The organism is Pantoea sp. CS_6, from assembly GCF_041954745.1.
Classification (GTDB): domain Bacteria; phylum Pseudomonadota; class Gammaproteobacteria; order Enterobacterales; family Enterobacteriaceae; genus Pantoea; species Pantoea stewartii.
In genome coordinates this window covers 1-221,068 of record NZ_JAVAYG010000009.1, presented here as the reverse complement: position 1 = coordinate 221,068, position 221,068 = coordinate 1, and the positions used below count along the sequence as shown (strand labels likewise).

Genomic DNA, 221,068 nt, shown 5'->3' with positions numbered 1-221,068 from the left:
GCGCGGCCTGACAAGGGTTAATTGCAAAAATATTACTGTTCGTCTCAAATTTCGCCAGATCGCGTTATTTCAGTACGATTTGCCTGGTAACTGTGCAAAATCTCTGGCGAAACCGCGCACCTGCTCCCAGTCCGTATACTCAACTTCCTTCGTCGTATCCGTTTCGCCGCCGGTCATGCGCATAATCAACTTAATCATGACCCGATCAAACCAACGATAGCGGGGATAATACAGTGCACCAGCAAAAACCGCACAGCAATCGGGCTTCCAGGGGGACTGCGCTAAAAACTTAACGGTATAGGCATTGGTTTCCGGCGTCCGCTTCTCTGGCTTACGCGCCGTAAGATTCACGGAGAAGAAGCCGCTGACGCGCTGCTGCAATGCGGCCAGGTTCTGCTTAACAAATTCGTTTACGGCGGGCTGAAAGTGACCATAACGGATTGAAGCCCCAATCAGCACCCGATCATATTGCTGCCAGTCAATCGCGTCTGCATCCTGAATATTCATCACATCGCACGCTTGCTCGCCCTTAATCGCCTCCGCCATAGCGGAAGCGATTTTTTGCGTCTGACCGTCACGGGTCGAAAAGAGAATTAATGCTTTCATCATCTGCATCCTTATTAGTTATTCTCGCCAGAAGGTTGGCGTGAATAACACCAGCAACGTGAATACCTCAAGGCGACCAAACAGCATAGTCGAAATTAAAATCCACTTTGCCACATCATTCATTGAGGTGAAGTTATCCGCTACAACACCCAGACCGGGCCCCAGGTTGTTTAACGTTGCGGCGACCGCGGCAAACGCAGAAAAATCATCCACGCCGGTGGCAATAATGGCCAGCATACTGATCAGGAAGACCAGCGCATACGCAGAGAAGAATCCCCAGACCGCTTCCAGGATGCGTTCTGGCAACGCGCGATTACCCAGCTTAATGGTGTAAACCGCATTGGGATGGACAAGGCGTTTGAGTTCGCGATTCCCCTGTTTACACAGCAGCAGGATGCGGATCACTTTCAGGCCACCGCCCGTCGAACCGGCACAGCCGCCAATGAACGCAGAGCAGAGCAGCAAAACCGGCAGGAACAGCGGCCAGCGCGCAATACTGTCTGTGGTGAATCCCGCTGTCGTCGCCATCGAGACAACCTGGAAAAACGCCTGATTCAACGTTTGCCAGCCACTGTCATAAACATTATGGAACCACAGTACCACTGTACAGATCAGTACCAGCGTCAGTTGCACACCGATAAACATACGAAATTCGGGATCGCGTAAGTACACCCGAAGATTGCGGTTACTCAGTAAAGAGAAGTGCAGGCCGTAGTTACAGCCGGAGATCAGCAGGAACACGGCCACAATCGTATTAATGGTGCCGCTCTGGAAATAGCCGATACTGGCATCGTGGGTTGAAAATCCCCCAATAGCAATCGTCGAAAAGCTGTGCCCAATGGCATCGAAGGCGGGCATTCCGGCAAACCATAATGCCAGTGCGCAGGCCACCGTCAGTAATACATAGATAAGCCATAGCGTCTTGGCCGTTTCGGCAATACGCGGACGCATCTTATTGTCTTTCAACGGACCGGGCATTTCGGCACGGTAAAGCTGCATCCCACCGACGCCCAGAATGGGCAGAATCGCCACCGCGAGCACAATGATTCCCATACCGCCAAGCCACTGCAGCATCTGGCGATAGAACAGAATCGCTTTAGGCAAAGAGTCCAGCCCCACCAGCGTCGTCGCACCGGTGGTGGTTAACCCGGAAAAGGATTCAAAAAAGGCATCGGTAACCGACAGATGCGGCTGTTCGGCAAAGATAAACGGCATGGCCCCGACGCTGCCCAGCACGGTCCAGAACAGCACCACGATCAGAAACCCTTCGCGCGGCTTAAGCTCCGTTTTCTTCTTACGGTTTGGCCACCACAATAATGAACCAATCACCAGAGCCATCATAAACGTCTGGCTGAAGGCGCGGCCGGCACCATCCCGATAAATCAGCGCAACGAGGCCGGGTACAATCATCGTCACCGAGAAGAGGATCACCAGCAGACCGACAATGCGGGTAATGGCGCGAAAATGCATTAAGCCGTTCCTTTAGTTAAAGAGAAGAACATCATGGTATAAGCGGAAGAAGCGTTAACGCACCCCGGCTGAAGTCTGACAGATTTTGCTTAAATCCCTCAATTTGTCCATAAGGCAAAGCCAGCGTCATCGCGATACGGTCGCAATAATGACTTTCAGTAATGCTGCCGTCGTAGCGCTGCACCAGACGCTCAATGTCGCTCAACTGGGCGTAGTCACACTGCAACGTGAATAACCTTACCGGGACTTTTCGCTGGCGCTCAAGCTGTTTCAGCCCTTGCTGGACACCGCCGCCATAAGCCTTTACCAGACCGCCCGTTCCCAGCATGATGCCGCCGTAGTAACGTACGACGACGGCGGTGATTTCCCCTATGCCTGCCCCCATCAACTGCGCCAGCATAGGTTTCCCCGCCGTTCCCGAAGGTTCGCCGTCATCGGAAAACCCCAACTGCTGCGAATCATCGGGCGCGCCCGCCACCCAGGCCCAGCAATGATGCCGGGCCGTCGGATGATCCTGTTTTACCTGCTGGACAAAAGCCCGCGCGGCTTCGACACCGTCCGTGTGCGCCAGTAACGTAATAAACCGGCTCTTTTTGATGGTCTCCTCACTCACGCTCAGCGCTTGCGCAGGAATATCGTAAGCCTCCATCAGGCGAGGTGCAGGTCGCGCGTCATGTTTTCAACGCGATTAGCATGAATAACCACGTTATCTTCAATGCGAATGCCGCCGTAAGGCTTAAGCGCATCCAGTGTCTGCCAGTTAAAATGCGCACTGAATTTGCCAGCGCGCAGCGGTGCCAGCAGTGAATCAATAATGTAGAAGCCTGGCTCGATGGTTAACACCATCCCCGGCTGGATGACACGGGTGCAACGCAGGTAAGGATATTGCGCTGGCGCAGCCAGGTGCGTCCCGCTTTCATCTTGCATAAATCCGGCGACATCATGAACCTGCAGGCCCAGCGGATGACCTAAACCGTGTGGCATAAACGGACCGGTCAGGTCTTCGGCCACCAACGCCTCTTCACTGATGCCGTGGACCAAATCAAACTTCACCAGTAATTTTGCAATGCGCTGATGCATTTGCAGATGGTAATCGGTGTAGCGCACGCCCGCTTTCAACGTCGCAATCAAGGCCAGCTCTTCCGCATTCATCGCCTCCACCATTTTGGCATACAGCGATCCGCTTTGTGCGGCATAGCTGCGGGTCAGGTCAGCGGCATATCCCTGATATTCCGCCCCGGCATCAATCAGGAAACTGTAGCGCTTAGCCGGTGGCTGATGATCCAGTTTGGTGTAATGCAACACGGCAGCATGTTCGTTCAATGCAATAATGTTGCCGTAAGGGACATCCGTATCGCGATGACCAGTCGCGGTCAGGTACGCCTGATTAATATCGAATTCACTCAGACCTGCCGCAAACGCTTCTTTGGCAGCGCGATGTCCTGCCACGGCAATTTTCTGCGCCTGACGCATACAGCTCAGTTCGTAGTCAGTTTTAATACTGCGGTGATAATGCAGGAAATCGATCACCGCTTTAGGATTGATGTTGCCTGCCGTAATGCCTAACTGCGCAGCGCGTTCGACGACCGGGCCAATATAGGCAACATTTTCGCGCTGAGCAGGCAGGAGATCGCCAATGGCATTCGCGTTTGCCAGCCCGATAATCTCAATGTCGTCGGTCCAGAAACTGTGCGGAAGCGGTTCAACGTTGTGCCAGTAATCCACCGGCGAATAGAACCACAATTTCGGTTTGTTCACGCCATCGATCCACAGCCAACAGTTAGGTACCTGTGTTACCGGCACCCAGGACTTGAACTGCGGGTTGACCTTAAACGGATACGTGTGGTCGTCCAGAAATACGGTGAGTAGCTCGCCGGAATGGATCAGCATGGCGTCCAGTTTATGACGTGCCAATACCTGCTGAGCACGTTGTTGCAAGGTCGTAATATGCGCGTGATACAAGCTCTTAAGTGAATCCATTGCCGCCTCTCCAGTGTCCGGAAAAGCCGCAGTTTATCACAGGCAAAATCCGGATGCCGGGTTCCCCGTGGCTGTGATCTTGTTAGCAAATAAACAAAGACCTGTTTGCAAAAAATTAACATCCCTCCCAAACTCACGATCATCTGGTATGACCAGATCACCTTTCGCGGTTTCAGGAGACGTACATGCTCTACCAAGGCGCTAACCTCACTCTTCACCAGCTGGACGATGGTATTGTCGAGCTGGTATTTGATGCCCCCGGCTCCGTTAACAAGCTGGATACGCAAACCGTGGCCAGTCTTGGCGATGCGGTAACGGTGCTGGAAAAACATGCCGGCCTGCGCGGTGTGCTTCTGCGATCAGCAAAACCCGCCTTTATCGTGGGTGCGGACATTACTGAATTCCTAGCGCTCTTTGATGCGCCGACAGAGAAACTGAGCCAGTGGCTGACCTTCGCCAACAGTATCTTCAATCGTCTGGAAGATTTGCCGGTGCCCACGATCTCGGCGATTGAGGGCTATGCGCTGGGCGGTGGCTGTGAATGTGTACTGGCCACGGATTTGCGCGTTGCCACACCGACGGCCCGCCTGGGGTTACCGGAAACGAAGCTGGGCATCATGCCGGGTTTTGGCGGCAGCGTGCGTCTTCCTCGTCTGTTAGGTGCCGACAGTGCAATGGAAATCATTGCCGCAGGCAAAGATGTTGACGGTGTTGAAGCGCTGAAACTGGGTCTGGTGGATGCGGTTGTCAGCAACGATAAGCTGCGTGATGCTGCGTTAACCATGCTAAAAGCGGCCGCCCACGACGGCAGCTGGCGTGCCCGTCGCGCCCCTAAACTGGCTCCATTGAAACTCAGCCCCGTTGAAGCCGCGATGAGCTTTACGATAGCCAAAGGCATGGTGATGCAAACGGCGGGGAAACACTACCCTGCGCCAGTCACTGCCGTTAAAACCATTGAAGCGGCAGCAGCGCTGGGCCGCGATGATGCGCTAAAGCTGGAAACCGCAGCGTTTGTTCCGCTGGCACAGTCAGATGTGGCCCGCGCGCTCGTCGGTATTTTTCTCAACGATCAGTACATCAAAAGTCTGGCCAAAAAACGCAGCAGTGAAAGCGGCCCGCCCAGACAGGCCGCCGTGCTGGGCGCCGGTATTATGGGCGGTGGAATCAGCTATCAATCGGCATGGAAAGGCGTGCCGGTTAAAATGAAGGATATCAATCCGCAGGCGCTGACGCTGGGCATGAATGAAGCCAGTAAGCTTCTGAATAAGCAACTGGAACGCGGTAAAATAGACGGAAACAAGCTGGCCAGCGTCATTGCCACTATTCAGCCTACTCTCGATTATGCCGGTTTCGACCAGGCCGACATCGTGGTAGAAGCCGTCGTCGAAAATCCGAAAATCAAGGCCAGCGTTCTGGCTGAAACCGAAACCCATATGCGCGCTGATGCCATTCTGGCGTCAAACACCTCAACCATCCCCATCAGCCATCTGGCGCAGGCGTTGCAGCGTCCAGAAAATTTTTGTGGCATGCACTTCTTTAACCCGGTTCCACGTATGCCGCTGGTAGAGGTGATCCGTGGAGAGAAAACCAGTGAGGCCACGCTGGGTAAAGTTGTCGCCTGGGCCAGTAAAATGGGTAAAACCCCGGTGGTGGTGAATGACTGTCCGGGTTTCTTTGTTAACCGCGTTTTGTTCCCCTACTTCGCTGCCTTCGGCATGCTGTTGCGTGATGGTGCGGACTTCCGCCAGATCGACAAGGTAATGGAAAAACAGTTTGGCTGGCCGATGGGGCCTTCATGGCTGCTGGATGTCGTGGGCATTGATACCGCGCATCATGCGCAAAGCGTCATGGCGGACGGTTTTCCTGAACGGATGAAAAAAGACTATCGCGATGCGATCGATATTCTGTTTGAGGCGAAGCGTTTTGGTCAGAAAAATGGTCTGGGTTTCTGGCGCTGGGAAGAAGACAAAAAAGGGAAACCGAAAAAAGTGTCCGATGCAGAGGTCGATGCCTTACTCGAACCCGCCTGCCAGCCTAAACGGATATTCAGTGATGAAGAGATTCTGAATCGCATGATGCTGCCGATGTTGAATGAAGTGGTTCGCTGCCTGGAAGAGAAGATTATCGCCTCACCTGCTGAAGCAGACATGGCGCTGGTCTATGGTCTGGGATTCCCGCCTTTCCGTGGCGGTGCTTTCCGTTATCTCGACACTTTGGGTAACGGCAACGTAGTGGATCAGGCGAAACGTTATTCGTCATTGGGTGGGCTGTATGCGCTCCCTGCCCTGCTGCTTGATAAAGCGCGCCAACACGAAAGCTGGTATCCCGCCGTCAAACCGATCGATGAAGCCGCGTTCAGAAGCGCCTGAGGTAATCAAAATGGAAAATGTGGTAATTATTGACGCGGTGCGTACGCCGATGGGCCGTTCAAAAGGTGGGGCATTTCGCCATGTACGCGCTGAGGACCTGTCCGCGCATGTCATGCGTGCTCTGTTGAACCGCAATCCGGGGGTGAATGCCGCCACGCTGGACGACATTATCTGGGGTTGCGTGCAGCAAACGCTGGAGCAAGGCTTCAACATTGCCCGCAACGCCGCGCTGCTGGCTGAAATCCCGCACCGCGTTCCGGCGACAACGGTTAACCGTCTTTGCGGTTCTTCAATGCAGGCCTTACATGACGCCGCACGCGCAATCATGGTCGGCGATGCTCAGACCTGTTTAATTGGCGGTGTCGAACATATGGGGCATGTCCCCATGAACCATGGCGTCGATTTTCATCCGGGTTTAGGCCGTACCGTTGCGAAAGCCGCAGGGATGATGGGGCTAACGGCAGAGATGCTGGCGCGCATGCACCATATCAGCCGCGAGCAGCAGGACGCTTTTGCTTTGCGCTCTCATCAGCGTGCCTGGCAGGCCACGCAGCGTGGCGATTTTGCCAATGAAATTGTTGCGCTGCATGGTCACGATGCCGATGGCGTCCTGAAACGCTATGACGTTGACGAAGTCATCCGTGAAGATACCAGCCTGGAAGGACTGGCAGCACTGCGGCCTGCCTTCGATCCGGTGAACGGAACAGTCACTGCGGGCAGTTCGTCAGCGTTATCAGACGGGGCGGCGGGCATGTTGATCATGAGTGAAAGCCACGCACGAGAGCAGGGCCTGAAACCCCGTGCACGCATTAAAAGTATGGCAGTAGTGGGATGCGATCCTTCCATTATGGGATACGGCCCGGTCCCGGCCAGCAAGCTGGCACTGAAGCGCGCCGGGCTGAGCGTAAATGACATTGATGTTTTTGAACTTAACGAGGCTTTTGCCGCGCAGGTTCTGCCCTGCATCAACGATCTCGGCCTGTCAGACAGGCTCGATGACAAGGTCAACCTCAATGGCGGCGCCATCGCGTTGGGCCATCCGTTAGGCTGCTCAGGCGCACGCATCAGCACGACGTTGCTGAACATTATGGAACGTCGCGATGCGCAGTTCGGCCTGGCCTCCATGTGTATTGGTTTGGGTCAGGGCATCGCTACCGTTATTGAACGCGTTTAATACGTTGGAACGTTATAGTGTGAGATTTACCCGCCTGTCAGGGGCGGGTTTTTTCTTGTGCTGTCACGTCAGATAAAAGCAAACGCATCGCCATACATTTGTGCTTCAACGGCACCTCGTTCTGAACAAAAGCGTTCACGGGCGATTTTCGCCATTTCGAAGCGGCCGGCAATATAAATCTCATGCTCACTCAGGGTCGCAAAGTCCTGCATGACGGCTGTCAGCACCGTACCAGAACGGCCCGGCCAGCCTGCTTCAGGCTGTTCGACAACCGGAATCACTTTCAGATTCGGATGCTTAATCGCCAGTGCTTCCAGCTCGTCCAAATCATACAAATGCTTCAGTTCGCGCCCGCCCCAGTAAACCGCAATATCACGGTTGGGTTGTTCGGCAAGCGCAGTGAGTAAAATGGAACGCACATAGGAAAAGCCTGTGCCACCCGCGATCAGGATTAACGGCTTGTCACTCTCTTCACGCAACCAGGCATCACCATGTGGGATGTCCACCACAATTTGCCCTTCCTGCTGAATACGATCCATCACCGCCATGGCGTAGAGATTCAGCTCTGAGGCACCGATATGCAGTTCAATGATTTCAGTTTCCATTGGCGTGGAGGCTAATGAAAACGGGCGCTTGTCACGCTCATCCATTACGACCATCAGGTACTGCCCTGCGCGAAAACTAAAATCTGCTTCCGGAATCAAGCGAACGCGATACACCGTGTCGGTAATCGCCTCAACTGAAGTTACTTTACAGCTTAACGTTGTCATGCGGTCCCTCTGTCGGGTCGTCTTTATGGTTATTGCTCACCATCAACGCTGTGATGGTTGATCAAAAATACCGAGGTCATCCCAGATAGCGTCGATACGTGCGGTAACGGCCGGATCTTTAACAATCGGCGTGCCCCACTCTCGTTGCGTCTCACCTGGCCATTTATTCGTGGCGTCGAGGCCCATCTTTGACCCTAGTCCGGAAACCGGAGACGCAAAATCAAGATAATCGATTGGCGTGTTTTCTACCAATACGGTATCGCGTGCCGGGTCCATACGCGTCGTGATTGCCCAGATGACGTCGTTCCAGTCGCGGGCATTAACGTCATCATCACACACAATAACAAATTTGGTGTACATGAACTGCCGTAAAAATGACCAGACGCCAAACATCACGCGCTTGGCATGTCCCGCGTACTGTTTTTTAATCGTCACGACCGCCAGTCGGTAAGAGCATCCTTCTGGTGGCAAATAGAAATCGACGATTTCCGGGAACTGTTTAATCAGAATCGGTACAAGCACTTCATTCAGCGCCACGCCCAGGACGGCGGGTTCATCCGGTGGCCTTCCGGTATAGGTAGAATGGTAGATCGCCTGATGACGCTGCGTGATGTGCGTAACGGTAAACACCGGGAAACTGTCGACTTCATTATAGTAACCGGTGTGATCGCCATAGGGACCTTCAGGTGCCATGTCACCGGGTTCGATATAACCTTCCAGCACAATTTCGGCGCTCGCAGGCACTTCCAGATCGTTTGAGAGGCACTTGACGACTTCGGTCTTGTTGCCGCGCAGCAGACCGGCAAACGCATACTCTGACAACGTGTCAGGGACGGGCGTGACCGCCCCCAGAATGGTCGCCGGATCGGCGCCCAGTGCAACGGACACCGGGAAACGTTCGCCAGGATGTGCCTTGCACCATTCAAGATAATCCAGGGCACCACCACGATGAGAAAGCCAGCGCATGATCAGGCGATTTTTGCCAATCACCTGCTGACGATAGATGCCTAAATTTTGTCGCTCTTTATGCGGGCCGCGCGTTACGGTTAATCCCCATGTAATCAGCGGGGCAGCGTCGCCGGGCCAGCATTTCATGACCGGGATTTGGGTCAGGTCGACCTCATCACCACTGAAAACCACCTCCTGACAGGGCGCATTGCGCAACCTTTTGGTCGGCATATTCAGTACTTGCTTAAACTGCGGCATTTTACTGAACAGATCGCGGAAACCTCTCGGTGGCTCAGGTTCTTTTAAAAAGGCCAGCAACTCACCCACTTCACGCAGTGCACTGACCTCTTCCTGGCCCATGCCCATGGCCACGCGTTTTGGCGTACCGAACAGGTTACACAGTACAGGCATGTCGTAACCTTTTGGGTTCTCAAACAGCAATGCCGGACCGCCTGCACGCAGGGTGCGATCGGCAATTTCGGTCATTTCCAGTTCGGGGTCGATCACGTGCGAGATACGCTTGAGTTCACCACGCTGTTCAAGCAGCGCAATAAAGTCTCTTAAATCCTGATATTTCATGCGGCTTCAACTTTCCGGCCAGAGTGAATTTGCCATTATAGGGCTGATTACATGAATGTGTGGAGCTTTATGCACCGCATGGCTTATCTTGCCCGTCACGGGCAACCATCAGACGAATAATGTCGCTTAGTTTTCGTGCTGAACCTTACCGCATAATGGCTATTTTTTCATTTTATGCGATGGCATTCGTCATTCAGAACAATCTTAGTTTATTTTCCAGGCAACGCCGCGTAACAGACCCCAATGCGCTATAACTCTGAGTGGAGGTTTGCTATTCTTAGCGTCCATTCATTGGGAGCAGTTATGGAATCCTGGTACTTACTCTATTGCAAACGTGGGCAGCTATTGCGTGCGAAAGAGCATCTTGAGCGGCAAGCCGTAAATTGCCTGAGCCCCATGATCGCGCTTGAGAAAATTGTGCGTGGCAAGCGAACTACCGTAAGTGAACCGCTGTTCCCAAACTACCTGTTCATTGAGTTTGACCCCGAAGCCATTCACACCACAACCATCAGCAGTACACGTGGCGTCAGCCATTTCGTGCGCTTTGGCGCGACGCCGGCCACCGTACCTGCTGTCGTTATTGATGCACTGCAGACTGATGTGCCACAAACGCTGATCGATCCTGAAACGCCGCAAAACGGCGATGAAGTCATCATCACCGAAGGGACGTTTGAAGGTCTGCGGGCTATCTTCTCAGAGCCCGATGGCGAAGCACGCTCCATCCTGTTGCTGAATCTGCTAAACAAACAGGTTGTCCGGAGCGTGGATAACCGACAATTCCGTAAAGCCTAACGCAGCCCGAACAGCGTGCGCGCATTATGATCCACCTGGGCTGCCAGCGCCTCTGGTTCCTCGCCTCGCCAGTTCGCGACCTGCTGCAGGATATGCGGTAAAAAACAGGGTTCATTGCGTCGGGAAGTTGGCCGTGGGCGCATATCCCGCGGTAACAGATAGGGCGCATCCGTTTCCAGTAGCAACCGTTCGGCGGGAATCAACGGCAACATCTCACGCAGGGCAATTCCCCGGCGTTCATCGCATACCCAACCGGTAATGCCTACCGATAAGCCCATTTCCAGGCAGGCCGCTAACTCTTCCCGGGTACCGGTAAAACAGTGAATCACGGCGGCGGGTAATTTGGGCAACCAGGGTTCAAGTACCGCAGCAAAGCGTTCATGCGCTTCCCGACAGTGAAGAAACACGGGCATATTCAGTTCCGCAGCTAATGCCAGTTGCGCGTCAAACGCATATTCCTGCTGCTGATGTGCGGACAGGTTACGATTGAAATCCAGCCCGCATTCACCTATCGCCACAACCTGGGCTTTTTCCGCCAGCCGGCGCAGCGTATTCGCGACCTCTTGTGACCACTCACTGGCATGATGGGGATGCACGCCCGCGGTGGACCAGCAGTAACCCGGATGAGCCTCAGCCAGCCGCTGCGCCTGCTGACTTTCCAGCGCATTGGTACCGGTAATCAACATGCCGGTGACGCCCGCGTCACGGGCGCGCGTAATCACCTTTTTTCGATCGGAGGCGAACTGCGTGCTGGTCAGGTTTACACCGATATCAAACATATTTTTACTCTCTGTCAAAAACATCCTAAACAAAAAACCGCCTGACGGCGGTTTTTGGCTTGTGTCTCCCGCTTCTGCGGGTGTACTGAATACGACATCAGGATTCGGTGTTCTGTTCCTCATCCTCTGTCTGACGGCCTTTTCCCACATAGTACCGTGAAAAGAATACGCCGACTTCAAACAGGCAGTACATCGGAATAGCGAGCAAAGTTTGAGAAAAAACGTCCGGTGGTGTGAGCAGCATCCCGACAACAAACGCGCCGACCAGGATGTAAGGACGCTTCTTTTTTAAATCCTCAGGGCTGGTAATACCGGTCCAGCACAGCAGCACTATGGCTACCGGCACTTCAAATGCCACACCAAACGCCATAAACAAGGTCATGACAAAATCGAGATAGTTGGTGATATCTGTCGCGATAGTGACGCCCTGCGGCGCGGTTTTCGCAAAAAAGCCGAAAGCCAGCGGAAAAACAATGAAATAGGCAAAGGCCACGCCAACATAAAACAGTAGCGTACTGGAAAACAGCAGCGGCATGACCAGCTTACGTTCGTGGCGATAAAGCGCTGGCGCAATAAACGCCCAGACCTGATAAAGAATAACCGGCACGGCAAGGAACACCGACACGATCATCGTCAGCTTTATCGGCGTGAAGAAAGGTGAGGCGACATCCGTCGCGATCATGCTGGCACCCGCTGGCATCTGATTGATCAGTGGCGACGCCACGGCATGGTAGATGTCATTAGCAAAGTAGATCAGTGCCAGAAAAATAACTAACACAGCAATTATGCAGTTCAGCAGACGTTTACGCAGCTCAATCAGATGGCTGATAAGTGGTTGGGTATCTTCAACGGCCATTATCGTTCATCACTTGCAGAAGGAGGAGAAGCTGGGTTGAGCGACGGCGCGGCGTTGCCCGGTTTTTCCGCAGGCGGTGCGTCTGTCCGACCCGGCGATTGCGGCGGAGCACTGGCATAGCCGGACGCAGGCCGCGGCGGGACCGGCGTGGTCGCCGTGTTGCTGTCCTGTGCCGGTGCAACCGCAGCGTCGACATGGGGTTCAACAGGTGCGTGTGCGGGTGACTGTGCCTGCTGCTCACTGGCCACAGGCGTCACCGGTTTCGGCGAGTCACTCCCCGTCTGGTGTAACGGGGAATGGATGGTGTTTGCTTCGTCTTCTTCTCTTTCGATATCAATGCTCTGTTGAACCGAGCGTTTCATTGAATCCGCGGTTTTACGCAACGCTTCCATGGATTCTTTCAGCTCAGGCGACAATGTGCCGTGGCTGGCTTCCTCCACCTTTTTCAGGCTGTCCTGCAGTTCCTGCAGTTTCAGCTCTTGCGCCAGCTCACTCTGAACATTGGCCGCCAGTGAACGGACCGCCCGAATCCATCCGACAACCGTTTTAACCGCATGCGGCAAACGTTGCGGACCCAGGACAATCAGCCCGATCACGAAGACTAATAGCAACTCACCAAAACCAATATCGAACACGGTTTACACCTGCTTGTCGTTCTTAATGTCGTCTTTCTGAGCAGACGTTGGCTGTTTGTCCGCCAGCGTTTTCGCATGGAAATCCGCGTCCTGCTCTTTTGGCTGATCTTTTTTGTCGTCTTCATCACTCATGGCTTTCTTGAAACCACGGATAGACGAACCCAAATCCGACCCCAGATTACGTAACTTATTGGTACCGAACAAAAGCACCACAATCACGGCAATAATTAATAACTGCCAAATACTGATACCGCCCATGAGATAGCCTCGATTTTTTGTTAAAAACTGCGGAATGAAGCACAACCTAAACCCTTGTTAATTCGGGTCTCAGTCAGCGACATTACCGCGTTTCAGCCGCGAGTGACAATCAGTTTGTCTTGCGCCAGCCGATTAACCAACTGACAAAACCTGCCGCCATTAATGCCGCCGGAAACAGGTCCCACTCAGGCCTGCTGAGGAGTACCGCTGTACCGCTAATCAGCAGCGTGGCACCGACGCCAAACAGGAAACGCGCCTGATGCTGACGTGTACGTTGGACACTCAAATCGTTCACGAGTTTATCGACGCTAAGACGTAACTGCTTATGCTGCTGCATGCTGTCATAGAACAACTCGGGCAGCTCGGGCAGTTTCTCTGCCCAGTAGGGCGCTTTTTCTTTCACTGCGCGAATGATCGCCGGAATACCAATCTGATCTTTAATCCAGTCTTCAAGGAACGGTTTCGCCGTTTTCCATAAGTCCAGTTGCGGATAGAGCTGCCGGCCAATCCCTTCGATATAGAGCAACGTTTTTTGCAACAGCACCAACTGTGGCTGCACTTCCATATTGAAACGTCGCGCCGTGTTAAACAGGTTTAGCAGCACATGACCAAATGAAATTTCAGCCAGCGGTTTTTCAAAGATGGGTTCGCACACCGTACGAATGGCAAACTCAAAGTCTTCCACGTTGGTATCTGCCGGTACCCAGCCAGAGTCAACATGCAGCTCTGCAACTTTGCGGTAATCCCGGTTAAAGAAGGCGATAAAGTTTTCGGCCAGATAGCGCTTATCTTCTTTGTTCAACGAGCCGACAATCCCGCAGTCGATGCCGATATATTGCGGGTCTTCTGGATGCTCATAGCTGACAAAGATGTTGCCAGGGTGCATGTCTGCATGGAAGAAGCTGTCGCGGAAAACCTGTGTGAAGAACACCTGTACGCCGCGTTCGGCTAACAGTTTCATGTTAACGCCATGCTGCTCCAGCGTCGCCACATCGGAGATAGGAATACCGTAGATGCGTTCCATCACCATCATGGTTTCGCTGCAGTAGTCGGAGTAAACCTCGGGAACATACAGCATGCGGCTGTTTTCGAAGTTACGCCGCAGCTGGATGGCATTGGCCGCTTCGCGCAGCAGGTTTAATTCGTCGATCAGCGTTTTTTCATAATCGCGCACCACCTCAACCGGACGCAGACGGCGACCATCCGGCAGCAGGCGCGGTACCCAACGGGCGATGCGGTAGATCAGCTTCATATCGGCTTTGATCACCGGCAGAATATCCGGGCGGATAACCTTAATGACAACCTTTTTGCCGTTGGATTTCAGTGTTGCCGTGTGAACCTGCGCAATAGAGGCAGAAGCCAGTGGGGTGATATCGAAGTCATCAAACCAGGACTCAATCGGTGCCCCCATGGAAGCTTCGATTTGTGCTTTGGCTTTCACGCCGTCGAAAGGCGCAACCCGGTCCTGCAAAATGGCCAGTTCATCGGCGATCTGCGGGGGAAACAGGTCACGCCGCGTGGACAGCATCTGACCAAACTTGATCCAGACGGGGCCCAGCTGTTCCATCGCCAGACGCAGCCGAATACCCATCTGTTCGTGTTTGTGCTGGTTAGGAATCCAAAACACGCACCGTCGCCACAGCCGAAGCGGCAGAGTAATGCGCATTTGGGGAATCAGTTCATCAAGTCCGTATGTCAGAAACACCTTGATAATGAAATATAACCGGCGGATCTCTCCAAAACTCATTTCGCCTCCAGCTGTGCCAGACGCGCATTAAGCGCCTCAAGCGAACGTTCCATCGCGCTAACTTCCTCAGCAAACCAGGCAAATTCCAGCGCACCTGGCGCAACGCGCCACTCTTCCGTCAACGCCTGACCGAGATAATCCTGACGTCGCTGCGTTTCTGCTTTAAACAAGCGAAATGCGCGCTGCGCACCCTGGCTGATCCCTTGCGCGGCGATATCACCGATCCAGGGGGCCAGGTATTCGGCAGGATCCAGCTCAGCCAGATCCATCAACGCAGAGAATTGCTGCACCACCTGCAAATCCCCTTCGACCTGTAACTCACCGCTGCGTATCAGCGTCGTCAGTTGCTGGCGATCGCGTAGCTTCGGCAGCGACTTAAGCTGCGTAATAACCGTGCAGTCGCTGCTGTCCTGCCAGTCACTAAGGACATCCAGCTGTTGCTCACTGAACACCAGCACCAGCGGCCAGGATAGCTCACTCAAACGCAACATCAGTACCTTGCCTGCTAAACGCTGACGTGCGCTTTTCAGACCACGATCGCGGTAGAGAATACGGTTTAGCGCCGTTTCAATACCGGCAGTGATGACGGGGGTTAAGGTCATGGTCATAATGGTTAAAATTTAAACCCACGATGAAGTGCCACGATGCCGCCCGTCATATTTGAATAGGTGGTGTTTTCAAATCCCACATCGTTCATCATCGCTTTCAGGGTTTCCTGGTCGGGATGCATGCGGATGGACTCGGCCAGATAGCGATAACTTTCTGCATCCTGAGCAACCAGTTGGCCGATGCGCGGCAGAATATGGAACGAGTAGGCATCGTAGGCTTTGCTCAGCGGCTCAATAACAGGTTTCGAGAACTCCAGCACCAGCAAGCGTCCACCCGGTTTCAGCACGCGGAACATCGACGCCAGCGCCTTCTCTTTTTCCGTGACGTTACGCAGGCCAAAAGAGATCGTAATGCAGTCGAAGTAGTTGTCAGGAAACGGCAGCGCTTCGGCGTTGGCCTGAACATAACTGACATTGCCAACGATACCGAGGTTTCGTAGCTTCTCCCGGCCCATTTTCAGCATAGAGCTGTTAATGTCAGCCAGAACAACCTGCCCGGTCTCGCCCACCAGCCGTGAAAATTTTGCGGTTAAATCACCGGTTCCGCCGGCCAGATCCAGGACTCGCTGACCGCGACGCACACCGCTGCTGTCGATGGTAAAACGCTTCCAGACGCGATGGACGCCAAACGACATTAAGTCGTTCATCAGGTCATATTTCGCCGCTACGGAATGAAACACGTCCGCGACTTTGTTGGCTTTCTCGCTCTTGGCGACGGTCTGAAAGCCAAAATGGGTAGTTTCCTGCTGTGATTCATCTGCCATCGGTTTTACCTGCTCCACAAACAATACTTATGGAAGTGTATCAGAGTCACGGAGGTCAGGCACGTTGGCGACCTGCTTATTCGTGGAGGTGCCGAACCCGCTCACAACTTTCGTCTGCATTTTGGTCGTTACCGGGCATACTGTCTTGCTCATTTTCGGGCATCGCGCGTTCGACCAGATGGGGATTGATAGCGCGTTTAACCTCTACACCTAAGTCACGGAAGCCTTCCGTTTGTGCGATCAAATTCCCCCGCCCTTCTGCCAGCTTCTTCATCGCTTCACGATAGCTGTTTTGGGCCTTATCAAGGCTGTGACCAATACCGCTCATATCATCAACAAACAGGCGCATTTTGTCGTAAAGCCTGGCTGCGCGCTCGGCAATCCGCTGCGCATTGCGGCTTTGATGCTCGTAGCGCCAGAGATTGTTGATGGTACGCAATGCAACCAGCAGCGTGGTCGGACTGACCAGCATGATATTTTGCTGGAGCGCTTCGCCGATCAATTCTGGCTGCCGATCGATTGCCAGTAAAAACGCCGGTTCAACCGGGATAAACATCAACACATAATCCAGTGAGCGTAAACCGGGCAATTGTTGATAATCTTTACGGCCCAGCAAACGGATATGGCCGCGTACGGCACTGATATGCGCCTGAATGGCCTGTTCACGTTCAATGTCGTCATCCGCGTTGAAATACCGCTCGTAGGCAACCAGCGTCATTTTGGCGTCGATCACCACATCTTTCCCCTGGGGAAGCCGGACGATGACATCGGGCTGCATGCGGCTTTGCTGCTCGTTCTGCATGCTGACCTGGATATCGTATTCATAGCCTTCACGCAATCCTGACGCTTCCAGTACCCGGCTCAGCACCACCTCGCCCCAGTTGCCCTGGATTTTGTTGTCGCCTTTGAGCGCTTTGGTCAGGTTGAGCGCTTCCTGGGCCATCTGCGCGTTCAGTTGCTGTAGCTGACGAATCTCGTGGGTCAGTGTATGGCGTTCACGCGCTTCCGCGCCAAAGCTCTCATTAACCTGACGCCGAAAGCCATCGAGCTGTTCACGCAACGGCCCAATCAGGCTGTTCAGACTTTGACGGTTTTGCTCATCAACGCGGCGACCGCTGTTTTCAAAAATTCGGTTAGCCAGGTTTTCAAACTGCGCGCTAAGCCGCTGCTCGCTGTTGGTCAACAAGCGCTGCTTCTCTTCCGCTGCAAAACGGGTTTCCTCAAGACGGATGGTCACTTCACGCAGCTCGGCTTCCTGCGCGCTGTTCACCTCCAGCTGATTGCGCAGCTCTCGTGTCAGTTGCTCGCTCTCATTACGCCAGTAATCCAGCTGTTGCAGGCGCTCATTGGCTCCGCTTAATGATCCATGAAGCTGTCTCAACTCCTGTTCGCGCTGTTGCAGCTGCTGCTGGAGCTGCTCAATATGCTGTTGCTGACGTTGTTGTGCTTCGTTAAGCAGACGGCGCTCTGTGGTAAAGCTGGCTAACTGATGACTGACACGCATTTGCGCCAGTATCCAGCCAACACCCAGGCCGGCGAGCCCAAGGCAGATGCTGATAATGATGTGCTGATCCATATTCTCCCCGCTGGTCAGGCTATTGAGGAAAAAGGTAAATTCGCACTGTATGAATGTCCAGATATATTTACTGAGGGGGAAAGACGAGACGTAAAGACAAGGCCATGACAGGCCGGACAGCCGGCCTGTCTGTCAAACGAAGGGCTAGAGTAAGCGACGGGCCGCTTCAACTACTATTTTGACGGCATCGCTTTCGGTCTGCTTCATCGTCACTGCATCGGGAATCTCTTTTTGCGTGCGGTTAACAATCACGCCCGCCACCATGCCTGCGCGCAGGCCCTGACTGGCGCACATGGTTAACAGCGTCGCCGATTCCATCTCATAGTTCAGGACGCCCATCTGCTGCCACTCCTGCATAGAGCCCTGAAAACGGTTCACGACGCGGCCCGAGAAGGTGTCGTAGCGCTCCTGGCCGGGGTAGAAAGTATCAGATGAGGCGGTAATCCCGATATGAGTTTTGGCACCGCAGGCTTCTGCCGCAGCCACTAAGGCCGTTGTGCAGGTGAAGTCGGCGACGGCCGGAAATTCCATTGGTGCGAAGTGCAGGCTGGCACCGTCCAGGCGTACAGACGCCGTCGTAACCAGAACGTCGCCGACATTGATATGCGGCTGGATGGCGCCCGTTGTCCCTACACGCAGGAAAGTGCGCACGCCAAGCTGAGCAAGCTCCTCGACGGCAATGGAGGTGGAAGGTCCGCCAATCCCGGTAGAACAGACCACGACGGGTTTACCGTCAAGCTTAGCCAGCCAGCTGGTGAACTCACGATGGGAAGCCAGGTGCCGGGGATCGTCCATCAGTCCGGCAATTTTTTTTACACGTTCCGGATCGCCAGGAACAATGGCCAGTGTCGCCCCCTGCAGGTCGGCTTTCGTCAGGCCAAGATGGAAAACGTCAGACTGTGTCATATCAGACTCCGGGTTAAGGAAAAACAGTACGCCACTTTACGTTACCCAACGGGTTAAATGTGTGACTGGTTTCACTCAAGAAAATGAAAGTTACATTTTCGATGAAATTTTTAGTGATTAATATCACACATTTATCTCAGACCTTCCGTAATGCTACATATGGTGATGTGGAAGGCAGCATGAGAATGTTAAAGAGAAGTGTATTTTAAAGGTTATAAGCTCTGTTACGCATTGCCCGGAACCAGTAATAAATGCCCAGGCTATAGTTACGTGATTGCGCATACGCTTGCACGGAGATAACGATGAAAACCGACGATAATATGACACAAAAATCAGCCGCAGGCGCGTTTGCTCCGGCAGTTCAGCCCACGGCTTCGACCACCATTATTACCGACAGCCCGGCCATCCACGCCGGTGAGACGTCTATTCCGAGTCAGGGTGAAAATCTTCCGGCTTTTTACGCGAAACCGCAGTCAGCAGACGGGCCGTTGCCTGTTGTGCTGGTCGTGCAGGAAATTTTCGGCGTTCATGAACACATTCGCGACATTTGTCGTCGTCTGGCGCTGGAAGGCTATCTGGCTGTCGCGCCAGAGCTTTACTTCCGCGAAGGCGACCCCAACGACTACAACGATATTCCTACGCTGTTTAAAGAACTGGTCAGCAAGGTGCCTGACAGCCAGGTACTGGCGGATCTCGATCATGCCGCTAACTGGGCGGCCCGCAACGGTGGCGATATCCGGCGGATGGGAATTACCGGTTTCTGTTGGGGCGGACGCATCAGTTGGCTCTATGCGGCACACAACCCGCAACTTCGCGCTGCCGTGGCCTGGTATGGTCGCCTGGTAGGGGAAAAAACCATGAAGCAGCAAAAACATCCTATCGATATTGCTGTGGATCTGAACGCGCCTGTGCTGGGTTTGTATGGTGGTCAGGATGACGGCATTCCGCTGGAAAGCGTGGAGCAGATGCGCCAGGCCTTACATGCTGCAAACGCAAAGGCAGAGATCATTGTGTATCCCGATGCCGGGCATGCTTTTAACGCCGACTATCGTCCGAGCTACCATGCCGAATCGGCAAAAGACGGCTGGGCACGTATGTTAGCCTGGTTTAAGCAGTACGGTGTCGCATCCACTGAGTGATAAAAAAGGGCGCGTAAGCGCCCAAACTCCCGACGTCGCCATCCAACACCCGCAAATCTGAGAGCTTTTCCGCGTTAACCCTGCTCACAAGCCTGGTGGGTTTTCAGGCTGGATTGCGGAGTGTCCCATAGCCGTTCTGCAGCAACATAACGCGCCTCATTTTTTCTGCTATTTCTTGAGTGAATGTCGTCACCCTCCGGTCCGTTCCGTTTGGATAAGCAAATACTCATTTTTCAGCTCGCGCCGCACACCTGTACGTGAAAAGCCGGGAGTAGGGTTATGGATTGGTATTTGCTATTCTCCAGAAATGCCTGGGTCAGTCTGATCGCCAGTCACGTTTAGCCGTCCAGATGTTTACACCGCTATATTCTGCGGGTACTGTATGTCTCTCAAGCGCAAATTATTCAGTTTCGATGTGAAGGACCCTCATGATCGAATTCAAACATCTCCGGACGCTTCAGGCTCTGCGGAATACCGGCTCGCTGGCCGCCGCGGCCGCCCAGCTTCACCAGACGCAGTCGGCGTTGTCACATCAGTTCAGCGATCTGGAACAGCGGCTGGGATTCCGCCTGTTTGTACGCAAAAGCCAGCCATTGCGCTTCACGCCGCAGGGCGAAATTCTGTTGCAGCTGGCGGAACAGATTCTGCCGCAAATTCAGCAGGCGCTTCAGGCCTGCCATGAGCCGCAACAGACTACGCTTCGTGTTGCCATTGAATGTCATAGCTGCATTCAGTGGCTTACGCCGGCACTGGATAAGTTTCGTCAGAGCTGGCCACAGGTGGTGATGGATTTTAAATCAGGTGTGACCTTCGATCCGCAACCTGCACTGCAACAGGGTGAGCTGGATATCGTTTTAACGTCCGATATTCTGCCGCGCTCGGGCCTGTTCTATTCACCGATGTTCGATTTCGAAGTGCGCCTGGTGCTGGCACCCGATCATCCTCTGGCTCAGGTCGAACATATATCCCCTGACGCACTGGCCGACGAAGTGTTGATGATTTACCCGGTGCAGCGTCAGCGGCTGGATATCTGGCGTCATTTCCTTCAGCCCGCGGGCATCAGTCCTGCACTGAAGAATGTGGATAACACGCTGTTGATGATTCAGATGGTGTCGGCGCGCATGGGCATTGCCGCACTGCCACACTGGGTAGTGGAGAGCTTTGAAAAACAGGGGTTAGTGATCACGAAAACACTGGGAGAGGGATTATGGAGTCGGCTTTATGCCGCCGTGCGTGACGGCGAGCAGCGTCAGCCTGTGCTGGAAGCCTTTATCCATTTTGCCCGTCAGCATGCCTGTGAACATTTGCCTTTTGTCAGGAATGCCGCGCATCCTGCAGCCGTTTAGCCGCATGAGCGACAAAGCTGCGCGGCGGCGGGCAAAATCCCCTATAATGCGCAGCCTGTTGACTGACCTTGAGACGATCTCACCATGACTAACAACGATATTTTGCGCAGCGTGCGCTATATGCTCGATCTGAACGATGCCAAAATGGTGGCGATTTTTGCCTTAGCGGAGTGCGAGGTTCCTCAGGCCGATATCACCAGTTGGCTGAAAAAAGATGAGGATGCGGCATTTCGCCCCTGCCCCGATGTCCTGATGGGCTATTTCCTGAATGGCTTAATCTTTCATCGCCGTGGGAAAAGTGAGGATGCCCCTGCGCCTTCCATCGAGCGTAAGATGAATAACAACATTTTCATGAAAAAGCTGCGTATTGCATTTGATCTGAAAACGACCGACATCCCTGATATCCTGAAAAAAGCCAACTTCACCGTCTCTCAGGCGGAGATTGGCGCGATCTTCCGTAAACCGGATCACAAAAACTATCGTGAATGCGGTGACCAGATTCTGCGTAATTTCCTCAAGGGGCTGACGATGATTCATCGCCCTGCGCCAGTTAAGCCCGCTTAAACCAGCCTCCGACTTACGCTCGTCCCGCCGGAGAAAGCGCACCGGGATAACAATGCGGTCCGCTCTGCCGGGCGAGCAGACGTCGTCTTGCTCGCCTTCTGCCGACGCGCGCCCGTCCGCCATGGGATCGCAACAGACTGAGCGGCCTGCTACTTTTGGCGCCGGTGCGCGGCGATGCCTTGTTTCTTCACTGTTGATTGTTCTTACCGACCACCCAGCGCTTATGGACCCACAAGGACGCTACTATCACGAGCGCACCGGCAATAAAGCTTGGCCAGTGTGGCTTTTGCTGCCATATCGCCAGGTTGACCAGCAAGCCTGCCGGCACATGCATGTTGTTCATGATGCCCAACGTGCCAGCATCGACCTGCGTAGCACCGTAGTTCCACATAAAGTAACCCAGTCCGGACGCCACCACGCCCAGCCAGACCAGAATGCCCCACTGCAGTGAGGTGGTCGGGAGTTTATGCGGGTTGCCCCAGACGGCCCAGGCCACCACCGCAATCAGCACCGCGCCCAGATAGAACCACGAAAAGGCCGTGTGCTGCGGCACAGGACGGGTTTCCTGCAAACGTTTGTAGCCCACCATACCTGCTGCAAAGCAAATATTGGCTAACTGTACCAGCAACAGGCCGAACCAGAAGTTATCGCTGACTTTGTCATAACGAATGATTGCCGCGCCCGCCACAGCCAGTAACGCACTGAAAATGTACCCTGCACGCAGAGGCCGTCGACTGATCACGTCGTAGATCAACGTGACGTACAGCGGCGTCATCACGGTAAACAGCAGGAATTCAGACACGCTCAGATAGAGATAGGCTTCGAAACTCAGTAAATACATGATGCCCAGTTGCAGCATGCCTACCAGCATATACAGCAGGAGCGTAGAGGGGCGATAGCCGCGCCAGCGCAGGAAAGGCAAAAATACCACGGCCGCCAGCGCCAGGCGCATCAGCACCGAAAACCAGCTGTCAACCTGACCGGCAAGATACTCGCCAATCAGGCTGAATGAAAAAGCCCACAGAATGGTAGTAACAATCAATAAAAGCACGGTAACAACCCCGAAATAAACAGAGCGACAGTGTAAACAATGTCCGCACAGCAGGGAGATTTATCTGGTTGACATCTGTGCATTAACCAGGCAGTTACGCATTAATCTGCCGGTCAGGCTTTTTACCTTCTTATCGGGCATATCCTGTCAGCAGAAAAATGTGCGCATCAGCGCATCGGCCTGAGCTTTTTGCGCCAGGCTGTCATAAATCTGTAACATATTTGTCATTCATCACAGTAAAGCCACGTATCTCTGTCTATTCTCTGCGCGAAATGGCGCATCCCGATCGCCGTTTTCTTGAGTTTTGCCCAACCTGCCGGGAATCAAAATCATAATGCGCCCTGGAGGGCCACCGCTATGTTGAGTATTTTTAAACCTGCACCACACCAGCCCCGGGTCGAAGATCATCGTATCGATCCACGCTACCGTCGCCTGCGCTGGCAAATCTTTATCGGAATTTTCGTTGGCTATGCGGCCTACTATCTGGTTCGAAAGAATTTCGCCCTGGCGATGCCCTACCTGGTTGAACAAGGCTTCTCACGCGGCGATCTGGGTTTTGCGCTTTCAGGCATCTCCATCGCCTATGGCTTTTCCAAATTTATTATGGGTTCGGTGTCAGACCGGTCGAATCCACGGGTCTTCTTACCTGCCGGCTTAACGCTGGCGGCTACCGTAATGCTGATTATGGGGTTTGTGCCCTGGGCAACCTCCAGCATTATGGTGATGTTCGTACTGCTGTTCATCTGTGGCTGGTTTCAGGGAATGGGCTGGCCGCCCTGCGGACGCACTATGGTCCACTGGTGGTCACAAAAGGAGCGCGGCGGCATCGTTTCTGTGTGGAACTGTGCGCATAACGTCGGCGGCGGGATTCCGCCCCTGCTGTTTCTGCTGGGGATGGCGTGGTTCAACGACTGGAAAGCCGCGCTATATATGCCCGCCTTCGGGGCGATCGCCATTGCGATTCTGGCCTTTGCCCTGATGCGCGATACGCCGCAATCTTGTGGATTACCGCCGATTGAGGCCTATAAAAACGACTATCCGGTGGATTACAACGAAAGTCATGAGGAAGAGTTCACTGCCAGACAAATCTTTATGAAGTATGTCCTGCCCAACAAACTGCTGTGGTATATCGCTCTGGCAAATGTGTTTGTCTACCTGCTGCGTTACGGCATCCTCGACTGGTCACCAACCTACCTGAAAGAAGTAAAGCATTTCACGCTTGATAAGTCCTCCTGGACCTACTTCTTTTATGAGTATACGGGCATTCCCGGTACGCTGTTGTGCGGCTGGATGTCAGACAAGGTCTTTCGCGGCAACCGTGGTGCGACAGGGGTGTTTTTTATGACGCTGGTTACCGCTGCTACCGTCATCTACTGGCTAAATCCGCCGGGCAATCCCGGTGTGGACATGGCCTGCATGATCGCGATTGGCTTTCTGATTTATGGACCGGTAATGCTCATTGGTCTGCATGCGCTGGAGCTGGCACCCAAAAAAGCGGCTGGCACGGCTGCCGGGTTTACGGGGCTGTTCGGTTATCTGGGTGGCTCAGTCGCGGCCAGCGCCATTGTGGGTTATACCGTCGATTACTTCGGCTGGGATGGCGGATTCATCGTGATGATTGCCGGCGCCGTTATGGCGGTAGTGCTGCTGCTGTTAACCATGATCAGTGAGCACCGGCATAAGCAAAAAAGGGCATAACGGCTTTGCCAGAAGGCCGGCTTACCGGCCTTCTTTTCGGATTACGACAGATAGAGTGTTCTCAGCGTCTCCGGGACGGCATCCTGGGCATTACTGCCAATCACTTCCAGTTCAGGTAAGGTGTCTTTCAGACGCTGATGGGCGTTAGCCATAATGCAGCCTTTGCCTGCCATACTCAGCATTTCGACATCATTCATACCATCACCAAACGCAATACAGTCTTTAAGCGTAAAGCCTAACTGTTTTGCCACCGCTTCCAGGGCATGGCCTTTTGACACGCCGCCTGCCATCACTTCGAGGCAGGTCGGCAGCGAAAAACTCACGTTAACCCTGTCGCCCCAGCGTGCTTCGATGGCCTGCTCCATAGGGACAAGGTGTTCCGGTTCTTCACAGGTAAAAAAGACTTTGCTGATGCCATCCGTCGGCAGCATGCCCGGCTCATAAACCTGATAGTGAAAATCGGACTCGCGAAAATAATCCTTCTCCGCCGGACTGCAGCGGCTGACAAACCACTCATCGTCGCGATAAACATGCGTCAGCACGTCCGGATGATGATACTGCAGACCAAACAGATCGTGGGCGATGTCCGCGTCCAGATTGTGGCTAAAAACCAGCTCCCCTGCCGGATTGTGAACGCGCGCGCCGTTTGACGTAATCATGTAAGCCGGAATCCCCAGCTTGTCACGCATTTGCCCGACATCGATGTGATGACGGCCTGTGGCAAAAATAAAGTGAATGCTCTGCGCGACCAGTTGCTGAAGCGTTTCGCGCGCATTGGCGGTCAGGCGATGTTCGGGAGAAAGCAGTGTGCCATCCAGATCGGACACAACAATGTGGTACATGAAAACCTCGGGTATCGGTGTCGGTTGGCCGTAGCCGGTAATGTAAATTGCGAACTAATGCTGCGATAAAAAGAAATCGACGATGGTATTGAGCGCTTCGGCGCGCATGCTGTCCTTTTCAAACAGGATCTCGTGGCGCGCGCCGCTGATAACCTGCGGTGTCCGGCCCTGACAGGGGTGACCGGCTGCCGCCATCGCGTCACAAAACAGATCCTGCGAGCGATTATCCACCACGCTGTCTTCACTGGCCTGCAGCACCAGCAGCGGAGTCGTAATGTTATCCACCTGGCTCAGAATATTGCGCCCGGCATGAATCCCTTCTCTGACCCAGTGATACGTGGGTCCGCCCACGCGAATAGCCGGATCATCCGCATAAAAACGCAGACTGCGGCGGTAGCGCTCATGGCTGTGCGTTAACCGGTTGATGCCGAAAGGGTGCGCCCGCCAGCGCCCTGTGCCTAATGCATAACCCTCACGCACAGCGGGGCGCTTTTCCGCCCAGTCAAGAATCTTATGCGCCAGAAAAGCGGGTAACGGCAACGCAATCCCAAACATGGGAGCCACCAGCGCGGCGGCATGAAATGCACCGGGCTGACGCGCCAGGAAGAGCGTCAAAATCGCGCCGCCCATCGAATGAGCCAGTGCATAGCGCTGCTGATAATGACGGCTCACAATCTCTTTGAGATAAAGCGTTTCGAGGTCATCAACATAATGGCTGAACTCCACCACATGCCCGCGGTGAGAGTCATCCAGCAGACGATCCGATCGCCCCTGACCGCGATGATCGAGCACGATCACATCAAAGCCGCAGTGAAAAAGATCGTAAGCCAGTTCGGGATACTTAACGTAGCTTTCGATGCGCCCCGGCACGATAAGGATGACGCGTTTATGTTGCGGTGAAATGAACCGGACATAGCGCAATGTCAGGTTTCCAACGCCAGTGAATTCGCACTCTTCACGGCTGTGCCAGAAATCAAGCAGTGGACCAGTAGCAAAGGCGGCAAAGGCCTTTTCGCGTCGCAGCCAGCTTGCCCTGTGTTGCTTCATCCGCCCTCCTGATTGCCGGAAAAAAAGAGTCTGAACGGCCGCATGATGTCCATGGCTCTGCGCAGCATTCTGGCGTATTGTGTCACACTTCAGACGAGACCGGGAGTACAACCCATGACCATCGAATGGTGGCTGACCTACCTTCTTACCACCACAATTCTGAGCCTCTCACCCGGCTCAGGCGCGATTAACACCATGAGCACCGGCATCAGCCACGGTTATCGTGGTGCCGTCGCCTCCATCTCCGGGCTGCAGGTAGGGCTCGCGCTGCATATCGCCCTGGTAGGGGTGGGTCTTGGCGCGCTGTTTTCTCAGTCGCTGCTGGCGTTTGAGATTCTGAAATGGGCCGGTGCCGGCTATCTTGTCTGGCTGGGTATTCAACAGTGGCGGGCTGCCGGCGCCATTGATCTCAACGCGATGTCAAAAGCGATGCCGCGTCGCCGCCTGTTTAAACGGGCTGTCATGGTGAACCTCACCAATCCCAAAAGTATTGTGTTTCTGGCCGCGCTGTTTCCGCAGTTTATCCTGCCTCATCAACCCCTTATGCTGCAGTATCTGGTTCTGGGCATAACCACCGTACTGGTGGATATCGTGGTGATGATTGGTTACGCCACCTTAGCGACGCGCATTGCGGGCTGGATCAAAGGCCCTAAACAGATGAAGCTGATGAACCGTATTTTCGGGGGATTATTTATTGCGATTGGCGGACTGCTGGCCAGCGCAAGGCGAATGGCCTGATGTACACCTGCAGCCGCACGACAGAGCATACTGTCGGCGGCCGCATAAAGCCGGTCTGGCGACCTTAGCGTGACAGGATAAGATGAATGCCAAATCCGGCGAACAGTACGCCCGCCATGCCATCCACCCACTTCGCGGCACGCTGATATTTATCCCGCATCCATGGCAAAGCAAAAATTGCGGCGACCAGAGAAAACCATGCAAAGGTTTCGACGCTAATCAACACAAACAATCCCCAGCGCTCCAGCCCACCGACATCGTTACCGATAAATAATGAGAAGACGCTACCAAAATAGATCACCGCTTTGGGGTTAGAGAGATTGGTTAACAACCCTTTGATAAAGCTCATGCCTTTCTTTGGCAGATCGACGACAGGTTCCTGCTGTACCGGCTGCTTATGACGTTGACGCGCGGAACGGATCAGCTGCCATCCCATCCATAACAGGTAAAGCCCGCCACCGACCATGATGATTTGATGCAGCCAGGCCATTTTTTGCAGGATTAAATGCAGGCCCATTAACGCCACCGCTGCCCAGATCATGACCGCCAGCGTAATGCCCAACACACCCAACATCGCTTCTTTGCGCGAACGGCTGGCCGCCGTTTGCGAAACGAAAAAGAAATCCGGGCCGGGGCTCATGAGCGCAACAAGGTGGACCAACGCAATCGTGCCAAACAATATCAACATGGTAATGCCTCTTTACTCTTCATCAAGATGCTCTTTAATCATCAGCAAAAAGGGCTTACCGAAACGTTCGAGTTTACGGTGACCGACCCCATTCACGCTCAACATGTCTGACGCACTGACCGGCATCTGTTCCGCCATCTCCAGCAATGTGGCGTCGTTAAAGACCACATAGGGTGGAATGTTCTCTTCATCCGCTATCGCCTTACGCAGCTTGCGGAGTTTGGCAAACAGCTTACGGTCATAGTTACCCCCGTAGACTTTTGCCGAACTGCTGCTTTTCGGTCTGGTTGTAATGAGCCGTGGTACCGCCAGCATCAGCGGGACTTCACCGCGCAGCACCGGTCGGGCCGCCTCGGTAAGTTGCAGTGCAGAATGCATGGCAATATTTTGGGTGACTAACCCCAGATGAATCAGCTGACGCAGCACACTCACCCAATGCTCATGGCTGTTCTCTTTACCCAGCCCATAAACCGGCAGCTTGTCGTGACCCTGTTCACGGATACGATGATTGTTCGCGCCGCGCAAAACTTCAACGATGTAACCCATGCCAAAGCGCTGGCCGACACGGTAAATACTCGAAAGCGCTTTCTGTGCTTCAACCAGACCGTCATAGCGCTTAGGCGGATCGAGACAGATATCGCAGTTACCACAAGGTTGCTGCCGCCCTTCACCAAAGTAGTTCAGCAGCACCAGACGGCGACAGGTCTGCGCTTCAGCAAAGGCGTTCATGGCATTCAATTTATGCCGCTCTATGTCCTGCAGCGGGCCGGGCTGTTTCTCTTCGAGACATTTACGTAACCAGGCCATATCTGCAGGATCATAAAGCATCATCGCTTCCGCAGGCAGGCCATCACGACCCGCACGGCCGGTTTCCTGATAGTAGGATTCGATATTGCGGGGAATGTCGAAATGGACCACAAACCGCACATTGGGTTTGTTAATGCCCATGCCAAACGCCACGGTGGCGACCACAATTTGCAGATCGTCGCGCTGAAACGCTTCCTGCACGCGGGCGCGCTGCGCGCTGTCGATACCGGCATGATAGGCACCCACGCTGAGACCGCGGCTCTGCAGGCGCGCGGCCGTGTCCTCAACTTTTGCCCGGCTGTTGCAGTAAATGATGCCGCACTTGCCCCGCTGATCCTGTACGTAACGCAGTAACTGTTCGGTGGGTTTGAATTTTTCCACCAGCGTATAGCGTATATTAGGTCGATCAAAACTGCTGATTTGAATCAGCGGGTCCTGCATATGCAGCAGGTTGACGATATCAAGGCGGGTGGTTTCGTCGGCGGTCGCCGTGAGCGCCATAACCGGCAGATCGGGAAAGCGCTGACGCATCTGCCCCAGTGCGCCGTACTCGGGCCGGAAATCGTGTCCCCACTGAGAAATGCAGTGCGCCTCATCCACCGCCAGCATCGCAGGCTGCCAGTGCGCCAGGCTTTCCAGGAAGTTATCCATCATCAGGCGTTCGGGCGCAATATAGAGCAACTTTACGCGTCCGTTTCGGCAGTCCGCCATGACGTTTTGCTGTTGCTCGCGGGTCATGGTCGAATTGAGACACGCCGCCGCAACACCATTTGCCAGCAGTTGATCCACCTGATCTTTCATCAGCGAGATCAAGGGCGAGACGACCAGTGTCAGCCCTTCACGCACCAGCGCGGGGATCTGATAGCAGAGTGATTTCCCGCCGCCGGTTGGCATCACCACCAGGCAGTCTCGCCCATTCAGCGCTTCATTGATAATGGCCTGCTGACCGGGACGAAACTGCTGGTAGCCGAAGGTATCCTGTAATACCTGCTGCGCCAACGCTTCCTGATTAAGAACTGCCGAGGTTGCCACTGTGATCCTGACTTGATGGTTAATTAAAATAAATCGTTGAGTGTTACGCCCACACCGACGCGTGTCTGACGATGGTTGTAGTCAATAAGGGATTCGCCATAGCCGCTAAACAGTTGCGTATAGAAACGAACGTGTTGGGTGATCGGATAACTCCAGCCCAGCGTAGCGCCGCCGTAGCCGCTATTCCAGTTATAGTTGCCTTCAACGCTGAAAATACTGTCGCCCATGGCGTAACCTAACTTCGCACGATAATAACCCATGTATTTGGTGATATCGGGGTTGTCGTCATTATTCGCGCTTTCTGAAATACGGAACCAGGGCTTGATCTCGGCCAGGAAGTTACCGTTCTGCGCCATCAGACGAGTATAAACACGGTTCCAGCTGCGTGAGGTCGGATCGCTGCGGCCGTTAGACTGATGATTCACACCGACCTCAACGTCACGCAGTGTCCAGCCGGCAAACGAGTAATCGGTCGCCCAGCCCAGGAAAATCTGTGGCTCATAGTTCGTCTCACGGAAAGGCGACGACTCTTTTTTATTGGATAACTGCCACCATGAGCGCTGAGTATAAGACGCCGCTAATACGGAGTTGTCACCGACGATGCCACGCCACAACGGAAATGCCAGGCTGAGCTGGAATTTCACTTCATCTTTACGTGCGTTTTTTGCCCAGTTGTAAGAGGAAATCGCCTCTTTATTTATGTCGCTGGTATAGGTGTAAAGCAGATAATTATTTTCGTAAGGATAAAGCACAAACGGGTTGTCGTGCTGCTCCAGCAGGTTGGCAATGATGCTGCCTCGCACCTGCGGTGCATCGTGAACATGTTTAATTGTGGCTTCGTCCGCCTGCGCCAAAGCAGGAAGTAACATTGCCGCCAGCAAGGCGCGATGCTTACGCATAGGATTCTCCGATGAAAACTGCGTATTCATAAAAGCGAATGGGTGTTGTAAAAAGCAGGACATTCTACACACAAAAGTGGGTGAACATCAGCGCTGATTTCCTAAACTGGAAACCCTGTCGAGCGAAGCATAGAATAAACATCTTATTAACATCTACAGTTCAATTACCAGCTGTTCAGGACTAAACACCATGTCATCCGTGCTATTGACTCAGCAGGACGCTCGCCGCCTCGTCGGTGAAATTTTTATTTATCACATGCCGTTTAATCAGGCGCTGGGTCTGGAACTGGATCGTCTGGAACCCGATTACGCAGAAATCAGTTTTGCCAACAAAACCATGCTGGTGGGCAATGCCGCCCAGCACATTCTTCATGGTGGTGTAACAGCAGCGGTACTGGATGTCGCCGCGGGCATGGTGTGCGTGAGCCATGCCTTGACACGTGATGAGCAGATAAGTGAAGACGTGCTGCGCCAGCGACTGTCCCGTATGGGGACGATTGATATGCGGGTGGATTATCTCCGTCCCGGACGGGGCGAGCGCTTTATTGCCAGCAGCCGTTTACTGCGTGCCGGCAATAAAGTCTCTGTGGCGCGGGTAGAATTACATAATGAGCAGGACCTTTACATTGCCACCGCAACCGCGACCTACCTGACCGGTTAAGCGAATCGACGCGTAGCACCGTTCAGGCCCTGCCACGCAGTATCCTGCCTGCCTCAGAACATCGTATTGGTATTCGCTGAGGTCGCCGGTACGGCCTGAATCACATCCCAGTGCTCGACAATTTTGCCGTTTTTCACGCGGAAAATATCCGTAACAGCCTGACCACGATCGTGTTCACCGTTGGTCGAGTGAACATGCAGCCATACCAGATCACCGTCGGTTGCACTGCGAACGATGCGCGCTTTTGACTGTGGGTTTTTGCTGAAAAAATCGCTGAAAAAGTTAACCAGCGGTGCCTTGCCATTCGGCACCCCGGGATTGTGCTGGCGGTAATCGTCCGCCACGACCCGGGCCGCTTCTGTCACCTTGTGCTGATTGAAAAATTGATTATAAAAGTTGATCACCAGCGCACGATTGGCCTCTTCCACGTTAAGATCGCGGCCTTCTTTCGGTTGCACGGCGTACCCAGCGCTCGCTGTCAGGATACCTGCCGTCAGCAGCAGGGTTTTCAGAAAGGTTGCCATCATTTTTCTCCTTGCTCATTCGTTACAGCGCTAACCGCTCCGCGCCAGAGGATTACTTCATACAGGGTGCCGGGCATGGCCCGGACGCGCCATCAGGTTTTGATATCACACCAGGTCACAAAAATAGACTGTTGTCGCTGCGGATGGTACATTCGCGCAAAATGGATAACAAGACGTCACTTTGTGCTGACTCAGTCACATGAAAGTGACTATTACTACGTGCAGGAACCCTTTTCATGTCTGTGTCATCCCCTAACACATTCAGTTATGAACAGCCTTGCCCCATTCGGGATGTACTTGACCGGATTGGCGATAAATGGAGTTTGCTGATTCTTGAGGCGCTGGCCGAGCGCACGCTGCGCTTCAATGAGCTGCACCGCCATATTGGCGATGTCGCTCGTCAGGTGCTGTCACGAACGCTGAAACGGCTGGAGGTGGACGGCTATATCCTGCGGACTCTTTATCCGGAAGTGCCGCCACGGGTTGAGTACAGTCTGACAGAGTTAGGTCGTTCTTTTCTTAAACCGATGCAGCAACTGATTGCGTGGGCGGATGACAATCATCAGGCCATTTGTCTTTCCCGCCAGCGTGCCGGTGAGCAGGACAAAGCCTGACCCTGCCTGTTGCCAGATCGGGCTACAGACATGACGGGGACTGCGGTAACATTGCGGCCCTCTGTCACGCCGCTTTCTCTCAGTGACTTTTGGTACAGAACGAACTTTCAGGATGATTTATGGATACCCAGCAAACCCGTCAGGGAATAGGTTTTGCGCTTGGCGCTTATTTCATATGGGGCATTGCACCTGCCTACTTCAAATTAGTTAAAGCCGTCCCTGCGACTGAAATCATGACGCACCGGGTAATCTGGTCAGCCTTGTTTATGCTGCTGTTGATTACGCTTAGCCGCAGCTGGGGGCAGGTCAGAAGCGTCGTGCGCCAACCCAAAAAGGTCTTGCTACTGGCGCTGACCGCCGTCACGGTGGGCGGTAACTGGCTGCTGTTTATCTGGGCGGTGAATAACCAGCATATGCTAGAAGCCAGTCTGGGCTATTTTATTAACCCTTTGATTAACGTTGTGTTTGGTATGGTTTTCCTGCGCGAACGTTTTCGTCGTCTGCAGTGGCTGGCTGTGGCGCTCGCTACCGCTGGCGTCCTTTTGCAGCTGTGGCAGTTTGGTTCGGTGCCGGTGATTGCATTAGGCCTGGCCTTCAGCTTTGCGTTTTACGGCCTCATGAGGAAGAAAATTCAGGTCGATGCCCAGAGCGGTATGCTGATTGAAACGCTGTGGCTGTTTCCGCTGGCCGCGCTGTATTTATTTGGTTTTGCAGACAGCAGTACCAGCCATCTTACCGCCAATCCCGCCAGCCTGAATCTGTTGCTGATCGCCGCAGGTATTGTGACCACCATTCCGCTGATGTTCTTTGCCGCAGCCTGTGCCAGGCTGCGCCTGTCGACGGTTGGCTTCTTTCAGTATCTTGGCCCAACGCTGATGTTCTTACTGGCGGTGCTGTTTTATGGCGAGACCATCACGCCGGATAAAATGCTGACGTTTGGCTTTATCTGGCTGGCATTGCTGGTCTTCATTCTGGATGCCGTCGTGTTTTCAGCGCGGGGCCGACTGCGCAAAGCGTGAAAGAAAACGCGCCATTGCCGGGCCGGTCAGGAGAATGGTGAATAACCGCAGGGTTTGCATCGCCATCACAAACGCCATATCCACTCCGCTTCCGGCCGCAATGATCGCCACGGTGTCCAGGCCACCTGGACTGGTGGCGAGATAGGCGGTCATCAGGTCAATATGGAGTACGCGCGTCAACATCCACGCCAGTCCGCCACACAGCAGCATCAGGCCGAAAATGGACAGCAGCATTTGCGGCAGGGTACTCAGCGCCAGTTTGAAAATGGGTCGGGTGAAGCGCAGCCCCACGCTCCAGCCGATCAGCGCGTACGCCAGGGCAAGCAGCCATTCAGGCATCTGAAGCACGGCTGTTCCGGTAGCGTGCAGCGTAGCGCCAATCAGCGCAGGCACCAGCAACGCGCCGGACGGAATGCGTAACCAGGGGCCCAGCCAGGCGCTGCCGATCACCAGGCAAATCGTCAGCAGAAAACCGCTGTTCAATGCAGGAAACCAAACCAGTGATCCCGCATGAGCGCCATCGCCCAGGCCGATGCGAGCCACCATTGCTGCCGCGCCCGCCACAAACAGAACGCGCAGATACTGCATAAAGGCGACCAGACGCACATCCGCGCCGAATTCTCCCGCCATCGCCACCATGGCAGAAGCACCACCTGGTGACGATCCCCACGCGCCGGTCGGGCCGGGAAGCTGACTAAACCGAACCAGCAAAAAGCCCGACACACCGCTGGCCGCCAGAGTCAGCAGCAGTACCGCTACCACGACGGGCCAGTCCTGTAACAGCGGCGTTAAAATGGACGGTGACAGGCTCTGTGCAATCATACAGCCCAGTACCGCCTGCGACAGCAGGAACAGCCGCTTGTGGATGCGCAATGTGGCACCGGATAACCCCATCATCACGCCCACAATCATCGGGCCCAGTAACAGGGCGGCCGGAACATGAAAATACTGGAAGAGCGCGCCAAGTAATACCGATGCGACCAACAACAGTAACCACTGCACGCGCAATGAAAGAGAGGCCATAAAAGTTAATTTTTTGTGAAAATGGAGCGGGTAGATTACGCAGAATTGTGCCAGCAGGCCAGCGAAATGGGCCGGTTGGACCGGCCCTGACAGACGATTACAGCCAGTTCTTGCGTTTGAAATAAAGATAAGGCGCCAGACCGGCAAGCATCATCAGACAAATCGCACCGGGATAGCCAAAGCTCCATTTCAGTTCAGGCATAAACTCAAAGTTCATGCCGTAGCTGGAGGCCACCAGCGTTGGCGGCAGGAAAACCACGGAAACCACCGAGAAGATCTTGATGATGCGGTTCTGCTCGATATTAATAAAGCCCATCGCCGCCTGCATCAGGAAGTTGACCTTCTGGAACAGGGACTCATTGTGAGGCAGCAGCGATTCGATATCCCGCAGGATTTCGCGCGCCTGCTCCAGTTGATTGCCTGGCAAACGGGCTTTTCGTACCAGGAAGTTAAGCGCTCGCTGCGTATCCATCAGACACAGGCGCACTTTCCAGCCGATATCTTCCAGCTCAGCTAACCGCGACAGCGCCTGATCGTACTCCTCGCCCTGCTGACCTTCCATAATCACGCGGCTAAGCTTTTCCAGCGCGCTATAGATGTTTTCAATCTCATCCGCCAGCTGTTCAATTTTGGTCTCAAACAGGTCGAGTAGCAGCTCGTAAGCGTTACCGTCAATCAGCGTCTGGTTGCGGGCTCGCATGCGGTAAAGACGAAAGGCAGGAAGCTCCCGCTCGCGCAGTGTATATAAGCGTCCTTCGCGAATCGTAAAGGCGACCGTCGAGTTGCCGGCATGATCTTCGGCATCTTCAAAAAAGAAAAAGGAGTGGATGTGCAGGCCATCTTCATCTTCGAAGAAACGCGCTGAGGCTTCGATATCTTCCAGTTCAGGGCGCGTGGCCAGGCTCTGCCCCAGCTCGGACTGAACACGGTCGCGCTCGCCTTCCTCAGGCTCGACCAGGTCAACCCACACTGACGTGGTCAGTTTATCGCTTTCTTCTTCCAGTTCCAGACGCGTCAGGCGACTGTTATCAAGTTTAAATGCGCTCAGCATAGCAAGACTCCCCATTGCAGACTTTATGGGACAACGCTGTAAGGCGGTCGGAACAGATAACCGCGAACCTGAACACGGAGAAACGATAAATCAGTGCTGACTCGTGCGACGGATCAAAAAGGGAGGTCGCTGATAACCGCTAAGGCTACCAGCGTAATGAGATAGCCTTAGATGTTATTCCTGAAAACCAGGTTAATGAGCCAGCATCGACTGGGCGTGTCCAAGGCATTGTCCTCTCATGATAATAGTGCGCGCATGTTACGCTGAGACGAAAAAGTCGTCAACCGGCGGCTAGACGGTTTCCAGTTTGGCGTAGGCAGCCACCAGCCACTTGATCCCCTGCCCCTGAAATGCCACCTGAAGGCGGCTGTGTTCCCCGCTACCTTCCAGATTCACGATGGTGCCTTCACCAAACTTCGCGTGACGAACGCGCTGTCCCAGAGAGAACCCCGTGTCGCTTTTGCTGATCGGTGTGCCCATGCGCTGATGGCTGACCGGCCGCGTAACGCTGGCGCGTAACCGGACTTCTTCAATACAGTCTTCGGGCAGCTCACCGATGAATCGCGAGGGGCGATGGTAAACTTCTTTTCCGTACAGACGGCGGGTTTCCGCGTACGTCAGCGTCAGTTTCATCATGGCACGTGTGACGCCAACGTAAGCCAGGCGGCGCTCTTCTTCCAGCCGTCCACCTTCGTCCAGCGCCATCTGGCTGGGGAACATGCCTTCTTCCATGCCGACGATAAATACCTGACTGAACTCCAGCCCTTTCGCAGAGTGCAGCGTCATCAGTTGTACCGCATCCTGCCATTTGTCCGCCTGCCCTTCGCCGGCTTCCAGCGCGGCATGCGACAGGAAGGCCTGAAGCGGCATCAGGTCTTCATCTTCATCCTGATAGCTAAACTGGCGCGTGGCTGTCACCAGCTCCTCAAGGTTTTCGATACGCGCCTGGCCCTTTTCACCCTTTTCCTGCTCGTACATCAGCCACAGACCGGAATCCTTGATGACCCGATCGGTCTGCACGTGCAGTGGCATTTCGGCGGTTTCGCTTGCCAGTGAATCCACCAGCTCACAGAAACGTTGCAGGGCAGAGGCGGCACGGCCGGCGAGCGCGCGTGACAGAAGGAGTTCACGCGTTGCCTGCCATAAGGTGATCTGCTGTTCGCGGGCCGTCTGACGCACCACATCCAGCGTACGATCGCCCACGCCACGTGTGGGCGTATTGACCACGCGCTCGAAAGCCGCATCGTCGTTGCGGTTGGCTATCAGACGCAGATAGGCCAGCGCATCTTTAATTTCCTGGCGCTCGAAGAAGCGCATGCCGCCGTAAATCCGGTAGGGCATACTGGCCTGTAGCAGGGCTTCTTCCAGCACGCGCGACTGGGCGTTACTGCGGTAAAGAATCGCGCAATCGGCCAGCGCATTGCCATTTTCCATCCAGGCTTTAATGCGATTGACGACAAAGCGCGACTCATCCAGCTCGTTGAAGGCGCAGTAAACCGAGACCGGCTCGCCATCGCTGCCATCGGTCCACAGCTCTTTGCCGAGTCGGCCATTATTATTGGCAATCAGGGCGTTAGCGGCTTTCAGAATCGTGTTGGTGGAGCGGTAATTCTGCTCAAGACGAATGGTATCGGCACCGGGAAAATCCGTCAGGAAGCGCTGAATATTTTCAACCTGCGCCCCGCGCCAGCCATAGATGGACTGATCGTCATCACCGACGATAATGACTTTGCTGCTGTCGCCCGCCAGCATACGAATCCAGGCATACTGAATGTTGTTCGTATCCTGAAATTCATCCACCAAAATATTGCTGAAACGCTCACGGTAGTGATTCAGGATAGGGGGCTTGTTTAACCACAGTTCATGGGCCCGCAGCAGCAACTCGGCAAAATCGACCAGCCCGGCACGATCGCAGGCTTCCTGATAGGCCTGATAAATGCGCAGCCAGGTCTGTTCTACCGGGTTGCCATAGCTTTCAATGTGCTTCGGCCGTAAACCTTCATCTTTCTTGCCATTGATGTACCACATGCCCTGACGCGCAGGCCACTGCTTCTCATCCAGATTCATCGCCTTAATCAGGCGTTTGAGCAGGCGCAGTTGATCTTCACTGTCGAGGATTTGGAAGTCCTGCGGCAGCCCCGCGTCGAGATGATGCGCACGGAGCAGACGGTGCGCAAGGCCGTGAAACGTGCCAATCCACATACCGCCCTGACTGGTGCCGATCAGGTGCTCAATACGGTGACGCATTTCTGCCGCCGCCTTGTTGGTAAAGGTCACCGCCATAATGGAATAAGGTGAACAGTTTTCAACGGACAGCAGCCAGGCGATGCGGTGCACCAGAACGCGTGTTTTTCCACTGCCCGCGCCCGCCAGCACCAGCAGGTTGCTGCGCGGTGCCGCAACGGCAGCACGCTGTTTGTCATTCAACCCGTCGAGCAGTTCAGAAACGTCCATAAGCACCAATAAGTCAGAGAATGCGAAGCATAAAACTGGATAAATTTACAGCCATTATAACAGCGAGGTCAGTGATGCCAACTGTGAAATTTCAACGTGGGGCAGAAGACGGGCATCGTCAATGTGCATCAGATTCCCCTCACGCAGGTTAATCCAGCAGGCTTGCATGCCATAACGTAACGCGCCGGCCACATCCGTAGTGAGATCGTCACCGACGTGAAGAATACTGCCCGGGGCGATATTCAGGCGTTGCGCGGCAAGGTGATACATATCCTGCCACGGCTTCGCGCGCCCGTCTGGGCCAGCACGCAGTGAAAACTGGAAGTAGGCTGACAGGCCGAGCTTTTCAGGCTGCGCGTTACCATTCGTAATCGCTACCAGCGGGACTTTTTTCGCCAGCGCTTTCAACGTGTCATGGGTTTCCGCCGGCATCGCCACCTGGCTGCGCCAGTGATGGAACACCTCCATGATCTGGGCGGCGCCCGCTGTCGCGTCTGCTGCCGTTAAGCCCGCGTCAGTCATAAGCAGCTCTATCGTACGACGGCGCCATTCTGTCACATCGTGATAAATGTCAGGTTCACGAAGTCGCAGTTGATTGCGCAGCGTCGCCACATCATCCGGCGTCACGTCACGCAGTGCAGGATGAAAAGCCTGCAGAGCGGCATGCGATGCTTCTGTGGTTTTACGTATGACCGGATAGTTGTCATACAGCGTGTCGTCTAAATCAAAGGTGATCGCTTTGATGGCACGCAGCGGGCGATAGAACTTCATTCACTCTTTCCTCGTTTGGCGCGGGGATGCGCAGCATCATACACCGAAGCCAGGTGCTGGAAATCAAGGTGGGTATAAATTTGCGTCGTCGACAGGTTGGCATGACCAAGGAGTTCCTGCACCGCGCGCAGATCGCCACTGGATTCCAGCAGATGGGTTGCAAAGGAGTGACGCAGCTTGTGCGGATGAATATGGCTGTTCACGCCCTGTTTAATGCCCCATTCGGCAAAACGTTTTTGAACATTACGGGCAGAGATGCGCTTGCCCCGGCTGGAGAGAAACAGCGCATCGTCGTCGGCGTTAAAGGCGAGACGGTGCGGCAGCCATTGCTGAATCCAGTTGACCGCTGTGCGTCCAATCGGTACGCGCCGCTCTTTATTGCCTTTTCCTGATACCCAGACTTCTCCCGCCTCAAGATCAACATGGCGGCAGTCCATATTGACCAGTTCGGACAGGCGAAGCCCTCCGCCGTACATCACTTCCAGCATGGTACGATCGCGTATTGCCAGCGGATCGTTAAGATCGATTTCCAGCAATTGATTAACTTCATCGACGTCGATATTTTTGGGCAGATGGCGGCCATTACGCGGTGTGGCAATGCCTTTCGCCGGGTTGGCGGGCAGCATGTCCTGGCTCACCTGCCAGTCAAGAAAACTGCGTAGCGCCGAAAGCCGTAGCGCCAGACTGCTGGCGGCCAGGCCTGCCCGACGGCTGCGGGCAGCCATACTGCGTACCATGGCGGGATCGAGTTGCGACCATGCGCCGACCTTCATTTCATCGGCGATGCTCACCAACGCCTCTAGCTGGCGCGCATAGCTGCTCAGCGTTAACGGGCTGAGCTGGCGCTCAACCTTCAGGTAGCGCAGAAATCCGTCAACGGCCTCCTGCAGCACGCTGCTCATGCGCGCTCCACCCAACGTTCCAGTAATTCCGGCATCATCTGCGAAAGATGCTGTAGCAGTAAGGTTCCCATGCCCGACTGATAATGCAGGCTGTCGCGACTGCTGAACATGATGATGCCGAGTTCACCCTGTTCGCCCATCAGTGACATGGCCACCGAGCCGATGGCTTTCGCCTGGGGCAGCAGTAGCAGCAGTTCGGGGCCATTAATACTGCCGAGATAGTGCTGTTCATTACCGAAGCGCTGAATGCGCAGCGGTTCAAAGGCCTGGCGCGCCAGGCCAAGCTGCACAAAATCAGAGGGCGCACCCAGCCGCCACTTATCGTTAAACAGGCGGATATTGGCCCCGGCCAGGCCCAGCTCACGCGCCCAGCGATGCAAGCGGTTCAGCATATCCTGCAGTGAACTCGCGGCGGCAAGATGGCTTTGCAGTGCAAGCAGGCGGGCAAAAAGTTGCTGGTTCGCCGTGGCCTGCTCCATCAGCAAGGTGATTTCTTCTTCCAGCCGTTGAATATGTTTGCGCTGGCGCGCCATGTGCCATTCCACCAGCGAAACGCTGCCGCGAACCGGATGCGGTACGGCCATCTGTTCGACCTGGCGCGCATTACGCATAAAGAAATCAGGATGCTGTCGCAGATAATCACTGACGGCCTCATCGTCCAGCAGAGGTGTGTTTTCCACCTGCTCTTCGACATTTTTCATAAGTGAATAAACCCATCGTAGACATGTGTGGCCGGGCCGGTCATAAACAGCGGCTGTCCGGCACCTTTCCAGGCGATGTGTAACGTACCGCCTGGCAAATCAACGCGCACTTTCTGGCTCAGAATCCCCTGCTGAATGCCACAGGCCACCGCTGCACAGGCACCGCTGCCGCACGCCTGCGTTTCGCCCGCACCACGTTCGTAAACACGCAACCGGATATGTTCAGGGTTGATGATTTCCATAAAGCCAACGTTGACGCGCTCAGGAAAACGCTCGTGGCTTTCCAGTATCGGTCCCAGCAGCTCGACCTGTGCGGTTTTGGTGCTTTCGACCTGAATCACGCAATGGGGATTTCCCATGGAGACGGCACCAAACATGACCGTCTGCTCCGCCACGCGAAGCAGGTACAGGTTTTCAGCCTTGTTAGCGCGGAAAGGCACCTGCTGGGGCTCAAAATTGGGCTCCCCCATATTCACGCGGACCAGCTCGTCGAGCGTAACGCTGAGCACCATTCTGCCCGCCTGGGTGCTGACGCGAATGTCGCTTTTATTGGTCAGGCCTTTCAGCTGGACAAAGCGGGCAAAACAGCGCGCCCCGTTACCGCATTGCGCCACCTCGCTTCCGTCCGCATTGAAAATACGGTAGTGGAAGTCAAGATCGGGATCATAAGGCGGTTCGACGATCAGTAGCTGATCAAAACCCACCCCTAAATGGCGATCGGCCAGCCGGCGGATCAGTTCCGGCGAGAAAAAGACGTTTTGCGTCACAGCATCCACAACCATGAAATCGTTGCCGAGACCGTGCATTTTGGAGAACTGCATTTTTTGCTCCGCCGGATACGCCATAAGAATTATTTCATTTGTGAGCTTGAATCACCGGTCACCAGACCGCCCACATCCGCTTTAGAGGCCTCGGCTTTCTGCTTTTGCGTGGGCGCTGACGTGGGCGCGGCTTGTTTTGGCGTTTCCTGCGGTGGGAAGTAGAGCGGTCCTTTCAATCCACAGCCTGCAAGGCTTGTTAATGCCAGTGTCATTGCTAACAGGCTTATCGCTTTCTTCATTCTTTATGCTCTTCATGTCCTGTGTCCTGGATGCTTATCATCGCAGTTGAAGTTGGAAAAGCAACAGGAAATCCCAGCAATTCACGCAAGCCTTGTGGCAGGCCCTGGCAGAGCGCCACAAGCCTCCGGCAGAACTCAGTGCATCTGATAGCGTGGTTGATAGTCGTTGTTGTCGTTATCGGGCTGTGAGGCGCACAGCGCCGTTAATGTCTGATTCCTGAAGGGAATCACCTGATAACGGTCACCCACATTCACGATTTGGTAAAACTGCGGCAGGTTGAAATTGATAAAGCTAGAGCCGTAGGTAAAACGATCGTGTGACGACGAGTAAAAACGGCTGACATCCCGCACCAGCTCTTCTTTGCTGCCTTCACAGTGGTGATAGACCTCAACGCGGTTACTTTCATCCAGGATATAGATATTGAAACCGCGATCGTCAGTGGTGTCTTCAAAGAAGAACTGAATGATCCCTTCGCTGGCGTAGCCATTGACCACCGGCGGCAAAGGCGTCTGATTGGACTCAACCTTGATCGACAAACCGTGCAGCTTGTTATTGGATATGGCGCCATAGAACTCAACGGCGTTTTCCAGTTTCTGCACCGAAACCCCCATGCGTTCAAAGAACAGTCCCCAGGTCTGGCCGGCCATGCGTAATGCCTTGAACCGGCCCGGCTCCTGACGCGTACTGGAAAGGCGCAGTTCAATACATTCAGACACCAGTTGCTGCACACGGGTACGAATCAAGCCGCGCAAATGCTGGCTATAGCAGAACACCTCCACCGTATCTGGCGGTGAGGCATCCTGATGCATTTTACCCAGGATGGTCTTCAGCCCTTCTATCATCGCCTGTTCGCCACTAAAGTGCAGCGTACGCACTTCATTCCATGAGTTACGGTACAGCAGGTCAATGCTGCCAATTAAACATTGCTGCTGCTGGCCAAAGCTGAAGACATCGAGCTTACGGAAATCAAAATGCACTACCTGGTTACGGAACGCCGAGGTCGGATCGTGCTCAAGGTTAACGATGATCGCCAGGTGACGAATTTCGCAGGGGCTGTAGAGCGCTTTGGGCGTGGGTGCAGGCAGGCGCAGCGGGAAATGGCTGGAGACATCATCAACCAGCTCCTGCAGGCGCGCCAGATCACACAACTCGTTGCCTTTGATATGCAGACGGGTTTTGCTGGTCAGCAGACCATTGAACCATGCCCAGGCCACCAGCTTATTGAGATAGCGGTTATATTCCAGCGGCTGGTGACTGATGATCGAGCTCATATCCGGCGCCTGATTATACAGATACCAGCCTGGACGATTGGCTCGGCCCGCCGGCACATGAATAAAGGTCAGGTTGGATTCGGACAGGTCGGGGGAAATCTGCGGATTAACCAGCGTCACCTTGCCCGGCAAAGCCTCAAAGGCAGCGTACAATTTACGGGTCAGCACGCCGATATCCTGCGGGCTGGCACTGACGCTTAAATTGTTGCGGCGGGCAAAGCGGATAAGATTGCGATAGCTTTGCATCATGGCATCGAGCAACTCATTATGCGCTTCGCGGACGCGTTCGATTTTCCATTCGGCACGGTTGTCCAGAATAGCGAGCTTTTCGTCGTCCCAACCCCAGGATTTCACCAGCTGCGACAGAATTTCACGACGCCAGCCGCTACGTTGCTGATGGTCATCCGTACTGAGTTTTTCGCATACTTTCAGATAGAAGCAGCGGCGTACTAAATCGAGCCGCGGCTGATCGTCGATACTGGTGAGATAATGCGTAACGCGCTCCAGCATCATGCAGTAAGGATCCAGACCGAAACAGACGATCTCGCCATCGTGCAGTCGCTGTTTGATGTCCATCGCCAGCAGTTTAGTGTCCGGGTATTCCCAGCTGTAGGCTTCAAGCAGCAGCGTTTTCAGGACTGCTTTGTAAGGTGAGTCGATACTTTTATACAACTGCCACAGGCTGGCACCAAAATACTCTTCCGCTGACAGGGTACTGAGGCCGCCTAAATCAAGCCACTCGTTGGGCGTGAGCACGCCTTTCGCGTAGAGCGACATCACATAGTCATCATAGTGATGCTCTTCTTCGCCCGGCACCATATTCCACAGGATACGTTTACCTGCCATGCGCACGGCTGTGCGGTAGAACTCGTCCAGCAGCAGTATATGCTGAGTGGAACCGCAGTCCTCACCGCCAAGATTCCCGCTTTCGTTATGACGGAAGCGGTTTTCATCGATCAGGAAGAAGCTGACTTCGATGCCCATGGAGGCGCACCATTTTTGCAACAGCGCACATTTGCGCTGCAGATTGAGGCGCTCTTCATTATCCAGCCAGGATTGATGGCACACCCAGATATCCAGATCGGACACGCTGTTTTGTCCAACAGAGGAGGTACTGCCCATCGAGTAAATACCGGTAATGGGCAGTTCGCCTTTTGGCGCATCAACCAGGGTAAGTTCTTGCTCGCCTGTTAACTCGGCCAGTAGCTGCAGTTGGTTTTCATCAGGCGTGAAGACGTTGATGCCATGTGGAACGTTACCTTTGAGGTAACCCGGCATCAGCGGATGTTGATAATGTAATAAGATCGGCAGCAGACTGTAGACTCGCTGAAAAGCGGGTCCCATTGCAGCCAGCGCGCGATCTACGCGCAGCTGGTTAATTGCATCCAGTCTCTGTTTCAGTGTCTCAATATAGAGGTACAAGACGTTTCGCCTGGTTGTCCTGGAGTTAAGCACCCTGCTTCCGCTCTCTGCCACTTATTATAAAGATGTCGTGCAGATTATTGCTGGAAACGTGATCAATCTATCACTCGCCGGATTGACCGTAAAGAAAGTTACGCTACCGCTATTTTAGCACGGTTTCGTCTACTTTTCGCACACCCAACGAGCGGCCTGCGATTACTGCCTGATATCTCAGGTTTAATCTGCGGGCGGTTCTTTTCAATCCGTTGAAACTGACAGCCTTCCCTCAACGATGATAGGATATTCGATGAACGATCTAAATGGTTAACGGCATGTTAAACAAAATTTTCAGAATTGCTACACGACAAAGCCCTCTTGCCATGTGGCAAGCACAATATGTACAGCAGCGTTTGATGAGCGCCCATCCGGGTTTACAGGTTGAACTGGTGCCCATGGTGACCAAAGGCGACATCATCCTGGATACGCCGCTGGCTAAAGTGGGCGGTAAAGGGCTGTTTGTCAAAGAACTTGAGCAGGCGATGCTGGAGAACCGTGCCGATTTGGCCGTGCATTCGATGAAAGATGTGCCCGTAGCGTTCCCGGCAGGCCTGGGCCTGGTCACCATTTGCCAGCGTGATGACCCACGCGACGCCTTTGTCTCAAATCATTACGCGTCGATCGACGAGCTTCCTCATGGCGCGGTGATTGGTACGTCCAGCCTGCGCCGTCAGTGTCAGATCAGTGCACGCCGTCCCGACCTGTTCATTCGCTCGCTGCGCGGCAATGTCGGCACGCGGTTAAGTAAGCTTGATGCTGGCGACTATGACGCCATTATCCTTGCCGCCGCCGGCCTTAACCGCCTGGGGCTGGAAGCGCGAATTCGCCAGCTCCTGCCGGCTGAAATTTCACTGCCAGCCGTCGGCCAGGGTGCGGTGGGCATTGAATGCCGCCTGGATGACAGCACCTTAATTGGGTTACTACAGGCACTGAATCATGATGATACGGCTGTCTGTGTCAAAGCTGAGCGCGCCATGAATACCCGTCTGGAAGGCGGCTGTCAGGTACCTATCGGCAGTTTTGCGGTGCTGAATGGTGATGAGCTCTGGCTCCGGGGTCTGGTTGGCGCGCCGGACGGCAGTACCGTTGTAAGCGGCGAGCGCCGCGGGCCACGGTCTCAGGCCGAGCAGATGGGGATCTCGCTGGCCGAAGAACTGCTTAACAACGGTGCGCGTGAAATTCTGCACGACGTTTATCAGGGACAACCCCCCGTATGACGATTCTGGTCACGCGCCCGGAACCCGCAGCGGCAGAGCTGGTCTCCCGACTGCACGCCCAGGGTAAACAGGCGTGGAGCCTGCCCCTGATCGAATTCGCGCCGGGAGCTGACCTGCCCTCATTACCGGCTTCGCTAACCACGCTGCGCCGGGGCGATATGGTTTTTCTGCTCTCGCAGCAGGTTATTCACTATACACAGCATGCTGTCAAAGCATGGCCCGCAGACCTGGACTATTATGCAATTGGTCGCAGTACCGCGTTAGCGTTTCATACAGTGAGTAGCTTACAGGTGACCTGGCCTCATGCACAGGAAACCAGCGAGGCGCTGATCAAGCTGGCCACGTTGCAGCAGGTGTCAGGTAAACGCGCGCTTATCCTGCGTGGCAATCAGGGCCGCGAACTGCTGTCAGAAACGTTGACGGCACGGGGCGCGCAGGTCTTCTATGCCGAGTGTTATCAGCGCTGCCAAAAACATTATGACGGTGCAATCGAAGGCCGCCGCTGGCGCGATCGTCATGTTTCTACGCTGGTCGTCACCAGCGGCGAAATGTTGCATCAGCTGTATTCGCTGTTCCCCGAGGTTGATCGCGAGGAATGGCTGCTCCGCTGCCGACTGATTGTCGTCAGCGAACGTTTGGCTTCTGTGGCCGCCAATCTTGGTTGGCAGGATATTCACGTAGCCGAAGGTGCCGATAACGATGCGCTACTGCGCGCGTTATGTTGAACTTAACAATGGGATGTGCCAGATATGACGGAACAAAAAGACACCTCCGCCGTGGTTGAAGAAACTACACCAGCGGTTGATCGCGATGCTTCTCTTCAGGAACAACCACCCCGCAAGCAAAAGAACGGCGGCATGGTCCTGGGAGCGGTCGCGATCGTCATCGCTCTGGCGATTGGCGCAGGTTTATACCTGAACGATAAACACCAGGCCGAATTGCAGGCACAAACCAATCAGAGTCTGAGCGAACAGCTTGCCAAGCTACAGCAGCAGGCAAACAGCGATAAACAGCAGCTTTCTCAGCAGCTGAGCACCACAGAAAAAGCGTTAGAGACCGCTCAGGCACAACAGGCGGCTTCTGAGAAAGCGCTGCAGGCGTTGCGCGAAAAGTTAGCCTCCATTTCAGGAAACGACGTGCGCAGCTGGCTGGTGGCTCAGGCAGATTATCTGGTGAAACTGGCGGGTCGTAAGTTGTGGAGCGATCAGGATGTCACCACGGCCGCAGCGCTGCTGAAAAGCGCTGATGCCAGCCTGGCAGATATGAACGATCCCAGCGTCATGAATGTGCGTCGCGCGTTGACGCAGGATATCAGTACGCTTTCGGCTATCTCCCAGGTGGACTACGACGGCATTATCCTGAAGCTTAATCAGCTATCAAACAACGTGGATAATTTACGTCTGGCCGATAACGACAGCGATGACGCGCCGATGGACAGCGACAACGGTGAACTTTCTGGCTCTATTCGCGAATGGCGTCAGAACCTGGTGAAGAGCTGGCACAATTTTATGGATGACTTTATTACCATCCGTCGCCGGGACAACACTGCCCAGCCCTTACTGGCCCCGAATCAGGACGTTTACCTTCGCGAAAACATTCGTTCTCGTCTGCTGATCGCGGCCCAGGCCGTGCCGCGTCATCAGGAGGAGATCTACAAGCAGTCGCTGGAAACCGTCTCAACATGGGTGCGTGCCTGGTATGATACGAACGATGCCTCGACAAAAGCGTTTCTGGCCCAGTTGGATGAACTTAGCCAGCAAGATATCAATATGGATCTGCCAGACAGCCTGGAAAGCCAGCCGTTGCTTGAACAACTGATGCAAACGCGCGTGCGTAACCTGATGGCACAACCCTCTGCCGCCGCAAACCAGCAGGGAGGCTGATCATGCTTAAGGTATTTATCCTCTTTGTCCTGTTGATTGCAGGGATTGTGCTGGGGCCGATGATTGCCGGCCATCAGGGCTATGTGCTGATCCAGACCGACAACTGGAATGTGGAAACCAGTGTGACCGGCCTTGCCATTATCCTGATTATCAGTTTGTTAGTGATTCTGGCGGTGGAGTGGCTGCTGCGTCGCCTGTTTCGGACGGGTGCCCGCACCCGTGGCTGGTTTACCGGGCGCAAGCGCCGTCGTGCACAGCGCCAGACACAAAACGCCCTGCTTAAACTGGCAGAAGGTGATTTCAGGCAGGTAGAAAAGCTGCTGTCCAAAGACGCCGACCATGCTGATGTTCCTGTCGCAAACTATTTGCTCGCGGCAGAAGCGGCTCAGCAACGAGGCGACGAAATGCGGGCTAATCAGCATCTTGAACGGGCGGCTGAACTGGCTGGTAATGATGTTATCCCGGTCGAGATTACCCGAACCCGCATCCAGCTGGCGCGACATGAAGATCACGCTGCCCGCCACAGTATTGATCGTTTACTCGAAGTGGCTCCGCGTCATCCGGAGGTCCTGCGCCTGGCTGAGCAGGCTTATATTCGTACCAGTGCCTGGAGCGCCCTGCTCGATATCCTCCCGTCCATGGAAAAAACGCAGATTGGCAGTGAAGAGCACCGCGCTGCACTGCAACAACAGGCCTGGCTGGGTCTGATGAATCAGGCGATGGCCGATCAGGGCAGTGAGGGATTAAAACGCTGGTGGGGAAATCTGAGCCGTAAAACGCGCCATGAGACCTCGTTGCAGGTGGCGATGATTGACCATTTGATTGAGTGTGACGATCACGATACCGCTCAGGAGATTCTGCTGGATGGGCTGAAACGCCATTACGACGATCGTCTTGTCCTGTTGATGCCGCGCCTTAAAAGCGGTAACCCGGAAGCGCTGGAAAAAGCGTTACGTCAGCAAATTAAGCAGCATGGTGCCACGCCTTTACTGCACAGCACCCTGGGTCAGTTGCTGATGCGCCATGGTGAATGGCAGCAGGCAGCGGAAGCCCTGCAACAGGCGCTGGCACAGCGCCCCGACGCTTTTGACTACGCCTGGCTGGCGGATGTGTATGATCGTCTGCGCCGTCCGGAAGACGCCGCAAAAATGCGTCGTGAAGGTCTGTTACTGACGCTAAAGAACAATCCCGATGCCTGATCTGTTAAAACCGGGTTCGCCCGGTTTTTTTACGCCCACAGGTTGAGACAAAAAAAACACCTGCCGAAAGCAGGTGTAAAATCAGGTCGGTTTGACAACCGAGAGGTACCCGACTCAACGTGGTGTCTGTTAATCCTGTAAGGCTTTCGCGATACAGGCAGGCAGACAACAGGTACCCAAAATTGGCTCTGCGTCATTCCCAGGTTTATGTAGCCGAAGCAGACATAAGAGGTGGAATGAGCATCTACGCGTTAATTATTGCATAATCCATGCCAGTTGCGCTTTTTATTTTTTTATTAAATTAAAACAAGGAATTAGCAATAAATAATTTTATCACTCTTTGCGCGCTGCCTGGGAATTGTCGGGATAATGCGACACAGCACTCGCTTTACGTCGCAAATAAGCGACACGTAAAGTAAAGGCGCGTCAACTTCATTTAAAACAATGAGTTATGCGTCTCAATTCTGCGACAACCGCGTAATCCCTGTTTCCGCAGAACTACCGTAAGCAAATCAGGCTGGACAGACGAGCAATAGCGCCGCTTACGGCGGAAACGCAAACCAAATTTCTTTCTCACCACATCTGACCAGAAACCGCTCTCACAGATGCACGTCTCCCTTTCGGCAAGACGGTAAACCTGTTTGTGCAGACCGTCCAGGTGAGAGAAGACTATGCTTCCTGTGCAGGTTTTTGCATTCGCAACGTTGCCTCGCTTCGCCCGGCACAAACCGCCTTCGGTGGTCTTCACCCTCTTTTGTACGGACGAAAAAAAACCTGTCTTCTCAGACAGGTTTCTAAAAATGGTCGGCGAGAGAGGATTCGAACCTCCGACCCACTGGTCCCAAACCAGTTGCGCTACCAAGCTGCGCTACTCGCCGATTTTTTTAATTTGTTTTGCCTGGTGCGAAGAGAGGGACTTGAACCCTCACGTCCGTTAAGACACTAACACCTGAAGCTAGCGCGTCTACCAATTCCGCCACCTTCGCGTATCCCAGCAAAATCTGGGGTGGCTAATGGGACTCGAACCCACGACAACTGGAATCACAATCCAGGGCTCTACCAACTGAGCTATAGCCACCACTGTACTGAATGTTGTAAGTCAAACCTACAGCATTTAAATCTTTCTACCTAACGCGGTACTGATACCACCGAAGCTCATACGCACAAACTAAATGGCGCGCCCGACAGGATTCGAACCTGAGACCTCTGCCTCCGGAGGGCAGCGCTCTATCCAGCTGAGCTACGGGCGCGTAGCGCCGTTGCGGATGTGCATACTAGAGATAAGCGCCCATCCTGTCTAGTGCTTTTTAAAGAAAATAGCGCGTTTGATTACGCTTTGTGCATTTCGTCGACAAATAACGCATTTACGCCTGTGCGGACGCGAAATTCTGGCATTAATCAGCGATATCACAGATCGCCACGCCAGTGATAACGCAGGTATTTCACCAGCTTTAACTGCCTGCGCAAGCGACTGGGCTGCACGAGCAAGCGATAGAGCCACTCCAGCCCCAGTTTTTGCCAGAAGACAGGCGCACGCTTTACGTGTCCCGTAAAGACATCGTAGGTGCCGCCTACGCCCATATACAGCGCCTCTGGCCACTGCCTCTGGCAATCCGCCATGAAAAGCTCCTGGCGTGGTGAGCCCATCGCTACCGTCACCAGCTTTGCGCCGCTCGCTGCAATGCGGGCACACAGCGCCTCACGTTCAGACGGGACAAAGTAACCGTTCTGGGCACCGACGATGTTGACGTTCCACTGACGACGCAGCTTCGCGCACGTTTCATCCAATACCGCCTCACGGCCACCAATCAAAAACACCGGGGTCCCCTCGCGGCCAGCGCGTTGCATTAAGGCTTCCCACAGATCGGCACCCGCGATGCGCTGCACGGAGGCCTGAGGATATTTCTTTCGAATCGACCGTACAATACTGATGCCATCAGGATAATTGAATTCGGCCTGCTGGATTTGGGCGCTCAACGCCGCATCCCGTTCAGCACTCAAAACCTTTTCCGCATTAATGGCCACCAACGTACCTGTACGGATACCGGATGGGGGCATCAAAAAATCGACAAACGCTGTCATGCTGTCGAAACCGTACAGGGTGATACCGCGAATCTCGTAGCGTGGTGTACCGGTGTGCGTACTCATATCTTTATTGTTTTTCCCTTTCATACCAGAGGTGCATCAGCGTCAGGATGGGCTATGCAGCGGACGTTCTCTACGGCTGCGAATCAGACCGACATGATTCAGTAATCCGTAAAGCAGTTTCGCCACCGCCAGGCAGGCCGCAAAAATAAGGCAAAAAAACACCACGCGGGAGCCAAATGCATCCAGCCCTTCACGCGCCAGTACAATCATGTTGAATACCGCACCAAAACAAAAACTTTGCAGAATGGCCCCCGTATAGCGATTCGACTCACTGCGTCCGCGCTTATACAAGCTATCAAAGCCTTTAATGATTAAGCCTACAGCCACAGCACCTGGCACTATCGCCCCAATACCGCCCATCACCAGCAGTGAACCGATCAAGGTAGGAGAGATCGCCAGACCTGAATGGTTATTAAGCACCTCCCATGTGAAATAGTTGGCACTGTTCAGGACGGTCAGAGGACGATCGGGCCACAGCCATGACGGAATAAATACATAGAAATCACGCCACATGGGCGCTAAACCCTGAAAATCGATTTTATGGTAATTTTCGAGCAGCAACGCCAGATTTTCCCAGGGCGAAAAAGTGTCCCGGGTCAGATAAAGAAAGGTATAAAACGCTTCTGCGCCCATTACGTCCAGGTTATAGCGTCGCAGCGCCAGCCAGAACATACCGGCAATGGCCATCACGCCAGCGACGGCCAGCATCCATAAGGTTATCCAGCCACGCGTAATTCCGATAAACAGAAACAGCGCAAAAGCGATGATGATATTGGCACGCGTCCCGCCAACCAGCGCATAGGTCAGCAAGCCAAAACTGACGGTGACAATCAGAAAGAGCAGCCAGTTACGGCGTGTAGGATGTAAAAAATACGGGATCAACATCGCCGGAATAAAGAAATAGAAAAAGCGCTTCAGAGCGACACCGGAAACCTCACTGGAAAAGATCTGGTTATAGGCTGTGAGGCGAAATAATAAAAAGCCGTTATGGATGAAAAAAACCGTCACGGTCGCGATGGCGACCAGCGCCAGCAGGCCACAGGTCAAATGCGTCTCCACACGGTTCATCTGTAGCCAGGGCCGGGCAGGTGATGTCGCCATCGGCCTGAGACGGACCTTGTAACTGACAAAGTAAATGACATAAAACGCTGTGGCAGACAGCATCGCCTGCAGTAAAAAATCGGCCGGCACCACCTGAGTGTCAAAACGAAACACCAGAATGCTGGTAAGTGGAAACCCAAAATAAAAGGTCAGCAGAAACAGCAAGGTAAAAAACAGGTGAAAGTTAAATCGTTCCTGTTTCATCTCGCGTACATTCAGCGTGACGATGATCATGAGTGACAGCACATAGACTAACAGCAGACCACTAAACGCCAGTAGACTCATGAAGGCTCTCCTTCGCAAAGGCGCAACGCCGCCTGCCAACCCACGAGATAGCCCGGCGCCAGAAACGCAACGTGCTGCTTGTCGCATCCCATGAGCTGTCGGCGCGCTTCTGCAACGATAGCAGGCGTCAGCGCATCATCGCTGAACAGGACCGGAAGCTGTTGCGCGGTGACATCACGCCAGAAAGGATTTTTACGCGTCAGCACGAAGGGGATATTGGCTTGAATCAACAAACACAACGTGCCTACGCCCTGCTGCCGCTCGAACATAAAATAGCCTAAATGGCAGCGCGCCAACAATGCCAGATAATCATCGAAGGCCAAATTTTCACGCAGTAACGTTACCTGCCCCTGAGGAAAAAGTCTGTCAGCGGCATTCTGAATCCGGGCAATATACTCATCGTTATTGGGCGGATAGCCAAGCGGCACCGCAATACGCACATTCTGGCCAAACTGCGCCCGAATCGCTTCCAGCCCTTCTGTATGACGATTACTGGCATCGCCTGAATTCCCCAGCAGCACCGTCAGGATGTCATTCGGGCGGGGCGTTATCGCCGCGGTGGGTAAACGGGTTGGGAAGTAAAGTAAGGTGCGCGGTACCGAAGGATGGCGTTGCTGATAATGATACAGATCGCCTTCAGTCGCGAAGACACGCGCAATCCGCCCCTGCGCAATACGACGCAGAAAATAAAACAGGCGGAATTTGAGGCTGCGCGAGTCTTCATATAAATCGGCGCCCCAGACGTGCCAGTACACCTGAGACCGGTGCAGCCTGCCACTCAGTAACGCCAGCCACAGCCAGGGATTAAACTGTCCATGGCAAAAGAAACGCTGCTCGCGCTGTTTAGCCCGGCGTAAAAGTGCTTCAGAGAGCGCTTTCTTACTGCTAAACGTTTCAATGCGCAATGCATCAAAGCCACTAAGGCTTTCCGGCTGCCTGGTGACCACCATAAAGTGACGCGCCACAGGCGCAGGCAGTTCGGTGCTCAGCACGTCATTAAAAAAACGCAACACCGTGAGATTGTGATGGGGAATATCCGATCCCAAAACGTGAATCAAAGTCATTTTCTTCGGCAGTAGAGAATAAAGGCGCCACAGCAGAGCGCGAAATAGGTAATGTACGTGAACATATAGGCTTGCGCTGCGCCACTGGCACCGTGTAACGGAATCAGCCAACGGGAAAACAGGGTCAGTAACGCAAACTGACTGATTTCCGTCAGCACATAAAAACGTAACGATGCTTTCGCGATGACCAGATAGCCAAAAACATAAGCCCCCACTTTAAAAACATCCCCACACAACTGCCAGACGAACAGATCCCGCATATCATGGAATGCGGCAGAAAACAGCAGGCGGATAGCGATATCCCGCATTATCCACACGATCAGGCTGGCCGCCGCAACAGCCGGCAACACAAAGCGCAATGCCCGTCCGATCTCTCGTGCAATCTCTGTTTTGTTTTCTAACCTGGCCAGCGTGGGCAGCAGCCAGACGCTAAAAGTTGCGGTAATAAACTGCAGGTAAGCATCGGAAATACTGGTCACGCCCTGCCATAAACCGACCTGAGCCCAGCCGTTGTGAGCGGCAAGTTGGTTTCGCATCATGACCCAGGCAACCGGAAGCGTGACGGCGGTGATCAGTGCCATCAGCGTATACTTTGCCAGCTGACGCGCCATCTCAGGCTGCCACTGCGGACGTAGCCAGCTTAAGGGCAGCGGCACACGATACCTGAATATCACCAGGGCAGGAATAACCAGTAATGCCGGCACCATCGCTAAACCGGTTAATGCTCCCGCGTACCCTCCCAGCCACCAGCACAGCATATAACCGGCTACGCCAGTCACGCTGCCTGTCATCAGCGCCAACGCATTACCCTGTGCATCCCGGTAGCCTTTAATTAAAGCCAGAATGAGATTGGCCCAGGCAATGCCGAACTGCAAAAAAGCAACGATACGGATAACGTTTTGATAGCGATCGTGCCCAAACAAGGCGGTACTGACAGGGGCTGCAGCCAGCAAAAAAACCAGCGCCAGCAGTGTTGAAAAACCTGTCACCATCGCCGAGGCCGTTCCAACCAGCGCGCGCAACGGCTGCGGTTGCTGGCGATATTGCGCGACAAAGGTTGTGACGCCGTTGAAAATCCCGGCCCCCGCCAGAACGCCCAGCACCGTGATCAACTGTCGAAAATTCCCCGCCAGACCAACGCCTTCCGGGCCGTAACTGATCGCCAGCAGCTTGACCACCAGCAGGCCCACGGCAATTTTGACCAGAGTTGAAGAGGCCGTCCATACAGAGGCTTTGGCTAATGACATCAGGAAAAGAAGCTCAGCAGTGAGCTGATAACCGTGCTCTGGTTATTATCTGACAGGTTAAAAAACAGCGGCAGCCGCAATAAGCGCTCACTTTCGGCCGTGGTGAAGCGGTCATCGCCCGCAAAACGGGAAAACTGCAGGCCAGCAGGTGAAGTGTGCAGCGGAATATAATGGAAAACGGCCAGGATTTCGGCCTCTTTAAGCCAGTTAATCAACGCCTGACGATGTTCCTGATCGCGCAGTTTAATATAGAACATGTGCGCGTTGTGCTGACAGTCGGCCGGAACCGTGGGCAAGGTAATGTGGCCGTTTTCTGCCAGCGGTTTTAGCGCATTATAGTAGCGCTGCCATAACCGCAACCGCTGCTGGTTAATACGCTCGGAGGCTTCCAGTTGCGCCCAAAGATAAGCCGCCTGTAGATCCGCCATCAGATAACTGGATCCCATATCGCGCCAGGTATATTTATCTACCTGACCACGAAAAAACTGGCTGCGGTTGGTGCCTTTTTCACGGATGATTTCCGCACGCTCAACCAGGCTGGCATCATTGATCAACGTTGCACCGCCTTCTCCGCCCGCCGTGTAGTTTTTGGTTTCGTGAAAACTAAAGCAGCCGATATGACCGATAGTGCCTAAGGCCCGCCCTTTATAACGTGACATCACGCCCTGCGCAGCATCTTCAATGACAAACAGCTTGTACTGGGCCGCCAGCGCCATGATCGTGTCCATCTCACAGGCAACGCCGGCATAATGTACCGGTACGATAGCACGCGTTTTATCCGTGATGGCGGCTTCGATGAGCGTTTCATCCATATTCATCGTGTCAGGGCGCACATCCACAAACACGATTTTTGCGCCCCGGAGTACAAAGGCATTCGCAGTGGACACAAAGGTGTAACTCGGCATGATGACCTCATCGCCGGGTTGAATATCGATCAGCAATGCCGCCATTTCCAGTGATGCGGTACAGGAAGGCGTCAGTAACACTTTTGCACTGCCGAAACGCTGTTCCATCCACTGCTGGCAACGGCGCGTAAAACCACCATCGCCACAGAGCTTGCCGCTGCTCATGGCCGACTGCATATAGTCGATTTCGCTGCCCACAACCGGGGGCGCATTAAAGGGAATCATGACCTCTCCTGTAAAACCAGTACGCCGTGCTTTCCAGTCGTGCACCACTGCGTAAATAAAGACGCATCGCCGTGAGATTGCTGATTTGTGTTGCGACGCGCAGCCGATCGAGCTGGCGTACACGTCCCCAGTCAGCTGCCGCCAGCATCAGGCGCTGACCAATGCTTTGCCCCTGCGCCGCAGGCACAACAGCCAGTAAGCCAATGCGGGCATCGCCATCTACCTCACGCAAAGACACGAATCCCTGCAGCGCACCGCTGTCATCGCAGGCCACCAGACACTGATGATCAAAGGTGCCAAGTACCGCATTTTCAATCCACTGCGCGTAAAAACGTCCGCTCTCTTCTGGCGCAAACCACGGCGAACGAAACCGACTCTGGCGGAAGGCCTGAGAAGCCGCCTCACGCAGTGCGGGGATCTGGCCTTGACGGGCAATACGAACTCCCGTTTGCCGCTCGGTTCGTTTAATCGTGAGGGACAACTCCGCCTCGCCCTCCACCAACTGGAACTGATGTTGATTCAGGGCGTCAATAGTGGCGGTCTGATCAGCGGGCACTTTAATTTGAAACAACGCACAAGGATGCTGAAGCGCGCTTTCCAGCGGCAATGTTCCACCCGTTTCCAGTCTGACAGACTGGATGCCGAAAAACTGGCTCTCCCAGTCGAGGGGATTGACCTTAACGTGAACGGACATGTGTTCCTCAGAGCTTTGTTAATCAGCGTCTGTTTTCAGCGCCAGACACCTTTCGTATCAACGACCCATTGCTGGGTCACATGCGCCGCATCAATGGCGCGGAACGCCTGATGATCGACCAGCATCACCAGAATATCGGCCTGTTGCAGCGCCTGCTCTGTTGACACCAGCGTGGCCTGCGCTTCCAGACGTTCGGGAATCTGCTCAATATGCGGTTCAGTCACCCAGGTACGGCCCTGATGCCAGTCTGCAATCAAATGGGCGACTTCCATCGCCGGGCTTTCACGCAGGTCATCAATATTTGGCTTAAACGCCAGGCCAAAACAGGCAATCGTCAGATCGCTGGCGCGCTTATCGGTTTGCGTCAGACAGTCTGCCAGTGCTTTTTTTACCTGCTCCAGTACCCAGTGTGGCTTGGCATCATTCACTTCGCGGGCGGTACGGATCAGTCGCGCTAAGTCAGGGTTCTGCGCCACGATAAACCAGGGGTCGACGGCAATGCAGTGTCCGCCTACGCCGGGACCGGGTTGCAGAATATTCACACGAGGATGACGGTTTGCCAGCGCAATAAGCTCCCAGACATTAATCTGCTGCTCAGCACAGATCAGGGACAGCTCATTGGCAAACGCAATGTTTACGTCCCGGAAGCTGTTTTCGGTCAGCTTGCACATTTCGGCGGTACGGGCATGAGTTTCCACGCACTCGCCCTGGAGAAAAATACGATATAACGCGCTGGCACGGGCAGAACAGGCTGGCGTCATGCCGCCAATAACACGATCGTTTTTAATCAGCTCGACCATGATCTGGCCGGGCAAAACACGCTCAGGGCAGTAAGCAATAAAAACGTCCGGTTCATCGCCCTGCTGGGGGAAACGTAAATCAGGCCGCGCGGCAGCCAGCCACTCCGCCATCTGCTCGGTACTGCCTACCGGAGACGTCGACTCCAGAATCACCAGATCGCCTTTTTTCAAAACCGGTGCGATGGATATTGCGGCCGCCTGCACAAAACGTAAGTCGGGCTGGCGATCGGCCTGGAAGGGCGTAGGGACGGCAATCAAAAAGGCATCCGCCGCTTCCGGTTGCGTGGTGGCACGTAAATCGCCACGCGCAACGGCTGCCTGCACCACCTGTTCCAGATCGGGTTCGACGATATGAATGGCACCGCGGTTGATGGTGTCAACAGCCCGGGCATTGATATCAACGCCCACCACTTTTTTTCCCTTTGAGGCAAAAACGGCTGCGGTAGGCAGCCCAATGTAACCCAGTCCAATGACGGAAATGGTTTCAAAACTCATAAGTTGGCTCTGTTATCTTTTAAGGCTTGTAAGATTCGCCCGCAGGCATTGCCATCCCCATAGGGATTATGGGCGCGGCTCATGGTCTGCCAGGCCTCGTCGTCATTCAGTAATGCGCTGACTTCGGCAACAATCTTCGCCGTATCCGTTCCCACCAGCTTTACTGTTCCCGCGTCAACCGCCTCTGGCCGTTCCGTGGTTTCACGCATCACCAAAACGGGTTTACCCAGTGAAGGCGCTTCTTCCTGAATTCCGCCAGAATCGGTGAGAATGAGCCAGGCACGATTCATGAGCCAGACAAACGGCAGATACTCCTGCGGCTCAATCAGTACTATGTTCTTGATGTCGCGCAGAATGCGGTTAACGGGCTCATGGACATTCGGGTTGAGATGCACAGGATAAACGATCTGCGCCTCAGGGTGCTGACGCGCAATTTCGGCTAAAGCGCTACAAATACGCTCAAACCCCCCGCCAAAACTTTCCCGCCGATGGCCCGTTACCAGTACCAGCTTTTTGTTTTCATCCAGAAACGGATAACGTGCAGCCAGTTGCGCATTAATGGCGTTATCATCCAGTACCCGATCGCGCACCCACAGCAGGGCATCAATCACCGTATTGCCGGTAATCACAATGCTGTCATCGGGCAGATTTTCATCCAGTAGGTTCTGTCGGGAACGGGAGGTTGGCGTGAAATGCAGCCGTGCCAGATGGCCTGTCAGTTTACGATTGCCCTCTTCAGGCCACGGCGATGCCAGGTCGCCTGTCCTTAAACCCGCTTCAACATGGCCGACAGGTATTTGTTGATAGAACGCAGCCAGACTGGCCGCCAGCGTGGTTGTGGTGTCACCGTGAACCAGAACAATGTCGGGTTTGAAATCGAGAAGGACGGTGTGCATGCCTTGCAGGATACGGCAGGTTATTTCCGTTAATCCTTGTTCAGGCCGCATAATATTGAGGTCGTAGTCAGGTTGAAGCTGAAATAAGCTCAGCACCTGATCGAGCATTTCACGGTGCTGTGCGGTTACACACAGCCGTGATTCAAAAGCCGGATCCTGTGCCAGGGCCTGAACGAGTGGTGCCATCTTAATGGCTTCAGGTCGGGTGCCAAAAACTGTCAGAACTTTCACACTGTTTCTCTCAATCTTGTGTATCTGACATTGGTCGCCGACGACGTGCCAGTGCCACACCGGCGCCAACCAGTGCCCCTACCGCGCCCCACATCACCATCATAAATACCCGGCGTGGGCTGTCACGTGACACCGGCTCTTCCGGTGTACGTAAATAACGGTAGGTCTGAAATTTATTGGTTAACGCAGGTCCTGCATCCAGTGTCGTCAGCATCGCTTTATTTTGATCGTAGCTTATATCAAAGCTCGGTCCCGTCGCACGCAGGGTGTCAAGTTGCCCCTGCAATAGCGGCTGACCGATTAAAAACAGGTCGCTGTCAGCAAGACTCTCACTGACTTCATTCGTCTGTTTTTCAGTAATTCCTTTTTGGCTGGCCACCTTCAGCGCCTGTTCCAGACGATGAATGCGACGCTGGAAGACGGCATTCGCCACAGCTTCCTGACGCCTGACCTGTGCCTGAAGTTGCGCATCTCGTGCCTGCCACGCACCTTTTAGCTCCGCGTTGAGATGACGTGCTGCGCGCTCACTGGCATAGGCAATGTACTGACGCAACAGGTTGTTGGCATCGCTCGCCGTTTCCGCTTTCAGTTTGACGCTGTCGAACGTGTTACGCGCGGTATCCGCTGGCGTAAACTGGATGTTATCAATTAGCTCATCTAACAGGACCGCATCATTGTGCGCATTGCCGCTTTTCCGGCTTTTGTAATAGTCGGTTTGCAGCCAGAACTCGCGACGAGTATCCCAGGAGGAAAGCTGCACCAGAAACTCCTGATAAACCTCATCCATCGCGTTGGGAGACGCGCTGGTTAACGTCACGGCGTCATTGCGTACATCCAGGTTATTGAGAAACTGCTGCTGTGAATAGTACGAGCCCAGCATATTCACCGTTGGACGCCCTGTAATCGCCGTTGTGCTCCATACCTGTTTCATCAGCAGCGTCGCCAGCCAGGCTGCCACTGCAAACAGCACTGCGCAACCGACTATCCAGTGCTTTCCGCGCCACAAGCGGCAGCACAGGCCGCGAATATCCAGTTCGTTCTCCACAACGTTTGCAGGCATCACAGCGTCATCCTTTTTAAGACTCATCAGGGTTCATTTTTCCTGGCATTTCTAAAATTATTCAGGCGGCGTTTAAAGCGTCTGATTTTTCTTGCCACGCGCCATGCGTGCTTCAAACAATAGCCGTAACCCATGAAGGCAATCAGAAACAGAATTAACATCACCCATTCAGGTATAAAGGCAAGGTATTCTCCCAGTACGCCAATACCTGCAAGAAGTGCCGCAGCGGAAGTAATCAGGACGAAAGCCTGACGGGAAGTAAAACCGGCCCGCATAATTAAATGGTGAATATGCTGACGATCGGCAGAAAAGGGGCTCATTCCCTTGCTTAAACGACGATACATGATGGCTACCATATCCATTAAAGGAATGGCGATTAGCCACAATGCCGTAACAGGTGTAATAGGATGACTCAGGCCCTGAGTCGTTTCGAGCAAAATCCATATGATGGTGAAACCAATCATAGTGCTGCCCGCATCCCCCATAAAGACTTTGTAGCGCCGGCCCAGAAAACCGAGATTAAGAAAAACATAGGGTAATGTGGCGGCGATCATCGCGAAGCACCACATTGCGAGGCTGTGTTGGCCATCAAGGTAGAGAATAATTCCCATTGCCGCAAAGGTCACAATGGAAAGCCCCCCTAAAAGGCCATCGATGCCATCGACCATATTGAAAGCATTAATGGCTGCCCAGACAGCAAAAAGAGTGAGGACGTAACCAAACGGCCCGACAATCAATTCAACCGGGCCTATGATAAATCCGAGGCTCAGCAAATAGAGCTTGCCAAAAAACATCATCACTACAGCCACAATACCTTGTACTGTCGCGCGAATTTTTACGCTGATGTCGAACCTGTCATCCAGCGCCCCGACAAATACCAGTACGCCCGCGCAGGCCAGGTAAAGCATGGCGTGCGGCAGGTAATAATTAGTAATGTAAAAGGCGAAACAGATACCTGCATAAACGGATATGCCCCCCACCAGCGGTACTACCCCCTGGTGGCGCTTACGCATATTGGGCTTGTCAACCAGTCCAATTTTCTCGGCTGCTTTACGAGCAAGGAAAAGAAACGCCAGGGAAAAGACAAAAACTAAACCAAGCTCAGTACTCATAGTGAGTAAATTCACGTTAAACGCTCTCAGCTATCATCCTGGATACACACAATACGCGAAAGAAGGCGCATATTACCGTCCCAGATTCCGAATTCGGCATTAAGCGGTGTACGGACGGTCAACCGTCCACCACTTTCACCGTCATTATTATTACGTCTGCCAGACCACAATCCTATAGCCCGTAAATGAAAAACGCCACGTCAGAACGTGGCGTCAGAGCTATTTTACGATCTTTTAAAGTAAAAAACGCCATCCTGCTCAGATGGCGCTTAAAAGGATCAAGAGCGCTTCATCATGTCGAAGAATTCATCGTTGGTTTTGGTCATGGCCAACTTGTTGATCAGGAACTCCATCGCGTCGATTTCGCCCATTGGGTGAATAATTTTACGCAGGATCCACATTTTCTGCAGTTCTTCCTGAGAGGTTAACAGCTCTTCTTTACGTGTACCGGAACGGTTGTAATCAATGGCCGGGAAGACGCGTTTTTCCGCAATCTTACGTGAGAGATGAAGCTCCATGTTACCGGTGCCTTTAAACTCTTCGTAAATCACTTCGTCCATTTTCGAACCGGTATCCACCAGCGCAGTCGCGATAATGGTCAGGCTGCCGCCCTCTTCCACGTTACGCGCCGCACCAAAGAAACGCTTAGGACGATGCAGGGCGTTAGCATCCACACCACCTGTCAGCACTTTACCGGAGGCCGGCACCACGGTGTTATAGGCACGGGCCAGACGCGTAATGGAGTCGAGAAGAATGATGACGTCTTTTTTATGCTCAACCAGGCGCTTAGCCTTTTCGATCACCATCTCTGCAACCTGAACGTGACGCGAAGCCGGCTCATCGAAGGTTGAGGCAATCACTTCGCCTTTGACCAGGCGTTGCATCTCTGTCACTTCTTCCGGACGCTCATCGATCAGCAACACCATCAGCACGCAGTCAGGATGGTTATAGGCAATGCTCTGTGCAATGTTCTGCAGCAGCATGGTTTTACCGGCTTTTGGCGGAGCAACAATCAGGCCACGCTGACCGCGGCCAATGGGCGACGCCAGGTCCAGTACGCGCGCCGTTAAGTCTTCGGTTGATCCATTACCGCGCTCCATACGCAGACGGCTGTTAGCGTGCAGCGGCGTAAGGTTTTCAAACAGAATTTTGTTGCGCGAGTTTTCAGGCTTGTCGTAGTTGACTTCATTAACTTTCAGCAGCGCAAAATAGCGTTCACCTTCTTTTGGTGGGCGGATTTTGCCGGCGATGGTGTCACCAGTGCGGAGGTTAAAGCGGCGAATTTGGCTGGGAGAAACGTAGATATCATCAGGACCGGCGAGGTAGGAGCTGTCTCCAGAGCGGAGGAATCCAAATCCATCCTGCAATATCTCCAGCACACCATCACCGAAGATGTCCTCGCCGCTTTTCGCGTGCTGCTTCAGGATTGAGAAAATAATGTCCTGCTTGCGCATACGAGCCTGGTTTTCCAGCCCCATATTCTCGCCGAGGGTAATCAGCTCAGAAACCGGCGTATTTTTTAATTCGGTAAGATTCATAGTGATGGGTTCTTAAACTCGGGGTAATACTCGAAATGTTTGTCGTGAATGGTATGGCAGTTAATCCATGCCTGTTCTGTTAATGACTTTTCAACTCTTCTCAACGATCGTTGTCTTGAATGATGACTGGAAGCGAGGAGTCGGTCGATTTAAGTCAGAGTAGAGCTAGTCGTTAGATTGCTAAACCGCTGGTAGGTACAGTGCGACAGGGTTTAACAAGGGAAAACTTTGAATGCTAACTACAAGGTATGATCATAGTGCAGTGAAAATAAGTTAGCACGCTTAAAAGCGAACGTCCAGCAGGAGGAAAAAATTTAACCACTGCCGAACGTTCAGCCCGCTTACGCCAGGTTGGCGTTCAGGAACTCTTTTAATTGACCTTTGGACAATGCGCCCACTTTCGTTGCAGCGACTTCACCGTTTTTAAACAGCAGCAGCGTCGGGATGCCACGAATGCCGTATTTCGGTGCGGTACCTGGGTTATCGTCAATATTCAGCTTAGCGATGGTCAGCTTGCCATCATACTCTTCTGCAACTTCATCAAGGATTGGGGCGATCATTTTACAAGGACCACACCATTCAGCCCAGAAATCTACCAGTATAACGCCGTCGGCTTTCAGCACGTCGGTGTCGAAACTGTCATCGGTCAGATGAACGATTTTATCGCTGCTCATGTTTTACTCCACAAGATTATGCCTGGCGAATTGGCGTAATATAAACCAATGTTGGTTGACTTTATTTCATCGGATACGCTTTCGTAAAGCGATAGTAAGCTGATATTCTACCACACTATGAGCAAAACACACTTAACTGAACAGAAGTTTTCCGACTTCGCCCTGCACCCACAGGTAGTGGAAGCCCTTGATAAAAAAGGGTTTCATAACTGCACGCCTATTCAGGCGTTAGCACTGCCATTTACGCTTTCAGGGCGTGATGTCGCAGGTCAGGCGCAAACCGGTACCGGCAAAACGATGGCGTTTTTAACGTCAACGTTTCATCATCTTCTTTCTCACCCTGCACCAGAGGGACGCCAGGTTAACCAACCACGCGCGTTAATTCTGGCACCTACGCGTGAACTTGCCGTGCAAATTCATGCGGATGCAGAACCGCTGGCGGCATCGACCGGCCTGAAACTAGGCCTGGCTTACGGTGGCGACGGCTATGACAAGCAGTTAAAAGTTCTGGAAAACGGTGTCGATATTCTGGTCGGCACCACGGGTCGCTTAATTGATTATGCGAAGCAGAATCACGTCAACCTCAGCGCCATACAGGTCATGGTGCTGGACGAAGCCGATCGCATGTTCGATCTCGGCTTTATTAAAGATATTCGCTGGTTGTTCCGCCGCATGCCACCCGCAACTCAACGCCTGAGCATGCTGTTTTCGGCCACGCTCTCTTATCGCGTGCGTGAACTGGCCTTTGAGCACATGAACAGCGCCGAATACGTTGAAGTCGAGCCGGAACAAAAAACGGGCCACCGCATTAAAGAAGAGCTTTTCTATCCTTCCAACGAAGAGAAAATGCGTTTGCTGCAAACGCTGGTGGAAGAAGAATGGCCCGATCGCGCGATTATTTTCGCCAATACGAAACATCGCTGTGAAGATATCTGGGGCCATCTGGCTGCGGACGGTCACCGTGTAGGCTTGCTGACCGGCGATGTGGCTCAGAAGAAGCGTTTACGCATTCTGGATGACTTTACCAAAGGTGACATCGATATCCTGGTGGCGACCGATGTTGCGGCACGTGGCCTGCATATTCCCGCAGTGACACATGTCTTTAACTACGATCTGCCTGATGACCGCGAGGACTACGTTCATCGCATTGGCCGTACAGGACGCGCAGGGGCAAGCGGCCACTCAATCAGCCTGGCATGCGAAGAGTACGCGTTAAATCTGCCGGGTATTGAAGAGTACATTGGTCACAGTATTCCGGTGAGCAAGTACAACAGCGATGCGCTGTTAAGTGAACTCCCGCCGCCGAAACGTCTGACGCGTAATCGTACAGGCAACGGTCAGCGTCGTGGCGGAAATAACGCCAGTCGTCGCGGTGCTCCACGTCATAACAACCGTAAACGTTCGGGTTAAGTTCACCATGCTAAGCGCATCGACACTCTATGCTGCGATTGATTTAGGATCTAACAGCTTCCACATGCTGGTAGTCAGCGAAGTGTCTGGCAGTATTCAGACTATCGCCAAAATCAAACGCAAGGTGCGCCTGGCTGCTGGCCTGGACAGCGCCAATCATTTGTCAGCTGAAGCGATGGCGCGGGGCTGGCAATGTTTGCGGCTTTTCTCGGAACAACTTCAGGATATTCCGCCTGACCAGATTCGGGTGGTGGCGACGGCTACGCTGCGTATTGCAGCAAATGCACAGGTCTTTCTGGATAAGGCTCAACAGATTCTGGGCTGCGCCGTCAATGTGATTAGCGGTGAAGAAGAAGCCCGTCTGATTTATCAAGGCGTGGCGCACACCACCGGCGGCTCCGATCAACGTCTGGTTGTCGATATCGGCGGTGGCAGTACTGAGTTAGCCACCGGTGACGGCTCCCATGCCAGCGTGCTGTTTAGTTTGCAGATGGGCTGTGTCACCTGGCTGGAACGCTTCTTTGGCGATCGTCACCTGGCGCAGGAAAATTTTGACCAGGCAGAACAGGCCGCCAAAGCCATGCTGCAGCCCATTTCGGCAGAACTGCGCAAACAGAGCTGGCAGGTTTGCGTCGGTGCATCCGGCACCGTGCAGGCGTTACAGGAAATCATGGTGGCACAGGGCATGGATGAGCGCATCACCCTGAGCAAACTCCAGCAGTTAAAGCAGCGCGCTATTCAATGTGGCAAGCTGGAAGAGCTTGAAATCGAAGGACTGACGCTGGAACGTGCGCTTGTGTTCCCCAGTGGGCTCTCAATCCTGATCGCCATTTTTCAGGAACTCAATATCGACAGCATGACGCTGGCCGGTGGTGCACTGCGCGAAGGGCTGGTGTACGGAATGCTGCACTTACCTGTTGATCGTGATATTCGCAGCCGTACGCTGCAAAATGTTCAGCGCAGGTTCAACATCGATGTGTGCCAGGCCGATCGGGTACGTCAGCTGGCTGAAAGTTTTTTTCGCCAGGTCAGCGTGGTCTGGAAACTGGATCAGCGCTGTCGGGAATTACTGCTGAGCGCCTGTGCTATCCACGAAATCGGGCTGAGCGTCGATTTCCGTCAGGCACCTCAGCATGCTGCCTACCTGGTTCGCCATCTTGATCTGCCGGGTTTTACGCCCGCGCAAAAAAAGCTGATCGCCTGCTTACTGCAAAACCAAAGCGGCAGCATCGATCTTGCGTTACTGACCCAACAAAATGCCGTACCGCCGCGTCTGGCAGAGCGCCTGTGTCGCCTGCTGCGCCTGTCGATTATCTTTTCCAGTCGCCGTCGCGATGACACCCTGCCTGCCGTACGTATGCAGGCCGATGATGAAGCGCTGAATGTCACATTGCCGGCGGGCTGGCTGGATGTACATCCGCTTCGGGCGGAACTGCTTGAACAGGAAAGTCATTACCAGTCCTATGTACACTGGCAGTTATCGCTGACCTGAGTACTTGCGGTTACGCCCGATCGGCGCATTAACCCTTTTTCGCCTTTTCCAGCATCGCCCGTAATCCGGCCACCCGACTCTGGCCGGTTTTCATTCGCTCTTCAGCACTGACCACCTTACGCTCGGTTTCCCACACCACATCATCCTGCGGCAGCTCCAGCAAAAAGCGGCTGGGCTCGGGGCGAACCAGTTCACCGTACTGACGGCGCTCACGGCATAAGGTGAACGTCAGCTCTTTCTGCGCACGGGTGATACCGACATAGGCCAGACGGCGCTCTTCTTCAACGTTATTTTCATCAATACTGCTCTGATGCGGGAGCAATCCTTCTTCCATGCCAACCAGGAAAACATAGGGGAATTCCAGCCCTTTAGACGCATGCAACGTCATCAGCTGCACCTGGTCTGACTCGTCGTCACTTTCGCCGCGCTCCATCATGTCGCGCAACGTAAACCGCGTGACGACCTGGGCCAGCGTCATCGGCTCATCCAGATCGCTCCCTTCCAGCATTTCCGTCATCCAATGAAACAGCGTATTGACGTTTTTCATGCGCATTTCAGCGGCTTTAGGGCTACCGGAGGTTTCAAACAGCCAGCTTTCATAATCGATGCCGCGAATCAAATCACGGACAGCGTTCACGGGTTCCCGCTCACTGAGCTGGATAATCTCATTGAGCCAGTGAGTGAAGCGCTGCAGATGCTCAAGACCGCGGCCGGTCAGGGTCTGCCCCAGTCCCACATCGAAGCTGGCGTTAAAAAGACTTTTACTGCGGATAGTGGCCCATTCACCCAGTTTTTGCAGCGTCGCCGGGCCAATTTCACGCCGGGGAGTATTCACAATCCGTAAAAAGGCGCTGTCATCGTCGGGGTTAGTGAGTACGCGTAAATACGCTAACAGATCTTTTATTTCTGGCCGTGAGAAAAAGGAGGTGCCACCTGAAATCCGGTAAGGGATACGGTTCTGCATCAAGAATTTTTCGAATACCCGGGACTGGTGATTCCCCCGGTACAGAATGGCGTAATCTTTATACTGCGTTTTATTGATAAAGTGATGAGCAATCAGTTCACCCGTTACCCGCTCGGCTTCGTGTTCTTCACTGTTTGCGCTCAGCACTTTCAGTTCACTACCGATACCCAGTTCAGAAAACAGGCGCTTCTCGAACACGTGCGGATTGTTGGCAATCAGGATATTGGCAGCTTTAAGGATACGCTGTGAAGATCGGTAATTCTGCTCAAGCTTCACCACTTCCAGCGTCGGGAAATCCTCATTCAGCAGGACCAGATTTTGCGGACGCGCTCCGCGCCAGGAATAAATCGACTGATCGTCATCGCCAACGACAGTAAAACGCGCTCTGGCACCCACCAGCAATTTAACCAGTTCGTACTGGCTGGTATTGGTATCCTGATATTCATCGACCAGCAGATAGCGAATACGTTGCTGCCAGCGCTCACGCACTTCCTGATTACGCTGTAGCAGAAGGGTCGGCAACAAGATCAGGTCGTCAAAATCCAGCACATTACAGGCTTTAAGGTGCTGATCATACAGGGCATAGCAGTGCGCGAAAACGTTATCGCGCTCCGAACGGGCTAATGCCGCCGCCTTGGGCGGATCAACCAAATCATTTTTCCAGTTGGAAAGGGTGGAAATCAACTGCTGCAGTAAGGTCTTGTCCTCTTCCAGCCACTGGCTGGTCAGGTCTTTAAGCAGGGCCAGTTGATCCTGGTCGTCGAACAGGGAAAAGTTAGACTTCATTCCCAGCGCCGCATATTCGCGCTTAATAATCTCCAGTCCCAGGGTATGGAATGTCGAGATCATCAGGCCGCGCGCCTCCTTACGCCCCAGCGTTTGCGCGACGCGCTCTTTCATTTCACGTGAGGCTTTATTCGTGAACGTCACGGCCGCAATGTGGCGCGCCTGGTAACCGCACTCCCGAATCAGATGTGCGATCTTATTGGTGATCACGCGGGTTTTACCCGAGCCAGCCCCCGCCAGCACCAGACAGGGACCGGTGACAAATTCGACGGCACGTTGTTGGCTGGAGTTTAAACGCATAGGGAATCGCTCTGTTGGAATAAGATACCCGCTTCGCCTCACACGCGTGCCAACGGCATGAACGCGGTGCCGTTAACGTCTCTGCGATTTGAAAAGACGGGTTTATAATGGAGGGCAATTATACACAACAGAGACACCATCATGGCGAAAACTGCCGCGGCTTTACATATTCTGGTGAAACAGGAGGCAGAGGCGAGATTCTTGCTGGAGAAGTTGAAAAAAGGGGAGAATTTCCAGCAGCTTGCTAAAAAACACTCCATCTGCCCTTCAGGCCGAAACGGCGGCGATCTGGGTGAATTCCGGCGGGGAAAGATGGTAGCTGCATTTGATAAAGCGGCCTTCACCTGCCCACTGTTACAACCCTTTGGGCCGGTGAAAACCGCGTTTGGTTACCACATCATCAAAGTGCTCTATCGCAACTGATTATTTTTTGCTTTTCATCTGCTGCAATACCCGGCTGCACTGATTTTCATCATTATCGCTGGGGGAAATCAGTGCCAGTAAGGCCGCCGCCGGTGCTACCACGGCACCCAGGGCAACGGCTGCCGCACCACGCGCCAGTAGTGGCCCGGTCTTCACACCGGCATCCGGATTTTTAAACGTACCACGGACGTAAAGCGGTGAGCGCAGGGTCACGATACGAATGCCTTTACTCTCTGGATTCACAGACAGGTCCAGACGTTCAGTGGCGAAATTCGCATTTCCCGTCACGTTGATGACCGCATTTTCCGTATCGAACACAAACAGGTTTGGCGTGGCCAGACCGTTTTGCAATTTCAGATCCGTTGCCGCACAGTTGATGCGCACCTCATCATCACCGAACAGCTTACCAACCAGATAGTTACCGACATTTAATCCGGCAATCTCCATCAGGTTGCGGCTAATCAGTCCGTCGTTCATTAGCAGCTTGAGTTGGCCGTTACTGGTTGCGAGCAGGTCAGCCACAGAATTGCCCGTGCCCGTCAAGCTGGCATCACCGTTAAGCTGTCCCAGACTGTTTTGCATTGCCTGTACATTGGGAAACAACTGGCGCAGGCGAAGTTTACGCGCATGAATATCCGCGCGGCCTCGCATGGGAGAGCGATCGCCTTCTAAACGAATAGTGCTGTTCAGGTTGCCCCCGGCCATGCCAAAACGCAGCGGATCGAGCAGTAGATTACCGTTATCAAGCTGCAAATGCGTGTAAAGATCGCTTAACGGCAAGGAATTACTGTGTTCGATACGTTTACCACTGAACTTCACGTCAGCATCCATCACCGACCAGTTTTTCGTATCGAATTGATCATGAGGCAAAACACGATCGGCAGGCTGTGTCGATTTTTCGCCGCGCTTTGCCTTAGCCTGTTGCGTTTTCTCACTGCCTTTGCCGGAGTCAACGCCAATAAGCGGCCCCAAATCTGCCATACGCAATTGGTCAGATCGCAGTTCCCCCACCAGTTTAGGGCGAGGTTTGCCCTGGCTGTAGGTCAGGGAGCCATGAATATCGCTATCGCCAATGTGCCCATTGAATGCCTGATAGCGGAAAACAGACCCGTCTTTACCAGTGAATTTAGCAATAAGGCGACCATCTGTTTCATAGGGCGGCGTATCCGGTAATAACACGCCCGTCAGGCCATACAGATTCGCCAGCGTGTCGCCAGAAAAACGCAAACGCACATCCAGTCCGCCCAGATTTAACGGATCCTGCACACCGCCGGAAAGCTGTACCCGTGTAGTTCCGTTACGGACATCCGCCTGCACCGGGAACGGTGTCGTCTGGCTTCGCAGTGATAACATGCCGCCGAGCTTACCCTGGCCCGTGAGTTTTTCATTGTTATAGCGCCCTTCGGCCTGCCAGCCGAAAACAAAGTCGCCCGCCCCTTTTTGGCTGTCGTCTCCACCCGCGATTTGCGCGAAAGGCACAGGTTTGCCAAGCGAATTGAGTTTTACAGTGACATCAGCCTTGTTAACCGCATCGCGATAAAGCAGGGTTCCCTGATCGAACAGAATATTGTCCAGCCGAAATGACCAGGCGGAAGGCGGTGCATTGTCATCTTTGCTGTCACTTTCAGCGAGCGTAAACGTCCAGTTGTTTTTCTTGTCGGCGGTTTGAATCAATCGGGCATCCGGCTGCTGTAGCTTTATCCAGGGGATAAAGACTTGTTTGTGCAGCAGTGCCAGCGGCGCAAGCGTTGCGTCGACGCGCTGGAGATGAATCATGGTGACATCGGGAATATCAGGCGGATTGCCCAGCATAATGTCTTCGGCGTGCAGATGCGGCCAGGGGATAAAACTGCGCCATCCCGGTTCGTCGCGTTGTCGTTGCCACGCGATACCCAAATCACCACGAATGGCAAAAGGTCGGTTCAGTTCTGCTGAGACTTTTTTGTTGATGGTCGGCTTCAGGCGATTCCAGTCGAATGTGGCAATGACAATGACCACGACGACGATCACCAGGACTAAAATTCCCGCTATCCAACTGACTATTTTTCCAGCGCGTGACATTAGGCATCCTCCCTGCTCTTTCACGGTCTCCGTTAAAGATAGTCGAGAGCGAGCCGGAAGGGATCAATCAAGCTGGACAGGCAGGTACGCCAGTTCCGAAAAAGGGGCGGGGCGTGAGAAAAAATATCCCTGCGCCGCAATGGCCGGAGAGGCTTTTACCTGCTCCCATTCATCCTGCGTTTCCACGCCTTCAACAATAACGCCGTTACAGTAGCGGTTAATCAGCGACAACAGCATAGGAAAGAGTGTTCGCCCTTCCCCCGAGGCACACAACAAAATAAACAATTCGCGCGACAACTTGATGTAGTCGTATTTCAGCTCCGTCAGGGCAGAAAAATTTGCCATCCCTGAGCCGAAATCATCCAGCCAGAGCGGCCCCAACTCCGGCATTTGCGCCACCATCTCTTCCTGAGGCAAAACGTGGTGCTCGGTCAGTTCAAAGCGCACCCAGGGCAATCGGGTGATAAGGCTGCGAATCGGCAGATGGTGTTGTATTAATGACAGAGAGGGGCCGTCAATATTGACTGATGCCATGACCTCATTATCGGCAAAGAAAGCTTCCCACTGGCTGAGCAACGTTAACTGCTCCTGCACAACGTCAAGGCGCTCTGCTATCTCCAGCTCAGCAAAATACGCTTCCGGGGAGAGTTTTTTTTCAGGTTCAGACGGATGCATGACCGCCGTCAGCAACTCAATCGCCAACAGCCGCCCAGAGACTTTGTAGATAGGCTGAAAGGTATACTGGCGTTGACACTGTCGCCAGAAGAGGCGCTTTTTCTGCTGGGGAGTGATGTCAACTGAAGAAGGTAGCCATTGACTAATATTCTCCATAACCATGGTCTTTTCCTGGTTGATAGTAAGCGCCTTCATTTGGGCGGCTTAGCGGCAATTATCGTTTGTATTTCGATACATAGTGAAAATCTGGCCACATAGGAGCCACGAGTCTACGCGAGTTTTGACACGACAATCGCCGAAACAGGGCGCGTTATCGGGTTAATTATCATGTTTTAGCGCCCTAAATTAAATTAAAACACTGTTTTAAAAAGTTGACGACAGGCCTTACAAACGCGAGACTGAAGCGAACTTTTACTACAGGCCTGAAACCATGACGCAGATAAAGATCGCTATTATTGGTGAGTGCATGATTGAGTTGTCCGAGAAGGGTGAGAACCTCAAACGCGGCTTTGGCGGTGACACGCTGAATACTGCGGTTTATCTGGCCCGGCAGGTCAGTCAACAGGATGTACGGGTTGATTATGTCACCGCACTGGGCATTGATCCCTTTAGCGCAGAGATGATGACTCGCTGGCAGGCGGAAAACGTCAATACTGCACTGATCCAGCGCCTTGAAAACAAAATGCCGGGTTTGTACATGATCCAAACCGACGATCAGGGCGAACGCTCCTTTTGGTACTGGCGCAGTGATGCGGCAGCCCGTTACTGGCTTGATGGCCCGGGTGCCGACGACATTTGCCAACAGCTTAAACATTACGACTATCTTTATCTGAGCGGAATCAGCCTGGCTATCCTGCCTGACGACAGTCGCGCCCGGCTCATGCAACTGCTCGCAGACTGTCGGGCAAACGGGGGGAAAGTGATATTTGATAATAATTACCGCCCGCGCTTGTGGAAAGATAAGGTCACTACTCGCCAGGCTTACCGGACAATGCTCGAAAACACGGATATGGCGTTCCTGACGCTGGATGACGAGCACCAGTTATGGGGCGAACAGTCTGTTGAGGACGTCATTGTCCGCGCACGTGATGCTGGTGTAAAAGAAGTCGTAATCAAACGCGGGGCAGAATCGTGCCTGATTGCGTTTGAAGACCAGCCATTGGCCGAGGTGCCTTCCGTCGCGCTGCCAACAGAAAAGATTGTCGATACCACGGCCGCCGGCGATTCATTCAGTGCGGGCTACCTGGCCAGGCGACTTGTCGGCGCGACGACAGAAGAAGCGGCACGGCGCGGTCATCTCACCGCCAGCACAGTGATTCAGTACCGCGGTGCGATCATTCCGCGTTCGGCAATGCCGGAATGATTGCCAGTCGCTCATAACGGGGACACCGGTACAGGCAGCATGTCTGTGCCTGAAGGAAAACGGGGGTGGATACGAAGCGCATTAATCTGGTCTGTCTGGTATACGCGACAGGGAAAAAGCGTCAGGCTTTTACAAAGCGAGTGGGTGTAAGACGCAGATTATTGAGCCAAATCCCCCCATCCTGTTTTTCAAAAACCGCGGTACGAAGCCCAGACGTTATCCGCAGGCAAAGGATATTCAACGATACGGTACCGCCTGCGCTCGCTGAAGAGAGCTTCGATGGCATGGCTTTTGCCATCAACGCAAAGGCGCAGAATGACGTCGATGCGCTAACAGCGTTGGCAGAAAACCGTGGGACACCGTAGTAAAGCCGCCAAAACTGTTCACGAAGGTAAATCAAGGGGACAGTTCCGTGATCCGGAGGGCTGTTACTGAAACGCCACCTGAACGCCTTCTGGAGAGTTGACGGTCAGGATACACTGACGATTAATAAGCCCCCATGAAGCGGGACGATATATTGAGCCGCAATGGCATCGTACCGTCCGGCATCCAGACATTATGTTTCCTGAAACATCACAGGGGAATAAATTCCTGCTATTTCCGTCAGGGCAACATGAAAAACCGCTCATTTAGCTTAAGTCAGCTCAGCCGTTTTAACGCCGTCGCCTCTGGTCCTCATCTGTTAACAGTTTCTAATCTTAATGCGTTTTTATTCCTTTTAAATTATCAAGTTAGCCAGGCAGCTTCAACGCCAGGCATAGTCCGAATCTCATGTATAAACCGCTTTTAGGTTGGACGATTACATTAAAACAGGCCATCTTTTAAACAGCGACAGCAGGATGCTGTTCTCACGGCCGCGAACAAAACAACGACAACATCTCTCGCATCAGGACACTGCTATGAATACAGAAATTATTAATATCTGGCCAAATGGTGATGCGCCAGGCGCCAGCGATTCTCGTGCTCAGCCCCAGATTGTGGATACCGCAAAAGAGTATGAACCCTACGACCGCGTAGCAACCGGTGTACGCTGCCCGGAAATGGCTATCTGGCATCCTGTTGAATCCAATGGCATCACCTTGCTGGTTGCGCCAGGGGGCGGCTACCAGCGCATCATGATTGATCGTGAAGGCAGTGCGCTGGCAACGTTCTTTACTTCGATGGGTTATACCCTGGCGGTAATGACTTATCGCCTGCCCTATGATGGACATCACGAAGGACCAGATGCACCGCTGGCCGACGCACAGCGCGCCGTGCGCGTACTACGTGAACGGGCACAGCGCGGGCTAAACGGAAAATATATTGTGATGATGGGCTTTTCTGCTGGCGGCCACGTCACCGCGAGCCTGGGTACGCGTTTCGGCGAAAAACTTTATCCCGTTCAGGACAGTGCAGAAAACCTGTCGCCTCGGCCGGATGCAATGGTTCTGGTTTATCCGGTCATCAGTATGCGCGATGGTCTGGCCCATGAAGGATCACGCACACGCTTATTAGGTGCCTGGCCCGATCAAAAAACTATTGATGATTATTCACTCGAGACCCGGGTTCACAGTCAGGTGCCGCCTACGTTGCTGATTCATGCCGCCGATGATGATGACGTGCCAGTGAATAACAGCATGGTATTTTTTAGCGCGTTACGGGAACATAACGTCCCCGTGGAAGTGCATTTTTATCAGAAAGGCGGGCACGGCTTCGGCATTCGTGGTGTAGCGGATTTGCCCCTTGCCAGCTGGCCGATGCTGGTGACCGAATGGCTCAGGGCAAAAACCTGATTAATCAGGAGGCCGGTGGGGCAGCGTCACCTGCGGGGCTGCTCTCCGGCTGGCTGACGTCAGTGCCGCCTGACTGCGCTGCCGACGGAGCAGGTTCCCCCATCAGTTTGTCCCAGTCAGCTTTAAGGCTTTTCACATTGGTTTCTGTTTCGCCTTCCGGCTGAATCAGCACCATCATGAGTTCCTGACTGAGCTGCTGCCGTAATTCCTGATTCATCTGATCACGTGTCAGACCTGCCAGGAAATCCTGCCGCAACTTTTGATACTGTTCCGGCGCGATATCCACCACAGAATTACGTTGCGAGCGCAGGCGCTGACTGATCAGCACGTCCGTATCAGTGCGGGCATAGGTGGTAAACAGCTTATTCAGTTCCAGCAGCTTCTGAGCCATCAGCGCGTCAAACTCTTCCTGAGGCAAACCGTTATCGCGTACGGCGGCCAGCTCACGTGCCACCAGATTCATATTCTGTTCCAGGCTGTCGTTGCGCGTGTCCATATTAATGGAACACTGGGCGCGTTGATAAAGCACCCGGCAATCAAAGCCAACCTGAACGCCCTGCGCTTTGCTGTTGCTCAACGCACGTTGAACGTGCCAGAACAGCGCCTCACGCGCCAGGTCGCCCCGCCAGTAACGCTGGAGGTTTTGTGAATCACGGATAGGCTGCCAGGGTGTATCCCACACCAGAGAAAGGCGGTCCTGCGCGCCGCTGCCGCTTACCAGATTCACTGGATCATGCGGTAACGGGGACAAGGTCGGCACCGGCGCAGCCGAACTGCGCTTGCCTTCCAGCGAGGAGAACGCTTTATTGATCTGCTCAGAAAAACTACGGCTGTCGACATTGCCGACCACATACAGAGTGATGGCATCCGGCGTGTACCACTGCTGATAAAAGCTTTTTAGCTGTGCGATATCCACCGGCGCGCGCGGTTTCTCTGCCGGATCGTGTGCTAATAGCGCGGACCCTTTCAGTCTGTAGCGCCACCAGACATCCTGCGTATCCGTTGGCCAGGTTTTAACCGGATCGGAAGCAGATAACGCGGTGTCCACCACCTGATTAGTGATCGCCATATCGCCAGCCGTCGCGGCCAGCCAGTTCAGGGCTTCCTTTAACAGGTCTGGACGGTTATTGGGTAAGCTTAAGTTATATTGCGTGTAATCATACGATGTGATGACGGGCGGTAACGGGCGCTGTGGATCGATGCCCTGCTGCCATAAAGCACGCTGCTGATTTGTATCCAGTGCGGTGTTATGAACCAGCGCCAGACGTGACAAAAGGTGGCTAAAACCGGTTTGCTGCGCACTTTCTACCAGTGAGCCTGTGTTAACCACCATACGCAATTCAATGCGGTCGCTTGGCCGTTGCGGTGTTGCCAACAGTTGCCAGCTAAATCCGTTGTCCAGTTTTCCCTGTTGCCAGGCTGGATCAGGTTGCAGCGTTTCAGCGGATGCACCGTAACTGGTCGCTGCCAGCACTAGTCCACCAACCAAAAGCCGAATTCTGGTGCCCTGCATGTGAACCCCTACTCAAACAATTCAAAAAATCGTTATCACTGGCACGTTTAGCCGCGTTTATAAGCGAACCGGTCATTGCCGATTCGCGCTGCCGATCATTAACAACAGGTTTGACCACAGGAAGACCGGGATGTCACGCAACGAAGTGAAAAACGTTGAAAAAAACAAGTGGGGTTATTATCCAAATGCCCGCTGTCAGGGCAAGTGACAGCGGGCATTTGAGAGGATTAAATCACATTCAAGGATTAAATCGTGGATTCAGACGGGTCTTTTGCGCCATTTTTGCCCGCTAATGTCTCACCCAACTGTTTTTTATCCAGTTGATCAACCCATTTCGCGACCACAACGGTTGCTACGCCATTACCTACCAGGTTCGTCAGCGCACGGGCTTCTGACATAAAGCGGTCGATACCCAAAATCAGCGCCAGGCCGGCAACGGGTAAATGTCCCACTGCCGACAGTGTTGCAGCCAGAACAATAAAGCCGCTGCCTGTAACGCCCGCCGCCCCTTTAGAAGAGAGCAGTAATACCACCAGCAGGGTAACCTGATGGAAGATATCCATATGCGCATTTGTTGCCTGAGCAATGAAAACAGCCGCCATCGTCAGGTAGATAGAGGTACCGTCCAGGTTAAAGGAGTAACCTGTGGGAATGACCAGTCCCACCACGGATTTCTTACAACCCAGCCGCTCCATCTTATCCAGCATACGCGGCAGCGCCGATTCGGATGAGGACGTTCCCAGAACAATCAGCAGTTCTTCTTTAATGTAGGCAATGAATTTGAAGATGCTAAAGCCACCGAAGAGGCGGGCAATCAGCCCCAGCACAACGACGACAAACAGCACACAGGTAATATAGAAACAGATAATGAGCTGGCCAAGCTGCACCAGTGAACCTACGCCATATTTACCAATGGTAAAGGCCATGGCACCAAAGGCCCCGATAGGCGCCAGGCGCATAATCATATTGATGATGCCGAAAATGACCTTTGAGAAGCTCTCGATCACATTGAAAATCAATGTGCCCGTGTTGCCCAGACGATGCAATGCGAAGCCAAACAGCACGGCAAACAGTAATACCTGCAGGATATTGCCACTGGCGAAGGCGCCAATCACGCTACCCGGAATCACATCCAGTAAAAAGGCCACAATGCCTTGCTGCTCAGCCTGTTGCGCATAGATGGCAACCGCTTTGGCATCCAGCGTCGCAGGATCAACGTTCATTCCCGCGCCAGGTTGCACAACGTTAACGACGATCAGGCCGATAATCAGCGCAAGGGTACTGACGATTTCAAAGTAAAGCAGCGCAACCGCACCGGTGCGGCCCACGGCTTTCATGCTTTCCATTCCGGCAATACCGGTAACGACTGTGCAGAAAATCACGGGGGCGATGATCATCTTGATCAGTTTAACAAAGCCATCCCCTAGCGGCTTCATCTGCGTCCCTAAATCAGGATAGAAATGGCCCAGAAGCACGCCGATGGCGATGGCGACCAGAACCTGGAAATAAAGGCTTTTAAATAGTTTCATAAACAGGTATCCACTAACGAGAGGTAATGTTGTCGGATTTTTTATTGTGACTGTCTGACAGGGCTGGCAGGTCAGGCAGTGGACAGAAAATAACACTCTGTTTACGTGATTAATACAGGGCTGCAAAGTCAGGCGAAATGATAGGCGCGTAATTCTGAACTGAAACGCTTCAGCAAGGGGTTTTGTAACTAAATTTCTCGCAAAATCAAGGAATCAGGGCGTTATTCCTCCTCCAGGGCATTATCCAGCCATTGATGAGTAAATTGCGCCAGCGGCACGGCTTCAGAATAAAGATAGCCCTGACCAATCGTGATACCGCGGGCCAGCAGCCAGTCACGCTGTTCACTGGTTTCCACCCCTTCAGCAATGACATCCAGGTCAATAATGTCAGCAATGGCCGCCACGATACGCACCATCGTGTCGTCCTCAGGCAACGCGGCAACAAAGCTGCGATCCATTTTCAGTTTGTTAACCGGTAAGGCTTTAAACTGATGCAGGTAGTTAAGATTGGAATAGCCCATCCCAAAGTCATCCAGTGCAACGGCAACGCCGGTTTTTTGCAACATCCGCAGCAGGGAAATAGCCTGCTCAGCATCGCCCATTTGCGCGGTTTCGGTAATCTCCAGCACTAATGTGCCTGGCGCAATTGAATGGCGCGCCAGCAAGGATTGCAGATGATTCACAATGCTGACATCGCGTAACTGAACGGCAGAAATATTGATACTCAGCGGGACCCTCACCCCATGGCGCTGCCAGCCAGCCAGAATGCGGCATGCTTCTTCAAATACCCAGCGGCCAATCGCTGAAATCACCCCGATTTCTTCCGCGCTGGCGATGAACTCTTCGGGTAATCCGTACCGGCCGTCCGCCTGACGCATACGCAGTAGTGCCTCCGCACCCGCCAGCCTGCCGGTGCGCATATCAATCTGGGGTTGCAAATAGAGGGCAAACTGCTCGTCGTGCAAGCCCTGTAAGATATCGTGTTCCTGAGTTAAGCGCTTTTGCGCCCGTTCGGTGAGGGCGGCATCAAAAAACAGGATCTGATTTTTGCCCTGACGACGGGCTGACATCATTGCGGAGGTCGCACGATCCAGCATCTCATTAGCCCCCGTCGTTTCATCTTCTTCGCTTAACGCCAGACCGATACTGGCATTGGGTCGCAGTTGTAGCTGATGCAGAGTGACAGGCTGATTAAGGCGAATCATCAGATTGCGGGCCAGCCGCATCGCGCGAAAGGGGTTGCTGGCTGATTTCATCAGTAAGACAAAATCACTGGTAGCAGTCTGTGCCAGCAATGTCTGATCATCAATGGTGCTGCGAATTTTCTCAGCCAGCGTCAGCATCAACGTATCGCGCTGTTCATCACTGAGTACACCATTCGCTTCCTGCAGGGTTTCGATGCGTATCACCATCACACTAAAAGCATGGCGACGAGCGTGGATAAACTGTTCCAGTAAAGCTAAAAACAGCGCCCGATTCGGCAGATCGGTGACGTCGAAATGCGTTGTTAACCGACTCATCTGATCATGAATGGACTCAAGCACCTGCTGGTTGCGGTTATAGCTGCGAATCAACATACCGATTTCATCGTCACGGTGATCGGCTGGCACAGACAGTTTGTGGGTCAGAATCGCCTGCGGTGGCAGTTCCTGTATTTCACGGGAGATACGGCGCAGCGGATGCACCACCAACCGGTTTATACACCAGCTAATTGAAACGGACAGGATGAGTGCCAGCAGCAAATAGGTGATGATCATCGTGGAGAACGTGCTCAGAATAAACTGGTAAACACGAAATGAATTCGCCTGCAGTACCAGATAAGCCAACGGCTTCGGTAAACCGGTATGCTCAACAGAGTAGAGCGGTAAGGTGATTTGCACCGGCAGTTCAAAGATCCTGGCGATCAGTCTGGGAACGGGTTTCTCGTTTTCGAAGTTCGCATGCAGCGCCTGGAACGCATTCGGCAGCACCACATCAGCACGCGACAAAATCCCGGCGGGTTTTAACGAATTAAGAATGCGTTCAGCCTGAGGGATGTCCGCTTTCAGCACCGCTTCAGACAGCGGCTGACGCACGGTATGCGCAATATTCTCCATCTGCTGGGCGTAGTCGATTCTGCGCTGTTGCACAAAATGAAACAGTTGGATAACGATAAAAATGCTGATGGTCACTGTCGCTATCAGCGAGACTGTCGCCATCTGTTTTATCGTCAGCGATCGGCTTACGCGCAAAAATTCACTCCCGGCTCGTGACGAGCGTAGACATCAGAAAAGAAAAGCGCGTCAAGTATATCCTATCGCAAGATGTATTTGTGGCTTAAGGGGGCGGAAGCAGACGAATCGGAATTGCGGTCACGTCAGTGACCACATGAAAAGCGGCATGCCGGAACAGCATGCCGCAGAGCGGGCATCAGGCGCTTAGTGCTTCTCCTGCCAGGCTGTCCAGGTCAGCAACTGGAGGCTGGCAGAAAAGTAGTTCTGCCCGGGCGACAGCTTGTCGCTCAGGTAGCCGGTTTGGTTCAGCACCAAATCCCGTACCGCCAGTAAGCCGCCGTCCATATTATAAGGGGCCGCCGTATTGGCCAGAACATCAAACCAGGCTGGCGTATTCGTGCGACTATAACCTTGCCAGAGGCGCTGAAAGGGGCCCAGCGCCAGGCTTTGCGGATCGTACCACCAGATGTTGAGCGGGACGCGAATCGCGTCATAACTGAATCGGTTTGAATAGCCCACCGCTGGCGCAACGGAACCATCCGCATTCAGCGCTACCCAGTCCAGCGGCAGGTCGCTGTTGCCGAAATGCATTTTGCCCAGCAAGGCCATTCCACCGTCAATCAGCTTATTCCATACCTGTAGATGGCTGCGCTGGCCAAACTCCTGCCAGGCAACAAACAGAAAATAAGACGGGTTCAGCACCACATAGCTGTTTTTGTTGAAACCCTGCGCACCGGGCATCAACACGGTGTAACCGCCGAAATTCGCCACATCCAGTTTTACAATGGCACGCTGAATGCGGTCTGATTCCTGTTGGTAATCTGCGACGTTCCACTTTTGCGCCGCACGCTGTAACGCCCAGGCAATTAACACATCGCCATCAGAAGCATTGTTTTTATCCGCTACCGGATCCTGTGCTCCGGGAATATAGCGCCAGTAGAACAGATCGTTTTGCGGATTTCGCAACGTGGTGCGAGTCCATTTCCAGAGCCGGTCAAAAGCCGCGCGGTCATCGTAGGCGACCGCCAGCAACATGCCGTAACCCTGCCCTTCGGTATGGCTGACATTATTATTTCCCGTATCAATAATGCGCCCGTCTGACTGCAGGAAGCGGCTTTTGTAGGTATCCCACCCGTTGGCCATCGCCTGAGCACTAAAAAACATCACCATAAAACAGACCAGAATTCCTGACCACACTGACTTAAGTCTCATCAGAGCACCTTATTGATATCGGAAATGCAACGTATTGCCGTCATTAAGCTCCAGCGTCACCGGTACGGCTTTACTGCCGCCCTGCCCCTGAAGCCAGCCGGAGAAAAGCCCCGCGAGAATGGCAGCAAATGCCGTCTGCCAGTCGGCGGCAGGCTGATAACTGTCGCCTGCGGGTGCAGCGTGGTGCTTAATTAAGATGGCACTATCCTGCGGCTGTAACTGAACAAACCCCCAGTTGAAGCGGGCCAGTTGCAGGTTACATTCACGCTCCAGATCCTGCACGGTACGGGCTGCGGGCAACGCATAACGTGCCGCAAGTGATTCACCCATGTTATATAAAAAAGCCGTGGCCTGCTCCTGGCCCGCGTTGGCAATCATGCCTTCGACCAGAACGCTGACCAGATCAAACCAGCCAGGCTGATGTGGGTGGCTCGGCCCACTCAAAGCTTCACTCATTAGTTGTCTCCGAACAGGTAGCGGAAATAGAGCTGCGCGCTGCTTTCGTTATAATCACCAAAGGTGTCATAACCCAGTTGCCCGCCAATCGTGACATCTTTATCGATTTTATAATCGGCACCTGCATGCAGGTTGTAACCTACACCGTTTTTACTGTTGCCCTCGTAGAAGGCGCTTTTGACATGCCCGTTGGCGGCCAGCGCTTCCAGCTGTGCCTGACGGGACGGATCGTTCGGGAAGTACGCACTCTTATCCTGGCTGTAACTCTGGTAACCCAACGCGCCGCCAATATTCACCTTCAGGTCATCGAAGGTGCGCGTGAAGTCGATCGGGAAGGAGATGGACGCATAATCCTGCGGGCTAAAATAGCCACCCTGTCCGTAGCTGAAGTAGCTGAGATTTTTCGAGAAATCCATCCACGATAAACTCATACCGACTTTAAGTTCACGATCGTCAGCATGGAATGGACGAACATAGACGCCCGCATTGGCTTGCAGGTTGTTGTTACTGGCTACGTTTTCACCTACATAGCTGTAAGCGCCAGCCCCGACATACATGCCGGCGTCGCCATTATCGTAGCTCAGTAAGGCATTACCGCCGTTTTTGGTGACGTTCCCCCAACGCTTGCCGCTGGATTTATCTTCAGTCCCGACATAGGACAGCAGACTGTCAGTAATCGCACGCCGTTCCCCGGTCAGGATAAGCGTCAGGAAGTCCGTGATTTTGGGCGACCACTGCACACCACCGACCAGCGTATTCAGGTCCTGGCCCAGCGGCGTACTGCCTAAATCCACTTTGTAGCTGTCGCCCTTAAGCGCCAGGCTTAGCTCAACCCCTGAGGCCGTTTGCGAATTGGTCGAGGCCGTCGGCACGTCGTCCACTTTTGCGCCATTGGCCGCCACCACTTTGCCTTGTTCCAGCGCGTTGGTGCCGAAACGCCGCCATGCATCGCCCGCAGCGCTGCCCGCCGTCAGTGACACTGGCGTCATGGTAAAGTCGAACCGTGCGTCGCCGAACGGCACAGTTGAGAAAGTGAGTGGAGCTTTCGCTTCCGTCAGCTGACTCAGGCCCGACTCACCGTCACGTCCGCGTACCTGTACCGTGCCCTGTGCCCAGGTGTCCGTTTTTTCCTGGAGGGTTTCCATCATGGCATCAATATCATGTAACGTCTGAGCCTGCTGAGAGGGAACATTCGTCGTACTGGCCACGGTGGCATCCGGCGATGTGCCTGATGAGGCCGGCGCAACCTGCCAGGGCAATACCGTGCCATACGTCGACGGCGTGCGCCCAACAGGCGAGGTGCTGCGGTTCACAAATGGGTTGTCGGCGAGTGCCAGTCCGCCGATGGTTGGCGTGGTGCCGGGCTGCGCACCTTGCAGACCGATAATTTGTCCCCGCGCCGTTCGCAGATAACGCATGGCCTGGCTATGGTCGCCATTGGCTTCTGCCACCTGCGCGAGCAGCAGCTGACGCTGCGGCGTCGGGTCGGGCGTCAGGCCACGGGCCAGTTCATTGGCACGCTGCACATCGTTTTGCGCCAGGGCAACATTGATCGCGCCAACGCGCGCGTCCTGCGACGGCGTATCCTGCGTCATTAAGTAGTCATAGACGACGCCCGCGTCTTTATTCATTTTGCCGTCCTGATAGAGACGGGCCATGGCAAACATTAAATCGCGGTTTTGTGGATCGCGCTGCAGCGCGCCAATTAACTTATCGTACGCGGCGGCGTACTGTTTCTGCTGACGCAGACGATCCACCTCGTTAATCAAATAGCCTTCACGCAAGTCGGCCAGTTGCTTAGGCGTACTGCGTGCCTGCAGCGCAGGCGTGCTCAGAAAACGTTGTGCTTCACTCTCAAGTCCGGCCTGGTTCAGCACGGCCACCTGTGCAGCATAGTCACCGGCATTGCCCTGAACACCCCGTTGCATATTGCCACGCACGACCGCTACGGCACCGGCAAGATCGCCGGCTTTTGCCAGTTTCTGTGCCAGATTTCCCGCATCAACCGGATTATCCGGCGGGTTGACGGCAAGGGCTTTTAACGTATTCGCCGCTGCCGCATCAGATCCTTGAGCCAGATACTGATCGGCCGTGGCCATTTGCAGATTAAAATTTACCCGCTGTGCCAGTTCCCGCATATCACGCGTTTGTGCACTGGCGGGAATACGGGCCAGCAATGCGCTTGCCTGCTGCCAGGCACCACTTTCGCTGGCGTTTAACGCACCGGCATAAAGCTCAGCCGTGCTGGCGCCGTCGCGCATCACTGGCTGCATCACGCTCGCTGCCTGGATTGAATCACCTTGCTGCCGATAAAGTCGCGCCAGATCAAGGCGTAACCAGCCATCCTGCGGATAGCGCTGAATGCCCTGCTGCAAGGTGGCGATAGCCGCACTGATGTTGCCCGCTGCTACCTGCCGCTTCGCCAACTGGCGAACAGGATCGACGCTGCTGCCACGCGGCGCCACACTTTGTCTGACGCTTTCTGGCAGCGAAGCCAGTAATGTATTGGCCTCCGCAGTGCGATTCTGCTGGCGTAACACATAGAACAGCCCTTCGCGCGCATTGCGGTTATCCGGATCGTTTTTTAAGATTGTGCGATAAGCCTGCTCAGCCTGCTCAGGTTGATTGCTTCGACGTAACACATCAGCGCGGAATAAGCCTGCTGCCACTCCTTTTTCGCCTTCCGCCTGAGTAAGGGGGGCGCTGAGTGCCAGTGCCTGCGCACTGTCACCGTTTTTAAAAGCCTGTTGGGCGTTGGCTAACTGGGCATAAAAACGCGCATCAGCAGCCTGCTTCTGCCGATCGGCGCTCTGATCGCCGCCCAGTTGTGCCGCGCGCTGCAAGTAGTCCGCCGCCTCCTGATAACGGCCTTCTCGTTGAGCCACATAACCCATGCCAGCCAGCGCATCCGCATCCTGGGGGTTCGCCTGCAGCACTTTGCCAAAACTGGTTTCTGCGCTGTTCACATCACCGCTGTTCAGCGCGCTAAAACCTGCCCCCTTCTCCGCGCCGCCGACATTTTTACGGTAATAGTCCATCACCGCAGTATCCTGGGGATGACGCTGCTGCCAGGTTTGGTAAAGCGGCGCATCTGAAGCCTGGGGCCCCAGCCATAAAAGTGCCTGGCGAAGAGAGCGATCGGCATCCTGATTGCCGCTGGCCAGTGTACTGAGCAGCTCAATCCCTTCACGTCGGGTTGAATCCTGATATGTCAGTGCTTTTCCCAGCGCCAGTCTGGCCCCCATATCCTGCGGATGCTGAGCCGAAAACTGGCGCAATGCTTCAATCGCCTGCGGCAGCAGGGCACGGTCACCCGCCATGGTCAGGTAATATTCCGCAGCAACGCTGGGGGGCGGCTCATTGCCGCTAAAGGTATTGCGCCAGGTTTGCAAGGCCGCCGCGATATTGCCACTCCGCGCCTGCTGGCGAGCCAGGGAGAGCTGTGCCTGAGGAATGCTTTGCAGCTGGCGAGCGTTATCCAGTTCAGCCAGGTGCGGATCGTTGGGCGAAACCTGGCTGAGGCGCGCACGGTACTGCATCGCGCCCGCATTATCGCCACTTTGCTGAGAATAGAGCGCCAGCAGGTAAAGTGCCTGGGTGTTATCAGGCTCCACCATTAACACTTTCTGCAGGGACGCCTTCGCCAGATCATCGTGCGCTTTTTGATGCCAGTAGGTTGCCTGATCAAATAACGCCTGCAGCGCAGGATTGCTGCTCTCCGCTGCCTGAAGAGGCAGAGATAAGGCGATTGTCCCGCCCAGCACTAACGCGCGACAGATCCCGGCACTGATTTGGTTTTTATTCATTATTATGGCCCTTACTTCTTACCGGCATCGCGATTATCATTTGCCTGCAGTCGACGCGAGGCATGTCGTTTCAACATGGCCCACGCGGCACTGCCCACCACGGCGGAAAACAGCAGTGCAGCCAGCGCCATTAATACCGAGTGCTGGTTGGCATACCATACCACCATCATGTACCACGGCATTTCCCCACTGGGAAACTGCGGCCCAACCCGGAAGCTTCGGATGCCATTCTCATCGGTAATAATGGCAGTATCGCCTCTTACCGCCGCATTAATGCGGGCAGAGCTGAGGTCACCATGTAATCTCAGCAACTGGTCGTCACTGGTAGCAACCGCCATCACGACCAGACGATCCGGGTTCCATGTCGAGCGGTAACTCAGAAAACCACGCCAGGACTCATTCGAAGAGAAATAGCGATCGGCATCCAGTGGTTGACGATACCAGTCACCCATCAGCCAGCTGCGCAGTTTTTCAAGCGTGGTCGGTTCTTTCACACCCAGCGCGCTGCCGTTAGCGTCATAAGGCGAGTTTTCGAGCATTGCCTGATTGAATGCGCTGTTTCCGGTCGTGCTCACGGCCAGTAAATCCGTTTGCTGAACCCGTGCCAGGTTATTGCCGCCGTTTGGCAGACCAAACAACACCTGATTCTGTGCCAGGACAACACCCGTCGCATTTCCCGCGCGAGCGGACAGATTTAACAGCGTGGAAATTTCCGCATCGCTGGGCTGCCCGGGCAGCAGTAGTGTGGTTTGTGAAAAGTCCGCCAGACGGGAAAACGGAAACGAAGCGCCCACAAAATAGGACAGGTTAGGCAACATGCTAAAGTGCCGCGTGTGACTCAGATCGATCCAGGAGTCCTCTTCAATTCGGCTCTTAATATTGTTGTTGAGTAACACGCCGCAGGGCGCATCGGCCTTGGGCTTAATATTAAAATAGAGCGCCAGCTGGTTATCGCCGTAAATCAGATAGGGATCGAGGTTAATCTGGTAATGCTCCTGACGCGCATCGCCACCCAGGCGGTGCCAGACGCTTTCCAGTAGCCCCTCTTTATTGACGGTCAGATTACGCAGGAAAGTTCCGTTCAGGGTGACATTAAGCAGTGAGTTTTTCTCATCAATCCAGGTCTCTGACGGAAAGCGGTAATGCAAATGGAGCGGAACCGTATCCCCATCCCACAAAAACAGATCGGGCGCTGCGCGGAAATTAACCCGCATCGCATCGTGCCAGATACCGGTCGCGGTAAGGCTTTGATCTTTGCGCAACAGCTGACCCAGACGGACAGGATGGAGCGTATTGATCCAGCGAGGCGCATCGTAAGGACTGCGACTGGCAATGGATTGCGGCTTAACCTGTAACATGCTGCCATCGGTAGTCAGGGGCTGGGTTGTCAGACGATTCGCGGCCTGGCGCAACTGATTTTCGTCTGCGCCACTCACCAGCAGCAGCTTATACACCGGATTGCCTGGATTATCGACCATTTGCAGGGTGGGCCCTGAACTGGCAGGAAAGGTCAGTGTGCCAATCTTGTCACCGGGATGACCAAACAAGATGCCGTTTTTTTCCGGCAGCGTACCGCGGACGACCGGGAAGCTGATGCCGCGGTAATCACTTTGAATGCCCAACCAGGATGCCACCAGCACTGCCGCAGTGACCGTGTCGGGTGAAACGCTGTTGGTAAAGGCAAACATGACATCCGCTGCGGTCATACGTTGCGGGTCAATAAATGGCCGCGGGAAGTTACGCAGGCTGGTGCCAATATTTAACTGCTGGCCTTCAAGGCTCAACATCGTTTTGGGCAGAATAGTCACCTGATACTGTTCCGCACTGTCTTTTTCGCACAACAGCTTATCGGCGTCGTTAATTTTAAAACTCAGGTTGTTGTTGGACACGATCATGGCCGCCGGAATGTCCAGCTGGTAATCGCTTTCATCACTGTCGCCCGAACCTAACGGCAGCGTACCGAGCGGTTGGCCGTTTAACATTAACTGCAGAGAAGTATTACGTGCCGCCAGCGCCTGGGAAACGCGTAGCGACAGGTTAAGGCGTGCGTTGGTCACTACCTCATCGCCTGGCAACGTAAACAGGATACCCGATTGCAGTTGACCACCGGTCAGCGTAATCCCCTGCCGCTGCCCCATTTGCGCCACGCTCAGCGTGCTGCTGACGGGCTGATTGAGCATGCTGCTGGCCATCGCGGTCGCCGTAGCCTGACCCGGTGCATAAGGGGTTGCACCCGCCGCCGCTTCCAGGGCCGGTTCTGCGTTATCAAGCCCCGCCGGTGGCGGTACGCTCGACAGCGCGCTGCTGTCATGGGTGACGGTAGCAGGGCTGCTGGCAGACGGCGCAGCGGCTGTCCCGCCATTCGGCATCGCCGACCCGGATGCCGCCTCATGAGTTGAGGTTGATACCGCAGGGTTCTCTGCCCCGGTGCTGGCTGCTGGGGCTGCGCTGTTATTCAGCCCGGCATTGCTGTCTGGCGCTGGGCTGTTGTTTGGTGTGGTATTGCTATCCGGTGCAGTCCTCATGATCGGGGCAGCACTGCTATCTGGCACAGGGCTGTTGTTGATCACTGCGTTGCTGCCAGGTGCGGCGCTGTTGTTGAGGATGGTATTACCATCCGCTGCAGTCCTCATGATCGGGGCAGCACTGCTACCTGTCGCAGGGCTGTTGTTGATTACTGCGTTGCTGCCAGGTGCGGCGCTGTTGTTGAGGGTGGTATTACCATCCGCTGCAGTCCTCATGATCGGGGCAGCCCTGCTACCTGTCGCAGGGCTGTTGTTGATTACTGCGCTGTTATTCGGCACCGCGCCACTTTCCGGTGCCGCGCTGTTGTTTAACACCGCATTGCTGTCCGTGGTCTGGCCGTTATTTACCGCAGTAAGGCTGGCGTTATTACCGGCAACGGGCGCCTCTGCCGACGCCGGCAGAGCCCACAATGCAGCCGAAAGCGACCCTGCAAGCATCGACTGTATCAACATTCTCATACTGCACTGTCCTCTTTCACCGCCACGTTTTGCGCTCCGCCTTTACGTTTCTCACGGCGATCTAACCAGGTCAGCCAGAACAGTTCGAAAACAGTACGAATAATGGTACCCAAAGAAGTAAGGGGGTTATCTTGCTTATATTCAGGCTGAATCCATGCATCCGCTCGCGCCAGTACCACACGCACCAGTTCGCGACGACGCGACAGCGGCATTGCGCCAAAGCTGAGACGAATGCTCTCTTCATCGCCGGAAATTTTGCTTGCCGGGATAGTAATCGTGCCGGATTTCAGCAACAGATCGATCTCTTCAATCGTGTCATGCTCATGACGGTTATCCGGTGCGTCCAGATGCGCGCCACCCATTGAGAGATCGCTGGTCATAGTGCGCGAGGAAATACCGCTGGCGTAATGAATAATGGCCGGAATTTGCACCTCGATACGAATCGTTTTTCGTACCTGCTTGGTTTCACGCGCGACCGCAATCGCGGCCATTAAAATAATTAAGCTGAAGATCGCCCAGCCTACGTTAAGGGCAATCACGTAAGGATCGACACCAAAATAGTCATGCATCGTCGCACGCACGATACCCGCTACGATGCCAATGCTGAGCAATAGCGCAACGATGACGTGCGGGCGAACAATATGGAAATCGAAGAAGCCCTGATCCAGTACGCCGCCTTTGTCCGTTACGTTAAATTTGCCATGCTTAGGTGACAGCAATGTCAAAATCGTCGGAATCACCAGGTGGAAACACATGACGGTTTCATAAATTTCCCCCCAGAAGGTGTAGCGGAAACGGCCATTCATACGCGAGTTTACCGACAACGACAGCACCAGATGAGGCAGGACATAAGCAAAAATAAGCGATGCTGACGAATGGATAATATTCAGATTGAACAACAGATAAGCCAGCGGCGCGGTCAGGAAGATGACGCGCGGCAGACCAAACTGGAAATGCAGCATGGCATTGAGATAGCAAAGCCGCTGTTGCCACTTTAAGCCACGACCCAAAAGTGGGTTATCGACGCGGAAAATCTGCGTCATTCCGCGGGCCCAGCGGGTACGTTGTATTACGTGCAGGCCCAGACGTTCAGTCGCCAGGCCTGCAGCCAGAGGAATGGCCAGAAAGGCCGATCCCCACCCACGACGCTGCATTTTCAACGCCGTATGGGCATCTTCGGTCACCGTTTCGACGGCGAAACCGCCAATCTCTTCCAGCGCAGAACGACGAATGACGGCACAGGAACCGCAGAAGAAGGTCGCGTTCCAGTTGTCATTACCCTGCTGCACCGGACCATAGAACAGCGCACCCTCATTAGGAATGCTGCGCGCTGCGCGCAGATTGCGTTCAAAAGGATCGGGCGAATAAAAATAGTGCGGCGTCTGTAACAGCGCCAGCTTAGGATCTTTCAGGAACGGGCCCACCGTTGCCTGTAAAAATGTGCGGGTCGCTACGTGGTCGCAGTCAAACACGCAAATCAGTTCACCTTTTGTGATCTTCATTGCGTGATTAAGATTACCGGCTTTGGCATGGCTGTTATCGTCGCGCGTGATGTAGCCCACACCCACGTCGGCCGCGAATACAGCAAACTCCCGACGTTTTCCATCGTCAAGCAGGTAAACCTTTATCTTGTCACGCGGATAGTCAATGCACTGTGCGGCCAGAACAGTGTCACGTACGACATCAAGACTTTCATTATACGTGGGGATATAGACATCAACCGTTGGCCACAGGCTGGTGTCCTCCGGCAGGGGTTCAATCGTTCGCTTTAATGGCCATGTGGTTTGCAGGAAGCCGAGTATAAGGATCAGCCAGACATACAGTTCCGCAATATATAAGCCAATGCCAAGAATCGCTTCGATTTCAGAATTAAAATACAGTGTTTCCGTCGTCCGCCACCATATATAGCGGGATGACATCAGGGCAGAAAGAATAACCATCACTACCGTTATTTTACGGCTTTTACTGAACCCCAATAAAAACACCATACCAATGCTAATCAAGCCAAAAATATACTGTTTTTGACTATCCATCGGCGTGATAATAATCACCGCAGCAACAGGCGCAAGCACCAGCAGCAGCAGGTAAAACCCAAGTTTACCCATGACCCACCCTGAAAGAGCTGTTTTTTTTAACCTGCCGGAGCAGGTCATTACATTTAGTAGTTACCGGTGTTAATTTGCGCCTGAACTTCGCCATTCCCCACCGTGATATTCAGAATACTGGCGACACGCTTGGTGATCAGTTCGATATCAAAGGCAGCAGCAGAGGCAGGGCTGAAATCATAAACGGATTGCTGCGAGGCGTTGGCCTCACCCACACTTTCATCACGATGAATCTGCCCCAGGAGCGTATCGCCCAGCCGTTGCTGAAGAAAAGCGGTCACATCGCGATTGATATTCCGGCGATTGTCGCACTGGTTGAGGACAAAATAGTGACCGTGCCGGCTGTTCAGCGGCTGCCCAATCAGGCGGTTTTCTTCAATATGGGGTAACAGTGACACGGAGGCGGTATCCGCCAACATAACGACCAAATGCATATCGGCTAACGCCCTGATGGCTTTAAGCGCAGGTCCGGGTCCGGGAGGAAAGTCCGCTACCATCACCAGGCCGGGATAGTTCAGTAACGTATCAAGGCCTCGCTTGAGAAAATGCGGGTCTTTAGTCAGATTCTCTTCGAACCGCTCACGCTGGGCTTCGGTAACATTGCCGTAAGGCAGAACAAAAATGTTCCCTCCGGTCGTCAAAATAGACTGGCTCCAGTCAGCCTGCTCTTCTGAGCGAGCAACGAAACCCCGTCCGTCATTCAGGGGAACGCCGAAATGAAGACGCAATGCATTCTGTACATCAAAATCAATTGCCAATACCTTGCTACCCGATCGGGCCAGACTCCAGGCCAGATTGGCTGCCAACGTAGTTTTCCCCACCCCACCTTTGGGCGAGCACACACAAACTAACGGCATAAGGCAATCTTCTCCAGTAACGGTTTTAATAACGTTTCTTTAGGTAAATTCTCTGACGCGCTGTTACGCGCACGGAACAGATCGCTGAAGCGACCGTTCTCTGCTTCAGGACGTGCCGGGATTGAGGGGGCAGTGTCAGGTGCCGTTACCGGCGCATGCGTCTTCTGTACAGCGACCCCGGCCTGAGGCGTTGCTGAGGATGTCGGGAACAGGGAAGAGGAAGCGTGTGAAGCAGGCTCAGTCACGTCAGGAAGCGGCTCGCTGGCTGACAGGCTGTTTATGAGGGAACGGGAAGAGGCAGATGCAGGCGTCGACAACTGCGCGCTCTGAGTTAACGCTGAACCCATGTCCAGACTAAACTCATCACCCTGAATCGGTTGTGGCTGGGGTAAATCAATACGCTGGCCACCACTAAACGGCATTTGCTGATCGTCACTCGCCAGTTGACGAATGAGAGACCATTTACTTTTCTCCGCCGCTTCCTGCGATTGGCCTGACATATCCTGAAAGGCGATATCGAGCGTTTTTGTCTTTTCCTTAAAACGCTGTAAGTCGTCGTAATTCTTCATACACCACAACCTAAAACATAGGGAGGATTTTTCCAGGAATATATCATAATAATTTGAACACAGTGAGATAATTCTGATTACAAAACCAACAGATTCAATAAGAAAGCTTAATGCTAATTAGTTGTGTTTAGCAAAAAATGAGCACTAACTCACATATATTTCGTAAAATTATTGAGACAGCCTTAAGTAAAATATCAGCCTCAATGATTAAGATCTAAGTATCTACTAACCCGGGGAGCATGGCTAACACAACTCCTTGTATTGGAAAGCAAAAAAAAGCTGTCTCGTGTACTGTCGTTTTTACAGCATTCTGACATTGGTGCTTAAGGGTTGTGAGAATATTGAATTATGGTTGGTAAAGTATTACTACGCGAATGCGTGGCCAACAAAACCTGTATTCTTCAAATCCGGCGGCACGTCACATCCCAGGATTTATGAATGCCGCGAACGGGCAGAGGAAGAACGTGCCACTAACCAGCGGTGCTTTTGGCGATGAGTGACGCCAGGAAGGTAACGACAGCGTTGCGGGCTTCTACAGTCAAGCGGAATCACCTGTCGTTTACCTACAAGGATTCCGCATGACAGGACATCTCTAGCGCGTCACATCACCTGACGCAATCAGTTGGTTTTCATCCTGATCAACCGCAAAACAGGCTATCTGCTGCTCACCGTACTGCTTCAGTTTCGGCTGCAACTGAACACAGGTGCCAAAACGGCGACGGCAGCGCGCATTGAACGCGCAACCCGGAGGCGGATTGAGCGGGCTGGGGAGTTCACCGGTCAGCTTGATACGTTCACGACGATCGTCAGGATTCAGACGTGGCGTGGCCGACAGAAGCGCCTGGGTGTAAGGATGGCGGGGATGAGCAAAAATCGCCTCTTTACTGCCCTTTTCAACGCAGCGTCCCAGGTACATCACCATCACGTCATCTGCAATGTGTTCAACTACCGACAGATCGTGAGAGATGAAGACATAAGACAGCCCCATGTCTTGCTGCAGATCCATCATCAGGTTAAGCACCTGCGCACGCACTGACACGTCCAATGCCGAAACCGGTTCATCTGCGATTAAGACATCCGGATCGAGCATCAGGCCACGCGCAATCGCAATACGCTGACGTTGTCCTCCGGAAAACATATGGGGATAACGGTCATAGTGCTCGGTTTTCAGACCGACTTTGGCCATCATTTCCAGCGTTTTTTCACGCCGCTCGGCTTTAGTGAGCGAAGTGTTAATGATCAGCGGCTCTTCCAGAATCTGGCTGACTTTTTTACGCGGGTTTAGCGAACCATAGGGATTTTGAAACACGATCTGAATTTTCTGTCGACGCAGCTTTTGCGCCTGCGGATCGTGTTTTAATAAATCCTGACCATGCCAGTAAAGCTGCCCTTCCGTCGGCGTTTCAATCATAGTCAGTAAACGGCCTAACGTGGATTTGCCGCAGCCTGACTCCCCCACCACGGCCAGTGTTTTTCCGCGCTCCAGGTTAAAAGAGACACCATCCAGCGCTTTGACCAGTCGCTCCTGACCAAATAAGCCTTTTTTCACCGGATAGTGTTTTTTCAGGTCAATAGCCTGCAGCAGATAGTCGTGCTTCGTTTTCTCAGGACTCATAGGTTGGTCTCCCGGCATCGTCCAGCGGATAGTGACATTTGGACTGACGTCCCGGAATCGTCCGCAGTTCAGGTTCTTCTTTACGGCAGCGATCGTTAGCATAAGGGCAGCGTGGATTCAGCAGACAGCCCATTGGACGATCGTATTTGCCTGGCACCACCCCCGGCAATGAGGCCAGGCGTGCTTTATCGGCCGCGAATTCTGGCAGCGCACGCAATAACGCCTGCGTGTAAGGATGACGGGGGGCTTTAAAGATATCGGACGCTTTGCCGCTCTCTACTACCTGGCCGGCATACATCACAATGATATGGTGGGCCGCTTCTGCCACCAGTGCCAGGTCGTGTGTGATCAGGATCAGCGCCATGTTTTCCTGCTTTTGCAGGTCCAGCAGCAGTTCAATGATCTGCGCCTGAATCGTTACGTCCAGCGCGGTCGTCGGTTCATCGGCAATCAGCAGCTTTGGACGACAGGCGATCGCCATCGCGATCATCACGCGCTGGCTCATCCCACCAGACAGTTGATGCGGATACACATCCAGCCGCGAGGCCGGATCGGGAATCCCCACCTGATTCAGTAGATCAATCGCCCGCTGGCGGCGGGTACTTTTATTACCGCCCTGATGGACCTTAATGGCTTCCATGATTTGGTAACCCACGGTATAGCAGGGGTTCAGGCTGGTCATCGGGTCCTGAAAAATCATGGCCACTTCGGCGCCCACCAGCTGACGGCGCTCTTTTTCAGAGATACGCTTTAGATCGCGTTGGTTGAATTCGAGCTTTTCCGCCATCACCTTACCGGGGAAATCGATCAACCCCATGATAGCCAGAGAACTGACGGATTTACCCGAACCCGACTCACCGACAATGCCCACCACCTGGCCCTGTTCAACCTGATAACTGATGCGGTCTACTGCGCGGAACGGTGCCTTATCGTCGCCGAAATGCACCGATAACTTATCTACATTTAATAACGCCATCTCGGTGCCTCTTTACTGCTTGAGTTTCGGGTCGAGTGCATCACGCAAACCATCGCCCATCAGGTTAAATGCCAGCACGGTCAGCAGAATGACTAATCCGGGGAACGTCACCACCCACCAGGCACTTTGCGCGTACTGCAATACGTCGGAGAGCATAGTGCCCCACTCCGGCGTTGGCGGTTGCGCACCCATACCGAGAAAGCCCAACGCCGCCATATCAAGAATGGCGTTGGAAAACCCTAACGAGGCCTGAACAATTAACGGGGCCAGGCAGTTAGGCAGAATGTTCACAAACATCTGACGCAGCATACCGGCACCGGCGACACCTGAGGCCGTCACATAGTCACGATTGACCTCAACCAGTACCGCCGCGCGTGTCAGACGGATATAGTGCGGCAGCGCGACAAAGGTCAGAGCAATAGAAGCATTGACGATCGACGGACCAAAAATGGCGACCAGAACAAGGGCTAACAGCAGGCTAGGCAGCGCCAGCATAATGTCGACCAGACGCATAATCGTGGCATCAACCGCTCCACCGATATAGCCCGCCAGCAGGCCAAAAATCACGCCAAAAATCAGCGACAACACAACGACCATGCAGCCCACCAGCAAGGAAAGGCGCGCGCCGTACATCAAACGCGAGAGGATATCGCGCCCCACATCGTCGGTGCCCAGGATATAGCTCCAGCTTCCTCCCTCCTGCCACACAGGTGGATGCAGCAGGGCATCACGGAACTGCTCCGCCGGGCCGTGCGGTGCCAGCACCTCGGCAAAAATGGCAATCAACAGCATCAGAATGATGTAAACCAGCCCGATAACCGCGCCTTTGTTACGTTTAAAGTAGTGCCAGAACTCCTGAATCGGGGTCATCGGCTTAGGTGCGACATTCACACTCGCGGGATCAACGACAGACATGATGCCCCCTTATTTCTTATGACGTATGCGCGGGTTCACCACGCCATACAGCAGATCAACCAACAGGTTGACCAGGATAATCAGGATAGCCGTCAGCAGCACACCGCCCTGCACGACCGGATAATCACGGCGTTGCAGCGCTTCGATCAGCCAGCGCCCCAAACCCGGCCAGGAGAAGATGGTTTCGGTCAGGATGGCCCCTGCCAGCAAGGTGCCCACCTGCAAACCGATGACCGTCACAACCGGCAACATCGCATTACGCAGAGCGTGAACGACGATAACGCGCATACGCGTCAGGCCTTTCGCCCGGGCGGTGCGGATATAGTCTTCACCCAGCACTTCCAGCATAGAAGAGCGCGTCATGCGCACGATGACGGCCAGCGGAATGGTGCCCAGCACAATCGCGGGCAGAATCATATGCATGACGGCATCTTTGAAGTCGCCAGGCTCTCCCCAGATGAACGTGTCAATCAGCATAAAACCGGTCAACGGATGACTGTCGTCCAGAAACACCGTATCTGCCACGCGACCTGAAACCGGTGTGAGATTGAGCTGGACCGACACCAGCATAATCAACATGATGCCCCACCAGAAAATCGGCATCGAGTAGCCGGTCAGGGAAATCCCGACCGCGGTGTGATCGAATACAGAACCACGTTTTACTGCGGCCAGAACGCCAACCGGAATCCCCACGGCGACGGCAAACATCATGGCGCAGATCCCCAGTTCCAGGGTGGCTTTAAAGCGTGGGACGAATTCAGTCCATACAGGAATGCGGCTCTTCAGTGAAATACCTAAATCACCGTGCAGCACACCGTTGATATAGTGCAGATACTGTTTCCACAGCGGCTGATCGAGCCCCATCATCGCCATTAACTCAGCATGGCGCTCGGGGGAGATACCGCGTTCACCTGCCATGATCAGCACCGGATCGCCCGGGATCATATGCACAAACGCGAAGGTCAATAATGTAATACCGATGAACGTTGGGATGACAAGCCCCAGACGCCGGAGTATGAACTGCAGCATAGGCGTAATTCTCAGTCGTTTTCCTCTGGCCCTGGCCAGAGATAACATTGCTCATTAACCGCATCCCGCGACAGCAGAACGCGACGCAGGAAGCGCTTCTTTTTGTAAAAGTAATTAGCCGGAAAAAAAAGAGCAGATAACAGGCGACCTGACACGGTCGCCTGAGGGCCGGTAAAACCGGCCCTGACTGCAGTAATCCGAAAGGTTATTCCTGAATATCGACGGTATCGAAGTGATGTTTACCTAATGGATCAACGACATAACCAGTAACTTTCTTGCTTACAGGCTCATAAACGGTTGAGTGAGCGATGATCAGCGCAGGCGCCTGGTCATGCATGACAACCTGAGCCTGCTTGTAGTACTCAATACGTTTGTTGTGATCGGATTCCGCACGTGCTGGCTGAATCAAATCTTCAAACGGCTTGTAGCACCAGCGCGAATAGTTAGAGCCGTCTTTCGCCGCCGCACAGCTGAACAGCGTAGCGAAGAAGTTATCGGGATCCCCATTATCGCCAGTCCAGCCCATCATGACCGTCTGGTGCTCACCCGCTTTGGCACGTTTCAGGTACTCGCCCCATTCATAGGTGACAATCTTGGCTTTCACGCCAATTTTCGCCCAGTCAGCCTGAATCATCTCTGCCATACGGCGCGCGTTCGGGTTATAAGGACGCTGAACCGGCATTGCCCACAGATCGATAGAGAAACCATCCGGCATACCGGCTTCTTTCAGCAACGCTTTGGCTTTCTCTGGATCGTAGGCATAGTCTTTAACATCGTTGTTATAACTCCACATTGTCGGTGGAATCAGGTTTTTCGCTGGCTGACCGGCGCCCTGATAAACCGCATCAATGATGGCTTTCTTGTTTACCGCCATGGTCAGTGCCTGACGCACTTTCACGTTATCCAGCGGTTTTTTCTCGGTGTTGAATGACAGGTAACCGACGTTCAGACCTGGCTGCTCCATCAGGTTAATTTTGCTGTCTTTCTTCATGCTGGCGATATCAGCCGGATTCGGATACGGCATGATCTGACATTCGCCTTTCTGCAGCTTGGCGTAACGTACTGACGCATCGGGGGTAATCGAGAAAACCAGACGATCGATTTTTGGCTTGGTTCCCCAGTAATCCGGGTTGGCTTTGTACAGGATACGTGAGTCTTTCTGGTACTGCTGAAGCACAAACGGCCCGGTGCCCACTGGATTCAGGTCAATTTTTTCAGGCGTGCCGGCTTTCAGCATGTTGTCAGCGTATTCTTTGGACATGATGGAGGCGAAATCCATGCCCAGATCAGCCAGGAAAGGCGCTTCAGGACGCGTCAGCACAAAGCGAACGGTATGATCGTCTACTTTTTCGATTTTGCTGATCAGCTTTGGCATATCCATGCCTTCAAAGTACTCGTAGCTGCCGCCAGAGACGTTGTGGTACTTGTTGTTTTTGTCTAACTGACGCTCAAAAGAAAACACGACGTCATCCGCGTTAAATTCACGCGTAGGTTTGAAATCTTTAGTCGTTTGCCATTTCACGCCGTTGCGCAAATGGAAGGTATACGTTTTACCGTCAGCACTGACGTCCCACTTTTCAGCCAGTCCGGGTACCAGTTCGGTCGTACCCGTTTTGAATTCAACCAGACGGTTATAGATTGGAACTGAACTGGCATCGTACGTCGTACCCGACGTAAAGAGTTGCGGGTTAAACCCTTCCGGAGAACCTTCAGAACAATAAACCAGGGTTTTCGCCTGAACACCTGCGGCTACGGTCATGGCGACGAGGCTCAGACCGACCTTCAGCATCCTGGATTTGGCCAGGGAGTTGATCATGCTTTTGCTCCATTGTGATGTGTTGTTGTGTGCATTGCCCGACCTCTGGTTTTTTTATGCGGTTCAGGCGGTCCACCCTGAGCGGGTGATAAGAGTGAGATATTTTTGTTTTGATAATGCTGATTGATAAGTACCCATCAGAAAAATCTGTATCTGCACCGTTATTGACGCATCAATTTGTCAACAGTTGCAAAGAACGTCAATACAACGGTTAGTTATTTACACAGAGTGTGAGGAATAGCAAGCAACGATAAAAAAAACCCTGCGCGCGCTAACGCCCTATATTGCACAGTGGCGTGGCTTTATTTCCGCGCATTCTGCTACGACAGTCATTGTTAAGCAGTCATTACCACTAAATAAAATCGTACATCATTTAGCGCCAAATGTTGGATATCTGAACGATTCCCTGTGCGTTATGACGTTCATACAGCGGAAAATGCTGATATTTTCTCGCAAAAATTTAACATTTTGCGTTTTTACTGCATAACCAAAACTTATATTTCGCCTGCCAGCATCCCTCAGACAACAAGGCCTGTATCGCATTGAGACGGCAAAATAGCGGTCTGTCATGAAATTGCGCTGCAAGGATGTGTTATTGGTTTTTCACAAAATTACTGACATGAGATTTTCTAATAACAAACCCATAAAGGCTTGCTGTGATGACGTAATTTTCACAACACGTCATAAGCCCCGTCACAAACACAGGTGACGATGACTATGTCAGGCCGCAGCAAAAAAAGCTGTTTTATCATTGGGTTAAAAACTAAACAGAAAGAGTAAAGATGGCCCCCTTTATTAACGAAACCCTGCGCATGCACGGCGCAAGCTGCCTTCGGCGGTTCTCCCCCGCTTTTATTGAGGCGAAAAAAACCTGTCTTTGCAGACAGGTTGCTTAAACAGGGTCGGCGAGAGAGGATTAGGCTTACTGCGTAAGCCCCCTTCGGGCCGTTGCGTTCGCAACGTTGTCTCGCTTCGCCCGGCGCAAACCGCCTCCGGAGGCTCTCATCCTCTTTTATTCAGGCGAAAAAAAACCTGTCTTTGCAGACAGGTTTCTTAAACAGGGTCGGCGAGAGAGGATTAGGCTTACTGCGTAAGCCCCCTTCGGGCCGTTGCGTTCGCAACGTTGTCTCGCTTCGCCCGGCGCAAACCGCCTCCGGAGGTTCTCATCCTCTTTTATTCAGGCGAAAAAAAACCTGTCTTTGCAGACAGGTTTCTTAAATATGGTCGGCGAGAGAGGATTCGAACCTCCGACCCACTGGTCCCAAACCAGTTGCGCTACCAAGCTGCGCTACTCGCCGATGGGGGCGCATGTTACTGCTCCCCCTGATAAGCGTCAACCGCTTTTTGCGCTTTTAAGGCCAATCGCCTGGAAAGCAGGCGGTCAGCGGCTTCTCGGCGTTATCAATCCAAAATCCCTGTGTGATTACAGCGCTTTAGTCGCCGTTCTGGCTGGCGCCTGGCACCAGTTGTTCGCCTGCTTAATTCCACCATCGGGCGAGGTATAACCCAGGCAGCCCAGAATCGTATCAAACAGCTCAACATGACGATGGGTTTTGCCCGTACGCTGTTGCGCCTGCAGTCGTTCAAAGTTTTCGCGATTCGTAGAGTCCGCCAGGTATTTGTCCGATGCCCAGACCATCATCGGCACGCGGAACTGCTCTGGTGGTGCCATCTCACGCGGCGTGCCGTGCAAATGCATATTGTCGCTAATCGATTCACCATGATCAGAGGCATAGAAAACAATCGCTTTCTTATCACGCAGCTGATCCAATACGCTGTCCAGCATGCTGTCGACGTAGAGTACCGAATTATCATAGGCATTAATCAACTGCGCTTTGCTACAGGTTTCATCCACGCCCATGCATTCAGGCTGGTAACGCGCAAAACTGCGCGGATACCGTTGCGAATAGAGGTAATGGGAACCTTTGGTATGCAACACAACCAGATGCTTACCTTTTGGATAACGCTGCAATGATGCCTGCAGCTCAGGTACAAGCAGCATATCATCCACTGACTTGCCCTGATTGCGTGGTTCTGAACCGATCTGCTCACGGAAAGAGAAGTTATTAGCGTTGATGTTATCGTAGAACCAGACTTCACTCTGCATCGCAAACAGCTCTGAGGTGAAGCCTAGCTCTTTCATTACCGCGAAAACATTTTGCTCTTTTAACGTCCGGCCAGGATTATCCATGGTGCCGCCTTCACGTACAAACATACAACGTAAAGACAGCTTGGTCGCGGTATCACAGGATTCACCGCGGAATGCGACCAGATTCTTCTCCTGAGAAAGCTTCGGCGTGGTATTACGCTCGTAGCCCAGCAACCCCATATGGTCCCAGCGCGTGGTTTCGCCGATAACAAACACAACGTAAGTATCATCTAAGCCCGGCGGCGCAACATAGGTAAACTTTTGGGCAGGATCCAGCAGTTCATGGTTTTCCAGCGTTTCGTCGACTTTCGTCCAGGTAAACAGGCCCAGCGCGGCCAGCCAGTTAGAGGGTAAATAGGAGTGCGCAACTACGCCGCCATAACTAGGCAGATCGATATTGGTCACTTCCTCATTGTTTTTTTGCAACTTATCAAGGTAGCGGATGGGCAGCCAGACGAGGGCGACGCAAGCCAGCAGGATAAGCGTCGGCTTAAGACGCTGTCCTGGTGTGCGCAGTTGCTCATTGAGCGTCATGCTAAGACTGTTACGCCAGATGAAGAACAACGGCAGCGCACTGGCCAGGACCATCCACAAAATGAAGTGATAGCCCACGACCTCTTTAGACAGATCGGTATCGGTTGTCATCACGGATGCAACAATGCCATAGCCGATAACCACATTAAAAAAGGCCATGTAATAGGCGGCGGCGACAGAAATCAGCACGATCAACGTGGCCAGAATACGGTAAAACACTCTTCCACCCAGCGATAACAGCCGCATCAGGAAAAACGTTAACAGTACGATAGCCACAACCTCTGTAAGCGCGGTGAGCCAGGCTGTCACGGTTGAGGTTGTCAACAGTCCCGCAAAGCGGCGATAAAAAATCGGCAAATTCAGCAGGATACCGAGATACAAAGCCAGCAAGAGCGACAGCTTTTGCTGTGTTAATGATTTTATATAATTCATGAAAAATGGAGTTTCCCCGGACTAAGCGCTTAACCAAACGTTAATCTGACTGCCATATTTCTGCAGAGTTCGCGAATTAAGCAAGCCGGTTAAATAAGAAGAGAATTCTGAGCGTTTTGACATGCCCTGATATAAAGCGGCACAGTTAAGCACGCGGCCACGCTATAAACCAGAAAATAATCCTGTTCAGCACGATCCGGGAAGTGGGCCAGAAGAGAAAGTAAGGAAGGGCCCGGAACCAGGCCCTTGATCGCTTAGCGAATAATGTTCAGTGTTACGTCAATATTGTTACGTGTGGCATTTGAGTAAGGACACACGATGTGCGCGGCGTCAACCAGCTTCTGTGCTTCTGCTTCATCCATGTCAGGCAAGTGGATATTCAGCGTCGCTTCGATACCAAAACCATTTGGGATTGGACCAATTCCGACTTCACCTTCAATCCATGCATCTTTTGGCATCGCAATCTTGTCGCGGCCAGCAACAAATTTCATCGCACCCAGGAAGCAAGCTGAGTATCCCGCTGCAAAAAGCTGCTCTGGGTTAGTGACTTCGCCACCTGCGCCGCCCATCTCTTTTGGCACACCCAGTTTGACATCCAGCACGCCGTCAGAAGACGTTGCGCGGCCATCACGACCACCGGTAGCTTTAGCTTTTGCACGGTAAACCACTTGTTCTAAAGACATCGCTTTTCTCCATTGCACTATTTAATCGCTCGCTACTCATCACAACGTAGTCGAACAGTGAAGGTTAATTTACTGCCTGTACTCATTAGAAAATTTAGCGCGGAGCCATCAGTTTGTCACGTAACTGGTTGAGCTGTAGCTTAAGCGCATACATCTCGTCCTCGCTACAGTCTGACGCACACTGAATGTCATCAGGAATACTTTCAGCCTGCTGACGTAAAGCCCACCCGGCATCCGTTAAGCTGACCACCACCTGACGTTCATCCTGACGGGAACGCTGACGGTTGATTAAGCCCGCATTTTCCAGACGTTTCAACAGCGGCGTCAGCGTCGCTGAATCCAGAAAAAGCCGTTCGCCTATTTCTGACACCGTGAGTGAATCCTGTTGCCACAGCACCAGCATGACCAGATATTGCGGATAGGTAATATCCATCTGGCTAAGTAACTTGCGATAGACTTTATGCATCGCCAGATTGGCGGAATAAAGTGCGAAGCAAAGTTGCTGATCGAGCAACAGTGGCGCTGCTTTCACTTTTTTGTCATCTTGATAACTGTTCATGGAAGTAATATAGATAGCACACTAGTTAATTGCAAGCAATTTATGACAGCCGGGGGTAGTGCATGCAGGATTCTTTGGAAGAACAGGCACGACGCTATGCCACGCAGGTCCATGCTGAATCAGGACAGCGGCGTAAATATACGGATGAGCCCTATATTGTTCATCCGACAGCCGTGGTGGAGTTGGTCAGAAGCGTAACCGATGACCCGGTTATGCTGGCCGCTGCCTGGCTGCACGATACTGTAGAAGATACGGCGACGACACTCAACGATATTGAAAATCATTTCGGCCCGGAAGTGGCCCGACTGGTTGAAATGCTGACCGATACCGCCCCCACGCAGGCAAAAAATCGGGCAGCCAGAAAAATGGCGCATTTCCGTCATACTGCCCAGGCCAGTCCTGAAGCGCAAACTATTAAGCTGGCCGATATTATTGATAACACACGGGCCATCGTCCGCTTCGATCCGCACTTCGCCCGCGTTTACCTGATTGAAAAGAAAATTCAGATTGGCCTGCTCAAAGAAGGCAGTGAAATACTCTGGCATCAGGCCTCGACAAATATTGAAAAGGGCATTGCACAGCTAAGTCAGGCACCGTACAGCGTGCCCGAGAACTGGTTTATAAAGCAGGCAGCGCGGTACGGCGGGTTACGTTGACGCTGACTGAGTATCTTTCTCACAGCAGGTAAACGCCAGCCATAGTCGAATCTGAACGCAGCGCTGGCTGTTCCGGTTCCCGAAATGCGTCACCGGGCCTGTCGTCCGAATCCCTGTGCTGCGAGTACGCCGCTGTTTTTTCCTGATGGCAGACGCCGTGGAAACGTAACGGTGTAATAATAACGACGACAGGGCCAGCAATAGGCTTTTGAAACAGATCCAAATCCAGGTTAAATCAGTAATAATTTACCTTTAACGAGCACACTTTTATTACTGTGATAATAATCACGATAGCCTACAAAAACGATGGACTTATAAAGATAATAGAATAGGGTAATATGATGTTTAATGAGAGTTGAAACATTATGATTATCTTAAACAATCCTGCCCTGTTATCTAAATGGTTTAACCTTGACAATATTATCGTCAATCATCGCCCTTAATCCTTTCCTTTTACCGTTCTGAGCACTCGCTGGCTTATACCTCCGGTGTCGCGGGTGCACGCACGCGCATCCTGATTTCATTAAGACTGCATAAATAGTGTCGTCCTGTTGCATCGCTTTTCTCGCTCTTTTTACAGGCTACGTACCCTGCCGTCTCAGCGAAATTCATGGACATTTAAATTTAAAAGAATGGCCACGCCTGATTTTTATTTATTTGCAAAAGTCACGGCACCGGCATGCCTGAATAAAAGGAAGAGCAATGAATAACTTTAAACATTTACCGGAACCTTTTCGCATTCGTGTTATTGAACCCGTTAAACGGACGACCCGCGAATATCGCGAGGCGGCGATAATAAAAGCGGGTATGAATCCTTTTTTACTGGACAGTGAAGACGTTTTTATTGATCTCCTCACGGACAGCGGCACCGGCGCAGTGACACAAAACATGCAGGCAGCCATGATGCGGGGCGACGAATCATACAGTGGAAGCCGCAGTTACTATGCATTAGCCGATGCCGTGAAAGCCATCTTTGGGTATGAATATACCATTCCGACTCATCAGGGCCGGGGTGCAGAGCAAATTTATATCCCGGTATTAATTAAAAAACGTGAAAAGGAAAAAGGCCTCGACAGAACCAAAATGGTGGCTTTTTCTAACTACTTCTTCGACACCACGCAAGGACATAGCCAGATTAACGGCTGCACTGTCCGAAACGTTTATATCAAAGAGGCTTTCGATACCGCAGTACGTCATGATTTTAAAGGCAATTTCGACCTGCAACGTCTGGAAGACGGTATAAAGGAAGTGGGTGCCCGTCACGTGCCTTACATTGTGGCGACGATCACCTGCAACTCGGCTGGAGGACAACCTGTCTCCCTGTCCAACTTAAAAGCCATGTACCAAATCGCAAAGCAATATGACATTCCTGTGGTCATGGATTCAGCCCGTTTCGCTGAAAATGCCTACTTTATCCAGCAACGTGAAAAAGAGTACCAGGGCTGGACAATCGACGCGATTACCCGGGAAAGCTATCAATATGCCGACATGCTGGCGATGTCGGCCAAAAAAGATGCTATGGTGCCAATGGGCGGCTTGCTCTCCTTCAAGGACGACCGCGTCTTTGACGTCTATACAGATTGCCGAACACTGTGCGTCGTGCAGGAAGGTTTTCCCACCTATGGCGGCTTAGAAGGCGGTGCGATGGAACGGCTGTCAGTAGGGCTTTACGACGGGATGCGTCAGGACTGGCTGGCCTATCGCATCAGCCAGATTCAGTACCTGGTAGACGGGCTGGAATCCACAGGTGTGACCTGTCAGCAGGCTGGAGGGCACGCTGCTTTTGTCGACGCCGGTAAATTATTGCCTCATATTCCCGCCGATCAGTTTCCGGCTCAGGCCCTGGCCTGTGAGCTGTATAAGGTGGCAGGCATTCGGGCGGTAGAGATTGGATCATTTTTGTTAGGTCGCGATCCGAAAACGGGTAAACAGTTGCCCTGCCCGGCTGAATTGCTGCGTCTGACCCTTCCCAGGGCCACCTACACGCAAACGCACATGGATTTCATCATTGAAGCATTCGGACATGTGAAAGAGAATGCGGCCAACATAAAAGGCTTAACCTTCATCTATGAGCCTGAGGTATTGCGCCACTTCACTGCAAAACTTAAAGAGATTTAACTGTCATACCTGTAAAGTGAGCGGCTGTCAGCGACAGCCGCTCTGCCGCATCGCTCTGTTAACCTCACAACAATAAAAATGATAAACATGAGATACCGTATTGAGAGGACACCATGGACGATCATCCACATCAAAAACATTCCGCCTTTTGGGGCGTGATGGTTATTGCCGGCACGGTCATCGGTGGCGGCATGTTTGCACTGCCCGTCGATCTGGCCGGCGCCTGGTTTTTCTGGGGCACTTTTATCCTGGTGATCGCCTGGTTTTCCATGCTGCATTCCGGTCTGTTATTGCTGGAGGCCAATTTAAATTACCCACCAGGCTCAAGCTTTAATACATTAACCAAAGATCTGCTGGGTCAAAAATGGAATGTAGTTAGCGGCATTACCGTTGCGTTTGTGCTGTATATTCTGACGTACGCCTATATCTCAGCCAATGGTGCGATTATCAGCGAAACGCTGTCCGCTCACACGGGCCTGACTTTGCCTGCCCGCGTCGTCGGCATCGGCACCGCGGCAGGTGTTGCTGGCGTGCTGTGGATAAGCTCACTGGCAACAAGCCGGATTACATCCCTCTTTCTCGGCGTTAAAATCCTCGCCTTTATCATTGTTTTCGGTTCATTATTTTTTGACGTTGACTATGCCATTCTCAGCGATGCCAGCAGCCTCAGTGACACGCATTCTTACTTCGCCTGTATCTTTATGGCTATCCCTGTCTGCCTTGCTTCATTTGGTTTTCATGGCAATATTCCCAGCCTGATAATTTGTTATGGCAAGCAGAAAGACAAGCTGGTGAAAAGCCTGGTTCTGGGCTCCTTACTGGCGCTGTTTGTCTATCTTTTCTGGTTGTATTGCACTATGGGCAATATCCCGCGCGAAAGTTTTAAAGGCATTATTGCGTCGGGGGGCAATGTTGACGCCCTGGTGAAGTCGTTTATGGGCACCCATCCCGACAGAGTTATTGCCTTTTTCCTGCTGGTTTTTTCTAATCTTGCCGTTGCCAGCTCTTTTTTTGGCGTCACGTTGGGGTTATTCGATTATCTGGCGGACTTGTTTAACATAGAAAATACCGCCGTTGGGCGAGGCAAAACGGTGCTGCTCACCTTTCTTCCCCCCAGCCTTTTGTACCTGATCTTTCCAAATGGCTTTCTCTATGGCATTGGCGGCGCAGGCTTATGCGCAACAGTGTGGGCCGTCATCGTGCCTGCCCTACTGGCAATGCAGTCCCGGAGACGCTTTCCCGACCAAATTTTTACCGTGTGGGGTGGCAGAATCATTCCCGCCATGGTCATCATTTTTGGTGTCGTTGTGATTGTCTGCTGGGTAGGTAACGTACTGGACGTGTTACCGAAGCTTGCCTGATAAGACACAGGCAGGAAATACGGATGGCGTTGTGTACTGGAGGCTAAACAGCCGGCCACCCTTGTGACCGGCCTCACCTGTAAACGGGTGGGTTTTAAAACTTAATCAAGCAACTGACGTCCAAGATACGGATTGGCGTGAAGTAATTTCATCAATTTCTGTGCCGTTGCTGAAGGGCGCGTACGCTGTGCTTCCCAACTTTTAACCGAAGAAACGCTAACACCCATGATTTTTGCAAACTCATCGACCTGCATTCCCGCCATTTCGCGCAGACGTTGCGGCTCTGGCATTGCAGGTTGACGCTGAGTTTGCAGCGCAACAGGGCTGTTATCACGTGTCAAAACAATCTGCTCAAGGCTGCTGAGCAATTCAAACATAGGATCTTTTAACTCCATAGAGAACTCCTTAAAACTCACTATGAATCACGTGAAAGAAGGTACACGAACCTGAAATCAGGTTCAGAAACCGGACTAAGCAAGCTGCATCCCATAAGAGATTGTATTTATGATGAAAATCTTATGGGACACAGCCTGTACTGCACCGCTGCTTAAACATGACAACGCAATGCAACATATGCCGGGAGACTAAGTATGGATAGAGACCTGACAATTTGCAGTGCAAATTAAACATTTTTTTTAACTTTACAATTCTGAAAAAAGGCTAAAAACCCTAACCGTTTGATGCAATTGATTTTGTTGATACGGCATCCACTTCGCGTTCCGATCTTTTTTTCTTCACCCTCTTCGGTGAATAAATCATCAGAACCCTGCACGCGCTTACAACAAAAGAATTTGCAAAATATGCGCCAGATCTTTTGATTTTCTACAACAAAACGGTCAGTACCAGCAATTTATCAAGCTACGCACTGGTGATGCCGTGGCTGTCGTGCCGCCAGCGCCCAAAGACATAACGGTTATCAGGCGATCACCAGTACGATTAATCCTGCTCTGTCATCTGGACAGGCCCTTCCCATAGCGAGCCAGAGCAACGGGTTGCACTACTTTAAGGCAACTGAACAATGAGAGGGCATTTACAGGATAGTTGTTAATACAGCCTGCACCCGGTACGGGATGCTCAGGCAGTGAGCGCGGTTCCGGGCAGGCTTAACAAAGGGCGTCTGAACAGGCCCCGCTCAGGGTTTATTCTTACTGCCTTTACAGCACGAGCCGCCCCTTATCGGGTATGGAAAAAAGCCTTTTCACTGCTCTTTAACAGGCTTTGTAAACGGATGAGGCCCTGATTTTACGTTTAACCTCTTTTTTCTTACCCATAATGGCCTGACAGCGCGCTTTCACATTGTGTGGCCATTAACGTTTGTTCTATTCTTTAGGCCACTGCTTACCCGGACATCAGCCAGTTTTACTGACAGGAGTTGAACCCATGGCTTCAGGAATTTCCCGCGTCCTGGCACGCAGCGGCATTATGCTGGCTGGCGTGCTTATCGTTCTGCAACTCACCGCGTGTGGTGATAAAGAAGGCGAACAACGCAAAGCGTTTATCGATTTCATGCAAAATACCGTTATGCGTAGCGGTGAACATCTGCCGAGTCTGAGTGAAAACCAGAAACAGAGTTTTGGTCCCTTTGCTGGGGATTACGCGATTTTGTATGGTTTCTCACAACAGGTGAATAAGACGGTCGATCAGGGCATGCGCCCGGTCGTGGATGAGCTTTCTGCTATTCGCGTGCCGCAGGACTACCTGAGTCGCCGGGATTCTCTGGCTCAGGCCACCAGCGCCCTGACCGTCGCCACCCAACAACTCGAAAGCGCCAAAATGCAGGCGGATAAGAGCAAAGCCGGTCTGAAACAGTCTGACGATCTGAAAAAGGTTTTCGATACCGCCTATGACAAGGTCGTCACTCAGCCTGCCGCTCAGTTGATCCCATTGTTACCTAAACTCCAGGCGCTTAGTCAGGATGCGGTTAAAACTGGTGAACTTCTTCAGGCACAGGGGACACGCGTCAGTTTTAATAATGGCGGAGTCCAGTTCCCTACTCAGGAACAGGCTACCCAGTACAACAGCCTGATGACCAGTTTATCAGCGAATGTCCAGGCACTGACTCAGGCCAAGAATGCCGTTCAGGCCACAGGACAATAAATTTCACACGGACAGATTAGCGACTGTCCACCTCATAATCACTTCACCACGCGCTTGCGCTTCATAAAAACGGGCCAGATCAAAATGTGATCTGGCCCGTTTTTTATTAAATTAAGTTGTGACTTTAATCACACTTCACAAACAAAGCAGCATGATAAGAGTGTGATCAATATCACTTAAAGTAAAAAGAAACGGTCAAAAATTGGTCATAACTTTCCCGTATGACCCTTATTTTGTGATCTAAATCACTTAAAACGCCCCTGTCACCCCGTCACAAATGTGACCTGCATCACTCATGAGGTCACCCACTACGCAGGCCAATATTCGCGTGATAAAGTCCGCCTGCATACAGTAATACTGACGGCGCATCGCCGTAGTGGCTAAACAAAAACAAACGCGCGCTCCTGTTGCAGCGCGTCTCAACAAGGGGGGGGCTTATGTCCTCATCAGTAAAGGTCAAAGTTCAAAGCTTTGGTCGCTTTTTGAGTAATATGGTGATGCCTAACATCGGCGCGTTTATCGCCTGGGGTATTATCACCGCGCTGTTTATTCCAACGGGCTGGATTCCAAACGCAACACTGGCGAAACTTGTCGCCCCGATGATCACTTACCTGCTGCCATTGCTAATTGGCTTTACAGGTGGACGTCTGGTGGGAGGCGATCGCGGCGGTGTGGTGGGTGCCATCACGACAATGGGCGTGATTGTCGGTGCTGATATGCCGATGTTCCTCGGCTCGATGATCGCAGGCCCGCTTGGTGGCTGGGCAATCAAGTCATTTGACCGCATGGTTGACGGCAAAATCAAAAGCGGCTTCGAAATGCTGGTTAACAACTTCTCTGCCGGGATCATCGGCATGTTGTTGGCGTTGCTGGCCTTCCTGGCGATTGGTCCCCTTGTCGAAGGTTTGTCACATATCCTGTCCGCTGGCGTCAATTTGATGGTGCAAAATAACCTGCTGCCATTGACGTCTGTCTTTGTCGAACCGGCGAAAATCCTGTTTCTTAATAATGCTATCAACCACGGCATCTTCTCACCGTTGGGGATTCAACAGGCAAGCGAAGCCGGTAAGTCAATCTTCTTCCTGATTGAAGCCAACCCAGGCCCGGGTATGGGCGTACTGATGGCCTATATGTTCTTTGGTCGTGGTAGTGCGAAGCAGTCTGCCGGCGGTGCGGCTATCATCCACTTCCTGGGCGGTATTCACGAAATCTACTTCCCTTATGTCCTGATGGCACCACGCCTGCTGCTGGCCGTGATCCTCGGCGGTATGACCGGCGTGTTTACTCTGACGGTTCTGCATGGCGGCCTGGTTTCTCCTGCCTCACCGGGTTCTATTCTGGCAGTATTAGCCATGACGCCAAAAGGCGCTTATTTTGCGAATATTGCCGCAGTCTTCGCTGCTTTTGCTGTTTCCTTCGTGGTCTCTGCTATTTTGCTCAAAACCAGCAAAGTGAAAGAAGACGATGATATCGAAGCGGCTACGCAGCGCATGCATGACATGAAAGCCGAGTCAAAAGGGCAGGCGGTGTCAGGTGCCGCGGTTGCCAGCGATGCGATGAGCGTTGACCTGAACCATGTGCGTAAAATCATCGTGGCTTGTGATGCCGGCATGGGGTCAAGCGCTATGGGGGCAGGCGTACTGCGTAAGAAAGTTCAGGATGCAGGCTTAACGCATGTGTCGGTAACCAACAGCGCCATTAACGCGCTGCCCGGTGATGTTGACTTAGTCATTACGCATCGCGATTTGACCGAACGCGCCATTCGTCAGGCTCCTCATGCCCAACACATTTCACTGAATAACTTTCTGGACAGTGCTCTGTACAGCACGCTGACCCAACGCCTGGCGGCGGCAAACCGGAGTGAAGCGAACCGGGAAGTCGTACAGAAAACATTGGGTGACAGCTATGATGACGGCAGTGCCAACCTGTTTAAACTGGGCGCGAGCAACGTGTTCCTGGGACTGAATGCCAGTAATAAAGAGCAGGCCATCCGCTTTGCGGGTGAGCAGTTGGTGAAAGGGGGTTATGTTCAGCCCGAGTACGTTGATGCGATGCTGGAGCGGGAAAAGCTGACGCCGACATACCTTGGCGAATCGATCGCGGTCCCGCACGGCACGGTTGAGGCTAAAGACCGGGTGCTGAAAACCGGTGTGGTTTTCTGCCAGTACCCTGCTGGCGTGCAGTTTGGTGATGAACCCGATGAGGTGGCGCGCCTGGTCATTGGTATCGCCGCCCGCAATAACGAGCATATTCAGGTGATCACCAGCCTGACCAACGCACTTGACGATGAGCAGGTCATTGAAAAACTGGCTCATACCAACAGCGTTCAAGATGTGCTGGATCTGTTATCAGGCAAGCCAGCGTTAGCCTGATTCGGTCCGACATTTTCCCTGGGGCGGTTATGCCCGTCCCACTTTATTGGGGCGGACATGCCCGCCCCGTTGTCATTTGATATGGGTCAAAATTATGAAAGCGTTACATTTTGGAGCGGGTAATATTGGTCGCGGTTTTATTGGTAAACTGCTGGCAGACGCAGGCATTGAGCTGGTTTTTGCAGATGTGAATCAGACGGTACTGGATGCCTTGAATGCACGTCATGAATATCCTGTGCATGTCGTCGGTGAACAGGCCAACGTCGACATCGTTACAGGTGTCAGCGCCGTTAACAGTACCAGCGACGATATTATCCCTCTGATCGCTGAAGTTGATCTCGTTACCACTGCGGTTGGCCCGCAAATCCTGGAACGCATCGCCACCAGCGTCGCCAAAGGTCTGGCCAAACGCAGTGATAACGGCAATGTCCAGCCGCTAAATATCATCGCCTGTGAAAATATGGTTCGCGGTACCAGTCAGCTCAAACAGCATGTGCTGCAGGCACTACCGTCCCAGTATCATGCCTGGCTTGAGGCGCATGTTGGTTTTGTCGATTCTGCGGTTGATCGTATTGTACCGCCTTCTGAAGCCGGCAGTGAGGATCCGCTGGAAGTCACCGTGGAAACCTTCAGCGAATGGATTGTGGATAAGACCCAGTTTAAGGGCGATCTGCCCACCATTCCGGGCATGGAACTGACTGACAACCTGATGGCCTTTGTTGAGCGTAAGCTTTTTACACTCAACACCGGCCACGCGATTACGGCCTACCTGGGACAACGGGCTGGCCACCAGACCATCCGCGATGCCATTCTCGATGAGGATATTCGCGCCGTCGTTCAGGGTGCCATGGAAGAGAGTGGCGCGGTGCTCATCAAACGTTATGGGTTCGACGCCGATAAACATGCTGCCTATATCCAGAAAATCCTGGGCCGCTTTGAAAATCCTTACTTAAAAGATGATGTTGAACGCGTAGGCCGGCAGCCACTTCGTAAGTTAAGTGCGGGCGATCGCCTGATTAAACCAACGCTGGGCACACTGGAATACGGATTGCCGCATGCCAATTTGGTGAAAGGGATTGCGGCCGCCATGCACTACCACAGCGACCAGGATCCGCAGGCGCAAGAGCTGGCTGCACTGCTGGCGGAAAAAGGGCCACAGGCAACCCTGGCTCAGGTATCTGGCCTGGAGGCTGACAGTGAGATTGTAAAAGAAGCCGTTAGCGCCTGGCACGCCATGGCATAATAACGCCATGTTAGCAATCCAGATCGGGGGCGATGACGTCGCCTCCGACAGCAGTACGACATTGACGCAGGCCATAATGGAAGAAAAGCAGGCTTTTGAAAATCGTGTGCTTGAACGTCTGAACGCGGGGCGATCGGTGCGGAGCTTTCTGTTCGCCGCAGTTGAACTGCTGGCCGAAGCCGTTAATGTGCTGGTGTTACAAGTATTCCGTAAAGATGACTACGCCGTGAAATACGCCGTGGAGCCCCTGTTGCTGGGCGACGGCCCGCTCGGCGAGCTGTCGGTCAGGCTTAAGCTGATTTATGGCCTTGGGGTGATTAGTCGTCATGAATATGAAGATTGTGAGCTGCTGCTGGCCCTGCGCGAAGAGCTGAATCACGACGCGGGCGATTATCGTTTTACCGATGATGAAATCCTGGGTCCTTTCGGTGAATTGCATTGCGTCTCAGCCTGGCCGCCGGTTCCCACCTTACAGGCAGACGATCCCGCCTTACAGGCGATGCAGCAGCAACGCTACCTGCAAATGGTGCGCTCCACGATGGTCCTGTCTCTGACAGAACTCATTTCCCGTATCAGCCTGAAACAGGCGTTTAAGAAGGCATCCAGCTAAATCCTGCGGGGAGCCTGAACCGCTCCCTCTTTCACCCTTCTCCCGAGAATCTGTCGTGAATTTGGTGTATCCTTAGCCTGTTTTCCTCAACGAGTTGTTGTCATGAAAGAGCAAGAAAAGAACGAAATTAAACGCCTCAGCGATCAACTGGACGCGCTGAACCGTAAAGAGCCTCAGCTACTGGAAGCGGGTGATGCTGAAAAGCTGGGCGCGCTTTTAAAAGAGAAAGAAACGCTGGTGACGGAAATTGAACGTCTGCGCAATCAGCGCGACGCCAAATTGAGCCAGGAAGCGCAAAAACTGCAGAAACTGCCGTTCAGCCGCGAAATTACCAAAAAAGAACAGGCCAATCTGGGTGCCTTAAAGAAAAGTGTACGCGGCCTGGTTGTCGTGCACCCTATGACCGCGCTGGGACGAGAAATGAACCTGCAGGTCATGACAGGCTTTGCCAAAAGCGCCTTTTGATGTGTGCGATCAGGCAGCTGCCTGATCCACCGCATGCTGGCCAGTAGCCGTGTTCACCTGCTCTGCCAGCGTATCCAGCAGCGTATAACGACGGCGGTATTCGGCCCGCTTCTTGCTGGCAATGTCCTCAAGCGTTTTTCGTGGCAACATCAGCGGCAGTGCAAACATGCCGTCAGCGCGGGCCTGACCATTCAGCGTCAGCCAGAATTCACTGTAGCTGGCACAGAATTTATCGCTTTTACTGTGGCGATAACGCAGACTACGAAAAACATGCGTTTCATCGCCCACTGCGGCTATTTTTTTGACATCACACTGCTGGGACAAAATAAAGACCACCTCCATAAGCAAGCGCTTAGGAAATAAACCATGTGCCGCTTTCGTTGCGTCGCGAATCACCTCATTACTAATGGTTTTTCGCGGTCCCTGTAATCCTCCAATCACTAAGGTGCGTTCATTATCTTCATTCAAAATCGTGAATGACAGAGAGGCAATTCCCTCGCCCTGATAACGCAGCACTAAGGTGACTTCACCCTCACGATCGTAAAAGCCAGAACGGCAGGCAATAACAAAGTCTTCGTCGTTTTTACCCACAAGTCTGGCCAGAACAGTCTCTTCACCACTTTGCAAAATCTGGCGAAGCGATAAATTCGCCAGGTTGTTCATCAGATTATAGTGATCAAGAATCGCCTGCGCCCGTTGCGCGACGCTCATTCCCGCACGCAGATAGGGGCGATGAAGCTTCGCGGGTAACAGCCCCTGTACATGCATTAACTGGGATATTCTCGGCAATGTAGAAAGTTGCTGCAAATAACGCAAAGTCGTAACAGGTGCAATAAGGGTTCTTAAAGCAAATTTAAGCCGGAATCGCCGGCTCCGCCAGATTTTGTTGGGGACGTACTTTCCGCTAAGTAATTGAAAAAATAAACTGGCGTATGAATCCGCCATCACATCGTGTGTAGTATAAATAGACATAGCCGACATTCTTATTGGTCTGATAATGACACTGATGATAAAACGACCGGCATCAACGGCAGGTTAATGACTCAAATTGTTAAAAATTTAGCGGGGTAAACTGACGCTTCGTTTAATTTTCGTTTAGGCCCTTAAGCCCGACTGCATGTGTGCAGGTAGTTTGAAGGTAATAAAATGCCAGAGCAGGCACCATTGAGAAGTTGCAGGGTGGAAGAACAGCATCCTGCGGGCGTAAAAAAACCGGCAGAGCCACTCTGCCGGTTGAAAGTACGTGTGGCGCTTAGCGCTTACTTAGCGGATGCGAAGCGCGCTGCCGCCTCGTCCCAGTTAACCACGTTCCAGAAAGCTTTGATGTAATCCGGACGTTTGTTTTGATACTTCAGGTAGTAGGCGTGTTCCCACACATCCAGACCGATGATAGGGTAACCCGATACGCCAGCGATCGCTTCGCCCATCAGAGGGTTGTCCTGGTTAGCGGTTGAAACCACGGCCAGTTTGTCACCTTTCTTAACCAGCCAAGCCCAACCGGAGCCGAAACGGGTCGCTGCCGCTTTTTCAAACTCTTCCTGGAATTTTTCTACGCTGCCGAAATCTTTTTCAATCGCAGCTTTCAGCTCGCCCTGCAGCGTGGTGCCGGTTTTCAGGCCTTTCCAGAACAGGCTGTGGTTAGCGTGACCACCCGCGTTATTGCGCAGCGGGCCTTTTTTATCTGCTGGCAGCTGATCCAGTTTGGTGATCAGTTCATCGACAGGCAGATCGGCAAATTCAGTCCCTTCCAGCGCCGCATTGGCGTTGTTGACATAAGTCTGGTGGTGTTTGGTGTGATGGATTTCCATCGTCTGCTTGTCAAAATGCGGTTCCAGTGCGTCGTAAGCGTAAGGCAGGGATGGCAGTGAATAACTCATGTTCTTCCTCTCCATTTAGTGTTTGAGCAGCACGACAATGTCGGCACGTGCCGCGTAAGCAGTCGTATCATTATAGTTAAATTCATGATCGGTAAAAGCGTAATCAATGCCCTATTAAACATAAGGTTTTGAAAAAGCATGCAAAGCAGCCAGATTTTTCGTTGGCGGAAAGCCTGGGTGCGTAAAGAGGATTACCTGCAAAGTGCCCTGCACGCGCAGACGTTATCTCAGCCGCTGAGGATGACTATAGATGGTGGCGCGGCCCGGTTTACTGAATCCTACCAGGGTAAGATGACAGCGTTCGGCCACCTCCACCGCTAACTGGGTTGCGGCAGACACGGCAAACAGAATTTCAACGCCGCACATTGCCGATTTCTGCACCATTTCATAGCTGGCCCGGCTGGAGACCAGTACGGCACCGTTGCCCCATTCGGCCTGACTGCGATAGCCCAGCAGTTTGTCCAGTGCCACATGGCGGCCGACATCCTCACAGCCATGAATCAGTCCACCCTCAGGATGTATCCAGGCGGCCGCGTGCGTGCAGCCTGTTTTTTGCCCGACGGGCTGGACGTCCTTGAGCTGCGCCAGCGCGCTGTCCAGCTGCGCCAGGGGAAAAGTCTGCGTAAACGGCAACGGCGTCAGCGGCTTTCCGATCTGCTCCAGTTGCTCCACGCCACATACGCCGCAACCCGTCCGGCCGGCCAGCGCTCGCCGTTGGGCTTTCAGCGCCATAAAACGTCGGCTGGATAATTCAATCTGCACCTCAATGCCGTGACAACCGGTCACCACATCCATTCCGAAAATATCGGATGGAGAATCGATAATGCCTTCTGAGAGTGAAAAACCGACAGCAAACGCCTCCAGGTCCTTGGGCGTTGTCATCATCACAACGTGAGAAATACCGTTATACACCAACGCCACGGGCACTTCTTCGGCTAACCAGTCGGCCTGAGCATGGTGCAGGTCGTCACGTTGCCAGACATGGATTTCACGCAAGCCTGCTCGCTCACTCGCACCGGTTTCCTCTTTCACTTCGTTGTTCTTCACGTTGTTCTGACCCTGAGCTGTTGCGGATGGCGTAAAGGTAACCCTGTTGCGCCATGCTGAATAGCTTCTATTCTGTACCCTGCGCCGTGCCGCAACAAGTCTGTGGGGGGCAGACAGCATAAAGCGTGAAAGGCCCACAGATTTGCCGTTATTCACAATGCGTTATGCCTGTTGTCGCCGGCGAAAAATGTATTTCATACTGAAGATAAAGGGCCGGACTGCTATGCTCAGCCTGTTGGGAGCTGTTTTGCACTGCGGTTTCCTGACGCGGTTTTCCGCCTGCTTTGCTCGCTGAGAACCTCTTACGAGGGAAAATGGCGAGAGATCCGGCCCATAACGGCTATTCGTAGCCGATACAGACAACCTCATTTTTGCTGGTGTCGTGAGTAGCGTAATCAGCCAACAAACAGGAAAATGCCTTTTATGCGCATCCGCATTATCCCGAAAGACCCGTTGGAGAAGAGCGAAAAAAACCCAGCGGAAATGATCCCGCCGTTACTCTTCCCCCGGCTGAAAAATTTATACAGCCGTCGGGCGGCGCGTTTGCGTGATCTGGCGGCAAAAAATCCTTTGGGTGACTATTTACGCTTTGCCGCCGTCATCGCCCAGGCGCAGGAAATCGTTCTGTACGATCATCCTCTGCAGATGAACCTTCACGCACATCTGCTCAGGAGCGCTCAGGAAGATAAAGCGCCGCTGGATATTCATACTCTGTCGCGCGATCCACACTGGCATCGCCTGCTGCACTCGTTAGTTGCGGAGCTAAAGCCCGAAATGAGCGGTCAGGCGCTGGCGGTGTTAGAGAACCTGGAGAAAGCGTCAGCGACCGAGCTGGAAACGCTGGCCAGTGCCCTGTTTGCGGGTGAGTACGCGCAGGTGAGCAGTGATAAAGCCCCTTTTATCTGGGCTGCGCTGTCGATCTACTGGGCACAAATGGCGGCATTGATTCCCGGTAAGGCTCAGGCGGAGATGGGCGCACAACGCCAGCACTGCCCGGTATGTCACAGCCTGCCGGTCGCCAGCATCGTACATATGGGTTCGCATGAAAGTGCGCGCTACCTGCACTGCAACCTGTGCGAAAGTGAATGGCACGTCGTGCAGAACACCTGCTCTCATTGCGACCAAAACCGCGATCTGCATTACTGGTCACTGGACAGCGAGCACGCGGCCGTCAAAGCAGAAAGCTGCGGCGACTGTGGCAGCTACATGAAAATGCTTTATCAGGAAAAAAATCCGGCCATTGAACCGGTCGCCGACGATCTCGCCTCTTTAGTGCTGGATGCACGTATGGAGCAGGAAGGTTTTGTACGCAGTGGCCTGAATCCTTTTATGTTTCCCGGTGAATAGTTTTTTGCTGATGAAACCTCGCTAAACGGGAGTAACGCAATGAAACTGATTGGCAGCTATACCAGCCCCTTTGTCCGCAAGATTTCTGTCATCATGCTGGAAAAAGGCATGATGTTCGAATTTGTTAATGCGTCGCCCTACAGCGAAGACAGCCATGTTCCGCAATATAACCCGCTGGGGAAAGTGCCCGCGCTGGTCGCGGAGGATCAGCAGGTCTGGTTCGATTCCAGCATCATTGCGGAGTACCTCGAACTGCGTGGTCAGGCACCGGCTTTATTGCCCGCTGATCCGCTGGCGTCTTTAAAGGTTCGTCAGCTTGAAAAGCTGGCCGATGGCATCAGCGATGCGGCACTGGTGATCGTACGTGAGCAAATGCGGCCGGGTAACGCCCAGTCAGAAGAAGTGCTGTTACGCCATCGCGACAAGATTCAGCGCGGGCTGGACAGCCTGGAAAAAGAAGTGAGTGAAGGAAAGTGGATCGATAATGGCGAACTGAATCTGGCCGACATTGCCACAGGCTGCATGATTGGCTACCTGAATTTCCGTCGCGTTGTCCCTAACTGGTGCGTTCAGCGGCCCGCACTGGTCAGGCTGGCCGAAACACTCTTTCAACGGGAAAGTTTTGCCCGAACCACGCCGCCGGCATCCTGATCGGCGAGGCTGTCAGCGCTGATGCCGGTAGCGGTGCTGACAGCCTGTTTCCTTAGCGCATTTCAGTCTGCAATCCTTGCTTTCCCACGTAAAGGGCTGTCGACGTCTCCGTTATTCCCCTTACCCATCACCACGGAATGGCACATTCGCGCAGTAGCCTGAACCTGTCCGTCGTGACCAGTATAAACAGGGGATGAACTCCGTGAGAATAAGAGTAGCCATCTCTTGCATTGCTGCAGCGGCTCCGATATACCTTTCGGGCAGCCCTGTTCTGAGACAACCCGCGCGCTCAGGATGAAAAGGCGGCACAAATTTTTATGTATGCTCACGCCCCGTTTCGGGCTGTGAGGCCTGACAGATCACTGCCTCAGCCAGACGATAACCGGACAAAATGACGACCATCCCATTACGCTTCAGAACGGCATTATGTTGCCTCCTGCTCGGTAATATTACGCATGCCTGGGCTGAGGGGCTGACCCTGGGTGCGCAGGGGGAAGCGAACTTTACGCCCTATCGCGCGTATAAAACTCAGTTTTCTGGCCTGCCCTATGTGGGCTATGACAATGATCATGTCTATATTGATGGCACAGAAGTGGGCGCCTATTTTATCAAAGATGACACCACACAACTGAAAGCGCGCTGGTGGTATCTGGATAACGAATTTGATCCGGACCAGACTTCTGATTCGGCACTCCGCCAGTTACGCATCCGCCACAGCACCATGATGGGCGGCATGAGCTACCAGAAGATCACGCCCCTTGGTGCGTTTCGAACCGAATTGTCTGGCGATACGCTGAACGAAAGCCGGGGATGGCTGGGTACAGTCGCCTGGGCAGGCCAGGTCTCTCTGATGCAACTGGACGTTTATCCTCAGGCCGGTGTGGACTGGCTCAGTAAACAGCAGGCAAGCTATTACTACGGGGTAAGCGAAGAGGAATCTGCCCGCAGTGGTTTACCGACCTGGAACCATCAGGGCGTAACGCCATGGCTTGCCGTGGCGTTTGACTGGCACCCTGTAAAATCCTTCCATGTCTACCTGCAACCCAAAGTCACCTTCCTTACAGGGGCCCTCCGCGACAGCCCGATGACGGATCAACAGTATTTCTGGACGCTGTCTTCAGGCGTGACCTGGACATTCTGAAGCTGCACGCCGCGCAGTGCCGCAGCCCATTACAGGGTTCGTGGCCGTCCGGCTTTCATAACAGCCCCTGCGCTGCCAGGACGCCTTCGCAACCACAGGTGTTTTCAGTTTTTTATTGCGACGGCAAAAAGATAAAGTGCCACCAGCAGGTCGGGTGGCAGCATAAAAAAAGGGACGATATCTCGTCCCTTTTATCTGTATCAGAACCGATTACTGCAGCAGCGAGATATCGGCCACCTGCAGGAACAGCTCACGCAGTTTCGACAGCAGCGTCAGCCGGTTAATTCGCACCGCCGGGTCTTCTGCATTCACCATCACTTTATCGAAGAAGTTGTCTACCGCTTCACGCAGCTGCGCCAGTTCAATTAACGCATCCTGATAACGTCCTTCTGCAAAGTAAGGCTGCAGTTTGCTGCTCAGGGCGGTCACAAACGTGGCCAGTTGGATCTCTTCATTTTCTTTCAACAGTGATGCCTGAACGCTGTCATTAAGCGGTTCTGTTGATTTTGCCAGAATATTCGAGACACGCTTGTTGGCCGCCGCCAGCGCGGCCGCTTCATCAAGCGTACGGAAATGCGAAACCGCCTTCATACGTGCATCAAAGTCCGCCGGACGGGTTGGACGACGTGCCAGCACCGCCTGCAAGGTATCGATGCTGTGGCCTTCTTCCTGATACCAGGTACGGAAACGGCCCAGCATAAAGTCGATGACGTCATCAACCACGTTCGCATTGCTCAGCTTGCTGCCATACAGACGTACGGCCTCTTCGGTGAGCGTTTGCAGATCAAGCGGCAGATTTTTTTCCACGATGATGCGCAAAACGCCCAGCGCGGCACGACGCAGAGCAAAGGGATCTTTATCGCCTTTAGGATGTTGACCGATGCCGAAAATACCGGCCAGCGTATCCATCTTATCAGCAATGGCCAGCGCACAGGCTACCGGGCTGGACGGCAAATCATCACCTGCGAAACGCGGCTGATATTGCTCGTTCAGCGCCACAGCGACATCTTCGGCTTCACCGTCATGACGCGCATAGTGCATGCCCATAACGCCCTGGGTGTCGGTAAACTCAAACACCATGTTAGTCATCAGATCGCATTTTGACAGCAGGCCTGCGCGCGTGGCGTGATTCACATCTGCGCCCGTTTGTGCCGCAATCCAGCCCGCCAGCGCCTGAATACGATCCGTTTTATCACGCAGCGAACCGAGTTCCTTCTGGAACAATACGGTTTCAAGACGCGGCAGATGATCTTCAAGACGTTTTTTACGATCGGTATTAAAGAAGAATTCAGCATCCGCCAGACGCGGGCGCACCACCTTCTCATTACCAGAAATAATCTGCTGCGGCTCGCTCGACTCAATGTTGGTGACGAAAATAAAGTTTGGCAGCAGTTTGCCTTCCGCGTCATAAACCGGGAAATACTTCTGATCGCCTTTCATGGTGTAAACCAGCGCTTCAGCCGGCACCTTAAGGAATTTTTCCTCGAAGGTGGCGGTCAATACCACCGGCCATTCCACCAGCGATGTTACCTCTTCCAGCAGGCTGTCACTCAGGTCGGCTATGCCACCTAAACGCCGTGCTGCGGCTTCCGCATCGGCTTTGATCATGGCTTTGCGGACCTGATAGTCGGCAATCACCTGACCGCGCTTTTCCAGCACATCCGGATACTGATCGGCGTTCTCAAGCGTGATTTCACTTTCGCCCATGAAGCGGTGACCACGGATAACGCGATCGGACTTGATGCCAAGAATCGTGCCGGGGATCAGTTCATCGCCCAGCAGCATCGTAACGGTGTGCACCGGACGCACAAACTGCACGTCGCTGTCGCCCCAGCGCATCAGTTTCGGTACCGGCAGTTTGCTCAGCGCCGTGGCAATCATGCCCGGCAGCAATGCCTGCGCCGCTTCGCCTTTCACCTGAGCGCGATAGACCAGCCATTCGCCTTTATCGGTGCTCAGACGTTCAGCCTGATTGACCGTGATACCGTTACCCCGTGCCCAGCCTTCTGCCGCTTTGGTGGCATTGCCCGCTGCATCAAAGGCGGCGGCAACGGCAGGTCCACGCTTTTCTACTTCACGATCGGGCTGGGAGGCACTCAAATGGGCGACTTTCAGCGCCAGGCGACGCGGTGCAGCAAACCAGCTCACTTCGCCATGGTTCAGATTCGCGGCATCCAGCTCGGCCGTCACCTGGGCAGCAAAGGCTTCTGCCAGGCTACGTAATGCTTTCGGTGGCAGCTCTTCGGTGCCGATCTCCACCAGGAAGGTTTTCTCAGTCATGGCTGCCTCTTACTTTTTGTTATTGCACATCGGGAAGCCCAGCGCTTCACGAGAAGCGTAATAGGCTTCAGCCACGGCTTTGGTCAGGGTGCGAATACGCAGAATATAACGCTGACGTTCGGTCACCGAGATCGCCTTGCGCGCGTCCAGCAGGTTAAAGCTGTGTGCGGCTTTCAGAATGCGCTCGTAAGCGGGCAAAGGCAGCGGTTTTTCCAGCGCCAGCAACTTCTGCGCTTCCTTCTCATACTGTTCGAAACAGGTGAAAAGAAAATCGACGTCGGCATATTCGAAGTTATACGTCGACTGCTCCACTTCATTCTGATGGAACACATCACCGTAGGTAGTTTTGCCTAACGGACCGTCGCTCCAGACCAGATCGTAAACGCTGTCCACGCCCTGGATATACATGGCCAGACGTTCCAGACCATAGGTGATCTCGCCGGTAACCGGTTTACACTCCAGGCCACCGACCTGCTGGAAATAGGTAAACTGCGTCACTTCCATACCGTTAAGCCAGACTTCCCAGCCCAGTCCCCAGGCACCCAGCGTCGGGTTTTCCCAGTTATCTTCAACAAAGCGAATGTCGTGTACGGTAGGATCCATACCCAGCGCTTTCAGCGACCCGAGGTACAGCTCCTGAATATTGTCCGGCGACGGCTTGATGATCACCTGGAACTGATAGTAGTGCTGCAAGCGGTTCGGGTTTTCGCCATAGCGGCCGTCGGTAGGACGGCGGGATGGCTGCACATAGGCCGCAGCAATCGGCTCCGGGCCAAGTGCGCGCAGGCAGGTCATTGGGTGTGAAGTACCAGCGCCCACTTCCATGTCCAGTGGTTGAACAATGGTGCAGCCCTGGCGCGCCCAGTAATCCTGCAATGTCAGGATCAGGCCCTGAAAGGTCTTGGTATCAAACTTTTGCATGATGAGTTCGCACGCGGTTCGGCTAGATAAAAAAAGAGTGCGACAGTATACCCTTTGACCGCGTGATATGCAGCCGGAAATCCGGCGGCGCAGCCGCGAGAGTGGATTTTTGGTGTCAGATTTAGCCTGCTGGCGGCCTGTCATCGCCTGATTAACCGATACGGTTATGCGTTTTCATGCGATCCTGTGCACAGAGGGTTCTGAATCCCCGCTATTGCGCTTGTTGACGTCGACGCGACTGGCTACGCTTTGCACCGGGACGCACTGCGCCAGAGGACACCATGTCGCAAAAGATTTACTGGATTGATAATTTGCGGGCGATTGCCTGCCTGATGGTCATCGTCATTCACACCACAACGTGGTATCTGACCGGGCCGATGGCCATAAAAGGTCACTGGTGGGATATTGCTAACCTGTTCAATTCAGCGTCACGCATCTGTGTGCCGCTGTTTTTTATGATTTCAGGCTATCTGTTCTTTGGTGAACGCAGTACGCAGCCGCGCCACCTGTGGCGACTGCTGGGATGTCTGGTTTTTTACAGTGCCGTGTCACTGGTTTATATCAGCCTGCTGACGCCAATTGGCGAAGGCCGTTCAATTTTAAAAATGCTGCAGAAGCCGGTGTTCTACCATCTGTGGTTTTTCTTCGCGCTCATGGGGATTTACCTCTTGTCGCCCCTGATTCAGGTAAAAAGCGTGCGGCCGCGCTACGTGGCGCTACTGGTGCTGATTGTGGTGGTCCTCGCGAATCCCAATACCATGGACCAGTCGTGGGGGCGCTTTCATTGGTTGCCCATTAACCTTTACCTGAGCGGCGACAGTATCTATTATCTGCTCTACGCCTTATTAGGCCGGGCGATCGGTACCATGGACACAGAAAGACGTGGTATCACACCGTTGGCTGCCGTGACCTTTGTGGCCTGCGTGACCGGCATTATGCTGGGTACGAAGCGCGCGTTAATCGTCAATGGTGCCTTTAACGATACGTGGTATCTCTATTGCGGACCGCTGGTATTCATTGCCGCAATAAGCGCGCTGGTGGTGTTCAAAAATGCCTTTAATCAACGTACGCTGCCCGGTCTGGCCATCATTTCGCGCTACTCTCTGCCCATCTACGGCTTTCACGCCCTGTTCATCCATTTTATTCGCACCCATCACTATGACGATATGGCGCGTCCCTGGCTCGACCTGCCTGCCGTTTTTACCGTCACGCTGGTGGGCAGCTTATTGCTGGGAATGCTGCTCAGTCGGGTGGATAAACGACATTGGGTGACCTGAGTCAGCGCGTCAGGTTCCAGCCTCTGGCGCGCCACAGCGCGGGTAACGCGGCCATATCGGTGAACACGGTCACCAGCGGATGATGGAGTTCGGGATTATGAGCATCGGCACAGTAATAGAACACCGGCATGCCTGCTGCGATACCGGCTCGCGCCCCCGCTTCGGAGTCATCGACCAAAATACAGCGCTCGACGGGTACCTGCATTTGTTGGGCTGCGTGAAACATCAGCTCGGGTTCGGGCTTCCAGTGGCCAATGTCATAGCCGCTGTAAAGACGGTCAGCGAAATGATTCAGCATGCCGGTGAGGCCCAGCGAGTGCTGCATCTTTTTCACCGTGCCGTTTGACACCACGCATATCGGTACTGCCATTTGCCCGACCAGTGCCTTCGCACCGGCTATCGGCTTCAGTTCACGGTCAAACAAACGGGCCACTTCGCGCCGGTAGGCCGGTTCAACGTCCTCCAGCGGCAGAGCGACCCGATGCGTTTCACTGACGTCGCGGATGATGTCATACAGCTTTACCCCTTTGTACTTTTCGAACATCTCCTGCAGAGAGAGCGTAATCCCGTACTGGGCAAAGGTGGTGACATACGCGCGGGTGCACAGGACTTCACTGTCAACCAGGGTACCGTCACAATCGAAAAAGACGCATTCAACAGACATCTGACTCCTCCTTTTGTTCGGGGTACCTTAACACGTCAGCGTGGCCCTGAGGGGCCGGGATATGGCAATCGGTTGCGAAAAATCATTGTATTGCCGGGGCAAAATCGCCAGGATACGCGCCGGTGAAATTTTCTTCTGGATAAATGGCATGAATAAACAAGGCCTTTTTCAGCGCGTATTCAAACTGCAGGAGCATGGTACAACGGTTCGTACCGAAGTGATCGCAGGCATTACCACGTTTTTGACCATGGTATACATTGTTTTTGTGAACCCGCAGATTTTAGGTGTCGCAGGCATGGATACCCGGGCAGTGTTCGTAACGACCTGTTTGATTGCCGCGTTCGGCAGCATCCTGATGGGGCTGTTTGCCAATCTTCCTGTCGCCCTGGCCCCGGCGATGGGCCTCAATGCCTTTTTTGCCTTTGTGGTCGTCGGCGCGATGGGTTACTCATGGCAGGTCGGCATGGGTGCCATCTTCTGGGGCGCACTGGGTCTGCTCATCCTGACTCTGTTGCGGGTGCGTTACTGGATGATCGCCAATATTCCGCTTAGCCTGCGCGTAGGCATCACCGCTGGCATTGGCCTGTTCATTGCCATGATGGGCCTGAAAAACGCCGGTATCATTGTGGCCAACCCGGATACGCTGGTCAGCGTGGGTAACCTCAGCTCACACAATGTGCTGCTGGGTGCGCTGGGCTTCTTTATTATCGCCATTCTGGCCTCACGCAACATTCACGCCGCCGTGCTCATTTCGATGATCATCACCACGGCGTTGGGTTGGCTGCTGGGCGACGTGACGTTCACGGGCGTGGTTTCTGCGCCGCCATCTGTCACCGCGATTGTCGGTCAGGTCGATATTAAAGGCGCCTTCAACATCGGCATGGCAGGCGTCATATTCTCCTTTATGCTGGTCAATCTGTTTGACTCGTCCGGCACCTTGATTGGCGTGACCGACAAAGCCGGACTGGCTGATGAAAAAGGCACGTTCCCGCGCATGAAACAGGCGTTGTATGTTGACAGCATCAGCTCGGTAACGGGCGCGCTGGCAGGGACGTCATCGGTGACCGCCTATATTGAAAGTACCTCCGGCGTAGCCGTCGGCGGCCGTACCGGATTGATGGCCGTGGTCACAGGCCTTCTGTTCCTGCTCGTCACGTTTTTATCGCCCCTGGCGGCCATGGTACCGGCCTATGCTGCGGCAGGCGCATTAATCTATGTTGGCGTGCTGATGACGGCCAGCCTGTCCCGCGTCAAATGGGATGACCTGACCGAAGCCGTCCCGGCATTTGTAACTGCCGCCATGATGCCCTTTAGTTTTTCGATTACAGAAGGCATCGCACTGGGCTTTATTGCGTACTGTGTGATGAAGCTGGGCACTGGTCGCTGGCGGGAAATCAGCCCCTGCGTCGTCATTGTCGCCTTGCTGTTTGTATTGAAAATCGCCTTTATCGACGCGCATTAAAACCGTACGCAAAGGGCGGGAAAGCAGTGAGCGTTACGGTAAGCGCGTAACGCTCCAGTACCTCAGACGAACTGGCAGGCCTGCTCCAGGCTCAGCCGGGGTAATCGGGGCGGGAGCTTGTCGGGTAAGCCATAGCCCAGGTTAATGAGCAGGTTGGCCTGCCAGGTGGTCCCGGCAAAAAAGGCCGCGTTCACTTTAAGCGGATCGAATCCTGACATCGGGCCTGCATCCAGCCCCAGCGCACGCGCGGCCATGATCAGATAGCCTGCCTGCAGGCTACTGTTACGAAATGCGGTTTCTTTAACCAGATCGGGTGTGTTGGTAAACCAGTTTCGCGCATCGGCATGTTGAAACAACATGGTCAGATGCTGATAAAACTCGCTGTCCCAGGCAATAATCACGGTGACAGGGGCGCGCAGGGTTTTCTCAAGGTTGCCGGAGGCCAGGGCCGGCTTCAGCTTTTCTTTTCCCTCCGCAGAGGTGACAAAAACAAAGCGACCGGGTGAGCAGTTGGCCGAGGTCGGTGCCAGGGCAACCATCTGATAGAGCTTCTCCAGCAGCGACTGCTTCACCGGTTCAGGCTGCCAGTGACTGTGCGTACGGGCCTGGTAAAACAACGTATTCAGCGCGGCATCATCGAGCGGTATCGTCATATAACTCTCCAGGAAAACATCCAGTATTTAACCTGTACGTTGCGTTCACGCTTTTGGATGCATATTCGCCCGGTTTAGTGTGAATGACCTGGCACGCCGCAAAACGTGAGCAATCTTATCCCTCGTTATCATACCTTGCGTTACGGCAACCGATGCGCAACGCACGGCGGATTGCGTTTCTGGATGCACATTTCCACCGCCGTCTGCCCGCTGAGCTACTTACCAATACAGAAACTGGAGAAAATCCGGCCTAACAGATCGTCCGAGGTAAATTCCCCCGTAATTTCACTCAGTGCCTGCTGCGCCAGACGCAACTCTTCTGCCAGTAATTCCCCTGCCCATGCGCCCAGCAGTTGATGTTTTCCCTGCTCCAGGTGGGTTGCGGCTAATTCCAGTGCCTGCAAATGACGACGGCGCGCCAGGAAGCCGCCTTCCATATTGTCGGCAAACCCCATGGTCTGTTTGAGGTGATCACGTAAGGTATCAATCCCTTCGCTGGTGCGGGCAGACAGTCTGATCAGGGCATGACCATTGACATCCGTCAGGCCGAGCGTTTCACCGGTGATGTCCGCTTTATTGCGCACCACGGTGATCGGCAGTTGAGACGGCAGGCGAGCGACAAAATCGGGCCAGATTTCCGCCGGTTCGGTCGCCTGTGTGGTGGTGCCATCAACCATAAACAGCACGCGGTCCGCCTGTTCTATTTCATGCCAGGCGCGCTCGATGCCGATACGTTCCACCTCATCACTGGCTTCGCGTAAACCGGCGGTATCAATGATATGCAGTGGCATGCCATCAATATGGATGTGTTCACGCAGCACATCGCGCGTGGTGCCGGCGATATCCGTGACGATAGCCGCTTCACGCCCGGCAAGTGCATTTAGCAGGCTCGATTTTCCGGCATTTGGCCGACCGGCAATGACGACTTTCATCCCTTCGCGCAGCAGGCTGCCCTGTCTGGCTTCCGCGCGCACCGCATCGAGATCGCGAATGACAGCATTAAGCTGCCCTTCGATTTTGCCGTCAGACAGGAAATCGATCTCTTCATCTGGAAAGTCAATGGCCGCTTCCACGTAGATACGCAGGTGAGTCAAGGCTTCCACAAGCTGGTTAACACGGACAGAGAATGCGCCTTGCAGGGAATTTACCGCCGAACGCGCGGCCTGTTCTGAGCTGGCGTCAATCAGATCGGCAATGGCTTCCGCCTGGGCCAGATCGAGTTTATCGTTCAGAAACGCGCGCTCAGAAAACTCACCAGGCTGCGCGATACGTAATCCGGGCAGAGCCACAATCCGTTTCAGCAGCAGATCCAGAATCACCGGTCCGCCGTGACCTTGCAGCTCCAGCACATCCTCGCCGGTAAAGGAGTTGGGGCCAGGAAACCATAGCGCGATGCCCTGATCCAGCACGCTGCCATCACTGTCGTTAAACGATAAGTAGTCGGCATAACGTGGTTTAGGGAGTTTACCCAGCACCTGGCGGGCAACCTCGGCGGCCTGCGGACCGGAAACACGCAAAATGCCAACGCCGCCGCGTCCGGGCGGCGTGGCCTGAGCAACAATGGTATCGCTATGGCTCATACATTTTCTCTCACTACAAAAAACAAAGGCGGTCGCTTTGACCGCCTGAGCATAACCTGTTTTATCGCGGGAGACCTCCCGCGACGGTTTTACGCTTTCTTCTTGTCGCGGCTGTGTAAGCCACGTTTTTCCAGCCCGCGATAGATCAGCTGCTGCTGGAGAATGGTCACCAGGTTACTGACGATGTAGTACAACACCAGACCTGACGGGAACCACAGGAAGAACACGGTGAAAATTACAGGCATATACGTCATGATCTTCTGCTGCATCGGATCGGTCACCGTCGTCGGTGACATCTTCTGAATGAAGAACATGGTGATGCCCATCAGGATCGGCAGAATATAGTACGGATCCTGCGCTGACAGGTCATGAATCCATAAAATAAACGGCGCATGACGCAGTTCAACAGAGCCAGACAGCATGTAGTACAAGGCCAGGAAGATAGGCATCTGAATCACCAGCGGCAGACAGCCACCCAGCGGATTCACTTTTTCAGCCTTATACAGCGCCATCATTTCCTGGCTCTGCTTCTGCTTATCATCCCCTAAACGCTCACGCATCGCCTGAATCTTCGGCTGCAGCATGCGCATTTTCGCCATCGAGGTGTACTGCGCTTTCGTCAGCGGGTACATGATGCCACGCACGATGAACGTGATGATGATGATGGAGAAGCCCCAGTTGCCGATAAAGCTGTGAATGAACTTCAACAGTTTAAACAGCGGCTGAGAGATGAACCATAACCAGCCATAGTCCACAGTCAGGTCAAGATGCGGCGCAATCGCGGCCATTTTATCCTGAATTTCCGGACCTACCCACAGTGTGGCATCCAGTGTCTGCTGTGCACCCGGTGCAACGGTGACCGGCGCAGATTTATAGCCGATAGCCGCCACGCCATTTCCCAGATTGCTGGTGTAAAGCGTGTTGGTTCCCTGCGTGCGCGGCACCCAGGCGGTGGCGAAATACTGCTGCAACATCGCCACCCAGCCATTGGTGGTGGTGGTGTTGAGGTTTTCGTTATCGGCGATGGTATCGAACTTAATCTTTTCGTATTTCGATTCGCTGGTGGAGTAAGCCGTACCGCGGAAGGTATGCAGCGCAAAGTTATTGCTGCCGGTATCGCGGTGCTTAGGCAAATCGATGGTCTGTTTTAACTGACCAAACATTGACACTTCCAGCGGCTGCTGGCTGGTGTTGTTAATGTTGTAATCAACGTTAACTGCATAGTCGCCACGCTTGAACACAAACGTTTTGGTATAGACAACGCCGTTTTCAGCCGTGAACGTCATCGGAACACGCAGCTCGCTCTGACCGTCAGCCAGTTCGAAGTGATCCTGTGCCGTGGTATACAGCGGACGCGCACCGTTGTTCGGGTTGTCCGGACCATTACGGCCAGTCAGACCGCTCTGCGCCTGGTAGACAAACGATGGTGTGGTTTCAAGCAGCTCAAACGGCTTGTCAGAACCCAGCTTATCCGGGTAAGTCAGCAGCAGCGCCTGATCAACATCGCCACCGCGAGTGTTGATGGTTAATGACAGGACATCGGTCTTAACGGTGATCGTTTTACCCTGGCCACTGGCGGGAACACCGGTAGCATCACCGGCAGCGCTGTTGGTGTTTTGCGTGGTCTGGGTCTGCAATGGCTTCGGAGCGTGGTCCGTCTGCCAGGCTTGCCAGATCATGAAAGACACGAACAGAAAAGCGATGAGAAAGAGATTGCGTTGCGAATCCATCGTTAATGTTCTCTGGTATCAAAGGTTTTTGGCGGCACAGGATCGTCACCACCCGGGTTCAAAGGGTGGCATTTTAATACGCGTTTTAAAGTCAACCAACTGCCTTTTATCACGCCAAACCTGCGTAAGGCCTCAATTCCGTATTGAGAGCAGGTCGGATGAAACCGACAGTGTGGCCCCAGCAATGGACTGATACCGCGTTGATATACGCGTATCAGGACGATCAGGAACCGCGCGCCAGGCGACAGTGACGACGCCATAATTTCTCCAACGCTTCCGCCAACATACGGTTATCGAGATCGGCAACACCCTTTTTCGCGACCACCACAAAGTCCATCGACGGCAATTCATGTTGACGCAGACGAAAGCTTTCGCGGGTCAATCGCTTGATCCGGTTACGTTCGTGAGCGCGTTTCACATGTTTTTTCGCGACGGTAAGACCGATGCGGGGATACCCCAGCGCGTTAAGGCGGCCGAGAATAGTAATTTGCGGCGTGCCAGCCCGTTGTGGCTGCTGAAAGACGAAAGTGAAATGAGTGGGAGTTAACAAACGTAACTCCCTGGGAAATGCGAGCTTACCCATCAGGGTTAGCTTTATTACTTAGAAACGGTCAGACGAGCGCGGCCTTTAGCACGACGACGTGCCAGAACCTGACGACCATTTTTAGTAGCCATACGAGCACGGAAGCCGTGTGAACGGTTGCGCTTCAGTACGGACGGTTGAAAAGTGCGTTTCATGGCGATTTCTACCTAAACTTGAAAATTTTCACTGGGTGACGCGTTTTCGGGCCAACAAACAGACCGACGCCTCAATGTGTCTTTAATAAAGAGGCGGGATTGTAATAATTGTACAGTCCCGAGTCAATTTACTTCGCTTGTCGCGGTGCCAGAAAACCCGGATACAGCCCGCTGAGTCCGGGCATTGGGCTTTACGCGACAACGCCGGGGGGAGAATTATACGGGGTCTGCGTTAAAGCGCAAGGATCGCGCAGGATCTTATTGCGATCAAATTCGCCTGCCACACGTCAAAAACGAGAAGCCGTCCGAAAATTTGGATCATTCAGCACGATCCCAGGTGGTTTTTTCTGCCGCAGGCGTAGACTTTTACCCGCGTTCATGCCCTGTGGATAAAAAGGAGAAAAACTGTGTAGAAAGGGAAGATCTCTGTCGCGCTTTGCGCTATGATCCGCCCTTCCTCTGGCGATCCTCCGATGGTTGCGGGGTGGAAAACCGCTGATAGCGGTCGCAGGCGCTTTCTTTCGTCTGTGTCAAAAATGAACGTTTCTTAGATTAGTGCCTACTTTTTCTTATCGAATTTGTACGAGTGGAGTCCGCCGTGTCACTTACGCTTTGGCAACAGTGTCTTGCCCGTTTGCAGGATGAGCTTCCTGCCACCGAATTCAGCATGTGGATCCGTCCACTACAGGCTGAATTAAACGACAATACGCTTGCCTTGTATGCTCCTAACCGCTTCGTACTCGACTGGGTTCGGGATAAATACCTAAACAGCATCAACGCATTGCTGAACGAATTCTGCGGTGCCAATGTCCCGCTGTTGCGTTTTGAGGTGGGCACGCGTCCGGTTCAACACGCCGCAGCGGTCAGCCAGCCCGCGATGGCCAGCGTCAGTGCGCCGGCGGAGCCTGTGCCAAGCCGTCCGGCACCGACACAGATCTTACGTCCGAGCTGGGACAACGTGCCTGCTCCTGCGGATGTGACCTATCGGTCCAATGTTAACAATCGCCATAACTTCGACAACTTTGTTGAAGGTAAATCTAACCAACTGGCGCGCGCGGCGGCACGCCAGGTGGCCGATAATCCTGGCGGTGCCTACAATCCGTTGTTCCTTTATGGCGGTACTGGCCTCGGCAAAACTCACCTGCTGCACGCCGTGGGTAATGGCATCATTGCGCGTAAGCCAAATGCGAAAGTGGTTTACATGCATTCCGAGCGCTTTGTGCAGGACATGGTAAAAGCGCTGCAAAATAACGCGATTGAAGAGTTTAAGCGTTACTACCGCTCGGTTGATGCGCTGTTGATCGATGACATTCAGTTTTTTGCCAATAAAGAGCGTTCGCAGGAAGAATTTTTTCACACCTTCAATGCCCTGCTGGAAGGCAATCAACAGATCATTTTGACGTCGGATCGTTACCCCAAAGAGATCAACGGGGTTGAAGATCGACTGAAGTCACGGTTTGGCTGGGGCCTGACCGTGGCGATCGAACCACCTGAACTGGAAACCCGCGTTGCGATCCTGATGAAAAAGGCGGACGAAAACGACATTCGTTTGCCGGGCGAAGTGGCCTTCTTTATTGCCAAGCGTTTACGTTCGAACGTGCGTGAGCTGGAAGGGGCATTGAACCGGGTGATTGCGAACGCTAACTTTACCGGTCGGGCGATTACGATCGATTTCGTTCGCGAAGCATTGCGGGATCTGCTGGCCCTGCAGGAAAAACTGGTCACTATTGATAATATTCAGAAGACCGTTGCGGAGTACTACAAAATTAAAGTCGCGGATTTGCTCTCTAAGCGCCGTTCGCGCTCAGTCGCGCGTCCGCGTCAAATGGCGATGGCGATGGCGAAAGAGCTGACCAACCACAGTTTGCCGGAAATTGGCGATGCTTTTGGCGGTCGCGACCATACCACGGTGCTTCATGCCTGCCGCAAGATTGAGCAGTTGCGTGAAGAAAGCCACGACATCAAAGAAGATTTCTCTAATCTCATCAGAACATTATCTTCGTGACGCTATGAAATTTATTGTTGAACGTGAACAGTTGCTAAAGCCGCTGCAGCAAGTCAGCGGCCCCCTTGGTGGTCGTCCGACGCTGCCGATCCTTGGCAACCTGCTGATGCAGGTGAATGACGGATCGCTGTTGCTGACCGGCACCGATTTGGAAATGGAAATGGTGGCGCGCGTGGCGCTTACTCAGGCGCACGAGCCTGGCGCAACCACCGTGCCGGCACGCAAATTTCTCGATATTTGTCGCGGCCTGCCGGAAGGCGCAGAGATCAACGTCACACTGGAAGGCGAACGGATGTTGGTGCGCTCTGGCCGCAGCCGTTTCTCGCTTTCGACCTTGCCCGCCAGCGACTTCCCCAACCTGGATGACTGGCAGAGCGAGGTGGAATTTACTCTGCCGCAGGCAACGTTGAAACGGCTTATTGAAGCCACGCAGTTTTCCATGGCGCATCAGGACGTGCGTTACTACCTGAATGGCATGATGTTTGAGACCGAAGGCGAAGAACTGCGTACGGTCGCCACCGATGGTCACCGTCTGGCCGTATGTTCCATGCCCGTTGGCCAGGCGCTGCCCAGCCATTCGGTCATCGTGCCGCGTAAAGGGGTTATCGAGCTGTTACGTCTGCTGGATGGCGGCGATACGCCGCTTCAGGTACAGATTGGCAGCAGTAATATCCGTGCACATGTGGGCGACTATATCTTCACCTCTAAGCTGGTGGATGGTCGCTTCCCGGATTACCGTCGTGTGTTGCCCAAGAATCCGGATAAGGTGCTGGAAGCCGGTTGCGATCTGCTGAAACAGGCGTTTGCCCGTGCTGCGATTCTGTCGAATGAGAAATTCCGTGGCGTTCGTCTGCATATCACCGAAAATCAGCTAAAAATTACCGCGAATAACCCTGAACAGGAAGAAGCGGAAGAGATGCTGGATGTCAGCTATGACGGCAGCGAGCTGGAAATTGGGTTCAACGTGAGTTACGTGCTGGACGTGCTGAATGCGCTGAAGTGCGAGAACGTCCGTTTGCTGCTGACGGATTCTGTGTCGAGTGTGCAGATTGAAGATGTCGTCAGCCCGGCGGCGGCCTATGTCGTCATGCCTATGCGCCTGTAGGCCATCGTACGCTGGCCTGCTCGCCATTCGGGTTTCGGACAGTATTGTCCGTGACCCGAGCGGCTTGTTTTGCAAAGACACAATCCCTTTCATCCTGACTTTTGCCCTTCACGCTGGATTGATTCATGGCTTTAACCCGCCTGCTAATAAAAGATTTTCGCAATATTGAACAGGCTGACCTGGCGTTAGCGCCGGGATTTAATTTTCTGGTGGGCGCGAACGGTAGCGGCAAAACCAGCGTGCTTGAGGCGATCTATACGCTGGGCCACGGACGTGCGTTTCGCAGTTTGCAGGCGGGACGGGTAATTCGGCACGATCAGGCCGCCTTTGTGCTGCATGGCCGGCTGGAAGGCCAGGAGCGCGAGTTCTCCGTCGGGCTCAGTAAAAATCGCGCCGGGGATAGCAAAGTCCGCATTGACGGCAGCGACGGACATAAAGTGGCCGAGCTGGCGCAGTTACTGCCGATGCAGTTGATCACGCCAGAGGGTTTTACCCTACTTAATGGCGGTCCTAAATATCGCAGAGCCTATGTCGACTGGGGCTGCTTTCACAATACGCCGGGTTTTTTTAATGCCTGGAGCAACCTGCGGCGCCTGCTCAAACAGCGCAATGCGGCATTGCGTCAGGTCACGCGCTACAGTCAGGTTCGTCCATGGGATCAAGAACTGGTGCCGCTGGCAGAACAGATTAGCCAGTGGCGCGCCGAGTACAGTGACGCGATTTCAGCCGAGATCGTAACCACCTGCGGGCAGTTTTTACCCGAATTTGATCTGCGTTTTTCGTTCCAGCGCGGCTGGGACAAAGAGAGCGATTATGCCGAACTGCTTGAACGCAACTTTGAACGCGATCGGGCCCTAACCTACACCGCCAGCGGCCCGCATAAAGCGGACTTTCGTATTCGTGCCGAAGGTACGCCGGTGGAAGATTTACTCTCACGCGGGCAGCTTAAACTGCTGATGTGTGCATTGCGTCTAGCGCAGGGCGAGTTCCTGACTAACCAGAGCGGACGCCGTTGTGTTTACCTCATTGATGACTTTGCCTCTGAACTGGACGACAGTCGCCGCCGCCTGCTGGCAGAACGACTGAAGGCGACTCAGGCTCAGGTCTTTGTCAGCGCCATCTCGTCCGAGCATGTAATCGACATGACTGACGAAAAGGGCAAGATGTTCCGCGTGGAACAGGGTAAAATAGCGGTTCAACCTAAAGATTAAATGAGCGAGAAACGTTGATGTCGAATTCTTATGACTCTTCAAGTATCAAAGTCCTGAAAGGGCTTGATGCGGTACGCAAACGCCCGGGCATGTACATCGGCGATACCGATGACGGAACCGGTCTGCATCACATGGTATTCGAGGTCGTGGATAACGCAATCGACGAAGCGCTCGCCGGTCACTGTAAAGATATCGTTGTCACCATCCATGCGGACAACTCGGTTTCCGTACAGGATGACGGACGCGGTATTCCAACCGGTATCCACGAAGAAGAAGGCGTGTCCGCGGCAGAAGTGATCATGACCGTGCTGCACGCTGGCGGTAAGTTCGACGATAACTCGTATAAAGTCTCGGGCGGCCTGCACGGCGTGGGCGTGTCTGTGGTTAACGCCCTGTCACAGAAGCTGGAGCTGACCATTCGTCGCGAAGGCAAAGTGCACCAGCAGATTTATCTGCATGGCGTGCCCGAGGCGCCGCTGGCGGTGACAGGCGATACCGACGCGACCGGTACCCGTATCCGTTTCTGGCCAAGCCATGACACGTTCACCAACGTGACCGACTTCGAATACGACATTCTGGCGAAGCGCCTGCGTGAGCTCTCTTTCCTGAACTCCGGTGTTTCCATTCGTCTGGAAGACAAACGTGACGGCAAAAACGACCATTTCCACTATGAAGGTGGGATTAAAGCGTTTGTCGAATACCTGAACAAGAACAAAACGCCTATCCATCCGACCGTATTCTATTTCTCAACCGAAAAAGACGGCATTGGCGTGGAAGTAGCCCTGCAGTGGAACGACGGCTTCCAGGAGAACATCTACTGCTTCACTAACAACATTCCTCAACGCGACGGCGGTACGCACCTTGCCGGTTTCCGCGCCGCGATGACGCGTACCCTGAATGCCTACATGGATAAAGAAGGATACAGCAAGAAGGCCAAAGTCAGCGCCACCGGTGATGACGCGCGTGAGGGCCTGATTGCCGTAGTGTCGGTGAAAGTGCCGGATCCAAAATTCTCTTCACAGACCAAAGACAAGCTGGTGTCTTCTGAAGTGAAATCGGCCGTTGAGCAGCAGATGAATGAACTGCTGGCGGAATATCTGCTGGAAAATCCGGGCGATGCAAAAATCGTTGTCGGCAAAATCATTGATGCCGCCCGCGCCCGTGAAGCCGCGCGCCGTGCCCGTGAAATGACACGCCGCAAAGGTGCGCTGGATCTGGCTGGCCTGCCGGGCAAGCTGGCGGATTGTCAGGAGCGCGATCCGGCTCTGTCTGAAATCTACCTGGTGGAGGGTGACTCCGCGGGCGGTTCTGCCAAGCAAGGCCGTAACCGTAAAAACCAGGCTATTCTGCCGCTGAAAGGGAAAATTCTGAACGTTGAGAAGGCCCGTTTCGATAAGATGCTGGCGTCTCAGGAAGTGGCTACGCTGATTACCGCGCTGGGCTGCGGCATTGGCCGCGACGAATATAACCCGGATAAACTGCGCTATCACAGCATCATCATCATGACCGATGCGGACGTCGACGGCTCGCACATCCGTACGCTGCTGTTGACCTTTTTCTATCGTCAGATGCCAGAAATTATTGAGCGTGGTCACGTCTACATTGCTCAGCCGCCGCTGTATAAAGTGAAAAAAGGCAAGCAGGAACAGTATATTAAAGACGATGAGGCGATGGATCAGTACCAGATTGCTATCGCCCTCGACGGAACGACGCTGCACACCAATGCCAGCGCACCGGCATTAGGTGGTGAGCCGCTTGAATCTCTTGTCGCGGACTTTAACAGCACGCAGAAGATGATCAAACGTATGGAGCGCCGTTTTCCGCTGGCGATGTTACGTGCGCTGGTCTATCACGACACGCTGAGCGATCTGAGTAATGAAGCGGCCGTTAACGCCTGGATTAACGGACTGGTGAGCTATCTGACTGAACGTGAAGCGCACGGCAGCACCTATGTGGCACACGTACGTGAAAATCGTGAGCTGAATCAGTTTGAGCCTGTTTTACGCGTACGGACCCATGGCGTGGACACGGATTATCCTCTGGACAGCGAGTTTATTATGGGGCCGGAATACCGCAAGATTTGCGCCCTGGGTGGCAAACTGCGCGGCCTGCTGGAAGAGGATGCTTACATCGAGCGCGGTGAGCGCCGTCAACCGGTATCCAGCTTCGAACAGGCGATTGAGTGGCTGGTGAAAGAATCCCGTCGTGGTCTGTCTGTACAGCGCTATAAAGGTCTGGGTGAGATGAACCCTGATCAGTTGTGGGAAACGACAATGGACCCAGACAGCCGTCGTATGCTGCGTGTCACCATTAAAGATGCGATCGCCGCCGACCAGCTGTTTACAACCCTGATGGGGGATGCCGTTGAACCGCGCCGTGCCTTCATCGAAGAGAACGCGTTGAAAGCCGCTAACATCGATATCTAATCGCGCCAAAAGATGTAAAACCCTTCCTCGTGAAGGGTTTTTTTTTGCCAGATCATCGTGGACCGAAACGTGACGCGTTATGGTTCACGCGTGCTGATAAGCGCCGATAAACTGGTCAATGTGAGCTGAATCGCGCTAGCATTGCTGCAAACCCGACACAATGAGGATGCTATGGCTATTAAACTGATTGCAATTGATATGGATGGCACGCTGCTGAATCCGCAGCACGAGATCACCGCAGGCGTAAAATCGGCACTGAACCGCGCCCGGGAAAAAGGGGTTTCCATCGTGTTGGCGACCGGCCGACCTTATGTTGGCATTGAGCGTTATTTAATGGAACTTGATCTCCATACGCCAGGTCAGTACTGCATCAGTAATAATGGCGCGCTTGTTCATCGGGCTGAAGATGGTGAAGTCGTCGCCGATGTAACACTGGGCTTTGACGATTACATGTATGTTGAGAAGCTGGCCAGAGAGCTGGGCGTGCATTTTCAGGCGTTTGATAAATCACACCTGTATACGCCAAATAAAGATATCAGCGAATTTACAATTCATGAAGCCAGCCTGACCGGCATCCCGGTACGCTATCGGGCCGTTGAAGAAATGGATCCGGCAACACGTTTTCCAAAACTCATGATGATTGATAAACCCGCTCTGCTTGATGCGGCCATCGCCAGACTGCCTGAGCATGCGCACCAGACGTATACCATTTTGAAAAGCGCGCCCTACTATCTGGAAATTCTCGACCGTAGAGTAAACAAAGGTTATGGCGTAAAAATGCTGGCGGAGAAACTGGGTTTGCAAGCGGAAGAGGTCATGGCGATAGGCGATCAGGAAAATGATCTGGCGATGATTGAATACGCAGGGACCGGCGTCGCGATGGGCAATGCGATTGATTCTGTGAAAAAAATAGCCCAGTTTGTGACCAAAACCAATATGGAAGATGGGGTTGCGCACGCCATTGAAAAATGGGTGCTTTAATCGGTTTCTTTTATGGGTAAAACCGCGCAGACAGGTCAGTCATCTGCACGGTTTTACCCATAACATCACTGCAACTGTCAAATAACGCGCCTGCTCACGAGTGCTTTCATGCCTGAAAAACAGATTACTTTTGCTCCTCGTCATCATCAACTGACCAACATCAACGTCTGGACGCCCGACAGCCAGTGGCTGGCCTTTGATGTGCGGCCTTCCGGCGCGTCGTTCACCGGTAAGACAATTGAACGCGTTAATGTGAATTCCGGCGAAGTGGAAGTGCTGTATGAGGCAACGGCGGGCGCCCATGTTGGCGTGGTGACGGTTTGTCCCACCTTACCTGAGCGCTATGTCTGTATTCATGGGCCAGAGCATCCTGACGACAACTGGCATTATGACTTTCATCATCGCCGCGGCGTGATCATTGAAGCGGGTCAGGCCGCCAGTCTGGATGCATGCGATATCACGCCGCCCTTTACGCCAGGTGCTTTGCGCGGCGGTTCTCACGTGCATGTTTTTAGTCCGGATGGCTCGCGCCTCAGCTTCACCTATAACGATCACGTGATGCACGAGCTGCATATCAGTCTTGATCTGCGCAATGTCGGCATTGCCGTCCCGTTAAAAGCAGTGAAACCAGAAAAACAGCATCCGCGCGAATATGATGGCAGCCATTTTTGTGTAGTAGTCAGTGAAACGACAGCGCACCCACAGCCGGGCAGCGATCAAATCAATCGGGCCTATGAAGAGTGCTGGATTGGTCATCAGGGCTATGAAAAGCCGGACGGCAGCCGTCAACGCTGGGCCATCGCCTTTATTGGCGACACGCTTTCCGCGGCAGGAGACAAGCATCCCGAGGTATTTGTCGTCGATTTGCCAGAGGCACTGGAAGCCTATGCCAAACCCGGCCGCTCACCGCTGGAAGGGGACAGCCACCATCTACCTGCGCCACCAGCGGGGGTTCAACAGCGACGGTTAACCTATAGCAAGGGACTGGCGCAGCAACCTCGCCACTGGTTACGTAGCTCACCCGATGGCAGCGCTATCGCCTTTTTGATGGCGGACAGCCAGCAGGTGATTCAATTATGGTGGGTATCGCCTAACGGCGGTGAACCGCGTCAGATAACGCGGCTGAACCACAGCATTCAGTCTGCATTTAGCTGGCATCCTCGTGGTGAAGCCATTGCCTTTATTTGCGACAACAGCGTGATGCTGTGTCACTGGCAAACGGGAGAGTGCGAACGCTTAACCGCCCGCACCGGGTCGGCACCGTCCGGGGATGCGGTGGTCTGGTCACCGGATGGAAAAAAGATCGCTTTTATGCGGGAAAAAGAGGGCTGGCAGCACCTGTTTACTGTGACGGTTGCATAGCGGGCATGGGCTGAGCATGCGCCAGATTTTCCTCGGTGTGGGCCAGCTTTTCACTCTGAAGCACACGGGCACGCGGCGAATCCAGGGCTTTATCCTTGTCGCTGCGATAGTAATCCCAGGGCAGTAACAGCGTATCCATGACGGCAGAAAAAGGCAGATCAACCAGCGCCAGGGGCTTTAGCGCCCAGCTGGCCTGACTGTCCGTCAGAATGTCAGCACTGGCACGTGTGCCCGGATAGTAGCCCTGACTTGCACCGGTATGCGTCATGACGCTGGAACATCCACCGGAAGCGACTGCGCAACACATCACGCCAGCCAACGGTAACCTTTTCATCATTTTCATATGTCGTCCCTTCGATTCTGGCACCTGATTGCGTGAGCGCACCAGCGTACCTTTTCAGTCATGAAGTCCGTTCTGGTCCGGCAATTTACCCTTGAGTGTATGCCATTTCGCCAGTTTGGCGAAAAAAATCACGCATCGGGTCTTGAAAGCCTGGCGTCTGCACCCATTTTCTAAACAGGGTCGTTAAGGCTGCCGCCGAAAGGGGCAATGCGGTCCTGCACAACCTGTCCAATAGTGGAAGGTTGCCAAAACTTGCTGACATTCAGGAGTCTTTTTATGCGTAACTTTGATCTGTCTCCCCTTTATCGCTCTGCCATCGGATTTGATCGCCTGTTCAACCTGCTTGAGTCCAATCAAAATCAGAGCAACGGTGGTTATCCCCCTTACAATGTTGAACTGGTTGATGAGAACCATTACCGCATCACTATCGCGGTAGCCGGTTTTGCTCAGAGTGAACTGGATATTACGGCCCACGACAACGTGCTCATCGTGCGTGGTGCGCATCCGGAAGAGCAGACAGAACGTAAATATCTCTATCAGGGCATCGCCGAGCGTAATTTCGAGCGTAAATTCCAGCTGGCTGACCATATCGTCGTGCGCGACGCGCGCCTGGAAAATGGTCTGCTGAGCATCGATCTTGAGCGTTTGATTCCTGAAGAAGCGAAACCACGCCGGATTGAAATTTTAAAATAAAGCGGCCGTGACGGCTGAGTAAACATGAGAACGGTCACAGCATACAGGTTGTGGCCGTTTTTTTATGACCGCGACAAGCAGATTGATGCGGATGCGGCAAAGCGATCAGTGATGGCCTGATGGTAAGAAAACGAAAAGCATCAGGTCGCGTTGACAAACGCAGGGCTTCACCTGTCACGCGCCTTCTTTTGCAGGTTCAGATCAATGCTGAATCTGTGCAAGATCTGCTTCACTCAAGCCGGTCATTTTCATCACGGTTGTTCTGTCCAGGCCATGCTGCAGCATAGTGCGCGCAACCTCGCGTTTACCTTCATTGCGGCCTTCATGCCGCCCGGTCTGAATACCCTTCTCAAAGCCCTTCTGCATACCTTTTTGTTCAAGCTGCTGTGCAATGGTCATAAGCGCGTCTCCGTGTTGCGGCACCCGCAGGGCCAGTTCCTGAATAAAAGCCTCGACGTCTGGGGTTTCACCCGCCTGCACAATGTAGTGCACCAACGATACAATCTGTGATGACGAAAGATAACCGGACAGCAGCACAGGGACAAGTCTGTCCATCAGATTTGCGAGATCGCGCTGATGGATGTGCTTTTGCAGCAGAGTCAGTGCCGCCATGCTGCGATGTTCCACAATCTCATCGTCAGGCATTACCGTAATATCAACCAGAGGGAAGCAAGTATTGTAGAGCCTGCGAGCCAGTGCCGGATGCGTAAAATCATCCAGCCAGCAGGTGGAATAAGGATAGGGTCTGCGTTTACCCATATAAAACAGCACCGGTATCACCAGCGGCAGCGTTTTATAGCCGGCATCCAGGTGGCGCTGCATGGCCGCGACCGCGTAGCGAAGAAGCCTGAACGCCATATGCCTGTCAGGTGAAGACTGATGTTCGATCAGGACGTACATATAGCCCTCACCCGCTGTCGTTTTGAGACTATACAGCACATCACTGAAATACTGCCGGAGATCCGCTTCAACAAAGGAACCGGACGCCAGTTTTAACGTCCGTAAGTCGCAAATCGCGCGCAGATCGGCGGGAAGATGAATTTCCATGAAATCGCGGGCAATGTCAGGTTGGGTGAGAAACTGACGAAAGGTTGCATCATGTGGTGTTGGCGTTGCGTTTTTCTTCTTCATCATTGCTGGCCCGGTTATAAAGCACACGGGCGAAAGTCGTGATGAGTGAAAAGAGATGTCTGGCCGCCCTGGCAATGCGGATACTTCCATGCATCCGCATTGCTGTCCAGGCGGAGGTTTTATTCTGCGAGCGGGCTGCCAAAGCCAGCCCGAAAACGCGCGCATGCACAGGCATTTACGAAAGGGTAGTTACGTCGGGCACGTCAGTTTGACGAGTGGTAAGCGCTAATGTTGCGGCTGCCTGAGCCAGCGCTGACCAATCACGCCACCAAACATATTGACCAGCAGCCCGACAATGATGATTACAGCACCCACAATCTGCTGGCGTGATAAGGTTTCCCCCAGCACCAGGGCTGCCGAAACAATCCCAACAACAGGCACCAGCAGGGAAAGCGGTGCCACACGCCAGGTTTCATAACGGCTAAGCAACGTACTCCAGATGCCGTAACCCATAATGGTCGCCACAAAGGCCAGGTAAATCAGCGCCATCACCGTCTGTAGATCAATGTGCGTCAAACTGGTAATGATTGCCGACCGGCCTTCAAACAGCAGCGAACAGGCAAAGAAAGGAACGACGGGCACCAGCGCGCTCCAGACCACCAGCGACATAACCGGTACGGGATAATGCCGGGTGATGATTTTATTGGTGATATTCCCCAGTCCCCAGGAAAACGCCGCCGCCAGCATAAGCATCATAGTGGTCAGTGTTATGCCGGCGGCGCTCTGGCCAGCCATGCCGGAGGTGGCTAATAAAAAAATGCCTGAGGTGGCAATCAGCATGCCCGCAATGTGATTCCAGCGCAGCTTTTCGGCCAGAAACAGCGCCCCAAGCAGCAGCGTAAAGAACGCCTGCGCCTGTAATATCAGCGAAGCAAGGCCTGCAGGCATACCCAGTTTGATGGACAAAAACAGAAACGCAAACTGCCCAAAACTGATGGTCATGCCGTAAAGTAAAAGCCACTTTACTGGCACAGCAGGACGGCGCACCAGTAAAAGGGCAGGAAAGGCAACCAGTGCAAAACGCAATCCCGCCAGCAAAAAGGGAGGCATGTTATGCAGACCCAGTTTTATGACAACAAAGTTCACGCCCCACGCAATCACGACACACAGGGCTAACAGCCAGTCTTTTCCCGACACCGCACTCTCCTTTTGCCCGCGCTGGCCCGCACGGCCATATGCGCATCACGTCTGTTAATAATGCAAAATGCCTTTGCGATCGGGTTAAGGCAGCGTTGCGCTTCATCAAGGCCGGCCGGATAGAGACGACGCCTTGTTGCCCGATCGGGTCTGTAGATTTAACTGTCGCGCCAGGCGATCTCCACTTCTTCAGCCAGAATCTGTATGGCGCACTCAATGTTTTCCGCATCCGGTACATAATTCATGCGCATGCACTGGTGCGTGTGCGGCCAGTCATGCTCCAGACCCGGAAAGAAAAAGTGGCCCGGCACCATCAGCACGCCCCGAGCTTTAAGCCGCTGGTACAGCAACTCCGTACTGATCGGTAAATCCCGGAACCACAGCCAGAGAAAAATTGCCCCCTCCGGTTTATGGATCAGACAGCGTTCCGCCGATAAGTAGCGGCGAATAAGGGTGATCGTTTGCATCACCTTGTGCTGATAAAAAGGTTTAATCACTTCTTCAGACAAGCGCAGCAGATCGCCACGTTGAATCATTTCGCTGGCAATGGCCGGGCCAATACTGCCCGGTGCCAGGCTGATGATGCCGTTCATGTTACCGATCGCGGTAATCGTGCTCTCATCGGCGATGATGATCCCGCAACGTGCGCCTGGCAGACCGAGTTTGGATAAACTCATGCAGAGAATGATATTGGGGTTCCACAGCGGCCGCACATCACTAAAAATAATGCCGGGAAAGGGCACACCATAAGCGTTGTCGATAAGTAACGGCACCTCATGCTGCTGCGCCAGCGCATCCAGTTGCAGAAGTTCGTCATCCGTAATGACATTGCCGGTTGGATTGGTCGGGCGCGATACGCAAATCAGCCCCACATCGTCATTCATGGGGAGATGTTCAAAATCGACGTGATACTTGAACTGCCCTTCCGGTAATAACTCTATGTTGGGCCTGGCAGAAATAAAGAGGTCTTCATCCAGGCCCGCATCAGCGTAACCCAGGTACTCTGGAGCCAGAGGAAACAGCACCCGTTTTTTACTGCCGTCACTGCGCCGCCCCGCGAACAGGTTGAAGAGATAAAAAAATGCGCTCTGACTGCCGTTAGTCAGCGCGATATTTTGCGCAGTGACAGACCAACCGCACTGCTTACGTAGCATTGCCGCCAGGGCATCCAGCAGCACGGCTTTACCGCGTGGACCATCGTAATTGCATAAGGCCTCACTCAGTTTGCCCTCGTCGTGCATCTGCTGCAGCAACTGCTGAAAATAATCGTTCATTGCCGGGATCTGTGCGGGGTTCCCGCCGCCAAGCATGATCGTGCCGGGCGTACGCAGGCCTGCGCCCATGTCTTCCATCAGACGTGAGATGCCGGAATGTTGAGTAAACTTGTCGCCGAACTGAGAAAAAGCCATAGCGGTTAAAAATTTGTAATAAAGAATGGGATAACCACCATAACGCCCGCTCCCGGCGGGCGCAATGGGCAGCCGCAGGATTACTTCAGCACCTGAGAATTCACGCAGTTCTTTTCAACCTTGCCGCTCAGGGCGGCAATGAGATTTTCTACCGCGTCCTGCATCATCCCATAGCGGGTTTCGTGGGTTGCAGAGCCAATGTGCGGCAACGTAACAACATTCGGTAACGACAGCAGCGGCGAGTCAGTCGGCAGCGGCTCTTTTTCGAAAACATCCAGCCCGGCGGCGTGGATCGTGCCCTCTTGTAGCGCGGTAATCAGGGCATTTTCATCTACCACTGGCCCACGGCCCGCGTTGATCAGCACCGCACTGGGCTTCATCATCGCCAGCTGTTCTGCGCCAATTAAATGATGCGTTTCTTCGGTAAGCGGCAGGCTGATGCAAACGAAATCGCTTTCTTTGAGCAGCGTTTCCAGCTCACACCGGCGGGCTGCAAACTGCGATTCGGCCTGGTCGTGCTGACGGCGCGCATTGTAGAGAATGTTCATGCCGAATCCGAAGTGCGCACGCTGGGCCAGCGCCATACCGATGCGTCCCATACCAAGAATTCCCATCGTCTTATGGTGCACATCCATGCCAAACCGATCCGGACCAATACTTTTTTGCCAGTTGCCAGCTTTCACCCAGGCATCCAGCTCCGGTATACGTCTTGCCGTACTGAGAACCAGCGCCATGATGGTGTCGGCCACCGTTTCCGTCAGTACCGTTGGCGTGTGCATCAGCACTACCCCTCGCTGATTCAGGGCATCCACATCAAAGTTGTCATAGCCGACAGAAACGCTGGAACAGGCGCGCAGTGCGGGCATTTTGGCCAGCAACTCGCCGTTGACTTTTCCGCCCGATCCCAGCATTCCTTCGGCCTGTTGCAGTGCCTGCGCATGTTGCTGCTGGCTTTCGGGTGATAAATCGTTGATTTCGGTGATCGTGGCATAGTCTGCGAGACGCGCACGGAGATCGTCAGGCAATTTTTTATAAAGAATGACGGCGGGTTTCATCAGATAGCTTCCTGTAAATGAATGACGGGCAACACAAAGGTCGCCCGGAGAAGATGCTAACGCTTACGCTTTCAGGCCGGTTTCGCGCCTTGTAGCGGAGGCGCCTTATTTTGTGCGGGTTTGACGATAAGCGTCAGGACCACGGACAGCAGTAGTGCGCCACCCATAAAAATATAGGAGGCCGAAGGACTGCCGGTTGCCCCGTTCAGATAACCCACAATCCAGGAGCCGATAAACGAGCCCAACGCCCCCATACTGTTGATAAGCGCCATTGCGCCGCCGGAAACATTGCGGGGCAGCATTTCCGGAATAATGGCAAAGAACGGGCCATAAGGCGCGTACATCGCGGCACCGGCGACGACTAACAAGGTATAAGACAGCCAAAAATTGCCCGAACCTACCATGTACGAACCGAGGAAGGCGAAGGCACCCACCAGCAACAGTGGCCAGACAAACAGTTTACGGTTTTGCGTTTTGTCCGATGCCCAGGACACCACCACCATCGCAATCGTGGCTGCCAGATAAGGCACAGCCGATAACCAGCCCGCTTCCACCATGCCCATTTGTGTACCGTTGCGCAAAATTGAAGGCAGCCACAGGACAAAACCGTAAACGCCAATACTCCAGGCAAAGTACTGCATACAGAGAATGATCACGTTACGATTGCGAAAGGCTTCGCCGTAGTTGCGCACTGCTTTGATGCTTTCTTGCTCTTTTTGCAGCGCGGCCTGTAGCGCGGCTTTTTCTGCATCGCTCATCCAGCGCGCTTGCGCAGGCTTATCCTGTACCATAAACCACCAGGCAATGGCCCAGATCACCGCAGGAATGCCTTCGAAGATAAACATTTCCCGCCAGCCAAACGCTTCTATCAGATACCCTGAAACCACGGACATCCACAGGACCGTGACGGGATTACCGAGAATTAAAAAGGTGTTTGCCCGCGAGCGCTCAGATTTTGTAAACCAGTTACTGATGTAAATCAGCATAGCAGGCATTACTGCAGCCTCGACAACCCCCAGCACAAAGCGAATCGCCGCCAGCACAGGGATGTTGCTGACAACGCCGGTGAGTGAAGCACAGCCGCCCCACAACAGCAGGCACCAGAAGATCAGTTTTTTTACACTGCGGCGCTCCGCATAGATCGCCCCAGGGATTTGAAAAAAGAAATACCCCAGAAAGAACAACGCACCCAGCAGGGAAGACATTCCTTTGGTAATGCCCAGATCGTCGTTGATGCCAGCGGCGGATGCGAAGCTAAAATTTGCCCGATCCAGATAGGCAAGACTGTAGGTGATAAACACGATGGGCATAATGAACCACCAGCGTTTAGGCGCGATAATCTGCGTTTTCATCGGGAACTCCTCTGTTTCTGTTTGCGGGCCGGGCTACACATCACCTAACTGCTGACGCGTCGGCAAACCTTCGCTGTCACCACTCACCTGAATCGCCAGTGAACCAATTTTGTTCCCCCGGCGAATCGCCTCTACCAGTGGTTTCCCTTCCAGCAATGCACTTATGACTCCCACGGCAAACCCATCTCCGGCCCCGACCGTGTCCACAACCTGATCAACTTTGATTGCCGCCACCTGGCCCTGCTCACCCCCGGCTGTCTTATACCAGGCGCCCTCGCCGCCGGTTTTAATCACCACCGCTTTTACCCCTTTATCGAGATAAAAATCGGCAATATCCTGCGGTTGGCGATAGCCGGTTAAGATGTAACCCTCTTTTTCACCGGGCAGTACCCAGTCTGCGTATTCCGCTAACAGATTGAGCTGCTTACGCATTTCCTCTTCGCTGCGCCACAGCACCGGACGCAGATTAGGATCAAAGGAAATTGTTTTACCCCGCGCCCGCATCTCTTTCGCAGCATGCCTGGTCAGCTCAAGCGAACTGTCTGATATTGCTGCCGCCACGCCGCTCAGATGCAAATGGCGTGCAGAGCCAAAATAATCGTGGTCAAAATCCTCGGGTGACAGATGACTGGCAGCGGAGCCTTTGCGGAAATATTCCACGAGCGGATCGGAACCATCATCCACTTTAGATTTAAGCTGAAAGCCCGTGGGATAGCGCGGATCGACGGTCACCTGACGATGGTCGATATTTTCTTTATCCAGCACCTGACAAATAAAACGACCAAACGCGTCCTGTCCAATACGACTCACCCAGCCCACTTTCAGCCCGAGGCGTGCCAGACCGATGGCGACATTCAGTTCTGCACCTGCGGCGCGTTTGATAAATGTTTCTACTGCAGCCAAATCACCCGTTTCGCGGGCGACAAACATGGCCATGGCTTCGCCGATCGTGATGACATCAAGCGTACCGTTAGGATGAGTCGTCATTTTTACTCCTCAGACATTACGCAGCAGCGTCACATAATGGCGCGTAACCGCAATCAGATTGTCGCCTTTCAGCGGAAATTCAATACCGCGAGGGGCTCTCGCCGGTAGCCGATGCAACAGGTCTTGCCAGCCCGGTCCGGCATCGTCGAGCGCAATAGCGCGATAGCTTTTCCCCTGCGGCACCGCTGCTTTGACGTGCACGTAACCCACCTGGTCGGTCAGCAGGACTGCGGCCTGCTCCGGGTTTTCGCCTGTCCAGTGCCAGTTCCCCATATCGAAAGTCATGCCAATCGGCAATGCCGCCTCACGGGCAGCGTTAAAAAAGCGCAGCATCGGTTGCAGTTTGCCGTGCACTGTCTGGTCATTTTCCACGGTCAGCGGCACGCCATATTCCGCAATCAGCATGCGCAGTGTTTCGCTGTACAGAGCCCCCGTAAAATTGCCCAGTGCCACCTTTAGTCTCTGCGCGTTTAGTTGACGAGCTTCGGTAAAATAACGCGTCAGCAAAGGGTTCAGCTTGCCGTCCTCACTGAACAAGGTATCGGGTACAGAATAGCTGGCGCGCAGCCGGTGCTGATCAATGGCCAGCGCCAGCGCGGGCAGGTCATCGAAAGTCTTGTCATCGAACAATTCGCGACGGATTTCCACACCGTCCGCACCAGCCTGCTGAATGATCGGTAAGAGCGCCCTTTGTCCGCCCAGCGCAGCAATCTGTTGATGTCCATAAGCCGCCGTGACGACGATAATTTCGGGCTCCATTGCGGACTCCTGAGGGGAAAATCGGTATTAACGTTATAAAAACGTTAAATGGAACCGGTTCCAAAGCAAAGTAGCAAAATGCGGAATTATGATCGTGCTCACGAAGCGAGCACGTAAGTGAAGGGAACAATCTGAAAATTAGCGGAGACGCTGGCTTGATCCCCGGACAATCAGCTCACCCGAAAAAACCTGCTCACAGGGAGGATGATCGTGGCCTTCGATACGCGAAATCAGGCGCTCCAGCGCATGGTAGCCAATCTGCCAGGTGGGCTGTTTAAGCGTGGTAATCCCGACACCTGCCAGCGCCGCCCACTCCAGCTCATCAAACCCCAATAAACCCATATCGCTTCCCCAGTGCAAATTTAGACGCTGAAGGGAACGGGCCACCTGTAAGGTCAGCGCACCGTTTGCCACCATAACTGCGCAACGCCTGTCTGCATGACGCTGACAGAAGTCACGCAAGACGGTATCCATCACATCGGGCTGATGCAGCGAGACTTCTGCGTTTTCATGGAGGATGGCCGGATGCGCAGCCAGACGCTGGCGAAACGCCTGCAGGCGCTCACGACGGGTATTCACGCTGCCTAAGGGTTCACTCAAAAACAGCAGCGCCTCATAACCGTTATCAATTAAGTGATCGGTGGCCGTTTCTGCCGCTTCAGCATTATTCAGGCCCACCACATCACAGGGAAAATCGGGGATTTTTCGGTCAATCAGCACCATCGGCAGCAAAGATTGCTGCAGCCGGCTCAGTACCTTTTCATGCATACCTACCGCGTTAACGACAATGCCTTCAACCTGATAGCTACTCAGCAACTGCAAATAATGCTGTTCAAGATCGACTTCATTGTTGGTGTTACACATAAGCAATGTAAAGCCGCAGGCACGACAGGCCGCTTCAATGCCGCACATAACGTCCACGGAATAGGGATTGGTGATATCGGCAATGATTAACCCGATTAGCCGGGTTCGCCCCCGTTTAAGCCCGCGCGCCATCTGGCTTGGCCGATAGTTAAGATCGCTAATTGCCTGTTCAATGCGCGCTTTTAAGTCGGGAGAAAGCAGATGCTGTTCGCCGTTAAGATAACGCGAGACGCTGGTTTTCCCGGTTTTTGCCGCGCGGGCAACATCGCTAATAGTGGCGCGAGAAGGCCTGATTTTCATAGAATATTCCGCAAATTACGCATGCCGCGAGACTACCACAGGCGTCCGGCATGACAAACACGTTAGCGCTGTGCGGGCAGTTGCAGACTGGGTTGCCACAAAACCTGTAGCTGGGCCAGCGGTGCGCCGTCCAGTAACTGCATCACCATGGTCGCAAGCTGTTCGCCTCTCTCCTGCTCACTGGCCTGACGAATCGCAATAACCGGAAAATCAATGATGGCGTCAACCGGGAGTCCATCCCAGGCCATCAAAGTGACGGCATCCTCACCCTGCAGTCGTCCTGCCTGCTGAAGCGCCATTAACGCGCCTTCGGCCAGCGTACTGCTATCGGTAATAATGGCCTGAGGTTGCAGCCCTTCAGCCAGCCAGGCGGAGACTTGTTGATACCCTGCGCGGCGCGAGGGATCAACCGCCGCAGTGGCATAAGGTGGTACGGAATCCAGGGCATTCAGGTAGCCATGACGGCGATCGCGAACAAACGTACAGCGTTCGTTTCCCCCGAGAAAGGCGATGCGCTGCATGCCCTGGGTCAGGCAGTGTTTTACCGCCAGCGCGGAACCTGCGGCGTTATCGACATCAAACCAGGCATGATTTTGCTGTGCATCAGTGCGCCCCAGCGAGAGAAAATTAAAGCCCTTCTGCTGTAAGCAGCGCAGGCGTTCGTCCTGCGGCAAGGTGTGCGTGATGATTAGCGCATCGACCACGCGACTGCGCAGCATACGCATCAGTGAACGCTGTCCGTCACAGGGTTTATCCGTCAGCAACAGCAGGTCGATATCATAGTGGGAAAGACGCTGGTCCAGCGCCAGTAATATCTTATTGAAATGGATATCGCTGAGGGGTGGGGCGCTCATCGGGTAGACGACGCCGACCGCGTTAGCGCGTCCGGTTTTTAAACGCCGGGCAGCTACATTAGGACGGTAGCCACGTCGCCGGGCTTCTTCTTCCACGCGCTGACGTGTGTGTTTTGCTACATCCTCATACCCATTCAGGGCGCGACTCACGGTGGTTACGGAGAGCCCCAGGACTGACGCAATGGCTTTAAGTGACATGAAGCGTTATCCATTGTTCAATTTGAACCATGCTGGCATAAAGCGTTAACTGGCACTGTGTACAGGCACCAACTGGAAACCTTACCGAGTTTATTGTCTAAAAATTGTCGAATAACTGACAGTAGCATGTCTTTCGCCCCCAGTGACAGGGGGCGAAATGATCAATTTAACGGGCTCAGCGTAATTTCAACCCGGCGGTTTTGGGCTTTGCCTGCTTCAGTACTGTTGGTCGCAATGGGGCTGTCGGGGCCGACACCATGCGTATGCAGACGGTCAGCCGCCACGCCCTGTACGATCAAGGCGCTGGCCACGCTTTCTGCGCGCTGCTGTGACAGGCGCATATTCAATGCGCGCGAACCCGTACTATCCGTATGCCCCACCACGTTTACGGCCGTTTTCGGATACTCTTTTAGTACCATTGCGACGCCGGTCAGGGTATTGGCACCGGCTGGCTTCAGACTGCTGCTGCTGGAATCGAAGGTCACATTGTTTGGCATATTCAACACAATATTGTCGCCCTGGCGCGTCACACTGACGCCCGTACCCTTCATTTTATCGCGCAGTTTTGCTTCCTGAACATCCATGTAATACCCCACACCGCCGCCTAAGGCTGCGCCGCTGGCGGCACCGATGAGTGCCCCTTTACCCCGATCTTTCTTCGAGGATGAAAGCACGCCCACACCGGCGCCGACTAATGCACCAAGACCCGCCCCCACGCCGGATTTTCCGGCCTGCGACTCGCCGGTATAGGGATTCGTGGTACAACCGGATATCACCAGGCTACCGCTGATTAATAACGAGATGGCAATCAATTTTTTCTGCATTATGTGTCCCTTGGGTTTCTCTAATCGGGGCGCCCCGGCCCCTTACTGGCCCTGATTATGCCGCGTAAAAGTGAGGGAAATCCTGAGACAATGTCTTATTTTGTAAAGGAGCGGTGTTAAATGTTATCAGGATGGCAAAAGCAGTTGGTTTGGTGATCGTTAATCAGGCCGCAGGCTTGCATAAAGGAGTAGCAAATTGTCGGACCGATGAATTTAAAACCACGCGTCTTTAATGCTTTAGAGAGTGCTATAGCCTGCGAAGAGGTGGTCGGGCTCTGTTTGTAATCCGCATAGTGGTGAACAATTGGCTGGTTATCGACGAACTGCCAGACGAAATGGGCAAAATCTTCCCCTTCCGCCTCCATCGCCAGCATCGCTCTGGCGTTGGCTATAATCGCCGCAATTTTACCCGGGTGACGAATGATGCCGCTGTTTTGCATAAGTTGGGCAACGTCCTGATCGTTCATCAATGCCACCGCCTGCGGATCAAACTGGTGAAAGGCCGCGCGGTAATTCTCGCGCTTTTTCAGCACCGTAATCCAGGATAACCCGGCCTGTTGACCTTCCAGACACAGCATTTCAAACAGCACCAGTTTATCTCTCTGCGCACGGCCCCACTCATTGTCATGGTAAGCCAGATAGAGGGGATCCTGCGTAACCCAGCCGCATCGTTGCATCATGGTATTCCTTTATAAAGCGCCAGTTTGTTGACCGATGGTAGAGGGAAACCGCCACCATTTGAACCCGCCACATGACAAAATGCGAGGCGGCTTCCATAGTCACCACCACATCTGTAAAGCATTGAAAGCGAAGGCAGCCCCACGCCAGGCGAATACAATGATAACGATAGTCATTTTCAGGTCATTCCATGCGTAACGAAGTCATTCTTATCGGCCGTGAAATCACGGTATTCCTTTTTGCCTCCCTGTTTATCACCTTCATGCTTGTCCCCCTCTATATGGATGTGGTGTGGATGGATAACGCGCTGCACGAAGCCTCTTTTACTGAAACCACACAGGAACTGTTGTTAGTTAGTCTCGCGGGCGCATTTTATATTGCCGCACGACACCGTCCCGATCAGTGCGGTGGATTAACCTTAATAGCCGGTTTTTACAGCTGTATGCTTATCCGCGAGCTGGATTTCTTCTTCGATCTTGTTCGTCACGGCAGTTGGGTGTGGTTTGCACTGGCGACCGCACTGGCGAGTTTCGCCGTCGCCATGCGTACTCCCCGGCAGACGCTCCGTACGCTGACGAACCTGCTGCACCATAACCGTTGGCCCGTGATGGCGACCGGACTGATGATTGTGCTGGTTTTCTCACGTCTGTTTGGCATGAACACCCTCTGGCAACACCTGATGCCCGATCATTACAACCGCGGGGTAAAAAACATGGCCGAAGAAGGGATAGAGCTGCTGGGATACAGCCTGTGTTGGCTGGCCGGTCTGCGCTATCTGTGGCAAACCCGGCCGTGAACGCGCAAGTCTCTCTCCGCCCCACGGTTGCATAACAGGCGCTCGCCGGGGAGATCGCCGGCAACGCTTTTTCAGCGATCCCGCGCCTTAAAAAAGGTACAATATGCCCTTCTGCACCGCGACAGGTGATCCGGTGTTGGGTGTAAGTTAACCGCAGGTCTTTTCATGTCAGTCAAAATCTTAACGTCAACGCTAATCGGTCTGGAGGCTTTCCGTCAGGACCCGCAGAGCGCCTTACAGCAGGCTGAAGACGGCATGCTGGCGGTGCTGGATAATTACACGCCGGTGATGTATGCCCTCACTCCCGCGCGTCTTGCACAGTTATTAGCCCTTGAAGCCGCCGCTCAGCAACCCAGTGATGTGGCGCTGGATGACAGTCTGTATGACGATGTTTCTGCTACGCTGCATAAACCCGTCGGCAAGTTTGCCATGTATGACGGCTGGCAGCCTGACGCCGACTTTACCCGCCAGGCAGCAATCTGGGGCGTCGCGCTCAGCGAGCCGGTGACGGCGGCAGAGCTGGCCGCCTTTGTGGCTTACTGGCAGGCCGAAGGCCGACTTTTTCATCATGTACAGTGGCAACAGAAGCTGGCGCGTAGCCTGCAGATGAACCGCGCCGCCAATGGCGGACAGCCGCGTCGCGATATTACGCAGATCAGCAGTACTGACTACGATATTCCCGATGGTTTCCGAGGTGAGTAATGAAAACGCCCAACGATCTGTTTAACCGTCTGAAAAGAATGATGCCAGCAGGAACCCGTCCCAAATTCACCAATGGTGAAGAGTTGCTGGCCTGGAACCAGGAACAGGGTCGGTTGCGTTCAGAAGCGATTGTGCGAGAAAACCGCGCGATGAAAATGCAGCGTATCATGGGGCGTTCTGGGATTCGTGATCTGCATATTAACTGCTCATTCGACAACTACCGCGTCGAGAATGAAGGTCAGCGCAAAGCCCTGGAGCAGGCACGCCAGTATGCTGCTAATTTTGAAGGAAACATCGCCAGTTTTGTCTTTGCAGGTCGGCCGGGCACAGGGAAAAATCATCTGGCTGCCGCCATCGGTAACGATCTGATTTTGCGTGGCAAGAGCGTGCTTATCGTGACTGTCGCGGATCTGATGTCCAGCATGAAAGGAACGTTCAGCGGCAGCAGTGATATCACCGAAGAGCGACTGATTCAGGATCTGAGCAGCGTGGATTTGCTGGTCATTGATGAGATTGGTATGCAGAGTGAATCGCGCTACGAAAAAGTGATTATTAACCAGATTGTTGACCGCCGCTCGTCATCTAAACGTCCGACGGGGATGCTCACCAATCTCGATCCCACCGGCATGAACGCCCTGTTAGGTGAACGCGTGATGGATCGTATGCGTTTAGGTAACAGCCTGTGGGTGCGCTTCGACTGGGAAAGCTATCGCAGCCGCGTCCGGGGTGACGAATACTGATGTTGCTGCCCGCTGAAGCGGGCGGTAGGGTTACTCCCCAGTTGCATGATCGTGTGGCCTGGCCCCCATTTCTGACGTAATCCCCTTATTCAGAGGACATTGCTATTTGGCAGCCCTCTCTGCCCAATGCTAAGTTTTCATTAGACATCAAACTAATAAGACTTCATTGGCGGTGGGCGTTCCCCCGCCGCTGTTCACCTCTGGGGTAAGCCGTCATGAAAGCAACTGGCAAAGGGCCTGCATTGATGCGGCTGAATAATCAAAAGCGCGTAATGGCTCAACTGCGTCAGCTGCGCATCACATCGCGCCAGGATCTGGCGCAGATACTGGCGCTCAGCAAAAATACCGTGTCACAGATTATTGATGATCTGCTGGAAAACGGTTGGGTTCAGGAACTAGGTAAAGCCAGCGTTTCTTCGGCTGGCCGTCCTAAAATTCACATTACCCTGCGCCCGGAAAAGCTGGTCAGTGCCGGTATCATGGTGGAAAAAAACCTGATTCACTGGCAGATCTGCGATTATTTTTCACAAACGCTTGCCGAACAGACAATACGGACGGACACCAGTAAACCTGGCCCGACCCTGGCTGAAATCGGCGCCCTGTGCGAAAAATTAATTGAAGCCTGGCCAGGCTTGCTGGGGATTGGGCTGGGATTTCCTGGTGTCGTCGATTCCCGGCGAGGCTGGATGCATTTATCGACCCATCTGGGCTGGCAGAACGTCGATCTGGCCAGTCAACTGCGCAAACAAATCACCCTGCCGATTCGAATTATGAATAACGTCAGGGCCGCAGCGCTGCTGTCTGTACAACAACTCAATCTGCCTGCTGAAGGCGGGCATTTTTACTTGCGCATCGCGGAAGGGATTGGCGGCGCACTGGTGCAGCATGGCGTAGTTTTTACTGGCAACAGCTGGACCGCCGGTGAAGCAGGTCACCTTACCGTCCAGCCAAACGGCCCTCGCTGTAGCTGTAATCGGCAGGGTTGTCTGGAGGCGATGATCAGTAAACCCGCCATTAATCAGCAACTGGCCCAACGCCAGCCGGGATTAACCTGGCACAGTCGTGACAGCGCACCGAACATCGTAAATGAAGTGATGCAGTTGGCAGGCAACTATCTGGGCATCGCGCTAAGCCAAATCATGTTGTTACTGAATCCTGCCACGATCATCATTGACTGTCCCTGGAGTGTCAGCCCGACCTTTTGTCAGGCCGTGCTCAATCAGACACAGGCCAACAAACTGGCGTTTATTGCGGCCCATACGCAGGTACATTTTCTGCAATCGCATCTGGCCCCGGCGACCGGGCTGGCGCTAGCCATTATCGAACAGATGGAGCAGCGCCTTGAGTAACAGGCCACTGAGCGTGGCCCGGTGGCTTAGCGCTGGCGAAAATCGGGAATAACCAGATCGCCACGCATTACTGAGGAATGTAACACGCTCTGCGTCTGTTGATTCAGTGCCTTCACAATACGCGCGGCCATGGCATCCATTGAATATGAAATAGCCGGAATCGTCGGGATACCGGGCAGATCCAGCGTGCCGGCCAGACTAAAGACCATAATGTCTTTTGGCACCTGCTTATTGAACGCCTGCAACTGAGGAATCACTTTTTGTGCCTGCTGTTCATCAGCCACCAGCAATGCATTGAAATTGAGCGTGGAGGCATTGTTCAGAAGTTCCTGCAACGCCACTGAAGAAGATGGCGTGTCCATAAAGACCAGATTGCGGTTAAAAGGCAGGAAATTTTTTTCCAAGACATGTTTATAGCCCAGCAGAACCTGATCGGCAAAGCCCATGCCCTCGGGATGAATCAGAGCAATTTGACGACGATTTTGACTGATAAGATAGTTACAGGCCGTTTCCGCTGCAAAAGCATGATCACGCTGGATACTGTTCACTTCTTCGCCGGATTCCAGACAATCCACCAGCATCACGTTTGGCTGACGCAGGTTTAACGGAAAGCGCGCGCCGATAATTAAGACATCATCACATAACCCACAGGTCAACTCACTGAGACAGGTCATCACGTCCGCTTTCGTGTTGGCGAAACGAAGTAACAGGTGTTTTTGATGCTGACTGAAATGTTTCTCCAGCGCATAAAGGTAACCCGTCGTCTGATTGATATTTTCCTGCGCACAAATAACACCGATACAGCCCGTAGACTGACTCAGTAGTGACTGGGCGATGACATTTGGACGATAATTCAGTTCATCCACCGCTTTTAACACCGCAGCCCGACTGGCCTCTTTCACCCCACGTGACCCACTCAACACGCGCGATACGGTGGCTTTAGACACGCCAGCCAGTCGCGATACATCGTTGATAGTAGACATCATTTTCCCCTAACAGAACCAAACGGCTCCCTGAAAACTGACCGAAACGGTGGCTTAATTTTTCGCCACAGGCAGTATAGCGTTTTCATTTTTTCATGGAAACCGATTTTCCGTTTCTACTCAATAATGATTTTTACCGCTTAATTTAGTGATCTGAATCGTAATTAAACACCCGTTATCAGCCAGAGCATGATGCCTGTCACACTTTCTTTTGCGACAAATGGAAACCGGTTTCCATATCGTATCAAATCATCCCCGTAACAAGTTTTACACGTAAAGGAGCGTTCTCATGATCAGGATTATGTTGTGCTGTTCGGCAGGTATGTCCACCAGCATGCTGGTGCGCAAAATGGTAGAGGTGGCGGATCAACGCGGCCTCGCTGTGCAGATTGATGCCTGGGGCATTGCCGAGTTTGATACGCAGTTTCCAACGTATCAGGTTGTGCTGCTCGGCCCGCAAGTGAAGTACATGTTAAACACGCTTTCAGAAAAAGCTGCCACCTACGGTATTCCTGTCCGGGCTATAGATATGACGGACTACGGTATGCAACGCGGTGACAACGTGCTGGATTACGCTCTGTCGCTTATTGAAGCGACACACTAAAAGGTGTCATTTATGGGTTCGTTATATCAGTCAATGGTGACGGTGATTGAACAGGCTATTACGCCCCTCGCCGGAAAATTGGGTCAGCAAAAGTACGTTATCGCTATTCGTGATGGTTTTACGGCGGCCCTGCCGTTTATGATTATTGGCTCGTTCATGCTGGTGTTTATTTTCCCGCCCTTTTCAGCGGATACCACCAACAGCTTTGCCCGGGCCTGGCTCGACTTTTCGGTCACTTATCGCCAGCAACTGATGCTGCCGCTTAATCTCAGCATGGGCGTCATGACCTTCTTTATCTCAGTCGGCATCGGTGCCAGTCTGGGCCGACAGTTCAACCTTGATCCCATCATGTCAGGTTTACTGGCTTTTATGGCCTTTTTACTGGTGGCAGCGCCCTATGCTGATGAAAAGATCTCTACGCAGTACCTGTCCGGTCAGGGAATTTTTACGGCCCTGATTACCGCGATTTATGCCACCCGTGTTTATGCCTGGCTCAAACAGCATAACGTCACGATTCGCCTGCCCAAAGAAGTCCCCACTGGCGTCGCCCGTTCTTTTGAGATTTTAATTCCGGTATTGGTGATCATTGGCACCCTGCATCCGCTTAATCTGTTTATTGAAGCCAAAACGGGCATGATTATTCCTCAGGCGATTATGCATCTGCTGGAACCGCTGGTATCCGCCTCGGATTCCCTGCCAGCCATCTTGCTGTCGGTGCTGCTGTGCCAGATTTTTTGGTTCGCCGGTATTCATGGCGCACTCATCGTCACTGGCATCATGAATCCCTTCTGGATGGCTAATCTCTCCGCCAATCAGGCCGCTCTGGCAGCCGGTGCGGCGCTGCCCCATGTCTATCTGCAGGGCTTTTGGGATCACTATCTGCTTATCGGCGGCGTCGGTTCCACTTTGCCGCTGGCCTTTTTACTGCTGCGCAGCCGGGTACTGCATCTGCGTACCATCGGCAAAATGGGCGTGGTTCCCAGCTTCTTTAATATCAATGAGCCGATCTTATTTGGTGCGCCCATCATCATGAATCCCCTGCTGTTTATTCCCTTCGTCTGCGTCCCGATGATTAATGCCGTTCTGGCCTATACCGCCACAAAACTGGGCTGGGTTGCGCAGGTCGTTTCGCTGACGCCCTGGACGACGCCCGCGCCGATTGGTGCTTCCTGGGCGGCCAACTGGGCGCTTAGTCCACTGGTCATGTGCCTGATCTGCATGGTGATGTCGGCACTGATGTACTTACCTTTTCTGCGCGCTTACGAACGCAGCCTGATCAAAGCAGAAGAGAAAAAAATTCAGGATACCGTGCCCGCAGGCAATACCGTGCACGGTCATCCCCAGGCTTAAGGAGTCAGTCACATGCACTACCGTTTTCCCGACAATTTCTGGTGGGGCAGCGCCAGTTCGGCGTTGCAAACCGAAGGCTGTAGCCTTCAGGGCGGTAAAAGCGCCACTACCTGGGATCACTGGTTCGCACACCAGCCGCATCGTTTCCATCACGGTATTGGCCCGGCCGATACCTCCGGCTTTTATCAACACTGGCGGCAGGATATCGCGCTGCTAAAAGCGTTAAAGCACAACAGCTTTCGCACCTCGCTGAGCTGGGCGCGGCTCATGCCGGACGGAGCGGATGAGATCAATCCCGAGGCCGTCGATTTCTATCACCGGGTCATTGATGAATTACTGGCGCAGGGGATTACGCCGTTTATCACGCTGTTTCATTTCGATATGCCGCTGGCCCTGCAGGAGAAAGGGGGCTGGGAAAACCGCGAAGTGGTGCAGGCGTTTGGCCGCTACGCGCAGCGCTGTTTCGCGCTGTTCGGTCACAAAGTGAAGCACTGGTTTACTTTTAATGAGCCCATTGTGCCGGTTGAAGGCGGCTATCTGTATGATTTTCATTATCCCAACGTGGTGGATTTTAAACGCGCCGCTACCGTGGCCTTTCATACCGTACTGGCACATTCCCTGGCGGTACGAGCCTGGCGTAACGGCGGCTATGATGGCGAAATAGGCGTGGTACTGAATCTCACACCGTCCTATCCGCGCTCAACGAATCCGGCAGATGTCAACGCAGCACAGCATGCCGATCTGCTGTTTAACCGCAGCTTTCTCGATCCGGTTCTCAAGGGCGAATATCCGTCTGCGCTGCTGGACTTATTAAAACAGCATGACCATTTGCCACACTGCCTGCCTGGCGACAGCGCCTTGCTTGCCGACGGCATCATCGACCTGCTGGGTGTCAATTATTATCAACCGCGCCGGGTGAAGTGCCGGGACAGCGCCGTCAACCCTGACGCACCGTTTATGCCGGAGGCATTATTCGATCATTACGACATGCCTGGCCGACAAATGAACCCATACCGCGGATGGGAAATCTATGCGCCGGGTATTTACGATATTCTGATCAACCTGCGCGATAATTACGGCAACCCTCGCTGCTTTATTTCTGAAAATGGAATGGGCGTCGAAAATGAACAGCGTTTTATTCAAGACGGTAAAGTTCAGGATGATTACCGTATCGAATTTGTTTCCGAACATCTTAAATGGCTGCATAAAGGCATTCGCGAGGGCTGTCATTGTCTGGGTTACCATATGTGGACCTTTATCGACAACTGGTCCTGGCTGAATGGCTATAAAAATCGCTATGGCTTAGTGCAGCTCGATCTGGAAACACAACAACGTACGATAAAAAAGAGCGGGAATTGGTTTGCTAACGTTGCCGAAAATAACGGTTTTGACTGAGAGCGATAATAATGATTGAACTTGAAGACGCTGTAATGACGATTATCGTCAATTCAGGACACGCCCGCAGTTTGTGCTTTGAAGCCCTGCAGGCGGCGCGGCAAGGCCAGTTTGACGAGGCCCATGCGCGCCTCAAAGAGGCCGACGACTATTCCCGCAAGGCCCATCAGATGCAAACCCGGTTAATTGAACAGGATGCTGGCGAGGCCCGACAGCCGATGACATTAATTATGGTCCATGCTCAGGATCATTTAATGACGTCGCTATTAGCCCGTGAATTATCAGAAGAAATAATTCATCTCTATCAACGGTAATTTGATCGCTTAATACAGGAGAACGCCTGACAAAAAACATCCCTCTGGAAAGAAAACATACTCTACAAATCAACTTGTTTTGGTGACAGTCAATAAGCCGAAACGGGCGGGTTATTATCTGAAAACAACAGCACGCGTCTTTCGGGTTAATTCGTGTTAACCCGAAGGATGAGGTGTAAACGAGATAACCATGAACATGATAAAAACATTTTCACTTCCTCTGGCGGTGAGCGCCGCGCTGTGCCCGATTGCCGGCCTCGCACAGGAATTCACGCAGGAACAAATCGACGCTATCGTCGCCAAAGCCGTCGATAAAGCTTTAGCAGAGCGTCAGGCTAAGATGGATGCCGCCGTCGCGAAAAAAACGGATGTGATAACAGAACCGCAGAGTCCTGCACAGTCACCGGATATGGCCATTCCTTTTGGCGTGAAGTTTAGCGGCTACGCCCGTTATGGCGCGCATTACCAAAGTGGTGACCAAAAGTATGTCAACGTTGATGGCTCTTACAACGGCGCCTCCGGTATTGGTCGCCTGGGGAACGAAGGTAACGGCGGCGAATTCCAGCTCTCTAAAGCGTTTAAAAGCACGAACGGTGCCATCTGGGACGTGAACGTGATGATCGATCACTGGGGCGATGAAGTGAACCTGAAAAAAGCTTACGCTGGCGTGACCAACGTGCTGGCCTCGAATCCCAATGCCTATCTTTGGGCCGGACGGGACTTTCATCAGCGCCCACAACAGAACATCAATGACTATTTCTGGATGAACCACGATGGTCAGGGCGCGGGCGTAAAAGACTTTGACGTAGGCGGGATAAAATTTGACCTTGCTGCCGTCGCGGCGGTGGAATCCTGTAATCCTGAAGTGCTTAGCGATGAATCCAATCCGTCACGCATTACCTGTACGGGCGGATCGGGCACCGGCGATAAAGGAAACTATGCCGCCACATCTAAAATCCACGGCATCAAACTGGGGCCGCTGGATCTGGAGATGTATGCCAATTACGGTTTCGACTCTAAGGCCGTGGAAAGCGAGGATCGCCTCAACGCCTGGCAGGGTGCGTTTGTCGTAAGCCACACCACCGATCATGGCGTCAATAAAGTGATTGCACGCTACTCAGACAATGCGGATAACAGCGTTTACAGCAAAACCCATGGCCTCAGCACGCTTTACACCAGCTTTGAAGGTAAGCACCTGTTTACTCAGCAGGCGCAGGTGGAGTATCTGCTGGCCTATCACGATTATGACAACAGTCGACTGAAAAGCGACAACCGGAAAAACTACGCTGCCATTGTGCGCCCGATGTATTTCTGGAATGACGTGCACTCCACCTGGCTCGAAGCCGGTTATCAACGGGTCAACTATGATGAAGGCGGTAGCAACAACGGCTGGAAGCTGACGCTGTCGCAAAATATCGCTATCGCGATGGGACCGGAGTTCCGTCCCATGCTGCGCTTCTATGTGACGGGCGGCAAGGTCGATGATGCGCGCACCGCACGCGTGAATGGCCGGGAAAACGATACTCTGGACGACTTCAATCTGGGTGCGATGTGGGAAGCCTGGTTTTAAGACGATACACGGGTCGTCTACGGCCAGTGTGAGGCGGTGTCCGGATTTACCTGCAACGATAAGCAACCCTCGTCCCTCGGGCATTTCTGCCGTATGCCCGATTGGGTGGTAAGCTGTACGAAGGGCGCGCAGCACCGCCTTGCCGTGTCAACGCGACATTCACCTCAGCGACCTGATAAGGAAAAGCACCATGTCGGCAATCGGTAATACATTTCATCACATCGGTATTGTGGTTCAGGATATTGAAGCCAGTGAAGCCTGGTATAGCCAAATGCTGGGATTTACGCGTCTGTATGATTATGGCTGGCCGGGCGTACAGGTTGTTTTTATTGCGCGGGGCAATGTGAAACTGGAGCTGTTTCAACATGCGCAGGCCACCCCGATGGATCCACAGCGGCAACGCGCAGAAACCAATCTGAAAATCGGCGGTATCAACCATTTCGCGCTTCAGGTCGACGATCTCAATGAGGCGGTTGCGGAACTGCAGGCAAAAGGTGTCGAGATCGTTTCCCCGCCCCGTGCCGTACCCAACGGCGATGGCGATCGTTTCGCTTTCATTCATGATAACGAGAAGATGCTCGTCGAGCTTTTTCAGCCCGGCCGCTAATCCGCCTCCTGTCTGGAATGATTTCACTCGCGACGGGGCGAACGCGCGCGTCGCCTGATAGAACCTGACAAAGGCTTTACGCTACCCCTTTTCCTTTAAATACCCATATGAACCCTGTCACAAAACGCGCATTCGGTTTTTCGGGCTGGTTAAACGCCCACCCGCCCGGCAAACTTGTTAAAGCCTTGTTGCACATAGCCCAATGTAATTGTTAACGGCCATTAATGCGCATAGCGCATCAGTCGATGAGTTTATTGCGCTTATTTACTTTATTTTCCTGATCCAGTCTTCAGCAACAGGCGCAGCAAAAAGCGTCAATGATAAACTGGAGATACCGATGCATTCCTCGACTTCACCTATGACCACTCGCGCCAGAATCGGCGCCATCTTGCGCGTTACCTCGGGCAACTTTCTGGAACAGTTTGACTTCTTTCTGTTTGGTTTTTATGCCACCTACATCGCGCATACTTTCTTTCCGGCGAGCAGTGAGTTCGCCTCACTGATGATGACCTTTGCCGTCTTCGGCGCAGGTTTCCTGATGCGCCCGATCGGCGCCGTGGTGCTGGGCGCTTATATTGATAAAGTCGGCAGACGTAAAGGATTGATCGTAACCCTGTCCATTATGGCTACGGGCACCTTTCTGATCGTATTAATCCCGTCTTATCAGAGCATTGGCCTTTGGGCCCCGATGCTGGTGCTTATCGGTCGCCTGTTGCAGGGCTTCTCTGCCGGTGCCGAACTGGGCGGCGTGTCTGTTTACCTGGCCGAAATCGCTACGCCAGGCCGTAAAGGCTTCTATACCAGTTGGCAGTCGGGCAGCCAGCAGGTCGCCATTATGGTTGCCGCTGCCATGGGCTTTGCCCTGAATGCCGCCCTGGAAGAGAGCGCGATTCGTGAATGGGGCTGGCGTATTCCGTTCCTGTTTGGCTGCCTGATTGTGCCTTTCATTTTCTTTCTGCGTCGTAAGCTGGAAGAAACGCAGGAATTTAATGCTCGCCGTAAGCATCTGGCGATGCGCGAGGTCTTTAAAACCCTGTTAGCTAACTGGCAGGTAGTGGTTGCGGGCATGTTGATGGTGGCGATGACCACAACAGCGTTCTATCTGATTACCGTTTATGCCCCCACCTTCGGCAAGAAGGTGCTGATGCTCAGTGCGTCTGACAGCCTGCTGGTTACGCTGCTGGTGGCCATTTCCAATTTCCTCTGGCTGCCGGTCGGGGGTGCCCTGTCGGACCGCTTTGGACGTAAGCCGGTTCTGATTGCCATGACGTTGCTGGCCCTGGCAACGGCTTATCCGGCCCTGACGCTGCTGGCCGAAGCACCGAGTTTTACGATGATGCTGACCGTACTGCTGTGGCTGTCATTTATCTACGGCCTGTATAACGGTGCGATGATTCCTGCCCTGACCGAGATTATGCCAACCGAAGTTCGGGTGGCGGGCTTTTCACTCGCTTACAGCCTCGCAACGGCTGTCTTTGGCGGATTTACCCCGGTGATTTCAACCGCATTGATAGAGTACACCGGCGATAAAGCGTCACCCGGTTACTGGATGAGCTTTGCTGCCGTCTGTGCCCTACTGGCGACGCTGTATCTTTACCGCCGCAGCGCTGTCAATTTACAACCCGCCGTTAAACATTAAGTCAGGGACTCCATTATGAAACGACTATACCGATCACTCCTTGCCACCCTCGTGCTTTCAACCGTCAGCACGACGGTACTGGCAAAGGACGTGACCGTGATGATCTCTGGTGGCTTTAAAGCCGCCCTGGAGAAACTCACGCCTCAGTTTGAAGCTCAAAGCGGTGACAAAATTATCCTGGTATCCGGCCCTTCAATGGGTAAAACCCCGCAGGCAATCCCTAACCGCCTGGCACGTGGTGAAAAGGCCGATGCGGTCATTATGGTAGGCAATGCGCTGACTCAGCTGGAAAAAGACAAGTGGATAAAACCCGGCTCACGCGTGGAGCTGGCTGACTCGCCGATTGGTATTGTCGTGAAGCAAGGCGACGCTAAGCCCGCAATTAAGACGGATGACGAATTACGTCAAGCCTTACTGAGTGCGAAGTCTATTGCGTATTCCGATAGCGCCAGCGGTCAGTATGTCAGCAGCGAGTTGTTTAAGAAGTTAGGCATTGAAGACAAAGTCAAAGACAAAGCACATCAGGTCGAACGTATTCCTGTCGCCTCGGAAGTGGCAAAAGGCCACTATGCACTGGGACTGCAGCAGGTCAGCGAACTGCTGCCCGTCAAGGGCGTGACTTTTGTTGGCGAGTTGCCTGACGATGTCCAGTACATTACCCGCTTCGCGGGTGCTGTCCCGGCGAAAGCCGCGCATCCGGAAGCAGGTAAAGCGCTACTTGATTTCCTGGCCTCAGCCCAGGCGCAGGCGGTCGTTCACGCAACCGGTTTGCACTCGGTGAAAACGCAGCAGCCTGTTACGCAGCGTGATACTGTTCAGTAATGAGCTTTTCCAGTTCTGCTGCAATATACGACTGAATGCGTCCGCTGCGTCTGAGCAGCCCTACAGTACGTTTCACCACCGGATCGGTGAGGGGTAACTGCACCAGCACCGAATGACCGGATGACGGCATCGACATGGCGGGCACGGCAGCAATGCCGATTCCCGCTTCAACCATACCGAGCATCGTGGTCACATGTCGGGTTTCACAGATACTGGGACGCGCCGGAACAACATGACCCAGGGCAGAATCCAGCAGGTTGCGATTACCCGACGTCTTATCCAGCCCCACATAATCCTGCTGATAAAATTCCTGCCATGTCAGCCCTTTACGGCTGGCAAGCGGATGGTCGTGTCGGCAGGCGACAACATAAACATCCTCAACCAGGGGTAAAAATTCGGTGCCAGGCGGTGGATTGCCGGAGAAGCAAATGCCAAAATCTGCCTGACCACTGGTTACCGCCTCGATCACGTTGCCTGCGCTGCTATCAATGATTTTGACGCGTACGCGAGGATAGCGGGCCTGAAAGCGGCGAATGACATCCGGCATAAAATAGTAGGCCGCAGAGGGTACCGTCGCCACCGTCACCAGTCCGGTCCGATCCTGGCTGACTTTACTGATATCGGCCATAACCTCTTCAAAATTAGCGAGCAGCTGCTCCGAACGTGCGGCAAATGTCTGACCATAAAGCGTAAGCGTAACCCGGCGCGTGGTTCTGTCGAACAGCTTAATCCCCAGTGCCGTTTCCAGCTTTTCAATCCTGCGGCTCAGGGCCGACTGGGACAGGCAAATGGACTCCGCTGCAATGCGGAAATTGCCATATTCGACCAGGGCGCGAAACGCGTACAGATCGTTAAGATCGAAATTAACCGGCATGGCGACAGACATTCCCGTGATGTTGAAAAGGCTGGAACCATAGTGCCTTATCGCTTAACAGCAAACAAAGTGAAATATGCGCGAAACGGCGGGTGTTAAGCGAGGAAACCGGTCACCCGTAAAGGCAGGCGACCGGAAAAAATACTCAGACAGGATGTGGCGTGGATGAACGGGAAACGTTTCTGACCGCTTCCTCGACGCGCTCAGAATTGCTCTGAATACTGGCGATTACCTCACCCGCCTGACGCATCAGATTGACTCCACGCGCCGTGTTTTTCAGGTTATTTTCGATGTCTTCCAGCACCTTTTTCGCCAGCTGATTATTACTGGACACCACACGTCCTATTTCTTCTGTCGCTTCGTTAATACGTGCCGCCAGCGTGCGTACTTCGGCGGCTACGATGGCAAAACTGCGCCCCGACGTGCCGGCGCGGGCAGCCTCAATGGCTGCATTCAGCGCAATAAAGCGCGTCTGCTCGGCGATATTGCGAATGGAATGCACCATATCGGCAATCCGGTCAGACTGGCCGTTCAGGCCAAAGACATCCGCCGAAACGCTGTTCATCTCATTGGCGATTTTCGCCATCGTTCTGACGCTGTCTTCGATGACATCGGCACCCGTTACCGAGCTTTCACGTGTCTGTTGCGCCATCTTCCATGCGTGCTGAGCGGCTTCGTTTTCCTGCTGGTTTTGCAACACCTGCTCCGTCACATCCGTCGCGAATTTCACGATCTTATATAACCGTCCTTCGGTATCAAAAACCGGGTTATAGGTTGCACGCAGCCAGATGGTTTTACCCTGGCTGTTAAGGCGCGGATACTGGCCGGAAAAAAATTCGCCCTGGTTCAGGCGTTGCCAGAACTGCTGATATTCCTGGCTGTTACGCAGTTCCTCAGAGCAAAACATACGGTGATGCCGCCCGAGGATCTCATCGGCTTTGTAGCCGGTCGCTTTCAGGAAGTTTTCATTCACCTCCAGTACTTCCCCGGCCTTATTAAATGCAATGACGGCCATTGAGCGGCTGATCGCCTGTACCATGGCATCCTGCTGCTGCGCTTCGCTGATACGCTCGGAAATATCAGCCGCCAGCTTGATGACCTTAATGACCCGACCCTGCCGATCTTTTACTGGCACATAGCTGGCTTCCAGCCAGACGGGATGATTATCTTTGCCTAAACGCAGGTATTTACCGCTGAAGCTCTTGCCGCTGGCCAGCCGTAGCCAGAACTGGCGATACTCGGCTGAGTTGACCAGCGAGGGCGAGCAAAACATGCTGTGATGACGACCCACGATTTCTTTTATCTCATAGCCCATCTTGTTGAGAAAAAGATCATTTGCCCGAAGGATCGTGCCTTCCGGCGTAAACTCGATGATCGGAATGGCATCATTCAGTGCTTTGAGCGAATCGGCGGCGTGTTTATGCTGGTGTTTTGAGAAAAGGGAAAATAATTTTTTTAGAATTGTCATTTTTATACTGCCATGTTGAGTGGTCTGGAGAGTTTATCGGCAGAAGAAAGAGCAGGCTTGAGACAATGGAGAATAAACAGGCAACAGATTGTGACCGGGCTAATAACGTTAATTAAAGGATGAATACAACGCCCTTTATTTTTTGGCCGCGTTAAAACGTAATGACTGACATTAAGTGGAAAATTATTTGCACACCGGGTTTACGTCACTGTCGACATAAACCGTCCTTTTCACGCTCTGCAGCGACCAAAAAAAAGCTGCCATCAGGCAGCTCTTTGCGCATCTTTCAACACGACGCGGTTATTTATACAGCTCGGCGGTCATGTGGACACGGTCGTTCGTGTTGGCTTCGATGATTCTGTACTGCGCACCCTGCTGTTCAGCCTGGGCTGCAATTTTCGCTTCGGTACCATCAAGGGTGGAACCAGTTGCGGTGACAGTTTGCGCAAAAGCAGAGGCTGACATCAGTGAAAGCGCAGCAACGGCAGCAAGGGAAAGTGTTTTCATGGTTTTCATAATCCGGTTCCTTATCATGTAAGCGGGAAAGCAGTGTGCTTTCGATGGGAGTAATGATAACCATAGTTATTAATACAAAGTTAACAATAAGTGCCGCAATTGTGATCCTGCTATCTATCACGCTGATAGCTAAAACCTCATGCCGACGTTGCGGAATTGACATATAACGTTTTTGGTAAGGGTGACTGAGGCAGGAAAAGCAGAGGCTCAGCGCGAGCTGCAGCTATATTTCACGTTTTGCTATGCCAGGGATTAAGGATATCTCACCTGTCTGGCAGATCTTATCTGCGCACTAAGGGCGGTTAACTGCGAAGGTTGTGCGCTTTTAAGCGCACACATCTTGATGACTGCTGCCAGACGACAAACAGGATAATGCTTTATTGCTTGCGCACGTTAGTACGTAGCGCGCCCTTTTCCCCTGTTGGTTTCTTACGTGTTAACCCATGGCTTAGATTCCAGAGAGCGGATGGGTTTGTTTGTCACGGCTTTCGGCTTTCGGCTTTCGGCTTTCGGCTTTCGGCTTTCGGCTTTCGGCTTTCGGCTTTCCAGGTAAGCAAAGCGCACTAAAATTTGCCAGTAATCCTGAAAAATCATGCCTTTTCGCCCTCCTCCGCTCTTTTCTTTAACTACCTGTTTTTTCCTGTGGCAAAAGCGACTGGAATATTACGCGTTAATGTGCGTCTTTTCATCGGGGTGATATAGTCTGCTGAGAGGCTTTATCAGCGCCATCTGCGCGCTGATATTTTGTGGAGGAGAGCTTTATTAATGGCGCTGTACGCTCTGGACTGGTTTAGTCGCAATGGTATGGAGTGCTCGCGCGTTAAAGCGCATAACGCAACCTTTCCAAAACACACGCACGATGAATATGTGCTTAGCGCCAACCTGTCGGGCATTGAGGAAATCACACTTAATGGCCAGACACTGCAGGTCAATGCGGGCCAGATCACTCTGTATAATCCGGCCAGCATCCAGTCTTCACGCTTCGATCAGCACGGCGCTGAATTCCTCAGCATCCATATTCCGCAGACGCTATTAAAAACATTCAATCTCAGCCAAAATCTCAGCAGTCACTGTGAGGCACCCGTTTTAACTGAAGGCGTTTTCACGCATCAGGGGTTATTTAACGCTATATGTCGCTATGCCCAACTGACACAACACCATGACAGCGAAGAGGAAGAGCAGGCACTTTTGCTGTTGTGCGCAGAACTGTTCTCTGAGAAAGTCACGCGAGATGCCGTGGTCGATAAAGACCTGGACCGCATCATTGCTTTTATGCGCCAGCATGTGAACATGAAGCTTACGCTGAATGCATTGGTGCAGGTAGCGGGAATAAGCAAATACGCGCTGGTGAGGCGTTTTACTGCTTATACCGGGCTTCCACCTTTGCAGTATCACATGCAGCTTCGCCTGTGTGCAGCGCGGGCGCTTCTGCGACAGAATCAGCATCCTCTGGACGCCGCGCATCGCCTGGGATTTTACGATCAAAGCCATTTTATCAATGCGTTTCGCAAAGTAATGGGCACCACGCCCAAACACTATGCTTCACAGGTAGGTTCAGGAAAGCAAAAATTCTTTATAACCTGAAACGATGACGTAAAAAGCAAAACAGGCAAAGATAAGGGCAGAAAGCATGTAGGAATATCTCAACAACTTTTGTCCTAATAGCCTGCCGCCCACGCTGCCAACCAGACAGAGCACACCCGTCCATATCACCCCGGCCAGAAAAAAACCGCTCAGAAATAGCGTGGTTCCGGTAAGGTTTTGCTCCCCGAAACGGGAAATGAGCGCGCCACCCACCGTCGCAAACCACAGAATGGCGGTGGGTGAGGACAGGGCCAGTACAATTCCGCGACGGAACTCACGGAACAGCGACAGCCTGACAGTCACCTGTGATGTGTCGATATCGTTAACTGTACTGAAGGCAGCCATCAGCATTTTAACGGTGAACCCTGTCAGCAGAAGCCCTCCACCCGCCCAGATTATCCATCGCACTATCTCGAATTGCAGTAACACCGCCATGCCCGCCAGCGCAAGCACGGCATAAAAAAGATCGCCTATACAGGTGCCGATGCCCAGCGAAAATCCCTGAAAATACCCCCGCTGCATTGCCAGCGTAATCATAGCGATGTTGGCAATGCCGATATCCAGACACAGTGACAGACTTAAGAAAAACCCCGTTGAAAAGGACATCATCGCACTGCACTCCTGCACGAAAGAACCTCGCGCTGCGCCACCTGATATGTGCCTGTAAATTCTGTAAAAAGAGCCCATTCCGGAGAGCGAAGCGTAAACTGAAGCGGCGTCATTGAGTTCCCTGCCTGAACGTGAGTGATACCTTATTTCATTCTTTTACTCAGCTCAGGTATTGGAAAAAATTGCAGCGAAGGGATGAAGGGAGAGTCAGCCGACGGGGAAAGGGAATAAAGCGGGCGGTACGACATGATCCGCCCGGGGAACCTGGAGCAGAATAATCAGGCGGTGGTGTTAATGTTCCGCCCTACAGCCGGGTTCGCGGGAAGGGCAGTAACGCCTTCCACCAGTGTAGTGATGGTATCTGCCTGTTGGTTCAGGGTTTTCTTTAACAGCGTCGCATTAGCTTCACCACGTGCCTGCCATTGATCTAACCCTGCAGACAGCGTTGTGAGTTGCTGAATATCCATGCAGTTGCTCCTTATGTTGACTGAGCCCCAAACGGGGGTCACATAATACTGGCGACGGATTTCGCCAGTGGCGCATAAAGTATCGGCTCTGAGTATTAAAACTTTAGTGCCAGTTAAATATTGGAAAAATTTATTAATCCAGAAGAATCACACGATACACGACTTATTCGTAACAACATACTCCAGCCTCCAGGGTAATACTTACAATTTTTTTAGGATTTTTAAATTTCATAATTGTTTAACTTGTTTAACAACGCCACTCTATTTTATTCTGGCCCTGTTCTTAGGAGTTCCTTAACAAAAAACAGGATGATAAAAATGAAAAAAAGCATTTTTGTAATGATGATGATGGCAGGGGCTTCAGCAAGTGTTCATGCTGAGAAAACATCTTATACACCCGATTTATCAGCTGATAGTTTCAGTGTATCTGCTTCAACAGGTATGCTGGGCGGTAAATCAGGAGAACTTGTTTACGACCCTGATACTGGACGGAAAATCAGTCAGCTTGACTGGAAGATAAAAAACGTTGCCATTCTGAAAGGTGACATTTCATGGGATGCCTACCCATTTCTGACGCTTAACGCGCGTGGGTGGACTTCTCTGGCCAGTGGTTCCGGCCATCTGGATGATTATGACTGGCAGGATAGCAATCAAGGTAACTGGACCGATCATTCCTCGCATCCTTATACGCGTATGAACTACGCAAATGAATACGATCTCAATCTGAAAGGCTGGTTCCTGCAGGGAGATAACTACCGAGTAGGCGCTGTAGCAGGCTATCAGGAAACCCGATTCAGCTGGACTGCAATTGGCGGTTCTTTCAATTACGACAATGGTACGCTGGTAGGAGATTTCCCCAGAGATCAAACAGGTATCGGTTACAGTCAGCGTTTTTCAATGCCATATGTAGGATTGACAGGACGCTATCGCATCAATGATTTCGAATTTGGTGCTTTACTTAAATTCAGCGACTGGGTGAATGCTCACGATAATGACGAGCACTATGTGCGCCAGTTAACCTTCCGCGAAAAAACATCCAGTTCACGCTACTACGGTGCATCTGTTGATGCCGGTTATTACGTTACACCTAACGCAAAAGTCTTCGCTGAATTTACTTACAGTAAATACGAAGAAGGTAAAGGTGGCACACAAATTTTTGATAATGTAAGTGGCCAGTCCGGGAATATTGATGGTGACGCAGCAGGCATAGCAAACCACAATTATACGGTTACAGCAGGATTGCAATATCGCTTCTAATTAGACGTTAATAATTAAGGCGAAACATAGTTTCGCCTTTAAATTTAAATATTCCCAGAAAGTTATTCTGATTTGGTAATAACAACTGCTATATATGATTGCAGTTTCAAACAAACCGCGGCACAAAACTCACCGGAAAATTCAGCGAATTCGCGATAAAACACGCATCGTGAGCATGGTGGTGCAGCGCTTCTGCGCGCGCAGCGTCTGCCGGATCGCGCAATGTGACCAACGGCTTCAACGTGATTTGCGTGAAATGCCCCCGCTCACCCTCGACCATTGTGCCCTCCGCCGCATCCTCATAAGCCTCGACGATGATACCAGCATCAGCGCACAGATGCAGATACCATAATTTATGGCAGGCGGACGCCGAGGCCAGCAACAGTTCTTCGGGATTCCAGCGCGTGGCATCGCCCCGAAAGGCCGGATCGGCACTCAGTGCGATGGTCGCTTTCCCCTCAGCGGCAAGCTCACCATTGCGATCGTACGCGGTGTAGGAATCTGTACCGCTGCCACGGTTACCGGTCCAGCGAATGTGAATATGGTAATGATGTTCCCGATTAGCCATCTTGCATCCTTTTAAAGGCTGAAGGTGATTCTGGAGACAGTGCCCATCGTGATTTCAGGCCTGTAGCCCAGCGGATTGATGCTCAGAGCCTGATGTTATAACGGACAATATCATCCACCTGTGCCAGCTTATCGTACAATCTGCGGGCAGGATTGTTTTCATTTGTCACCCAATATACTTTCGCCCAACCCAGTTCACGGGCTTCATCGCAGACTGCTACGATTAGGGCTTTTCCCGCACCTACGCCGCGCTTGTTTTCCTTAACAAAGAGATCTTCCAGATAGCATACGGGCTGGGTGACCCAGGTCCCTTCGTGTATCACGCATATCGCGAAACCGATCACGCTGCCGTTGTGTTCGGCGAGTCGACATATGAGCGCGGAGTCAGGTGAATGGATTCTCTGCCAGGTAGATAGCGTGACGCTCTCATCCAGGTGATGACCATAAAACAGCAGGTAATCTTTCCAGAGCCCCAGCCAGGCTGCGTAATCATCCGGCAGGGCATTACGAACGTTAAGCATTGACGTTCCTTTTAGTCAATGGGCCAGATAACTCGCCGCTGTAATGCCATGACGACGCTACACATCGCGGATACGAAAACAGCGACTGACGGCTTGTTGGAGCCTGCTCAATCAGTAAAGCAGCTGTCTCCCTCAGAAGCTATCTTAATTCGATGGAGTCTGTAAAATCGTGGCTGATGACCATAATAACGATGACAGCGCAGGCGCATTCAACCAGGGTATTACGAATGGCTGTGGAATTTTGCGATTCCTACTTAAGCGAGGCAGCGGCCCAGCCCTTTCTCAAAGAAAACCATAATATAAAGAAGTATATTTTCGACAGTCTGTCAGAAAAGCACTGAACTACACAGTCCCTCAAAAAAAGGGTGACCATGGATCATGGTGATTGTTAAACAGAGTGACAGCAAGCTCTGCCACACTGTTTAACAGAACATAACCTCAGAAAATTTTGAATAATTAATTATATAAATCAACGAATTAAATCTTTTATAGCTACTTTAATATGCCTTACGGTGTTACTCAGTTGAATATATTCATTCTGACATTCTCGTCTTGTCTTTCAGAGAAAATATAAGTGGAAAGCCAGCCCAGGACATTCGGACCGGCTTCCTTATAGATGATGGCGACAGGTCATCGGTTCATTCATGTACTCACAGAAATGCCAACGTCGCCTTCTTACGCCACTTCTCCATTTTCCTGCCTGTACTCTTTCGGTGTCGTCGCATAGCTCTTCTTGAACACCGAATAGAAATACTGCAATGAGGGATAACCACACATCTGCGAGATCTCATTGATACTGAGTGACGAGCCCGCCAGCAGTTCCTTTGCCTTTTCCAGCTTTTCGCGATGGATCATGGCGTGAATCGTATCGCCGGTTTCGTCACGGAAACGCTTCTCCAGGTTAGAACGCGACAGGCCAATGGCATCCAGTACCTGCTCCACCTTAATGCCCTTACAGGCGTTAAAACGGATAAAATGCATCGCCTGAATCACTGCAGGATCGTGCAGCGAGCGGAAATCGGTTGAGCGGCGGGCAATCACTTTCACTGGCGGTACCAGAATGCGCTGGAGCGGCAGAACCTGCTTATCCAGCAGGCGGTGTAACAGCTTAGCGGCCTGATAACCCATTTGTCGTGAACCCTGAACTACCGAGGAAAGCGCGACGCGAGAGAGATAACGGGTCAGTTCTTCGTTGTCGATGCCAATTACGCACAGCTTCTCAGGCACCGGAATCTTCAGGTGCTCGCAGGCCTGCAGCAGATGACGCGCACGTGCATCAGTGACAGCAATAATGCCGGTATGCGGGGGAAGGGTTTGCAGCCAGTCGGCCAGGCGGTTTTGCGCGTGCTGCCAGTTCTCAGAGGCGGTTTCCATGCCCTGATAAACCACGCCCATATAGCGCTCACGCATGACGCGTTGGCGAAACGCCAGTTCGCGCTCCTGTGCCCAGCGTTTACCACTGGAAGCCGGCAAACCGTAAAATGCAAAACGGTTGATACCGCGCGCTTTCAGGTGCAGGAAGGCACTTTCCACCAGCGCGCTGTTGTCGGTGGCAATGTAGTGTACCGGCGGGTAATCCTCTTCACGATGATAGGAGCCACCCACACCGACGACCGGCACCGCCACGTCTGCCAGCGAACGCTGAATGGCGCTGTCGTCATAATCCGCAATCACGCCGTCGCCCAGCCACTCATGGATATTGTCAATGCGGCAGCGGAAATCCTCCTCAATGAAAATATCCCAGTTTGTCTGTGAAGCCTGTAAATACTCGCCAACGCCTTCAACCACCTGACGATCGTAAACCTTGTTGGCGTTAAACAGCAGGGTAATGCGGTATCGTTTCTCATGCATAGTGGCAGCGTCCCGTTAACTCCCAGCGAATTGCATAGCACAGCTGGATGCATCACAGAAATGGTTTGCGCCACAGTGTGATCGTTCACACGATTACATACGGCGGCGCGTTGCGGTGTCCATCCAGACCGCCAGCAGCAAAATCGCCCCTTTTACGATGTACTGCCAGAAGGTCGGCACATCCATCATGCTCATGCCGTTATCCAGCGAGGCCATGATAAACGCGCCCATCACCGCCCCGGCGACGGATCCGACGCCGCCAGCCAGGCTGGTGCCGCCGATAACACAGGCTGCAATCGCATCCAGTTCGGCGATGTTTCCGGCAGAAGGCGATCCCGCGCCCAGACGTGAGCTGAGGATCAGCCCCGCGATCGCCACCATCAGGCCATTGATGGCAAACACCGCCAGCTTGGTGCGCGCCACATTGATACCGGAAAGCCGGGCGGCATCAATATTGCCGCCGATGGCGTAAATGCGGCGGCCAAAAGCCGTGCGGGTGGCCATAAACATTCCCGCCAGCAGCAGCAATGCCAGCAGCAGTACCGGAGTAGGTACGCCACGGTAATCATTCAGCAGCCAGATCGCCCCCAGCACCAGCACGGCGGTGATCGCCTGGCGTGCCACGGTGCCTGTCGCCGCCGGTTGAGCCAGTCCCAACTGCTGACGACGCAGCCGTAAGCGCCACTGCCACAGAATAAACAGTGCCAGGCCGATAAAGCCAAAACCAAAACCGAAGCCGCCTGGCAAATAGCTTTGCCCAATCTGGGACATCGCCGGACTGGTCGGGGCAACGGTAGTTCCGTCGGTGATACCGACCAGGATGCCGCGAAACGCCAGCATACCGGCCAGCGTTACGATAAACGAAGGCACCTTGCGGTAGGCCACCCACCAGCCATTCCAGGTGCCCAGCAGCAGGCCAAGCACCAGCGTGACCACAATGGTCAGTGGCAGCGGCCAGCCCAGCCAGACGTCAAAGATCGCCGCCGCGCCGCCCAGCAGCCCCATCATAGAGCCAACTGAGAGGTCGATCTCAGCGGAGATAATGACAAACACCATGCCCACCGCCAGGATGCCGGTTATCGCCGTCTGGCGCAGCAGGTTAGAGACGTTGCGCGGGCTGAGCCAGGCACCGTCAGTAGTCCAGGTAAAAAACAGGGCAATCAACACAATCGCCCCCAGCATGACCAGCACCTGCAAATTACGCAGGCCGAGCTTGCTGGAGACGGGCTTGTTGGCCGGCGTCGATACGGCGGGCTTGGTTTCGCTGTTAAGCATAATGTTCACTCCGCAGAGCGGCTTCCATCACCTGCTCCTGAGTCAGATTGTCGTTAATCAGATCGGCTTTGATTTGCCCTTCATGCATCACCAGAATGCGGTCGCTGAGGCCCAGCACTTCGGGCAACTCAGACGAGATCACAATGACGGAGATGCCCTGCTGTACCAGCGCATTGATAAGCACATAAATTTCCTGCCGCGCACCCACATCAATACCGCGCGTGGGCTCATCCAGAATCAGAATTTTTGGATTGAGCAGCAGGCATTTCGCCAGAATCGCTTTTTGCTGGTTGCCGCCGCTGAGGCGGCCAATCGGCAGTTCAGGTGACGAGGTTTTGACCCGCAGGCGGGCGATAGCGGCATTAATGGCGTGCAGCTCGCTGGCTTCGTCAATTGTGGACAGGCGCTGGCTGAACTGATCCAGCGCCGCCAGAGTGATGTTTTTGCCCACGCCCATCAGCGGCACAATGCCGTCTTTTTTGCGATCCTCCGGTACCATGGCAATGCCGTGCGCGATCGCCTCCTGACAGTCGCGGATAGTCACTTTGTTGCCGTTAATCCGGATCTCACCCTGCCAGCGACCAGGCCAGACGCCAAACAGACACTGAACGGTTTCCGTTCGGCCAGCACCGACTAATCCGGCGATACCAAGGATCTCTCCCTTACGCAGGGTAAAGGACAGGTTATTCACGCGCTTGATGTGGCGGTTGACCGGGTGCCAGGCCGTCAGGTTGCTGACCTGCAGCACCGTGTCGCCAATCTCGTGAGATGAATGTGGATAGAGCGCCGTGAGTTCACGTCCGACCATCATGGTGATGATATCGTCCTCACTCAGGCCCGCCGCCGGACGAGTGGCAATATGCTGACCATCGCGAATCACGCAGATGGTGTCCGAAATCGCCCGCACCTCGTTCAGTTTGTGCGAGATATAAATACAGGCGATACCGTGCTCGCGCAGGTTGTGGATGATACTGAGCAGTACCGTGGTTTCCTGCTCGGTCAGCGAGGACGTCGGCTCATCGAGGATAAGCAGCCGCACCTGTTTGTTGAGCGCCCGCGCAATCTCCACCAGCTGCTGCTGCCCCAGGCCCAGCTCACCCACGCGCGTGTCGGGCGAGACGTTAAGTTTGACCCGTTCCAGCAACTGCTGGCAGCGCAGCGTCATGGTTTCATCGTCCACCATGCCAAAGCGCCCCAGCTCTGCGCCCAGGAAGATGTTCTCCATCACGGTCAGTTGCCGTACCAGCGCCAGCTCCTGATGGATAATGACAATCCCTTTGCGTTCGGTATCGCGAATAGTCTGTGCCTGGATCGGGTCCCCGGAAAACTGAATCTGCCCCTCAAACTCCCCGTGCGGATACAGTCCGCACAGGATTTTCATCAGGGTCGATTTGCCAGAGCCGTTTTCACCACACAACGACAGCACTTCACCGGCATCCAGTTGCAGGCTGACGTTGTCCAGCGCCTTCACCGCGCCGAAACGCTTGGTGATATTTTTCATTTCCAGCAACATCGGTCTTCTCCTTCGCAGGATGGCGATCAGAGTTCACTCTTCTTGTGGAAACCGTCTTTCACCACGGTACTGTCGATATTGTCTTTGTTGACCTCGATGGGTGTCAGCAGGCGCGACGGCACGTCTTTCAGGCCGTTGTTGAGTTTGGCATTGCTGGCGGGCGTCTGACCGTTGCCCAGCTCGACGGCGACATTAGCTGCTTCAGTCGCCAGTTCTTTAATCGGTTTGTACACCGTCATGGTTTGCGTGCCATTCATGATACGTTTGATGGCGGCCAGATCGGCATCCTGCCCGGAGATGGCGACCTTACCGGCCAGCCCCTGCGCGCTGAGCGCCTGGATCGCTCCCCCCGCGGTAGCATCGTTTGAGGCCACAACGGCATCAATGTGGTTTTTATTGGCGGTCAGGGCGTTTTCCATGATTTTCAGTGCATTTTCCGGCAGCCAGGCATCAACCCACTGGTCACCGACAACTTTTATGCTGCCATTATCAATAGAGGGTTTTAACACCTTCATCTGCCCTTCGCGGAACAGGCGGGCGTTATTATCGACAGGCGATCCGCCCATCAGGAAGTAATTGCCTTTGGGTACTTTTTTCACCAGGCTTTCGGCCTGCATTTCGCCGACTTTTTCATTATCAAACGAAATATAGAAATCGATATCGGCATTATTAATCATGCGATCATAGGCCAGAACTTTAATGCCTTCGCGTTTCGCTTCTGCCACGACGTTACTTAATACCTGACCGTTGTAGGGAATAATAACCAGCACATCCACGCCGCGGTTGATCATATTTTCGATTTGCGACATTTGCGTTTCTTCGTTGCCATTGGCAGACTGCACGAAGACTTTCGCGCCCTTTGCTTCCGCCTGTTTAACGAAGATATCGCGGTCTTTTTGCCAGCGTTCCAGACGTAAATCGTCAATGGCCATGCCGATTTTGACTTCTTTTGCCAGACTGGCCTGACTGAACAACGTAAGCGCCGCAAGCGCAGCGAGTAATGCGGGTTTCATTTTCATCATGGTCATCCTGTAGGGAACGGTTATTGTCGTTGTAAGGCTATGAACCAGGCGGATGAATTGTTCACCTTATTTTTACCTGCCAGCAATTACTGATTTTTATCCGGCTATTACGTTTTTTGGTTTATTTCTGAATTTTTGAGCGCGATCCAAATTTTAACATTTTCAGACTCGCCGTTACCGCAAACTGCACAGCATGAGGTCATCTCATTGTCATATTTTTTTGCGAGCAAGCGCACAATAAATAATTCTCTTACTGCCTGTGTGAAATATCGTAATTGAGTGGTCAGAAAGCGGATACGCACAATATGGCTTCTGGGTAACCCATTCGGGACCACTGTTAAGGAGCAAACCATGCACGCTTATTTTGACCAGCTTGATCGCGTTCGCTACGAAGGCGCAAAAACCAGTAATCCTCTGGCCTTCCGCCACTACAACCCTGACGAAGTCATCCTGGGGAAAACCATGGCTGAGCATCTGCGCTTCGCCGCCTGTTACTGGCACACCTTCTGCTGGAATGGCGCGGACATGTTTGGTGTCGGCGCTTTTGATCGTCCATGGCAAAAAGCGGGCGATGCGCTGGCGCTGGCCAAACTGAAAGCGGACGTTGCCTTTGAGTTTTTCCACAAGCTGAACGTGCCTTACTACTGCTTCCACGATGTGGACGTCTCACCTGAAGGTGACTCCTTAAAAAGCTATCGCGAAAACCTGGCGGTAATGACCGATACGTTGCAGGCGAAACAGCAGGAAACGGGCTTAAAACTGCTCTGGGGCACCGCTAACTGCTTTACGCATCCGCGCTACGGTGCGGGTGCCGCCACCAATCCGGATCCGGAAGTGTTTTCCTGGGCCGCCAGTCAGGTGTGCAGTGCAATGAAAGCGACCCAAACGCTGGGGGGCGAAAACTACGTACTGTGGGGCGGACGCGAAGGCTATGAAACGCTGTTAAATACCGACCTGCGCCAGGAGCGCGAACAGATTGGCCGCTTTATGCAGATGGTCGTTGAACATAAGCACAAAATCGGCTTCCAGGGCACGCTCCTGATTGAACCCAAACCGCAGGAGCCGACCAAACATCAGTACGATTATGACGTCGCGACGGTTTATGGCTTCCTGAAGCAGTTTGGCCTGGAAAAAGAGATTAAGGTAAATGTGGAAGCCAACCATGCCACGCTGGCGGGTCACTCATTCCATCACGAAATAGCGACGGCGATTGCGCTGGGTGTATTTGGTTCGGTCGATGCCAATAGGGGTGATGCCCAGTGTGGCTGGGACACCGATCAGTTCCCGGTCAGCGTGGAAGAGAACGCGCTGGTGATGTATGAAATTATCAAAGCAGGCGGCTTTACCACAGGCGGCTTAAACTTTGATGCCAAAGTACGTCGGCAGAGCACCGACAAGTACGATCTGTTCTATGGACACATCGGAGCCATGGACACGATGGCGCTGGCGTTGAAAGTGGCGGCGCGTATGCTGTCTGACGGTGAGCTTGATCAGCGCGTGGCACAGCGCTACAGCGGCTGGAACGGGGAGTTTGGTCAGCAGATTTTGAAAGGTGAGTTTTCACTGGAAACGCTCGCGGCCCATGCGCACCAGCAGCAGTTCAATCCGCAACATCGCAGCGGTCGCCAGGAGCAACTGGAAAACCTGGTGAATCATTACCTCTATGACTTCTAATCCGTAAGGAGCGCGACATGGTAATCGGGATCGATATCGGCACATCCGGCGTAAAAGTCGTGTTGCTGGATGTGCAAGGGCAGGTGGCGGCGGTGGAAACGGCCCCACTAACGGTTTCCCGCCCGCATCCGTTATGGAGCGAGCAAGATCCCGAAAGCTGGTGGCAGGCTACGGATAAGGCAATGCAGGCACTGGCACAACGGCACGACCTGAGCACGGTGAAAGCTGTGGGCCTGACAGGACAGATGCACGGCGCGACCTTGCTGGACGCGCAGCATCGGGTGCTGCGTCCCGCCATTCTCTGGAACGACGGACGCAGCGGCGATCAGTGCCGTGAACTGGAGCAGCGGGTACCTGACTCACGGCGCATCACCGGTAACCTGATGATGCCAGGCTTTACCGCGCCCAAACTATTATGGGTGCAACAGCACGAACCAGACATTTTTGCCCGGATTGCCAGGGTGCTGCTGCCTAAAGATTACCTGCGCTGGCGTCTGAGCGGCGAGTTTGCCAGCGACATGTCTGATGCAGCCGGAACCATGTGGCTGGATGTGGAAAAGCGTGACTGGAGTGAGCAGATGCTCGCGGCCTGCGGGCTGGATCACAGCCAGATGCCAGCCCTGTTCGAAGGCAACCAGATTACCGGTACTTTATCAGCCGCGATCGCGCAGCGCTGGTCGCTGCCGCAGGTGCCGATCGTGGCGGGCGGTGGCGATAACGCGGCAGGCGCGGTCGGCGTCGGCATGGTCGCGCCGGGGCAAGGGATGTTGTCACTCGGTACCTCCGGCGTGTACTTCGTGGTCAGCGAAGGCTATCTCAGCAATCCCGAGCAGGCGGTACACAGCTTTTGTCATGCGCTGCCGCAACGCTGGCACCTGATGTCGGTAATGCTGAGCGCCGCTTCCTGCCTGGACTGGGCAGCGTCACTGACGGGCTGCGATGATGTCCCGCACCTGTTAGCCGAAGCGGAACGTGCAAAAGACGATGCGCCCCCCTTGTGGTTTTTGCCTTATCTTTCCGGTGAACGCACACCGCATAATAATCCGCATGCCTGCGGCAGCTTCTTTGGGTTTACCCACCAGCATGGGCGACCCGAGCTGGCGCGCGCCGTGCTGGAAGGCGTCGGTTTTGCGCTGGCGGATGACATGGATGTGGTTCACGACTGCGGCGTAACACCCGAAAGCATCATGCTGATTGGCGGTGGAGCACGAAGTCGCTACTGGCGGCAGATGCTGGCAGATATCAGCGGACAAACACTGCACTACTGCGAAGGTGGCGATGTCGGCCCTGCGCTGGGTGCCGCCCGACTGGCGCAGATGGCAATAGATAACAACCTGACCATTCCGGCCCTGAAGCAGGTGCAGCGCCATGAGCCAGATCCGGCTCGTCATGCACATTATCAGCCGAGACGTGAGACGTTCAGTCGGTTGTATCAGCAGTTGCTGCCGCTGATGAATCAGTAATTCAGAAAAAAGGGGCAACAGGGTTGCCCCTTTTTCGTTTAACCAATCGCCCCCAGCGCATCGTCCTGGCTTTGCTTTTTCGGCAGCAGGAACAGCGTTGCTGCAATATCCAGCAGGTAGATCAGGGCCAGTAGCGTGATAGCAGCCACGAAGGAGAATTTACCCGCCAGCAGCCCGATTACCAACGGACCCAATCCACCGACGCCGCGCCCCAGATTAAACAATACGTTCTGCGCGGTCGCACGAACCTGCGGCGGAAAGGTATCTGAGATCAATGCGCCATAGCCGCCAATCATACCGTTGACGAACAGGCCCATCAGCGCACCGGTAAACAGCATCACGGTCGGATCGCGCAGTTGCGCATAAACCACAACCATCACGACCGCACCGAACTGGTAAAGCAGGAAGATTTTCCAGCGCGCAAAGCGATCGGCCAGCACGCCAAACAGCCAGATGCCAAAGGTCATGCCCACCACGGTTACTGCCGTCCAGACGCCGGATTTGGTCAGACTGAAACCGAAGTTAGAGGACAGGTAGCTGGGCATCCAGATCATCAGGCCGTAATAACCGAAGTTCTGAACGGAACAGAGAATAAAGATCCCCAGGCTGGCTTTGCTGGTGGCACGGTCTTTAAACAGCAGTTTCAGTCGGGCGTGAAAGGACAGCGAGGGAACATGTTTAATTTGACGGGTGAAGCTCTCAGGTTCGCCCATGCTGCGGCGAATAACAAATGACACCAGCGCGGGCAGTAATCCCACCAGGAACATGCCGCGCCAGCCAATCACACTCAGTAAAGGCGGGGTGATAAATGCCGCCAGCAGTACGCCGAGTTGCCAGCCGATGCCGACCCAGGCCGAGGCGCGGTTGCGCTTTTCTGCCGGCCAGGCTTCTGCAATCAGCGCCATGCCGATGCCAAACTCACCGCCCAGTCCCATGCCCGCCAGCGTACGGTACGCCAGCAGATCCCAGTAACCCTGCGCCACTGCACACAATCCGGTAAAGACAGAGAACATCAGTATCGTGATGGTTAACACACGAATGCGCCCATAGCGATCGCTGAGGTGGCCAAACACAATGCCGCCGATGACCGCGCCGATCAGCGTCCAGGTCACCAGTGAACCAGCCTGTGACGGATCCAGTGCCAGCGACAGGCTGATAGCGGGCAGCATAAACCCGAGAATCAGCAGATCGAATCCGTCCATGGCATAACCGCTGACGGCAGCCAGCATCGCTTTCGCAGGCGTAATGCTCTGCTTAACAGGGAAAGAAGAGGACATGAGTGCGCACCCGTTGGTTAAAAAACTGGCGCAAGTATAAAGAGCTAAGAGGATGGGGTCTATGCAGAATAGCCGGAGCCGTGCGCCTTATGGCGCACGGTTGCGCGAGATCAAGACGGTTTGTTGCTACCGTCGTCGTCACCGGATAACAGCGCGTCCAGCCTGTCGCCGCCCACGTGACGGAAATCCTGACCTTTCACGAAGTAGAAAATGATTTCGCAGATATTCTGGCAGCGGTCACCGATACGTTCGATGGCGCGGGCGCAAAACAGCGCCGTCAGAACGCTGGGAATCGTCCGCGGATCTTCCATCATGTAAGTCATCAGCTGACGCACAATGCCTTCGTACTCTTTATCCACTTTCTTGTCTTCGCGGTAGATCTGCACGGCTTCGTTAAGATCCATGCGCGCAAAGGCATCCAGCACATCATGCAGCATCTGCACAGTATGACGGCCCAGCGATTCCAGGCTGACCAGCAGCGGCAGATGTTGCTGGCCAAACTTCTCCAGCGCAGTGCGGCTGATTTTCTCGGCAACATCGCCGATGCGTTCCAGTTCGGAGATGGTTTTGATAATCGCCATGACCAGACGTAAATCGATAGCGGTCGGCTGACGTTTGGCGATGATGCGCACACAGGCTTCATCAATCTCCACTTCCATCATGTTGACCTTCTGGTCGCCATCAATGACGCGCTGGGCCAGTTCGCCGTCCAGATTATGCATGGCGGTAATGGCATCGGTCAGCTGCTGCTCAACCATGCCGCCCATGATCATTACCTGCGTGCGGATGTGCTCCAGCTCAGCGTTAAACTGACCGGAGATGTGTTTATTCAGATTTAAACTGTCCATGGCGATCTCCTGTCTAATCAGCCGTAGCGACCTGTAATGTAGTCTTCCGTTTGTTTCTGTGCCGGCTTGGTGAACAGCGTGTCGGTGTCGCTGAACTCAATCAGTTCGCCCAGATACATAAACGCCGTGTGGTCGGAACAACGTGCCGCCTGCTGCATGTTGTGTGTCACGATCACGACGGTGTAATCCTGCTTCAGTTCAGTAATGAGTTCTTCGATACGGCCGGTAGAAATGGGATCCAGCGCTGAACAGGGCTCATCCAGCAGCAGGACTTCCGGACGAATGGCGATACCGCGCGCAATACACAGACGCTGCTGCTGGCCGCCTGACAGACTGTAGCCACTCTGATGCAGCTTGTCTTTGGTTTCAGTCCACAGGGCCGCCTTGGTAAGCGCCCACTGCACACGCTCGTCCATATCGGCACGAGACAGCTTTTCAAACAAGCGCACGCCAAAGGCGATATTGTCATAAATCGACATCGGGAAAGGCGTCGGCTTCTGGAACACCATGCCAACCCGGGCGCGCAGCAGAGCGATATCCTGGTTGGACGCCAGAATGTTGTCGCCGTCCAGCAGAATATCCCCTTCCGCGCGCTGCTCGGGATAGAGCGAATACATTTTATTGAAGGTTCGCAGCAAAGTGGATTTACCACAGCCTGAAGGGCCGATAAAGGCCGTCACCTGATTCTTCGCAATATCCAGGTTGATGTTCTTCAGAGCGTGAAACTTGCCGTAGTAAAAATTCAGATTACGGACCTGAATCTTACCCGCTGATGCAGTCGCAGTACTCATTGCTTTTCTCTCTTATACGACACCGCACAGGGCCGTGTCAGTCGTTAACCGTGTTTACCCTTGGCGAATACCACGCGTGCTACGATATTTAACAGCAACACACAGAGGGTAATAATCAGTACGCCCGCCCAGGCCAGACTTTGCCACTCGGCGAACGGACTCATCGCAAATTTAAAGATGGTGACCGGCAGGTTTGCCAGCGGCTGCATCATGTCGGTGCTCCAGAACTGGTTCGACAGCGCAGTAAACAGCAGCGGCGCGGTTTCGCCCGCGATGCGCGCTACCGCCAGCAGCACACCCGTAATAATCCCGGATACGGACGCTTTCAGCGTAATGGCGGAAATCATCTTCCATTTCGGCGTACCCAGCGCATAGGCTGCTTCGCGCATGCTGTCAGGTACCAGTCGTAACATGTTTTCCGTCGTGCGAATCACTATTGGAATCTGTAACAACGCCAGCGCTATCACACCTGCCCAGCCTGAGAAGTGGTGCATCTGCGCCACGACAATGGTGTAGACAAACAGGCCCACAACAATCGATGGGGCAGACAGCAGGATGTCGTTAATGAAACGAATCACTTCCGCCAGTAAAGACTTACGACCATATTCTGCCAGATACACACCCGCCAGAATGCCCAGTGGCGTGCCAATGAATGTCGACCATAAAATCAGTAAACCGCTACCTACCAGCGCATTGGCTAATCCGCCTCCCGCCGTGTTTGGCGGCGGTGTGGACTCGGTAAACAGCGACCATGAAAGCCCGTCAATGCCGCGGCTCACGGTGGTAAACAAAATCCAGACCAGCCAGAATAAGCCAAATGCCATCGTCAGCAAGGACAGCGTTAAGGCGATTTTGTTCTTGGTGCTACGCCACGACTGCATTTTGCGACGTGACGCTTCCAGTTCGGCCCGAGCCTGTACTTCCATTGTTGTCATGATCGCGCTCCTTCACTTTTTGCCAGACGCATAATCATTAACTTGGAAATCGCCAGCACAATAAAGGTGATAACAAACAGAATCAGGCCCAGTTCCATCAGTGCCGCTACGTGCACACCCGATTCGGCTTCAGCAAACTCATTCGCCAGTGCCGAGGTGATACTGTTGCCTGGCATAAACAGTGAGGCACTGTCGAGCTGGTAGGTGTTACCGATAATAAAGGTGACCGCCATGGTTTCGCCCAGCGCACGTCCCAGGCCCAGCATGATGCCGCCGATGACGCCGTTTTTAGTAAACGGCAACACGATGCGCCAGATCACTTCCCACGTGGTGCAGCCAATCCCATAGGCTGACTCTTTCATCATCACCGGCGTCTGCTCAAACACGTCGCGCATGACTGAAGCAATATAGGGAATGATCATGATGGCCAGAATCACACCTGCGGCCAGAATACCGATACCAAACGCCGGACCGGAGAACAGAGCGCCAATAATCGGAATGCCCGAGAGGACATCACCAACGGGCGTCTGGAAATATTCTGCGAACAGCGGAGCAAAAATAAATAAGCCCCACATACCATAAACAATACTCGGAATCGCAGCGAGCAGCTCAATTGCGGTTCCCAGTGGACGTCGTAACCAGCCTGGTGAGAGTTCGGTCAGAAAAAGAGCAATACCGAAACTGACCGGTACCGCAATAATCAACGCAATGATTGAGGTGACAAGTGTGCCGTAAATCGGCACCAGTGCACCGAATTGTTCGTTAGGGGCGTCCCAGGTTTTGGTCCACAAAAACGCGAAACCAAATTTCTGTATGCTTGGCCAGGAAGAGAAGATCAGGGAGACGATAATGCCGCCCATAAGCAACAGAACAATCAGCGCAGAGAGTTTTACCAGCGCGCCAAAAATTCGGTCACCTTGCTTACCTGGGGCTTTGAATGCCGACTTCGTTGCAGCCATAGAAGTCTTCGTCCTCAGAAGTTATCAGGGCGGCAGACGCCGCCCTTGAAGGCTGACCAGCACGCAGGCTGGTCAGGGTCATTCACTTACTTATAAAGCGCTTTACCAGAACTGTCTTTGATATTGGCTTTCCAGGCAGCACGGATCTGCTGAACCACGCTCTCCGGCAGGGTGGCATAATCCAGCGCATTGGCCGTTTTACCGCCATCTTTGTAGGCCCAGTCAAAGAACTTCAGGACTTCGGCACCTTTCGCCGCATTAGTCTGATCTTTGTAAATCAGGATAAAGGTGGTTGAGGTGATCGGCCATGCATCATTGCCTTTCTGGAAGGTCAGATCCTGAGCAAACGATTTGCTCCAGTCTGCGCCTTTCGCGGCATTAGAGAAGCTGGTTTCGCTTGGCGCAACCGCTTTGCCGTCCGCATCCATCAGTTTGGTATAGGTCAGGTTATTCTGTTTGGCATACGCGTACTCAACGTAACCAATAGAACCTGGCAGACGCTGTACAAACGCTGCTACGCCATCGTTACCTTTACCGCCCAGACCGGTTGGCCAGTTAACGGTGTTGCCTTTACCAATTTTGCTGTTCCACTCTTCGTTCACTTTCGCCAGGTAGCTGGTGAAAACGAAAGAGGTACCTGAGCCATCCGCGCGACGCACCACGTTGATGTTGGTATCGGGCAGTTTCACGCCTGGGTTCAGTTTAACAATCGCAGGATCGTTCCACTTTTTGATGTTACCCAGATAGATGTCGCCAACGGTTTTACCGTCCAGCGTCAGCTGACCAGATTTGATGCCTGGCAGGTTAACCGCCAGCACCACGCCACCGATTACGGTAGGGAACTGGAACAGACCATATTTCTGCAGATCTTCGTCTTTCATAGGCGCATCGGAGGCACCGAAATCAACGGTTTTGGCGATAATTTGTTTTACACCGCCAGATGAACCAATGCCCTGATAGTTGATTTTGCTACCGGTGGCTTGCTGATACTCTGCTGCCCACTTGGCATAAACCGGCGCCGGGAATGTACCGCCAGCACCGGTCAGATCGGTGGCTGCAAATGCAGAAACCGCACTAACGGCAAGAGAGGCGGCGAGGATTCGGGCTACGGTGCTACGCATCAGTGTCATGTTCCCTCCAGGGGAGAAAAGTCAGGCTAAGTGCCTTTTTAGTAAGAGTCAGTGATTGCTGCAGGAGGGAAAATAGGACAGTTTAGTGACAGAAAAATGTAGTTAATATTACAGTTATATGACAGGCACAATTATTGCTCATTTCATAAGACTCCTCTCGAAAAGGACATGTTCGATGAGATTTATGAAGAAGCTTCTGGTGTGCAATGTCGTCCTGCTCTGTACGCTGGCAGGCTTAAAGGCGGATGATACGACACCCACGATTCATTTAGATAAATTTTATACCGCAGCTAATAACAGAGGCGCTCTGGCTATATTGGGTTATTACGGCACCGTTAAACAATCATCCGTCGATGTTGAAGGTGTTATTGCAATGAAAGATAAGATTAAAGACTTAACAAAAACGCTATAAAATCAGGCAAATATCCTTAGTCAACTCGCCAAAAGCTAAGCAACAATGAGGATACGATCAATAACCTGCAGCGTTCACTCGATGAGGCTAACCGCAAAATCAGCGATCAACAGCGTGCACTGGAGCAATGCAGTAGCAAGATCAAATAAATGAAACGCGTGAATCCCGTCGGGGATTCACGCATAAGATGCATTACTCGACCGTTACCGATTTCGCCAGGTTACGCGGCTGATCCACATCGGTGCCTTTGATCAGGGCCACATGATAGGAGAGCAGCTGGAGCGGCACGGTATAGAAGATAGGCGCAATGGCCTCTTCGACGTGCGGCAGAGGAATGATTTTCATTCCTTCGCTGTCACTGAAACCGGCATCCTGATCGGCAAACACGTACAGCAGACCGCCACGTGCGCGTACTTCTTCGATATTCGATTTCAGCTTCTCTAACAGTTCATTGTTCGGTGCCACCACAATGACCGGCATATCGGCATCGATCAACGCCAGCGGACCGTGCTTGAGTTCCCCTGCCGCATAGGCTTCCGCATGAATATACGAGATCTCCTTCAGCTTGAGCGCCCCTTCCATCGCGATAGGGTACTGATCACCACGGCCAAGGAACAGGGCATGGTGCTTATCAGAGAAATCTTCGGCCAGGTTTTCAATCAGCTTGTCCTGCGCCAGCATTTGCTCAATGCGGCTTGGCAGAGCCTGCAGACCATGCACAATCTCGTGCTCTTTTTCTGCGGACATGCCGTTCAGGCGACCGAGTTTTGCCACCAGCATCAGCAGTACGGTCAGTTGAGTGGTAAAGGCCTTTGTAGAGGCTACACCAATCTCCGTACCCGCTTTGGTCATCAGCGCCAGATCGGATTCACGCACCAGCGACGAACCCGCGACGTTACAGATAGCCAGCGATCCCAGGTACCCCAGCTCTTTCGACAAGCGCAGCGCGGCCAGCGTATCCGCCGTTTCCCCCGACTGGGACAGGGTAATCAGCAGGCTGTTTTTACGTACCGCCGATTTGCGGTAGCGGAATTCGGACGCAATCTCGACATCACAAGGGAGGTTTGCCAGCGCCTCGAACCAGTAACGCGAGACCATGCCAGAGTTGTAAGAAGTGCCACAGGCGATGATCTGGATGTGCTCAACCTTGCTGAGCAGCGCTTCTGCATTTGGCCCCAGTTCGCTGAGATCGACTGCACCGTGATTAAAACGCCCCGTTAAGGTGTTTTTAATCGCATTTGGCTGCTCATAGATCTCTTTTTGCATGTAATGGCGATAGATACCTTTATCACCGGCATCGTACTGTACGCTGGATTCGATCTCGGCGCGGCGCACGGTATTACCCGCACGATCGACGATCGTGACATCGCGACGGCTGATTTCAGCGATATCGCCCTCTTCCAGATAAATAAAGCGGCGAGTGACCGGCAACAGGGCCAGTTGGTCAGAAGCAATGAAATTTTCACCCACACCACGGCCGATCACCAGTGGGCTGCCTGAACGGGCGGCCACCAGACACGATGGATCGCGACTGTCCATGATCACCATGCCATAGGCACCGCGCAGTTGGGGAATCACACGCTGCACGACTTCACGCAGCGAACCGCCCTTTTTCTGCTCCAGATGAACCAGATGCGCTACCACTTCGGTATCGGTTTCTGAGCTGAAATGGTAACCCTGCGCAATCAGCGCTTCACGAAGCGGCTCATGGTTTTCGATAATACCGTTGTGCACTATAACGATGTGCTCAGAAACGTGCGGATGCGCATTGGCCTCTGAGGGTTCGCCATGGGTTGCCCAGCGCGTATGCGCGATACCGGTTCCGCCGATCAGTGGCTGTTCTTCCGCCGCCGCGGCCAGCATCTGTACTTTGCCCAGGCGACGCAGACGGGTAACATGACCTTGCTGATCGACGACGGCCAGACCGGCTGAGTCATAACCGCGGTATTCCAGGCGGCGTAAACCTTCTAACAAAATTTCTGCGATATCACGTTGTGCTACTGCACCAACAATTCCACACATAAGTTATTTCCTGACTTCATGGCTGTTTGCCATTGCGTTGTCATATGACCTGATAGTCCGGCATTGCCGGTTCCCCGAGCCTTGTAGAGAGTGGGGATTATAGTTTTAGTACTGCAAGCGGCCCGTTTAGCCCGGGCCGTAAAAATTATTTTTTCTTCTGCGGGCGCTGCCAGCCGGCTTTGTGATTCTGCTCTTTACGGTTATAGACCAGATCGGCAGTGGAAATGTCTTTCATCACCGTTGTTCCGGCGGCAATCGTTGCGCCTGCCGCCACACTCACCGGGGCGACCAGTTGCGTATCCGAGCCAACAAATACATTGTCACCAATAACGGTTTTGAATTTATTTGCGCCATCGTAATTGCAGGTAATCGTCCCTGCACCGATATTCACATTGGCACCGATCTCCGCATCACCCAGATAAGACAGGTGACCTGCTTTAGAGCCTTTCCCGAGTCGGGCTTTTTTCATTTCAACGAAATTGCCGACGTGGGCGGCCTGGGCCAGTTCACTGCCGGGACGTAAACGCGCGAACGGGCCGACCGTACAGTCAGTGGCCAGATTCGCATCCTCGATCACCGAATAGGGGCTAATCTCGCAATCATCGCTGATGACGCTGTTTTTAATGACGCAGCCCGCACCAATTTTGACCCGATTGCCCAGCGTTACCTGGCCTTCAATAATGACATTGACGTCGATCTCAACGTCCCGACCATGCTGCAGCGTGCCGCGCAGGTCGAAGCGTGCCGGATCGCGTAGCATAACGCCCGCAAGCAGCAGTTTTTCTGCCTGCTCCTGCTGGTAAGTGCGCTCGAGAGTTGCCAGTTGCAGACGGTTGTTTACGCCATCGGTTTCGCTATTGCGTGCCGGGTGTACCGCATTGATGACCCGACCTTCCTGATGCGCCAGGGCAATGATGTCGGTAATGTAATATTCACCCTGAGCATTATTATTGGTAAGTTTTGCCAGCCAGCGTTTTAGATCACCACCGTTAGCGATCAGGATGCCAGTATTGATTTCATTAATGGCCAGTTGCACAGGGCTGGCATCTTTCTGCTCAATAATGCCGACGACGGTGCCATTTTCACGCACGATGCGGCCGTAGCCCGTAGGGTTATCCAGTACGACGGTTAACAGTCCAATCCCGCCTTCCGGCTTCGCGTCGCGCAGACGTTGTAATGTCTCTTCAGAAATCAGCGGAACATCACCATAAAGCATCATGATGTCTTCGTCGTCTGCAAAGTGCGGAGCTGCCTGCTGCATGGCATGCCCGGTACCGAGTTGTTCTGCCTGCAACACCCAGTTAACGGCACTGTCGGTTAACGTGGCTTTGAGCTGGTCACCGCCGTGTCCGTAAACCAGATGAACCTGTTGCGCACCCAGCCCTTTAGCGGCATCAATGACGTGCTGAACCATCGGTTTACCTGCCAGCGTATGCAAGACTTTTGGCAGATCGGAATACATACGTGTGCCCTTGCCAGCCGCAAGAATCACCACACTCATCGCACTGTTAGACATATCTATCCTGACTGATTTTTGACTGAGGAACGTTAAACGATTTACCCTTGAGATTACTACATTTTTCTCGTTCCGAAATTAGCTATTATCCCGCTATCCGGGCTTCAGATAAAAAAAATGCCAGCCCAATGGGCTGGCATTTCGTGACGCATAAAGCCGGATTACATCGCTTTTTTGGTCAGCTCGATCACGCGCAGTTTGGCAATGGCTTTCGCCAGTTCCGCAGAAGCCTGAGCATAGTCCACGTCGCCGTGGCTGCTGTTCATATGCTCTTCTGCTTTACGTTTTGCTTCCAGGGCACGCGCTTCGTCCAGATCGGTACCGCGAATAGCGGTATCGGCCAGAACGGTAGTGCTGCCAGGCTGCACTTCCAGCACGCCGCCAGAGAGGTAAATAAACTCCTCTTCGCCGTGCTGTTTCACGATACGGATCATTCCAGGCTTAATGGCAGTCAGCAGCGGGGCGTGGCCAGGGAAAATCCCCAGTTCACCTTCGCTACCTGACACCTGAATTTTCTGTACCAGACCAGAGAACAGTTGGCTCTCTGCACTGACAACATCCAGGTGATAAGTCATAGCCATAATTTTCCTCCTGGGAAACCGTTATTACAGTTTCTTCGCTTTTTCGACCGCTTCTTCGATGGCACCAACCATGTAGAAGGCCTGCTCTGGCAGGTGGTCAAATTCACCTTCCATGATGCCTTTAAAGCCACGGATGGTGTCTTTCAGCGTCACGTATTTACCTGGAGAACCGGTGAACACTTCTGCTACGAAGAACGGCTGAGACAGGAAGCGCTGAATCTTACGCGCACGTGCCACCAGCAGTTTGTCTTCTTCAGACAGTTCGTCCATACCCAGGATGGCGATAATGTCTTTCAGTTCCTGATAACGCTGCAGCAGTGACTGTACGCCACGTGCAACATCGTAGTGCTCCTGACCCACAACCAGTGGATCCAGCTGACGGCTGGTTGAGTCCAGCGGATCAACGGCTGGGTAGATACCCAGAGAGGCGATCTGACGGCTCAGGGTGACTGTTGAGTCTAAGTGAGCAAAGGTAGTTGCCGGTGACGGGTCAGTCAGGTCATCCGCAGGGACGTAAACGGCCTGTACGGAGGTGATTGAACCGGTTTTGGTGGAGGTAATACGCTCCTGCAACACACCCATCTCTTCTGCCAGCGTTGGCTGATAACCTACCGCAGATGGCATACGACCCAGCAGTGCAGAGACTTCTGTACCGGCCAGGGTATAACGGTAGATGTTGTCGATGAACAGCAGAACGTCACGGCCTTCATCACGGAATTTCTCCGCCATGGTCAGACCGGTCAGTGCAACGCGCAGACGGTTACCCGGCGGCTCGTTCATCTGGCCATACACCAGCGCAACTTTGTCGATAACGTTGGAGTCAGTCATTTCGTGGTAGAAGTCGTTACCCTCACGAGTACGCTCACCTACGCCGGCAAATACCGAGTAACCTGAGTGCTCAGCCGCAATGTTACGGATCAGCTCCATCATGTTTACGGTTTTACCCACACCCGCACCACCGAACAGACCGACTTTACCGCCCTTCGCGAACGGACACATCAGGTCGATAACCTTGATGCCGGTTTCCAGCAGTTCCTGCGAGTTAGACTGCTCTTCATAAGAAGGCGCAGGGCGGTGAATAGAGGAAACCTCTACTGCACTGCCATCTTCTTCTTTCAGGTCGCCTTTCATGTCGATAGGCTCGCCCAGCACGTTCATGATACGGCCGAGGGTTGCTTTACCAACCGGTACCTGGATCGGTTTTTTCAGGTCGGCAACTTCCAGACCGCGCTTCAGGCCGTCAGAAGTACCCATGGCGATAGTACGCACTACGCCACCACCCAGCTGCTGCTGAACTTCCAGCACCAGACGAGCATCACCATTCTTAACCTCAAGAGCGCTGTACACTTGCGGTACTGCATCCTGAGGGAATTCGACGTCAACTACGGCGCCGATAATCTGGACAATCTTTCCAGCTGCCATCTTGAATCCTCTACCTAATTCCAAACCTGGTTAAACCGCGGAGGCTCCCGAGACGATCTCGGTAAGTTCCTGGGTGATGCTGGCCTGACGAGCTTTGTTGTAAACCAACTGCAGCTCTTTGATCAGATTTCCGCCGTTATCGGTTGCAGCTTTCATTGCCACCATACGTGCGGCCTGCTCACTGGCCAGGTTTTCCACCACACCCTGATAAACCTGCGATTCGACATAGCGACGCAGCAGCGTATCCAGCAGCGCTTTCGGATCGGGCTCGTACAGGTAATCCCAGGTCTTCGCCTTCATCTCTTCTTCACCTTCCGCTGGCGGTAACGGCAGCAGTTGGGTAATGGTCGGAGTCTGAGACATGGTGTTGTTGAACTTGTTGTTAACAATGTACAGCTTGTCGATACGGCCTTCATCGTAGGCCTGCAACATCACTTTTACCGGGCCAATAAGATCAGACAGCGCAGGCTTATCGCCCATGCCAGTGACCTGTGCCACTACATTGCCACCAACAGCGCCGAAGAATGACACGCCTTTCGATCCCACAATGGCCAGATCGCTCTGTACGCCTTTGTCGGACCAGGCCTTCATCTCTGCCAGCAATTTTTTGAACAGGTTAACGTTCAAACCACCACAAAGCCCGCGGTCAGTCGAAACGACCAGGTAGCCGACGCGCTTAACGTCGCGCTCATCCAGGTAAGGGTGCTTGTATTCCAGATTGCCTAACGCAAGGTGACCAATCACTTTGCGCATGGTATCTGCATACGGACGGCTGGCCGCCATGCGTTCCTGCGTTTTACGCATTTTGGAGGCGGCGACCATTTCCATCGCTTTGGTGATCTTCTGCGTATTTTTTACGCTTCCAATCTTGGTACGTATTTCTTTTGCGCCGGCCATTAGCTTCTCCTCAAAGCCTTGCGGCCTGCCTTTTCAGACAAGCCGCCAGACATTACCAGGACTGGGTTGCTTTAAACGTCTCAAGGAGGCCTTTCAGCTTCTCTTCGATGTCGTTATTGAAGTTACCAGACTGGTTGATTTCAGCCATCAGCTCGGCGTGATCGCGATCTGCGAACGCCAGCAGAGCCGCTTCGAAGCTACCAATTTTTGCCAGCTCAACGTCGTTCAGATAGCCGCGTTCCGCTGCGAAAAGAACCAGACCCTGTTGCGCGACAGACATCGGCGCATACTGTTTCTGCTTCAGCAGCTCGGTCACTTTCTGACCGTGGCTCAGCTGTTTACGGGTTGCATCGTCCAGATCAGACGCAAACTGGGAGAATGCAGCCAGTTCACGGTACTGTGCCAGCGCGGTACGAATACCACCGGACAGTTTCTTGATGATCTTGGTCTGAGCAGCACCACCTACACGGGATACAGAGATACCCGGGTTAACAGCCGGACGGATACCGGAGTTGAACAGGTTAGATTCCAGGAAGATCTGACCATCAGTAATCGAGATTACGTTGGTCGGAACGAACGCAGAAACGTCACCCGCCTGAGTTTCGATGATAGGCAGTGCGGTCAGAGAACCGGTCTGGCCTTTTACTTCACCATTGGTGAAGCGCTCAACGTAGTCAGCGCTAACGCGTGATGCACGCTCCAGCAGGCGAGAGTGGAGATAGAACACGTCGCCCGGGAATGCTTCACGACCTGGTGGACGGCGCAGCAGCAGAGAAATCTGACGGTATGCAACAGCCTGCTTAGACAGATCATCGTATACGATCAGCGCATCTTCACCGCGGTCACGGAAGTATTCGCCCATGGCGCAACCCGCATACGGAGCCAGGTACTGCAGTGCAGCAGACTCAGATGCAGAAGCCACAACAACGATGGTGTTAGACAGCGCACCGTGTTCTTCCAGTTTACGTACCACGTTAGAAATGGTTGACGCTTTCTGACCAATCGCAACGTAGACACACTTGATGCCTGAATCACGCTGGTTGATGATGGCGTCGATTGCCATCGCGGTTTTACCGGTCTGACGGTCACCGATGATCAGCTCACGCTGGCCACGGCCGATTGGAATCATCGCATCGACAGATTTGTAACCCGTCTGAACAGGCTGGTCTACGGACTGACGATCGATAACACCGGGTGCAATCACTTCGACTGGCGAGAAGCCGTCGTTGTCGATTGCGCCTTTACCGTCGATAGGTGCACCCAGGGTGTTCACCACACGGCCCAGCAGGCCACGGCCAACCGGTACTTCCAGAATACGGCCAGTACACTTGACCTTCATGCCTTCGGCCAGGTCAGCATACGGACCCATCACCACGGCACCTACAGAGTCACGCTCGAGGTTCAGGGCGATAGCGTAACGGTTTCCCGGCAGGGAAATCATCTCACCCTGCATTACATCGGCCAGGCCGTGTACGCGGATGATACCGTCACTTACAGAAACAATAGTACCTTCATTGTGAGCTTCGCTCACGACATTGAACTGAGCAATGCGCTGCTTGATCAGTTCGCTGATTTCGGTGGAATTCAGTTGCATATGCTCCAGTCCCCTTAAGACTGCAAGACGTCTGCCAGACGGTCAAGACGGCCGCGTACGCTGCCATCAATCACCAGATCACCCGAACGGATGATCACGCCTGCCATCACAGACTTATCAATTTTGCAATTCAGCTTAACTTTGCGTGACAGACGTTTTTCCATCGCGGCGCTGATTTTAGTCAGCTGGTCGTCACTCAGCGTGCTGGCAGAAATGACATCCACTTCGGCCGTCGCTTCATACGCGTCCCGAAGTTGAATGAATTGCGCCAGTACAGCTGGAAGCGCTGTCAAACGTCCGTTTTCCGCCATCACCTTAATCAGGTTCTGCGCGGGTTCATCCAGTTGATCACCACAGACTGCGTTAAAAGAGGCAGCCAGCGCTTCAGGTGCTAACGCACCGGAAAGCAGGTCAGCCATCTGTTCATTGGCAGCCACTTCTGCGGCAAACGCCAGCATCTTTTGCCAGCGTTCAATACTTTGATGCTCAACAGCAAAGTCAAAAGCTGCTTTGGCGTAGGGGCGAGCTACAGTAATCAGATCAGACATCAGCCCCTCCCTCCTTACAGTTCAGCGACCAGTTTATCAACGATGTCGCTGTTAGCAGCTTCATCCACGGAACGTTCGATGATCTTCTCGGCGCCAGCCATTGCCAGCAACGCGACTTGCTTACGCAGTTCTTCACGTGCACGTTTACGCTCGGCGTCAATTTCAGCCTGCGCTTGTGCCACGATGCGAGTACGTTCGTTATCAGCTTCAGTCTTGGCTTCGTCCAGAATCTGCGTGCGACGCTTGTTCGCCTGCTCGATAATGACCTGAGCTTCCTCTTTCGCTTTTTTCAGCTGGTCGGTCGCATTAGCCTGCGCGAGATCCAAATCTTTCTTCGCGCGTTCAGCAGAAGCAAGGCCTTCAGCAATTTCTTTCTGGCGCTTTTCGATGGCAGCCATAATCGGCGGCCATACGTACTTCATGCAGAACGCGACAAACAGGATGAACGCGATGGCCTGGCCGAGGATTGTTGCATTAATGTTCACAGCACAATGCCTCTAATTAAGTAGTAAACTTTTCTGCCGCTATCAGTGATAAACGGCAGAATCCGTTCACGCCTGCGCCGGGCGCAGAGTGAACACAGGGCTTTAGGCGACAGCAAACATCACGTAGAGGCCCAGACCAACAGCGATCATTGGGATTGCATCCACCAGACCCATTACAACAAAGAACTGCGTGCGCAGCAGAGGAATCAGGTCAGGCTGACGAGCAGCGCCTTCCAGGAATTTTCCTCCGAGGATGCCGATACCGATCGCAGCACCGATTGCCGCCAGTCCCATCATCACAGCGGCAGCCATGTACAGCAGATCCATATTCAGGTTTTCCATGACAGTCTCCAGTTTGTTTCAGTTAAACGCGTATTGTTGAGAAAAAAATCAATGTTCTTCAGATGCCATCGACAGATAGACAATCGTGAGGACCATGAAGATGAAAGCCTGTAGCGAAATGATCAGGATGTGGAAAATGGCCCATGGCACATTCAGAACCCACTGTGACCACCACGGCAACAGACCGGCAATAAGGATAAAGATCAGTTCACCCGCATACATGTTACCGAACAGTCGCAGACCGAGAGAAACCGGTTTGGACAGCAGGCTAACACCTTCCAGAATCAGGTTGATGGGGATAAAGATCGGGTGATTAAAAGGCTGCAGCGTCAGCTCTTTCGTGAAGCCGCCAATGCCTTTCATTTTGATGCTGTAGAACAGAATCAAAATAAAGACGCCCAACGCCATAGATAACGTGATGTTTACGTCTGCGGACGGCACAACGCGAAGCGCTGGCAGGCCTAACCAATGCTCACCGATATACGGCAGCAGATCGATTGGCAGCAGATCCATGAAGTTCATCAGGAAGACCCAGACAAAAATTGTCAGAGCCAGCGGGGCGATAAGTTTACTTTTACCGTGATACATGTCGCGCACGTTGCTATCAACGAAACCGACAACCAGCTCGATAGCCGCCTGCATTTTCCCTGGCACACCGCTGGTGACGCTTTTCGCCACGCTACGGAACAACACCAGGAAGATAACTCCCAGCACCAGAGAGAAAAACATGGAATCGATATTTAATACCCAGAACGTCGCGGGAGCGTCGTGAGCATTCACTAACTCGAAGGTACGCAGGTCCAACTGAAGATGAGTCAGGTGGTGACCAATGTACTCTTGCGGAGTAGAGATTTCTCCTGCAGCCATGATGCCTCTTACCCTTTGTTGTTAATTACCGCCGGTGCCAACATCTGTACGACCAGCACCGATAACCAGGCTACTCCGACCGGCCAAAAGACCGCATCGAATACACCCAACGCCACAATGAGCAAAATAATGGTCGCGAACACTTTGGCTATTTCACCCAAAGCAAAGCTCCATGCGATGCGCCCCGATGCCGGGGTTTGCCCTTGCAGGCGCCAGGCTATAAACAAGAACAACACGTTCGGCAGCCAGGCTGCCACGCCGCCAGCAAGTGCAGAGGCGCCCCAGGTCATATCTTTCAGGGCAAAAAAGAGAACACCGACGATGACAATGGTCACTAACTGAATCATCAGCACCGTTCGGGCGTATTTTACACTGTAAAGAGACACTGACATGACGCTGATACTCTCCTGCCCCTTTAGGGGTATGTCGCGTGTCGTATAAGACTGCCTTTGTGCATTTGAGTCAAGTAGCAAAAGCCGTGCAAATTATACGGGCCGCACCTGTGATTTCAATCGTTAAGTAACGAAAAGGTGAACAATTATCTAAATTTCTTTCCGAAGGACTATTTTTCCAAAGATAGAGAGCAGGTCGTTACGAATTACACGCCGAAAAGTTCGGTCGTCATGCTGTTTTAAAGCGTGCTTTAGATCACATAATAAGCATTCGCACCGTAGCAGGTTTTATCGTTCTGTAATTACCTGAGCTAAGAATCAATAAATAAACCCTTTATGGACAGTTACTTAAAAAGAATCACCGCCTCATTTTTTCGTAATGGCGATAAAAAGGGTCTATTGACATCGAAGACGGGTTCAGAATCGTAAAATGCTTATTCCCCGTGACCACATTTCATTGCCGTTTAACCGGATAGAGAGTGATTCACAGCTGGAAAATTCCAGGAATGCGTGATTATTTTGATAAAAAGTTGTGAAGTAAAAGTTAAATGTGAAAAAGTTTTTCAGATAATTTCCGCGTGGGTATTTAACATTGCGAGGTGAAATAACCGATGAGACAAATGTCGCCTTACCGCATCTTTGGTAACACGTGCACCGTGCCTCGTCGTCGCGCACGGTGCAAACTTCAGCTATTCACGTCCGATAATGACCAGGTGACGTTCACCCTCAAGCTGAGGTACCCGCAATGCAACCACGCTATCAAGCGCATAGCCCGCAGGCAGGTTGGCAATTTCATCATCAGGCCGTACGCCTTTAAGAGCATAAAAGTGGCCGTCTTCCGCCGGTAAGTGGTGGCACCAGCTCATCATATCGTCCAGGGAGGCAAAGGCACGGCTGATGACGCCGTCAAATGGCGGCTCTGCAGGAAAGTCCTCTACCCTGCTCTGCACTGGCGTGATATTGGTCAAACCGAGTTCATGCTGGACCTGTCGTAAAAAACGCACACGCTTACCGAGGCTGTCCAGTAAAGTGAAATGCGCATCAGGCATGACGATAGACAGAGGAATACCAGGTAAGCCCGGCCCTGTCCCGACATCGATAAAGCGGGCACCTTTAAGATGCGGCGCAACCACAATGCTGTCCAGAATATGACGCACCAGCATCTGCTGGGGATCCCGTACGGACGTCAGATTATAGGCTTTATTCCATTTATCCAGCAGCCCGACATAGGCTACCAGTTGCTGTTTTTGTTGATCGGTAAGAGAAATGTTTGCCGCTTGCAGCAGCGAAGTGAGTTTGTTGATCACAGCATCAGTCCAGTCAGCGGGGGCAGGTAAGCCCGCCCCGGTTCAGATCAGGCGCTTTTGCGCAACAGACCTTGTTTTTTCAGGTAAATAAGTAAAATCGAAATTGCCGCAGGCGTAATGCCTGAAATGCGTGACGCCTGACCAATTGACGTGGGTTTATGATCGTTCAGCTTGGCGATAACTTCATTGGAAAGACCGCTGACCTGACGATAATCCAGTGTCGCAGGCAGTAATGTATTTTCGTTACGCAGCTGACGTTCAATCTCTTCCTGCTGGCGCGCAATATAACCTTCGTATTTCACCTGGATTTCGACCTGCTCAGCAGCCTGCTCATCGGTTAACGCCGGGCCAAATGCTTCCAGCGTCATCAGTTTCAGGTAGGTCATTTCAGGACGACGGAGCAAATCTTCACCGCTGGCTTCTTTCGTCAACGGTGCGCTGGTTACGGTATTCACGTCGGCGATGTTTGCGGATTTAGGATGGACCCAAATATCACGCAGTCGCTGACGCTCCTGCTCGATCGCTTCCAGCTTCTGGTTAAAGCGCGCCCAGCGCGCATCGTCCACCAGACCGAGTTCGCGACCCGTTTTCGTCAGACGCAAATCGGCGTTGTCTTCACGCAGCATCAAACGGTATTCAGCACGGGAGGTAAACATGCGATACGGTTCTTTGGTGCCGAGCGTACAAAGATCGTCCACCAGTACGCCCAGATAGGCCTGGTCACGACGTGGCGCCCAGCTTTCCTTGTCAGCAGACTGTCTTGCCGCATTCAGGCCTGCCAGCAAGCCCTGGGCCGCCGCTTCTTCGTAACCGGTGGTACCGTTGATCTGGCCAGCAAAGAACAGACCGGCAATAAATTTGCTTTCTAGCGTGGGTTTCAGATCACGTGGGTCGAAAAAATCATACTCAATGGCATAGCCCGGGCGCACGATTTTTGCATTTTCCATACCCTGCATAGAACGTACGATCTGCATCTGCACATCGAATGGCAGGCTGGTGGAGATACCGTTCGGGTAGATCTCGTTGCTGGTCAGCCCTTCAGGCTCAAGGAAAATCTGATGCGAATTGCGATCGGCAAAGCGCATGACTTTGTCTTCAATCGAAGGGCAATAGCGTGGGCCGATCCCTTCGATGATCCCGGCATACATGGGGCTACGATCGAGGTTATTGCGGATCACATCATGCGTTTTTTCATTGGTATAGGTGATCCAGCACGGAACCTGCTGAGGATGCTGTGACGCGCTTCCCATGAACGAAAACACAGGCATGGGGTTGTCGCCATGCTGCGGCGATAACACGCTGAAGTCGATGCTACGTGCGTCAATACGCGGCGGAGTGCCGGTTTTCAGACGATTAACACGTAAGGGTAACGCACGCAGACGTTTCGCCAGCGGGATAGAAGGGGGATCACCCGCGCGTCCACCGCTGTAGTTATCCAGCCCGATATGAATTTTCCCGTCAAGGAACGTGCCCACGGTTAACACAACGGTTTTGGCACGGAACTTCAGGCCCATTTGCGTCACAGCACCGACGACACGATCGTTTTCAACGATGAGATCATCGACGGCCTGCTGGAAGATCATCAGGTTGGGCTGATTCTCCAGTGCTGTACGCACAGCCTGACGGTAAAGCACGCGGTCGGCCTGCGCACGCGTTGCCCGAACAGCAGGGCCTTTACTGGCGTTTAGTATCCTAAACTGAATGCCGGCCTGGTCGATCGCGCTGGCCATCAAACCGCCTAAGGCATCCACTTCCTTTACCAAATGTCCTTTGCCGATACCACCGATCGCCGGATTGCAGGACATTTGTCCCAGCGTATCAATGTTATGGGTCAGTAACAGGGTTTGCTGACCCATTCGGGCTGCTGCCATGGCAGCTTCCGTGCCCGCATGACCACCACCAATAACGATGACGTCAAAAGGATCTTGATAAAACATGAAGTGGTACCTCGTTGATGAATAGTCAGAGATCGTTCTCTCTGGGCGGTGGATTCTACTGAAATTATGGCTGAGGCGAAAGCAGCGGGATCGTCAGGTTTAAAAGATAAGATCTTTATTCTTTATATGATCTCTCTGTTAGATCTCTTATTAGGATCGCCATGCCTTGTGGATATCTGCGGAAACCTCAAAGGAAACAAGTTGGTAGCGAGGATCGATACCTGTGAATGATCGGTGATCCCGATCCGTATAAGCTGGGATCAAAACAGGTCCTTATCCACAGCTCAGAAAGTAAACTACGGTTGTTCTTTGGATAACTACCGGTTATACGCAGAAAAGCAGGGTAGTTATCCACAAAAAAAACAGCAGGATCCGACGAAAAACAATATTATCTGCTGGGGATCGTCATTATTTCACGATCCCACACCCGCTCAGATCGCGGATTTCCAGGTCATCACCCATTCTTCAGCCGGATCTTCAGGGATCTCATGTTCGAGAATGTCGATTTCCAGTCGTTCACCGATACGCTGCGCGCCGCAGGCAATCAGCAGAGCATCAATATTGCGGATGGCGCCACAAAACAGATCGTACTCATGATTGCCAATGCCGACAGCCCCAAAACGGACGGCAGACAGATCGGGACGGCTTTCATTAATAGCATCATAAAAAGGTTGCAGATTGTCAGGTAACTCACCGGCGCCGTGGGTTGAACTTACCACCAGCCAGATGCCTTCCTGCGGCACCTCTTCCAGCTCAGGGCCATGCAGCATCTGCGTAGAGAAGCCCGCTTCCTGCAGTTTTTCTTCGAGATGTTCGGCAACATATTCGGCGCTGCCTAAGGTGCTGCCACTGATTAACGTAATGTCGGCCATCGTGCTCTCCTGAGGTGAAGCCGGTATTGTACGCTGTGATCAAGCAGTGATCCACCTGTGGAAAACAAGGTTATTAGTTTAGATAAACCCGATGCAGCCGTTGTCAGACGGCTGATCGTCAAAGGATAAGATTGTGCACAAGCCGGTGGAAAGATCAGGGCTTGATGGTTCGCATAATTGGATTTTGCAGTGAGATCAGTGTCTCAGTGGACTGGATTTCGTCGATGGTCTGGATCTTATTGATTAACACCTGCTGCAGGGCATCGATAGAACGACACATGACTTTAATGAAAATACTGTAGTGCCCGGTGGTGTACCAGGCTTCCACGACCTCATCCAGGGCTTCAAGCTTGCTGAGGGCTGCCGGGTAATCACGGGCGCTTTTCAGGATAATGCCGATAAAACAGCAGACATCAAAACCCAGCTGACGCGGGTCAATCTCGACCCGCGTGCCCAGAATGATGCCCGCCTGCTTCATCTTTTCGACGCGTACATGAATCGTTCCCGGACTGACATTGAACTGTTTGGCCAGCTCGGCGTAGGCGGTTCGCGCATTTTCCAGCAGGGCATTCAGAATGCCCCGGTCCAGATTATCCAGCTGCAGATGGTCAGGCATTGTCATCCTCGTTATCGTTTTTCTTCAATGAACTGAGGAGAATGTGCAGCAAAATAACGGCCCTGGCAACCAACGGACAGCGGCATGTGCCGCTGCCCACGGGTTAACGCTTACGCCAGAGCGTGACCTGGGCAAGCGTGTGCTGGAACTTACGGGCGGTTTCACGAATCACAAACGGCACGTCCTGTGGCGAACCGATTTGCTCAAAGTCTGCCGCCAGCAGGCGTTGTAGCGCCTGTAAAGTCGTCAGCGCTTCGCCATTTTCCCTTACCCCGCCCAACCAGTTTTCCTTCGGCGTAAACTCTTCAAGCCAGGTGTACGGCGATGACAGAACCAGAAGGCCACCCGAGCGGATCATGGGGGTGACATCATGAAGGAACCGGGCCGGCTGGCGCAGGCGATCAATCAGATTTGATGCCAGGACCAGATCGTAACGTGTAGGCTGGGGTTTCATATTACAGGCATCACCCTGGATAAACTGAATACGCTTTGCCTGTTCGCTGGTAACAGAAAAGTCCTTAAGCCTTACCTGACGATACTCAACCAACTCGCCTTCTTCCGGCACGACATAACGGAAATCCTCACCCGTGGTCAGCTGTAACGCGACATCAATAAAGCGTGCCGAGTAATCCATGCCGGTCACATGCGCAAAGTGACGTGCCAGCTCAAAGCTCGCGCGGCCCGTCGCGCAGCCGATATCCAGTGCCTCTCCGCGGTTCTTACAGTGCGGCAGCGCCAGTGTGACCAGCGCTTCTGCATAGTTATCAACGCCGAAATACCGTGGGCCGTACTGGAAATCGAGATATTGTGAAACCATGCTGTCGGTTTCATAAGGGTTCAGCGCCATGGTTTCCTGATGGGAAGAAACGACATAGCGGAAGCCGGCATGCTGGAAAAAGTGGCGACGGAAGGCATAACGTGACGATTTAATGGCTTCATTGCCAGTCGATATCCAACTGCCACCTTTAATAAGTGAATGCTTACCATCAAAGGTAGGTGTCGAGAAATCATCGTAAAGGGGATGAACTTTGAAGCCTTCAAAGCCATTAGTTGGCGTAGTCGTCCACTGCCAGACGTTCCCCACGATGTCAAAGAACTCACCCTGTGGGAAGCGATCAACCGGACAGGATGAAGCCCAGTAGGCCAGGTTTATGTTGCCCGGCGCCTGATCCCAGTCTGGCTGGTCGCCTTCAACCTGTTCACGCAACTGGTACCATTCTGCTTCGCAAGGCAACTGCACAGATTTTCCGGTTTCCTCGGCTTTCCAGCGGCAAAACGCGGCCGCTTCCAACTGATTCACCTCAGCAGGCCAGTCCCATGGCATTGCCACTTCTTCGCACATCAAACGCAGTTTTAGCTGATCGGGCATCGCGGCGTTGCCGACCCAGAAGGTCGGCATTGTCGCCCTGGCAAACTTACGCCAGCCCAGCCCTTCTTCATCCCACCAGCGATCGTTCTGGTAACCGCCCGCTTCGATAAAGGTATAAAACTCGGCATTACTGACCAGCATTTTGCTGGCTTTAAACGGTTTCAGCTCGGTCTGCTGCGTGCCGTATTCGTTGTCCCAGCCGTAGGTGTCATCGGTTTTACCCAGCGTAATCAGTCCGCCTGGCTGAGAAACCAGGCTGTTTGTCGGGACGGACTGGCGATCGTGACGCGCTTCGCTGCAGACCGGCCATTGTGGTTGCGGTTTTACCCATTCAACCGGTAACTGACGAATCAGCACGCTGGATGTTTCAAGATGAATACGTTCATGCTCAATGCCCATCAAAATAACCCAGGCCGGACTGTCCCAGCTAACAGGCAATTCCAGCGGCATCGTTTCAATAAACTGCGTCACCAGTGCTTTCACACTGCCGCGATAATCGCGTACAGCTTCCACTGAAGGCCAGTCATAGTGACTGTCATTAAGATCATCCCAGCTCATTTCATCGACGCCTATTGCCAGCATCGCTTCGATGCGATCGTCAATACGTGAGTCGATGTAGCGGCCTGCCATGAGCTTGTTTATATAAAAGGTGGCGGTGTGGCCGAAATAGAAGATCAGCGGATGACGCAGCGGTATCGCTTTTGTAAACCAGGCGCGTTGATCGTTGAGGCAGGTAAACAGATCCTCGTACAGCGCCCAGGTCTGGTTGAAATAAGCCAGGAGCTCGGCACGTTTTTGTTCGACGTTTTGGCCAGAGAGCAGCAATGTTCGGGTTGGGGCTGGCAAATCATGATGGTGTTGAACAGCGTTCACAGGACACTCCAGATTGCTGAATAAGTAATTGCAGATATTTACTATAAAGCAAAATGGAATTTCTGCCGTAGGGCTTAACGGCGCCAGTGACGCAATAAACGGCTTTTTATGCCGGTATCAAAACGCCAGATATGGTCAAAGATACGCATGATGCCGGGTTTTCCGTGCGCAGACATGGCGACAGCGTGAAAGCGTTGCTGCTGCTGTTGCTGGCGATGTTTAACGCTGCGCACAACCTCCTCTGGCAGGCGTTGCGCGATAAAATCAGACACGATGACGGCATCCGCATCCTGCCATTGCGGCCCTTCCATGCGGGCAATGATGGCGGAAAGGCAGGCTGCCAGGTCGGTGCCACCGCGAAAACGCTGGCTGAGAAAACGAATGGCCTGCTCTAGTCCGTCATCGCCCGTTAATTCGTAACCAATTACGTCATGCGCGAATAACATGATGTAACAGCGCCGCCGATCGGCCAGCGCAATCTTGAGAAGGGCCAGGCAAAAGGCTTTTGCACATCGCTCATTGAAACCGCCCATTGAGCCGGACGTATCGACACAAACGATAAAGGGGCCACGTGGCTGTTCTTCATGCTGCTGGTGGCTGACCGGACGCTGAGTGATCTTTTCGTGCCAGGCGTCACCCTGAAGTTTGTAAGTAAGTAATCGCTTCTCTACCAGGCGGCGGTAAAACTCAAGTTCCAGTTCACTGACGCTTAATGCCGCAAGCTCAGGCGGTAATAAACGCAGCACATCATCGCTCTGATGAATGCCGCTGACTTCTTCCGGCACGGCATCCGGTTCGCGTACCAGATGATGGAATGTTTCCAGCGGGGCATCCTGTGAAGGCACCGACTTTGCTTCCCGGCTGCGGCCCAGTTGCTGAGCCAGCTTCATTAATTCAGGCTGATGCGCAAGAAAATCCCCATATTGCAGCATCAACTGGTAATCGCCGTGCTGGAGCGGGGCTTTGCCCATATCCCATAAGCGTCCGGCTGCGGCTTCGTCATCATCCGCCAGTACCGGCGCCAGCTGCCCGCTCAGTGCCATACGTTGCTGCAACTCTGCCATCAGACGTTCACGCTGCTGCTCAAGGAGTTGTTCATTCAGCGTGAGCGTTTGCAGTGTGAGGCTGAGCCGCCAGCGTTGCAGGAATAAGGTATGTTGTGCGGTGCTGAGATTACCGGGATCGTTATGCAGCAGCAGCCGTCGAGCTTCCTCTAAGAAAGGGGACGTCAGGCGTTCGAGGTGAGCAAACGTTTCATCAAGCTGCTGGCTAAATTCACGATCGCTGAGTAACTGAATACGCTGAAACAGCTGAAATTCTTCCGCCAGCATGTCGGGAACGGGCGTGGCTTTGAGTTCGGCGTCAATCTCGGCTTTCCAGCGAGGGACGTCACGTAGCAGCGCCTTCTTCATACCGGGAAATTTTTCAAAGAACAGTGCCAGCTGTGGAGACGCGAGTAAGGCCAGAATAAGCTCTTCAATCAGGTCCGTTTCGCCGATTGACAGCAATGTACTCAGCGTCTCCAGTGAGATCATTTACGCGCCTGTTTGAGCTGTTCCGCCACATCCTGCAGGCTGGTTTCGACGCGTGCCAGCCAGTCATCGCTGATAAACAGGCAACGTTGCTGCTGGCTGAAAAGGTGACGCTGTTGACGCAACTGGCCGTCAAGTTCATCCAGCGCGTCGCTGATTTCCTGCGGCAAGGCATCGGCGCTGCTGGCACCCGGCAATGTCAGCCTGGCGGTTTGCAAACTGACGTCGCGTATCGCCAGGCAGTGCTGCGCATCCACCAGCAAATCCAGCGTCTGCGCAAAACCGATGCCATTTAATTTACCGCGCACATCACCACCTTTTTGCAGCCAGTGATCCAGCGCTTCGCGCTCGATCACCAAATGCGTCACCTGCATGTCGTGCAGCACCAGGGGTTTCTGCAACATCAGGGTTAACTGTGCCTCGGTAAAGCTTTCGGGCAAATCGTAATGGGGTTTACGGCTAAACATACCGCTGTGTTTTTCCAGCGTGATCGCGGCAGCGACGCTTTGCTGCTGTTGCAACGCCAGCCGGCGCGCTTTGAGCTGCTGGAGTTTCAGCAGGATCGTTTGCTGTTGCCAGGCGTGCTGCGTCATCAACTGATCGATTTCACTGTCCAGAATTTTCATCGACGCGACGTCGTGCCACAGGCAGTCCTTAAGCAGGATCAGATCGAGGGGCGCTATCGCATTGCGGCCACTGTAAAAAGCGCTGGCCTGCAACAGGTGAATGGCTTTTTTCCAGCGGCGATCGGAAATGTAGGGTGCCTCTGGTAGCTTCTCCAGGTGCTGACGTAGCTGGTAAATCAGTTCAAAGACATTATCCGGCAACGCAACCTGACTGATGCCTTGCTGCCATTGCACATATTCTTCGTCACTGATGCGCAGCGACTCGGCTACCGGATTGTCATTTTCATCCTGCTGGTGGGTCAGCATGCTGCGGAAGTTTTGTTTTTCATGCACGTTGTCCAGCCACAGGCGGATCAACATACGGTCATACAGGGCTTCCAGTCCGCTGTCGGCTTCCGGTAACTCATTCGAGGCGGTGACCAGCAGGCGCATCGGAATTTTTTCTTCGCTATCGCCATTACGAAAGCGGCGTTCGTTGATGGCGGTGAGCAGCGTATTCAGGATGGCCGGGCCGGCTTTCCAGATCTCATCCAGAAAAACGATTTCAGCGTCCGGTAAATAACCTTTGGTCAGCCTCTGATAACGGCCTTCATCTTTCAATGCCTGGATGGAAAGGGGACCAAAGACTTCTTCCGGTGTGGAGAAGCGGGTCATCAAATATTCAAAGGCACGGGCATGTTGAAAGGCGCATTTCAGTCGGCGGGCAATCAGGCTTTTTGCAATACCTGGCGGGCCAAGTAAAAAAACGCTTTCGCCGCTAAGTGCGGCCAGCAAACAAAGGCGAATGGCATGATGTCGCTCATACAAACCTTTTTCTAACGCATTGCTGAGCCGAGAAATTCTTTCTGCCAAAAGATGGGGTTGAGCCATAATCACATCTATGTCCTTACGATCGTCGAGCCGCAGCGTTTTAGCGAACGCAATACTCTATAGGGTATGATGCGCGAAAGCGTTAATCGATGTCAGCTTTTTTGTTTCATAAGGTTCGATAGCGCGGCTTTTAATGTTAATAAGAACGCAAGAAATCAGGGGATGACCGCCTGTAACCCTGACGGCGGAGTATAAATTTTCGTGAATACGTGCATACTGTGCGCTTTTTGATGGCTTGAGCGCCTCTCAGAATCTAACAAAAGATCATTTTATGAGCTCTGATAATAAGCACTCACTAGGCGGATTAACGCTGGCGGCTATTGGGGTCGTCTATGGCGATATCGGTACCAGCCCGCTTTATACCTTACGAGAATGTCTTTCGGGACAGTTTGGTTTTGGCGTTGAACGGGATGCCGTCTTTGGCTTTCTTTCGCTGATTTTCTGGCTGCTGGTGCTGGTGGTCTCGTTGAAATACATCAGCTACGTTATGCGTGCTGATAATGCCGGAGAAGGCGGTATTCTGACGCTGATGTCGTTGGCGGGCCGACATACGGGCGGGCGCATAACGGCAACGCTGGTAATTATGGGACTGATTGGCGGCAGCTTCTTCTATGGCGAAGTGGTGATTACGCCAGCCGTCTCCGTGTTGTCAGCGATTGAAGGGCTGGAAATCGCCGCGCCCAACCTGGACAGCTATATTGTTCCGCTGGCAATCACCGTGCTTACGCTGCTGTTTATTATCCAGAAACACGGTACAGGGATTGTCGGTAAACTGTTTGCGCCGGTCATGCTGCTGTGGTTTATCGTGCTGGCAATACTGGGCGCACGAAGCATTGCCAACAATCCTGAGGTACTCCAGGCGCTGAATCCTTACTGGGCGCTGCACTTCTTTGTGGAATATAAATCGGTGTCCTTCTTTGCGCTTGGCGCCGTTGTGCTGGCGATTACGGGCGTTGAAGCGCTGTATGCAGACATGGGGCACTTCGGTAAGTTTCCTATTCGCCTGGCGTGGTTTGTGGTGGTGCTGCCGTCGCTGGTGCTCAACTATTTTGGTCAGGGTGCGCTGTTGCTGAAACACCCGGAAGCGATCAAAAACCCGTTTTTCCTGCTGGCACCCGACTGGGCGCTTGTCCCCATGTTGATTCTGGCAACGTTAGCCACCGTCATCGCCTCGCAGGCGGTTATTTCCGGCGTATTCTCGTTAACCCGCCAGGCCGTGCGTCTCGGCTATCTGCCGCCCATGCGCATTGTTCATACCTCAGAAAAAGAGTCAGGCCAGATCTATATCCCAATCATTAACTGGCTGCTCTATTTCTCTGTGGTGATTGTGATTATTGGTTTTGAGCATTCGAGTAATCTCGCTGCGGCATACGGGATTGCGGTCACGGGCACAATGGTGCTGACCTCTGTGCTTTGCGCGACCGTCGCGATAATGAACTGGCACTGGAATCGCTATCTGGTTGGACTGATTTTGATTGCCATGCTGTGCATTGACGTATCCCTGTTCTCGGCCAACCTGATCAAGATTTTCTCCGGTGGCTGGCTGCCGCTGACTCTGGCATTGATGATGTTTATCGTGATGACGACATGGAAGAGTGAACGCTTCCGTTTGCTGCGTCGTATGCATGAACACGGCAACTCTCTGGAGGCAATGATTGCTTCTCTGGAAAAATCGCCGCCTGTGCGCGTGCCCGGAACGGCGGTTTATATGTCACGCGCACTAAATGTGATCCCTTTTGCCATGCTGCATAACCTTAAGCACAATAAGGTGCTGCACGAACGCGTGGTGTTATTAACACTGCGCACAGAAGACGCGCCCTATGTGCATAACGTCAGACGCGTGACTATCGAACAGTTGTCGCCGACCTTCTGGCGTGTGGTAGCCAGTTACGGCTGGCGTGAAACGCCAAACGTAGAGGAGATTTTCCATCGTTGTGGGCTGGAGGGACTGAACTGCCGCATGATGGAGACCTCATTCTTTATGTCTCATGAGTCGCTGATTATCGGCAAACGGCCATGGTATCTGCGACTGCGCGGCAAGCTGTTCATGACGCTACAGCGCAATGCGCTACGTGCGCCAGATCAGTTTGAGATTCCGCCCAACCGGGTGATTGAACTGGGTACCCAGGTCGAGATTTAACAGCATGCGCCTGCCTGTCAGGCGCTTTTTTTACCAGCTCAGGCTGACGCACAGCCCGCCTTCCGGAAGCTGACTGAAGTGCAGCGTCATGCCATGTAACTGGGCAATATTGCGCACAATAGATAAACCTAATCCACTGCCGCTTTTCTCCTGCCCTGGCGGACGCCAGAAACGCTCACCCAGTCGTTGTAGCGCGTCGGGTGATAAACGGTTGCCGTTATCTTCCACTCGCAATCTTCCTGACTGAAGAATCAGATCTACGTTGCTGCCTGGCGGTGTATAACGAATGGCGTTATCAAGCAGATTCCTTATCAGCAAAGACAGCAGCAAGGGATGTCCCGAAATGACCGGATCGGCTTCAGCATTGAAGCGCAACCGGATATTACTTTTCTCTGCCAGCGGCAGCTGTGAGGCCAGGGTTTCCTGCGCCACTTTCTTCAGCATGACAGGCTGGAACGCGTTACGGACATCCTCTGCTTCAATACGCGACAGCGTCAGTAACTGATCCACCAGACGTGTCGCCCGGACAATGCCCGCATCCAACTGCTGAAGTGCATGCGTGCGCATTGCCTCGTCATCGGCGGCCAGTTGGATGACCTCGCTTTGTACCTGCAGGGCCGCCAGCGGACTGCGTAATTCGTGCGCCGCATCGGACGTGAAGCGGCGTTCCCGCTGCACCATCGTATGAATTCGACCAAACAGCCCATTCAGCGCGTCAATGACCGGGCGCACCTCTTTCGGCACGTGGTCAGCCTGTAAAGGCGCATCATCATCAGGTGCGCGTTGAGCCAGTTGCTGGCTGAGCTTTTCTAGCGGGCGGAGTTCATACCAGACCAGACCCGTTAACATCAGCAGCATAAAGGGGAGTGAAATCAGCCAGGGCAGCGTGCTGGTCTTCACGATATCGTTGGCCATGTCATCCCGGTATTCCCATTCCTGACCCACCACTACGCGGTAGCGTTGATCGGGCGTGGTCAGCCAGACTAACCGCCAGGGATCGTCATCGTCCCTGAGCTGACCATTCAGAAAGCCCTGATGATCGGCATTAAAGAGAAGATCTTTGCCGTTATCGCCATCGTTGAGGACCGGTTTTCCATCACGCGTAAAGACGGCAAAGGCCAGCGCATCATCATCCTGTTCGCCCCGGTTATGGGGCAGTATTTTTTTACTCCTGGGAAGCGAGGTTTCGTTCACTGAGGTGAAATTCAGCGTCAGCAGGCGCTTTGCAAGTAACAGTTGCTGCGTATCAAACAGCTCATTGATCGTGTCGCGCGTCTGGTAGCGAGCGCTCAGCGTGGCCGCTCCCCAGCAGATGCCGAGTATCAACATCAGGCCAATGCCCAGACGCAGGAATAAGCTCATCGATCGCATTCGCTTTCCCCCAGCGTATAGCCCACGCCGTGGATCGTGCGAATAAAGCGTTGGCCTAATTTCCTGCGCAGATGATGAATATGCACCTCCACCGCATTACTCGAAACCTCGGTATCCCAGGTGTAAAGTTTTTCTTCTAACTGGCTGCGCGTCAGCACGCGCCCCGGGTTACGCATAAACAGTTCCAGCAGCGCCATCTCGCGGCTTTTTAGTTCAACGCTGGCCCCGTTTTGTACCACGCTGAGGTTACCGGGGATCAATACGACATCGCCGTGACGCAGTTCGGGTTGCAGTTGCCCGTGGCGTCGTCGAATCAGTGCCTGTAAACGCGCGGCGACTTCGGTCAGCGCAAAGGGTTTGCACAGATAATCGTCCGCGCCCATCTGTAATCCTTCAACCCGTTGGTCGAGTGCATCGCGCGCCGTCAGAATGAGTACCGGGACATCGTAGCCCTGCTGACGCCACTGGCGCAGAATGTCCAGCCCGTCACGCTCCGGCAGGGACAAATCAAGCACAACCGCATCCCACGGGGCGGCATTCAGGGCCTGAAATCCGGCCTCGCCTGAGACAAACCAGTCGACGCTAAACCCCAGCTTGCTGAGTCCAGCCTTAATGCCGTCGCCGATCAGGCGATCGTCCTCAATCAGTAAAATGCGCATCGTCTCTCCCTTTTAATAAGCGATTTATACGAAGCGAAATGGCGGTTGTACAGCGAGTCTGGCTAAAAAAAGAGGATATTTTCCCCTTAAGATCCTGTTAAGAACTGTGTGGTTTACTGCTTTCACTGAAAGAACGGATTCACAGACAAGAGGTGACGAAATGAAAAAGTATGCTGCACTTATCGCTGTAACACTGTTAGCGTCTGCGCCTGTACTGGCGGCACAACAAGGCGGTTTTGTTGACCCGAATGCGCCTGCACCGGCAGCACACACGCAGCAGGGTGGTTTTCACGCCGATCACACCAGCGTCGTGACGGTGAAGCAGGCTGAAGCGATGAAAGATGACAGCTGGATTACCGTAAGGGGCCAGCTTGAAAAACAAACGGGTAACGAAGATTATTTGTTCCGCGATGAAAGCGGCACAATGACGGTCGAGATCGACCATAAACGCTGGAATGGCGTCACTGTTTCGCCGAAAGATCGGGTTGAGCTGACAGGTGAACTGGATAAAGATTTCAACAGCATTGAACTGGATGTGAAACAGGTTAAGAAGCTCCCTTAATCTCCCGTGACCGGACCGTATTGACGGTCCGGTTTTCCTTTCATAACAGTCCCTAACTCAAATTCCCTCCGGCAATATCGAAACGTTTCGATAGCGATCACAAATTTCTTCTCCAGTGGTTGAATTGTAACCTTCTTTTTATACACTCCAGAAAGCGAAACGTTTCGCTCTGGAGTGGAAAAATGAAAAAAGGTCGCCTGTTAAACGCTGAACTCTCTTACGTTATCGCCCGCCTGGGCCATACAGATACGTTGACGATCGCTGATGCGGGGTTGCCCATTCCGGCAGAAACGCAGCGTATCGATCTGGCACTGATACCGGGTACGCCAGGCTTCATGCAGGTGGTGGAAGCGGTAACGCATGAGATGCAGGTGGAAAGCGCCTTTATCGCGGAAGAAATTAAGCAACACAATCCGCAGCTCCATAGCGAACTGATCGCCGTGCTCGACGCATTGCAACAGCACCAGGGAAATCGCATTACCATCCGCTACATCAGTCATGAACAGTTTAAACAACAAACACAACGTAGCCAGGCGGTCATTCGCAGCGGAGAGTGCTCTCCGTATGCGAATGTCATCCTGAGTGCCGGTGTGACCTTCTGAGGCCGTTATGCAACCGTTACTGCAGCTCAAAGGCATCGAAAAAGCCTTTCCGGGCGTGAAAGCATTAAATGGCGCGTCGCTGTCCGTCTGGGCAGGGCGCGTTATGGCATTAGTCGGTGAGAATGGCGCCGGCAAGTCCACCATGATGAAGGTGCTGACCGGGATTTATACCCGTGATGCCGGATCACTGCAGTGGCTGGGCGAAGAAACCACCTTCAGTGGACCGAAAGCCTCGCAGGAAGCCGGTATCGGCATTATCCATCAGGAGCTCAACCTGATTCCGCAGTTGACTGTGGCAGAAAACATCTTTCTTGGGCGTGAATTCGTTAATGGCTTTGGTCGCATTAACTGGAAGCGGATGTATGCCGAGGCGGATGCGCTCCTGAAACGCCTGAATCTGCGTTTTAGCAGTCACAAGCTGGTGGGCGATTTATCCATCGGCGATCAACAAATGGTCGAAATTGCCAAGGTTCTGAGCTTTGAATCGAAAGTCATCATTATGGATGAGCCCACGGATGCGCTGACGGATACCGAAACATTGTCCTTGTTCCGGGTGATCAATGAACTGAAGGCGCAAGGATGCGGCATCGTTTATATCTCTCATCGCATGAAAGAAATTTTTGAGATTTGTGATGACGTGACGGTCTTCCGTGACGGGCAATTTATTGCAGAGCGTCCGGTCGCCGAGATGAGCGAAGAGAGCCTGATCGAAATGATGGTGGGACGCAAATTAGAAGATCAGTATCCCCATCTGGATGAGGCGCCCGGCGAAATTCGTCTTAAGGTTCAGAACCTCAGCGGCCCTAGCGTGGATGACGTCAGCTTCACCTTACGTAAAGGCGAAATTCTCGGCGTATCGGGCCTGATGGGCGCAGGCCGGACAGAGTTAATGAAAATTTTGTATGGTGCCTTGCCCCGTACCGGGGGGCAGGTCTGGCTGAGTGGACGTGAAGTCGTGATCCGTTCTCCTCAGGATGGCCTGGCTAACGGCATCGTTTATATCTCCGAAGATCGCAAGCGCGATGGCCTGGTGTTAGGCATGTCAGTCAAAGAAAACATGTCGCTTACCGCCTTACGCTATTTCAGTCACCCGGCTGGCAGACTGCGCCATGCGGAAGAGCAGCTCGCTGTAAAAGATTTCATTCGCTTATTTAACGTGAAAACGCCGTCGATGGAGCAGCCGATTGGCCTGTTATCGGGCGGGAATCAGCAGAAGGTGGCGATAGCCCGTGGATTGATGACGCGCCCTAACGTGTTGATTCTTGACGAACCGACGCGCGGCGTGGACGTCGGGGCCAAAAAAGAGATCTATCAGCTGATTAATCAGTTCAAAGCTGAAGGGCTGAGCATCATCCTGGTGTCGTCAGAAATGCCAGAGGTGCTGGGCATGAGTGACCGCATTGTCGTGATGCATGAAGGCCGTTTAAGCGGCGAATTTAGCCGTGAAGAAGCTACCCAGGAAAGCCTGATGGCAGCAGCCGTCGGTAAGCAACACAGTGAGGATTTAGTTGTATGACCACCCAAACCGTTCCATCTAACCGTCGCTGGTTCAGCAAAGCCTGGCTACTTGAGCAAAAATCGCTGATTGCGCTGATTGTGTTGATTGCTGTTGTGGCGAGCCAGAGCCCGAATTTCTTTACTGTGGCCAACCTGTTCAACATTCTTCAGCAGACGTCGGTCAATGCCATCATGGCCGTGGGAATGACCCTGGTCATTTTAACGTCCGGCATCGATCTTTCCGTCGGCTCGCTGCTGGCGCTGACGGGCGCGGTGGCCGCCTCGCTGGTGGGCATGGAGGTGAATGCCTTTGTTGCTGTTGCAGCCTCCCTGGTGCTGGGCGCGGCGATTGGTGCGGTCACGGGAACCATCGTGGCGCGGGGCAAGGTGCAGGCGTTTATCGCTACGCTGGTCATGATGTTACTGCTGCGCGGCGTCACCATGGTTTATACCAACGGCAGTCCGGTCAATACCGGTTTTAACGATAATGCCGATCTGTTTGGCTGGATTGGTATTGGTCGTCCGCTGGGTATTCCAACCCCGGTCTGGCTGATGGCGCTGGTGTTTGTCGCCGCCTGGTACATGCTGCATCACACGCGCCTGGGTCGCTATATTTATGCGTTGGGCGGTAATGAGGCGGCCACGCGTCTCTCCGGCATCAACGTTAACCGTGTGAAAGTTATTGTTTACTCACTGTCTGGCATGCTGGCCGCGCTGGCGGGATCGATTGAAGTGGCGCGTCTGTCTTCTGCCCAGCCAACAGCGGGTACAGGCTATGAACTGGACGCTATCGCGGCTGTCGTGCTGGGCGGAACGAGTCTGGCAGGCGGTAAAGGCCGCGTCGTTGGCACCTTAATTGGCGCATTAATCCTTGGCTTTTTAAACAATGGATTAAATCTGATGGGTGTATCTTCCTACTACCAGATGATCGTCAAAGCAGTCGTTATTCTGCTGGCGGTGCTGGTGGATAATAAAAGCAGCAAATAACTCAGACTCTTATACAGGATAAAATGATGAAAAAGTTAACTGCACTCGCTGTCATTCTTGGCGCAACCCTCAGCGCCAGCGCAATGGCGAAAGATACCATTGCCCTTGTTATCTCTACGCTGAATAACCCGTTCTTTGTGTCCCTGAAAGACGGCGCGCAAAAAGAAGCGGATAAACTGGGTTACAACCTGGTCGTGCTGGATTCACAGAACAACCCTGCGAAAGAACTGGCTAACGTGCAGGATCTGACGGTTCGCGGCACCAAAGCACTGCTGATCAACCCAACCGATTCTGACTCTGTAGGCAATGCCATCAAGCTGGCTAACCAGGCAAAAATCCCTGTTATCACGCTGGATCGCGTGGCGGCTCAGGGTACCGTGGTAAGCCATGTTGCATCTGATAACCGCTTCGGCGGAAAAATGGCAGGTGACTTTATTGCCCGTAAACTGGGTGATGGCGCGAAAATCATCGAATTAGAAGGGATCGCGGGAACTTCAGCAGCCCGTGAACGTGGCGAAGGCTTCCAGAAAGCCGTTGATGCACACAAGTTCAAAGTTCTGGCCAGCCAGCCTGCTGACTTTGACCGTACTAAAGGCCTGAACGTGATGCAGAACCTGTTGCAGGCGCATCCAGATGTGCAGGCGGTATTTGCCCAGAACGACGAAATGGCACTGGGTGCCCTGCGTGCACTGCAGACTGCTGGCAAGACCGATGTGCTGGTGGTGGGCTTTGACGGCACGCCAGATGGTGTGAAAGCCGTTGAAGGCGGTAAGCTGGCGGCGACCGTTGCTCAGATGCCAGAGAAAATTGGCATGATCGGCGTTCAGACTGCTGATAAAGTGCTGAAAGGCGAAAAAGTGCAGGCAGTTTATCCAGTTGATTTGAAACTGGTTACTAAATAAATCAAAGAAAAGCAGGGCACTGCGCCACCCATCGGTGGCGCACTTATTTCGGACTCTCCCAATGAGCAAACACGCAAAACTGGCCGTTCTCGGCAGCATCAATGCTGACCATATCCTTAATCTGGCACACTTTCCCCGTCCCGGCGAAACGGTGATCGGGCAAAAATATCAGATTGCGTTTGGTGGTAAAGGCGCCAATCAGGCGGTTGCGGCCGGCCGTGCGGGCGCTGATATTGCCTTTATTGCTTGTGTCGGTGCCGATGACATTGGTGAACGTGTCTGTCAGCAACTCGCGCAGGATAAGATTGATACCCAGCCGGTAGAGGTCATTGAGGGTGAATCGACGGGCGTTGCGATGATCTTCGTCAATGGCGAAGGCGAAAATAATATAGGCATCTATTCCGGTGCTAATGCCGCGTTAACGCCAGCCTACGTCGCGCGTCACCAGCAGGTTATCGCCGGGGCTGACGCATTACTGATGCAGCTTGAATCACCACTGGACAGCGTGGTAGCGGCGGCAACCCTTGCCCGACAGCATCAGACGCAGGTCATTTTGAATCCTGCGCCAGCAACGGCTCTGCCGGACAGTCTGTTAGCGCTGGTTGACGTGATTACGCCAAACGAGACTGAGGCTGAAATCCTGACAGGAATTGCCGTCAGAAATGATGAGGACGCTGCGCGTGCGGCGGCTGCGTTACATAATAAAGGCATCCCCACTGTCTTGATCACCCTGGGACGCCGTGGCGTCTGGCTGAGTGAAAAGGGCCAGGGGCAACGTGTTGCGGGTTTTGACGTGAAAGCCGTAGATACGATTGCGGCGGGTGATACGTTTAACGGCGCGTTTATCACAGCACGTCTTGAAGGCAAGGCCATGCTGGATGCCGTTCGCTTTGCGCACGCTGCTGCGGCAATTGCGGTAACCCGTTCGGGAGCACAGCCCTCTGTACCCTGGCGTGCCGAGATCGACGACTTTTTACAGCAACAGGGTTAAGCGCTTGGCTACGATGAAAGATGTCGCCCGGCTGGCGGGCGTCTCCACCTCAACGGTTTCACACGTCATCAACAAGAATCGTTTTGTGAGCGATGGTGTACGTGAAAAAATCGAACAGGCAATTCGCGATCTGAACTATGCGCCGTCGGCACTGGCTCGTAGCCTCAAGCTTAACCAAACCCATACGATCGGCATGCTACTGACCGCCAGCAGTAACCCCTTTTATGCCGAAGTGGTACGTGGTGTTGAAGACAGCTGTTATGAGCGTGGATACAGCCTGATTCTGTGCAATACCGCCGGGGACGAAGACCGGATGAATCGTAGCCTGGAAACCTTGCTGCAAAAGCGGGTCGATGGTTTGCTGATTATGTGCACGGAAAGCCATTTACCGTCGGCGGACATCCTGAATCGTTATCCTTCTATTCCTATGGTGATGATGGACTGGGCGCCTTTCGAAGGGCGGGGCGATATCATTCAGGATAACGCGCTGTTGGGGGGGGAACTGGCGACACAGCATCTGATTGACAGCGGATATTCGCGTATCGCCTGTATTTCCGGGCCGCTTGATAAAACCCCGGCGCGCATGCGCCTTGAAGGTTTTCATCAGGCAATGCAGAAAAACGGTCTGGAGGTCCCGCCAGACTATGTCGTGAGCGGTGACTTTGAGTTTGCGGGCGGTTATAACGCCATGTTCGAACTGTTGGCGCTGGATACCCCACCGCATGCCGTTTTTACCAGCAACGACGCGATGGCGGTTGGGGTTTACCATGCACTGCATCAGGCCGGCTTGCAGATTCCTCAGGATATGGCGGTGATGGGATATGATGACGTGGAACTGGCGCGCTATATGTCGCCACCGCTGAGCACCATTCATCAACCGAAAGATGAGCTGGGTGAACTGGCTATTGATACGTTGATTTATCGTCTGAGTAATCCCGACGTCAGCCAGCAGACGCTGGTACTGACGCCGGAACTGGTTCCGCGGGGATCGGTTTAAGCTTTCTTCTTTTTATCGCGATTTTTAATCAGGTTGCGTCCGTCGCCATTGCGCAGCATCGTAAACGTCAGCGCTGACAGGACGGTGACGATGCCCATCGTCAGGAAGGTAGAATGGAACTGTTCTACTGTCGTGCTATCAAATTCCTGATAAAAGCGCAGGACGGCTGCACTGACGGCCACCCCAAAGCTGATCGCGAGCTGCTGTGTCACCGCGAGTACACTGTTGCCGCCACTGGCATTGTCGTCATCCAAATCAGCCAGGGTAATGGTGTTCATTGCCGTAAACTGGGTGGACATCGCCATACCTAACAGGAAGAGCGGAATTAATAAGAACGCAATATCCTCAGAAGGTGACTGCAGCGAGAAGCTGGCGATCATCACGCCAATGATCATCGTAATACTGACTAACAGGCGGCGATAGCCAAACCAGCGCAGTAATTGCGTCACGCTTTGTTTAGCCAGAATGGAGCCAATGGCTGTGGGGGCCATCATGCAGCCAGCCAGAATCGCAGAATAGCCAAATCCTACCTGAAGCATCAGCGGCATCAAAAACGGCACGCAGCCAGTGCCCAGCCGCGAAGCGATGTTACCAATGATGCCTACCGAGAATGTGCGTGTCTTAAACATGGGCAGATTGATCAACGGCGAGGGATGACGCCGGGCATGGGCTATATAGAGGAGCAACAAGACAACGCCGCCAGTCAGAACGCCTGCCGCAAGCCAGGGTGAGACAATACGCTCACCAAACAGCTCTATGCCGGTAGAGATCATCACTAATCCAATGCCGAACAATAAAAATCCCAGAAAGTCGAAGCGGCGCTTTGGTGTCGTGAAGTCAGGCATGAATTTACGTGCATAGACGATGCCGAGCAGACCTATCGGAATGTTTATCAGGAAGATCCAGTGCCAGGTGGCATAGGTCACCATGATTCCCCCCAGCAACGGCCCCAGTATCGGTCCGACTAATCCCGGCATGGTGACAAAGTTGAGAATAGGTAAGAGTTCACTACGGGGATAGGCACGCAGAAGTGCCAGCCGCGCGACGGGCATCATCATCGCGCCACCCACGCCCTGAATAACGCGCGATGTGACCAGTATTGATAAGGAAGGCGATAAGGCACAGGCAAGTGAACCCAGCGTAAACAGCGAAACGGCAATAATAAAGATCTTGCGTGTGCCAAAGCGGTCTGCAAGCCATCCACTAACCGGAATAAGCATGGCAACAGTTAAGGTGTAGCTGATAACGGCGGACTGCATGGCTAGCGGGGAACGTTCAAGGCTGGTAGCGATCGCGGGCAGCGCGGTATTGAGTATCGTGGCATCCAGTGACTGCATAAAGAAGGCCATAGCGGCAATCCATGGCAGACCGGCCATACTGCGCGCGGATTTAATCATTGAGCGTCCTTCGTAATGTCTTCGGCAAAGAATATAAAAAAGAATAGCATTGGCAGAAATGCACAATACGCCTCTTTCAACCGATATGTGGTGATTTCCGTGCGTTATTTACGCAGGATCTGTTGCTTTTTACCCCGTTCGTTTAAAAATGAATCGCTCAGTCATTTTTTTATAATTAATGCTTGTCACCCAGAAAGAACGCCCTATAATGCGCCTCCACTGACACGGCACAACGGCTTACGGAATGCGGTGTTCAGCAGAGAACTCCCCGGAGTTTTCGCCGGAGAAAAACTTCTC

General features: G+C 53.3%; 195 protein-coding genes, 5 tRNA genes and 2 other RNA genes. 66 read left to right on the top strand and 136 right to left on the bottom strand.

Features of this window, described 5'->3' with window-relative positions; genetic code table 11:
- Window positions 1-69: 69 nt before the first annotated feature.
- From hemG to pepQ, 4 genes are read right to left on the bottom strand one after another with little or no spacing between them, the layout of a single operon-like run.
- Entirely contained in the window at window positions 70-606 is a 537-nt protein-coding gene (gene hemG, locus RAC90_RS15335) for a menaquinone-dependent protoporphyrinogen IX dehydrogenase (RefSeq protein ID WP_033737395.1), read from the bottom strand.
- Window positions 607-624: 18 nt separating this feature from the next.
- Window positions 625-2,076: a Trk system potassium transporter TrkH gene (gene trkH / locus RAC90_RS15330; RefSeq protein WP_033737393.1), complete on the bottom strand. Its 1,452-nt coding sequence runs from the start codon at window positions 2,074-2,076 to the stop codon at window positions 625-627.
- Window positions 2,077-2,107: 31 nt separating this feature from the next.
- Window positions 2,108-2,725, bottom strand: a complete 618-nt coding sequence (locus tag RAC90_RS15325; protein ID WP_054634709.1) for an IMPACT family protein — start codon at window positions 2,723-2,725, stop codon at window positions 2,108-2,110.
- A complete protein-coding gene (pepQ, locus tag RAC90_RS15320) occupies window positions 2,725-4,056 on the bottom strand; it encodes a Xaa-Pro dipeptidase (protein WP_033737390.1) in 1,332 nt (443 codons plus the stop codon). The genes RAC90_RS15325 and pepQ overlap by 1 nt, the downstream gene beginning before the upstream one ends.
- 185 nt (window positions 4,057-4,241) lie before the next feature.
- On the opposite strand from pepQ, the gene fadB reads away from it, so the two are divergent.
- Together fadB and fadA are read left to right on the top strand one after the other, a co-directional pair.
- Window positions 4,242-6,425 carry a fatty acid oxidation complex subunit alpha FadB gene (gene fadB, locus RAC90_RS15315; protein ID WP_054688527.1) on the top strand — a complete coding sequence of 728 codons (2,184 nt, stop codon included), beginning with the start codon at window positions 4,242-4,244 and terminating at the stop codon, window positions 6,423-6,425.
- 10 nt (window positions 6,426-6,435) lie between these two features.
- The gene (gene fadA / locus RAC90_RS15310) at window positions 6,436-7,599 is read left to right on the top strand and encodes an acetyl-CoA C-acyltransferase FadA (protein WP_006121482.1); all 1,164 of its coding nucleotides are present in this window, start codon (window positions 6,436-6,438) and stop codon (window positions 7,597-7,599) included.
- 68 nt (window positions 7,600-7,667) lie between these two features.
- On the opposite strand, the gene fre is transcribed toward fadA, so the two are convergent.
- Together fre and ubiD are read right to left on the bottom strand one after the other, a co-directional pair.
- Window positions 7,668-8,369 (bottom strand): NAD(P)H-flavin reductase, encoded by a 702-nt coding sequence (fre, locus tag RAC90_RS15305; RefSeq protein ID WP_033737387.1) that lies wholly within the window; start codon window positions 8,367-8,369, stop codon window positions 7,668-7,670.
- Window positions 8,370-8,411: 42 nt separating this feature from the next.
- On the bottom strand, window positions 8,412-9,896 hold the full coding sequence (gene ubiD, locus RAC90_RS15300) for a 4-hydroxy-3-polyprenylbenzoate decarboxylase (RefSeq protein ID WP_054688529.1): 1,485 nt from the start codon (window positions 9,894-9,896) through the stop codon (window positions 8,412-8,414).
- A 303-nt stretch (window positions 9,897-10,199) separates the two neighbouring features.
- Between ubiD and rfaH the strand changes: the two genes are divergently transcribed.
- Complete coding sequence (gene rfaH, locus RAC90_RS15295; protein ID WP_006121479.1) at window positions 10,200-10,688, top strand: transcription/translation regulatory transformer protein RfaH; 489 nt, start codon at window positions 10,200-10,202, stop codon at window positions 10,686-10,688.
- On the opposite strand, the gene tatD is transcribed toward rfaH, so the two are convergent.
- The 9 genes from tatD to udp all read right to left on the bottom strand — a co-directional run bounded on the left by tatD (window position 10,685) and on the right by udp (window position 18,817).
- Window positions 10,685-11,467, bottom strand: coding sequence for a 3'-5' ssDNA/RNA exonuclease TatD (gene tatD / locus RAC90_RS15290; protein WP_006121478.1), 783 nt, complete (start codon window positions 11,465-11,467; stop codon window positions 10,685-10,687). The genes rfaH and tatD overlap by 4 nt on opposite strands.
- 97 nt (window positions 11,468-11,564) lie before the next feature.
- Window positions 11,565-12,323, bottom strand: a complete 759-nt coding sequence (gene tatC / locus RAC90_RS15285; RefSeq protein ID WP_006121477.1) for a Sec-independent protein translocase subunit TatC — start codon at window positions 12,321-12,323, stop codon at window positions 11,565-11,567.
- Window positions 12,323-12,958, bottom strand: a complete 636-nt coding sequence (gene tatB, locus RAC90_RS15280) for a Sec-independent protein translocase protein TatB (RefSeq protein ID WP_033737384.1) — start codon at window positions 12,956-12,958, stop codon at window positions 12,323-12,325. Before tatB ends, tatC begins: the two co-directional genes overlap by 1 nt.
- Window positions 12,959-12,961: 3 nt before the next feature.
- On the bottom strand, window positions 12,962-13,216 hold the full coding sequence (gene tatA, locus RAC90_RS15275; RefSeq protein WP_033737383.1) for a Sec-independent protein translocase subunit TatA: 255 nt from the start codon (window positions 13,214-13,216) through the stop codon (window positions 12,962-12,964).
- Between the two features lie 109 nt (window positions 13,217-13,325).
- Window positions 13,326-14,963 (bottom strand): ubiquinone biosynthesis regulatory protein kinase UbiB, encoded by a 1,638-nt coding sequence (gene ubiB / locus RAC90_RS15270; protein WP_006121474.1) that lies wholly within the window; start codon window positions 14,961-14,963, stop codon window positions 13,326-13,328.
- A complete protein-coding gene (locus tag RAC90_RS15265) occupies window positions 14,960-15,565 on the bottom strand; it encodes an SCP2 domain-containing protein (protein WP_039339260.1) in 606 nt (201 codons plus the stop codon). Before RAC90_RS15265 ends, ubiB begins: the two co-directional genes overlap by 4 nt.
- An 11-nt stretch (window positions 15,566-15,576) precedes the next feature.
- Window positions 15,577-16,335: a bifunctional demethylmenaquinone methyltransferase/2-methoxy-6-polyprenyl-1,4-benzoquinol methylase UbiE gene (ubiE, locus tag RAC90_RS15260; RefSeq protein ID WP_054688532.1), complete on the bottom strand. Its 759-nt coding sequence runs from the start codon at window positions 16,333-16,335 to the stop codon at window positions 15,577-15,579.
- Between the two features lie 76 nt (window positions 16,336-16,411).
- Complete coding sequence (rmuC, locus tag RAC90_RS15255) at window positions 16,412-17,911, bottom strand: DNA recombination protein RmuC (RefSeq protein ID WP_054688533.1); 1,500 nt, start codon at window positions 17,909-17,911, stop codon at window positions 16,412-16,414.
- Window positions 17,912-18,055: 144 nt separating this feature from the next.
- Complete coding sequence (udp, locus tag RAC90_RS15250; RefSeq protein ID WP_006121470.1) at window positions 18,056-18,817, bottom strand: uridine phosphorylase; 762 nt, start codon at window positions 18,815-18,817, stop codon at window positions 18,056-18,058.
- A gap of 302 nt (window positions 18,818-19,119) precedes the next feature.
- On the opposite strand from udp, the gene RAC90_RS15245 reads away from it, so the two are divergent.
- From RAC90_RS15245 to RAC90_RS15235, 3 genes are all read left to right on the top strand, one after another.
- Window positions 19,120-19,956, top strand: coding sequence for a dienelactone hydrolase family protein (locus RAC90_RS15245; protein ID WP_006121469.1), 837 nt, complete (start codon window positions 19,120-19,122; stop codon window positions 19,954-19,956).
- A gap of 428 nt (window positions 19,957-20,384) precedes the next feature.
- Window positions 20,385-21,302 carry an HTH-type transcriptional regulator MetR gene (metR, locus tag RAC90_RS15240; protein ID WP_006121468.1) on the top strand — a complete coding sequence of 306 codons (918 nt, stop codon included), beginning with the start codon at window positions 20,385-20,387 and terminating at the stop codon, window positions 21,300-21,302.
- A gap of 84 nt (window positions 21,303-21,386) precedes the next feature.
- A complete protein-coding gene (locus tag RAC90_RS15235; RefSeq protein ID WP_033737377.1) occupies window positions 21,387-21,866 on the top strand; it encodes a DUF1456 family protein in 480 nt (159 codons plus the stop codon).
- A gap of 187 nt (window positions 21,867-22,053) precedes the next feature.
- Here the strand turns inward: RAC90_RS15235 and RAC90_RS15230 are convergent, their stop codons facing one another.
- Window positions 22,054-22,917, bottom strand: a complete 864-nt coding sequence (locus RAC90_RS15230; protein WP_006121466.1) for a carboxylate/amino acid/amine transporter — start codon at window positions 22,915-22,917, stop codon at window positions 22,054-22,056.
- Between the two features lie 357 nt (window positions 22,918-23,274).
- Here RAC90_RS15230 and glpT point away from each other — a divergent pair, with 357 nt between their 5' ends.
- Entirely contained in the window at window positions 23,275-24,615 is a 1,341-nt protein-coding gene (gene glpT, locus RAC90_RS15225; RefSeq protein WP_375124514.1) for a glycerol-3-phosphate transporter, read from the top strand.
- Between the two features lie 41 nt (window positions 24,616-24,656).
- On the opposite strand, the gene yigL is transcribed toward glpT, so the two are convergent.
- A complete protein-coding gene (yigL, locus tag RAC90_RS15220; RefSeq protein WP_375124513.1) occupies window positions 24,657-25,457 on the bottom strand; it encodes a sugar/pyridoxal phosphate phosphatase YigL in 801 nt (266 codons plus the stop codon).
- Window positions 25,458-25,511: 54 nt separating this feature from the next.
- Window positions 25,512-26,504: a lysophospholipase L2 gene (gene pldB / locus RAC90_RS15215; RefSeq protein ID WP_006121462.1), complete on the bottom strand. Its 993-nt coding sequence runs from the start codon at window positions 26,502-26,504 to the stop codon at window positions 25,512-25,514.
- Between the two features lie 114 nt (window positions 26,505-26,618).
- Here pldB and rhtB point away from each other — a divergent pair, with 114 nt between their 5' ends.
- Window positions 26,619-27,242 carry a homoserine/homoserine lactone efflux protein gene (gene rhtB / locus RAC90_RS15210; RefSeq protein WP_033737374.1) on the top strand — a complete coding sequence of 208 codons (624 nt, stop codon included), beginning with the start codon at window positions 26,619-26,621 and terminating at the stop codon, window positions 27,240-27,242.
- Window positions 27,243-27,306: 64 nt separating this feature from the next.
- Here the strand turns inward: rhtB and rhtC are convergent, their stop codons facing one another.
- The 3 genes from rhtC to pldA are packed head-to-tail and all read right to left on the bottom strand — an operon-like array spanning window position 27,307 to window position 30,668.
- Window positions 27,307-27,930: a threonine export protein RhtC gene (gene rhtC / locus RAC90_RS15205; RefSeq protein ID WP_006121460.1), complete on the bottom strand. Its 624-nt coding sequence runs from the start codon at window positions 27,928-27,930 to the stop codon at window positions 27,307-27,309.
- A 12-nt stretch (window positions 27,931-27,942) separates the two neighbouring features.
- Window positions 27,943-29,769 carry an ATP-dependent DNA helicase RecQ gene (gene recQ / locus RAC90_RS15200; protein WP_006121459.1) on the bottom strand — a complete coding sequence of 609 codons (1,827 nt, stop codon included), beginning with the start codon at window positions 29,767-29,769 and terminating at the stop codon, window positions 27,943-27,945.
- Between the two features lie 23 nt (window positions 29,770-29,792).
- Window positions 29,793-30,668: a phospholipase A gene (gene pldA / locus RAC90_RS15195; protein ID WP_033737373.1), complete on the bottom strand. Its 876-nt coding sequence runs from the start codon at window positions 30,666-30,668 to the stop codon at window positions 29,793-29,795.
- A gap of 190 nt (window positions 30,669-30,858) precedes the next feature.
- Between pldA and RAC90_RS15190 the strand changes: the two genes are divergently transcribed.
- Window positions 30,859-31,329, top strand: a complete 471-nt coding sequence (locus tag RAC90_RS15190; RefSeq protein ID WP_054688540.1) for a thioesterase family protein — start codon at window positions 30,859-30,861, stop codon at window positions 31,327-31,329.
- A 53-nt stretch (window positions 31,330-31,382) separates the two neighbouring features.
- Here the strand turns inward: RAC90_RS15190 and RAC90_RS15185 are convergent, their stop codons facing one another.
- Window positions 31,383-31,856 carry an ester cyclase gene (locus RAC90_RS15185; protein ID WP_006121456.1) on the bottom strand — a complete coding sequence of 158 codons (474 nt, stop codon included), beginning with the start codon at window positions 31,854-31,856 and terminating at the stop codon, window positions 31,383-31,385.
- A 233-nt stretch (window positions 31,857-32,089) separates the two neighbouring features.
- On the opposite strand from RAC90_RS15185, the gene RAC90_RS15180 reads away from it, so the two are divergent.
- Together RAC90_RS15180 and rarD are read left to right on the top strand one after the other, a co-directional pair.
- On the top strand, window positions 32,090-32,467 hold the full coding sequence (locus RAC90_RS15180) for a helix-turn-helix domain-containing protein (RefSeq protein ID WP_054688542.1): 378 nt from the start codon (window positions 32,090-32,092) through the stop codon (window positions 32,465-32,467).
- Between the two features lie 119 nt (window positions 32,468-32,586).
- Entirely contained in the window at window positions 32,587-33,486 is a 900-nt protein-coding gene (gene rarD, locus RAC90_RS15175; protein ID WP_054688544.1) for an EamA family transporter RarD, read from the top strand.
- Here rarD and RAC90_RS15170 read toward each other — a convergent pair.
- From RAC90_RS15170 to RAC90_RS15125, 10 genes are all read right to left on the bottom strand, one after another.
- Window positions 33,457-34,509, bottom strand: a complete 1,053-nt coding sequence (locus tag RAC90_RS15170; RefSeq protein ID WP_054688546.1) for an AbrB family transcriptional regulator — start codon at window positions 34,507-34,509, stop codon at window positions 33,457-33,459. The two genes, rarD and RAC90_RS15170, sit on opposite strands and share 30 nt — an antisense overlap.
- Window positions 34,510-34,606: 97 nt before the next feature.
- Window positions 34,607-35,560, bottom strand: coding sequence for a magnesium/cobalt transporter CorA (gene corA, locus RAC90_RS15165; RefSeq protein WP_006121454.1), 954 nt, complete (start codon window positions 35,558-35,560; stop codon window positions 34,607-34,609).
- Window positions 35,561-35,727: 167 nt separating this feature from the next.
- Complete coding sequence (ysgD, locus tag RAC90_RS15160; RefSeq protein WP_349887138.1) at window positions 35,728-35,784, bottom strand: YsgD/CorL family protein; 57 nt, start codon at window positions 35,782-35,784, stop codon at window positions 35,728-35,730.
- Window positions 35,785-35,851: 67 nt separating this feature from the next.
- Window positions 35,852-38,014, bottom strand: coding sequence for a DNA helicase II (gene uvrD / locus RAC90_RS15155; protein ID WP_375124512.1), 2,163 nt, complete (start codon window positions 38,012-38,014; stop codon window positions 35,852-35,854).
- A 54-nt stretch (window positions 38,015-38,068) separates the two neighbouring features.
- Window positions 38,069-38,785 carry a 5-amino-6-(5-phospho-D-ribitylamino)uracil phosphatase YigB gene (gene yigB, locus RAC90_RS15150; RefSeq protein WP_033737361.1) on the bottom strand — a complete coding sequence of 239 codons (717 nt, stop codon included), beginning with the start codon at window positions 38,783-38,785 and terminating at the stop codon, window positions 38,069-38,071.
- Window positions 38,782-39,687: a tyrosine recombinase XerC gene (gene xerC, locus RAC90_RS15145; RefSeq protein WP_033737359.1), complete on the bottom strand. Its 906-nt coding sequence runs from the start codon at window positions 39,685-39,687 to the stop codon at window positions 38,782-38,784. Before xerC ends, yigB begins: the two co-directional genes overlap by 4 nt.
- Window positions 39,684-40,388: a DUF484 domain-containing protein gene (locus RAC90_RS15140; protein WP_375124511.1), complete on the bottom strand. Its 705-nt coding sequence runs from the start codon at window positions 40,386-40,388 to the stop codon at window positions 39,684-39,686. The genes xerC and RAC90_RS15140 overlap by 4 nt, the downstream gene beginning before the upstream one ends.
- Window positions 40,385-41,209, bottom strand: a complete 825-nt coding sequence (dapF, locus tag RAC90_RS15135; protein WP_375124510.1) for a diaminopimelate epimerase — start codon at window positions 41,207-41,209, stop codon at window positions 40,385-40,387. Before dapF ends, RAC90_RS15140 begins: the two co-directional genes overlap by 4 nt.
- Before the next feature lie 29 nt (window positions 41,210-41,238).
- A complete protein-coding gene (locus RAC90_RS15130; protein WP_033737356.1) occupies window positions 41,239-41,448 on the bottom strand; it encodes a lipoprotein in 210 nt (69 codons plus the stop codon).
- A gap of 135 nt (window positions 41,449-41,583) precedes the next feature.
- Window positions 41,584-44,142: a class I adenylate cyclase gene (locus RAC90_RS15125; RefSeq protein WP_033737355.1), complete on the bottom strand. Its 2,559-nt coding sequence runs from the start codon at window positions 44,140-44,142 to the stop codon at window positions 41,584-41,586.
- A 311-nt stretch (window positions 44,143-44,453) separates the two neighbouring features.
- Here RAC90_RS15125 and hemC point away from each other — a divergent pair, with 311 nt between their 5' ends.
- Genes hemC through hemY form a run of 4 tightly spaced genes read left to right on the top strand, consistent with a single transcriptional unit; the run spans window position 44,454 to window position 48,477 of the window.
- Window positions 44,454-45,395 carry a hydroxymethylbilane synthase gene (gene hemC / locus RAC90_RS15120; protein WP_375124509.1) on the top strand — a complete coding sequence of 314 codons (942 nt, stop codon included), beginning with the start codon at window positions 44,454-44,456 and terminating at the stop codon, window positions 45,393-45,395.
- Window positions 45,392-46,120, top strand: a complete 729-nt coding sequence (hemD, locus tag RAC90_RS15115; RefSeq protein ID WP_054688549.1) for a uroporphyrinogen-III synthase — start codon at window positions 45,392-45,394, stop codon at window positions 46,118-46,120. The genes hemC and hemD overlap by 4 nt, the downstream gene beginning before the upstream one ends.
- Before the next feature lie 24 nt (window positions 46,121-46,144).
- Entirely contained in the window at window positions 46,145-47,278 is a 1,134-nt protein-coding gene (gene hemX, locus RAC90_RS15110) for a uroporphyrinogen-III C-methyltransferase (RefSeq protein ID WP_033737353.1), read from the top strand.
- A gap of 2 nt (window positions 47,279-47,280) precedes the next feature.
- A complete protein-coding gene (gene hemY / locus RAC90_RS15105; RefSeq protein WP_033737352.1) occupies window positions 47,281-48,477 on the top strand; it encodes a protoheme IX biogenesis protein HemY in 1,197 nt (398 codons plus the stop codon).
- 801 nt (window positions 48,478-49,278) lie between these two features.
- Here the strand turns inward: hemY and RAC90_RS15100 are convergent.
- The 16 genes from RAC90_RS15100 to trxA all read right to left on the bottom strand — a co-directional run bounded on the left by RAC90_RS15100 (window position 49,279) and on the right by trxA (window position 62,952).
- A tRNA-Pro gene (locus RAC90_RS15100) sits at window positions 49,279-49,355 on the bottom strand.
- A gap of 21 nt (window positions 49,356-49,376) precedes the next feature.
- A tRNA-Leu gene (locus RAC90_RS15095) sits at window positions 49,377-49,463 on the bottom strand.
- Between the two features lie 16 nt (window positions 49,464-49,479).
- A tRNA-His gene (locus RAC90_RS15090) sits at window positions 49,480-49,555 on the bottom strand.
- A gap of 95 nt (window positions 49,556-49,650) precedes the next feature.
- Window positions 49,651-49,727: transfer RNA gene (locus RAC90_RS15085), tRNA-Arg, on the bottom strand.
- 157 nt (window positions 49,728-49,884) lie between these two features.
- Window positions 49,885-50,625: a lipopolysaccharide N-acetylmannosaminouronosyltransferase gene (gene wecG, locus RAC90_RS15080; RefSeq protein WP_006121441.1), complete on the bottom strand. Its 741-nt coding sequence runs from the start codon at window positions 50,623-50,625 to the stop codon at window positions 49,885-49,887.
- Between the two features lie 42 nt (window positions 50,626-50,667).
- Window positions 50,668-52,011 carry an ECA oligosaccharide polymerase gene (gene wzyE, locus RAC90_RS15075; RefSeq protein WP_006121440.1) on the bottom strand — a complete coding sequence of 448 codons (1,344 nt, stop codon included), beginning with the start codon at window positions 52,009-52,011 and terminating at the stop codon, window positions 50,668-50,670.
- On the bottom strand, window positions 52,008-53,075 hold the full coding sequence (locus RAC90_RS15070) for a TDP-N-acetylfucosamine:lipid II N-acetylfucosaminyltransferase (protein WP_054688551.1): 1,068 nt from the start codon (window positions 53,073-53,075) through the stop codon (window positions 52,008-52,010). Before RAC90_RS15070 ends, wzyE begins: the two co-directional genes overlap by 4 nt.
- Window positions 53,072-54,322 (bottom strand): lipid III flippase WzxE, encoded by a 1,251-nt coding sequence (gene wzxE, locus RAC90_RS15065; RefSeq protein ID WP_054688553.1) that lies wholly within the window; start codon window positions 54,320-54,322, stop codon window positions 53,072-53,074. The genes RAC90_RS15070 and wzxE overlap by 4 nt, the downstream gene beginning before the upstream one ends.
- Window positions 54,322-55,452 (bottom strand): dTDP-4-amino-4,6-dideoxygalactose transaminase, encoded by a 1,131-nt coding sequence (gene rffA, locus RAC90_RS15060; protein ID WP_006121437.1) that lies wholly within the window; start codon window positions 55,450-55,452, stop codon window positions 54,322-54,324. Before rffA ends, wzxE begins: the two co-directional genes overlap by 1 nt.
- Entirely contained in the window at window positions 55,439-56,146 is a 708-nt protein-coding gene (gene rffC / locus RAC90_RS15055; protein WP_006121436.1) for a dTDP-4-amino-4,6-dideoxy-D-galactose acyltransferase, read from the bottom strand. The genes rffA and rffC overlap by 14 nt, the downstream gene beginning before the upstream one ends.
- 35 nt (window positions 56,147-56,181) lie before the next feature.
- Window positions 56,182-57,441, bottom strand: coding sequence for a UDP-N-acetyl-D-mannosamine dehydrogenase (wecC, locus tag RAC90_RS15050; protein ID WP_054688555.1), 1,260 nt, complete (start codon window positions 57,439-57,441; stop codon window positions 56,182-56,184).
- Window positions 57,438-58,568, bottom strand: coding sequence for a non-hydrolyzing UDP-N-acetylglucosamine 2-epimerase (gene wecB, locus RAC90_RS15045; RefSeq protein ID WP_033737347.1), 1,131 nt, complete (start codon window positions 58,566-58,568; stop codon window positions 57,438-57,440). Before wecB ends, wecC begins: the two co-directional genes overlap by 4 nt.
- Before the next feature lie 10 nt (window positions 58,569-58,578).
- Entirely contained in the window at window positions 58,579-59,628 is a 1,050-nt protein-coding gene (wzzE, locus tag RAC90_RS15040; RefSeq protein WP_054688616.1) for an ECA polysaccharide chain length modulation protein, read from the bottom strand.
- A gap of 26 nt (window positions 59,629-59,654) precedes the next feature.
- Window positions 59,655-60,740, bottom strand: coding sequence for a UDP-N-acetylglucosamine--undecaprenyl-phosphate N-acetylglucosaminephosphotransferase (wecA, locus tag RAC90_RS15035; RefSeq protein WP_033737346.1), 1,086 nt, complete (start codon window positions 60,738-60,740; stop codon window positions 59,655-59,657).
- A 278-nt stretch (window positions 60,741-61,018) separates the two neighbouring features.
- A complete protein-coding gene (gene rho, locus RAC90_RS15030) occupies window positions 61,019-62,278 on the bottom strand; it encodes a transcription termination factor Rho (protein WP_006121431.1) in 1,260 nt (419 codons plus the stop codon).
- Window positions 62,279-62,619: 341 nt separating this feature from the next.
- A complete protein-coding gene (gene trxA, locus RAC90_RS15025) occupies window positions 62,620-62,952 on the bottom strand; it encodes a thioredoxin TrxA (RefSeq protein WP_006121430.1) in 333 nt (110 codons plus the stop codon).
- A 117-nt stretch (window positions 62,953-63,069) separates the two neighbouring features.
- Here trxA and rhlB point away from each other — a divergent pair, with 117 nt between their 5' ends.
- Both rhlB and gppA read left to right on the top strand, forming a co-directional pair.
- Entirely contained in the window at window positions 63,070-64,362 is a 1,293-nt protein-coding gene (gene rhlB / locus RAC90_RS15020; RefSeq protein WP_033737345.1) for an ATP-dependent RNA helicase RhlB, read from the top strand.
- Window positions 64,363-64,369: 7 nt separating this feature from the next.
- Window positions 64,370-65,854: a guanosine-5'-triphosphate,3'-diphosphate diphosphatase gene (gene gppA / locus RAC90_RS15015; RefSeq protein WP_006121428.1), complete on the top strand. Its 1,485-nt coding sequence runs from the start codon at window positions 64,370-64,372 to the stop codon at window positions 65,852-65,854.
- A gap of 28 nt (window positions 65,855-65,882) precedes the next feature.
- Here gppA and rep read toward each other — a convergent pair whose 3' ends face one another.
- Entirely contained in the window at window positions 65,883-67,904 is a 2,022-nt protein-coding gene (rep, locus tag RAC90_RS15010) for a DNA helicase Rep (RefSeq protein ID WP_054688557.1), read from the bottom strand.
- Window positions 67,905-68,045: 141 nt separating this feature from the next.
- Between rep and ppiC the strand changes: the two genes are divergently transcribed.
- Entirely contained in the window at window positions 68,046-68,327 is a 282-nt protein-coding gene (gene ppiC, locus RAC90_RS15005) for a peptidylprolyl isomerase PpiC (protein WP_054688559.1), read from the top strand.
- On the opposite strand, the gene RAC90_RS15000 is transcribed toward ppiC, so the two are convergent.
- Both RAC90_RS15000 and pdeH read right to left on the bottom strand, forming a co-directional pair.
- Complete coding sequence (locus RAC90_RS15000) at window positions 68,328-70,388, bottom strand: AsmA family protein (protein ID WP_039339211.1); 2,061 nt, start codon at window positions 70,386-70,388, stop codon at window positions 68,328-68,330.
- 63 nt (window positions 70,389-70,451) lie between these two features.
- Window positions 70,452-71,225 (bottom strand): cyclic-guanylate-specific phosphodiesterase, encoded by a 774-nt coding sequence (pdeH, locus tag RAC90_RS14995; RefSeq protein ID WP_033737337.1) that lies wholly within the window; start codon window positions 71,223-71,225, stop codon window positions 70,452-70,454.
- A gap of 268 nt (window positions 71,226-71,493) precedes the next feature.
- Here pdeH and RAC90_RS14990 point away from each other — a divergent pair, with 268 nt between their 5' ends.
- Entirely contained in the window at window positions 71,494-72,426 is a 933-nt protein-coding gene (locus RAC90_RS14990; RefSeq protein ID WP_054688562.1) for a sugar kinase, read from the top strand.
- An 899-nt stretch (window positions 72,427-73,325) separates the two neighbouring features.
- Window positions 73,326-74,198, top strand: coding sequence for an alpha/beta hydrolase (locus RAC90_RS14985; protein WP_054688567.1), 873 nt, complete (start codon window positions 73,326-73,328; stop codon window positions 74,196-74,198).
- A gap of 4 nt (window positions 74,199-74,202) precedes the next feature.
- Here the strand turns inward: RAC90_RS14985 and RAC90_RS14980 are convergent, their stop codons facing one another.
- From RAC90_RS14980 to RAC90_RS14880, 21 genes are all read right to left on the bottom strand, one after another.
- Complete coding sequence (locus tag RAC90_RS14980) at window positions 74,203-75,711, bottom strand: pitrilysin family protein (RefSeq protein WP_033737328.1); 1,509 nt, start codon at window positions 75,709-75,711, stop codon at window positions 74,203-74,205.
- Window positions 75,712-75,956: 245 nt separating this feature from the next.
- Entirely contained in the window at window positions 75,957-77,246 is a 1,290-nt protein-coding gene (locus RAC90_RS14975) for a dicarboxylate/amino acid:cation symporter (protein WP_172677667.1), read from the bottom strand.
- A 215-nt stretch (window positions 77,247-77,461) separates the two neighbouring features.
- Complete coding sequence (gene hmsP, locus RAC90_RS14970; RefSeq protein ID WP_072193761.1) at window positions 77,462-79,471, bottom strand: biofilm formation regulator HmsP; 2,010 nt, start codon at window positions 79,469-79,471, stop codon at window positions 77,462-77,464.
- A 186-nt stretch (window positions 79,472-79,657) separates the two neighbouring features.
- Entirely contained in the window at window positions 79,658-80,665 is a 1,008-nt protein-coding gene (locus RAC90_RS14965; RefSeq protein ID WP_033737323.1) for a glycosyl hydrolase family 8, read from the bottom strand.
- A gap of 9 nt (window positions 80,666-80,674) precedes the next feature.
- Window positions 80,675-81,121 carry a cellulose biosynthesis protein BcsD gene (gene bcsD / locus RAC90_RS14960; protein WP_039339205.1) on the bottom strand — a complete coding sequence of 149 codons (447 nt, stop codon included), beginning with the start codon at window positions 81,119-81,121 and terminating at the stop codon, window positions 80,675-80,677.
- The gene (locus RAC90_RS14955) at window positions 81,121-84,927 is read right to left on the bottom strand and encodes a cellulose synthase subunit BcsC-related outer membrane protein (RefSeq protein ID WP_375124508.1); all 3,807 of its coding nucleotides are present in this window, start codon (window positions 84,925-84,927) and stop codon (window positions 81,121-81,123) included. Before RAC90_RS14955 ends, bcsD begins: the two co-directional genes overlap by 1 nt.
- A gap of 11 nt (window positions 84,928-84,938) precedes the next feature.
- On the bottom strand, window positions 84,939-87,911 hold the full coding sequence (gene bcsB / locus RAC90_RS14950) for a cellulose biosynthesis cyclic di-GMP-binding regulatory protein BcsB (protein WP_375124507.1): 2,973 nt from the start codon (window positions 87,909-87,911) through the stop codon (window positions 84,939-84,941).
- Entirely contained in the window at window positions 87,908-90,016 is a 2,109-nt protein-coding gene (gene bcsA, locus RAC90_RS14945) for a UDP-forming cellulose synthase catalytic subunit (protein WP_006121414.1), read from the bottom strand. Before bcsA ends, bcsB begins: the two co-directional genes overlap by 4 nt.
- 53 nt (window positions 90,017-90,069) lie before the next feature.
- Complete coding sequence (gene bcsQ / locus RAC90_RS14940) at window positions 90,070-90,873, bottom strand: cellulose biosynthesis protein BcsQ (protein WP_033737319.1); 804 nt, start codon at window positions 90,871-90,873, stop codon at window positions 90,070-90,072.
- Complete coding sequence (gene bcsO / locus RAC90_RS14935) at window positions 90,864-91,442, bottom strand: cellulose biosynthesis protein BcsO (RefSeq protein ID WP_054688574.1); 579 nt, start codon at window positions 91,440-91,442, stop codon at window positions 90,864-90,866. Before bcsO ends, bcsQ begins: the two co-directional genes overlap by 10 nt.
- Window positions 91,443-92,034: 592 nt before the next feature.
- The gene (gene dppF, locus RAC90_RS14930) at window positions 92,035-93,057 is read right to left on the bottom strand and encodes a dipeptide ABC transporter ATP-binding subunit DppF (RefSeq protein ID WP_033737317.1); all 1,023 of its coding nucleotides are present in this window, start codon (window positions 93,055-93,057) and stop codon (window positions 92,035-92,037) included.
- On the bottom strand, window positions 93,047-94,033 hold the full coding sequence (gene dppD / locus RAC90_RS14925; RefSeq protein WP_006121410.1) for a dipeptide ABC transporter ATP-binding protein: 987 nt from the start codon (window positions 94,031-94,033) through the stop codon (window positions 93,047-93,049). Before dppD ends, dppF begins: the two co-directional genes overlap by 11 nt.
- A gap of 12 nt (window positions 94,034-94,045) precedes the next feature.
- On the bottom strand, window positions 94,046-94,948 hold the full coding sequence (gene dppC / locus RAC90_RS14920) for a dipeptide ABC transporter permease DppC (protein ID WP_006121409.1): 903 nt from the start codon (window positions 94,946-94,948) through the stop codon (window positions 94,046-94,048).
- 9 nt (window positions 94,949-94,957) lie between these two features.
- Complete coding sequence (dppB, locus tag RAC90_RS14915; protein ID WP_033737316.1) at window positions 94,958-95,977, bottom strand: dipeptide ABC transporter permease DppB; 1,020 nt, start codon at window positions 95,975-95,977, stop codon at window positions 94,958-94,960.
- Between the two features lie 205 nt (window positions 95,978-96,182).
- Complete coding sequence (dppA, locus tag RAC90_RS14910; RefSeq protein WP_006121407.1) at window positions 96,183-97,793, bottom strand: dipeptide ABC transporter periplasmic-binding protein DppA; 1,611 nt, start codon at window positions 97,791-97,793, stop codon at window positions 96,183-96,185.
- An 899-nt stretch (window positions 97,794-98,692) separates the two neighbouring features.
- Window positions 98,693-98,820, bottom strand: a non-coding RNA gene (locus RAC90_RS14905) — RtT sRNA.
- Window positions 98,821-98,853: 33 nt separating this feature from the next.
- Window positions 98,854-98,981: non-coding RNA, RtT sRNA (locus tag RAC90_RS14900), on the bottom strand.
- Between the two features lie 33 nt (window positions 98,982-99,014).
- Window positions 99,015-99,091: transfer RNA gene (locus tag RAC90_RS14895), tRNA-Pro, on the bottom strand.
- A 125-nt stretch (window positions 99,092-99,216) separates the two neighbouring features.
- Window positions 99,217-100,908, bottom strand: coding sequence for a kdo(2)-lipid A phosphoethanolamine 7''-transferase (gene eptB / locus RAC90_RS14890; RefSeq protein WP_006121406.1), 1,692 nt, complete (start codon window positions 100,906-100,908; stop codon window positions 99,217-99,219).
- 254 nt (window positions 100,909-101,162) lie between these two features.
- Complete coding sequence (locus RAC90_RS14885; RefSeq protein WP_006121405.1) at window positions 101,163-101,591, bottom strand: organic hydroperoxide resistance protein; 429 nt, start codon at window positions 101,589-101,591, stop codon at window positions 101,163-101,165.
- 94 nt (window positions 101,592-101,685) lie between these two features.
- Window positions 101,686-102,150, bottom strand: coding sequence for a MarR family winged helix-turn-helix transcriptional regulator (locus tag RAC90_RS14880; protein WP_033737315.1), 465 nt, complete (start codon window positions 102,148-102,150; stop codon window positions 101,686-101,688).
- 62 nt (window positions 102,151-102,212) lie between these two features.
- Here RAC90_RS14880 and RAC90_RS14875 point away from each other — a divergent pair, with 62 nt between their 5' ends.
- The 4 genes from RAC90_RS14875 (at window position 102,213) to tnaB (ending at window position 106,285) form a co-directional block, all read left to right on the top strand.
- The gene (locus RAC90_RS14875; RefSeq protein ID WP_054688580.1) at window positions 102,213-102,806 is read left to right on the top strand and encodes an HD domain-containing protein; all 594 of its coding nucleotides are present in this window, start codon (window positions 102,213-102,215) and stop codon (window positions 102,804-102,806) included.
- 365 nt (window positions 102,807-103,171) lie between these two features.
- Entirely contained in the window at window positions 103,172-103,249 is a 78-nt protein-coding gene (gene tnaC, locus RAC90_RS14870; protein ID WP_071988795.1) for a tryptophanase leader peptide, read from the top strand.
- A 259-nt stretch (window positions 103,250-103,508) separates the two neighbouring features.
- A complete protein-coding gene (gene tnaA, locus RAC90_RS14865; protein WP_054634738.1) occupies window positions 103,509-104,924 on the top strand; it encodes a tryptophanase in 1,416 nt (471 codons plus the stop codon).
- 113 nt (window positions 104,925-105,037) lie between these two features.
- Complete coding sequence (tnaB, locus tag RAC90_RS14860; protein ID WP_006121401.1) at window positions 105,038-106,285, top strand: low affinity tryptophan permease TnaB; 1,248 nt, start codon at window positions 105,038-105,040, stop codon at window positions 106,283-106,285.
- A 101-nt stretch (window positions 106,286-106,386) separates the two neighbouring features.
- On the opposite strand, the gene RAC90_RS14855 is transcribed toward tnaB, so the two are convergent.
- A complete protein-coding gene (locus RAC90_RS14855) occupies window positions 106,387-106,680 on the bottom strand; it encodes an HTH-type transcriptional regulator (RefSeq protein WP_006121400.1) in 294 nt (97 codons plus the stop codon).
- Window positions 106,681-107,665: 985 nt separating this feature from the next.
- Here RAC90_RS14855 and RAC90_RS14850 point away from each other — a divergent pair.
- The 5 genes from RAC90_RS14850 (at window position 107,666) to RAC90_RS14830 (ending at window position 113,072) form a co-directional block, all read left to right on the top strand.
- Window positions 107,666-108,382, top strand: a complete 717-nt coding sequence (locus RAC90_RS14850) for a DUF3053 domain-containing protein (RefSeq protein WP_054688582.1) — start codon at window positions 107,666-107,668, stop codon at window positions 108,380-108,382.
- Between the two features lie 437 nt (window positions 108,383-108,819).
- Entirely contained in the window at window positions 108,820-110,754 is a 1,935-nt protein-coding gene (locus tag RAC90_RS14845; RefSeq protein ID WP_054634740.1) for a PTS mannitol transporter subunit IICBA, read from the top strand.
- 94 nt (window positions 110,755-110,848) lie between these two features.
- Window positions 110,849-111,997: a mannitol-1-phosphate 5-dehydrogenase gene (gene mtlD / locus RAC90_RS14840; protein WP_054634741.1), complete on the top strand. Its 1,149-nt coding sequence runs from the start codon at window positions 110,849-110,851 to the stop codon at window positions 111,995-111,997.
- Window positions 111,998-112,004: 7 nt separating this feature from the next.
- Complete coding sequence (locus RAC90_RS14835) at window positions 112,005-112,607, top strand: MltR family transcriptional regulator (RefSeq protein ID WP_172677666.1); 603 nt, start codon at window positions 112,005-112,007, stop codon at window positions 112,605-112,607.
- Window positions 112,608-112,709: 102 nt separating this feature from the next.
- Window positions 112,710-113,072, top strand: a complete 363-nt coding sequence (locus RAC90_RS14830) for a YibL family ribosome-associated protein (RefSeq protein WP_006121395.1) — start codon at window positions 112,710-112,712, stop codon at window positions 113,070-113,072.
- Window positions 113,073-113,081: 9 nt separating this feature from the next.
- Here RAC90_RS14830 and RAC90_RS14825 read toward each other — a convergent pair whose 3' ends face one another.
- The 3 genes from RAC90_RS14825 to fdhD form a co-directional block, all read right to left on the bottom strand.
- A complete protein-coding gene (locus RAC90_RS14825) occupies window positions 113,082-114,044 on the bottom strand; it encodes a VirK/YbjX family protein (protein WP_375124506.1) in 963 nt (320 codons plus the stop codon).
- Between the two features lie 287 nt (window positions 114,045-114,331).
- Window positions 114,332-114,949, bottom strand: a complete 618-nt coding sequence (gene sodA / locus RAC90_RS14820) for a superoxide dismutase [Mn] (protein ID WP_006121393.1) — start codon at window positions 114,947-114,949, stop codon at window positions 114,332-114,334.
- 222 nt (window positions 114,950-115,171) lie between these two features.
- Window positions 115,172-115,945, bottom strand: a complete 774-nt coding sequence (gene fdhD, locus RAC90_RS14815; RefSeq protein WP_375124518.1) for a formate dehydrogenase accessory sulfurtransferase FdhD — start codon at window positions 115,943-115,945, stop codon at window positions 115,172-115,174.
- A gap of 474 nt (window positions 115,946-116,419) precedes the next feature.
- Here fdhD and fdhE point away from each other — a divergent pair, with 474 nt between their 5' ends.
- The 3 genes from fdhE to RAC90_RS14800 all read left to right on the top strand — a co-directional run bounded on the left by fdhE (window position 116,420) and on the right by RAC90_RS14800 (window position 119,135).
- On the top strand, window positions 116,420-117,343 hold the full coding sequence (fdhE, locus tag RAC90_RS14810; RefSeq protein WP_054634744.1) for a formate dehydrogenase accessory protein FdhE: 924 nt from the start codon (window positions 116,420-116,422) through the stop codon (window positions 117,341-117,343).
- Between the two features lie 39 nt (window positions 117,344-117,382).
- Window positions 117,383-117,994, top strand: a complete 612-nt coding sequence (locus tag RAC90_RS14805; RefSeq protein WP_033737305.1) for a glutathione S-transferase — start codon at window positions 117,383-117,385, stop codon at window positions 117,992-117,994.
- Window positions 117,995-118,385: 391 nt separating this feature from the next.
- Window positions 118,386-119,135, top strand: a complete 750-nt coding sequence (locus tag RAC90_RS14800; RefSeq protein ID WP_033737302.1) for a MipA/OmpV family protein — start codon at window positions 118,386-118,388, stop codon at window positions 119,133-119,135.
- A 210-nt stretch (window positions 119,136-119,345) separates the two neighbouring features.
- On the opposite strand, the gene glyS is transcribed toward RAC90_RS14800, so the two are convergent.
- Window positions 119,346-121,415 carry a glycine--tRNA ligase subunit beta gene (gene glyS, locus RAC90_RS14795; protein ID WP_375124505.1) on the bottom strand — a complete coding sequence of 690 codons (2,070 nt, stop codon included), beginning with the start codon at window positions 121,413-121,415 and terminating at the stop codon, window positions 119,346-119,348.
- A gap of 9 nt (window positions 121,416-121,424) precedes the next feature.
- Window positions 121,425-122,336, bottom strand: coding sequence for a glycine--tRNA ligase subunit alpha (gene glyQ / locus RAC90_RS14790; protein ID WP_006121387.1), 912 nt, complete (start codon window positions 122,334-122,336; stop codon window positions 121,425-121,427).
- 281 nt (window positions 122,337-122,617) lie between these two features.
- On the opposite strand from glyQ, the gene RAC90_RS14785 reads away from it, so the two are divergent.
- A complete protein-coding gene (locus tag RAC90_RS14785; protein WP_054634747.1) occupies window positions 122,618-123,613 on the top strand; it encodes an acyltransferase in 996 nt (331 codons plus the stop codon).
- A 1-nt stretch (window position 123,614) separates the two neighbouring features.
- Here the strand turns inward: RAC90_RS14785 and yieH are convergent, their stop codons facing one another.
- The gene (gene yieH / locus RAC90_RS14780) at window positions 123,615-124,277 is read right to left on the bottom strand and encodes a 6-phosphogluconate phosphatase (protein ID WP_006121385.1); all 663 of its coding nucleotides are present in this window, start codon (window positions 124,275-124,277) and stop codon (window positions 123,615-123,617) included.
- A 148-nt stretch (window positions 124,278-124,425) separates the two neighbouring features.
- Between yieH and RAC90_RS14775 the strand changes: the two genes are divergently transcribed.
- Entirely contained in the window at window positions 124,426-125,739 is a 1,314-nt protein-coding gene (locus RAC90_RS14775; RefSeq protein ID WP_039339180.1) for an NCS2 family permease, read from the top strand.
- A 62-nt stretch (window positions 125,740-125,801) separates the two neighbouring features.
- On the opposite strand, the gene RAC90_RS14770 is transcribed toward RAC90_RS14775, so the two are convergent.
- From RAC90_RS14770 to rpmH, 6 genes are all read right to left on the bottom strand, one after another.
- On the bottom strand, window positions 125,802-126,392 hold the full coding sequence (locus RAC90_RS14770; RefSeq protein ID WP_054634748.1) for a malonic semialdehyde reductase: 591 nt from the start codon (window positions 126,390-126,392) through the stop codon (window positions 125,802-125,804).
- Window positions 126,393-126,607: 215 nt separating this feature from the next.
- The gene (gene mnmE, locus RAC90_RS14765) at window positions 126,608-127,972 is read right to left on the bottom strand and encodes a tRNA uridine-5-carboxymethylaminomethyl(34) synthesis GTPase MnmE (protein ID WP_006121382.1); all 1,365 of its coding nucleotides are present in this window, start codon (window positions 127,970-127,972) and stop codon (window positions 126,608-126,610) included.
- An 89-nt stretch (window positions 127,973-128,061) separates the two neighbouring features.
- Window positions 128,062-129,702, bottom strand: coding sequence for a membrane protein insertase YidC (gene yidC, locus RAC90_RS14760; protein ID WP_006121381.1), 1,641 nt, complete (start codon window positions 129,700-129,702; stop codon window positions 128,062-128,064).
- 2 nt (window positions 129,703-129,704) lie between these two features.
- Window positions 129,705-129,962: a membrane protein insertion efficiency factor YidD gene (gene yidD, locus RAC90_RS14755; protein WP_006121380.1), complete on the bottom strand. Its 258-nt coding sequence runs from the start codon at window positions 129,960-129,962 to the stop codon at window positions 129,705-129,707.
- A complete protein-coding gene (rnpA, locus tag RAC90_RS14750; RefSeq protein ID WP_013023999.1) occupies window positions 129,926-130,285 on the bottom strand; it encodes a ribonuclease P protein component in 360 nt (119 codons plus the stop codon). The genes yidD and rnpA overlap by 37 nt, the downstream gene beginning before the upstream one ends.
- 14 nt (window positions 130,286-130,299) lie before the next feature.
- Window positions 130,300-130,440: a 50S ribosomal protein L34 gene (gene rpmH, locus RAC90_RS14745; RefSeq protein WP_000831330.1), complete on the bottom strand. Its 141-nt coding sequence runs from the start codon at window positions 130,438-130,440 to the stop codon at window positions 130,300-130,302.
- Between the two features lie 598 nt (window positions 130,441-131,038).
- Between rpmH and dnaA the strand changes: the two genes are divergently transcribed.
- From dnaA to RAC90_RS14715, 6 genes are all read left to right on the top strand, one after another.
- Complete coding sequence (dnaA, locus tag RAC90_RS14740) at window positions 131,039-132,445, top strand: chromosomal replication initiator protein DnaA (RefSeq protein ID WP_006121378.1); 1,407 nt, start codon at window positions 131,039-131,041, stop codon at window positions 132,443-132,445.
- A 4-nt stretch (window positions 132,446-132,449) separates the two neighbouring features.
- Entirely contained in the window at window positions 132,450-133,550 is a 1,101-nt protein-coding gene (gene dnaN / locus RAC90_RS14735; protein WP_375124504.1) for a DNA polymerase III subunit beta, read from the top strand.
- A 125-nt stretch (window positions 133,551-133,675) separates the two neighbouring features.
- Complete coding sequence (gene recF / locus RAC90_RS14730) at window positions 133,676-134,761, top strand: DNA replication/repair protein RecF (protein ID WP_054634750.1); 1,086 nt, start codon at window positions 133,676-133,678, stop codon at window positions 134,759-134,761.
- Window positions 134,762-134,778: 17 nt separating this feature from the next.
- Window positions 134,779-137,187, top strand: a complete 2,409-nt coding sequence (gene gyrB / locus RAC90_RS14725; protein ID WP_006121375.1) for a DNA topoisomerase (ATP-hydrolyzing) subunit B — start codon at window positions 134,779-134,781, stop codon at window positions 137,185-137,187.
- A gap of 171 nt (window positions 137,188-137,358) precedes the next feature.
- A complete protein-coding gene (gene yidA / locus RAC90_RS14720; RefSeq protein ID WP_006121374.1) occupies window positions 137,359-138,168 on the top strand; it encodes a sugar-phosphatase in 810 nt (269 codons plus the stop codon).
- 108 nt (window positions 138,169-138,276) lie between these two features.
- Window positions 138,277-139,530, top strand: coding sequence for a DUF3748 domain-containing protein (locus tag RAC90_RS14715; RefSeq protein ID WP_375124503.1), 1,254 nt, complete (start codon window positions 138,277-138,279; stop codon window positions 139,528-139,530).
- Here RAC90_RS14715 and RAC90_RS14710 read toward each other — a convergent pair.
- Entirely contained in the window at window positions 139,511-139,873 is a 363-nt protein-coding gene (locus RAC90_RS14710; protein WP_006121372.1) for a YceK/YidQ family lipoprotein, read from the bottom strand. The two genes, RAC90_RS14715 and RAC90_RS14710, sit on opposite strands and share 20 nt — an antisense overlap.
- Before the next feature lie 276 nt (window positions 139,874-140,149).
- On the opposite strand from RAC90_RS14710, the gene ibpA reads away from it, so the two are divergent.
- On the top strand, window positions 140,150-140,566 hold the full coding sequence (gene ibpA, locus RAC90_RS14705) for a small heat shock chaperone IbpA (protein WP_006121371.1): 417 nt from the start codon (window positions 140,150-140,152) through the stop codon (window positions 140,564-140,566).
- A 201-nt stretch (window positions 140,567-140,767) separates the two neighbouring features.
- Here the strand turns inward: ibpA and RAC90_RS14700 are convergent, their stop codons facing one another.
- The 11 genes from RAC90_RS14700 to RAC90_RS14650 form a co-directional block, all read right to left on the bottom strand.
- Complete coding sequence (locus RAC90_RS14700; RefSeq protein WP_375124517.1) at window positions 140,768-141,697, bottom strand: Rpn family recombination-promoting nuclease/putative transposase; 930 nt, start codon at window positions 141,695-141,697, stop codon at window positions 140,768-140,770.
- A gap of 225 nt (window positions 141,698-141,922) precedes the next feature.
- Window positions 141,923-142,834, bottom strand: a complete 912-nt coding sequence (locus RAC90_RS14695; protein ID WP_375124502.1) for an EamA family transporter — start codon at window positions 142,832-142,834, stop codon at window positions 141,923-141,925.
- Between the two features lie 158 nt (window positions 142,835-142,992).
- Entirely contained in the window at window positions 142,993-144,243 is a 1,251-nt protein-coding gene (locus RAC90_RS14690) for a valine--pyruvate transaminase (RefSeq protein WP_375124501.1), read from the bottom strand.
- A gap of 80 nt (window positions 144,244-144,323) precedes the next feature.
- Window positions 144,324-145,298: a glyoxylate/hydroxypyruvate reductase GhrB gene (gene ghrB / locus RAC90_RS14685; protein ID WP_375124500.1), complete on the bottom strand. Its 975-nt coding sequence runs from the start codon at window positions 145,296-145,298 to the stop codon at window positions 144,324-144,326.
- Window positions 145,299-145,369: 71 nt separating this feature from the next.
- Entirely contained in the window at window positions 145,370-146,650 is a 1,281-nt protein-coding gene (locus RAC90_RS14680; protein WP_039339172.1) for an MFS transporter, read from the bottom strand.
- Between the two features lie 33 nt (window positions 146,651-146,683).
- Window positions 146,684-147,637, bottom strand: a complete 954-nt coding sequence (locus tag RAC90_RS14675) for a sugar kinase (RefSeq protein ID WP_054688589.1) — start codon at window positions 147,635-147,637, stop codon at window positions 146,684-146,686.
- 9 nt (window positions 147,638-147,646) lie between these two features.
- Window positions 147,647-148,396: a sugar phosphate isomerase/epimerase gene (locus RAC90_RS14670; RefSeq protein WP_054634756.1), complete on the bottom strand. Its 750-nt coding sequence runs from the start codon at window positions 148,394-148,396 to the stop codon at window positions 147,647-147,649.
- Window positions 148,397-148,534: 138 nt separating this feature from the next.
- Window positions 148,535-149,560, bottom strand: coding sequence for a LacI family DNA-binding transcriptional regulator (locus tag RAC90_RS14665; RefSeq protein WP_006121353.1), 1,026 nt, complete (start codon window positions 149,558-149,560; stop codon window positions 148,535-148,537).
- Between the two features lie 62 nt (window positions 149,561-149,622).
- Window positions 149,623-150,612: a LacI family DNA-binding transcriptional regulator gene (locus tag RAC90_RS14660; RefSeq protein WP_375124499.1), complete on the bottom strand. Its 990-nt coding sequence runs from the start codon at window positions 150,610-150,612 to the stop codon at window positions 149,623-149,625.
- A 161-nt stretch (window positions 150,613-150,773) separates the two neighbouring features.
- Window positions 150,774-151,436, bottom strand: coding sequence for an OmpA family lipoprotein (locus RAC90_RS14655; protein ID WP_054634758.1), 663 nt, complete (start codon window positions 151,434-151,436; stop codon window positions 150,774-150,776).
- Between the two features lie 116 nt (window positions 151,437-151,552).
- Window positions 151,553-152,113: a DNA-3-methyladenine glycosylase I gene (locus tag RAC90_RS14650; protein WP_375124516.1), complete on the bottom strand. Its 561-nt coding sequence runs from the start codon at window positions 152,111-152,113 to the stop codon at window positions 151,553-151,555.
- 191 nt (window positions 152,114-152,304) lie between these two features.
- On the opposite strand from RAC90_RS14650, the gene RAC90_RS14645 reads away from it, so the two are divergent.
- The 4 genes from RAC90_RS14645 to RAC90_RS14630 all read left to right on the top strand — a co-directional run bounded on the left by RAC90_RS14645 (window position 152,305) and on the right by RAC90_RS14630 (window position 155,701).
- On the top strand, window positions 152,305-152,910 hold the full coding sequence (locus tag RAC90_RS14645) for a hypothetical protein (RefSeq protein WP_054634760.1): 606 nt from the start codon (window positions 152,305-152,307) through the stop codon (window positions 152,908-152,910).
- 165 nt (window positions 152,911-153,075) lie between these two features.
- Window positions 153,076-153,612: a primosomal protein DnaT gene (gene dnaT / locus RAC90_RS14640; protein ID WP_006121358.1), complete on the top strand. Its 537-nt coding sequence runs from the start codon at window positions 153,076-153,078 to the stop codon at window positions 153,610-153,612.
- Window positions 153,612-154,352, top strand: coding sequence for a DNA replication protein DnaC (gene dnaC, locus RAC90_RS14635; RefSeq protein WP_006121359.1), 741 nt, complete (start codon window positions 153,612-153,614; stop codon window positions 154,350-154,352). The genes dnaT and dnaC overlap by 1 nt, the downstream gene beginning before the upstream one ends.
- 215 nt (window positions 154,353-154,567) lie before the next feature.
- Window positions 154,568-155,701 carry an ROK family protein gene (locus RAC90_RS14630; protein WP_375124498.1) on the top strand — a complete coding sequence of 378 codons (1,134 nt, stop codon included), beginning with the start codon at window positions 154,568-154,570 and terminating at the stop codon, window positions 155,699-155,701.
- Between the two features lie 26 nt (window positions 155,702-155,727).
- Here the strand turns inward: RAC90_RS14630 and RAC90_RS14625 are convergent, their stop codons facing one another.
- Window positions 155,728-156,684: a LacI family DNA-binding transcriptional regulator gene (locus RAC90_RS14625; protein ID WP_375124515.1), complete on the bottom strand. Its 957-nt coding sequence runs from the start codon at window positions 156,682-156,684 to the stop codon at window positions 155,728-155,730.
- A gap of 289 nt (window positions 156,685-156,973) precedes the next feature.
- On the opposite strand from RAC90_RS14625, the gene RAC90_RS14620 reads away from it, so the two are divergent.
- From RAC90_RS14620 to RAC90_RS14585, 8 genes are all read left to right on the top strand, one after another.
- On the top strand, window positions 156,974-157,288 hold the full coding sequence (locus RAC90_RS14620; protein ID WP_006121363.1) for a PTS sugar transporter subunit IIB: 315 nt from the start codon (window positions 156,974-156,976) through the stop codon (window positions 157,286-157,288).
- Between the two features lie 12 nt (window positions 157,289-157,300).
- Window positions 157,301-158,638, top strand: coding sequence for a PTS sugar transporter subunit IIC (locus tag RAC90_RS14615; protein ID WP_375124497.1), 1,338 nt, complete (start codon window positions 157,301-157,303; stop codon window positions 158,636-158,638).
- A 12-nt stretch (window positions 158,639-158,650) separates the two neighbouring features.
- A complete protein-coding gene (locus tag RAC90_RS14610; RefSeq protein ID WP_375124496.1) occupies window positions 158,651-160,033 on the top strand; it encodes a glycoside hydrolase family 1 protein in 1,383 nt (460 codons plus the stop codon).
- Window positions 160,034-160,044: 11 nt separating this feature from the next.
- On the top strand, window positions 160,045-160,347 hold the full coding sequence (locus RAC90_RS14605) for a PTS lactose/cellobiose transporter subunit IIA (protein ID WP_072021690.1): 303 nt from the start codon (window positions 160,045-160,047) through the stop codon (window positions 160,345-160,347).
- 190 nt (window positions 160,348-160,537) lie between these two features.
- Window positions 160,538-161,917, top strand: coding sequence for a carbohydrate porin (locus RAC90_RS14600; protein ID WP_375124495.1), 1,380 nt, complete (start codon window positions 160,538-160,540; stop codon window positions 161,915-161,917).
- 190 nt (window positions 161,918-162,107) lie between these two features.
- Complete coding sequence (locus tag RAC90_RS14595; RefSeq protein WP_375124494.1) at window positions 162,108-162,524, top strand: VOC family protein; 417 nt, start codon at window positions 162,108-162,110, stop codon at window positions 162,522-162,524.
- A gap of 337 nt (window positions 162,525-162,861) precedes the next feature.
- Window positions 162,862-164,163 (top strand): MFS transporter, encoded by a 1,302-nt coding sequence (locus RAC90_RS14590; RefSeq protein ID WP_033737399.1) that lies wholly within the window; start codon window positions 162,862-162,864, stop codon window positions 164,161-164,163.
- 15 nt (window positions 164,164-164,178) lie between these two features.
- Window positions 164,179-164,985: a substrate-binding domain-containing protein gene (locus RAC90_RS14585; RefSeq protein WP_054634765.1), complete on the top strand. Its 807-nt coding sequence runs from the start codon at window positions 164,179-164,181 to the stop codon at window positions 164,983-164,985.
- On the opposite strand, the gene RAC90_RS14580 is transcribed toward RAC90_RS14585, so the two are convergent.
- The 3 genes from RAC90_RS14580 to RAC90_RS14570 form a co-directional block, all read right to left on the bottom strand.
- On the bottom strand, window positions 164,960-165,859 hold the full coding sequence (locus RAC90_RS14580; RefSeq protein ID WP_033737398.1) for a LysR family transcriptional regulator: 900 nt from the start codon (window positions 165,857-165,859) through the stop codon (window positions 164,960-164,962). The genes RAC90_RS14585 and RAC90_RS14580 overlap by 26 nt on opposite strands.
- A gap of 145 nt (window positions 165,860-166,004) precedes the next feature.
- Window positions 166,005-167,327: a methyl-accepting chemotaxis protein gene (locus RAC90_RS14575; protein ID WP_375124493.1), complete on the bottom strand. Its 1,323-nt coding sequence runs from the start codon at window positions 167,325-167,327 to the stop codon at window positions 166,005-166,007.
- A 300-nt stretch (window positions 167,328-167,627) separates the two neighbouring features.
- Window positions 167,628-167,843: a YdgH/BhsA/McbA-like domain containing protein gene (locus RAC90_RS14570; protein ID WP_033737256.1), complete on the bottom strand. Its 216-nt coding sequence runs from the start codon at window positions 167,841-167,843 to the stop codon at window positions 167,628-167,630.
- Window positions 167,844-168,608: 765 nt separating this feature from the next.
- Between RAC90_RS14570 and RAC90_RS14565 the strand changes: the two genes are divergently transcribed.
- Window positions 168,609-169,427 carry an AraC family transcriptional regulator gene (locus RAC90_RS14565; RefSeq protein ID WP_110268677.1) on the top strand — a complete coding sequence of 273 codons (819 nt, stop codon included), beginning with the start codon at window positions 168,609-168,611 and terminating at the stop codon, window positions 169,425-169,427.
- Here the strand turns inward: RAC90_RS14565 and RAC90_RS14560 are convergent.
- Entirely contained in the window at window positions 169,398-170,036 is a 639-nt protein-coding gene (locus RAC90_RS14560) for a LysE family transporter (RefSeq protein WP_033737253.1), read from the bottom strand. The genes RAC90_RS14565 and RAC90_RS14560 overlap by 30 nt on opposite strands.
- A gap of 278 nt (window positions 170,037-170,314) precedes the next feature.
- Entirely contained in the window at window positions 170,315-170,503 is a 189-nt protein-coding gene (locus RAC90_RS14555) for a YjfB family protein (RefSeq protein WP_006121221.1), read from the bottom strand.
- A 318-nt stretch (window positions 170,504-170,821) separates the two neighbouring features.
- On the opposite strand from RAC90_RS14555, the gene RAC90_RS14550 reads away from it, so the two are divergent.
- Window positions 170,822-171,760, top strand: a complete 939-nt coding sequence (locus RAC90_RS14550; protein ID WP_033737252.1) for an omptin family outer membrane protease — start codon at window positions 170,822-170,824, stop codon at window positions 171,758-171,760.
- A gap of 106 nt (window positions 171,761-171,866) precedes the next feature.
- On the opposite strand, the gene RAC90_RS14545 is transcribed toward RAC90_RS14550, so the two are convergent.
- The 6 genes from RAC90_RS14545 to xylF all read right to left on the bottom strand — a co-directional run bounded on the left by RAC90_RS14545 (window position 171,867) and on the right by xylF (window position 178,506).
- Window positions 171,867-172,328: an OsmC family protein gene (locus tag RAC90_RS14545; RefSeq protein WP_205957111.1), complete on the bottom strand. Its 462-nt coding sequence runs from the start codon at window positions 172,326-172,328 to the stop codon at window positions 171,867-171,869.
- An 82-nt stretch (window positions 172,329-172,410) separates the two neighbouring features.
- Window positions 172,411-172,848, bottom strand: coding sequence for a GNAT family N-acetyltransferase (locus tag RAC90_RS14540; protein ID WP_205957112.1), 438 nt, complete (start codon window positions 172,846-172,848; stop codon window positions 172,411-172,413).
- 675 nt (window positions 172,849-173,523) lie between these two features.
- Entirely contained in the window at window positions 173,524-174,699 is a 1,176-nt protein-coding gene (gene xylR / locus RAC90_RS14535) for a D-xylose utilization transcriptional activator XylR (protein WP_033737245.1), read from the bottom strand.
- A 93-nt stretch (window positions 174,700-174,792) separates the two neighbouring features.
- On the bottom strand, window positions 174,793-175,974 hold the full coding sequence (xylH, locus tag RAC90_RS14530; RefSeq protein ID WP_110268680.1) for a xylose ABC transporter permease XylH: 1,182 nt from the start codon (window positions 175,972-175,974) through the stop codon (window positions 174,793-174,795).
- Entirely contained in the window at window positions 175,967-177,487 is a 1,521-nt protein-coding gene (locus RAC90_RS14525) for a xylose ABC transporter ATP-binding protein (protein WP_205957113.1), read from the bottom strand. The genes xylH and RAC90_RS14525 overlap by 8 nt, the downstream gene beginning before the upstream one ends.
- A gap of 26 nt (window positions 177,488-177,513) precedes the next feature.
- On the bottom strand, window positions 177,514-178,506 hold the full coding sequence (gene xylF / locus RAC90_RS14520) for a D-xylose ABC transporter substrate-binding protein (RefSeq protein ID WP_039339152.1): 993 nt from the start codon (window positions 178,504-178,506) through the stop codon (window positions 177,514-177,516).
- Window positions 178,507-178,860: 354 nt separating this feature from the next.
- Here xylF and xylA point away from each other — a divergent pair, with 354 nt between their 5' ends.
- Both xylA and xylB read left to right on the top strand, forming a co-directional pair.
- Complete coding sequence (gene xylA / locus RAC90_RS14515) at window positions 178,861-180,183, top strand: xylose isomerase (protein WP_033737241.1); 1,323 nt, start codon at window positions 178,861-178,863, stop codon at window positions 180,181-180,183.
- A 17-nt stretch (window positions 180,184-180,200) separates the two neighbouring features.
- Complete coding sequence (gene xylB / locus RAC90_RS14510) at window positions 180,201-181,646, top strand: xylulokinase (protein ID WP_375124492.1); 1,446 nt, start codon at window positions 180,201-180,203, stop codon at window positions 181,644-181,646.
- A 38-nt stretch (window positions 181,647-181,684) separates the two neighbouring features.
- On the opposite strand, the gene RAC90_RS14505 is transcribed toward xylB, so the two are convergent.
- The 6 genes from RAC90_RS14505 to pstS form a co-directional block, all read right to left on the bottom strand.
- Window positions 181,685-182,923 (bottom strand): MFS transporter, encoded by a 1,239-nt coding sequence (locus RAC90_RS14505; RefSeq protein ID WP_375096839.1) that lies wholly within the window; start codon window positions 182,921-182,923, stop codon window positions 181,685-181,687.
- Window positions 182,924-183,033: 110 nt separating this feature from the next.
- On the bottom strand, window positions 183,034-183,771 hold the full coding sequence (phoU, locus tag RAC90_RS14500) for a phosphate signaling complex protein PhoU (protein WP_006121211.1): 738 nt from the start codon (window positions 183,769-183,771) through the stop codon (window positions 183,034-183,036).
- 17 nt (window positions 183,772-183,788) lie between these two features.
- Window positions 183,789-184,562: a phosphate ABC transporter ATP-binding protein PstB gene (pstB, locus tag RAC90_RS14495; RefSeq protein WP_033737235.1), complete on the bottom strand. Its 774-nt coding sequence runs from the start codon at window positions 184,560-184,562 to the stop codon at window positions 183,789-183,791.
- A 44-nt stretch (window positions 184,563-184,606) separates the two neighbouring features.
- The gene (pstA, locus tag RAC90_RS14490) at window positions 184,607-185,497 is read right to left on the bottom strand and encodes a phosphate ABC transporter permease PstA (RefSeq protein ID WP_033737233.1); all 891 of its coding nucleotides are present in this window, start codon (window positions 185,495-185,497) and stop codon (window positions 184,607-184,609) included.
- The gene (gene pstC / locus RAC90_RS14485) at window positions 185,494-186,456 is read right to left on the bottom strand and encodes a phosphate ABC transporter permease PstC (protein WP_006121208.1); all 963 of its coding nucleotides are present in this window, start codon (window positions 186,454-186,456) and stop codon (window positions 185,494-185,496) included. Before pstC ends, pstA begins: the two co-directional genes overlap by 4 nt.
- An 86-nt stretch (window positions 186,457-186,542) precedes the next feature.
- Window positions 186,543-187,586 carry a phosphate ABC transporter substrate-binding protein PstS gene (pstS, locus tag RAC90_RS14480; protein WP_006121207.1) on the bottom strand — a complete coding sequence of 348 codons (1,044 nt, stop codon included), beginning with the start codon at window positions 187,584-187,586 and terminating at the stop codon, window positions 186,543-186,545.
- A 184-nt stretch (window positions 187,587-187,770) separates the two neighbouring features.
- On the opposite strand from pstS, the gene RAC90_RS14475 reads away from it, so the two are divergent.
- A complete protein-coding gene (locus RAC90_RS14475) occupies window positions 187,771-187,998 on the top strand; it encodes a hypothetical protein (protein WP_375124491.1) in 228 nt (75 codons plus the stop codon).
- 192 nt (window positions 187,999-188,190) lie between these two features.
- Here the strand turns inward: RAC90_RS14475 and glmS are convergent, their stop codons facing one another.
- From glmS to ravA, 18 genes are all read right to left on the bottom strand, one after another.
- On the bottom strand, window positions 188,191-190,020 hold the full coding sequence (gene glmS / locus RAC90_RS14470) for a glutamine--fructose-6-phosphate transaminase (isomerizing) (protein WP_375124490.1): 1,830 nt from the start codon (window positions 190,018-190,020) through the stop codon (window positions 188,191-188,193).
- A gap of 145 nt (window positions 190,021-190,165) precedes the next feature.
- Complete coding sequence (gene glmU, locus RAC90_RS14465) at window positions 190,166-191,536, bottom strand: bifunctional UDP-N-acetylglucosamine diphosphorylase/glucosamine-1-phosphate N-acetyltransferase GlmU (RefSeq protein WP_375124489.1); 1,371 nt, start codon at window positions 191,534-191,536, stop codon at window positions 190,166-190,168.
- A 161-nt stretch (window positions 191,537-191,697) separates the two neighbouring features.
- Entirely contained in the window at window positions 191,698-192,117 is a 420-nt protein-coding gene (locus tag RAC90_RS14460; RefSeq protein WP_013023936.1) for a F0F1 ATP synthase subunit epsilon, read from the bottom strand.
- Window positions 192,118-192,141: 24 nt separating this feature from the next.
- Entirely contained in the window at window positions 192,142-193,539 is a 1,398-nt protein-coding gene (gene atpD / locus RAC90_RS14455; RefSeq protein WP_006121202.1) for a F0F1 ATP synthase subunit beta, read from the bottom strand.
- 30 nt (window positions 193,540-193,569) lie between these two features.
- On the bottom strand, window positions 193,570-194,436 hold the full coding sequence (gene atpG / locus RAC90_RS14450; protein ID WP_006121201.1) for a F0F1 ATP synthase subunit gamma: 867 nt from the start codon (window positions 194,434-194,436) through the stop codon (window positions 193,570-193,572).
- A 52-nt stretch (window positions 194,437-194,488) separates the two neighbouring features.
- The gene (atpA, locus tag RAC90_RS14445) at window positions 194,489-196,030 is read right to left on the bottom strand and encodes a F0F1 ATP synthase subunit alpha (protein ID WP_028725331.1); all 1,542 of its coding nucleotides are present in this window, start codon (window positions 196,028-196,030) and stop codon (window positions 194,489-194,491) included.
- Between the two features lie 14 nt (window positions 196,031-196,044).
- Entirely contained in the window at window positions 196,045-196,578 is a 534-nt protein-coding gene (atpH, locus tag RAC90_RS14440) for a F0F1 ATP synthase subunit delta (RefSeq protein WP_006121199.1), read from the bottom strand.
- Window positions 196,579-196,592: 14 nt separating this feature from the next.
- A complete protein-coding gene (gene atpF, locus RAC90_RS14435; protein WP_013023933.1) occupies window positions 196,593-197,063 on the bottom strand; it encodes a F0F1 ATP synthase subunit B in 471 nt (156 codons plus the stop codon).
- Between the two features lie 102 nt (window positions 197,064-197,165).
- Window positions 197,166-197,405, bottom strand: a complete 240-nt coding sequence (gene atpE, locus RAC90_RS14430) for a F0F1 ATP synthase subunit C (protein ID WP_003849523.1) — start codon at window positions 197,403-197,405, stop codon at window positions 197,166-197,168.
- A 48-nt stretch (window positions 197,406-197,453) separates the two neighbouring features.
- Window positions 197,454-198,272, bottom strand: coding sequence for a F0F1 ATP synthase subunit A (atpB, locus tag RAC90_RS14425; RefSeq protein WP_033737226.1), 819 nt, complete (start codon window positions 198,270-198,272; stop codon window positions 197,454-197,456).
- Between the two features lie 8 nt (window positions 198,273-198,280).
- Window positions 198,281-198,664, bottom strand: a complete 384-nt coding sequence (gene atpI, locus RAC90_RS14420; RefSeq protein ID WP_375124488.1) for a F0F1 ATP synthase subunit I — start codon at window positions 198,662-198,664, stop codon at window positions 198,281-198,283.
- Between the two features lie 689 nt (window positions 198,665-199,353).
- Window positions 199,354-199,971, bottom strand: a complete 618-nt coding sequence (gene rsmG / locus RAC90_RS14415; protein WP_375124487.1) for a 16S rRNA (guanine(527)-N(7))-methyltransferase RsmG — start codon at window positions 199,969-199,971, stop codon at window positions 199,354-199,356.
- Between the two features lie 47 nt (window positions 199,972-200,018).
- Complete coding sequence (gene mnmG, locus RAC90_RS14410) at window positions 200,019-201,908, bottom strand: tRNA uridine-5-carboxymethylaminomethyl(34) synthesis enzyme MnmG (protein ID WP_375124486.1); 1,890 nt, start codon at window positions 201,906-201,908, stop codon at window positions 200,019-200,021.
- A gap of 431 nt (window positions 201,909-202,339) precedes the next feature.
- Complete coding sequence (gene mioC / locus RAC90_RS14405; protein WP_033737219.1) at window positions 202,340-202,780, bottom strand: FMN-binding protein MioC; 441 nt, start codon at window positions 202,778-202,780, stop codon at window positions 202,340-202,342.
- A 154-nt stretch (window positions 202,781-202,934) separates the two neighbouring features.
- Window positions 202,935-203,396, bottom strand: a complete 462-nt coding sequence (gene asnC, locus RAC90_RS14400) for a transcriptional regulator AsnC (RefSeq protein WP_006121192.1) — start codon at window positions 203,394-203,396, stop codon at window positions 202,935-202,937.
- 103 nt (window positions 203,397-203,499) lie between these two features.
- The gene (gene ovoA, locus RAC90_RS14395) at window positions 203,500-205,638 is read right to left on the bottom strand and encodes a 5-histidylcysteine sulfoxide synthase (RefSeq protein WP_058701550.1); all 2,139 of its coding nucleotides are present in this window, start codon (window positions 205,636-205,638) and stop codon (window positions 203,500-203,502) included.
- 74 nt (window positions 205,639-205,712) lie between these two features.
- A complete protein-coding gene (viaA, locus tag RAC90_RS14390; protein ID WP_375124485.1) occupies window positions 205,713-207,173 on the bottom strand; it encodes an ATPase RavA stimulator ViaA in 1,461 nt (486 codons plus the stop codon).
- The gene (gene ravA, locus RAC90_RS14385) at window positions 207,170-208,666 is read right to left on the bottom strand and encodes an ATPase RavA (RefSeq protein WP_033737396.1); all 1,497 of its coding nucleotides are present in this window, start codon (window positions 208,664-208,666) and stop codon (window positions 207,170-207,172) included. The genes viaA and ravA overlap by 4 nt, the downstream gene beginning before the upstream one ends.
- Before the next feature lie 271 nt (window positions 208,667-208,937).
- On the opposite strand from ravA, the gene kup reads away from it, so the two are divergent.
- Window positions 208,938-210,806 (top strand): low affinity potassium transporter Kup, encoded by a 1,869-nt coding sequence (kup, locus tag RAC90_RS14380; protein WP_006121188.1) that lies wholly within the window; start codon window positions 208,938-208,940, stop codon window positions 210,804-210,806.
- Between the two features lie 30 nt (window positions 210,807-210,836).
- On the opposite strand, the gene qseC is transcribed toward kup, so the two are convergent.
- Both qseC and qseB read right to left on the bottom strand, forming a co-directional pair.
- Entirely contained in the window at window positions 210,837-212,177 is a 1,341-nt protein-coding gene (qseC, locus tag RAC90_RS14375; RefSeq protein ID WP_375124484.1) for a quorum sensing histidine kinase QseC, read from the bottom strand.
- Window positions 212,165-212,836, bottom strand: a complete 672-nt coding sequence (gene qseB / locus RAC90_RS14370; RefSeq protein WP_006121187.1) for a quorum sensing response regulator transcription factor QseB — start codon at window positions 212,834-212,836, stop codon at window positions 212,165-212,167. The genes qseC and qseB overlap by 13 nt, the downstream gene beginning before the upstream one ends.
- A gap of 160 nt (window positions 212,837-212,996) precedes the next feature.
- Here qseB and RAC90_RS14365 point away from each other — a divergent pair, with 160 nt between their 5' ends.
- The 7 genes from RAC90_RS14365 (at window position 212,997) to rbsR (ending at window position 219,374) form a co-directional block, all read left to right on the top strand.
- Window positions 212,997-213,398, top strand: a complete 402-nt coding sequence (locus tag RAC90_RS14365; RefSeq protein WP_006121186.1) for a YgiW/YdeI family stress tolerance OB fold protein — start codon at window positions 212,997-212,999, stop codon at window positions 213,396-213,398.
- A gap of 182 nt (window positions 213,399-213,580) precedes the next feature.
- Window positions 213,581-214,000, top strand: a complete 420-nt coding sequence (gene rbsD, locus RAC90_RS14360) for a D-ribose pyranase (protein ID WP_006121185.1) — start codon at window positions 213,581-213,583, stop codon at window positions 213,998-214,000.
- 7 nt (window positions 214,001-214,007) lie between these two features.
- Window positions 214,008-215,516, top strand: a complete 1,509-nt coding sequence (gene rbsA, locus RAC90_RS14355; RefSeq protein ID WP_375124483.1) for a ribose ABC transporter ATP-binding protein RbsA — start codon at window positions 214,008-214,010, stop codon at window positions 215,514-215,516.
- A complete protein-coding gene (gene rbsC, locus RAC90_RS14350) occupies window positions 215,513-216,484 on the top strand; it encodes a ribose ABC transporter permease (protein ID WP_006121183.1) in 972 nt (323 codons plus the stop codon). The genes rbsA and rbsC overlap by 4 nt, the downstream gene beginning before the upstream one ends.
- Before the next feature lie 26 nt (window positions 216,485-216,510).
- Window positions 216,511-217,386, top strand: coding sequence for a ribose ABC transporter substrate-binding protein RbsB (gene rbsB / locus RAC90_RS14345; RefSeq protein ID WP_033737208.1), 876 nt, complete (start codon window positions 216,511-216,513; stop codon window positions 217,384-217,386).
- Window positions 217,387-217,447: 61 nt separating this feature from the next.
- A complete protein-coding gene (gene rbsK, locus RAC90_RS14340; RefSeq protein ID WP_006121181.1) occupies window positions 217,448-218,377 on the top strand; it encodes a ribokinase in 930 nt (309 codons plus the stop codon).
- Between the two features lie 13 nt (window positions 218,378-218,390).
- Window positions 218,391-219,374 carry a ribose operon transcriptional repressor RbsR gene (rbsR, locus tag RAC90_RS14335; protein ID WP_054634791.1) on the top strand — a complete coding sequence of 328 codons (984 nt, stop codon included), beginning with the start codon at window positions 218,391-218,393 and terminating at the stop codon, window positions 219,372-219,374.
- On the opposite strand, the gene mdtD is transcribed toward rbsR, so the two are convergent.
- Window positions 219,371-220,771 (bottom strand): multidrug transporter subunit MdtD, encoded by a 1,401-nt coding sequence (mdtD, locus tag RAC90_RS14330; RefSeq protein ID WP_006121179.1) that lies wholly within the window; start codon window positions 220,769-220,771, stop codon window positions 219,371-219,373. The two genes, rbsR and mdtD, sit on opposite strands and share 4 nt — an antisense overlap.
- Between the last annotated feature and the right edge of the window lie 297 nt (window positions 220,772-221,068).

What these genes read in the sequence shown, in the direction of transcription:
- RAC90_RS14850 (WP_054688582.1), top strand. Translation starts at nt 107,666, where the DNA reads ATGGCTTCAGGAATTTCCCGCGTCCTGGCACGCAGCGGCATTATGCTG.
- RAC90_RS14670 (WP_054634756.1), bottom strand. Translation starts at nt 148,396, where the DNA reads ATGGAGCCCGAAATTATCGTCGTCACGGCGGCTTATGGACATCAACAG.
- dapF (WP_375124510.1), bottom strand. Translation starts at nt 41,209, where the DNA reads ATGCAGTTCTCCAAAATGCACGGTCTCGGCAACGATTTCATGGTTGTG.
- eptB (WP_006121406.1), bottom strand. Translation starts at nt 100,908, where the DNA reads ATGAATTATATAAAATCATTAACACAGCAAAAGCTGTCGCTCTTGCTG.
- RAC90_RS14990 (WP_054688562.1), top strand. Translation starts at nt 71,494, where the DNA reads ATGACGCAGATAAAGATCGCTATTATTGGTGAGTGCATGATTGAGTTG.
- tatD (WP_006121478.1), bottom strand. Translation starts at nt 11,467, where the DNA reads ATGTTTGATATCGGTGTAAACCTGACCAGCACGCAGTTCGCCTCCGAT.
- RAC90_RS15265 (WP_039339260.1), bottom strand. Translation starts at nt 15,565, where the DNA reads ATGACCTTAACCCCCGTCATCACTGCCGGTATTGAAACGGCGCTAAAC.
- RAC90_RS14715 (WP_375124503.1), top strand. Translation starts at nt 138,277, where the DNA reads ATGCCTGAAAAACAGATTACTTTTGCTCCTCGTCATCATCAACTGACC.
- tatC (WP_006121477.1), bottom strand. Translation starts at nt 12,323, where the DNA reads ATGGCCGTTGAAGATACCCAACCACTTATCAGCCATCTGATTGAGCTG.
- RAC90_RS14845 (WP_054634740.1), top strand. Translation starts at nt 108,820, where the DNA reads ATGTCCTCATCAGTAAAGGTCAAAGTTCAAAGCTTTGGTCGCTTTTTG.
- pldA (WP_033737373.1), bottom strand. Translation starts at nt 30,668, where the DNA reads ATGCGTAAGCATCGCGCCTTGCTGGCGGCAATGTTACTTCCTGCTTTG.
- rnpA (WP_013023999.1), bottom strand. Translation starts at nt 130,285, where the DNA reads ATGGGTAAGCTCGCATTTCCCAGGGAGTTACGTTTGTTAACTCCCACT.
- RAC90_RS15170 (WP_054688546.1), bottom strand. Translation starts at nt 34,509, where the DNA reads ATGGCCTCTCTTTCATTGCGCGTGCAGTGGTTACTGTTGTTGGTCGCA.
- RAC90_RS14555 (WP_006121221.1), bottom strand. Translation starts at nt 170,503, where the DNA reads ATGGATATTCAGCAACTCACAACGCTGTCTGCAGGGTTAGATCAATGG.
- wecC (WP_054688555.1), bottom strand. Translation starts at nt 57,441, where the DNA reads ATGAGTTTTGAAACCATTTCCGTCATTGGACTGGGTTACATTGGGCTG.
- hemC (WP_375124509.1), top strand. Translation starts at nt 44,454, where the DNA reads ATGTTAAACAAAATTTTCAGAATTGCTACACGACAAAGCCCTCTTGCC.
- RAC90_RS15190 (WP_054688540.1), top strand. Translation starts at nt 30,859, where the DNA reads ATGTCATCCGTGCTATTGACTCAGCAGGACGCTCGCCGCCTCGTCGGT.
- xylA (WP_033737241.1), top strand. Translation starts at nt 178,861, where the DNA reads ATGCACGCTTATTTTGACCAGCTTGATCGCGTTCGCTACGAAGGCGCA.
- mioC (WP_033737219.1), bottom strand. Translation starts at nt 202,780, where the DNA reads ATGGCCGACATTACGTTAATCAGTGGCAGCACCTTAGGCAGCGCCGAA.
- atpA (WP_028725331.1), bottom strand. Translation starts at nt 196,030, where the DNA reads ATGCAACTGAATTCCACCGAAATCAGCGAACTGATCAAGCAGCGCATT.
- RAC90_RS14955 (WP_375124508.1), bottom strand. Translation starts at nt 84,927, where the DNA reads ATGAATAAAAACCAAATCAGTGCCGGGATCTGTCGCGCGTTAGTGCTG.
- RAC90_RS14655 (WP_054634758.1), bottom strand. Translation starts at nt 151,436, where the DNA reads ATGCAGAAAAAATTGATTGCCATCTCGTTATTAATCAGCGGTAGCCTG.
- glyS (WP_375124505.1), bottom strand. Translation starts at nt 121,415, where the DNA reads ATGACTGAGAAAACCTTCCTGGTGGAGATCGGCACCGAAGAGCTGCCA.
- ibpA (WP_006121371.1), top strand. Translation starts at nt 140,150, where the DNA reads ATGCGTAACTTTGATCTGTCTCCCCTTTATCGCTCTGCCATCGGATTT.
- RAC90_RS14610 (WP_375124496.1), top strand. Translation starts at nt 158,651, where the DNA reads ATGCACTACCGTTTTCCCGACAATTTCTGGTGGGGCAGCGCCAGTTCG.
- fadA (WP_006121482.1), top strand. Translation starts at nt 6,436, where the DNA reads ATGGAAAATGTGGTAATTATTGACGCGGTGCGTACGCCGATGGGCCGT.
- RAC90_RS14625 (WP_375124515.1), bottom strand. Translation starts at nt 156,684, where the DNA reads ATGTCTACTATCAACGATGTATCGCGACTGGCTGGCGTGTCTAAAGCC.
- wzzE (WP_054688616.1), bottom strand. Translation starts at nt 59,628, where the DNA reads ATGCCTGCAAACGTTGTGGAGAACGAACTGGATATTCGCGGCCTGTGC.
- bcsB (WP_375124507.1), bottom strand. Translation starts at nt 87,911, where the DNA reads ATGAGAATGTTGATACAGTCGATGCTTGCAGGGTCGCTTTCGGCTGCA.
- dnaN (WP_375124504.1), top strand. Translation starts at nt 132,450, where the DNA reads ATGAAATTTATTGTTGAACGTGAACAGTTGCTAAAGCCGCTGCAGCAA.
- pstA (WP_033737233.1), bottom strand. Translation starts at nt 185,497, where the DNA reads ATGACAACAATGGAAGTACAGGCTCGGGCCGAACTGGAAGCGTCACGT.
- atpH (WP_006121199.1), bottom strand. Translation starts at nt 196,578, where the DNA reads ATGTCTGATCTGATTACTGTAGCTCGCCCCTACGCCAAAGCAGCTTTT.
- rbsD (WP_006121185.1), top strand. Translation starts at nt 213,581, where the DNA reads ATGAAAAAAGGTCGCCTGTTAAACGCTGAACTCTCTTACGTTATCGCC.
- corA (WP_006121454.1), bottom strand. Translation starts at nt 35,560, where the DNA reads ATGCTGAGCGCATTTAAACTTGATAACAGTCGCCTGACGCGTCTGGAA.
- wecG (WP_006121441.1), bottom strand. Translation starts at nt 50,625, where the DNA reads ATGAGTACGCACACCGGTACACCACGCTACGAGATTCGCGGTATCACC.
- atpI (WP_375124488.1), bottom strand. Translation starts at nt 198,664, where the DNA reads ATGTCAGTGTCTCTTTACAGTGTAAAATACGCCCGAACGGTGCTGATG.
- pstS (WP_006121207.1), bottom strand. Translation starts at nt 187,586, where the DNA reads ATGACACTGATGCGTAGCACCGTAGCCCGAATCCTCGCCGCCTCTCTT.
- yidC (WP_006121381.1), bottom strand. Translation starts at nt 129,702, where the DNA reads ATGGATTCGCAACGCAATCTCTTTCTCATCGCTTTTCTGTTCGTGTCT.
- mtlD (WP_054634741.1), top strand. Translation starts at nt 110,849, where the DNA reads ATGAAAGCGTTACATTTTGGAGCGGGTAATATTGGTCGCGGTTTTATT.
- rmuC (WP_054688533.1), bottom strand. Translation starts at nt 17,911, where the DNA reads ATGGATCAGCACATCATTATCAGCATCTGCCTTGGGCTCGCCGGCCTG.
- tnaA (WP_054634738.1), top strand. Translation starts at nt 103,509, where the DNA reads ATGAATAACTTTAAACATTTACCGGAACCTTTTCGCATTCGTGTTATT.
- viaA (WP_375124485.1), bottom strand. Translation starts at nt 207,173, where the DNA reads ATGATCTCACTGGAGACGCTGAGTACATTGCTGTCAATCGGCGAAACG.
- RAC90_RS14475 (WP_375124491.1), top strand. Translation starts at nt 187,771, where the DNA reads ATGAAGAAGCTTCTGGTGTGCAATGTCGTCCTGCTCTGTACGCTGGCA.
- RAC90_RS14665 (WP_006121353.1), bottom strand. Translation starts at nt 149,560, where the DNA reads ATGAAAATCAGGCCTTCTCGCGCCACTATTAGCGATGTTGCCCGCGCG.
- asnC (WP_006121192.1), bottom strand. Translation starts at nt 203,396, where the DNA reads ATGCCTGACCATCTGCAGCTGGATAATCTGGACCGGGGCATTCTGAAT.
- RAC90_RS14575 (WP_375124493.1), bottom strand. Translation starts at nt 167,327, where the DNA reads ATGACAATTCTAAAAAAATTATTTTCCCTTTTCTCAAAACACCAGCAT.
- rep (WP_054688557.1), bottom strand. Translation starts at nt 67,904, where the DNA reads ATGCGTTTAAACTCCAGCCAACAACGTGCCGTCGAATTTGTCACCGGT.
- RAC90_RS14660 (WP_375124499.1), bottom strand. Translation starts at nt 150,612, where the DNA reads ATGTCACTTAAAGCCATTGCGTCAGTCCTGGGGCTCTCCGTAACCACC.
- rfaH (WP_006121479.1), top strand. Translation starts at nt 10,200, where the DNA reads ATGGAATCCTGGTACTTACTCTATTGCAAACGTGGGCAGCTATTGCGT.
- yigL (WP_375124513.1), bottom strand. Translation starts at nt 25,457, where the DNA reads ATGTACCACATTGTTGTGTCCGATCTGGATGGCACACTGCTTTCTCCC.
- ppiC (WP_054688559.1), top strand. Translation starts at nt 68,046, where the DNA reads ATGGCGAAAACTGCCGCGGCTTTACATATTCTGGTGAAACAGGAGGCA.
- rbsC (WP_006121183.1), top strand. Translation starts at nt 215,513, where the DNA reads ATGACCACCCAAACCGTTCCATCTAACCGTCGCTGGTTCAGCAAAGCC.
- pdeH (WP_033737337.1), bottom strand. Translation starts at nt 71,225, where the DNA reads ATGGTTATGGAGAATATTAGTCAATGGCTACCTTCTTCAGTTGACATC.
- trxA (WP_006121430.1), bottom strand. Translation starts at nt 62,952, where the DNA reads ATGAGCAGCGATAAAATCGTTCATCTGACCGATGACAGTTTCGACACC.
- RAC90_RS14595 (WP_375124494.1), top strand. Translation starts at nt 162,108, where the DNA reads ATGTCGGCAATCGGTAATACATTTCATCACATCGGTATTGTGGTTCAG.
- qseC (WP_375124484.1), bottom strand. Translation starts at nt 212,177, where the DNA reads ATGCGATCGATGAGCTTATTCCTGCGTCTGGGCATTGGCCTGATGTTG.
- glmS (WP_375124490.1), bottom strand. Translation starts at nt 190,020, where the DNA reads ATGTGTGGAATTGTTGGTGCAGTAGCACAACGTGATATCGCAGAAATT.
- recF (WP_054634750.1), top strand. Translation starts at nt 133,676, where the DNA reads ATGGCTTTAACCCGCCTGCTAATAAAAGATTTTCGCAATATTGAACAG.
- rpmH (WP_000831330.1), bottom strand. Translation starts at nt 130,440, where the DNA reads ATGAAACGCACTTTTCAACCGTCCGTACTGAAGCGCAACCGTTCACAC.
- RAC90_RS14690 (WP_375124501.1), bottom strand. Translation starts at nt 144,243, where the DNA reads ATGGCTTTTTCTCAGTTCGGCGACAAGTTTACTCAACATTCCGGCATC.
- ubiE (WP_054688532.1), bottom strand. Translation starts at nt 16,335, where the DNA reads ATGGCAGATGAATCACAGCAGGAAACTACCCATTTTGGCTTTCAGACC.
- atpD (WP_006121202.1), bottom strand. Translation starts at nt 193,539, where the DNA reads ATGGCAGCTGGAAAGATTGTCCAGATTATCGGCGCCGTAGTTGACGTC.
- RAC90_RS14980 (WP_033737328.1), bottom strand. Translation starts at nt 75,711, where the DNA reads ATGCAGGGCACCAGAATTCGGCTTTTGGTTGGTGGACTAGTGCTGGCA.
- RAC90_RS14570 (WP_033737256.1), bottom strand. Translation starts at nt 167,843, where the DNA reads ATGAAAACCATGAAAACACTTTCCCTTGCTGCCGTTGCTGCGCTTTCA.
- rbsA (WP_375124483.1), top strand. Translation starts at nt 214,008, where the DNA reads ATGCAACCGTTACTGCAGCTCAAAGGCATCGAAAAAGCCTTTCCGGGC.
- rffA (WP_006121437.1), bottom strand. Translation starts at nt 55,452, where the DNA reads ATGATTCCCTTTAATGCGCCCCCGGTTGTGGGCAGCGAAATCGACTAT.
- metR (WP_006121468.1), top strand. Translation starts at nt 20,385, where the DNA reads ATGATCGAATTCAAACATCTCCGGACGCTTCAGGCTCTGCGGAATACC.
- wzxE (WP_054688553.1), bottom strand. Translation starts at nt 54,322, where the DNA reads ATGTCATTAGCCAAAGCCTCTGTATGGACGGCCTCTTCAACTCTGGTC.
- RAC90_RS14620 (WP_006121363.1), top strand. Translation starts at nt 156,974, where the DNA reads ATGATCAGGATTATGTTGTGCTGTTCGGCAGGTATGTCCACCAGCATG.
- pepQ (WP_033737390.1), bottom strand. Translation starts at nt 4,056, where the DNA reads ATGGATTCACTTAAGAGCTTGTATCACGCGCATATTACGACCTTGCAA.
- fdhE (WP_054634744.1), top strand. Translation starts at nt 116,420, where the DNA reads ATGCGCATCCGCATTATCCCGAAAGACCCGTTGGAGAAGAGCGAAAAA.
- RAC90_RS15140 (WP_375124511.1), bottom strand. Translation starts at nt 40,388, where the DNA reads ATGAAAAATGTCGAAGAGCAGGTGGAAAACACACCTCTGCTGGACGAT.
- kup (WP_006121188.1), top strand. Translation starts at nt 208,938, where the DNA reads ATGAGCTCTGATAATAAGCACTCACTAGGCGGATTAACGCTGGCGGCT.
- RAC90_RS14965 (WP_033737323.1), bottom strand. Translation starts at nt 80,665, where the DNA reads ATGAGACTTAAGTCAGTGTGGTCAGGAATTCTGGTCTGTTTTATGGTG.
- mnmG (WP_375124486.1), bottom strand. Translation starts at nt 201,908, where the DNA reads ATGTTTTATCAAGATCCTTTTGACGTCATCGTTATTGGTGGTGGTCAT.
- qseB (WP_006121187.1), bottom strand. Translation starts at nt 212,836, where the DNA reads ATGCGCATTTTACTGATTGAGGACGATCGCCTGATCGGCGACGGCATT.
- dppD (WP_006121410.1), bottom strand. Translation starts at nt 94,033, where the DNA reads ATGGCGTTATTAAATGTAGATAAGTTATCGGTGCATTTCGGCGACGAT.
- rhlB (WP_033737345.1), top strand. Translation starts at nt 63,070, where the DNA reads ATGAGCAAAACACACTTAACTGAACAGAAGTTTTCCGACTTCGCCCTG.
- RAC90_RS14525 (WP_205957113.1), bottom strand. Translation starts at nt 177,487, where the DNA reads ATGTTGCTGGAAATGAAAAATATCACCAAGCGTTTCGGCGCGGTGAAG.
- pldB (WP_006121462.1), bottom strand. Translation starts at nt 26,504, where the DNA reads ATGAAGCAACACAGGGCAAGCTGGCTGCGACGCGAAAAGGCCTTTGCC.
- RAC90_RS14505 (WP_375096839.1), bottom strand. Translation starts at nt 182,923, where the DNA reads ATGTCCTCTTCTTTCCCTGTTAAGCAGAGCATTACGCCTGCGAAAGCG.
- dppA (WP_006121407.1), bottom strand. Translation starts at nt 97,793, where the DNA reads ATGATCAACTCCCTGGCCAAATCCAGGATGCTGAAGGTCGGTCTGAGC.
- RAC90_RS14365 (WP_006121186.1), top strand. Translation starts at nt 212,997, where the DNA reads ATGAAAAAGTATGCTGCACTTATCGCTGTAACACTGTTAGCGTCTGCG.
- rbsB (WP_033737208.1), top strand. Translation starts at nt 216,511, where the DNA reads ATGAAAAAGTTAACTGCACTCGCTGTCATTCTTGGCGCAACCCTCAGC.
- RAC90_RS14985 (WP_054688567.1), top strand. Translation starts at nt 73,326, where the DNA reads ATGAATACAGAAATTATTAATATCTGGCCAAATGGTGATGCGCCAGGC.
- ravA (WP_033737396.1), bottom strand. Translation starts at nt 208,666, where the DNA reads ATGGCTCAACCCCATCTTTTGGCAGAAAGAATTTCTCGGCTCAGCAAT.
- dppF (WP_033737317.1), bottom strand. Translation starts at nt 93,057, where the DNA reads ATGAGTCCTGAGAAAACGAAGCACGACTATCTGCTGCAGGCTATTGAC.
- RAC90_RS14590 (WP_033737399.1), top strand. Translation starts at nt 162,862, where the DNA reads ATGCATTCCTCGACTTCACCTATGACCACTCGCGCCAGAATCGGCGCC.
- rarD (WP_054688544.1), top strand. Translation starts at nt 32,587, where the DNA reads ATGGATACCCAGCAAACCCGTCAGGGAATAGGTTTTGCGCTTGGCGCT.
- mdtD (WP_006121179.1), bottom strand. Translation starts at nt 220,771, where the DNA reads ATGATTAAATCCGCGCGCAGTATGGCCGGTCTGCCATGGATTGCCGCT.
- xylR (WP_033737245.1), bottom strand. Translation starts at nt 174,699, where the DNA reads ATGCATGAGAAACGATACCGCATTACCCTGCTGTTTAACGCCAACAAG.
- hemD (WP_054688549.1), top strand. Translation starts at nt 45,392, where the DNA reads ATGACGATTCTGGTCACGCGCCCGGAACCCGCAGCGGCAGAGCTGGTC.
- RAC90_RS14585 (WP_054634765.1), top strand. Translation starts at nt 164,179, where the DNA reads ATGAAACGACTATACCGATCACTCCTTGCCACCCTCGTGCTTTCAACC.
- xerC (WP_033737359.1), bottom strand. Translation starts at nt 39,687, where the DNA reads ATGAGCAGCGTGCTGCAGGAGGCCGTTGACGGATTTCTGCGCTACCTG.
- RAC90_RS14580 (WP_033737398.1), bottom strand. Translation starts at nt 165,859, where the DNA reads ATGCCGGTTAATTTCGATCTTAACGATCTGTACGCGTTTCGCGCCCTG.
- RAC90_RS14835 (WP_172677666.1), top strand. Translation starts at nt 112,005, where the DNA reads ATGTTAGCAATCCAGATCGGGGGCGATGACGTCGCCTCCGACAGCAGT.
- yieH (WP_006121385.1), bottom strand. Translation starts at nt 124,277, where the DNA reads ATGTCTGTTGAATGCGTCTTTTTCGATTGTGACGGTACCCTGGTTGAC.
- RAC90_RS14885 (WP_006121405.1), bottom strand. Translation starts at nt 101,591, where the DNA reads ATGTCTTTAGAACAAGTGGTTTACCGTGCAAAAGCTAAAGCTACCGGT.
- pstC (WP_006121208.1), bottom strand. Translation starts at nt 186,456, where the DNA reads ATGGCTGCAACGAAGTCGGCATTCAAAGCCCCAGGTAAGCAAGGTGAC.
- hemG (WP_033737395.1), bottom strand. Translation starts at nt 606, where the DNA reads ATGAAAGCATTAATTCTCTTTTCGACCCGTGACGGTCAGACGCAAAAA.
- hemX (WP_033737353.1), top strand. Translation starts at nt 46,145, where the DNA reads ATGACGGAACAAAAAGACACCTCCGCCGTGGTTGAAGAAACTACACCA.
- rho (WP_006121431.1), bottom strand. Translation starts at nt 62,278, where the DNA reads ATGAATCTTACCGAATTAAAAAATACGCCGGTTTCTGAGCTGATTACC.
- glmU (WP_375124489.1), bottom strand. Translation starts at nt 191,536, where the DNA reads ATGTCTAACAGTGCGATGAGTGTGGTGATTCTTGCGGCTGGCAAGGGC.
- ghrB (WP_375124500.1), bottom strand. Translation starts at nt 145,298, where the DNA reads ATGAAACCCGCCGTCATTCTTTATAAAAAATTGCCTGACGATCTCCGT.
- RAC90_RS14565 (WP_110268677.1), top strand. Translation starts at nt 168,609, where the DNA reads ATGGCGCTGTACGCTCTGGACTGGTTTAGTCGCAATGGTATGGAGTGC.
- RAC90_RS14710 (WP_006121372.1), bottom strand. Translation starts at nt 139,873, where the DNA reads ATGAAAATGATGAAAAGGTTACCGTTGGCTGGCGTGATGTGTTGCGCA.
- gyrB (WP_006121375.1), top strand. Translation starts at nt 134,779, where the DNA reads ATGTCGAATTCTTATGACTCTTCAAGTATCAAAGTCCTGAAAGGGCTT.
- gppA (WP_006121428.1), top strand. Translation starts at nt 64,370, where the DNA reads ATGCTAAGCGCATCGACACTCTATGCTGCGATTGATTTAGGATCTAAC.
- dppB (WP_033737316.1), bottom strand. Translation starts at nt 95,977, where the DNA reads ATGCTGCAGTTCATACTCCGGCGTCTGGGGCTTGTCATCCCAACGTTC.
- bcsQ (WP_033737319.1), bottom strand. Translation starts at nt 90,873, where the DNA reads ATGCCGTTAGTTTGTGTGTGCTCGCCCAAAGGTGGGGTGGGGAAAACT.
- RAC90_RS14680 (WP_039339172.1), bottom strand. Translation starts at nt 146,650, where the DNA reads ATGAAAACGCAGATTATCGCGCCTAAACGCTGGTGGTTCATTATGCCC.
- RAC90_RS14880 (WP_033737315.1), bottom strand. Translation starts at nt 102,150, where the DNA reads ATGAACAGTTATCAAGATGACAAAAAAGTGAAAGCAGCGCCACTGTTG.
- tnaC (WP_071988795.1), top strand. Translation starts at nt 103,172, where the DNA reads ATGATTATCTTAAACAATCCTGCCCTGTTATCTAAATGGTTTAACCTT.
- fre (WP_033737387.1), bottom strand. Translation starts at nt 8,369, where the DNA reads ATGACAACGTTAAGCTGTAAAGTAACTTCAGTTGAGGCGATTACCGAC.
- yidD (WP_006121380.1), bottom strand. Translation starts at nt 129,962, where the DNA reads ATGGCGTCGTCACTGTCGCCTGGCGCGCGGTTCCTGATCGTCCTGATA.
- RAC90_RS14600 (WP_375124495.1), top strand. Translation starts at nt 160,538, where the DNA reads ATGAACATGATAAAAACATTTTCACTTCCTCTGGCGGTGAGCGCCGCG.
- RAC90_RS14630 (WP_375124498.1), top strand. Translation starts at nt 154,568, where the DNA reads ATGAAAGCAACTGGCAAAGGGCCTGCATTGATGCGGCTGAATAATCAA.
- RAC90_RS14675 (WP_054688589.1), bottom strand. Translation starts at nt 147,637, where the DNA reads ATGACGACTCATCCTAACGGTACGCTTGATGTCATCACGATCGGCGAA.
- RAC90_RS14615 (WP_375124497.1), top strand. Translation starts at nt 157,301, where the DNA reads ATGGGTTCGTTATATCAGTCAATGGTGACGGTGATTGAACAGGCTATT.
- bcsO (WP_054688574.1), bottom strand. Translation starts at nt 91,442, where the DNA reads ATGAAGAATTACGACGACTTACAGCGTTTTAAGGAAAAGACAAAAACG.
- RAC90_RS15235 (WP_033737377.1), top strand. Translation starts at nt 21,387, where the DNA reads ATGACTAACAACGATATTTTGCGCAGCGTGCGCTATATGCTCGATCTG.
- pstB (WP_033737235.1), bottom strand. Translation starts at nt 184,562, where the DNA reads ATGAGTACTGCGACTGCATCAGCGGGTAAGATTCAGGTCCGTAATCTG.
- dnaT (WP_006121358.1), top strand. Translation starts at nt 153,076, where the DNA reads ATGTCAGTCAAAATCTTAACGTCAACGCTAATCGGTCTGGAGGCTTTC.
- ubiD (WP_054688529.1), bottom strand. Translation starts at nt 9,896, where the DNA reads ATGAAATATCAGGATTTAAGAGACTTTATTGCGCTGCTTGAACAGCGT.
- xylH (WP_110268680.1), bottom strand. Translation starts at nt 175,974, where the DNA reads ATGCTTAACAGCGAAACCAAGCCCGCCGTATCGACGCCGGCCAACAAG.
- RAC90_RS14460 (WP_013023936.1), bottom strand. Translation starts at nt 192,117, where the DNA reads ATGGCTATGACTTATCACCTGGATGTTGTCAGTGCAGAGAGCCAACTG.
- RAC90_RS14805 (WP_033737305.1), top strand. Translation starts at nt 117,383, where the DNA reads ATGAAACTGATTGGCAGCTATACCAGCCCCTTTGTCCGCAAGATTTCT.
- hemY (WP_033737352.1), top strand. Translation starts at nt 47,281, where the DNA reads ATGCTTAAGGTATTTATCCTCTTTGTCCTGTTGATTGCAGGGATTGTG.
- dppC (WP_006121409.1), bottom strand. Translation starts at nt 94,948, where the DNA reads ATGTCTGTCGTTGATCCCGCGAGTGTGAATGTCGCACCTAAGCCGATG.
- phoU (WP_006121211.1), bottom strand. Translation starts at nt 183,771, where the DNA reads ATGGACAGTTTAAATCTGAATAAACACATCTCCGGTCAGTTTAACGCT.
- rbsK (WP_006121181.1), top strand. Translation starts at nt 217,448, where the DNA reads ATGAGCAAACACGCAAAACTGGCCGTTCTCGGCAGCATCAATGCTGAC.
- RAC90_RS15325 (WP_054634709.1), bottom strand. Translation starts at nt 2,725, where the DNA reads ATGGAGGCTTACGATATTCCTGCGCAAGCGCTGAGCGTGAGTGAGGAG.
- uvrD (WP_375124512.1), bottom strand. Translation starts at nt 38,014, where the DNA reads ATGGACGTTTCTGAACTGCTCGACGGGTTGAATGACAAACAGCGTGCT.
- udp (WP_006121470.1), bottom strand. Translation starts at nt 18,817, where the DNA reads ATGACACAGTCTGACGTTTTCCATCTTGGCCTGACGAAAGCCGACCTG.
- bcsD (WP_039339205.1), bottom strand. Translation starts at nt 81,121, where the DNA reads ATGAGTGAAGCTTTGAGTGGGCCGAGCCACCCACATCAGCCTGGCTGG.
- wzyE (WP_006121440.1), bottom strand. Translation starts at nt 52,011, where the DNA reads ATGAGTCTACTGGCGTTTAGTGGTCTGCTGTTAGTCTATGTGCTGTCA.
- atpG (WP_006121201.1), bottom strand. Translation starts at nt 194,436, where the DNA reads ATGGCCGGCGCAAAAGAAATACGTACCAAGATTGGAAGCGTAAAAAAT.
- RAC90_RS15130 (WP_033737356.1), bottom strand. Translation starts at nt 41,448, where the DNA reads ATGAAGAAAGCGATAAGCCTGTTAGCAATGACACTGGCATTAACAAGC.
- RAC90_RS14560 (WP_033737253.1), bottom strand. Translation starts at nt 170,036, where the DNA reads ATGATGTCCTTTTCAACGGGGTTTTTCTTAAGTCTGTCACTGTGTCTG.
- RAC90_RS14540 (WP_205957112.1), bottom strand. Translation starts at nt 172,848, where the DNA reads ATGCTTAACGTTCGTAATGCCCTGCCGGATGATTACGCAGCCTGGCTG.
- glpT (WP_375124514.1), top strand. Translation starts at nt 23,275, where the DNA reads ATGTTGAGTATTTTTAAACCTGCACCACACCAGCCCCGGGTCGAAGAT.
- wecA (WP_033737346.1), bottom strand. Translation starts at nt 60,740, where the DNA reads ATGAGTACTGAGCTTGGTTTAGTTTTTGTCTTTTCCCTGGCGTTTCTT.
- atpE (WP_003849523.1), bottom strand. Translation starts at nt 197,405, where the DNA reads ATGGAAAACCTGAATATGGATCTGCTGTACATGGCTGCCGCTGTGATG.
- yidA (WP_006121374.1), top strand. Translation starts at nt 137,359, where the DNA reads ATGGCTATTAAACTGATTGCAATTGATATGGATGGCACGCTGCTGAAT.
- tnaB (WP_006121401.1), top strand. Translation starts at nt 105,038, where the DNA reads ATGGACGATCATCCACATCAAAAACATTCCGCCTTTTGGGGCGTGATG.
- RAC90_RS14830 (WP_006121395.1), top strand. Translation starts at nt 112,710, where the DNA reads ATGAAAGAGCAAGAAAAGAACGAAATTAAACGCCTCAGCGATCAACTG.
- tatA (WP_033737383.1), bottom strand. Translation starts at nt 13,216, where the DNA reads ATGGGCGGTATCAGTATTTGGCAGTTATTAATTATTGCCGTGATTGTG.
- RAC90_RS14645 (WP_054634760.1), top strand. Translation starts at nt 152,305, where the DNA reads ATGCGTAACGAAGTCATTCTTATCGGCCGTGAAATCACGGTATTCCTT.
- rhtB (WP_033737374.1), top strand. Translation starts at nt 26,619, where the DNA reads ATGACCATCGAATGGTGGCTGACCTACCTTCTTACCACCACAATTCTG.
- ubiB (WP_006121474.1), bottom strand. Translation starts at nt 14,963, where the DNA reads ATGAGTTTTGGAGAGATCCGCCGGTTATATTTCATTATCAAGGTGTTT.
- RAC90_RS14775 (WP_039339180.1), top strand. Translation starts at nt 124,426, where the DNA reads ATGAATAAACAAGGCCTTTTTCAGCGCGTATTCAAACTGCAGGAGCAT.
- rffC (WP_006121436.1), bottom strand. Translation starts at nt 56,146, where the DNA reads ATGTCCGTTCACGTTAAGGTCAATCCCCTCGACTGGGAGAGCCAGTTT.
- RAC90_RS14785 (WP_054634747.1), top strand. Translation starts at nt 122,618, where the DNA reads ATGTCGCAAAAGATTTACTGGATTGATAATTTGCGGGCGATTGCCTGC.
- yigB (WP_033737361.1), bottom strand. Translation starts at nt 38,785, where the DNA reads ATGAAGTTCTATCGCCCGCTGCGTGCCATCAAAGCGATCACCTTTGAT.
- atpB (WP_033737226.1), bottom strand. Translation starts at nt 198,272, where the DNA reads ATGGCTGCAGGAGAAATCTCTACTCCGCAAGAGTACATTGGTCACCAC.
- RAC90_RS14800 (WP_033737302.1), top strand. Translation starts at nt 118,386, where the DNA reads ATGACGACCATCCCATTACGCTTCAGAACGGCATTATGTTGCCTCCTG.
- RAC90_RS15245 (WP_006121469.1), top strand. Translation starts at nt 19,120, where the DNA reads ATGAAAACCGACGATAATATGACACAAAAATCAGCCGCAGGCGCGTTT.
- RAC90_RS15000 (WP_039339211.1), bottom strand. Translation starts at nt 70,388, where the DNA reads ATGTCACGCGCTGGAAAAATAGTCAGTTGGATAGCGGGAATTTTAGTC.
- dnaC (WP_006121359.1), top strand. Translation starts at nt 153,612, where the DNA reads ATGAAAACGCCCAACGATCTGTTTAACCGTCTGAAAAGAATGATGCCA.
- bcsA (WP_006121414.1), bottom strand. Translation starts at nt 90,016, where the DNA reads ATGGGTAAACTTGGGTTTTACCTGCTGCTGCTGGTGCTTGCGCCTGTT.
- rhtC (WP_006121460.1), bottom strand. Translation starts at nt 27,930, where the DNA reads ATGTTGATATTGTTTGGCACGATTGCGTTGGTCCACCTTGTTGCGCTC.
- RAC90_RS14650 (WP_375124516.1), bottom strand. Translation starts at nt 152,113, where the DNA reads ATGCAACGATGCGGCTGGGTTACGCAGGATCCCCTCTATCTGGCTTAC.
- RAC90_RS14700 (WP_375124517.1), bottom strand. Translation starts at nt 141,697, where the DNA reads ATGAAGAAGAAAAACGCAACGCCAACACCACATGATGCAACCTTTCGT.
- fadB (WP_054688527.1), top strand. Translation starts at nt 4,242, where the DNA reads ATGCTCTACCAAGGCGCTAACCTCACTCTTCACCAGCTGGACGATGGT.
- RAC90_RS14855 (WP_006121400.1), bottom strand. Translation starts at nt 106,680, where the DNA reads ATGGAGTTAAAAGATCCTATGTTTGAATTGCTCAGCAGCCTTGAGCAG.
- RAC90_RS14875 (WP_054688580.1), top strand. Translation starts at nt 102,213, where the DNA reads ATGCAGGATTCTTTGGAAGAACAGGCACGACGCTATGCCACGCAGGTC.
- sodA (WP_006121393.1), bottom strand. Translation starts at nt 114,949, where the DNA reads ATGAGTTATTCACTGCCATCCCTGCCTTACGCTTACGACGCACTGGAA.
- mnmE (WP_006121382.1), bottom strand. Translation starts at nt 127,972, where the DNA reads ATGAGCCATAGCGATACCATTGTTGCTCAGGCCACGCCGCCCGGACGC.
- xylB (WP_375124492.1), top strand. Translation starts at nt 180,201, where the DNA reads ATGGTAATCGGGATCGATATCGGCACATCCGGCGTAAAAGTCGTGTTG.
- glyQ (WP_006121387.1), bottom strand. Translation starts at nt 122,336, where the DNA reads ATGCAAAAGTTTGATACCAAGACCTTTCAGGGCCTGATCCTGACATTG.
- RAC90_RS15070 (WP_054688551.1), bottom strand. Translation starts at nt 53,075, where the DNA reads ATGACTTTGATTCACGTTTTGGGATCGGATATTCCCCATCACAATCTC.
- RAC90_RS14605 (WP_072021690.1), top strand. Translation starts at nt 160,045, where the DNA reads ATGATTGAACTTGAAGACGCTGTAATGACGATTATCGTCAATTCAGGA.
- RAC90_RS14545 (WP_205957111.1), bottom strand. Translation starts at nt 172,328, where the DNA reads ATGGCTAATCGGGAACATCATTACCATATTCACATTCGCTGGACCGGT.
- xylF (WP_039339152.1), bottom strand. Translation starts at nt 178,506, where the DNA reads ATGAAAATGAAACCCGCATTACTCGCTGCGCTTGCGGCGCTTACGTTG.
- RAC90_RS14550 (WP_033737252.1), top strand. Translation starts at nt 170,822, where the DNA reads ATGAAAAAAAGCATTTTTGTAATGATGATGATGGCAGGGGCTTCAGCA.
- RAC90_RS15180 (WP_054688542.1), top strand. Translation starts at nt 32,090, where the DNA reads ATGTCTGTGTCATCCCCTAACACATTCAGTTATGAACAGCCTTGCCCC.
- RAC90_RS14825 (WP_375124506.1), bottom strand. Translation starts at nt 114,044, where the DNA reads ATGTCTATTTATACTACACACGATGTGATGGCGGATTCATACGCCAGT.
- rbsR (WP_054634791.1), top strand. Translation starts at nt 218,391, where the DNA reads ATGAAAGATGTCGCCCGGCTGGCGGGCGTCTCCACCTCAACGGTTTCA.
- RAC90_RS14770 (WP_054634748.1), bottom strand. Translation starts at nt 126,392, where the DNA reads ATGACGATACCGCTCGATGATGCCGCGCTGAATACGTTGTTTTACCAG.
- RAC90_RS15185 (WP_006121456.1), bottom strand. Translation starts at nt 31,856, where the DNA reads ATGATGGCAACCTTTCTGAAAACCCTGCTGCTGACGGCAGGTATCCTG.
- trkH (WP_033737393.1), bottom strand. Translation starts at nt 2,076, where the DNA reads ATGCATTTTCGCGCCATTACCCGCATTGTCGGTCTGCTGGTGATCCTC.